Raw genomic sequence first — 229016 nt, forward strand, 5'->3', positions numbered from 1 at the left:
GTTTACAGGTGCGTATGCCGAACGGGTCGGCGAGGAGGGCAAGGGCATCCGCACCATCATCCAGATGGTGCAGCTGACGCGGCAGGATTGCGCGATTGCCTCCACCGGCCTGATGCGCTCGGGGCTCGCACATGCGCTGCATCACGCCCGTCACCGTAGCGTGTTCCAGAAGCATCTGGCCGATCAGCCCTTGATGCAGGCCGTGCTGTCGGACATGGCGCTGCATGTCGAGGCGAGCACGGCGCTGGTGATGCGGCTCTGCCGCGCCTTCGACCGCACCCCGCACGATGCGGCCGAGGCAGCCTATATGCGGCTGCTGACGCCCGCGATCAAATACTGGACCTGCAAGAGCGCGCCGGCGTTTCTCTATGAGGCGATGGAGTGCCTCGGCGGCAATGGCTATGTCGAGGACGGCATCCTCGCGCGCCATTACCGGGAATCGCCGGTCAACGCGATCTGGGAAGGCTCCGGCAACGTGATGTGCCTCGACGTGCTGCGCGCGCTCGCGCGCGAGCCGGAGGCGGCGATGGCGGTGCTGCAATCGCTGGCGGCCGAGACCAAGGGACTGCCGGGGGCAGGCGAGGCGGTCGCGTTCATCGGCAAGACCTTCCGCCGCGCCGACGGCGAGCGCGTCGCGCGGCTTGCGGTGGAGAAGCTGGCGCTGCTTGCCGCCGCCGCAGCGCTCAACGGCGTATCGCCGCACCATGCCGAGCTGTTCGCCGCCACGCGCCTCGCCGCCAACCATGCCAGCATGTACGGCGCGGTGGAGCTGGACGGTGGCGACGGGCGTACGCTGCTGGAGCGGGCGCTGCCGTGAGCGTCCCCAACGAAAGCCTCTTGATGGACTCCCTCAATCCCGATCTGCCGCCGATGACCGTGACGCCGGCGCCGCCGCGCGTCTGGAAATTCTGGGGCACGGCGCTGTGGGGCCTCTTCATCTTTGCCGCGATGTTTGTCGGGCAGATCGGCGGCGTCGCCCTGCTGGTCGCGCTGCGCGGCCTGCCGATGGACCTTGCCTCGGTCCAGCTCGTCGGCCGCGAGCCGCAGGCGCTCGCGCTGTCGGTGACCATGGGCCTGCCGGCGACGCTGGCGGCGGTGTGGCTCGCCATCCGCATCAAGAAGGCGTCCTTCGTCGACTACCTCGCGCTGCACTGGCCGTCCTGGAAGCAAGTCCTGTTCGGCGCCGTCGGGCTCGTCGTGATCGTGGTGGCCTGGGAGACGATGTCGCGTACGCTCGGCCGCGAAGCGACGCCGGGCTTCATGACCGATCTGTTGAAATCGGGCCGTGACAAGGGGGCGGCACTGTTGCTGCTGTTCGCTTTCAGCGTGGCCGCGCCGTTGTCGGAAGAAATCCTGGCGCGCGGCTTCCTCTATCGCGGCTGGTCGGCGAGCTTTCTGCGCGTGCCCGGCGCGATCATCCTGTCGTCGCTGGTGTGGACGGTCGTGCACCTGCAATACGACATCTACTTCCTCGCCGAGGTCTTCACCATCGGCCTGTGGTTCGGCTACATGCGCTATCGCGCGGGCTCGCTCTGGCTGACGGCGATATTGCACGCGCTGAACAACCTGACCGCGGTGGTGCTGACGATGTGGCTGGGGAGCTAACCCCGCGGCTGCCTCACGCCACCAGCGCGATCGCGATCGGCATGGTGATCGCCGCCAGAATCGTCTGCAGCGTGATGATCTGCGCCAGCAGCGGGGCGTCGCCGCCCATCTGGCGGGCCAGCACATAGGCGCTGGGGGAGGTCGGCACCGCCGCGCAGATCGCGACGATGGCGAGGCTGTTGCCGGACAGACCAAACCACACGGCGAGCGCCACCGCGAGCACGGGCATCAGCACCAGCTTGAACGTCACGCCGAGCGTCGCGCTGACGCTGGGGTGGAACAGCCCCTTGAGCTGCAGGCCCGCGCCGGTGACGAGCAGGCCGATCGCGAGTGAGGAACGGCCGAGCGCGTCGGCAACTTCATGCCAGATCTTCGGCAACGGCAGATGGACGACATTGATGACGAGGCCGATGACGCAGGCCCAGATCAGGGGATTGCGGATCACCGTCATGACGATGGCGCGCGCGGATTGCTTCTCGGGCGAGGCATAATGCGCGAGCACGGCGACGCTGAACACGTTGACCTGCGGGATGATTGCAACCATCGCCACTGACGCCAGCGCCAACCCGACGTCGCCGAACATGTTGGCGGAGACCGACAGCGCCACATAGGTCTGCCAGCGCGTCGCGCCCTGGAAGATCGAGGTGAAGGCGGGACCGTCGATGTCGAGCCGGGCGAGAGCCGGGCGGAGCGCGAGACAGAGCAGGGACATCACCAGCGCCGACAGCAGCAGCGCGCCGCCGACCCCTGCGACCGGCACTTTCGTAAGATCAGCCTTCACCAGCGTCTGGACCAGAAGCATCGGAAACAGCACGTAGTAGGTCAGCCGTTCCAGCCCGTGCCACTGCGTGTCCAGCCGCATCAGGCTGTGCCTCAGCACCACGCCGAGCACGATGAGGATGAAGACCGGGAGCAGCGCCGCGATCACGACGGCCATGGATCAGACGGCCCCAGGGCTGGCGCGAAGATTGGCGAGGCGGTCGAGCGCGCCTTGCAGGATGAAGATCGCGGCGTGCTCGTCGATCACCTCGGCGCGCTTGGCGCGGCTGACATCCATGCCGATCAGCTCGCGCTCGACCGCTGCGGTCGACAGGCGCTCGTCCCAAAGGCCGATCGGGAGCGCGGTCAGCCCGGCGAGATTGCGGGCAAACGCCCGGGTCGACTGCGCGCGCGGGCCTTCGCTGCCGTCCATGTTGATGGGCAGGCCGAGCACGAAGCCGACCGCCTTGCGCTCGGCTGCGATCGCCAGCAGCCGGGCGGCATCCTGCTTGAACGCCTTGCGCTGGATGGTCTCGACGCCGGTCGCGAGCCGCCGGTCGGGGTTGGATACGGCGACGCCGATGGTTTTTGTGCCGAGATCAAGGCCGACCAACCCGCCGCGTTCGGGCCAGTGGGTTGCAGCATCGACCAGGGGCAGGATAAGAGCCGGCATGGGACTAGCGCTTATCACGCGCCGCGCCGCGGAGTGAACCCGGAATGATGGATGCGCTGACTTTATTCGGGCTGTTCGCGGTGACCGCGATGCTGGTGACCTACGCCCTGGAGGACCGCAGCCACTGGTTCGTGCTGGCTTTTGCGATGTCCTGTGCGCTCGGATCGGCTTACGGTTTCCTGCAGGGCGCCTGGCCGTTCGGGGTGGTCGAGGCAATCTGGGCCGTCGTCGCGCTGCGGCGGTGGCATCTCAGGCCGCGATGACCTGATCGTCGCTCTTCAGGCAGGAGATGAAGCCATTGAGCGCGCTGTATTGATGTCCGGCACTGCGCTGGATGAAGAGCGTCTCGACGCGCGCGTGCGAGGGGCTCAGCGCGTGGATCGACACGCTGCCGTTCATCGCGCTGCGCTCGACGACAGCGCGCGGCAACAGCGTGACGCCCATGTCGGCGGCGACGCAGCCGATCATGCCGTCGAGCGTGCCGAGCTCGAAGCGTGCCGCCGAAGGCCAGCCGAACTCGACGAAGATCTGTTCGAGCCGCTGGCGGTAGGTGCAACCGGTGCGGAACACCAGGGCGGTCGGACCGGACTCCGGCGTTCCGGCGCGCAGCTCGGCGAGCGAGCTCCAGCGCCGCGCGCTGACCAGCACCAGCTCTTCGCGGAAAGCGCTGGTCGCGGTGAGGTCGCCATGCGCGATGGGACCTGCGACGAAAGCACCGTCGAGCGTACCTTCAAGCACGCCGGCCACGAGGTCCGCGGTGGTTGCGGTGCGTAAGGAGAGCCGCACGGCCGGGAAGCGGCGGTGGAAATCGGCCAGCAGGGGCGGCAGCCGCACCGCTGCGGTCGTCTCCATCGAACCGATCGCCAGCGGCCCCTTCGGCTCGCCATCGTCGCGCGCGGCGAGCACGGCTTCGCGCGACAGCGCCGCCATCCGCTGCGCGTAAGGCAGAAGCCGTTTGCCGGCGCCGGTCAGCGTCATGCCGCGGCTGTGGCGCTCGAACAGCGCCGTGCCGATCTCGGCCTCCAGCGCCTTCACGCGCTGGGTGACGTTGGATTGCACGGTGTTGAGCTCTTCGGCGGCGCGCGTGATGCCGCCGGTGCGGGCGACCGCGGCAAAGGTCTGGATGTCGCTGAGTTCCATGGCGTCGTTTCGCTTTTGTGATGGCAGCGTTCGTAACAATTCATTTTTCGTGAATGCTAGTCGCGCGTAGTCTTGCTGTCCAGACGGGAGGACCCATGCCGATCGCAACGCCGCTGACTACGCTGCTGGAGATCACGCATCCGATCCTGCTGGCGCCGATGGATGTCGTGGCCGGCAGCCGGCTCGTGACGGCCGTGAGCCGCGCCGGTGGTTTTGGCATTCTGGGCGGCGGCTATGGCGAGCGCGAATGGCTGGAGCGGGAGACCGCGAAGCTCGCCGGCTTGTCCGCGCCGTTCGGGATCGGCTTCATCACCTGGAGCCTCGCCAAGCGGCCGGAGCGTCTCGACATCGCGCTCGCGGCAAAACCGTCCGCAATCCTGTTGTCGTTCGGCGATCCCGCGTCGTTCGCGCCAAGGATCAAGTCCGGGGGGGCGCGCTTGATCTGCCAGGTGCAGGACGAAGCGATGGCGCGGCAGGCGCTCGATGCCGGCGCCGATGTTCTGATCGCGCAGGGGACGGAGGCGGGCGGTCACGGTGCCTCCCGGACCACCGTCGATCTCGTGCCCGCCATCGTGGATCTCGCCGCGGGCCGCGTGCCGGTGGTCGCGGCGGGCGGCATTGCCGACGGGCGCGGGCTTGCCGCCATGATGATGCTGGGCGCGAGCGGCGTGCTGCTCGGCACGCGCTTCTATGCAAGCCGGGAGGCCGATGGCGCGGAGGAAGCCAAGCGGCGCATCTGCGCGGCGAACAGCGGCTCGACCGTGCGCGGCATCATCTTCGACCTCTCGCGCAACAATGTCTGGCCGGCGCCGTTCACGGGACGGTGTCTGGTCAACGACCACGCCCGGCGCTGGATCGGGCGCGAGGTCGAGCTGATGCAGAATGTTGCCGCAAGCGCGGCGGACTATGCCGCGGCGAAGGCGGCCGGCAATTTCGACGTCGCCGCCGTGATCGCCGGCGAGGCGGTCGGCCTGATTCATGATATTCCGCCGGCGGCCGAGATCGTTGAGCGGATCACGGCCGAGGCGGAGCAGTTGCTGGAGGGGCGACGCAACTCGGTTTCTTCTTTTCCTTCTCCCCTTGTGGGAGAAGGTGGCGCGGATGCAATCCGCGCCGGATGAGGGGTTCTGTCCGCGGAGAGTGAAGTCAAATCTGAGAGGTCTGTTTCCGCGGAGAGAGACCCCTCACCCGTCTCGCCGCTACGCGGCGATCCACCCTCTCCCACAAGGGGAGAGGGGAAGAGCGAATATGAGGCAAGAACCATGTGGCCTGACCGTCGACTGATTGATCTCTTCAAGACCGAATTCCCGATCGTGCTGGCGCCGATGGCCGGCGTGATGGATGCGGAACTGGTCATCGCGGCGGCGCAAGGCGGGGCGCTGGGATCGCTGCCTTGCGCGATGATCTCCGCGGAGAAGGCGCGCGAGCAGGTCAATCTCATCCGCCAGCGCGTGAGGGCGCCGGTCAACATGAACTTCTTCTGTCACACGCCCATCGAGCTTACGGCTGAAGCCGAAGCGCGCTGGAAGCAGCGGCTCGCGGCCTACTACGCCGAGCATGGTCTCGATCCGGCGGCGCCGATCGCGGCCGCAAACCGCGCGCCGTTCGATGCGGCCTTCTGCGAGGTCGTCGAGGAGCTGAAGCCGGAGGTGATCAGCTTCCATTTCGGCCTGCCGGAGCAGGCGCTGCTCAAGCGCGTCAAGGCGGCCGGCTGCATTGTCATCGCCTCGGCGACGACGGTGAAGGAAGCGGTCTGGCTCGAGCAGCACGGCGTCGATGCCGTCATCGCGCAGGGCGCCGAAGCGGGCGGCCATCGCGGCATGTTTTTGACCGACAAGATCGCCGAGCAGCCCGGTACGTTCGCGCTGGTGCCGCAGACCGTCGATGCCGTGAAGGTGCCCGTCATCGCGGCCGGCGGCATCGCCGACGGACGCGGCATCGCCGCGGCCTTCGCGCTTGGCGCGTCCGGCGTGCAGATCGGCAGTGCCTATCTGCGCTGCCCGGAATCCAAGGTCAGCGCGGGCGGCCGCAAGGCGCTGGCCGAGGCGCGGGACGATTCCACCGTCATCACCAATGTCATGACCGGCCGGCCGGCGCGCGGCGTGCAGAACCGCCTGATGCGCGAGGCCGGGCCGATCTCGCCGGATGCGCCGCCATTTCCTCATGCCGCGACCGCGCTGGGGCCGCTGAAGGCGGCGGCCGAAAAGCAGGGACGGGTGGATTTCACCAATCTCTGGGCCGGACAGGCCGTCGCCCTGGGCCGTGAGGTCCCCGCGGCCGAATTGACCCGGGATCTCGCCAAATCGGCGCTGGCGCGGCTGCGCCAGATGGTGGGTTAGCTCCCGGCGCCGGTTGCGGCGCAAAACCGGCCTCTGCTATACGGCAGTTAGATTTTGCCGTGAGAGGCCTTATATAATGTCCGTCGACGCCGCTACCGTCCGCCGCATCGCGCATCTGGCGCGCATTGCGGTTTCCGAGGGCGAGGTTCCGCATCTGCAGGGCGAGCTCAACGCCATGCTCGCCTTTGTCGAGCAGCTCTCGGAGGTCAATGTCGAGGGCGTGGAGCCGATGACCTCGGTCACCCCGATGGAGATGAAGAAGCGGCTGGACGTGGTCAATGACGGCGAGATCGCCGACGATATCGTTGCCAACGCGCCCGCGACCGAAGGTCACTTCTTCCTGGTTCCGAAGGTGGTTGAGTAAGATCTCTATTCAGGACGCCGTCCGATGTGCATGCTTTGCGACGATGAGAAGGCCTATCAGGCCTACATGAACTACCTCGACAAGATGGAGCGGCAGGGCAAGGCTGCCGACCCCAATGTCGCCGTCAATGCCGTGCTCGACGAGATCGAGGCCGCCGCGAACGCTGCTGCCGCCAAGAAAAAAGACGATCCGGCCAACGACAAGACCCTGTCTCCCTTCTTCTGCAGCCCGATCAATAAATGACCGATTTGACATCGCTGACGCTCGCCGAGGCCCGCAAGGGTCTCGCGGCCAAGACTTTCACGTCGCTCGAGTTGACCGACGCGCATCTGAGCGCGATCGAGAAGGCGCGCGTGCTCAATGCCTTCGTGATGGAGACGCCGGACCGGGCGCGCGACATGGCGAAGGCCGTCGACGAGAAGATCGCCAAAGGCGAGGGCGGCCCGCTCGCCGGCATCCCGCTCGGCATCAAGGATCTGTTCGCGACCAAGGGCGTGCGCACCACGGCGTGCTCGAAGATCCTCGGCAATTTCGTTCCGACTTATGAGTCGACGGTCACCTCGCAGCTGTGGCGCGACGGCGCCGTGATGCTCGGCAAGCTCAACAATGACGAGTTCGCGATGGGCTCGGCGAACGAGACCTCGTGCTTCGGCCCCGTCGGCAATCCCTGGCGGCGCGATGGCTCCAACACGACGCTGGTGCCGGGCGGCTCGTCCGGCGGTTCGGCCTCGGCCGTCGCGGCGCTGTTGTGCATGGGCGCGACCGCGACCGACACCGGCGGCTCGATCCGCCAGCCGGCGGCGTTCACCGCGACCGTCGGCATCAAGCCGACCTACGGCCGCTGCTCGCGCTGGGGCATCGTGGCCTTTGCCTCCTCGCTCGACCAGGCGGGCCCGATCGCGCGCACGACGCGCGATGCGGCCATGCTGCTGCGCTCGATGGCCGGACACGATCCGAAGGACACGACCTCGGTCGACATGGCTGTGCCGGACTATGAGGCGGCGATCGGCAAATCCGTGAATGGCCTCAGGATCGGCATCCCCAAGGAGTATCGCCTCGACGGCATGCCGGCCGAGATCGAGAAACTCTGGAGCGAGGGCGCGGCCTGGCTGAAGGCCGCCGGCGCGGAACTCGTCGAGGTCTCGCTGCCGCACACCAAATACGCGCTGCCGGCCTATTACATCGTGGCGCCGGCGGAGGCCTCGTCCAACCTCGCGCGCTACGACGGCGTGCGCTACGGCCTGCGCGAGCAGGGCAAGAACATCATCGAGCAGTACGAGAACACTCGCGCCGAAGGTTTTGGCGCGGAGGTGCGCCGCCGCATCATGATCGGCACCTATGTGCTCTCGGCCGGCTATTACGACGCCTATTATCTGCGTGCCCAGAAAGTGCGCACGCTGATCAAGAAGGACTTCGAGGATTGCTTCGCCAAGGGCGTCAACGCGATCCTCACCCCGGCGACGCCGTCGGCGGCGTTCGGCATCGGCGAGAAGGGCGGCGCCGACCCGGTCGAGATGTATCTCAACGACATCTTCACGGTGACCGTGAACATGGCGGGGCTGCCGGGCATCGCCGTGCCCGCCGGCAGGGACGCGCAGGGGCTGCCGCTCGGTCTGCAACTGATCGGTCGGCCCTTCGATGAGGAGACGCTGTTCTCGCTCGGCGAGGTGATCGAGCAGGCCGCCGGCCGCTTCACGCCCGCGAGGTGGTGGTGAATGTCGCGGCATTCATCGCGAGCCTCGACGGCGCGGCGCCGGCGCCCGGTCTGAACGCGCCGCTCGCGGGTCTCTGGTGGGCCGGCAAGGGCGACTGGGACCAGGCGCACAAGATCGTTCAGGACGAGAGCAGCCGTGAGGCGGCATGGGTGCACGCCTATCTGCACCGCGTCGAAGGCGATCCCGGCAATGCCGGCTATTGGTATCGCCAGGCCGGCCAGCCGGCGGCAAGGGATTCATTGGAGGCGGAGTGGGGGCGGATTGCCGCCGCGCTGCTTGGGAGCACGACATGAGCACGGCCACGCACAAGCTTCTCAAAGGCGCCACCGGTGACTGGGAGATGGTCATCGGCATGGAGATTCATGCCCAGGTGACGTCGAACTCGAAATTGTTCTCGGGCGCCTCCACGGCGTTCGGCGGCGAGCCGAACAGCCACGTGTCGCTGGTCGATGCCGCCATGCCGGGCATGCTGCCTGTCATCAACGAGGAATGCGTCAGGCAGGCCGTCATCACCGGGCTCGGCCTCAACGCGCAGATCAATCTGCGCTCGGTGTTCGACCGCAAGAACTATTTCTATCCGGACTCGCCGCAGGGTTACCAGATCAGCCAGTACAAGTCGCCGATCGTCGGCGAGGGCGAGGTCGTCGTCGAACTGGACGGCGGCAAGACCGCGACCATCGGTATCGAGCGCCTGCATCTTGAGCAGGACGCCGGCAAGTTGCTGCACGACCAGTCGCCGACCATGTCCTATGTCGACCTCAACCGCTGCGGCGTGGCGCTGATGGAGATCGTGTCGAAACCCGACATCCGCGACGCCGAGCAGGCCAAGGCCTACGTGACCAAGCTGCGCTCGATCCTGCGCTATCTCGGCACCTGCGACGGCGACATGGAGAAGGGATCCCTGCGCGCCGACGTCAACGTCTCCGTGCGCAAGCCCGGCGCGCCGCTCGGCACCCGCTGCGAGATCAAGAACATGAACTCGATCACCTTCATCGGCCAGGCGATCGAATACGAAGCGCGTCGCCAGATCGAGATTTTGGAGGACGGCGGCGCGATCGACCAGGAAACGCGGCTCTACGACCCCAACAAGGGCGAGACGCGCTCGATGCGCTCGAAAGAAGAGGCGCACGATTATCGCTACTTCCCCGATCCGGATCTGCTGCCGTTGGAGTTCTCGCAGGAGTTTGTGGACGAGCTGAAAGCGAAGCTGCCTGAGCTGCCGGACCAGAAGAAGTCGCGCTTCGTCGCCGATTTCGGCCTGTCGGCCTATGACGCGAGCGTCCTGGTCGCCGAGCGCGAGAGCGCGGTGTTCTACGAAACCGTGCTGGACAAGCTCGGCAACCGCGCCCGCGACGGCAAGATGGCGGCGAACTGGGTGATCAACGAGCTGTTCGGTCGTCTCAACAAAGAAGGCCGGGATATTACGGGCTCGCCTGTCAACGCAGAGCAACTCTCGGGCATCATCGACCTGATCGGCGAGGGGACGATCTCGGGCAAGATCGCCAAGGACCTGTTCGAGATCGTCTGGCAGGAAGGCGGCGATCCCCGCGCGCTGGTGGAAAGCCGCGGCATGAAGCAGGTGACTGATCTTTCGGCGATCGAAAAGGTGGTCGACGACATCATCGCGGCCAATCCCGACAAGGCCGCGCAGGTCAAGGACAAGCCGCAGTCGCTCGGCTGGTTCGTCGGCCAGGTGATGAAGGCGTCTGGCGGCAAGGCCAACCCGCAGAGCGTCAACGACCTGCTCAAGTCCAAGCTCGGCATCTGATCTCACACGTTCGAACGAGGTGACGGTTGCTCCGTCACCTCGTTTTCAATTCGCGATGCGACGCTCTCTTACGTCGCCGATGGCCGACATCTTTCTCCTCGAACCGCCAAGCCGCGACCGAATCGCAAAGGCGCGATTCGCGTAAAAGGGTGACTTGGGCGTGCTCGGACGAGCGTTCGCGACGTTGTGCACGAAAATATTTTCGTTGCCAAAAATGACGACTCAGAGTTCGCGCAGCGTCCTTGCGGCCCGATCGGATGAATGGCGACGTTCGTCGTCGCGGCGATCACGCGCGATGCGTATGCGCAGAATAATACTTGCTGCATAGAGTTTTTTCGCAATCACAGTCTTCGCCGACGTCGACGCGATCGCACCGTCGGTGATCGCAAGTACACCTCGCAACGCATGCTCGCATCGAGCGCGCGAGGCGCACGCGCGTTGCTGCGTCAACACTTCCTTAAGCGAGACGCTGTTTTTTTCATTGTGTTGGTGTATTCCAGACAGGTGCATTCGATCCGCGAGTGCACACAGCGAATAAGCCATCTCACACATCGGAGGGCAACATGGCCAAGAAAGCTAAGAAGGCGAAGAAGGTAAAGAAGGCGAAGAGCGCAGTGAAGAAGACTGCGAAGAAGACCCGCAAGGTCGCGAAGAAGAAGTAACTTCGACTTCTGAAGTTGCCGGCTCCTCGTGAGCCGGCACGTCATCAGCGCCGCCTAACAGGTTCTGGTCGACGATAGAGGGTGTCGGCGAGACATCAGGTCAACGGTCGGATCGCTTTCTTCGCGGTCCGGCAGAAGAAACAAGTTTTCTTCGTTCGGTGCGGGGCCGGTTCACCGGTTCTGCAATTTCACGAGTAGCCTTGCGGTCAAAGTGAAATCTGGTCCTGACGTGTTCGCCGACGCCCTCGTTCCTTGAGGCCGGGGTATTGCCGGCATTCCTTTCCCGACATTGCTGATTTGATCGCGACGTGGCCGCGCCGCCTTGGGCGGGCGGGTTCGACGTTCGCGCGGTACGCCCCGGCTCATGGTGTCGTCGCCGGCGCCGACCGGGCGATCCAGTACGCCGCGGCGTCCCGTGAGATGATTGCCGTCGCTGGATTATCGGGTCACCCGCCTGCCGCCGCGCTGAGCTTCGGCGTTCCAGGATCGCAAGCCCGGTGAAGTCCTGGCGTGGCCGGGGCACGGGTGACGACAATGAGCGGCTCCAAAGCCCCGAAGCCGACGCCACAACGCGCGATGGTTATCGTTCTGCGAAAATCTCAGGGTAAACCGAATCTGACGAATCGCAAAAGTGCCTGCAAAGCGGGGACTTTTTGAATTTCCCGCGGGGGATGCGCGTCGCTGCGTTTACGTCTGCTTCATCGCGATACTTAAACTGCCATTCAAATTTGCCCGCCATCATCGCCTCCAACAAGCCGGCAAACGGCATGGGGATGTTGAACATTTATCTGGACGGGAGCCGCGCTCGGGGGTCGAGGCGGCATAAGAAAAAGGGGATGCGTTATGTTTCAGGGTACTTTCGATCTGGAGACGGCGACGCCGATCGACGCCAGCGCGCTGTCGGACGTGCTGTTCGAGCGCGGGATCTATTGGGCGAGCGGCCGCTCCGGCCTCGTCGATCTCGTCGCCGCGCACAAATGGTTCAACCTCGCCGCCCTGAAGGGCCGCAAGGACGCCGTGACGCTGCGCCAGGAAGTCGCCGGGCAGATGTCGGACGCCGAGATCTCGTCCGCGCAGCGCGAGGCGAGGGCCTGGATCTCCGCCCACTGAGCGGAGAAGCGCCCCGTGGTTTCACGGGCAAGCCGGTTCCGGGCCGGCGGAGTTCCGGCATCTTAGGTCTAGGCCTCGGCCGGGGCGGCGGTGTCGATATCGCCCTCGCATTGGCGGATGAGGCGATTCCGCATCCCGGCGCGCACATACATATATAACGAGAGCGCGAATCGGGCTGGGCTCGGCCGCGCCGATCCTTGCGCCAGGCTTTCGCGCCCGTCGCCGTCTAGACGACGCTCAAACTTGATTCTGCTGCTGGATGGCGGAGAGGGAGGGATTCGAACCCTCGATACAGCTTGAGACCGTATGACGCTTTAGCAAAGCGTTGCCTTCAGCCACTCGGCCACCTCTCCGGTGCGAGCCTTATGCATCTAATTGCTTGGGCCGGTCAATTTGGAAGCGTGTGTTTTCGCTCGAATATTCCCAGCGATTTTCAAAACATGCGGTTTGCTCCCAGGGCGAGAGGGTAAAGCCGCTCCGATCCCGATAATCCCCGCTCTTCATGAACAGTGTCCGCCGCGCGCGCTCGCCGTGGCCAGGCCTGCGCCAGATCGGGAGGTGCGGAGGCGAGGGATGCCTTCTCCTTGAGTCTCCTCCTGATTCCACGATTCGAGCGCGCCAAAGCCCGTTCAGGTCGAGGTCTCGCCTCTGGCGTCTCACAGGGGGAACTTTCGGGGCAGATGGAACCGTCTGAAAAACATCAACAAAAACAAGTTGTTATCAGGGTGCTCTGATCACATCTGCGTGTTATTTGTGCAACACCCTTCGGAAAACGAGCTTCATTGGCTCGTTTCGGAGCGTTCTGTTGTTGTGTGTGCAAGGACGTTCGGTAATTGTGACTGAGCGACGGAGGGGGGCATCCCGAGGTCGTCCCGATTTAGGTGGTTCGCTTAAGTCCCTCGCGTTAGCGGGTGTGTCCGAAAGCGCGAAGCGGCTAAGCGGTGAAGTTAAGGGACAAGGGAACCAACCTTAGGGTGTCTTCACCCAGCGGATCCGGAACCTTCCCTATAGAGCAAACTTGGAGGTTTGACATGAAGTTGGTTAAGAGCCTTTTGCTCGGTTCAGCGGCGGGTTTGATCGCCGTTGGCGGAGCTCAGGCAGCCGATCTCCCCGTGAAGGCCAAAGCGGTCGAATACGTGAAGATCTGCTCCCTGTACGGTGCCGGATTCTACTACATCCCGGGCACTGACACCTGCATCAAGCTGGGTGGTTACCTGCGCGCCGAAGTCGCGCTGGGCACCAACTCGGACTACAGCGCCGGCCTGAACGTTTCGAGCCAGGGCGCGAACGGTGCCCGCAACCGTCTGACGAACTACTACACGATGCGCGCTCGTGAAGATCTCAACATCGACACGCGCACCGCGACCGAGTACGGCGTCGTCCGTACCTTCTTCGACGGCGTGTTCTCCTGGACGACCGGCAACTACGTCGGTTCGAACAGCGGCACCGGCACCACCGCTTACAGCGGCACGCTGGCTGCTGGTACCAACCCGCTGACCGGCTCTGCGACCCTCTACGGTTCGGGCTCTGGCTCGGTGAACGGCACCGACGGCAACACCTCGGCCGGTTCGCTCGGCGTGTACTACGCCTTCATCCAGTTCGCCGGCTTCACCATGGGTAAGGCCGTGTCGCAGTTCGACGCGCCCTGGACCAACTATCCCGGCAACAACTTCGACAGTCTCGTCGGCGGCAGCGGCACGGTCACTGGTATCAACCAGTTCAGCTACACCGCTGACTTCGGTCAGGGCGTGACGGCGGCGTTCTCGGCGGAAGATCCGACCTCCTACATGCAGGCCGGCAACCTCAACATGACCGGCGCAACCGCGTACGGCATGCTGCAGGGCGCCTACGGCTCGAACGCCATCGGCGGCTCGCGCTCTCCGAACCTCGTCGGTATGGTTCGTGTCGACCAGGCCTGGGGCCTCTTCCAGGCGTCGGTTGCCGCGAAGGACAACCACGTCGGTTACTACGGCGCTACCGAGCCGACGGGCCACCCCGACGACAAGTGGGGTTGGGCGGTTCAGCTCGCTCTGTCGATCAAGAACATCCCGACTGGTGCGGGTGACGTGATCAACATTTCGGGCGTCTACACCGACGGCGCGACCCGCTACAACTTCCAGAACCTCTCGGGTAGCACTTACTCGATGTTCGGTGGTTCGGGCATCGCCTACCAGAGCATTGGCTTCGCCTCCGCTCCGGACACCGTGTATGTCACCGGTAGCTCGCAGGAAACCGTCAAGACCTGGGGCTTCCGCGGCGCTTACACCCACAACTGGGATCCCTACTGGAACACCGCGCTGTACGGTGCCTACGCTCAGGCTCAGTACGGCTCGCTGGCCAAGACCACGCTCTGCGGCGCGACTGGTGTTGGTGGTGTGTTCGGCGGCGGCGCTGGCGTCACGGGTTGCAACCCGGACTTCGCCATCGGCCAAGTGGGTATCATCACCCGCTGGACCCCCGTCAAGAACCTGACGTTCTCGGCCGACCTGTCCTGGACCCACCTCGACCAGAAGTACTCGGGCACTGTGACCCCGGCTGCTCTGATCGCGGTTCCCGCCAAGCCGGTCGCGACCTACGAGCTCAAGGATCAGGACTCGCTCGTTCTGCTCCTCCGCGCTCAGCGCAACTGGTAAGCTCGGTCTAACGACCTAATAGAGCCTCGGCGGGAAACCGCCGGGGCTTTTCTTTGTGCCGGTCGCGCTCTGGCGATGCCGGAGTGCTGAATCGGTGTGGCGGATAGCTCCCCGTCTTTCAGCAAGAGAGTACGGTCGGCCAAAGCGGCAGACCGCAAGCCAGCCCTAAGATGGTGGCAGCCGCGTGTGCCTTCACCTCGGAAGCGATTCCCTGTGCCTCGCATCTGCGGCCAGGCCCAGCGGCGCGCCTAGCCGGGGCGGATATGGCTCGCGAACGGCGCGTCGAAGCGGCAGCGCGGCCGGGCGATCGGCGCGGTGGTCTTCGAGGCACTGATTGGCGGTGAACTGCCGGCATGAACTGCGACGCCGGCGGCTCTCGAGATGCCCTAAGGGGCGGATTGAAATCACACTGGGTGAACGCCGAACGTACGCAGCCGTGCCGCGTAGCCGATATCTTCGTTACCGAAGCAGTGAAGGGGCGGCTTACTCCACGCTGCCGGCGCCGCGGCGCAGATCAGCCTCGATCTGCAACCGCGTGCTGCCGCCGAAGCGGGCGCGGTAGACCTGAAGGTTCTCCATGATCCGTTGCACGTAGTTCCGCGTCTCGGAGAACGGAATGAGCTCGACCCAGTCGACCGCGTCGACCTTGGGATCGCGCGGATCGCCGTACCGGTCGACCCACTTCTTCACGCTGCCGCGGCCGGCATTGTAGGCGGCAAACGTCATGATGTAGGAGCCGCGATAATCCTCGAGCAGCCCGCCGAGCTCGGCCGAGCCGAGCGTGGCGTTGTAGACCGAATCGTTCTTCAGCCGCCCGAGATCGTAGGTCGCGCCGTGCCGCTTGCAGACATAACGCGCGGCATCCGGCGTCACCTGCATCAGGCCGTAGGCCTGCGCCGGCGAGACCACCGAAGGGTTGAACGCGCTCTCCTGCCGCGCGATCGCGTAAACGATGCTGCGCTCGACCTCGGGGCCGATCGGCGTGAATTGCGGAATGCCATTGACGGGATAGGCGTAGAAGTCGAACGGCAGGCCGCGGTTGAGCGCAGCCTTGCCGACCAGCAGCATGCCGCGCGCGTCGTTGTTACGCTGGGTGAGCTCGCCAAGGCCAGTGAGGGCTTCCGGATCGCCGTTCTCACCCATGTCGGCGAGAATAGGTACGGCCATCTCGCGCTCGTCGAGCTCGTAGAGCAGCTGCGCGGCGCGCACGATTTCGAGCCGCTCGGCGCCGCGGCCGCGCGGCTGGGTGTTGAGCTCGATCTGCGGCAGGCCGAGTTTGGCGCGCGCGAGCTGGCCGTAATAGCTGGTGGATTGCTCCGCCGCCCTTGCATAGGCGTTGCGCGCCTCCTGCTGGCGGCCCGCTGCTTCCGCCGCGCGGCCTTGCCAGTAGCCGGCGCGCGCCAGCGCGGTCGGGTTGACGCTGCCGACACCGATGCGGGCGAAATGCTGCGTGGCCGCCGCGGGATCGTTGAGGAAGCGCAGCGCGATCCAGCCCGCGGTGAATTCCTGCTCGGTCTTGTAGATGTCGCGCGAGGGCAGGGCCGCATCGCGCGCGATCAGATAGGCGCTGCGGAATTCCTCGGTGTCGATCATCTTGCGCGCCAGCAGGCGCCGCTCGATCCACCATTCGTCGAGATTGTGGAGCCGGTTCGGATCCTTCGGCGCCGACAGCATGAGCTGGGCGGCCTCAGTGAACTTCTCCTCGCGGCGCAGGAGCTGGATCTTGCTGAACATGAAGCCGGGATCGCTATGCAGCTCGCGCGGCACGGCCTCCAGCAGCGCACGCGCGTTCGGCGCTTTCTTGAGGGACGCGATGCGGGCCTTGGCGAGCGCGACGTAGCCGGCGCCGAGACGTTTGGCGGCGCGCAGCGCGGCCTCGTTCTCGCTGCCGTAGAGCAGCGTGTCCATCCGCGCCTTCTGGTCGCCCGGCGTCAGCAACGCGCCGAACTGGTCGAGTGCGTTGTTCTCGGTATCCTCCGACATCGGATCGCTGCGCCAGGCCTCGCGCACCAGCCGCTCGGCATTGGCGCGGTCGCCGCGCGCCAGCATCGCCTTGGCGAGCGTGAAGCGGCCCTTGGCGGACACCGGTGATTCGTTCTCGAACCACGACCACGCCACCTGATCGTCGCGTCTGTCGTCCCACATCGCAGCTTCGAGGCGGCGGCGCAGGAAGGTCTGCGACGGCCAGCTCGGATTGGCGGAGAGGAAGGCGCGGTAACGCTCCACGGTCGCGCCATTGTCCTCGCTGCGCAGGATGATCCACTCCGCGAGCTTTCGCGCGACGGGATCCGAGATCGAGGCTGCGGCGTTGGTGGCGTTACCCGCCTTGCGCTTGCGCACGAGCTCGATGACGCTCTCCAGCGTGTCCTTGTCGGCTTGCGACGTCGACGAGGTCGCCGCGACTGCCGCCGGCGTCACGGGTTTGCGCGGCGCGGCGTGCTGGCGGGTCGCGGGGGCAAGCACGGGAGCCGCGACGGGCTTGGCTGGCGCCGGCGCGGTCGGCCTGACGGTGGCCGTCGCGGCCGGGGCAGCTTTGGGGGACGAACTGTTGGCGGCCGGCGTTGATTTTGGCGCGGTCGCCGCTACGGCGGGCTTGGCTGCGCCAGGTTTGGGGGCGCCAGATTTGGTTTTGTCCTTCGCGGGGTCTTTCCCGGCACTCTTGCCCGTGTCTTTGCCAGTGTCCTTGCCGGTATCCTTGCCCGGCTTCTTCGCCGCATCCTTGGTCGGGGCAGTCGTCGCGCCCTTGGTCGTGCCCTTGGCTGTGTCCTTCGAGCCTCCCTTGGTGGAGCCCTTTGCCGCGGTGGCCGGCTTCGCGCTGTCTTTGGTCCCTTCCGCTGGCGTCTCGCTGGATTTGGCGAGGGCGGCACAGCCGACCGAAAGCCCTGCCATCAGGCTCAGAACCAGACCCGCGGTTCGCCACGCGGCACGAGGATAGGAGGTCACGGCGTTTCGTCGCCCCGAATCAGTGAGATGGCTCAAGGTCTATCTGTACAAGATATGGCTGTATTTGATTGAATATGCGGACAAAATACCAACAGCCGCTTACCTGCGGCCGGTTTGCACCAGCACCGCGGCAAAATCGCGGCCTAAACGGTGCGTCACACGGATGCGGCCCTTTTACCGCCCGGATAGACCCGGTATGAAGGGGGCTTGCTCACAAGATTGCCGCGTACGGAGGAAGTCCATGGCAGCCAAGACGAAATTCCGGGGGTCGTTCACCGCCTTGGTCACGCCGTTCAAGAACGGCTCGCTGGACGAGGCGGCCTTCCGCTCCCTGGTCAACTGGCAGATCTCGGAGGGCACCAACGGCCTCGTCCCGGTCGGCACCACCGGCGAGAGCCCGACGCTCAGCCATGACGAGCACAAGAAGGTCGTCGAATGGTGCATCGCTGAAGCCAAGGGCCGCGTGCCCGTCATCGCGGGAGCCGGCTCCAATTCCACCAAGGAGGCGATCGAGCTCGCCCAGCACGCCGAGAAGGCGGGCGCGGACGCCGTGCTGGTCGTGACACCCTACTACAACAAGCCCACCCAGGAGGGCATGTACCAGCACTTCAAGGCGATCAACGATGCGATCGGGATTCCGATCATCATCTACAACATCCCGCCGCGCTCGGTGATCGACATGTCGGTCGACACCATGACGCGGCTGTGGGAGCTGAAGAACATTGCCGGCGTCAAGGACGCCACCGCCAGCATGGTCCGCGTGTCACAGCAGCGCGCGGCCATGGGCGAGGACTTCAACCAGCTGTCCGGCGAGGACGCGACCATTCTCGGCTACATGGCGCATGGCGGCCATGGCTGCATCTCGGTGACCTCGAACGTCGCGCCGCGGCTGTGCTCGGAGTTCCAGGCCGCCTGGGCGAAGGGCGATACCAAGGCGGCGCTCGCAATCCACGACAAGCTGATGCCGCTGCACAACAATCTCTTCATCGAGAGCAATCCGGCGCCGATCAAGTACGCGATGTCGTTGCTCGGCAAGCTGGATGAAACGCTGCGGTTGCCGATGGTGCCGGTGTCCGAGCCGACGCGCGTTGCCGTGCGCAGCGCCATGATCCATGCTGGCCTGATCAACTGATGCGGTAACAAACAAAGTCAGGGAGCCGTTCATGAGTGTCGATGACAAGGGAAGACGGATGCTCACGGAGTTCCGCGAGTTCGCCATGAAGGGCAACGTCGTCGATCTCGCAGTCGGCGTCATCATCGGCGCAGCCTTCGGTGCCATCGTCACGTCGCTGGTCGGTGACATCATCATGCCGATCATCGGCGCCGCCACCGGCGGCCTCGACTTCTCGAACTACTTCGCCCCCTTGTCGAAGGCGGTTACAGCCACCAACTTAGCGGATGCGAAAAAGCAAGGCGCCGTACTTGCTTACGGCAACTTCCTGACGCTGACGATCAACTTCATCATCGTCGCCTTCGTGCTGTTCCTGGTGATCCGTGCCATGAACACGCTGAAGCGGAAAGAAGAGACCAAGCCCGCGGAGCCGCCGAAACCGTCGGCCGAGGTCGTGCTGTTGACCGAGATCCGCGATCTCCTCAAGAAGTGACGCGCGCGCTTCATCCAAACTGTTAGCGTCGCGACGCATCCCGACCGGATTTGCCTGTTATGGCCGAGAAGAACGAACGTCCCATCAAGGTCATGGCGGAAAACCGCAAGGCCCGCTTCAACTACGCCATCGAGGATACCATCGAGGCGGGCATTGCGCTGACCGGCACCGAGGTCAAGTCGATCCGCAACGGCAAGAGCACGATCGCGGAATCCTATGCCGATTCCAAGAACGGCGAGATCTGGCTGATCAACGCCACCATCCCCGAATATCTCCAGGGCAACCGCTTCAATCACGAGCCCAAGCGGCCGCGGAAGCTGCTGCTCCATCGCCGGCAGATCAACAAGCTGATGGGTGCGGTCGATCGCGAGGGCATGACGCTGATTCCGCTCAAGCTCTATTTCAACGAGAGAGGTCGCGCCAAATTGCAGCTTGCGGTTGCAAAAGGCAAGAAGCTGCACGACAAGCGCGAGACCGAGAAGAAGCGCGACTGGAGCCGGGAGAAGGGTCGGCTGATGCGGGCGAGGGGATAGTGAAATGAACCAGAAAAACCTGCTCGAGGTCGACTGGAGCCTGATCCCCGCACCCACCGATGACGGCGCTGCGGCGCATCTCGAAGGCATGACGCTGCCGGCGATCAGCCTGTTTGCCACGAATGATACCTCGGTGACGCTGTCGGCTCTGCCCGGCCGGACCGTGGTGTTTGCCTATCCGCGCACCGGCGAGCCCGGCAAGATCTCACTGGTCGACGATTGGGACATGATCCCGGGCGCGCGCGGTTGCACGCCGCAGACTTGCGCGTTTCGCGATCTGTTCGCCGAGCTGAAGGCCGCCGGCGCCGCACACGTGTTCGGTCTGTCGACCCAGAGCAATGCGTACCAGACCGAGATGGCCTCGCGGCTGCATCTGCCGTTTCCCGTGCTGTCGGACGAGAAGCTGGCGCTGACCCGCGCGCTCAATCTGCCGACCATGGAGGTCGCGGGCCTGACCCTGATCAAGCGCCTCGCGCTGATCATCGACGACGCCAGCATCACGCATGTGTTCTACCCGGTGTTTCCGCCCGACCGGAATGCCGGCGATGTGCTGGGTTGGCTGAAGGCCAATCCGGCGCACCCAACTCTCTCTCCTTCATCCTGAGGTGCTTGTCCTGCAACGCAGGACGAGCCTCGAAGGACGACGGCCCGGCTGCATCCCGGCCGCTCATCCTTCGAGGCTCGCCATGCGCCGCTTCGCGCCGCACGGCTCACGCCTCAGGATGACGGTTCGAATACCGTCTCCCGCCTCGCGAGACGCCATGCTTCAATCGAGATCAGCCTTGATCCTGGCGAACACGCTGCGGAACATGTCCGTCGTCAGCACGCGCGTATTCGTGTTGTAGCGCGAGCAGTGATAGCTGTCGTAGAGCCTGAACGGGCCGGCCTGATGCACCGCGCCATGGCCGAATGGGGCCTGCGAGGCCTTCAGCTTCAGCGGCTTGAGCACGCTGTCGTGCGCAATCCGCCCGAGCGCGACGATCGCGCGCAGCTTCGGCATCGTCTCGAGGTTCGCGACGAGGAACTGGCGGCAGGTGTTGATCTCGGCCGGCAGCGGCTTGTTCTGCGGCGGCACGCAATGCACCGCATTGGCGATGCGGCAATCGACCAGTTTGAGGCCGTCGTCCGGCCGCGCCTGATAGGTGCCCTTGGCAAAGCCGTATTCGAGCAGCGTGGCGTAGAGCAAGTCGCCGGCATAGTCGCCGGTGAAGGGGCGGCCGGTGCGGTTGGCGCCCTGCATCCCCGGCGCAAGGCCGACGATCAGGAGGCGCGCCTTGATGTCGCCGAAGGGCGGGACGGGCGCATTGTGCCATAACGGCTCCCGCGCGCGGTTCGCCTCGCGAAAGGCGACCAGGCGCGGACAGAGCGGACAGTCACGGTCGGGAACGAGGGTGGGCGAGGCCTGGTGGCTTAACCGGGCCGCCTCACTCTTCGAAGTCGTCATCGCCCCTCGGCGCCATCGTGGTTGCGCGCTGGAGGAATTGCGGGGCGTGGTGGCGTGCCTCGCGCTCGCTGCGGTCGCGCGGGGCGGGGCGTTCGGACGGGTCGCGGCCGAGCTTGGATTGCAGCTCGACGAGGTCGGTGAAGACGTCGGCCTGGCGGCGCAACTCGTCGGCGATCATCGGCGGCTGGCTCGCGATGGTGGAGATCACGGTGACCCGCACGCCGCGGCGCTGGACGGCCTCGACCAGAGAACGGAAATCGCCGTCACCCGAGAACAGCACCATCTGATCGATGTGCTCGGCGAGCTCCATGGCGTCCACGGCGAGCTCGATGTCCATGTTGCCCTTGACCTTGCGGCGGCCGGAGGCGTCGATGAACTCCTTGGTCGCCTTGGTGACGACGGTGTAGCCGTTGTAGTCCAGCCAGTCGATCAGCGGACGGATCGAGGAGTATTCCTGATCCTCGATAATCGCGGTGTAGTAGAACGCCCGCAACAGCGTCCCGCGGCTCTGAAACTCCTTCAGCAGGCGCTTGTAGTCGATGTCGAAGCCCAGAGTTTTCGCCGTCGCGTAGAGATTGGCTCCGTCGATGAAGAGCGCGATCTTGTCGGTAGAGGAAGGTGACATTCAGTTTGCTCGCGTAGAGTTCGTGATTAATCGTTTATTGTTGGCGCGCGGCAAGCCGCGCACTTCAGAGTGCCGCCGAAACCCGTCGAAACCGCAAATCCGGAGAAGCGGGTGCAATCAAGGTATAGTTATGACGGACTTTCATACACCCGGCGCTGCCTTCAATAATGGCAGCCCGGGAAACCACCCATCCCAGCCCCAGTGTGGGGGTAGCAGAGCCGTTTGGCGAGGCCAAATCACAAATTGGCCTTGCGAAACCGCCCCGGCCCCTATAACTAGCCCCGATCATCCACATATTTCGTCCCACCCACAACGGAGCGACTGTCCATGGCTCGCGTCACCGTAGAAGATTGTATCGACAAGGTCGACAACCGGTTTGACCTGGTCCTGCTGGCCGCCCACCGTGCCCGCATGATCTCGTCCGGTTCACAACTAACGGTTGACCGCGATAACGACAAGAACCCTGTTGTGTCTTTGCGCGAAATTGCTGACACGACCATCTCTCCGGAGGACCTCCGCGAGGAGCTGGTGCACTCGCTCCAGAAGTTCGTCGAGGTTGACGAGCCCGAGCCCGACACGGTGCCGTTGATCGGTTCCGCCGGCGCCAGCGTCGATGCGGACGATACCGAAGTTGCCGTGGAGCGCATGACCGAAGAGGAGCTCCTGAAGGGCCTCGAGGGCCTCGCGCCGCCGGAAGAGCAGCCCGAGGAGGACGAGTAAATCGTCCATCGCAGTCGTCGACTTCTTGTGATCTTATCAAAGGCCCGAACCCGTGTTCGGGCCTTTGCTTTTGTTGGCGTTTTCGTGGTTACCATAGCGTTGCCGGTTTGCGCTGCGCGCCTTTCACCGAATTGATCGGACGCGCGCGCGATCGGAGCTAAGATGTATGCAACGGGCCGTCTCGTGGTCTGTTTGAAGGCAGGACAGAATGGTGTATCGGCGCCGGAGACCAACGCAGATGATGGCCGCAACCGAATCGGTTGCCGTGGCCCCGACTGCGCCGGTGGCCCGTCCGGCCAGACCGCGTGCGCGCATGATGCGTCAATATGACCTCGTCGAGCGCGTCAGGTCGTACAATCCGAACACCAACGAAGACCTGCTGAACCGCGCCTATGTCTACGCCATGAAGGCGCATGGTTCGCAGACCCGCGCCTCGGGCGATCCGTATTTCTCGCACCCGCTCGAAGTGGCGGCGATTCTCACCGACCTGAAGCTCGACGATGCCACCATCGTGGCCGCCCTGCTGCACGACACGATCGAGGACACCGAAGCGACGCGGGCCGAGATCGACCAGATCTTCGGCCCCGAGATCGGCGCGCTGGTCGAGGGCCTGACCAAGCTTAAGCGGCTGGAGCTGGTGTCGCGCGAGGCCAAGCAGGCCGAGAACCTGCGCAAATTGTTGCTGGCCATTGCCGACGATGTTCGCGTGCTTCTGGTCAAGCTCGCCGACCGTCTGCACAACATGCGCACGCTGGATTTCGTGCCGACGGAATCGCGCCGCCGCATCGCCGAAGAGACGCTCGATATCTATGCGCCGCTGGCGGGGCGCATGGGCATGCAGGAAATGCGCGAGGAGCTGGAGGATCTGTCCTTCCGCACGCTCGATCCCGAAGCCTATACGGTGGTGATGCAGCGCCTCGACGCGCTTGCCGAGCGCAACCGCAACCTGATCGGCGAGATCGAGGACCAGCTCTCCAACAATCTGCGCCACCGCGGCCTCGGCGCACGGGTCTACGGCCGCCGCAAGAAGCCATTCTCGATCTGGACCAAGATGGAACGCAAGTCGGTCGGCTTCGAGCAATTGTCCGACATCTTCGGCTTTCGCGTCGTCGTCAACGACATCGAGTCCTGCTATCGCGCGCTCGGTATCGTCCACACCACCTGGCCGGTCGTGCCGGGCCGCTTCAAGGACTACATCTCGACGCCGAAGCAGAACGACTACCGCTCGATCCACACCACCGTGATCGGTCCCGGCAACCAGCGCGTCGAGCTCCAGATTCGCACCGAGGCGATGGACCAGATTGCCGAGCGCGGCATCGCCGCGCACGCGTTCTACAAGGAAGGCGCGGGCTCGCCGACCGAATTCCTCAAGCGCGAGTCCAACGCGTTTGCCTGGCTGCGCCATACGATCGGCATTCTCTCGGAGAGCGCCAACCCCGAGGAATTCCTCGAGCATACCAAGCTCGAGCTGTTCCACGACCAGGTGTTCTGCTTCACCCCGAAGGGCAAGCTGATCGCGCTGCCGCGCCATGCCAACGTGATCGATTTCGCCTATGCCGTGCATACCGACGTCGGCAACAGCGCGGTCGGCTGCAAGATCAACGGCAAGTTCGCGCCGCTGTCCTCGGAGCTGCAGAACGGCGACGAGGTCGAGGTGCTGACCTCTGAAGCGCAATCGGCGCCGCCCTCGGCCTGGGAGACGCTCGCGGTCACCGGCAAGGCGCGGGCCGCGATCCGCCGTGCCACGCGCACCGCCGTGCGCGACCAATATGTCGGCCTCGGCCGGCGCATCGTGGAGCGCCTGTTCGAGCGCGCCAAGATCGAATACGCCGACGACAAGCTCAAGGGGGCGCTGCCGCGGCTCGCGCGCACCTCGATCGAGGACGTCATGGCGGCGGTCGGACGCGGCGAGATCAAGGCCTCCCACGTCGCGCGCGCGATGTATCCCGACTACAAGGAGGAGCGCGTCGCGCGCTACGGCGTCAAGAAGGGGCTTGCCGCCAAGCTCAAGGAGAAATCCTCGGAGGCTCCGCGCAGCCCGGTCGCGATCCCGATCGGCGGCATCAATTCCGACCTGCCGGTGAAGTTCGCGCCGAATGGCGGCGCCGTGCCCGGCGACCGCATCGTCGGCATCGTCACGCCGGGCGAGGGCATCACGATCTATCCGATTCAGGCGCCGGCCCTGAAGGATTTCGAGGAGGAGCCGGAGCGCTGGCTCGACGTGCGCTGGGACATCGAGGACTCAGTGCCGCAGCGTTTCCCGGCCCGGATCAGGGTCGAGAACGTCAACGAGCCCGGCGCGCTGGCGCAGATCGCGACCGTGATCGCCGAGCACGACGGCAACATCGACAACATCAGCATGCAGCGCCGCTCGCCTGATTTCACGGAGACGACGATCGACCTCGAAGTCTACGATCTCAAGCATTTGAGCGCGATCCTCGCCCAGCTGCGCGCGAAGGCGGTCGTCGCCCGCGTCGAACGTGTTAATGGATAGACGCATCTTGCATGCGTCCATCCCCTTGATTTCGTGAGTCCTGAATGCCCGCTTCTCCGCTCCGCCTTGGCGTCAATGTCGACCATGTCGCGACCCTGCGTAACGCGCGCGGTGGCCGCAATCCCGATCCGGTGCGCGCGGCGCTGCTTGCGATCGAGGCCGGCGCCGACGGCATCACTGCCCATTTGCGCGAGGATCGCCGGCACATCCGCGACGAGGACATGGCGCGGCTCAAGGCGGAGATCTCCAAGCCGCTCAATTTCGAGATGGCGGCGACCGACGACATGATGCGGATCTCGCTCGCCACCAGGCCGCATGCGGTGTGCCTGGTGCCGGAGCGCCGGCAGGAGGTAACGACGGAAGGCGGGCTCGACGTGGTCGGCCAGCACAATGCGCTTGCGCCCTATATCGCGCGGCTGAACGATGCCGGCATCCGCGTTTCGCTGTTCATCGCCGCCGACCCCGCCCAGATCGAGATGGCGGCGCGGCTGCGCGCGCCCGTGATCGAGATCCACACCGGCGCCTGGTGCGACGCCGTGGTCGACGGCCACACCGACAAGGCCGAGGCCGAGTGGAAGCGGATCGTGGCGGGCGTGAAGCTGGCGAAGGCCGCCGGGCTGGAAGTGCACGCCGGCCACGGGCTCGACTACGTGACCGCGGAGACGATCGCGGCACTGCCTGAGATCATGGAGCTCAACATCGGCTACTACATGATCGGCGAAGCCTTGTTCGTCGGCCTCGCCGAGACCGTGCGCAGCATGCGCGCGGCGATGGATCGCGGCCGGAGCCGGGCATGATCATCGGCATCGGCTCCGACCTGATCGACATCACCCGCGTCGGCAAGGTGATCGAGCGCCATGGCGAGCGCTTCCTCGACCGCATCTTCACGGCGGCCGAGCGGGCCAAGGCGGAGCGCCGGGCCAAGAACGAGAAGATGGTGGTGGCGACCTACGCCAAGCGCTTTGCCGCCAAGGAGGCCTGCTCCAAGGCGCTCGGCACCGGCATCCGGCGCGGTGTCTGGTGGCGCGACATGGGCGTGGTCAACCTGCCGGGGGGACGGCCGACCATGCAATTGACGGGTGGGGCGCTCGCCCGGCTGCAGGCCCTGACGCCGAAGGGGTTCGAGGCGAGGATCGACCTGTCGATCACCGACGACTGGCCGCTGGCACAGGCGTTCGTCATCATTTCCGCCGTGCCGCAGGCCAAGCCCTGACAATCAACAGGCGATTTTATAATTCGTATTAAAGATCAATATCTTACGAAGTTTTGACGCGATCCTTGATTGCGTGGCCCCTGACAACCGTCTAAAAGTCCGCCGACGCAAATCAGGTTGGGCGAATTCGGCTTTACGCCGGAATTGGCCCTTATTATCAGAATCAGGACAATCTCCTTGGGCCGTGAGCGATGGGCTGTTCGCGGGAGGAGGGCGCTCTGTGACCGCCGGCCGGAATTGAGAGAGCAATGAGCGTGACTTCGGGAACAAAAACTGAGAGCGGCGTCGGCGAGACGATCCGGGTTGTGATCCACGCTCTCCTGATCGCGCTCGTGATCCGCACGTTCCTGTTCCAGCCGTTCAACATTCCTTCCGGTTCGATGAAGGCCACGCTGCTGGTCGGCGACTATCTGTTCGTCTCGAAATATTCCTACGGCTACAGCCACTATTCGATCCCGTTCTCGCCGCCGCTGTTTTCGGGGCGGATCTGGGGCTCCGATCCGAACCGCGGCGACATCGTGGTGTTCCGGCTGCCGAAGGACGATTCCACCGACTACATCAAGCGCGTCATCGGCCTTCCCGGCGATCGCGTCCAGATGAGGGACGGGCTGCTCTACATCAACGACACCCCGGTCGAGCGGCAGCGCATGAGCGAGTATATCGGCGAGGACCCCTGCGGCTCCGAAGGCGGCGGTATTTCCCGGGTGAAGCGCTGGAAGGAGACGCTGCCCAACGGTGTGTCCTATGAGACGCTGGACTGCGCCGACAACGGCTACATGGACAACACCAACGTCTACAACGTGCCACCCGGCCATTTCTTCATGATGGGTGACAACCGCGACAACTCCACCGACAGCCGCTTCCTCGGCCAGGTCGGCTACGTGCCGCAGGAAAACCTGATCGGCCGCGCCCAGATGATCTTCTTCTCCATCGCCGAAGGCGAGCACGCCTGGATGTTCTGGCGCTGGCCGTGGGCCGTGCGCTGGAATCGCTTCTTCAAAATCGTCCGATGAAAGACGAAGCCAAGGACATCGCGAGCCAACCGATCGAGGCGCAAGCCGTCCCCGAGGGCGAAGCTGCACCGAAGACGCCTGCGAAGAAGAAGCGGGTACGCAAGGCCAAGGTCAAGGCGACCGACGCGAACGCGGCGCTCGAGGCGCGCATTGGTTACAGCTTTGCGGATCCGAACCAGTTGATCCAGGCGATCACGCATGTCTCGGCGCTGAAGTCCGGGCGCAAGCGCGGCGACAGCTACCAGCGGCTCGAATTCCTCGGCGACCACGTGCTCGGGCTCGTCGTCTCCGACATGCTCTATCACGCCTTCCCGAACGCCGACGAGGGCGAACTGTCCAAGCGACTTGCCGAACTCGTGCGCAAGGAAAGCTGCGCCGACGTCGCCAAGTCGCTCGGTCTGCTCGACGATATCAAGCTCGGCTCGGTCGGCCCCGCCGCCGACGGACGTCTGCGCAAGTCCATCCTCGGCGACATCTGCGAGGCCGTGATCGGCGCCATCTTCCTCGACGGTGGCCACGCGGCGGCGTCCGACTTCGTCAAGCGCAACTGGACCGAGCGCATGCACAAGCCGCGGCGTCCGCTGCGCGATCCCAAGACGGTGCTGCAGGAATGGGCGCAGGGCAAGGGACTGCCGACGCCGGTCTATCGCGAGGTCGAGCGCACCGGCCCGCATCACGATCCGCAGTTCCGCGTCGCGGTGGACCTGCCGGGACTGGCGCCGGCCGAAGGCATTGGCGGCAGCAAGCGCGCGGCAGAGAAGGTGGCGGCCTCGGTGATGATCGAACGTGAAGGTGTTGGCGGCGGCAATGACGGCTGAAACAAGCGGCGAGGCGCCTGCCGCGACGCGCTGCGGCTTCGTCGCGCTCATTGGCGCGCCGAATGTCGGCAAATCCACGCTGGTCAATGCGCTGGTCGGGGCCAAGGTCACGATCGTCTCGCGCAAGGTGCAGACCACGCGCGCGCTGATCCGCGGCATCGTGATCGAGAACAACGCGCAGATCATCCTGGTCGACACGCCCGGCATCTTCCTGCCCAAGCGGAGGCTCGACCGCGCCATGGTCTCGACCGCCTGGAGCGGGGCGCATGACGCCGATCTCGTCTGCGTGCTGATCGATGCAAAGGCCGGCATCGACGAGGAGGCCGAGGCGATCCTCACCAAGGTCGCGAGCGTCAATCACGAGAAGATTCTGGTGATCAACAAGGTCGACCTGGTCCAGCGCGAGAAGCTGCTGGCGCTGGCGCAGGCCGCCAACGAGCGCATGGCCTTCGCCAAGACCTTCATGATCGCCGCGATCTCGGGCGACGGCGTCGACGATCTCAGGCAGACGCTTGCGGAAATGGTGCCGCCGGGCCCGTTCCTCTATCCCGAGGACCAGATGTCGGACGCGCCGATGCGGCAGCTGGCGGCCGAGATCACCCGCGAGAAGATCTATCGCAAGCTGCACCAGGAGCTGCCCTACCAGTCCACGGTCGAGACCGACAAGTGGGAGGAGCGTAAGGACAAGTCGGTGCGGATCGAGCAGACGATCTTCGTCGAGCGCGAGAGCCAGCGCAAGATCGTGCTCGGCGCGGGCGGTGCGACCATCAAGTCGATCGGCGCGGACTCGCGCAAGGAGATCGGCGAAATCCTGGGCGTGCCGGTGCATCTGTTCCTGTTCGTGAAGGTGCGCGAGAACTGGGGCGACGATCCCGATCGCTATCGCGAGATGGGCCTGGAATTTCCCAGGGAATAACCAAGAAAAGATCGGTCCCCGATGAGCGTACCCAGCAACGTCCGGCGCTTCGAGGCGCTGCTCTACGCATCGTTGATGCTGGATGCCCTCTCGGTCGCGGTGCAGGACCGCACCCCCAATGCCGAAATGACCGAGCAGATGATCATGACGGCGACATTGCTCGCCGGCTGCATCATCCTGCTGCTGGTCTACTTCGTCTGGCTGGCGGCGCATTGGCGCAAGAACTGGCCGCGCTGGGTGCTGGCGGCGGCCCTGGCGCTGTCCGTGATCTCGCTCGGCCAGATCATCGGCGAGAAGGGGATGGAGCTCGACAGCGCCATCGAGATCGTCTCCTGCGTGCTGACGGCGATGGGCCTGTATTTCTCCTTCAGCGGGGATGCGAAGGGCTGGTTCAACGCGTGAGGTTTTGCCGTAGGGTGGATTAGCGAAGCCTAATCCACCATCTAGCTGTGCATGGGCAAATGGCGGACTACGCCTTCGGCTAATCCGCCCTACGATTGAGCGCTGGAAGCCGCTAGACTTAATCCGATGGAATGGACCGACGAAGGCATCGTGCTGGGCGTGCGGCGGCATGGCGAGAGCAGCGCCATCGTCGAGCTGCTGACCCGCGGGCACGGCCGTCATCTTGGCCTCGTCCGCGGCGGCGCCGGCTCGCGGATGCGGCCGCTGCTGCAGCCCGGCAACAGCGTCAGCGTGGTGTGGCGGGCGCGGCTCGACGAGCATCTCGGCACCTATGCCATTGAGGGCCTGAAGCTGCGTGCGGCCACGCTGCTGGGATCGTCCCACGGCGTCTACGGCATCACTCATCTCGCCTCGATCGCGCGGCTGCTGCCGGAGCGCGATCCGCACGAAGACATCTTTGCGATGCTCGAGCATTCGCTCGATGATTTCGACGACATCGGCAGCGCGGCCGTGCACGTCATCCATTTCGAGCTGGCAATGCTCGCCGAACTCGGTTTTGGGCTGGCGCTGGACAATTGCGCCGTGACCGGGGAGACCACGGACCTGATCTATGTCTCGCCCAAGTCCGGCGGCGCGGTGTCGCGCGGCGCCGGCGAGCCGTGGCGCGACCGCTTGTTGCGGCTGCCGCAGTTCCTTCGCCAGGGCGAAACCGCGAGCGAGCTGACCGATGAGGATCTCCAGGACGGCTTTCGGCTCACCGGCCTGTTCCTGCTGCGCCACGTGCTGGAGCCGCGGGGCCAGGGCCATTCCGACGCACGGGCCGGCTTCATCAACGCCCTGACGCGTCAACAGGCCAAGGCGGCGCTTCCGGCGCCATGACCGACCTCACGGCGGCTCTGCCCTGTCGCAGGACAGGGCAGTTCCCCGGGAACGAAAGCCGGCAGGTCGAGTTGGCCCGGCAGGTTCCATCACGGGGACGGCCCAATGTTGATCAGGGGATTTGCCTTGTCCGCGGCGCTGCTCGCGTTCGCGCCGGACGCCATGGCCGCCGAACCGCAACCCGGCGTGTTTCGCCGGGCATCCTGTACCGTCGTTCGGTACTATGTGGCCAAATATTCCGCTGCGGCCGCAGAGACATGGGCGCGGTCCAAGGGCGCGACGGAGGCCGAGATCGAGACTGCTCGGCGCTGCCTGACCAACGCGCCTGTCACCGCGCAGGTCAAGACCCAGCCAACCGTGACCGCCGGCTGGGCCGGGCAGTAGAAGCCCACAGGGAACCAATCGATCCTTGCCCGATTCGCTTCCACGGTTTAACCGGGCGGCATGGGAAAACGAATCGTTCCGCCGGAAGAACCGGCCGAAATTCACGACGTGCCGCTGCGTGAAGCGCTGGAAGAGCGCTACCTTGCGTACGCGCTCTCGACCATCATGCACCGTGCGCTGCCGGACGCGCGCGACGGCCTGAAGCCGGTGCATCGGCGCATTCTCTACGGCATGCGCCTGCTCAGGCTCGACCCCGGCACGGCCTTCAAGAAATCCGCCAAGATCGTCGGCGACGTGATGGGCTCGTTCCATCCGCATGGCGACCAGGCGATCTACGACGCCATGGTTCGCCTCGCGCAGGACTTCTCCTCGCGTTATCCGCTGGTCGACGGCCAGGGCAATTTCGGCAATATCGACGGCGATAATCCCGCCGCCTACCGCTACACCGAAGCGCGCATGACCGACGTCGCGCGGCTTCTGCTCGACGGCATCGATGAGGACGGGGTCGAATTCCGTCCCAACTACGACGGCCAGTCCAAGGAGCCGGTGGTTCTGCCGGGCGGCTTCCCGAACCTGCTCGCCAACGGCGCGCAGGGCATCGCGGTCGGCATGGCGACCTCGATCCCGCCGCACAATGCCGCCGAACTTTGCGAGGCCGCGCTGCATCTGATCGAGAAGCCCGACGCGAAATCCAAGGCACTGATGAAGTGGGTCAAGGGCCCGGATTTCCCGACGGGAGGAATCTGCGTCGATTCCAAGCAGGCGATTGCCGAGGCTTACACGACCGGCCGCGGCTCGTTCCGCGTTCGCGCCAGATGGCAGCAGGAAGAGGGCGCCCGCGGCACCTGGGTGGTGGTCGTCACCGAAATTCCCTATCTGGTGCAGAAGTCTCGGATGGTCGAGAAGATCGCCGAGCTGCTCGACCAGAAGAAGCTGCCGCTGGTTGGCGAGGTCCGCGACGAATCGGCTGAAGACGTTCGTCTCGTCATCGAGCCGAAATCGAAAAACGTCGACCCGGCCCTGATGATGGAATCGCTGTTCCGGCTGACCGAGCTCGAGAACAAGATACCGTTGAACCTGAACGTGCTGATCAAGGGCCGCATCCCCAAGGTGGTGGGGCTCGCGGAGTGCCTGCGCGAATGGCTCGACCATCTGCGCGACGTCCTGATCCGCCGCACCAACCATCGCAAGGCGCAGATCGAGAACCGGCTCGAAATCCTGGGCGGCTTGCTGATCGCCTATTTGAACATCGACGAGGTGATCAGGATTATCCGCACCGAGGATGAGCCGAAGCCGGCCCTGATCAAGGCGTTCAAGCTCACCGAAGTGCAGGCGGAAGCCATCCTCAACATGCGGCTGCGCTCCTTGCGCAAGCTCGAGGAGATGGAGATCCGCACCGAGGACAAGGATCTCCGTAAGGAGCTGAAGGGTATCGAGGGACTGCTGGCGTCCGAGCCCGAGCAGTGGAAGAAGGTCAGCGAGCAGGTCGGCAAGGTCCGCGACATGTTCGGGCCGAAGACGCCGCTCGGCAAGCGCCGCACCACCTTCGCCGACGCGCCCGAGCACGATCTCGCTGCGATGGAGGAAGCCCTCGTCGAGCGCGAGCCGGTCACCGTCGTCGTGTCTGACAAGGGCTGGATCCGCACCATGAAGGGCCTTGTCGAGGATCTCTCCGGCCTGACCTTCAAGCAGGACGACAAGCTCGGCTTCGCGTTCTTCGCCGAGACGACGTCGAAGCTGCTGCTGTTCGCGACCAACGGCAAATTCTATTCGCTCGATGTCGCGAAGCTGCCGGGCGGCCGCGGCCATGGCGAGCCGATCCGCCTGTTCATCGACCTCGAGCAGGAGGCCGCGCCCGTCGCGCTGTTCGTCAACAAGGGCGGACGCAAATTCCTGGTCGCGAGCCACGAAGGCCAGGGTTTCGTCGTCAACGAGGACGATTGCGTCGGCACCACCAAGAAGGGCAAGCAGGTCCTCAACGTCGATATGCCGAACGAGGCGCGCGTGGTCACCGAGGTGATCGGCGACACCGTCGCGGTGATCGGCGAGAACCGCAAGATGCTGATCTTCGCGCTCAGCGAAGTGCCGGAGATGGCGCGCGGCCGCGGCGTGCGTCTGCAGAAGTACAAGGACGGCGGCCTGTCCGACATCGCGGTGTTCGATGCCAAGGCGGGCCTGACCTGGAAGGACTCCGCCGGGCGGGAATTCTCCGCGACCATGAAGGAGCTCGCCGAGTGGAAGGGCACCCGCGCCGACGCCGGCCGCCTGCCGCCGAAGGGTTTCCCGAAGTCGAACAAGTTCGGCAAGGTGATCGGGTAGGGGCGGCTCTCGCGTCCCGGACGCGCTGCAACGCGTAAGCGTTGCTGCGCAGAGCCGGAACCCACGCTGCAACACAGGTGTCATGCCCCGGCTTGACCGGGGCATCCAGTACGCCGCGGTGTCTCGGTTCAATCACGCCCGTCTCTGGAATACTGGATCGCCCGGTCAAGCCCGGCGATGACACCGAGGATGTGGTGCCCAAACGCGTGGCAGATAGTCGTGAGCACATACGTGTTTCCGCCGTATGGGCACGAACATTGCTTTTTCCTGGTGACTGCAAACGTCTCGGTCATAAGGCAAAAAGGCACCAATGTTCAAACTGAAGGCTTTCATTCCGGCGCTGCTCGGGCTCGCGATCGTCGCGGCGCCGGCGCATGCGGCGGGCAATCTCGTTGCGGTGCTGGAGGCGGAGATCGTCACGCTCGATCCGCATTTCTCCACGGCCTATATTTCGCGCACGTTTGGCTACATGGTGTTCGACACGCTGTTCGCCAAGGATTCCAAGGGCGACGTCAAGCCGCAGATGGTGCAGGACTGGAAGGTCTCTCCGGACGGATTGACCTACAGCTTCACGCTGCGCGACGGCCTGAAATGACATGACGGTCAGCCGGTCACGGCGGCCGACTGCGTGGCTTCGCTGCGCCGCTGGGGCACCCGCAGCGCGCTTGGCCGCCGCATCTTCGCGATCACGGCGTCGCTCGAGCCGACCGATGCGAAGACCTTCGTGCTGACGCTGAAGGAGCCGTCCGGCCTCGTCATCGACGCGCTCGGCAATCCCGTCAGCCCGGTCGCCTTCATGATGCCGGAGCGTGTTGCGAAAACGCCCGGCGACCAGCGCATCACCGAGATCATCGGCTCCGGCCCGTTCGTCTACAGCAAGGCCGATCACCGCACCGGCGATCGCATGATCCTGAAGAAGTTCGCCGACTATGTGCCGCGTCCGGAGCCCGCTGACTTCCTCGCCGGCGGCAAGCGCGTCAACATCGACGCTTGAGATCCGCGTCATCCCTGATGGTTCGACCGCCGCCTCCGCGCTCCAGGCCGGCGAGGTCGACTTCATGCAATACGCGCCGTTCGATCTGCTGCCGCAACTGGAGAAGAACGCACGCGTCAAGCTCGTGAACTTCACCGGCGGCAACATGTTCGCGGGCGCCTATCGCCTCAACGCCGCATCGAAGCCGTTCGATGATCCCGCGATCCGGCGCGTGCTGTGGAAGCTGGTCGATCAGCGCGAGGTACTGGACGCGCTCGGTCTCGACGCGAAATATGCCACGCCCTGCGCGACGTTCTTCACCTGCGGCACCACCTATGACAGCAAGGCCGGCACGGAAGCGGCCGCCAAGCCGTCGATCGAGGCGGCGAAGGCCGCGCTGAAGGCGACGAAATATGCCGGCGAGCCCGTCGTCGTCATGGAGGCCAACGATCTCGAAGCCCCGCGCGTCTCCGCGCAGGTCCTGGCCGAACGGCTGAAGCAGGCCGGCTTCAACGTCGATCTTCAGGTGATGGACTGGGCGAGCGTGCTGGCGCGCCGCGCCAAGAAGGAGGGCTGGAGCGTTTATGGCGTTCACGCCGGCGGTTTCGACCTTGGCTCGCCGCTGACCAACGTCATGGTCGCCTTCAATTGCGCGGACTTCACCGGATGGCAGTGCGACTCGCGCATCACGCCCTTGATGGAGGCGTTTGCCAAGGCGCCCGCCGAGGAGGACCGCAAGAAGATCGCGGGCGAGATCCAGAGCGTCATGTACGACCAGGCGCCCGCGATCCCGTGGGGCCAGTTCGCGCAGCCCGCGGCCTATCGCGCCACCTTGCGCGGTCTGATACCTTCCGCCATCCCGGTGTTCTGGATCGTTGAGAAGTAACGCGATGTACGATGTCATTGTTGTCGGCGGCGGCTCTGCCGGCGCCGCTGTCGCGGCGCGGCTCTCCGAGGATCCCGCACGGCGTGTCCTGTTGCTCGAAGCGGGTCTGGACTGGCGCGCCGACGAGGCGCCGTGGGAAGTCAGGACGCCGAACCCCATTCCGATCATCCACAAGCGCGAGTATCAGGAGAAATGGCAATGGCCTGATCTGCTGACGCGCCGGGTGGCGGAGCAGGAGCCGCGCTTCTACTGGCGCGGCAAGGGCCTCGGCGGCTCGTCGATGATGAACGGCCAGATCGCCATCCGCGGCGTCGCCGATGCGTTCGACGAATGGGCCGCCAATGGCTGCACCGGCTGGTCGGCCAGGGAGGTGATGCCGCTGTTCTCGGTGATCGAGGACGATCTGGAGCTCGGCGACACCGAGGGACATGGACGCGGCGGCCCGCTGCCGGTCTATCGCGCGCCGCCGGAGACATGGGGCCCGATCGATCGTGGCCTGCGCGATGCGGCGCTGGCGAGCGGCTATCCCTGGTGCGACGACGTCAACGGTCCTGATGGGGAGGGCGTCGCCTGCTATCCCATCAACAGCCGCAATCTGCGCCGCATCACCACCAATGAGGGCTATCTCGAGCCGGCGCGCGGCCGATCCAATCTGGAGATTCGCGGGCATGCGCTGGTCGATCGCGTGCTGATCAGCGACGGACGGGCGACCGGCCTGCGCGTTCACTTCGAAGGGCAGGGTACTCAGGAGATCAGCGCGCGCCAGATCGTGCTGTGCGCCGGTGCCATCCACAGTCCGGCGATCCTGCTGCGCTCGGGCGTCGGCCCGGCCGATGAGCTGAAGGCGATGGGCATCGCGGTCGAGCGGGACTTGCCGGTCGGCAAGCACTTCTTCGACCATCCGCTGTTTCGCGCGACCATTCAGCTCCACGAGAAGCTGCGGCCGACCGATCCCGACACCCGCCACACCAATTGCTGCGTGACCTATTCCTCGGGCCTCGCCAATGGCGGCAAGCGTGACATGATCCTGATCGCCTTCAACCACCGCGGCGTCGGCGTTTCCGGAGCGATCGGCGCCGGACTGTTCAACGCCTATTCGCGCGGGACGCTCAAACTGGCTTCGACGGACCCTACGATCGATCCCATCGTCGATGAGAACATGCTGGCCGATCCCCGGGACATGCTACGCATGATGGACGCGGTGAAGCGGCTCGCCGTGATCACCTCGCAGCCGGCGCTATCAGGCATCGCCGACTGGATCAGGCTGACCGACACCGACTTGACGCTGCCGCAGGCAGCGGCGTTGCCGGATCACGAGCTCGATGCGCTATTGCGCCGCGAGACCGGCGACATCCAGCACGCCGCCGGCAGCTGCCGCATGACCGGCGTTGGGGATGCCGAAGGTGTCGTCAATCCTGATGGTACAGTGAAGGGCATCAGCGGCCTGCGCGTCGCCGACGCCTCGATCATGCCGTCGGATTGCCGGGCCAATACGCATTTCACGACGGTGGTGATCGGGGAAGCGATTACGCGGATGATGATGCGGTAGCCGTCACAACACAGGTGTCATGCCCCGGCTTGACCGGGGCATCCAGTACGCCGCGGCGCCAGTGTGTGTGCACAATACCCGCCGCGGCGTACTGGATCGTCCGCCTTCGCGGACGATGACAGCGAGCGTGAGTCGAGATGGCCTCGGCTCCGTTACACATTTCAAACAGCAGGCGAGCGTTTTCATTCTCGCGGCTGATTTGCCCGAGTTTTGCTTCTCGCCTCGCCCTCATCAGGACAAGGGCGCAGGGAAGGCCGGGCGCCGGCTGGCACCCGCAGATCCGTGCGCTGTAGAAACGCACACGGGGTGGATCACAGGTCTCGCCGGATCGCCCGGCCTTCCCTGCGCGATGGTTTTAACGGTGTCCTTCGTGCTCTCCTCGGGGAGCGATGCACTATTGCCCCCGTCGCGCTCGCGGATGGCTGATGCACGTGCCCGGTCGGGCCGCCACATCACCGCAAGGCTTGACGCCAGCCTGCGGGCGTCAGGACCACACGACTTCTCCGTCCGCGCACGTCTTCGCTGGAACTCCGAGGGGTGGCGTGTGCTCGCCCCCGAAGCCATGCGAAGACGCTGTCAGCGCCGTGTCGTCTGCGCGTAGCCATTGCTCACGGCCGAGGCCGCCCTGCAACGCCAATCGCGCCCGACGCCGTCGCGTCCATCGCACCCCAACCCGCGGTTCGTGACGATCGCGATCCGCCCCTTGTGACGGGTCAGGGTGTTTCGTGTGTACGTAAAATCCGAATTTCGGTAAAGTAGAATATTTTGCGAGGTGGGGCTTGACAGGCGGGTTGAGAATTTGCGCGGGTGTTTTGCCCGACGGGCACTAGGTGCGAGAGCGTAGCTATCGAGTCCGAGCTTCTCTGGGCAGAGCGGACGTCGTCCCACTTGGTCGTCATTTGGCGGCTTGCACCGGACTTCAACAGGGCTTTACCGAACCGATATACGACCGGTACGATACTTTCACGGAGTTGGGGCACGGCATCGATGAGAAAGTGGATTTCGATCGGAGTTTTAGTTGCCGCGATTGCGTTGATCGTTGTTGTCGTCCGGTTCTTTGCGGTTACCCCCGGCAAAATAGACCTATCACAAAATAGGGTTCAACCTGTTCCTCTCAACATCACTCGTGCGGCACAGCAACTACATGCGACGCTTGATGTAGCTGACATGCATGCCGATAGTCTGTTGTGGAAGCGCAACCTCTTGGAGCGCTCGCATCGAGGGCACATCGATGTGCCACGTCTGATCGAGGGGCGATACGCGCTTCAAGTGTTTTCGTCCGTGACAAAATCGCCAGAGGGACAAAACTACAATTCAAACGGGTCAGATACTGACACCGTTCGGGCTTTGGCCTTTATCGACCTGCAACCGCCCAGAACTTGGAACTCCCTGCTTGAACGCTCGCTGTGGCACGCGGAGAAACTTCAAGGCTTTGCCGACCGTTCTGGAGGGCGGCTCCGCCTTATTCGCACGCCTGAGGACATCGAGAGCCTACTCGTTGATCGACAAAGCGGAGCAAAAGTGGTGGGCGGAATGCTTTCGATCGAGGGCTTGCATGATCTTGAGGGCAAGCTCGCAAATCTTGACGTGCTATATGCCGCTGGCTTCAGGATCGCAGGCCTTACCCATTTTTTCGATAATGATGTCGCAGGGTCGATGCACGGCCGTGACAAGGGCGGTCTAACCACGCTGGGTCGGCAGGTTGTAAGGCGCATGGAAACGTTGGGGATGGTCGTTGATCTTGCTCATTCCAGTCATACTACTGTAGCCGAAGTGCTGGCAATGTCTCGGCGTCCGGTTGTCTACAGTCATGGGGGCGTGCAAAGCACGTGCAAGGCCAATCGCAATCTAACCGATGACGAGGTTAAGGGGATTGCTAAGACCGGTGGAGTGATCGGTATTGGGTATTGGCAGGGAGCGGTTTGCTCGACAGCTCCCAAGGACGTGGCCAGGGCAATCGCGCATGTTCGAGATCTGGTTGGCGTCGACTATGTTGGACTCGGTTCGGATTTCGACGGCGCGACCACTACTGGATTCGACGCAAGTCAGGTTATTGCTATTACTCAAGCCTTGCTGAGCATCGGCTTTTCAGAGGAGGAAGTCCGCAAAGTCATGGGAGGCAACGTCTTGCGTGTACTCCGCAAAGGAATTGTTCCGTCCTGAGGTCCAAATCGGATGCAGATGTCGCGTCATGGTCCAATGCCGCCATGCAGCCATCGGATTCAACATCGTCTTCCCTTAGCAAAGCGGACGCGACAAACTATGATTCCGCGTCCTAGATCACCCCCGCCAGCCGCAGCGCAACGCCCGCCGCGCAACTGCCCGCCAGCACCGTCAGCATCCCGAGCTTGAACCGGAAGATCGCGATCGCGGCAGCAATCGCCAAAAGCAGCGCGGGCACATCGACGCTGGTCAGCACCGGCCGATCGAAATCCAGCGGGAAGGCGTGCACCGGCACGGTCTCGCGGAACAGCGTGTGCAGCGCGAACCAGATCGAGAGGTTGAGGATGACGCCGACCACGGCGGCCGTGATCGCGCTGAGCGCGCCGGCGAGGCCAGCATTGCCGCGCAGGCGTTCGATGTAGGGCGCGCCGACGAAGATCCAGAGGAAGCAGGGCGTGAAGGTTACCCAGGTCGCGAGCAATCCGCCGAGCGTCGCGGCCAGCATCGGCGACATCCCGCCGGGATCGCGATAGGCGGCCATGAAGCCCACGAACTGGAGCACCATGATGAGCGGGCCAGGCGTGGTCTCGGCCATGCCGAGGCCGTCGAGCATTTCGTGGGGCCTGAGCCAGTGATAGTGCTCGACCGCCTGCTGGGCGACGTAGGCCAGCACGGCGTAGGCGCCGCCGAAGGTGACCAGCGCCATCTTCGAGAAGAACAGCGCGATCTGGCTGAACACGCTGGCCTGCCCGAGGGCGAGGATCAGCGCGAGCACGGGCACCAGCCAGAGCGCCAGCCATAGCGCGCCGACGCGGATCGTGCGCGCAGCATCGGGACGGACATGATCGGGTACGGCATCGCCGAGCATGCTGTCGATCAATGCGCTGCTGCCGATGGGGCCGTGACCAACAGGGGCAAATTCAGGCCGGCCGCTTCTTGCGCCGGCATATCCGATCAGGCCGGCGGCGATGATGATGACCGGGAAGGGGACGGCGAAGAAGAAGATCGCGACGAAGGCGATCGCGGCCAGCGCAATCATCATGCGGTTCTTCAGCGCGCGCTTGCCGACGCGCACCACGGCCTCGACGACGATGGTGAGCACGGCGGCTTTCAGGCCGAAGAACAAGGCCTCGACGAAGCTGACATTGCCGAAGGCGGCATAGATGTAGCTGAGGCCCATGATGGCGATGATGCCGGGCAGGATGAACAGTCCACCCGCCATCAGCCCGCCGGCGGTGCGGTGCATCAGCCAGCCGATATAGGTTGCGAGCTGCTGCGCCTCCGGTCCCGGCAGCAGCATGCAATAGTTCAGCGCATGCAGGAAACGGCTCTCGGAGATCCAGTTCTTCTCCTCGACCAGGATGCGGTGCATCACCGCGATCTGGCCCGCGGGCCCGCCGAAGCTCAGGCAGGCGACGCGGAGCCAGACGCGAAAAGCTTCGCCGAAGCTGATGCCGTGACCGGCATCAGCTCCCGTTTGATTGACGCGGGTATCCATCACGCTTTCACTTTGTTAGTCGGCCAGTTGTGGGTCTCGCCGGTGGCGTCGCGGCACCAGCGGTAAAAGGCGTCGTAGAGCAGGATGCCGGCCTCGAGCTGCGCGATGTCGTCATCGTACATTCGCGACAGCCCGAGCGAGGCCGCGAGCAGGCCGGGCGCTTCCGGCGCGAGGTCGGGCCGCGCGGTGTCGGCGCCGCGCACCAGCGTTGCCAGCCGGAGCAAGGCCGGGGTGGCGATCCCGAACTCCTCGATCATGACGTCGAAGGTGCAGAGCTCGCCGCGGTGGCTCCAGAACACGTTCTCGATGTCGAAGGGGGCCGCGCCGAACCGCTCGCCGACGGCGACCACCTCGGACGGCGCCACATACAGGAACACCGCGTTGGGGTCGACGAAGCGGCGGATCAGCCACGGGCAGGCGATACGATCGACCTTCGGCCGTGCCCGCGTCACCCAGACGGTGCGTCCCTTGGCATCGCGCGGCGGCAGTTTCGACGCGTCGATCAGCGGCAGCCTGGCGTCCTTCCAGCCCTCGAAGCCGCCCTCCAGCGTCTCGGCCTGCACGCCGAGCTGCCGCAACCAGGCCGCCGTGCCCTGCGCGAGCTTTGCGCCGCGCAGGCAGGCGACGATGGCGGAGCGGCCGGAAAGCTCGCCGCCCCAGTCGGAGACAGTGTCGTGGCTAAGCTTGATCGAGCCGGGGATCAGCCTGGGGTCGGCGGCAAAATCCTCGTCCGTGCGCACGTCGATCAGGAGCGGCGCGTTCGCCGTGCCGATCAACCGGGTCAATTTGTCAGATGATATGGTCGTGAACGTTGACATGATGCGTCCTCGCATAAACGAAACGGGACGCGATACTTGGGCATGTCGCCTCGTGGGGAGATCGCTCAAATCCCCATCGGGACATTACAGCGAAATCGCGCGGGCCTGTCAATTGCGGGTTTCGAAGGCGATCAGGATTAGAAAGATCGGCCGCCGAGGCCTATATTGGGCAGAGGAATCTGTTCCCGGAGCCTGACCTGATGCATTCCCATTCCATCGAGCAATGGACCCATGACCACGCCTTTCTCGGCGACAAGCACGACGAGAACGAGCGGCGCACCTGGCTGGTCGTCGTCCTGACGCTGATCATGATGGTCGGCGAGATCGTCGCCGGCTCGCTGTTCGGCTCGATGGCGCTGCTGGCCGACGGCTGGCACATGGGCACGCATGCGGCGGCGCTCGGCATTGCCGCCTTCGCCTACCGCTTTGCGCGGCGGCACCTCGGCAATTCGCATTTCACCTTCGGCACCGGCAAGTTCGGCGATCTGGCCGCCTTCTCCAGCGCGATCATTTTGGGATTGATCGCAGTCGAGATCGCCTATGAGAGCGTGCTGCGGTTGTTTACGCCGGTGCCGATCGTCTATGGCGAGGCGATCGCGGTGGCCGTGCTCGGGCTCTGCGTCAACCTCGCCAGCGCGTGGCTCTTGCGCGACAGCCATGATCACCATCACGGCCATGATCATGGCCATGACGACCACGACGATCATGACCACGATCATCACGGTCACCACCATCACGACAACAATCTTCGTGCGGCCTATGTCCATGTCATGGCGGATGCCGCGACATCGGTGCTGGCGATCGGAGCGCTCGCCGTCGCGATGTATTCGGGATGGGTCTGGGCCGACCCTGCCGTTGGCCTGATCGGCAGCGCTGTGATCGCGAGCTGGGCGTTCGGCCTGATCAGGACATCGGGCGCGGTGCTGCTCGACGTGCGCGCCGACGAGAAGCTGGAGCGGGTCATACGCGCCCGGATGGAAGCCGGCGACGATCGCGTCACCGATCTGCATCTGTGGCAGGTCGGCCCGGGTCATTGCGCTGTGCTGGTCTCGGTGGTGTCGGACAAGCCGAAGCCTCCGGCCGTCTACAAGCGGCGGCTCGCCGGCCTGAAGGGGCTGAGCCACGTCACAGTGGAGGTCGAGACCTGTCCGCATTGACGTGATCGGCGAAGGCGGAATTCCGCCGCGTGGCCGGGGTTGATCCTCGGTCGCGGCCTGCAATGGCCTTAGGGAGGAATAAGAAAAATGCCCAGGATCAAGCTCGCGCTCGCCATCGCTGCACTCGCTCTGTCCGGCCCTGTAGCGCTTGCGCAATCGGAGAAGGGCGGCGTCGAAAGACTCTACGTCCTCAATTGCGGGGAGGGCACCGCCGGTGACATCTCGCGCTGGACGCCGGGGTTGAACGAGGGCAAGACGATGGACTTCGTCGATACCTGCTATCTGATCAAGCATGGCAAGGGCTGGTTCCTGTGGGATACCGGCATCGCCGATTCCGTCGCTTCCATGCCCAATGGCCTCGCGCCCGCCGATCCCAAGGCCGTGACCTGGCGCCGGCCGAAGACGCTTCAAGCCCAGCTCGATCAGCTCGGCCTCAAGCCGGATGACGTCAAGGCGATGGCTGTCTCGCATACGCATCCGGATCATACCGGGAATGTCGAGCTGTTTCCGCAGGCCATGCTCTATGTGCAGAAGGCCGAATATGACTGGCCCGGCGCCAACAACGAGCCGCGCTTCAAGCCATCGCATCCGGTCGAACTGCTCGCGGGCGACAAGGACGTGTTCGGCGACGGCAGCGTCACCATCCTGTCGACGCCCGGCCATACGCCGGGACATCAGTCATTGCTGGTGAAGCTGCCGAAGACCGGCGCGGTGGTGCTGTCCGGTGACGCCGTGCACTTCAGGGATAATTGGGACAACCGCCGCGTGCCCAGCATGAACTCCAGCAAGGAGCTGAGCGCGGCCTCGATGCAGAAGATCGCCGACACGCTCGACAAGGAGAAGGCGCAGCTCTGGATCAACCACGACAAGGCCCAGCGCGACAGCCAGAAGATGGCGCCGGAGTTCTACGACTGAGGCGCGTGCACCATCGATGTCGGCATTTCCGTTGTCGGCGTGACGCAGCAACGGATTAAAACTTTCGTCGAGTTCTACGAACCCTGGCGGCTGATCCTGCAGCCGGGCGAGGCTGCGCCGGCGATGCAGCAGGCGGCGCCCGGCGTGCGCATCGTGGTGCAGGGCGGCGTGCTGGTCGAGGGCGTCGAGGGCAAGCCGGACCACAAGCTCAACCTGAAATATGGCGACTTCGCCTGGCAGAATGCGGGCCCGGTGCGGACGATGCGAAACGCGGGCACGTCGACCGTCGAGCTCGTCGAGTTCGAACTGAAATAGGGCGTGGCGAGGGGGGCGTGAGGACCGGCGGGGCCGGCCTCACCTCAGCTGTGACGCGAATGAGGAGCGGGGCATGTCTATCAAGCGGTCGGGAATTGCCATTGCGGCGCTGATGTCGGGCGTCGTCGTTCTGACGTCGGGCCTTCAATTGAGCGAGCGCTGGGGTGCTTACCAGAACGCCATCGCGGCGCACGCGCTGGAGACCCGTCTGGCCGCCGGCTTCGATGCCGTCGGCAGCCTGACCGTCGAGCGTGGTCCGGTCAATCGGGCGCTGATCGGGAAGTCCGCCGCGGATGATGCGATGCCTGAAGGAGTTCGCCGACAATCGCCGGACGAGCGACGAGGCACTCGGCAAGCTGGAGACGCTTGCCCGCGGTGATACGGACCTGACGCAGCGGGTCAGTGCGGCGGCAGCGAAGATCGCCGCCGCGCGCGAGGAGGCCGCTTCCCATTGGCAGAAGCCATCGAGCGAACGTCCCGCCGGCATCGCTGCCAAGGCCATGCGAGACTACGCCGAGGCGATGGCGAGCCTGAACGAGCTCCTGGAGTCCGGCATCAAGGCGACGATGCTGCTCAGCACCACCGCCGGAAACCTCCTCGACGTCGCGCAGAAGGGGTGGGTGATCCGGCAGACCGCCGGTCAGGTGTCGCTGTTGATTTCGGGACTCGTGACCTCCGGCCGTCCGGCCACATTGGCGGAGCGGGACGAAATCAGCGGCGCGAACGGCCAAATGGCGCGGCTTTGGGCCGAGATTCTCGATCGCGGCGATGACGTTTACGCGCCGAAGAACACGCGGGCCAGCGTCGGCGCGGCCAGGGATCGCTACTTCGGGTCGGACAAGCCGTTGCGCGACGGGCTGACCAAGGCCGCGTTCGACGGCACGCCCTACGCGGTGTCGGTGGACGAGTGGCGCAAATCGGCCACGAGCGCGAACGCCTCGCTGCTGGGAATCCGCGATGCCGCCTTGCGCGGCGCGCAGGCCGTGGCCGAACAGGACGAGGCCAACGGGCTGGGAGGCATCCTGTTCGCGGGCGCGGCCATCCTGGTCGTGCTGGGATTGTCGGCGGCCTCATCGGTGCTGCTGGTGCGCCATCTGCTCACGCCGATCTCGAAGCTGTCGGAGGTGATGAGTCGGCTCGCCCGCAACGAAGAAGCCGAGGTGCCGTTCGCCGCCCGCAAGGACGAGATCGGCGGCATGGCTCTCGCGGTTCAGGTCTTCAAAGAGGCCATGGCCACCACCAACCGATTGGCAAGCGAACAGGCTGCCGAGCGGGTGGTGAAAGAGAAGCGCGCGGCGCGTCTCGAAGGCCTGGTTCGCGATTTCGAGGCCCAGGCGGGCGCCATGGTGGCGCTGCTGGCATCGGGTGCGACCGAGCTCGAGACGACGGCGCGATCGATGTCCTCGACCGCGACGCAGACCAAGGGGCGCGCGACGACGGTCGCGGCGGCAGCCGAGGAAGCCAGCGTCGGCGCGAGCACGGTTGCCTCCGCGGCCGAGGAGCTGACGGCATCGATCAGCGAGATCAGTCGCCAGGTCGCGCAATCGTCGACCATCACCGGACGGGCGGTGGCCGATGCGCAGCGGACCGACAAGATCGTGCAGACCCAGGCTGAAGGCGCCGAGAAGATCGGCGAGGTTGTGACCTTGATTCAGGCCATCGCCGCCCAAACGAACCTGCTGGCCCTGAACGCGACGATCGAGGCCGCGCGGGCCGGAGAAGCCGGCAGAGGCTTTGCCGTGGTTGCCTCCGAGGTGAAGATGCTGGCGACCCAGACTGCGTCGGCAACAGCGGATATCGGGGCCCAGATCGCCCAGATTCAGACTGCCACCAAGGAGGCTGTCGACGCGATCCGCGGTATTGCCGGGACGATCGAAGAGGTCAGCTCGATCTCGAGCATGATCGCGACGGCCGTCGAGGCACAGGGCGTGGCGACGGCGGAAATCGCCCGCAACGTTCAGCAGACCTCGCAATCGGTGAAGGACGTGACGGCGACCATCAGCGGCGTGAGCAAGGCGGCGACGGAAACGGGCGTCGCGGCGAACGAAGTGCTGAGCGCGGCAGACGGCCTGTCGCGGCAGGCCGAGCAGCTGACGAGCGAAGTGGGCAGCTTCGTCGAGGACGTCCGCGCCGCCTAGTAAAACCGCCGCTCCCGTTAAGCGCGGCCCTTCGGGGTCGGATCGTGTGTCAGCGCGGCGCCGTGATCGGCGGCGGGCCGCCTTCTGGCGCCTTCTTCGGCCGCAGCGAACCGGCATAGAACGAGACCAGCCAGACCAGGATGATCGCGAGGAGATAGACGCCCCAGGCCTGCGGCGGCGTGGTCGCCCAGCGCAACAGGCCTTTGAACGTGCGGGGCGGGCGGTTGTCTTCGGTCATGGCTCGCTTGTGCGCGAAAGCCGCGAGCCGGTCAATCCGGCCGCCGGTCGGTGCGGATCAGGAACAGGGCGGCCAGCGCCGAGAGGCTGAGCGCGGACGAGACCATCAGCACCCTGGCGCCCATGACGTCGATCAGCAGGCCGAAGGCCAGCGGCGCCACCGCCTGCGCCATTCGCGCCGGCGCGCCGATGACGCCGAGGCGATAGCCGAAATCCTTCGGGCCGAAGATCGAGAGCGGCAGCGTGCCGCGCGCGATGGTCAGGATGCCGTTGCCGGAGCCGTGGAACAGCGCAAACGCGCTGGCCGCGGCGCCGCCGAAGATCGCCACGACCACGGCGCCGAGCGGATGAGTGAGGCAGGCGAGCCGCGTCGACCACAGTGGGTGGAAGCGGCTGAGGAAGCCGGCTTCGAGGATGCGCGCGCCCACTTGCGCCGGGCCGATCAGCGCGCCGGCGGCGATCGCCTCGACCGGCGTCGCGCCCGTCGCCTCCAGGATCCGCGGGAAATGCGCGGCCATCGCACCGGTGACGGTCCAGACCGCGGCGAAGATGAAGGCGAGCAGGATCATGGTGCGGTCGAGCGGCACGTGCGGCTTGTCGGCCAATGCTGCCGCCTGCTTCGCGCCCTTGATCGCCGGCAGCATGAAGAAGTTGAGCGGCAGGCCGATCAGGATATTGGCGGCGGCCCAGGCGAAACAGGTGTCGCGCCAGCCGATATGCGACAGGCCCCAGGCGGTGAGCGGCCAGCCGACGGTGGAGGCAAAGCCCGCCATCAGCGTGATGCCGGTGATGGACCTGCGTGCCTCGGTGCCGTAGATGCGGCCGAGCGCGGCGAAGGCGGCGTCGTAGAGCCCCATCGCCATGCCGATGCCGAGCACAAGCCACGCGATCGCCATCACCACCACGGACTGCGAGAGGCCGAGCAGCGCGAGGCCGGCTGCGATGATCAGGTTCGAGGCCGACAGCACCTGCCGTCCGCCGACGAGATCGATCTGCCGCCCGATGCGCGGGCCCAGCATCGCGGAGATCACGAGCGAGGCGGAGAACGCGCCGAAGATCCAGTTGGAGGAGACGCCGAGGTCGCGCGCCATGGGATCGGCGAGCAATGCCGGCAGATAATAGCTGGAGGCCCAGGCGAGGGTCTGCGTGGTGCCGAGCGCAAGGATGATCGGAAGCTGGCGCTGGCTCATAGGCCAGTGTTTCTGGTCGGCGGTGTCATCGGCCAGCATTTGCAGCCTGCGGCGCCGGCGCGTCAACAGCGCTTGCGGCATATTCGACCTGCTGCGGACGGGAGCCTTGGTGGCGCGTGGTTCGCGCGCGGCCTTTCGCTCGTCACGAATGCACGCCATAATAGCCCGCATGCAATTGACCTCGCGCCTTGCGCTGATGAACTGGCTGACCGGCCAGGGCCTTACGGGCTTGCCCGAAATCGAACTGCTGCGCGGCTTCTGCGAGCGATGCTGCGCCGAGGGCCTGGAACTCTCGCGCGGTCTCGTCGTCATCGACACGCTGCATCCGATCTACGAAGGTCGCGGTTTCCGCTGGAGCGACCGTCCCAGCAACGAAAGCGACGCGTTCGAATATGGCTCGACCGCCGAAGGCGACGCCGCCCAGAGCTGGCGCCGTTCGGTGTTCTTCCACATGCTCGAGCACGGCCAGGACGAGATGGTGATCGATCTCGCCGACGCGCCGTCGATGGATTTCTCGCAGATCGGCGAGCTCGCCGAGAAAGGCCACACGCACTATCTCGCCTTCGTGCATCGCTTCGGCGAGAACGGCGCGCTCGGCCTGATGGATTGCCTCTATTCCTGCTGGACCACGCGCCGCCCTGAAGGTTTCGGCGAGGGCGAGCTTGCCGCGCTGCGCGATCTCGTGCCGGTGCTGGGGCTCGCGATCAAGTCGGCGCAGCAGATGGACATCGCGCGCACGCTCGGGCGCGTCTATCTCGGTCGCGACGCATCCGAACAGGTTCTGCGCGGGCGCATCTCGCGCGGCGTCACCGAGCGTATCAACGCCGTGCTCTGGTATTCGGATTTGCGCGGCTCGACCGGGATCAGCGAGAGCATCGGCCCCGACGAGATCATCCCGTTCCTCAACGATTACGCGCAGGCCGTGATCGACGCGATCCACGATGCCGGCGGCGACGTGCTGAAGCTGATCGGCGACGGCGTGCTGGCGATGTTCACGGCTGCGGACATGGCGGATGCCCGCCGCGCCGCGCTGCGCGCCGAGCATCTGTTCCGAAGGAACGTCGCGGCGCTGAACGCGCGGCGGGAGGCGGACGGCCGCCCCACCACGTCGGCCTATATCGGGCTGCATGTCGGAGAGGTCTTCTACGGCAATATCGGCAGCGAGGACCGGCTCGACTTCACGGTGGTGGGGCCGACCGTCAACGAAGTGAGCCGCATCGCCTCGATGAGCCGCTCGGTCGACCGCGAGCTGCTGGCCTCGGCCGAGTTTTACAAGGGCCTCGACGCCGCCGGCCGCCGCTATCTCGTCTCCACAGGCCGCTTCGCGCTGCGCGGCATCGGCCGCGCGCAGGATCTCTACACGCTCGATCCCGAGGTCGACGCAAGCGAGCCGGTGACGGGGAGCTACGAACGCTATCTGGCGAATTAGCGCTGGACCGCCGGCGCCGAGACATCAGGTGTTTTCGTTCGATCCTGGGCGGGCCATTGTTCGGACAGCGGCGGCATGGGCGTCTCCTTGCCGGTCATGCGTTCAACGGCGACGGCGTAGACGGTGATGATGTCCAGCCGCGGGAAGAACCCCTTCGGTCGCGTCGTGTCCGGTTTGCCGTATTTGGCCATGAGCGTTTCGCAGAAGCGCTGCTTGATGTCCCTGTCGTCCACGACCCTGATGCGGCCGAACAGGCATATGCTGCGATAGGCGAGACCGGAATCGCACTCGAACCGGCCATAGTCGAAGACACCGTCGTGCACGTCGATCTCGATGCAGACGCGCGGATTTCGCTCGATGTTTGCGCGCAAATGTCCTCGGGCGGCGGTCGTGTGCAGATAAACCTCGCCGTCGAGCCACAGATAAAGCAGCGGGATGCAATAGCGGAAACCGTCCTCGCTGACTGTCGCGAGATGGCCGGCATATCCGCGCGCCAGCATCTCCAGGATACGCTCCTGCGACATGGCACGGTCCTCGCGACGAATTTGCGGTGAGCTCATGGTGCCAGCCGCTCCACGCCGCCATGCGAACGAGCGGACATTTCGGGTTTCCTTGTTATCCGAAACAGGATAGAAAAATAGTGGTCTGAAGCAAAGGTCCACTTGATCCCATCGAGGCATACCACTTTCCGCGTGCGGCTCACCCTGCTGGATGAGGACTCGTGAAGATCGCGCAGAGCTGGGCAGAACTCTATTCCTTCAGCGTCGATCGTGCGGCGGAGACGCCGGTGTTCCGCCAGATCTATCTCGAGCTACGATCGGCCATCCTGTCCGGCGCGCTTCGCCCTGCGGCAAAGCTGCCCTCGACGCGCGACCTCGCCGTGCAACTCGGCGTCTCGCGGACTGCAGTCGTTTCGGCCTTCGAGCAACTGCTGGCCGAAGGTTATGCCGTCGGCAGGAAGGGCGCCGGGACCTACGTTGCCTCCGATCTGCCTGAACCGTTCGCGGCGCCTCATGGCCGTAAAGCGCGGGCGGTGCCGGCCGCGGCAAGTGCGGCCTCCTTTCACGGGCTCGGCGATTTCGTCGATGTGACGGCGCAGAACGACGAGCGTCCCTTCAACCTGGGACGCACCCTTTTGGATGCACGTAGCGCCGAATTGTGGCGCAAGCTCACCGCGCGCACGCTACGGTCGTTCGAGCGACTTCATCTTGGCTATGGCGATCCGCGTGGCATGTCCGAACTGCGGAAGTCGGTTTGCGATTATCTGCGCGCCGCACGCGGCGTGCGCTGCGAGCCCGACCAGATCGTGATCACCGCCGGCACCCAGCAGGCCATCGACATCGTCGCGCGTGTTGTGCCGGGGCCGGACAAGGCGGTCTGGATCGAGGACCCCGGCTATCCCTTGACGCGCCTGACGCTCGCCGCGTCAGGCGCGAAGGTCTACCCCATCCCGGTTGACCAGCATGGTGTCAACGTCACGGAAGGAATCCGCCGCGCCCCGAAGGCGCGTGCCGTTTTCATTACGGCCTCGCACCAGTTTCCAACCGGCGTTCCCCTGTCGATGGCGCGCCGGCTCGAGCTTCTGGCCTGGTCCCGTGAGTCCGGCGCATGGATCATCGAGGACGATTACGCCAGCGAATTCCGCTACGGCGGCCGGCCGCTCGCGTCACTGCAGGGACTGGACGAGGCCGGGCGTGTCATCTACGTCGGAACGCTCAACAAGGCGCTCTTCCCGGGACTGCGGCTCGGCTACGCCGTGCTGCCGGATCCGCTCGTGCAGAGCTTCGTTGCCGCGCGCTACCTGATGGACCGTCAGCCCTCGAGCCTCTGCCAGTCCGTTGTCGCAGCCTTTATGGAAGAGGGGCACTTCGCGGCCCACGTCCGCAGAATGCGGGACGTGTACCGCCGCCAGCGCGACACGCTCGTTGCGGCACTGAGCCGGCGTCTGGGCGATCATCTGTCGGTCGAGCCGCCGGATCAGGGCATGCACCTCGTTGCCTATACGCGACGGGGACTTTCCGACGTGAAGATCGAGCGGGCCGCGCGCGACCACGGCGTCGTCGTTCGTGCGATGAGCCGCCTCTATATCGAGGCGCCGGCGCGGTCGGCGCTGATGCTGGGCTTCAGTGGTTACCCCCAACAGACCATTGCGCCGGCGGTCGCCCGGCTGGCAGGGGCGATCGCCGCCGGCGCGGTTTCAGGCTAGCCCCGCGCGGCCACTTCATCTCCCACCATGGCCGGTTGCCGATCCAGCGCAACTGCGGGCGACAGCCAGATCACCAGTGCCTGCACGCCGAACACGGCCGCAGCGAGATAGAGGCACGCTTCCGCACTCCAGACGCCGCCGACGATGGCGCCAAGCGCCGAGCCGAGCGGGCGGGCGCCATAGCTCATGATGTTGATGGCGGAGACGCGCCCGAGCAGGCGCGGCGGTGTCACGGACTGGCGCAGCGTTGTGGTCGAAATCACCCACAGGATCGGTCCGACACCGAGCAGGAAGAAGCTCAAGGCCGCGAGCCAGGGCGAGGGGACCAGCACCGTCAGCGCCATTACCACTGCCGCGACGAATCCGGTGACAGGGCCGAGGCCGACCACCGTTCCGAAGGCGATGCGCGTCATCACCCGCGTTGCCAGCAGCGCGCCGATCACCATGCCGATGCCGTACATCGTCAGCACGGTGCCGACACCCGCCGCCGTCAGGCCGAGATGGCGCACGGCGTAGGGCACGAACACCGCGACCTGCAGGAACCAGCCGGTGTTGAAGATGAACTGGGTGATGAACACCGGCCGCAGCAACGGATGGTGAAACACGAAGGCCGCGCCTTCGCGAATGTCCTGGAACGGATGACGCCGCGGCGGGGGCGTCCGCGCGGGCTCGTAGATGCCGGAGAGCAGCACCACGGCGATGGCCGAGAGCCCGGCGGCAAAGCTGAAGGCCAGGCTCGCCCCCCACCAGCCGACCAATGCACCGCCGAGTGCAGGACCACTGGCGAAGGCGATGGTGCGTGCAAGCTCGATCCGCGCATTGGCCGCCGGCAGAAGGTCCGCGCTCACCAGCGACGGCACCAGCGCCGGTGCGGCCACGCTGTAGACGACGGTGCCGCACACGGCGGCAAAGCCGAGCAGCGCCAGCAGCGGCAGATTGAGCGCGCCGAGCGCAAGCAGCAACACGATGGCGGCCAGCGCCACCGCGCGGAGCGCCTCGGCGCCAGCCATCAGCGAGCGGCGCGAGATCCGGTCGGCCAGCAGGCCGGCGGGAATCGCGAACAGGACGAAGGGCAGGGTGAGCGCGGTCTGGAGCAGCCCGGTCTGGCCCTCGGCGACCCCAAGCGTCAGCACCGCGACGATGGGAGCCGCCGCCAGCGCGATCTGCTCGGCCGACTGTGCCGCCAGATTGGACCAGGCCAGACGGCTGAATGTGTCGGGAAGGCGCGGGGAATTTGACATGGCTCATTTCCTGCAAAGTCGGGTTGGCGCCACTATTCGGTTCCGACGACGGCAACCCACCCGCTTCCCGACAAGGCGGTGAACAGCGATGGGAGGGGAACCTATGCGGCTAGATGCAGTTGCAAATGAGTTGCAATAAAGTTCAACTTCAGTATTCTTCCCCCCATGGATGCTCGATCGCCCGATTTGACCCAAAAACTCCCCCGAGATGCCGCCGGCTGGCGCACGGATGCGCCGGCCACAAAGAGCCTTGCCGAGCTGAACGGCTCGGTCGCACTCCCCATTGCGGGCGTGTGGTGGCGCCGGCTGCTCGCCTTCGTAGGTCCGGGCTATCTGGTCTCGGTCGGCTATATGGACCCCGGCAATTGGGCCACCGATCTCGCCGGCGGCTCGAAGTTCGGCTACACGTTGCTCTCGGTCATCCTGCTCTCGAATTTGATGGCGATCCTGCTGCAGTCGCTGGCGGCGCGGCTCGGCATCGTCACCGACCGCGATCTCGCGCAGGCCTGCCGCGCGACGTATTCGCCGGCCACGAACTTTCTGCTCTGGCTCGCCTGCGAGGCGGCGATCATCGCCTGCGATCTCGCCGAAGTCATCGGTACCGCGATCGCGCTGAAACTGCTGTTCGGCATTCCCCTGATCGGCGGCGCGCTGATCGCCGCGCTGGATGCCTTCCTGCTGCTGCTCCTGATGAACCGCGGTTTCCGCTTCCTCGAAGCCTTCGTGATGGCGCTGCTCGCCGTGATCGCGGTCTGCTTCGCGGTCCAGATCGTGGCCGCGGCGCCGCCGGTCGCGGAGGTCCTGCGCGGCTTCATGCCGAAGACCGAGATCTTCACCAACCCGGAGATGCTCTACATCGCGATCGGCATCATCGGCGCGACCGTGATGCCGCACAATCTCTACCTGCACTCCTCGATCGTGCAGACGCGCGCCTATGAGCGCAACGACACCGGCCGGCGCGAAGCGATCAAATGGGCGACGACGGACTCGACCATCGCCCTGATGCTGGCGCTGTTCATCAACGCCGCGATCCTGGTGGTCGCCGCCGCGACCTTCCACAAGAGCGGCCATTCCGACGTGGCCGAGATCGGCCAGGCGTTCGAGCTGCTCTCGCCCTTGCTCGGGCTCGGCATCGCCTCGACATTGTTCGCGGTGGCGTTGCTCGCCTCGGGCCTCAACTCGACGGTGACGGCGACGCTCGCCGGCCAGATCGTGATGGAGGGGTTTCTCGATTTGCGCCTGCCGAGCTGGGCGCGGCGCCTGCTGACGCGTGGCATCGCCATCATTCCGGTGATCGTGGTCACCGCGATCTACGGCGAGCGCGGCACGGCCGATTTGCTCGTGTTCAGCCAGGTCGTGCTGTCGATGCAGTTGCCCTTCGCGGTCATCCCGCTGGTCCGGTTCGTCTCGGACCGCCGCAAGATGGGCCAGTTCGTGATTCCCACGTGGGTCGCCGCGATCGCCTGGATCGTCGCGGGCATCATCGTGGTTCTGAATTTGAAGCTGCTGGTGGATACGCTGTTCGGGTGAGGACGCTGCGGTTGTCGTCGTCCGGCTTGACCGGACGACCCAGTATTCCAGAGACGCTTGTGATTGGGCCGAGACACCGCGGCGTACTGGATGCCCCGGTCAAGCCGGGGCATGACGGAGAGCTAATCCTGCGGCTCTGACGACGCATCGCCCTGCGCGTCGATGCGCAGCCAGCCTGAGGGCGCGAGGCGCTGCTGCGGCAGGAAGCGGGCCTTGTAGTCCATCTTCTTGGAGCCTTCGATCCAATAGCCGAGATAGACGTAGGGAAGGCCCTGACGTCGCGCCCGCGCGATGTGGTCGAGGATCATGAAGGTGCCCATCGAGCGGCTGACCTGGCTCGGCTCGAAGAACGAATACACCATCGACAGGCCGTCGCTGAGCACATCGGTCAGCGCCACCGCGATTAGCTCCTCGCCGCGGCCGGTGATGCCGCTGTCGGGGCCGCGCTTGCGGTACTCGATGATGCGGGTCTCGACATGGCTGTCTTCGACCATCATCGCGTAGTCCAGCACGGTCATGTCGGCCATGCCGCCGTGGCGGTGCCGGGAGTCGAGATAGGCGCGGAACACCGAATATTGCTCGGAGGTCGGCACCGCGCTGCGCTGCTCGCCGATGATGTCGGCGTTGCGCGCGACGACTTTGCGGAAGTTGCGGGAGGGCCGAAACTCGTTGGCGACCACCCGGACCGAGACGCAGGCGCGGCACTGGTCGCAGGCCGGCCGGTAGGCGATCGACTGGCTGCGGCGGAATCCGCCATGGGTCAGGAGGTCGTTCAGGTCGCCGGCGCGCTCGCCCACCAGGTGCGTAAACACCTTGCGCTCATGCCGGCCCGGCAGATACGGGCAGGGGGATGGCGCCGTGAGGTAAAATTGGGGGGTGTCGCGCGAGTGCTGGGTCAAGGGACGTCGTGGGCCTCCGAAGTGGGTGTCAGCATCGCGCTACGAAAGCCCCCGGTCAATTGGTCCGCTCGGCAGATCAGATCAGTCAGCTTAGCGGGTCCTGGTTGATAGGTCCTTGATCACTGGGTTCTCAATAGGTCCTTGCCGCCTGAGACACCGGCGCCCGGACCGAATTGTTGACGATGACCGTTCCCAGCACGAAATCGTGCAGCAGGCGCCGGCGGCCATTGAACAGGCCGACCAGCACCACGAAGGGCGACAGGAAGGAGACCGTCACCCAGAACAGCACGGCGTGGGTGGCGCCGAGCACGAAATAGCCCGGAGCGCCGTACCAGGTGCGCAATTCGAGGTCCATCAGGCGCATGCCGATCGTCGCCGACGACGGACCGCCGATGCAGGCGCCGTAATAGACGATGGCCCAGATCACGGATGCGGGCCAAGCCAGCCAGAACAGCGCCCAGCCGATGCCGAGCGTGACCACGCCGAACAGGGCGATGAAGAGGTATCCGAGGATCACCGGAACGGAGATCACGACCATGTCGACCAGGAAGGCGAACACCCGCCGCGTCGCGACGCCGCGGAACAGCTCCGGATGCAGATAGGGATCATAGGCGTGCGGCCGAACCCCGCCGTCATTGCGCCAGGCGTTGCCTGAATTGCCCGAGTCCGAATACGACATGGTCCGTCCTCCCAGGGAAAACTCCCGTGGCAGGACATGGGAACAAGCCATCCCCGTGCCAAGGGCGCGCTGGGATCAACTAGCCGAAATATTCCGGCGATTCGGGGGCGCTGGGAGGCCGAGTGGGCTTACCCCTGCGCCCGCAGCTTCTCCGCCGCCTTCGGCGCGAAATAGCTGAGCACGCCGTCGGCGCCGGCGCGCTTGAAGGCGAGCAGGCTTTCCATCATCGCGCGCTCGCCGTCGAGCCAGCCGTTGTTGGCGGCAGCCACGATCATCGCGTATTCGCCTGATACCTGGTAGGCGAAGGTCGGCATCGCGAACGTGTCCTTCACGCGGCGGACCACGTCGAGATAGGGCATGCCCGGCTTCACCATCACCATGTCGGCGCCCTCGGCGATGTCGAGCTCGACCTCGCGCAGCGCCTCGTCGGTGTTGGCGCTGTCCATCTGGTAGGTGCGCTTGTCGCCGGTGAGCGTCTTGGCCGAGCCGATGGCGTCGCGGAACGGGCCGTAGAAGGCGGAAGCGTATTTGGCCGCATAGGCCATGATCTGCACGTCGAGGAGACCCGAGCGGTCCAGCCCTTCGCGGATCGCGGCGACGCGGCCGTCCATCATGTCGGAGGGGGCGATGATGTCGCAGCCGGCTTCGGCCTGCACCAGCGCCTGACGCACCAGCACCGCGACCGTCTCGTCGTTCAAAATCCTGCCGTCGGTGATCAGGCCGTCATGGCCGTGGCTGGTGAAGGGATCGAGCGCGACGTCGCAGAGGACGCCGATCTCCGGAAACTCCTTCTTGATGGCGCGCACCGCCTGGCAAACCAGATTGTTCGGGTTGGTCGCTTCCGAGCCTTCGTCGTCGCGCAGGGACGGGTCGGTGTAGGGAAACAGCGCGATGCAGGGAATGGTGAGCTTCATGGCGCGCTCGGCCTCGCGCACGGCCTGGTCGACGCTGAGGCGGTCGACGCCCGGCATCGAGGCGATCGCTTCGCGCTTGTTGTTGCCGTCGATCAGGAACAGCGGCCAGATCAGATCGTCGGTGGTGAGCACGTTCTCGCGCACCATGCGCCGGGCCCATTCGGCCTTGCGGTTGCGGCGCGGACGGATGGTCAGATCGAGGGCAGGGGAGGCTCCCGTGCCAGTTCCGCGCGAAACCTCGCGCAATTCGATCGGACGTCCGTACTTGATCGCCATCACTCTTCCTCCGGCTGGAATTATTCTTATACCAGCTCGCATGGTTCCCGTCACCGCGGCTTGACCTGCCGCAAGGGATAGCAGCCGATTGATTTTGCGGGGCGAACCAGCCAGAAGGGGGCCATGTCCGAGATCTCCACCCGCGATGCGGCCCGCGACGGCGCCAATGTCAGGGACGCCGCCCGAGACAATGCCCGGGACAACGCAATGTCGGTGGCGGCGATCTCGTCGGAGCGCCAGGAGTCCGACGACAATGTCTGGACGCGCCGGCTGGTGCTGTTCCTGCGGGTGATGGCGCTGCTCTCGATCCTCAAGGGCCTCTATCACTGGGCCCAGGTCACCGGCTTCGTCGGCGGCGAGGACGAGGCGTTCGAGAACCAGTCGATGGCCTGGCAGGCCTCGACCATCTACTTCGCCGTGATCGAGCTCGTCGCCGCGGTCGGCCTGTGGCTGGCGACGCCCTGGGGCGCGGTGGTGTGGCTGACGACCGTGGTGTCGATGGCGGTGATCGAGCTGATGTTCCCGGGCATCTACGGGGGCAGCCTGATCGTGGTCGGCGTCGAAGCCTTCATGCTCGCCGCCTATCTCGCGCTCGCCTGGATGGCCGCGCGCGAGCGGCCGCCATAGCAGATAAACTCTCGTGCCCCGGCTCTGCAGCGCAGCACGCGGTGATGCGCTGCAGAGCCGGGGCCCACGTCTCCGCAATCTCGTTTGTGGCCTTCTGGGTCCCGGATCTTCGCTGCGCTCGTCCGGGACACGAGAGTGGAGTTGTGGCGACTTGGTTGACCGCTGGTTGCGTAAAATTTGCCGTAACTTTTCGCTAACCAGCTCGTTCCGCCACAGCCGTTACGCGCGCGTTTCGAAACGGGGCGGGGCTGTTCTGGAATGCGACAACCGGGGCGGACGGAGGGTGAACAGGACCTTGCGAGGGTCAACAGACGGTTGCGAAAAGCCCTTGTGGCACAGGCTTAATCCGCAATTCACTGTCTTAAATTCATGATCTCTTTATTCTCTTATTTAAGCCGATCTTCAAACGCCTCCCCTTAAGTTGCACCTATCAGACGGGACACAAGTTTCGTCGAATAAGTGTCGATAAAAACGACAACAGGGGAAGTGTCATGATGAAAGCCGTCGCAACTGCGGCAGATACCGCAGAGCGCGTCTCCGGCCAGCAGGGTTCGGTGCAGTCGCTCTATCTGGAAGCCTTGACTCTGGTGGAGCGGCTGCATCGCCGGCTCCTCGACGTCATCAAGGACGAGTTCGATCGCCGCGGCCGCGCGGACATCAATTCGGTGCAGGCGCTCCTGCTCTACAACATCGGCGACAAGGAGCTGACCGCGGGCGAACTGCGCACGCGCGGTTACTATCTCGGCTCCAACGTCTCCTACAATCTGAAGAAGCTCGTCGAGCTCGGCTTCCTCGATCATCAGCGCTCGCGCGTTGATCGCCGCTCGGTGCGCATCCGCCTGACCCCGCAGGGCCAGGAAGTCCGCCGCATCGTCGACTCGCTCTACCAGAAGCACGTCAAGACCGTTGAACAGGTCGGCGGCATCTCGGGCGAGGAGTTCTCGACCCTCAACAAGTCGCTGCACCGCCTCGAGCGGTTCTGGACCGACCAGATCCTGTATCGGCTCTGAGTTTTCCGAGGGATCAAGGCCAAGCCGGCCCATAACAAGACCGGCAAGCCCTCCCGAACGTGCCTCACTTCCCCAAGCGCGCCGGCCCGGTTTGTCCCGGACCGGTGCGTTTTGTCGTCTCGCGGTTGCGAAAAAATACGACGACCCGGCGGAACCAGTTCCCGGCCTCGCGGTTATCTCTCCGGATCGGAGGATGCGATGCTGGTCGAACGCGGGTTGCAGGCTATGAACGTCGAGCTCGTGAGCGATGCCTACGCCATCGCCGCGAATTACCTCCGCCGCTCCGGCGCAATTCCAGACACGCTCGTCACCAACGAACGGCTGCTCGAGATCATCGTCAAGCTGCTCCAGCATGGCGAACTCAACAAGATCAGGCTTGCGAACAAGGCGATTGGCCGGTTCGAGGCCCAGTGCGGGGCCCGCGCGGTTGCCTGATCGAAACTCCCAAAACACACAAGAACCAGAGGGTGCCATGGAAGCTGCCATCGACCGCATCATGCAGACCTATGACCTGCTCGCCAACCGCACCTCCGCGGCGAGCGCAGAGGCGCGGACCAAGGTGACGAACTATCTCAATACATTGATTGAAGCGGGCGAAAAAGACACCCACAGGTTGACGGTCTGCGGCCTGACCTATCTGCGCCAGCTCGACGGAAGCGTGGACCCGGTGAAGGCGGGGTATACCGGGCTGTAGGGAATGTCCGGCCCGATCCTGCGTCCGCACGGCCCTTAGGGCCCAAAGCGGACCCTTTGGGTTGTTCGGAATGGGGGCGGTCTTAGAGAGCCGTTCTTCCATCCCACCATATCTTGCATAAATATCAGGTCCGACCCGCAACTACTTGGCCTGTTGCGGGCAATGTGGTAGATCGCGCTCGCCGCTTCCGATCGCCACACCAGACCCGTCCGTAGCCCGCCAAGAGGCTGCGGCGGTGGAGATATTCGCAAGATGACCCTCGCCAAAACCGCCTCCGCGCCCGACTCGTTTTTCACCGCCCCGCTCGACCAGGCCGACCCGGAAATCGCCGCCGCCATCAAGGGCGAGCTCGGCCGGCAGCGCCATGAGGTCGAGCTAATCGCCTCCGAGAACATCGTCAGCCGGGCCGTGCTGGAAGCGCAGGGTTCGGTGATGACCAACAAGTACGCGGAGGGTTACCCGGGCGCGCGCTATTACGGCGGCTGTGAGTGGGTCGACGTCGCCGAGAACCTCGCGATCGATCGCGCCAAGAAGCTGTTCGGCGCCGGCTTCGCCAACGTGCAGCCGAACTCCGGCAGCCAGATGAACCAGGCGGTGTTCCTGGCGCTGCTGCAGCCCGGCGACACCTTCATGGGCCTCGACCTTGCGGCCGGTGGCCATCTCACCCACGGCTCGCCCGTCAACATGAGCGGCAAGTGGTTCAAGGCTGCGCACTACACCGTGCGCCGCGAGGACCAGATCATCGACATGGACGCGGTCGCCAAGCAGGCCGAAGAGGTCAAGCCGAAGCTGATCGTCGCCGGCGGCTCGGCCTATTCGCGCCCCTGGGACTTCAAGCGTTTCCGCGAGATCGCCGACAGCGTCGGCGCTTACCTGCTGGTCGACATGGCGCACTTTGCGGGCCTCGTCGCCGGCGGCGTGCATGCTTCGCCGGTGCCGCATGCCCACATCACCACCACCACGACGCACAAGTCGCTGCGCGGCCCGCGCGGCGGCCTGATGCTGTGGAATGACGAGGCGCTGACCAAGAAGTTCAACTCGGCGATCTTTCCGGGCCTGCAGGGTGGTCCCCTGATGCACGTGATCGCGGCGAAGGCGGTTGCCTTCGGCGAGGCGCTGCGTCCGGACTTCAAGGTCTATGCCAAGAACGTCGTCGAGAACGCCAAGGCGCTGGCCGAGACGCTGAAGAGCCACGGGTTCGATATTGTCTCGGGCGGCACCGACAACCATCTGATGCTGGTCGATCTCAGGCCGAAGGGCCTGAAGGGCAACGTCTCGGAGAAGGCGCTGGTTCGCGCCGCCATCACCTGCAACAAGAACGGCATTCCGTTCGATCCCCAGTCGCCGTTCGTCACGTCCGGTATTCGGCTCGGCACGCCGGCGGCGACCACCCGCGGTTTCGGCGTCGCCGAATTCCAGCAGGTCGGCGGCATGATCGCCGAGGTCCTCAACGCGATCGCACAGTCCGACGACGGCAAGGCGCCGCTGGTCGAGGCCGCGATCAAGGAACGGGTCAAGGCGCTCACCGATCGGTTCCCGATCTATCAGTAAGGCTAGGTTGAACGGATGCGCTGCCCGAACTGCAACAGTCTCGATACGCAGGTAAAGGACTCGCGTCCGACCGAGGACTCTTCCGTCATCCGCAGGCGGCGCGTGTGCGTCGCCTGCAATTTCCGCTTCACCACCTTCGAGCGCGTGCAGCTGCGCGAGCTCACGGTGATCAAGCGCAACGGCCGACGCGTGCCGTTCGACCGCGACAAGCTGATGCGCTCGGTGTCGATCTCGCTGCGCAAGCGGCAGGTCGAGCCGGAGCGGGTGGAGAAGATGGTCTCCACCATCGTCCGCGAGCTCGAGACCGGCGGCGAGGCCGAAATCTCCTCCGAGGTGATCGGCGAGACCGTGATGGAGCATCTGCGCACGCTCGACGACGTCGCCTATGTGCGCTTCGCCTCCGTCTACCGCAATTTCCGCGAGGCCAAGGATTTCGCCGACGTGCTCGGCGAGCTCTCCGGTGAGGAGGAAGCGCGGCTCGCCGCGATCCGCAAATGATCTTCCGCATCCTGGAGGATCAGTTCGCGCAGAAGGCCCGCGAGGCCAAGGACGCCGATCGCCGTTTCATGGAGCTGGCCCTTGCGCTCGGCCTGCGCGGGCAGGGGCGGACCTGGCCCAATCCGGCCGTCGGCGCGGTCATCGTGAAAGACGGAATCATCGTCGGCCGCGGCTGGACCCAGCCCGGCGGGCGGCCGCATGGCGAGCCCGAGGCCTTGCAGCGGGCCGGCGAGGCGGCGCGCGGCGCCACGCTCTATGTCACGCTCGAGCCGTGCTCGCATTTCGGTAAGTCGCCGCCCTGCGCCGATGCGGTGATCGCAGCCGGCATCAAGCGCGTCGTCGCGGCGATCGAGGATCCCAATCCGGAGGTGGCGGGCCAGGGCCATGCGCGCTTGCGCGCTGCCGGCATTGCCGTGGACGTCGGTCTGTGCGCGACTGAGGCCGCCTTCGACCATGCCGGCCATTTTCGCCGCATCCGCGATCACCGCCCGCACGTGATCCTGAAGCTCGCGGTCTCGCCCGACGGCAAGATCGGTGCGGCCGGCGGCAAGCCGCTCGCGATCACCGGCGAGGCGGTGCGGGATCGCGTGCATTTGCTCCGTGCGCAGAGCGACGCCATCCTGGTCGGCATCGGCACGGTGCTGGCGGACGATCCGCAGCTCAACTGCCGCCTTCCGGGTATGGAAACGCGTTCTCCGGTACGCGTCGTACTCGACCAGAATCTGCGCATCCCGGCCACGAGCCAGCTGGTTCGTTCTGCGCGCGAGACGCCGCTCTGGGTCGTCAGCTCCGAGCTCGCCGAAGCTGCCGCAGCGACACGCCTTGGCGCTGCCGGCACACAGATCATCCGCATCCCGCCCGGGAGCGCTTCCGGGCTCGATCTTCAGTCTGTGCTGCATGCTCTGGCCGGGAAAGGTATCACGCGGCTGATGGTCGAGGGCGGTAGCCGGGTTGCAGCATCGTTCATTGCGGCCGACCTCGTCGACGAAATCTGGCTGTTCCGCGGAGCGGAAGCGGTTGGGCCCGGCGGAATAGATGCGCTCGATGCATTGCCCCTGTCGAAAATCACGCAGTCGCAGGCCTACAAGGTTCATGCTAGCGAGACATTCGACAAGGATACTCTCACCATCTATGAGCGCGCCTAACATGTTCACCGGCATTGTCACCGACATCGGCGAGGTCATCAGCTTCACGCCAACTGCGCAGGGCCAGCTGCACCGGCTGCGCATCGCCTGCCACTATGACCAGGCCACCATCGCCGATGGCGCCTCGATCGCGAACAATGGCGTCTGCCTGACGGTGGTTGCCTCCGGCGTCGAAGGCGGCAGAACCTGGTTCGACGTCGATGCCGCCGCCGAGACGCTGGCGCTGACGACGGCCAAGCACTGGAAGCTCGGCACGAAGCTCAATCTCGAGCGCGCTCTCAAGATCGGTGACGAGCTCGGCGGCCACATCGTCGCCGGCCATGCCGACGGGATCGCCACCATCGTCAGCCGCGAGGACCTGCCCGATATGGCGCGGTTCGAGCTGTCGACCACGCGGGAGCTGGCACGGTTCATCGCCACCAAGGGCTCGATCACGCTCGACGGCGTCTCGCTGACGGTCAATACGGTGAAGGACGTGACGTTTTCGGTGCTGATCATCCCGCACACGCTGACGGTCACGACGATCGGCGGCTGGAAGGCGGGAGCCGAGGTCAATATCGAGGTCGATTTGATGGCCCGCTATGCGGCGCGGCTGACGGAAATGACAGTTTAAAACTTGGCTTACCCGCCTGCGGCGACTACATAGCGCCAACCCCTGTGAAACGGATTGAACGATGGCAGACGCGCGGCGCGCACCCCTGAAGGACCAGACGGACATTTCCGGCGCGCGCGCGCTGATTGTCGAGGCGCGGTTCTACGACGATCTCCAGGACGCGCTGCTCGACGGCGCGGTGGCGGAGCTGAAGGCGGCCGGGCTGACCCATGACGTCATCACTGTTCCAGGTGCGCTGGAGATTCCAGCGGCGATCGCCATCGCCGTCGATGCCGCTGCCGCCAACGGCAAGCCCTATGACGCGGCGATCGCGCTTGGCTGCGTCATCCGCGGCGACACCATTCATTTCGAGATCGTCTCGCAGGAATCCTCCCGCGCGCTGATGGATCTTGCGGTGGCGCGCAAGCTGCCGCTCGGCAACGGCATCCTCACCGTCAACAACGAGGACCAGGCCTGGGCACGGGCGCGCGCCAGCGAGCTCAACAAGGGCGGCGATGCCGCGCGCGCGGCGATCGCGATGCTGCGCATCAAGCGCCGGCTGGCGCGGGCTTGATCATGGCCGATCACAGCAAAAAGCCGCCGGCTGGCACCGAGAAGAAAGCGAACCGGCGCGGTGCGGCGCGGCTCGCGGCCGTGCAGGCGCTGTACCAGATGGACATCGCCGGCGCCGGCATCAACGACATCTTCGCCGAGTTCGAGAGCCACTGGCTCGGCAATGAGGTCGAGGGCGAAACTTATCTGCCGGCGGAGGCCGCCTTCTTCCGCGACGTCGTCTCCGGCGTCGTGCGCGACCAGAAGAAGCTCGATCCCCTGATCGACGAGGCGCTGTCGCAGGGCTGGCCGTTGAAGCGGATCGAGGCGATCTTGCGCGCGGTGCTGCGGGCAGGGGCCTATGAGCTTCAGCATCGCAAGGACGTGCCGGGCCGCGTCGTCGTTTCCGAATATGTCGATGTCGCCAACGCCTTCGTCGACCGCGAGGAGACCGGCATGGTCAACGCCGTGCTCGACCAGATCGGCCGCCATTTTCGCGGCGACGAGTTCGGGCGGGGGTAGCTTGTCCGGGAGGGCGGTGAATCGATGCGAGACGGCTGCCCCATACACTGCTGTCATCACCCGCGCAGGCGGGTGATCCAGTACGCCGCGGCTTATCGGTTCGACACGACCCTCTCTGGAATACTGGATCGCCCGGTCAAGCCGGGCGATGACAGCGATGGATGCAGCTGGCGCTGATGGCAAACAACCCCTCCGCCGAAGACTCCCTCATCGCGCGCTATTTCAAGCCGCTGGCGACCGATCCCGGCGCGTTCGGGCTTGTCGATGATGCCGCGGTCCTGTCCTCGTCCGGCGACGACATCGTGGTCACCACCGACGCCATCGTCGAGGGCGTGCACTATCTTGCTACCGACCCGCCCGACACCATCGCGCGCAAGGCGCTGCGGGTGAATCTGTCCGATCTCGCCGCCAAGGGCGCGGTCCCCGCCGGCTTTGTTCTCACGCTGGCGCTGCGCAGCAAGGAAGATTCCTGGCTGAGGCCGTTCGCGGACGCCCTCGGCGAGGACGCCAGGACCTTCGCGTGCCCGCTGCTTGGCGGAGACACGGTGTCGACGCCGGGACCGCAAATGATCTCGATCACCGCCTTCGGCCGGGTGCCGAAGGGGCGGATGGTCGGCCGCACCGGCGCCAAGGCCGGCGACCGCATCCTGGTGACGGGGACGATCGGCGATGCGGCGCTCGGCCTCGACCTGCTCACGGGCGGCGCGGCGGCGGCGACGCTGGCGAAGGACCAGGCCGCTCAGGACTACCTGATCGATCGCTATCGCGTTCCGCGGCCGCGCAACGCGTTGGCCAGGGTGGTGCTCGCCCATGCGAGTGCAGCGATGGATGTATCCGATGGCCTGGCAGGTGATCTCGCCAAGCTCTGCGCCGCATCCGGCGTCAGTGCGGTGATCGAGGCTCACCGCGTTCCGGCATCACCTCCCGCCACCGTCGCGATCTCTTCCGTCGGTCTCGAGAGGCTGGTGTCGGGCGGAGACGACTATGAAATCCTGTGCGCGGTTCCGGACGCGCGCTGCGCCGATTTCACGCGGGCGGCCGAACAGGCGGGTGTTCCCGTCACCATGATCGGCACCATTGTTGCCGGCCACGGAGCGCCGCGATGGACGGACGCGCAAGGCCACGAGATCGCGCTGCGACGCCTTTCCTACAGCCATTTCTAGATTTCGGTGCGACCCAATGTCAGCCGGGACGCCAGCGTCCTCTCTCTGCTTTTCTCGCTATGATCGGGTAATATCGGCAATCGCAACTGACGGGCTTGATTCGGATGACGGCGGATTTAACCGTGAGCGAGCTGCGGCCTGTTCCCGGCAGGGAATGCGGAAGCTGCACGCTGTGCTGCAAGGTCTACAACATTCCCGAGATCCAGAAGGCCGCCGGCAAGTGGTGCGGGCAATGCAAGCCTGGCCGGGGCTGCAAGATTCACGATAACCTGCCGGACCAGTGCGCAGAATTCAATTGCCTTTGGCGTACGGACGCTGCGATGCCGGCGCAATGGAAGCCGGATCAGGCGAAGATGGTAGCCATCATCCATCCAATGACCCGGAACATTCAGATCCAGGTCGACCCGGGTCTGCCGTCGGCATGGAGCCGCCAGCCCTATCACGACCACTTGCGGCAGTGGGCGACGAAGAACATGCCGAAAGGCATGTACGTCGTCGTTTTCGTCAACGAACTGGCGACACTCGTTCTGCCTGACCAGGATGTGCAGCTCGGTCCGATGACACCGGATCAGGTCATCACGGTGCGGAGGGAGTCCGGTTCAAGCGGGGCGGTCTATGAGATCAAGGTCTCGACCACGCGGACCCTGCCGGATGGTCAAACCGTCGAAGTCGCATCCACCTCTCGCCATCCTGTGAGGTCGGCGGCCTAAGCGAAGCCGTGGCCGTGCCTTGTCTGGTTCGGCGGCCGTAGCGATCACGGCGATTGGATTCATCGAAGAGCCGACGCCGCCGCGCTTTGTCGACAGCCAGGGCACGGATCTGGTCTGATTTGGCGATCGCAAGCCCGACGACAGCAAGCAGATCTATCAGAGCCAAAGGGAGCCAATGGATCTGATTCTATGACGGCGGCCGTTTCGAGTTTGAGCGAGGTACCGGCTCCCGGGAGGGAGTGCGGAAGCTGCACGCTCTGTTGCAAGGTCTACAACGTGGTCGAGCTCGGCAAGGCCGCCGGCAAGTGGTGCTCGCATTGCAAGCCCGGCCGGGGCTGCACGATTCACGACAAGCTGCCGAACGAGTGCGCGGCGTTCAATTGTCTCTGGAAAACCATGCCGTCGATGTCGATGCAATGGAAGCCCGAGCAGTCGAAGATGGTGCTCACCTTGCACCCCGAGACCAATAACATCCATGTCGTGGTTGATCCCGGCCTGCCGTCGGCCTGGACCCGGGAGCCTTATCACGGCGGGCTGCGCGGGTTGGCGAAGACCAACATGATGAAAGGCCATCTTGTGGTGGTGCTGGTCAATGAGCAGGCGACGCTCATTCTGCCCGACCAGGATGTCACGCTCGGCATCCTCAAGCCCGAGCAGGTCATTTCGGTCGCGCTGGAGACCGGCCCCAGTGGCGGCGTCTACGATGTCAAGATCTTCAACCGGCGCACGACAGCCGAGGGGCAGACCCTGGAAATGGCATCGACCTCCCGTCATCCCGTCAGGTCCGCCGCCTGAGGCCGAGGCACGGACTGGCGCTCATCGGTGTGTCCGAGAGGTGTCTGGAGACATTCCGCTGAGCGGGCGTCTACGACCTAAATACCTGCCGAGATCGCCTTTTCGGTCGCTTCCGGCGTTGCACCCTCAATGCGATTTTGGCAAGCTTGTGGCCGACTAACGCCACCTCTTCAGGGCAAGGGGCGGGGTTGTTCAAAATCAAGGCGCCGCACCGCAAGACGGACAATAAAAGGCGCCGGGGACACATCAAGGATCTGAGGCAGAAAATCACATGACAGCATTATGGTTGATAGTGCTCTGCGGAGTGCTTTCCGTCGTCTACGCGATCTGGGCGACGTCTTCGGTGTTGAGTGCGGACGCGGGGTCGCCGCGCATGCAGGAGATCGCGGCAGCGGTGCGCGAAGGCGCACAGGCGTATCTCCGACGCCAGTACACCACGATCGGTATCGTCGGCATCGTCATCTTCGTGCTGCTCGTCTATTTCCTCGGTCTTTATGTCGCGATCGGCTTTGCCATCGGCGCCATCCTGTCGGGGGCGGCTGGCTTCATCGGCATGAACGTCTCGGTCCGCGCCAATGTGCGGACCGCCCAGGCGGCGACCACCTCGCTCGCCGGGGGCCTCGAACTCGCCTTCAAGGCGGGGGCCATCACCGGCATGCTGGTGGCGGGTCTCGCTCTGCTCGGCGTGACGCTGTACTTCGGCTTCCTGGTGCACTCGCTGAAGCTTGCGCCCGATAGCCGAGTCGTGGTCGACGCCATGGTGGCGCTCGGCTTCGGCGCCTCGCTGATCTCGATCTTCGCCCGTCTCGGCGGCGGCATCTTCACCAAGGGTGCGGATGTCGGCGGCGACCTCGTCGGCAAGGTCGAGGCCGGCATCCCCGAGGACGACCCGCGCAACCCGGCCACCATCGCCGACAACGTCGGTGACAATGTCGGCGACTGCGCCGGCATGGCCGCCGATCTGTTCGAGACCTATGCGGTGACCGCGGTCGCCACGATGGTGCTCGCGGCGATCTTCTTCGCCAAGACGCCGATCCTCTCCAACATGATGACGCTGCCGCTCGCGATCGGCGGCATCTGCATCATCACCTCGATCATCGGCACCTTCTTCGTCAAGCTCGGGCCGAGCCAGTCGATCATGGGTGCGCTCTACAAGGGTCTGATCGCAACCGGCGTCCTGTCGCTGGTCGGCATTGCCGGCGTGATCTACTTCCTGATCGGCTTCGGCAAGCTCGACGGCGTCGACTATACCGGCATGGCGCTGTTCGAGTGCGGCGTCGTTGGCCTCGTCGTCACCGCGCTGATCATCTGGATCACCGAGTACTACACCGGCACTGACTATCGTCCGGTGAAGTCGATCGCGGCCGCGTCGGTGACGGGTCACGGCACCAACGTGATCCAGGGCCTGGCGATCTCGATGGAGTCGACTGCGCTGCCCGCGATCGTCATCATCGCCGGCATCCTCGTCACCTACAGCCTGGCCGGCCTGTTCGGCATCGCGATCGCGACCGCCACCATGCTGGCGCTGGCCGGCATGGTTGTCGCGCTCGACGCCTTCGGCCCAGTTACCGACAATGCCGGCGGCATTGCCGAGATGGCGGGCCTGCCGAAGGAGGTGCGCAAGTCGACCGACGCGCTCGACGCGGTCGGCAACACCACCAAGGCGGTGACCAAGGGCTACGCGATCGGCTCCGCCGGTCTCGGTGCTCTCGTGCTGTTCGCGGCTTACAACCAGGACCTCAAGTTCTTCATTGGGGACTCCGCGAACCATGCCTACTTCAAGGGTGTCAACCCGGACTTCTCGCTCAACAACCCCTACGTGGTTGTTGGCCTGCTGTTCGGCGGCCTGTTGCCGTATCTGTTCGGCGCGATGGGCATGACGGCGGTCGGTCGTGCGGCGAGCGCGATCGTCGAGGAGGTGCGCCGGCAGTTCCGCGAGAAGCCGGGCATCATGCAGGGCACCGACAAGCCCGACTACGGCCGGGCGGTCGACCTGCTGACCAAGGCGGCGATCAAGGAGATGATCATCCCCTCGCTGCTGCCGGTGCTGTCGCCGATCGTCGTCTACTTCCTGATCTACGTCATCGCCGGCGGCGGTGCGGCCGGCAAGTCGGCGGCGTTCTCCGCTGTCGGCGCGATGCTGCTCGGCGTGATCGTGACGGGCCTGTTCGTCGCGATCTCGATGACCTCGGGCGGCGGCGCCTGGGACAACGCCAAGAAGTACATCGAGGACGGCCATTACGGCGGCAAGGGCTCTGACGCCCACAAATCCGCCGTCACCGGCGACACCGTCGGCGATCCCTACAAGGACACCGCGGGACCCGCGGTGAACCCGATGATCAAGATCACCAACATCGTGGCCTTGCTGCTGCTGGCGATCCTGGCGCACTGATCGGCGCCAACGACCAAAGACAAAACCCCGCGGCGCGAGCCGCGGGGTTTTTGATTTGTTTTGGTGCGGAAGTCTTTCATCGCGTCATTGCGAGCGCAGCCTCACCCTCGCTGTCATCGTCCGCGAAGGCGGACGATCCAGTATTCCACAGACTGCGGTGTGACGCGGAGAAGCCGCGGCTTACTGGATTCCCCGCCTTCGCGGGGAATGACATCGGTGGATGCTGCTTTTATCTCCGCGCAAACGTCTCGCGCGAACGCCTACTGCACATCCATCTGCAGGCCTTCCTTCTGGATGATGCCGGCGAACTTCTTCGTCTCGGCATCCACGAAGGCGGAGAACTGCTCCGGTGTGCTGTAGTCGGCGCGAGCGCCCATGGCGGCGATGTTCTTCTTGATGTCCTCGCGCTCCAGCATCGCCTTCACTTGAAGGTTGAGCGCCTCGAGCACGGGGGCGGGGACGCCCTTGGGCAGGAACACCGAGAACCAGGACGACACGTCGAAATTGGCCAGCTCCGGCGCGCTCTCGCGCATGGTCGGCAAATCCTTCGCCAAGTCGCTGCGTTCGGGCGTGGTGACGCAAAGGCCGGTGAGGGTGCCGTTCTGCACCTGGGGCAGACTCGGATAGAGATTGTCGAACAGGATCTGGATGTCGCCCGCGAGCGCGGCCTGGAGCGCGGGGCCGGCGCCGCGGAACGGGATGTGCGTCATCTTCAGGCCGGTGAGCTGGAGGAACCAGGCGCCGGTGAGGTGAGGGCTCTGGCCGACGCCGGAGGAAGCGTAGCTGAGCTTGTCCGGATTGGCCTTCAGATACGCGATCAGCTCGGCAATGGATTTGATGCCGGTCTTCGGATGCGCCGAGACGATGTTCGGAATCCGGATGATGTTGGAGACCGGCTGGAGCTGGTCCGGCTTGTAGGTGAGGTTCTTGAAGATGCTGTAGGCGATCGCGTTCGGACCGGGATTGCCGACCAGGATGGTTTGGCCGTCGGGCTTTGAGCGGACCACTTCGGCGGTGCCGATCGTGCCGCCGCCGCCGGAGCGGTTTTCCACGACAGCCGACTGGCCCCAGGCGGTTTGCAGATGCGCGGCGAGAAGCCGGCCCATGACGTCGGTGGAGCCGCCGGCCGCGGCCGGCACGATGACGCGGACCGTTTCGGTCGGCTTCCAGTCGGCCAAACTCGATCGCGGCAGGATCGCTGCAGCCGTGAGGCCCGCGGCGCCGGTGAGAACCTGGCGACGGGACAGAAATTTCTTATCGAGTTTCTTGGGTAGTTTGTTGGGCACGAATCCACTCCCTGCTTCTTACTTTGCAGGGAGCGTATGGAACCCGGCGCTCAACGGCAAGTCGTACGCGACGACAAGTGCCACGCTGGAGGCGGCACGACGCCGCGGGCTGAATACTCAGTTAAAACTGAGCAGCTTGAACAGCGGCGCGAGGTAGCTCATCTCCTGGCCCGACGTCGCGGTGGTCCGGCTGATGAAGTCGAAGATCTTGCCGTCCTGGAGGCCGTAATTCGCCAGTCGGCGCACGCGCCGATTCTTGTCGAAGTAGACGGCGATGACGCGCTGGTCGACCACCCTCTGGTTCATGAAGGCGACCATGCGCTCCGAGCGCTGCGAGATATAGTAGAACACCTCACCGTCGAGGGTCGCGACCGTGGAGGGCGTGCCCATCACGATCAGCACCTGGTCCTGGCTCGCGCCGATCGGAATCTGCTCCAGCGCGCCGGGCGGCAGGATGTAACCCTTCTGGAACTGCTCGCCGGTGCAGCCCGCAAGCGCAACGCCGACGAGCGCCATGGCCGCGAACAGGCGCAGGCCGCGCCAGCGTGCTTGAAAGCCGCGCAGCTTGTCCGCGCGCCGGCTGGTCTGGTTCGTTATCGTCATAGCGGAACTGATTCCGTCCCCTTGCGTCGCGCGAGGCGCTGAAGTACCGGGCGGAGGCTGCAATTGCAACACGCGCACGCCCGCTTGCGGAACCCACAATGGTTTGGCCGTTCAATCACTTCAGGAAACCCCGGCAAGCCCCGCGCGGCACCATTGAAGCCATCTATGGCATGATCGTGACGCAGGCGCGAGAACCCATATTTTACCGCGACTTGGGGGTGCCCGATACGGTTAACGGGCGTTTCGACCTGTTGCTGCTCCATCTCTGGCTGCTGCTGCGCCGCCTGCGCACGGCTCAAGGCGCCACCGAGCTGTCGCAGGCGCTGTTCGACCGCTTCTGTGAGGACATGGACGACAATCTGCGCGAGATGGGGGTGGGCGACCAGACCGTGCCGAAGCGGATGCGAGCGTTCGGCGAGGCCTTTTACGGCCGTATGCAGGCCTACGACCAGGCGACGGAAAGCGGCAGCGAGGCGCTGGCGTCGGCCATTTGCAGGAATATCTTGAACGGGGATGGCCTGGACCAGGCGCGGCAGCTCGCGGCCTACGCCCGGGCCACCGAGGCCGATCTCGGCCGGACCGACGAAGCTGCCCTGCTGGGCGCATCCTTCAGGTTTCCCCCTGCGCTGACTGAGGACATGACGCGATGAGCCGACCGAATGCCGAATCCAGACCTGATCCCTGGCGGTCTCCCGTCAGCGTCGTGCAGATCCCCGACACCGGCCTGCATCGCAAGCTCAAGGCATCGGCCGACGAACTGCAGGCCATCGCCGAGGTCGGCGGCCTGCGGGAGGTCCTCTCCGCCGAGGCCGCCTTCGAAATCGTGCCCAGGAGCGGCGGCCGCTTCGAGGTCACGGGCCACGTTCGCGCCCGGATCGGCCAGACCTGCGTGGTCACCCTCGATCCGATGGAGAGCGACATCGACGAGAAGGTGGATCTGGTGTTCGCGCCCGAAGCCGAGGTTCGGAGGATGGCCGACCTGATCGAGGAGGGCGAGGACGATTCGGAGCCGCCGGAGGTGGTCGATCCGCCGGAGGCGATCGTCAATGGAATCATCGACCTTGGCCGGATCGCCACCGACGCGCTGTTCCTGGCGGTCGATCCCTATCCGCGCAAGGAGGGGGCCGTGTTCGAGGCCGAGGTCATCGCCCCCGATCCGGAGGACCATCCGTTCGCGGCGCTGAAGGCGCTTCAGGACAGAAAGAAGGGCAAATAGCTGGGCATTCTCCGCTGCACCCGCTTTGCTACGGAGCGCGAGGCGCTTGCGGGAGAAGTTTGAAAGGTCGGGTTATCTATCTGATTTCCAAGTGTTTCTCTTGAAATCGGGTCTGTGCCGACAAATCGCCCCGCATGCAAAAGGCTGGGGGCAAGAGGTTGTTTCGGGATAGCAAAACGCTATTGTCGCGGCCCGGTCGGGGCGCGGCGTGGCGCCTGACCGGTCGCCATGTCCATGGCGCACCCATTCCGCGGCCCCGCTCGTTCAAGACCGCACCAGATCAGGTTTTCCAGGACTTTTATGCCAAGCAAGGTTCGCATTGCGCTTGACGCCATGGGGGGCGACGCCGGCGCCGCCGTGGTCATTCCGGGCGCTGCCATCTCGCTCGGCAGGCATCGCGACACCGAGTTCCTGCTGGTCGGGGACCGCGCCAGGATCGAGCCCGAGCTCGATCGGCATCCCGAGCTCAAGGCCGCCTCGAAAATCGTCCATACCGATGTCGCCGTCAGCGGCTCGGACAAGCCGAGCCAGGCGCTGCGGCGTGGCCGCAGGACCTCCTCGATGTGGCTTGCCATCGACGCGGTCAAGCAGGGCGAGGCGGATGTCGCGGTCTCCGCCGGCAATACCGGCGCGCTGATGGCGATGTCGCGCTTCCACCTGCGCACGCTGAAGGGCATTGACCGCCCGGCGATCACGGGGATTTGGCCGACCAAGCGCGGCGAGTCCGTCGTGCTCGACCTCGGCGCGACCATCGGCGGCGACGCCCACCATCTGGTGTCGCTCGCGGTCATGGGCGCGGCGATGGCCAGCGTGCTGTTCGACAAGAAGCGGCCCACGGTCGGCCTGCTCAATATCGGGGCCGAGGAGATCAAGGGGCACGAAGAGATCCGCGAAGCCAGCGAGATCCTGCGTGCGCGTAATCTGCCGGAGCTCGACTATGTCGGCTTCATCGAGGGCGACGGCATCGGCAAGGGGCTGGCCGACGTGATCGTCACCGAAGGTTTCAGCGGCAATATTGCCCTGAAGGCCGCCGAGGGAACCGCGCGGCAGATGGCGGAATTGCTCCGCAACGAGATCCAGCGGAGCTGGCGGTCCAGGCTCGGTTATGTCTTTGCGCGCAGCGCCTTCCAGGCCCTGCGCAACAAGATGGACCCGAGCAAGTCCAACGGCGGCGTGTTCCTGGGTTTGAACGGACTGGTGGTCAAGAGCCATGGCGGAACCAGCGCCGAAGGCTTTGCCTATGCGATCGATGTTGGCTATGAGATGGCTCACTACGATCTCCTGAACAAGATCAATCAGATGCTCAACCGCGAGGGTGGTGCACTCAATTCCGTGCAGCCCGCGCCGGAGGATGTTTCGTGACTCAAATTCGTTCGGTCGTGCTGGGCTGCGGCTCTTATCTGCCGGAGCAGGTGGTGACCAACGCCCAATTGGCGGCGCGCATCGACACGTCCGACGAGTGGATCGTGCAGCGCACCGGCATTCGCGAGCGACATATCGCGGCCGAGGGCGAGTTCACCTCGCATCTGGCGATCAAGGCGGCGCAGGCCGCGCTCACCGATGCCGGCCTCGACGCCCAGTCGATCGACCTGATCGTGCTGGCGACCTCGACGCCCGACAACACGTTCCCCGCGACCGCGGTCGCCGTGCAGCACGGGCTCGGCATCAACCATGGCGCGGCGTTCGATCTTCAGGCGGTGTGCTCGGGCTTCGTGTTCGCGCTCGCCACGGCCGACAATTTCCTGCGCACCGGCGCCTTCAAGCGCGCGCTGGTGATCGGCGCGGAAACCTTCTCGCGCATCCTCGACTGGAACGACCGCGGCACTTGCGTGCTGTTCGGCGACGGTGCCGGCGCGGTCGTGCTGGAGGCGCAGGAGCAGCCCGGCCATGCCGCGACCGACCGCGGCATCGTGACCACGCATTTGCGTTCCGATGGCCGTCACAAGGCAAAACTGTTCGTCGACGGCGGGCCGTCCTCGACCCAGACCGTCGGCCATCTGCGCATGGAGGGCCGCGAGGTCTTCAAGCATGCGGTCGGCATGATCACCGACGTGATCGTCGATGCCTTCGAGGCGACCGGGCTCAATGCCGACAGCATCGACTGGTTCGTGCCACACCAGGCCAACAAGCGAATCATCGACGCCTCCGCCCACAAGCTGCACATCGCGCCGGAGAAGGTGGTGCTGACGGTGGACCGTCACGGCAACACCTCGGCCGCCTCGATTCCGCTGGCCCTGTCGGTGGCGCGAAAGGATGGCCGCATCAAGCGTGGCGACGCGGTCCTGATGGAGGCCATGGGCGGCGGCTTCACCTGGGGTTCGGCTCTGGTGCGCTGGTAGCGCCACAATCGATCAAATTTTGTCGGAATCAGCGCCCATTATCGATGCGTCTGCATTGATGAGCGCTGTTGACCGCCGTATCGTAACCTCATAATTTCAGACAACAATTGTTCGCCGTGATGTGGGGCAGGGCGATGACTGATCAAAGTAAAACCGTAACGCGTGTTGATCTCTGCGAGGCCGTCTACCAGAAGGTGGGCCTGTCGCGGACGGAATCGTCTGCGTTCGTGGAACTCGTGCTGAAGGAGATCACCGACTGCCTCGAAAAGGGCGAGACGGTGAAATTGTCCTCGTTCGGCTCCTTCATGGTCCGCAAGAAGGGACAGCGGATCGGCCGTAACCCGAAGACCGGGACCGAGGTGCCGATCTCGCCGCGGCGGGTGATGGTGTTCAAGCCGTCGGCGATCCTGAAGCAGCGGATCAACACCCAGCACCGCGGCAATGGCGACGCCAGCAAGGCGCAACCCGAGGCGTAACCGCCTTTCGGAAAGGACTGGCATTTGGACAAGGCGCCGGATGCGTTCCGAACCATCAGCGAAGTAGCGCAGGAACTCGACATTCCGCAGCACGTGCTGCGGTTCTGGGAGACCCGATTCTCCCAGATCAAGCCGATGAAGCGCAGCGGCGGCCGCCGCTATTACCGCCCCGACGACGTCGACCTGCTCAAGGGCATCCGCCGTCTGCTCTACGGCGAGGGCTACACCATCCGCGGGGTGCAGCGGATCCTCAAGGAGCACGGCGTTAAATCGGTGCAGGGCCTCGCCGACAGCTCGGCCGCGGTCTCGTTCGGCGCCATCGAGGATGCCATCGGGGCGAGCCTGATGGAGCCCGAGGAGGAGACCGGCGTCCGCGGCGCGCTCGACACCGACGATGACGACTACCAGGGCGGGGAGGAGGAAGGCATCGACTTCCGCTTCTCGGAGACCGACGACGAGGAAATCCTCACCACCTTCCGCAAGGGCGGCACCCCGGCCGCGCCCGCCGGCCCCAGCGCGCTGGACCGCGAGCGGCTGGCACGGGCGCTCGCCGACCTCGTCGCCTGCCGGGCCATGCTGGACCAGGCACTGAACGACGCCTAGGCCGCATTCGGCCGGTTTAGCAGGCAGTTCCGGGCCTTTGGCCGGCAATGCCAAAATGCTGTGACCTTGCCTTGCGCTAAGCGGCGATCCTAGCTAATGGAACGACGTTCGGAGCGTGGCGCAGCCCGGTTAGCGCACTAGTCTGGGAGACTAGGGGTCGGAGGTTCAAATCCTCTCGCTCCGACCATTTTTTCAAATCGTTTGTCGGGTGGACGTCGGGGCCTGCTCCCGCCGGTGGGAAGGCATGATGCTTAGTGGCGGGCGGCTGCCTTGACGGGCGGCAAACTAAAAATCCGAAAACAACCCCATGCACAGTACTGACGTCATAGACGGGATGATGTTTTTCCAACTCGATTTGGCGCGTCGGGCAAAACAGGGGCAAATGTCGTCATGCCGGGCTTGTGGGCTGGGACGACCTGTCCGCGAAGCCTGTTTCTATCCTCCGAGACTGTACTGTCGTCGCAATCGCGTGCCGTGCGCGGCCGCCTCGAACGCTTGAAACCGATGAAGATGGTTAGGCTGGGCGATCTCGCGCATTTCCCTGCGGCGGCTTTCGAGATGAGCGTGCACCACGATGTGGACATCGAGGTTGAAGGCTTCGACGCTGTTCCTTAATTGGTGGTGCGCGGGCTAGTTAGATCACTGGTGACAGCGCACTCAATTGATCTGACGCGCCTTCCATATCATGTCGCGGGACTCTTCCTCGATTCAAACGAGTGCACCGCTCCCCCAATTGCAGAAACGAAAATCAAGTTGTTGCTGACATGCCTTAGCGAGTCACGATAGCTGCCGCCGAGAATTGCTTCGCTGTCAGCTGGCGCAAACGACAATCAAGGAACTAAGAGAGACGTGACCAAGACATCATTGTCCAGCGAAGAGATTGCCCGGAACGTGATCGAGCTACGTGACGAACTCGCCAAGGCCGTTCTGGGGCGCGATTCCAGCGACCCCGACGTCAAGATGGCCTTGCTGCTCAATCAGTGCATCTACGGGAAATCGGGCGCCCCTCCAACGGCGTCGGAGGAAGTCCAGGGCAGCGCAACGAAACCGCGCTGGCAACGGATCCTAGATCTGGAGGCTCAGGCGCGGGGTGAGCAACCTCTACCAATGCCTACGCCGGAACAGCAGCGGCGCGAACGCCGCAATGCCGAGAACCTCGAGGTCATTGCGACAAAAGCGCGGATCGAACTCTACGCGCCCGCAGTTGCCATCCTATTATTCATCTTGTTTGCTTGGTGGTTGTTTCACCGGTAGGCTTCGCTCGCTACCTTTGGCGACCCGGACGAGCCTCATGATCTCCTCGTTATGACGCTCGATCACGGCGGCGACGAGTGGCTCCTTGCTGGGAAAATACTAATAGAGCAAGTCGGCGCCAGCGGGGCAGCGAGCGCGTGCGATCATTCTGCGTGCGATTGCTTGAGCGGAAGGCGTGACTGTCGTCACAGGGCGCGCTGCTTCAACGGAGCTGGCGCTGCAGGCCGGAGGGACAAGGCGGCCCCCGGGCGTTTCCTCTTGGTCGGTAGTTTTGCGGGGCCGCTTTACGCGTGGCCCTTGATCTCGTAGTGACCCGGCACGCATTTGTAGCGCTCGAGGCGCCAGTTGGCGTGATAGATCGGGTGCTCGCCCATCCATTTCGCAAGCGGTGCCTGTGCGCCGACCGCACACTGCATCATCGAAATCTCGGGCGTCATGTTGCTGTCGGTCACGATTTCCTCGACGCAACTGCCTGAGCTGGCTGCGCTTAGCCGGCAGAGCACGGCAACGACGGTCACGAACATTCCAGTCACCTCATTGGTAGTTTCTGACCACGAAGAAGATGCAAGCGGAGTGCCAGAGTCTGTGACGCGAACAACACGCCGTCCTCTCCGACTCGACCCGGCGTCCAACCCCATTTGACGATTCGGATTGTAAAAAAATTGCCCCTAAACCGAAGCCGGGCAACTACGGGGAACCCCCAGGAAATCACGGGCAATGAGCGCAGAGATGAGCAATTGTGGGGGGCTGCGCCGCGCGAACCGCCCCTTCACAACGCCTGCGCAGCCGATACGCTCGCCAGCGTGCGGATACTCGTCAAAAGAGCGGGACCGCCGCAGGACCAAAGGAAACGCGAGGGCAGACCATGAAGGCACGACCGACCGGCGTGATCCCGCCGATGACGACGCCGTTCCGGAAAGACGGCGAGATTGATTACAAGCTCGTGGCGCCCCAGGTCGACTGGATGATCGGCGCGGGCGCCCATGGCGTCGCCGCCGGCGGCTCGACCGGCGAGGGCCACACGCTCGATCACGCGGAATATCGCGACCTGATGGCGGCGACGGTGGAGGCGGTGAACGGGCGCATCCCCGTCATCGCCGGCATCATCGTGGACTCCACGCGCGATGCGATCCGCCGCGGCAAGCTCGTGCGCGACATGAACGTGGCGGCGCTGCAGGTCACGCCGGTGCACTATCTGTTCAAGCCGGACGACGAGGCGATGGTGGCGCATTTCCGCGCCATGGCCGACGAGACCGGCATGCCCATCATCATCTACAACGTGGTGCCGTGGTCGTATCTTTCGCCGGCGCTGTTGACCCGGATCATGACCGAGGTGCCGCTGGTGGTCGGCGTCAAGCAGAGCGCGGGCGATCTCAAGCTGTTCGCGGACCTCATGATGATGGCGTCGGACAAGCTGATCTACAGCGCCGTCGATGCGCTGATGTATCCGTCCTACACGCTCGGAGCCCATGGCTCGATCGCCGCGATCCTGACCGCAGCGCCGCATGCGTCCGTCGCGCTGTGGGATGCGGTGAAGGCGGGCGATCATCCGCGCGCGCTCGAGCTGCACAAGAAGCTGCTGACGCTGTGGAACGCGATCATTGCCGACAATCTGCCGGCCTGCACGCGCTACGCCCAGACGCTGCAGGGCCTGCCCAAGACGTATCCGCGTGCGCCGATGCCGGAGGCTTCACCCGCGCAGCAGGCCGCGACCCGCAAGGCGCTGGAGGCGCTTGGCGCCTTGAACGGCACGCGCTTCGAGGCCGCCGAATAGTCCGCGAGCTGAAATACGATTGTCGAGCAGCAGCGCTGATCCGCTTTTACCTGCGGATGCAGCGCTGCTACATTTTGCGCGCGCCTCCACGCGGGGGCGCAGCCACGAAGAAACAGACCGACAAGGGGAGGGGCCGAAAGTCCCATGAAGGATTTTGCAGGAAAGATCGCCGTCATCACCGGCGGCGGCACGGGAATGGGGCGCGAGCTCGCACGGCAGCTCGTTGCGGAGGGCTGCAACGTCGCGATGTGCGACGTCTCGGAGGCCGCGATGGCCGAGACCAAGCGGCTCTGCGAGGTCGAGAAGCTGCCGCAGGGCCTGCGCGTCACGACCCATGTCGCCGACGTCTCGATCGAGGATCATCTCAAGCGTTTCCGCGACGAGCTTGCCGAGCAGCAGAAGACCGACAGGATCCATCTGTTGTTCAACAATGCCGGCATCGGCGGCGGCGGCAGCCTGTTCACCAACACGCGCGAGCAGTGGGAGCGCACCTTCAACATCTGCTGGGGCGGCGTCTATCTCGGCGTGCGCACTTTCCTGCCGTTGCTGGTGGCCGCCGACGAGGCTCACATTATCAACACGGCGAGCGTCAACGGCTTCTGGGCCTCGATCGGCATGGGGCAGGCGCACACAGCCTACAGCTCGGCCAAGTTCGCGGTGAAGGGATTTACCGAAGCGCTGATCAACGACCTTCGCCTGCACGCGCCGCACGTCAAATGCTCGGTGGTGATGCCAGGCCACATCGGCACATCGATCGTCTCGAATTCACGCAAGGTGCAGAGCGTCGACGGATCGGAGCGGCTCAATGCCGACGAGGTCGCGCTGACCCGCAAGCGCATGGTTGCGGCCGGCGTGCCCGATGCCGACAAGATGTCGGACGAGGACATCCAGGCGGTGTTCGCCGAACGCGCCCGCAGCTTTCTCGAGGATGCGCCGACCACTGCGGCGCAGGCCGCGAAGATCATCCTCGACGGCGTCAAGGCGGAGCGCTGGCGCATTCTTGTGGGCGAAGACGCCAAACGTCTTGACGAGCGCGTTCGTGCTACGCCGGAGCAGGCCTATGAACGTTCCTTCTACGAAAGCTTCACGCAGGAGGTCGGCTGGCGACTCGGTTGAGCCGATTTGGCTGAATCGGTTTGGCTGAGACGACAGTGCGTCGACATAGGTATGATGATCATCATGGCAAGAGGCGAGGCGGTATTTTCACGTGCCACCTCTTGCCAGTCTTCAAGGTCTTATGACGAATTGGAATGTCACGCATGCGACATCACCAGTGCGCCAGCATCGTTCAAGCGATGGTGATGTCAAACGGGTCTCATTCGGCGCACGGCCGCTTGGTTGGCGAACTAAAATAGTTTAGTCAGTCAGGGGTAACGCCATCATAAAGCGTAGCCCCGATGATACCCGCATGCCTCTCCGACGACTGGACCCTCTGCCCGGAGAGAGAGGATATCTCCGCTGAGTTCACGCGGCTGCTCACCGCGGCCCAGGAGGGCGGCGCCACGATCGCAGAATGCCTGATGATCGCGCGGCAGCTCAAGCGGGGCGACGAGCATTCCTGGCATCGCGAGTGGAAGAAGCTGGCGCGCGCCAACCGGCAGCGCGCCGAGGCGGCTTTCGCGGAGGGCCATATGGCGACCGCGCAGCGTAACTGGCTGCGAGCGATGAACTACTACGGCGCGGCCGCGATGCCGCTCGACCAGGCCGACGAGCGCCGCTGGGTCGCGGTGCTGGCGATGCAGGAATGCGCACGCCGCTTCCTGTCCGCGCGCGGTCCGGCCGGCGAAATCGTCACGATTCCCTGGTCCGACGACGGACACGCCCTGCAAGGCTATTTCCTGCCTGCGCCTTCGGCGAGCAAGCGGGCTCCGACCGTGATCTGCATCGGCGAGCCCGGACATCGCAAGGAGGAATTCCTGTTCAAGCTCGCGCCGCATGCGCGCGAGCGCGGCTTGTCGATGCTGGCGCTGGACCTGCTCGGCGACCAGCGCGACGATTATACCGACACGCTGCTGCAGCGCCGCGATCTCGAGAGCTCGATCGGCAGCGTCATGGACTACCTGGAAACGCGCGACGACGTCGATTTCAATCGCATCGGGATCGTCGCGGACGGGTGGGGCTCCTCCTTCGTCGCACGCGCGGTTTTGCAGGAGCCCCGGCTCGCTGCGGCCGTCTGCGACGGCGGCCTCTGGGACCTGCACGAGCGGTCCTTCTTCGCCAGCCGTTTTGCCATGAGCGACCTCAGCATCGTCCCGGTGCCGTCGGCGCCGCTGATGGCCTCGAGTGTCGACTGTCCGGTGCTGATCACGCTCGGCGAGGACGGCTGGCTCAAGGCCGACCGGGCGCGCCAGATCGTGCAGAAGTCGCGGCTCGGCAGCTCGGATATCCTGCTGAAGGTGTTCACGGCGGCGGAGACCGGCGCGGCGCAGGCTCATGCGGACAATCCGAGCCTTGCCAACGAATACATCTTCGACTGGCTCGAATCGCAGCTGGGCGGCATGGGGCGGCGGAGCTAAGCGCCGCCTGCCGCTTCAGAGCCATTTCCGTTCCGATGTCATCGGAACGGAGCTCTGGCTTCTTGCTTTGACGCGTTGTCTTGACGCGAACCGGTATCCACTTCGCTCGAATACGCTCTAGTAGTCGAGTGATATCCTGACGCAGGCCTTTTCGAGCCGTGTCTTCAGCGTCGCGAGCTTGGTGGTGAATTCGGCGAGCTCTTCCTCGTCGAACTCCTGGAAGACGAATTCGCGAATCGACTTGTACTGCTCGTTGAGGCTCGCGATGTGCTTCTGGGTCTTCTCGGCCAGCGACAGGCGCACCACGCGGGCGTCGGTCGGCGAGGGCCGCCGGCGCAGCAGGCCCTTCTTCTCCAGCAGCTTGGACTGGGTGGTGACGAAGGACGGGTCGACGTGGAGCAGTTTGGAGACCACGTTGACGGGCACGCCGTCATCCTTGTCGAGGTCGGAGATCGCCATCAGGATCAGCCATTGCGGACCGCTGATGCCCAGCGTTCTCGCCCAGAACTGACGCAGCTCCTCCAGGTGCATGTTGATCGACGATATCTCCCAGGTGAAACGCCTGATGATATCCAGATTGCCGATGGAGCGGAGGCGCGCTCCTTCTTTCCTCGTCGCTGACACAGCGTCACTCCCGTCAACAGATTCATTCCGGCCGGCGTCGTGCAAGGCATAGTCCACGCAAGTCTGCCCTGACGCAAGTGCAGAGCAGGGTAATTTTGTCACTAAAACTACAAAGATGATCAGCTCAGCATATTGCCCACCCCCGCAGTGTTGCGCGCGGGGCACAGGTTTAGTGAAACCACAAAGGTGACCTAATAAACTATTTTGATTAGCGGAACGGCGCAGGCATATTGCGCCGTGACGGTGGGGGTTCTCGATCGTCCCGTTGCAGGTGGTTCGCTGACGTCCCTCGCGTTCAAGCGGGTGTGTCCGAAAGCGCAAAGCGGCCGAGCGGAATTGAAGAGACGGGGATCTGGGGGCCTCACGGTCCAGTCTCCGCAAAATGAGCAACTTGGAGGTTTTATATGAAAGTGGTGAAGAGCCTTTTGCTCGGCACTGCGGCGGGTCTGATCGCCGTCGGTGGAGCCCAGGCGGCCGATCTTCCGGTCAAGGCCAAGGCGGTCGAGTACGTCAAGATCTGCACGCTGTATGGCGCGGGCTTCTACTACATCCCGGGCAGCGACACCTGCATCAAGCTGGGCGGCTACCTGCGCGCTGAAGTCGCGCTCAATGCCGGCGGCAACTACAGCGCCCAGTACAACGGCGTGTTCGCGGCCAACAACCGCCTGACGAACTACTACTCGATGCGCGCTCGTGAAGATCTCAACATCGACACGCGCACCGCGACCGAATACGGCGTCGTCCGCACCTACTTCGATGCGGTGTTCAGCTGGACGACCGGCAGCTACGGCGGCACCGGCTCGGGCACGGGCGCGACCCAGTACAGCGGCACGGTAGGCCTCAACGCGGCCGGCACCGGCCTCACCGGGTCCAGCGGCGGCAACGTCAACGGCACCGACGGCAACCTCTCGGGCGGCTCGCTTGGCGTCTACTACGCCTTCATCCAGTTCGCCGGCTTCACCCTGGGTAAGGCCGTGTCGCAGTTCGACGCGCCCTGGATCAACTATCCCGGCAACAACTTCGACCAGCTGGTCGGCGGCAGCGGCGCCACCAACGGCGTCGTCCAGGCCACCTACACCGCTGACTTCGGTCAGGGCGTGACGGCGACGATCTCGGCGCAGGACCAGACGCAGGTCTTCCAGACCAACATCTGGAACACCGCGGGCATGTCCACCACCGGCGTTCTCGGCGGTGCCTACGGCTCCAACGATCTCGGCGGCACCCGCGCGCCCGACATCGTCGGTGCGGTTCGCGTCGACCAGGCCTGGGGCCTGTTCCAGGCGTCGGTTGCCGCGCACGACAACCATGTCGCGTATTACGGCGCGACCGAAGCCACCGGGCATCCGGAAGACAAGTGGGGCTGGGCCGTTCAGCTTGCTCTGCAGATCAAGAACATCCCGACCGGTGCCGGCGACGTGATCAACCTCTCGGGCGTCTACACCGAGGGCGCGAGCCGCTACAACTTCCAGGAGCTGGCTGCGACCAGCTACTCGATGTTCGGCGGTTCGGGCGGCGCGTATCAGAGCATCGGCTTCGCCGGCGTGTCTGACGCGGTGTTCGGTCCCGGCGGCAGCCTCGAGCTGACCAAGACCTACGGCTTCCGTGGTGCCTACACCCACAACTGGAGCCCGTTCTGGAACACGGCGCTCTATGGCGCGTGGGCTGCGGTCAACTACAGCGGTACGGCCAAGACCATGATCTGCGGCAGCGCCGCGTTCGCGACCCTGACCGGCACCTGCAACCCGGACTTCAACATCGGCCAGGTGGGCGTCATCACCCGCTGGACCCCGGTGAAGAACCTGACCTTCTCGGCTGACTTCACCTACAGCCACCTCGACCAGAAGTATTCCGGCGTGATCACGACCGGTGCACTGACGGGCGTCGCCAAGCCTGCGGCGACCTACGAGCTGAAGGACCAGGACACCTACAGCCTGCTGCTGCGCGCCCAGCGCAACTGGTAAGCCGAAGTTTCTTTCGGATCTGACCAGGCCCCGGCGGGACACCGCCGGGGCCTTTTTCAGATGCGGCGTTCGGAAAATCCGGCAGGCGTTGCAGGCGGCGAAGACGAGCCATGCGATTCGATCGCCTGAAAACTTATTTACTTACCTGAGTTGATAAGCTATATATCTGTCAGCCGATTACGAAAGTTGCGGCTCTTAGCTTGATGCTATGACCTCCAGAAACCTCCGGTAGTGCCCTGCCGGAGGTTTTTCTGTTTACGCAGAGAACTCTTCAGCCGCGCATCACGCGGGCGCGCGAGTTCGGCCGGTAGGCGAGGCGGCTATGGCCAGTGCAATAGGGCTGGCTGTCGGGCGCGATATTGCCGCAGAAGCAGAAATCCTCCGCGCCCGGCGTCGAGATCGGCCAGCGGCAGCGGTTCTCGGACAGCTCCAGCAGCGAGCAGCGATTGGCGTCGTCGATGGGACCTGCGACCACCGGCGCATCGGTCTCGCCGTAGATCGTGGCGAGCATCTGGTATTGCAGCCGCGGCACGGCGCGCATCGCGCGCCCCGACGCAGCACTCCTGTCCTGGATCTTGCGGTCGTCGACGGTCCTGCCGCGCGTGAGGTTCAGCCGTGACAGCTTGCCGATCACGGCGTTGCGGCTGACGCCGATGTCGGCGGCGATCTCGCGGCAGGAGAGGCCGGCCTCGAAGTGCTGCTTCAGAAGCTCGATTCGTTCGTTGGTCCAGGTCGGTGAGAGAACAGGCATTGGTACGGTCCCAGGTTGCAGATGTCGGCCATCCGCCTTGCGAGATCCGTCCGCCTCACGTCCGGCGCGCGCTCACGTCCTGCCGTTGTCGCGAATCGACAAAAGCCCGTCCTTGATGGCGAGACGGATGCCTTCCTCGATCAAGGTACGCGCGACGCCGGGAACGCTGGTGCCGTGGGTGCCCTGTCTCACCAACTTCTCCAGGTAGGTGATGGTCGAGAGCGCCAGGGTTACGGGAATGCGGTCAGTCTCGGCTTTTTCGGTGGCCATGGTCCGAACGCTAGCCTCATACTCAGATACATAAAAGTAACGATTAAGACTCTATTTAGGTTCGATGGCGGAAGTCAAATGCTGACTGATGCCGTGGCGCAGCTCGTTGAAATTGCACATAAAAATTGACACGACGCCGCGCGCCGCGCGGGATCCCGGGCGGCGGCGTGGCGTCGTCAGGCGAGGGAAGGGCGGCCGGCTCAGCCGTGCACGATCGCCTTTTCGATCATGCAATGGATGCCCTTGGAGCCGTTGACGGTCTGGGTCACCCGCAGATCGGCCGCCAGGCTGCACAGCGTGTAGGCGTCTTCGCGCGACAGGTTTCGCCTCTCGCCGAGCAGCACGATCATGTCGCGCAGCGCGCGCACCGCGCATTGGTCGAGATCGGGGTCCATCGCCATGGTCATGTAGTGCGTGGCCGTCTCGGCGCGGGGATAGTCGAACCGCAGGTCCTTGCGCAGCGTCAGGCGGAAGCGGCCCTGGAGCGCGGTCTCGATCGCGGTGACGCAGACCTCGCCGTCGCCCTGGACGCCGTGGCCGTCGCCGCAGGAGAACAGCGCGCCCGGAACGAAGACCGGCAGGTACAGGATCGCACCGGCGCCGAGCTCCTTGTTGTCGAGATTGCCGCCCATCGCGCGCGGAACCAGCGAGGAGATGCGGCCCCAGGCCGGCGGTGGTGACACGCCCATCACGCCGAAGAACGGCTTGAGCGGCAGGTCCAAACCCCACGGCATGCGGCCGACCATCCGCGTCCGGTCGAGCGGGATGTTGAGGATACGCGTCTCGTGGAAATCGTCGGGCAGCGTGCCCGAGAGCGGCTTGATCATGTTCCAGCCCCAGTCCTGCCGGAGCTGGACGTCGAGGATCTCGACCGCGAGCACGTCGCCGGGCTCGGCGCCCTCGACCGCGATTGGGCCGGTGAGGATGTGGCCGGGCAACATGCGCTCGTTCCTGGCGTGGACCTCGAACATTTCCGGCGGAATGTGAAATGTGTTGCGGTCGGGCAGCATGTCCGGGCCGCCGCTGATGGTGTCGACCGTTACCTCGTCGCCGCTCTTGACGGTGAGGACGGGCTCGAGCGCGGCTTCGAAGAAGCCCCAATGGCAGGTCTCGGGGCTGGAATGCAGGTGGTGATGGGTCATTTGCCGCGTCCAATCAGTTTCATCAGAACTCGTCATGAGAACCTGCTATGCCCGGGCTTGACCGGGCGATCGATCCTCTTTCAAGAAGATTTCTGAAGATGGACCGGCCGGTCAAGCCCGGTCCGATCATTCCAGCGAGGCGCCCCTGTATTTCGTTCTTTCCAAGACCCTTGGCAGTGCACTGCTGCCGATCAATCTGCTGGTCGAGCTCGGAATCCTGGCGCTGCTGCTGATGCTGACGCGCTACGCGGCGCTCGGCCGCAAGCTGGCCGTCACCACGCTGATCCTGCTGGCATTGTCCGCGTTCTCGCCACTCGGAAATCTCCTGCTGTACCCGCTGGAGTCGCGCTTTCCTGCATGGGACCCCTCGCGCGGCGTGCCGGACGGCATCATCGTGCTTGGCGGTTCCGTCGACACCGATCTGTCGGCAGCGCATCGCACGCCGGTGGTCGCGCACGCGGCCGATCGCATGTTTGCACCGGCCGAGCTCGCGCGCCGCTATCCGAACGCGCGCATCGTCTTCACCGGAGGCTCGGCGAATCTGGTCTCGACGGATGCGAAGGAAGCCGACTATTCCGCGCCGATCCTGGAAAGCCTGGGCATCCCGAAGGAGCGGCTGATCCTCGAGCGCGATTCCCGCAACACCTGGGAGAACGCGGTCTTCACGAAGCAATTGGTGACGCCGAAGCCGGGCGAGCGCTGGCTGCTCGTCACCTCCGCCTTCCATATGCCGCGCGCGATGGGAATCTTCCGCAAGGCCGGATTTGACGTCGAGCCCTATCCCGTCGACTGGCGGATGGGGGGCCGCGACGAGCTCTTCACGTTCACCCATGCCGGCAAGGATGGGCTCGAAAAAACCGAGATCGCCGTGCGCGAATGGATCGGTCTTCTGGCGTACCGCCTGATGGGTCGGACCGGCGAGTTGCTTCCGGGACCGGGCAAGGACTAGAACGAGACCGCAAAACAAGAACACAGCGCCGGCGCGCGACCGCCGGCCGGGAGGACGCCATGCAACAGCACAGTGCAGACAGGATCGATCTTGCCGGCCTCGTCGCCGACCTCAACAGCCTGCTGCGGCTGAAGACGACAGTGATCGGCATGAAGCTGTTCGCGCGCGCCTCGGAGATGGAGGCGATCCCGAAAATCCGGCGGCCCAATGCGGTTCACACCACCGACCAGATCGTCAGCATGGCCTCGCGGCTCGGCTGGACCGTCGGCATCACCGGCGACGATCTCGTCGGCGCGCAGTGCCGCGCGGTGATCGGTCTTGCGCCGCAGGACGAAAAATGGCTCGCCGGCGAAAACTATGTCGGCGTCTGGCACGGCACGGCGGAAGACGCGCGCAAGCGCCAGGAGGCGCTCGACGTGGTTCCGTTCGGGCAGTACCAGGCGCTCGCGGTCAGTCCGCTCGCGAGCGGCCGGCTCGATCAGCCCGACATCTGCCTCGTCTATGCGACGCCGGGGCAGATGATCATCCTGATCAACGGGCTTCAATATACCGGCTACAAGAAGTTCGAATGGGGTGTGGTCGGCGAGACCGCCTGCGCGGATTCCTGGGGGCGGGCACTCAAATCCGGTGAGCCCAGCCTGTCCTTGCCATGCTATGCGGAACGGCGCTATGGCGGCGTGCCGGACGAGGAGATGCTGATGGCCTTGAAGCCGGAACATCTCGCCAAGGCGATCGAGGGTATGAAGGCGCTGGCCAGGAACGGCCTGCGCTATCCGATCCCGCCCTATGGTATTCAAAGCGACGTCCGTGCCGGCATGGGCGTAAGTTACGCAAAGAAATAAAGGCCGACCATGAGCTCCACGAAATTCGACATCGTCGTCTATGGCGCGACCGGCTTCACCGGTCAGCTCGTCGCTGAATATCTGACCCAGCATTACAAGGGCGACAACGCGCTCAAATGGGCGATGGCGGGTCGCAGCCTCGGCAAGCTCAAATCGGTACGCGATGCGGTCGGCGCGCCCGGCAATACGCCGCTGATCGTCGCTGATGCGTCGGACGCGGCCTCGCTGAAGGCGATGGCGGAGCAGACGATGTCGGTGATCACCACCGTGGGCCCGTATCAGCTCTACGGTGAGGACCTGCTGGCTGCCTGCGTCGCCACCGGCACGGATTATTTCGATCTCTGCGGCGAGCCGGTCTGGATGCGGCAGATGATCGACAAGTACGAGGCGGAAGCCAAGGAGAGCGGCGCGCGCATCGTGTTCTCCTGCGGCTACGATTCCGTGCCGTTCGAGCTCGGGACGTTCTTCGTGCAGGAGGAAGCAAAGCGTGTGTTTGGCGCACCCGCCCCGCGCGTGAAGGGGCGCGTGCGCGACATGCGCGGCACGCTCTCGGGCGGCACCGCCGCGAGCGCGAAGGCGACCTTCGATGCTGTCGCAAAGGATCTCAGCCTTGTCGCCATTCTCAACGATCATTTTGCGCTGACGCCCGGTTTCACCGGCCCCAAGCAGCCGAAGGGCAACAAGCCCTTCTTCGAAGAGGATCTGCAATCCTGGGCCGCGCCGTTCATGATGGCGCTGATCAACACCCGTAACGTCCATCGCTCCAACATGCTGATGGGCTTTCCCTACGGCCAGGAGTTCGTCTACGACGAGATGGTTCTGACCGGCCCCGGCGAGAAGGGCGAGGCCAACGCCAAGCGCGTGATGGCGGCCAACGCGGGAAAGACCGGCCCCGATGCACCGAAACCGGGCGAGGGGCCTTCGAAGGAAGAGCGTGAAAACGGTCTGTTCGATCTGCTCTATGTCGCGATCGCACCGGACGGCCGCACGGTCCGCGCCGGCGTCACCGGCGACCGCGATCCCGGCTACGGTTCGACCTCGAAGATGATCTCCGAATGCGCGATGTGCATGCTGCGCGACGCGACGGACGTTCCGGCCGGCTTCTGGACACCAGGCGCGGCGATGCAGCACAAGCTGATCAAGCGGCTGGTGGAGAATGCAGGGCTGACGTTCGAGGTGGAAACATAGGGACCCCGGGTCCGTGTCCGAGAAGTTCGACATCGTCGTCTATGGCGCAACGGGATACACCGGCCAGCTCGTAGCCGAATATCTCGCTGCGAACTATGTCGGGCGCGGCGCGCCGTCCTGGGCGATGGCCGGGCGCAGCGAGGACAAGCTCGTCTCCGTTCGCGATGCGATCGGGGCGCCCAAGGACACGCCGCTGATCGTCGCGGACGCCGCCAATCCGGAGTCGCTGCGCGCGATGGTGGATCAGGCGAAGCTGGTCGTCACGACGGTCGGACCTTATCAGCTCTACGGCTCCGACCTGCTTGCCGCCTGCGTCACGTCGGGCACCGACTATATGGATCTCTGCGGCGAGCCGATCTGGCTGAAGCAGATGATCGACCGGTACGAGGTGGCCGCGAATGCGAGCGGTTCGCGCATCATGTTCTCCTGCGGCTTCGATTCCATCCCCTTCGAGCTCGGTGCGTTCTTCGTGCAGGAGGAAGCGCGCCGCGTGTTCGGATCAGCGGTACCGCGCGTCAAGGGCCGCGTCCGCGACATTAGCTGGAAGTTCTCCGGCGGCACCTCGGCGAGCGCCAGGATGACCTTCGAAGCGGTTGCGCAGGATCTCAGCTTGGTGTCGATCCTCAAGGATCCCTTCGCCTTCACACCGGGATTCGAGGGGCCGAAACAGCCCCGTGGCAACAAGCCCGTTTTCGAAGAGGATTTGCAATCCTGGTCCGCCCCGTTTGCGATGGCGATCCTCAACACCCGCAACGTCCATCGCTCGAATATGCTGATGGGATTCCCGTATGGAAGGGATTTCGTCTACGACGAGATGGTGCTGACCGGCGCAGGCGATCAGGGGCTGTCCAATGCGAAGCTCGTCATGGCGGCCAACAGTGAAAAGACCGGTCCCGATGCGCTCAAGCTCGGCGACGGGCCGTCGAAGGAAGAGCGCGACCATGGTCATTACGACCTGCTCTATGTCGCGGTTGCACCTGATGGCCGTCAGGTTCGTGCGGCGGTAAGGGGCGATCTCGATCCCGGCTATGCGTCAACGGCAAAGATGATTTCCGAATGCGCGATCTGTCTGTTGCGAGATGCGTCGGATGTGCCAGCGGGCTTGTGGACCCCGGGCGCGGCGATGCAGCACAAGCTGATCAAGCGGCTGGTGGACAATGCAGGGCTGACGTTTGAGGTCGAAACCCGGGCTTAGCTTTCGTAGGGTGGGCAAAGCGGAGCGTGCCCACGATTGTTGCGATTGGAGATGGACGGTGGGCACGGCGCGTTGCGCCTTTGCCCACCCTACGGCACCGGCGTGGCAGAAGCGTCCCTATCTCAAGCTGAAGCAGCTTCGTCCGCAGCCCTGATCCTGTAGGCCTGCGCGGCCGCGATCATGCCCCACATGGCGCCGAGCATCATCCAGAAGTGCCGCCAGTGGTCGGTGTCGATCACGAAGCTTTCGCCGACGGTGCCGATGAAGGCGGAGAAGACGGCGAGATAGGCGCGCTGCCAGGGCACGCGGACGAAGATGTGCCTGATACCCGTGATCACGGTGGTGAAGACCAGCGCGGGATAGCAGACGCCGGAGATCCAGCCGCCGGACATGAAGGCGTTGAGATAGGAGTTGTGGGTGTCTTCGGGGAAGAAGCGATGGAATTGCAGCGGGCCGATGCCGAACGGCAGGTCGAGTGCCATCTCCGCACCCAGGATGTGCCGGCCGAAGCGGCCGAAGCGGCCTTCGTCATAGCTCTGGTCGAAGCTCGCGCGCTGCTTGAACATCTCGGCAATGGAATCGAACGACATCAGCACCGCGATCAGTGCGAGGCCCAGCACCGCGGCGACGATCGCCATGATGATGATGCGCGAGCGCTGCGCGTTGGTACGGCTGGTCAGCACCATCAGCGCCAGCATGCATACGGAGGTCAGCACCAGCCCACCCCAGGCGGCGCGGGAAAACGCGAGCAGGATCGCCAGCGACATGATGCCGAACGCGACGACATTGCGGAGCGCCTTGCCGAGCTTGTCCGAGACCACGCTCTGGAGCGCGAACAGCGCCGGCAGGATCAGGAAGGCGCCAAGCACGTTCGGGTCCTTGAACGTGCCGCGCGCGCGTCCGTAGAGCGTGAGGAGATCGTCGCCGCCGGGGATCAGGTGGAAGTAGCCGGCGACCGCCGACAGCGAGGCAACCATCGCGCCGACCACGAGGCCGCGGCGGAGCATGTCGAGTCGGGCCGTCGTGTCTTCGGACGTGACCATGGCGAAGAACACCACGGTCACCGCCATGTACCAGGAGGTCGCGATCCAGCTCACCACCTCGGGCTGTTCGTACAGCGGGATCGCGCTGATGGTGTAGCCGACATTGAGCAGGACCAGCATCAGCACCAGCGGCATCAGGGCAAGCCGCAGGCGCAGGCCGGTGGCGAAGAAGGTGACGGTGGCGAGCAGCGTCACGATCTCATAGGGGCTCGGCTCGATGAAGACGATCGCCCCGGACGCGCCGACCAGCCACACCAGCGCGCGCTGCAGGGCCAGCACGCCGGGTGCAGCGCGAACCGCTGCATTCATGTCCCCGGCTGTTGCCGCATACGCCATTATACGCTCACGCCTTACGCTACTCGTACGTCACCGGACACGCCGTCATCGCCCGGCTTGACCGGGCGATCCAGTATTCCGCGGCGCCTATTGCGGAAAATGACTGGCGCCGCGGAGTACTGGATGCCCCGCCTTCGCGGGGCATGACGGAGAAACTCAACTCAATACGCGTTCTCGTTCTTGGTCAGCAGCGAGATCGGCGTCTTTAGGAGAATGACGAGGTCGAACAGCACCGACCAGTTCTCGATGTAATAGAGATCGAACTCGACGCGCTTCTGGATCTTTTCCTGATTGTCGATCTCGCCGCGCCAGCCGTTGATCTGGGCCCAGCCGGTGATACCGGGCTTGACGCGGTGGCGGGCGAAATAGCCGTCGACGGCCTCGTCGAACAGGCGGCTTTGCAGCTTGCCCTGCACCGCATGCGGGCGAGGGCCGACCAGGGAGAGATTGCCGGAGAAGACCACGTTGAAGAGCTGCGGCAGCTCGTCGAGGCTGGTCTTGCGGATGAATCGGCCGACGCGGGTGACACGCGGATCGTTCCTGGTCACGACCTTCGAAGCCGTCGGGTCGGCCTGATGGTGGTGCATCGAGCGGAACTTGTAGACGTCGATGCGCTCGTTGTTGAAGCCGAAGCGCTTCTGGCGGAACAGCACGGGGCCCGGACTGTCGAGCTTCACCGCCAGCGCCACCAGTGCCATCACCGGCAGGGCCGCGAGCAGCGCGAAGCCGCCGACGATGCGGTCGAACAGCCATTTCATCACCAGATCCCAGTCGGTGATCGGCGCCTCGAACACGTTGAGCGTCGGCACCTCGCCGAGATAGGAGTAGGAGCGGGGACGGAAACGTAGCTTGTTGGTGTGCGCGGACAGGCGGATGTCCACCGGCAGCACCCAGAGCTTCTTCAGCATCTCCAGGATGCGCGTCTCCGCGGAGATCGGCAGTGCGAACAGCACGAGGTCGACACGTGTGCGGCGTGCGAATTCGACGATGTCGTCGACCTTGCCGAGCTTGCGCGCGCCGGCGCAGGTATCGAGCGCGCGGCTGTCGTTGCGGTCGTCGAACACGCCGAGCACGTGGATATCGGAATCTTCCTGTGCCTTCAGCGCCTCGACCAGCTGCTCGCCGTTGCTGTCGGAGCCGACGATGATGGTGCGGCGGTCGAGCCGGCCCTGACGTGCCCAGCCGCGCACCAGCGAGCGCAGGATCAGGCGCTCGACGATCAGCGCCGCGAGCCCGAGGAAATAGAAGGCGGCCAACCACAGCCGCGAGATCTCGGTGCCGAACTTGGCAAAGAAGGAAATGCCGATGAAGAGCAGGAACACGAACGACCAGGACGAGATCATCCGCGTCATCTGCCGGAGCTGTCCGCGGAACAGCTGCACCTGATAGATGTCGGCGGCCTGGAAGCAGATTACGGCGGCGATCGCGACGGCGACGATCTGCGCAGGATAAGCCCAGCTGAAACCGACGAGCGGCACGACATAGCCGGCATAGAGTGCGATGCCGGCCAGGCTGAGCAGTGCGAAGTCGGCAACGCGCACGAAGCCGGTGATCACGATCGGCGAATAGGCACGGGCGACCTTCTGGTTGACGATTTCGAGCGCTGCGGGCGAGAGCCGGCGGCGGCGTTCGACGAAGGGTTGGTCAGCCGGCTTGGCTGCCGCGGTGGTCGCAGCATCCAGCATCGAGCGTGCGTTGAGCGGTTCCACGGGCGTCCCGTCCATTCCAAAAGCCCTCGGGCCGCGACTTTGCGCCCCGGGCGAGCATCCCCTGGCCCATCGACTATCGGACAAATCGGAAGATTCTCTAAAGCGGCCTTAAGGATGGTTAATGATTGGCAAATGCGTCGCGATAACCCGCGAGCACGCCCTCGACCATGGCCTGCTGGGAGAAATGGGCGGAGATGCGCTCGCGCAGGGAGGAGGCGCGCTGTGCGGTCCCTTTGGGATCGTCGAGTGCGGCCGCGATCGCTTCCGCCATGGCCTCGGCGTTGCTCGCCGCGAATAGGGCCGGGCTTTCCGGTCCGAAGATTTCGGGGATGCCGCCGACGCGGGCGGCGATCATGGGAATGCCGGCAGCCCCGGCCTCGATCACGACATAGGGCATGGAATCGCCGCGCGAGGGAACGACCAGCAGTCGCCCCTTTGAGAAGCCGTAGCGGGCCTTGACGTGGCCGATGAAACGGATGGCGCCGGAGAGTCCGAGCTTCTCGACCTGCGCCTTCAGCGCCGCCATTTCCTCGCCGTCGCCGCCGAGCGTGAGCGTGACCTTCCTGCCGACTTCGTGCAGTCTCGCCACGGCGTCGACCAGCAGATCCGCGCCCTTGATGTGCCTGAACTCGCCGACATAGGCGAGGTCGGTGGCGTCGTCGGCGAGGACAACAGGTTCGAATTCTTCCGGCGTCACGCCGTTGAAGACGCAATGCACCACGCCCTTGGGCGTGCCGACGATGCGTTGATAGGTGTCGCGGGCAAAGGCGCTCTCGAACAGGAACAGATCGGTCGCGTCCATCAGCGTGCGTTCGAGGCGTGCATAAAACTCGCCCTTCAATGTATGCAGCGGATAGTGCAGCGAGCCGCCATGCGGGGTGTAGATGCGGATGGTGTCGTCCGAGCGCCGCCGCATGCGCACGAAGGCGCCGGCCTTGGCGCCGTGGCCGTGCATGACGTCGGGCTTGAGCTCGCCGACCAGGCGCCGCATCCGCAGCCACACCAGAAAATCGTCCGGCGACGGTTCGCGGCGAATGGCCAGCCGGTGCACGCCGAGCTTCAGCCGTGGCGCGAGCTCGGCCAGCGCCTTGTCCGCGCGCTCCCCGCCGGTGAGGCTGTCGGCGAGAATTCCGACGTGATGGCCGCGGTCGACCTGACCGTTGGCAAGGTCCAGGATGTGCCGGAAGATGCCGCCGACGGGAGCGCGCACGGCGTGCAGGATGCGGAGCGGCCGGTCGGGAGAGGGGGGCATGATCAGAACCAGCGCTCGGCGGCGAATGCTCGAACAATTATCGAAATATCGAGCTGGATTAAGAGCCCTCGTGGTTAACAAACGGTGTCGGCACCGTGCGCGCCGCTCCCGGCGTGACGCGATTAACCCAGCAGCAACCTTAATGGAGTGTAATCGCCGCGGTTGAGGTAGAGTCGCAGCGTTGCCCTGCGGGAGTGTTCGATGCGTTTAGCGTTCTGGCGTGCCGGCAAGGACAAGGCGGTGGTCGAGCGGGCTGTCTCGAAGCCCAAGGACGAAACCGCGCCCGAGGTTGAAGCCAAGGTTGAAGCCAAGGTTGAAGCCAAGGTTGAAGCCAAGGTTGAAGCGAAGCCTGCGCGCGCTGCGACAGCGCAGGCGCAAGGCGAATTCGGCGACATCGACCTGCACGCGCTCGGCGCGGCGCTGGCCCGCAAACGCGGCTGGATCATCGTGCCGACGGTGCTCGCGCTCGTCGCGTCCGTCGCGGTCGTCAATCTCGTCACGCCGCGCTACAAGTCTGAATCCCGCATCCTGATCGACGGCCGCGAGAACGTGTTCCTGCGTCCGAACAGCGATCGCACCGAGGAGCGGCAGGCGCTCGACCCCGAGGCCGTCACCAGCCAGGTGCAGCTCGTGCTGTCGCGCGATCTCGCGCGCGAGATCATCAAGAAGAACAAGCTTGCGGAACGGCCCGAGTTCGACCCGGTGCTCCAGGGGATTTCTCCGCTGAAGTCGCTGGCGGCTCTGATCGGCATCGGCCGCGACCCGTTCTCGATGACGCCAGAAGAGCGGGTGCTCGATGCCTACTACGATCGGCTCCAGGCCTACGCCGTCGACAAGTCGCGCGTGATCGTCGTCGAATTCCAGTCCGCAGATCCCGATCTCGCCGCGCGCGTCGCCAATTCGATCGCCGACGGCTACCTGGTGCTGCAGCAGAATGTCCGTCAGGATCAGGCCAGGAACGCGAGTCAATGGCTCTCCGGCGAGATCGACAGCTTGCGCAAGAAGGTCTCCGAGGCCGAGGCGCGGGTGGAGGATTTCCGCTCGAAGTCGAGCCTGTTCGTCGGCACCAACAACACCACGCTGTCGAACCAGCAGATGGGCGAGGTCAACACCCAGCTCAACAACGCGCGCTCGCTGAAGGCGGATGCGGAATCCAAGGCGCGGCTGATCCGCGAGATGCTCCAGAGCGGCAAGCCGATCGAGTCGTCGGAAGTGCTGAACTCGGAATCGATGCGCACGCCGTCCCAACAGCGGGTGGCGTTGCGGGCCCAGCTCGCCGAGCAGTCGTCGACGCTGCTCGGCAATCATCCGCGCATCAAGGAATTGAAGGCGCAGCTCACCGATCTCGACACCCAGATTCGCGATGAGGCGGCCAAGATCGCCCGTTCGCTGGAAAACGACGCACGCTTCGCCAGCGGACGTGTGCAGGAATTGACGTTGAGCCTGGAGCAGCTGAAGAAGCAGGCGACGTCGACCAACGGCCAGGACGTGCAGCTCCGCGCATTCGAGCGCGAGGCCAAGGCGCAGCGTGACCTGCTCGAGACTTATCTTGCCAAATACCGCGAGGCCAATACCCGCGAGACCATCGACACCGCGCCTACGGATGGCCGCATCATCTCGCGCGCCATCGTCTCGAACACGCCGGCCTATCCGAAGAAGCTGCCGATCGTGCTGATCGCGACGATCGCGACGCTGTTGCTGTCGTCCGGCGTCGTCGTCACCGGCGAGCTGTTGCGCCAGACCGCGCCGCGTGCGGTGGCGGTGTTGGTACCGGCGCGGGCGCAGGCGCCGGTTCGTCAGGAACCGGTCGTGCTGCCGGTGGTCGAGGCGATCGCCGATCCGGTCATGGCAGAGCCAGCTCCGCTCCAGCCGGAGATGACGGCCGATGCCGACGTCACTGAATTCGACGAGATCGAGCGATTGGCCGAGCGCGTGCGTGCCGCTGGCCCGGCGGCGAAGAAAATCACGGTGCTCGGCACCGCTTCGGGCGAGGCCATCACGCTCTCGACGCTGACGCTCGCCCGGCATCTGGCGCGCGAAGCCCGTGTCGTCGTGGTCGATCTTGCGGCATCCTCGCCGACGATCGCCGCCGTGTCCGTCGATGCCTCCGCGCCCGGCCTTGCAGAACTGATGCAGGGCAACGCCTCGTTCGCGCAGGTGATCACTAAGGACCGGCTCTCGCGGCTGCATCTGGTCATGGCCGGCCGTCCCGGCTTCGACCGCAGCCTGCTGCAATCGCCGCGGGTGACGCTGGCGGTCGACGCGCTGCTCCGCGCCTACGACCATGTGCTGCTCGATGCCGGCAGCGCCTCGGACCTTCCGGCGGAACTGCTGACGGCGAATGCCCGCGCCGTCGTGGTGCCCGATGCGTCGATGACGCCGGAGGCGCGCACGCTGATGTGCGAGCAACTCAGCGCCGTCGGCTTCAGCGAGGTGACGATGCTGCGCAAGCCGGTGCAGCCGTCGAATGCAGTGGAAGCGCCCCGCGTGGTGGCGGCGTAGGCCTGTCTCCTTGCGGGAGGCGGGTGAGGGATCTCTCTCCAGGAGTTCGGAATCGTAGGGTGGGCAAAGGCGCGTTTGCGCCGTGCCCACCATCTTTCGACGATTGCGGGAGACGCGGTGGGCACGCTTCGCTTTGCCCACCCTACGATACTAGGAAATTCGAGTTTCTACCCGAACGCTCGCCGCAGTCGCTGCGCGAGGTCGAACAGCATCTGGTTCTGCTTCACGAGCCGCTTGCCGTGGCTCAATGACGACATCGCCATCGCCGCGAGCTTGCCGCGGGAGGTCAGGGGCACGAAGCTGTCGAAGATGTCTTCGTCGTCCTTGCAAAACATCCGCTTGTACTCGTCCGAGCCGATGCCGAGGTCGAGCGAGCGGTAGCCGCGCTCGGCGTAGCGATCGATGATGTAGCGCATCAGGATCAGCCCGGGGCTGTAGCGGGCGTGCTCGGACATCGTGTAGGTGTTGAACATCATCGAGAAGCGCTGGCCGTCGGCGACGCCGGCGAAGATCGCGATCACCTCGTCCTCGCATTCGAGCGCATGGATGTCGATGACGCGGCCTTCGCCGCGCGGCGCCAGGCAGGCGCTGCGGATGAACTGCTCGACGCCCGGCTCGGCAAAAACGTTCGGAAGCTTCTGCTCGGCCATCCGCACCGGCTTGACGCGGAAGAACCAGTCGAGCAGGCGGGTAACGTCCGCGTCCGTGGTGGCGAGGTGATAGCGATAGCCGGCAAGCGCCTGGAGCTTCTTTTCCTTGCTCTTGAGGCGGCGGCGGAAGGAGCTGCTGATGCGCGATGCGGGCGGACCGCCGGGCTCCATCACCAGCAGCGGACAGCCATTGATCGCGCTCTGCCGCGGGAAAGCCGCAAACGGGTTCTGCTGGTCGTTCCAGCGCAGCGGCTGCTGTGTCAGCGACAGCACGTCGGCATGCTCGCGCAGCGGCGCCAGCAGCGCGTCGAGATCGGCAGCGCCGACCTCTGCCGCGAACTCGGCGTTCCACAGGCCCATGTTGAAGGTGGTGTGCTTGCCGCCCATGAAGCAGGCGGTGCGCACGCCGTGGCTCTGACGCAGCGAGAGCGGCAGCAGCACAAGCGGCCGGCGATCGGCGTCGCGGGCAATCACGATGAAGGGACGGGCGCCGTCGCAACCGCCGACCAGTCGCTGCCATGGGCCGAGCAGGTCGAAGCGCTGATAGGGCGTGAAGAGGTGGCCGCTCTGCTCGAAGGCACGCCAGACGGCTTCGGCCTCGCCGAGGTCGCCGACGATGTCGACATGCGCGATCCGGCTCGCTTTTGACCGCGCTGGCGATTCTGCCGTCCGGCTCTGCATCGCCGCAGCCATGGTCATTCACGAAACCTGTCGAGAAACGAAAATATACGTATTTCGGACTGTTGCCGACCTTTGCAAAGAAAGGTCAACAAAGGGTAAGGACAATGGGCAAGGACTGAGCAGGCAAACAGGCCGACGGCGAACGCGAAGGCGGGATATTGTCATCCGACGACAGATGGCTGGAGCGGTTGTGGCTTGAACTGGCCTGGTTCACCGGCCGGGCGGCGCTGCGCAGTCGTGGTGCCGGCGCCATCCTGCGTTTTTCGCACGTGCGGCCGCGGCGGCGCGGCGCGTTCCAGCCGCTGCGCGAAAACGTGATCACGCCGCAATTTCTCGACCGCGCCATCCGTGCGCTGAAGCGGTGGAAGTATGATTTTATCGGCATGGACGAAGTCTGCCGTCGCGCGGTGACCCTGCCGGAGCATCGGCGCTTCGTCGCGCTCACCTTCGATGGTGCGACCAAGGACCTCATCAGCTTCGCCCATCCGGTGCTGGCGCGCCACGCCGTGCCGTTCACGATCTACGTGCCGACCGCGTTTCCCGATGGCGTCGGAGAGGCCTGGTGGCTCGGGCTCGAGCAGGTAATCGCGCGCGAGAGTCGCATCAGCCTGATGATGGGCGAGAAAGAGCAGCGCTTCGTCGTCACCAGTCATGCCGAGAAGCAGGCACTGTTTTCGCATCTTGAGAGCTGGCTGCGTACGCTGCCGCCGGCGGGTGTGTCGGCTGCGATCGCCGATCTGTGCACGCGCTATCGGATCGACCTTGCCGCGCTCTCACGCGCAGCGTCGATGGATTGGGAGGATCTGGCGAAGCTGGCGGCAGACCCGCTCGTCACCGTCGGCAGCGCGACCGTGAACTATCCCGTCCTCGCCAACATGAAGGACACAGCCGCGCTACGCGAGATGACGATGGGCAAGGCGGTGGCGGAAGCAGCCTTCCACCGCGAGATCAAGCATCTGGCGTTTCCGTTCGGCGATCGCGCCTCGTTCCGGCGCAGCCATGTCGTGATGGCGGAGGAGGCCGGCTTTGCCAGCGCGGTGTCGGCAATCCCCGGCATTGTGGACGCGGAGGGCCGCACCAATCTGCGCGCGCTGCCGCGGATCTCCTGGGACGGCCGCGTGCGCTCGCTGCGCATGCTGCGCGTGCTGGTATCGGGTGTTGCCATCGCGCCGGTGAAACCGACCGGCAGTCTCACGAGCTAGATTTGATGCGATCGGGCCGCTGCATCCAGCTCACGATCGGCATTGCCGGCAAGACCCAGCCCATGCCGACAACCACGTAATAGATCGCCTGCCGCCAGCCGGACTCGGCGATCCATGGCATCTGCGCCAGCGCCATGCCGAGCAGGGCCCAGACGGTGGCGAGCACCAGGAGAAGGATGGCGCCGAAGAACTTGCGGGTGCGGATCGTCATGACCGAATGCTGCGGCTTTCGCGTAACTTGCGCTGCGGGAGCGGGGGACTATAAGGGGCACGCAGTCCGGTTCAAGCCTTCTAGTCTTGGTTTTGCCCCTGAAATGACGACGAGTTCCGCCCCTTCCAAGCCGCATCGCGCCGTGCGCTGGTGGCTGATCTCCGTGGCCGCGCTGATCGCGCTGATGGTGCTGGTCGGCGGCGCGACGCGGCTGACGGAATCCGGGCTCTCGATCGTCGAGTGGAAGCCGGTCACGGGCAGCGTGCCGCCGCTGTCGGATGCGGCGTGGACCGAAGCGTTCGATGCCTACAAGAGGATCCCGCAATATCGCGAGCTCAACGCCGGCATGAGCCTGTCCGAGTTCAAGCAGATCTTCTGGTGGGAATGGAGCCACCGACTGCTCGGCCGGTTCATCGGCGTCGCCTATCTCCTGCCGTTCCTGTTCTTCCTGTGGCGCGGCGGCCTGTCCGGTGAATTGAAGCGGAGGCTGTGGTTGCTGTTCGCGCTCGGCGGCCTGCAGGGCGCGGTCGGCTGGTGGATGGTGGCCTCGGGCCTGACGGAGCGGGTCGAGGTCTCGCAATACCGGCTGGCGACGCATCTGGTGCTGGCGCTGCTGATCTTCGCCGGCATCGTCTGGACGGTGCGGCGGCTCAAGGAGCGGCCGCAGATCGCCGCGCCCGCGCGGCTGCGCTTCACCAGTGCGCTGCTTCTCGCCCTGACCTTCGTGCAGATCTACTTCGGCGCGATGGTCGCGGGCCTGCGCGCCGGACGCGCCTACAATACCTGGCCGCAGATCGACGGCGTGTTCATTCCCTCCGCCGAGCGGCTGTGGTTCGAGACGCCGTGGTGGCGCAACATGTTCGACAATGTGCTGACGGTGCAGTTCGAGCACCGCATGACGGCCTATGCGCTGTTCGTGCTGGCGGCGCTGCACGCGATCGACGCGGTGCGCTCGCGCGCGGGTCTGGCGGCCAGCGGCGCGCTCTGGCTGTTCGCGGCGGTGAGCCTGCAGGCGGTGCTCGGCATCCTCACGCTGCTCAACCAGGTGCCGATTGACCTCGCGCTTTCGCATCAGGCGGTGGCGATCGCAGTGCTGACGCTCGCGGTCATGCAGGTGGAACGGCTTGCGTCGCGGCAGTCCACGGAGGCGCAGCCGCGCGCGGTTCCGGTTGGTCAGGCCGGCTGATTCAGCAATAGCCGTAGATGCCGCACGAGTAGGGCAGGCGCCAGAAATAGTCGACCTGCTTCCCGCCGTAATACGAGCCCTGATAGTCGTAGTCCCAGGGGCGGCCGTAATTGCCCGGCAGCGTGTGCGAGCCGGGCAGGAGCGGTGTACCCGGCAGATTGCGGATGTAGCTGCCGATGCCATAGGCCGGCGAGATCAGCGCATCCGGATCGGTCTCGACATAGACCTGTGGCGGCTCCTGCGGCGCAGCCGCGGCCCGACGCTTCGGCGTCGCCGGCAGATCGGCGGCGAGCGCGCTCGAGATCGTCAGCATGGCCGCAAGGGCAGGCACCATCCAGCGCAGCATTGTCGGCTCCGAATCAAAAGGGTGATCCAAAGACGAAGTATGCGGCCGATATGGTTAATGAGTATTAACCGGCATCGTCATTCCGGGGCGGTGCGAAGCACCGAACCCGGAATCTCGAGATAACCAGGCAACGTCGAGGTTCCGGGTTCGCGCTACGCGCGCCCCGGCATGACAGTGACGCTACGCCCCCAGCGCCTGTTCCAGGTCGGCGATCAGATCTTCCTTGTCCTCGATGCCGATCGAGAGTCTGACCACGTCGGGGCCGGCGCCAGACTTGATCTTTGCGGCGTCGTCGAGCTGGCTGTGCGTGGTCGAGGCCGGATGAATCACCAGCGATCGGGTGTCGCCGACATTGGCCAGGTGCGAGAACAGCTGCAGCTTCGACACCAGGCTGACGCCGGCATCGTAGCCGCCCTTCAGGCTGAAGGTGAACACCGCGCCCGCACCCTTCGGCGCGTATTTGCGCGCGAGCTGGTTGTACTTGTCGCTGGCGAGGCCCGCATAGCTGACCGAGGCCACCGCCGGATGGCCGGCGAGGAATTCGGCAACGGCCTTGGCGTTTTCGCAGTGCTTCTGCATGCGCAGCGGCAGCGTCTCGATGCCGGTAAGAATCATGAACGCGTTGAAGGGTGACAGCGCCGGTCCGAGGTCACGCAGGCCGAGCACGCGGCAGGCGATCGCGAAGGCGAAATTGCCGAAAGTCTCCTGGAGGCGGATGCCGTGATATTCCGGCCGCGGCTCCGACAGCATCGGATATTTGCCGCTCGCCGACCAATCGAAGGTGCCGGCATCGACGATGATGCCGCCAAGCGAGTTGCCGTGGCCGCCCAGGAATTTCGTCAGCGAATGCACGACGATGTCAGCGCCGTGGTCGATCGGGCGGATTAGATAGGGCGAGGCCAGCGTGTTGTCGACGATCAGCGGAACGCCCGCCTTGCGTGCTACCGTCGAGATCGCCTCGATGTCGGTGATGCTGCCGCCGGGATTGGCGATGGACTCGATGAAGATCGCCTTCGTGCGCGGTGTCACCGCGCGCTCGAAGCTGCCGATGTCATCGGGATCGGCCCACACCACGTTCCAGCCAAAGCTCTTGAACGCGTGCGTGAACTGGTTGATCGAGCCGCCATAGAGCTTGCGCGCGGCGATGAACTCGTCGCCGGGCTGGAGCAATTGCTGCAGCACCACGACCTGCGCGGCATGGCCCGAGGCCACCGCGAGCGCGGCGGTCCCGCCTTCGAGCGCGGCAACGCGCTCCTCCAGCACCGCGTTGGTGGGATTGCCGATGCGGGTATAGATGTTGCCGAACGCCTGCAGGCCGAACAGCGAGGCGGCGTGGTCGGCGTCGTTGAAGACGAAAGACGTCGTTTGATAAATCGGAGTCGCGCGCGCACCGGTGGTGGGATCGGGCTGTGCACCGGCATGCACGGCGAGGGTCGAAAATCCCGGAAGGCGATCGCTCATTGGGGGCGTCCTGTTCTCGTGGTCTGAAATCGCGCGGCATGCTGATCGTCGCAGCGCCCGCCGTCAAGGCGCTGCTTCACATCACCGCGCTACGATTGTCACGTGCGCGCATTGGACGTCAACTTTGCTCCGTCTTGTTTTTTGCAGCGCGGTCCGATGCCGCAGTGTCACCGCCGCCGACACTCATCCGATTGAGGGACAGGCGCATGCCCTGCGTCGGTGCCGGCGCGCGCTTCGAACTCAGCGTGCGCGAATTCACGCCCATCCAGGAGATCTCGGACGACAAACGGCCATATTCGATCTTGGGGCAGCGGTTCATCACGACCTTGATCCCGACCGATTCCGCTTTCGCCGCCGCCGCGTCGTCGCGTGCACCGAGCTGCATCCAGATCACCTTCGGCAACGGGTCGAGTGTGAGCGCTTCTTCGACGACAGGCAGTATGTGGCTGGAGTTGCGGAAGATGTCGATCATGTCGATGGGCCGGCCGATGTCGGACAGCGAGGCGACGAAGGGCTTTCCGAGCAGCTCCTTGCCGACATGGCCCGGATTGACCGGGATCATGTCGTAGCCGCGCTGCGCCAGATATTTGAAGGCGAAATAGCTCGGCCGCACATTGACCGGCGAGGCGCCGACCATCGCGATCGACTTCACGCCGTTGAGGATGCCGCGGATGTAATTGTCGGGATAGGCGTCGTGGTTCATTGCTCGTCTTTTCTTGTTGACGGTGTCACTCATCCCGCCATGTCGGCGTGCGCTTCTCGATGAAGGCCTTGATGCCTTCCTCGGCGTCGCGCGCCATCATGTTCTCGGTCATCACCTCTGCCGCATAGCGATAGGCGTCCGCAAGGTTCATCTCGGCCTGGCGATAGAACGCCTCCTTGCCGAGCTTGACCGTGTAGGCTGATTTCAGCGCGACCTTTTCCGCCAGCGCAATCGCTTCGTCGCGCTCGGTGCCGGCGGCGACCACGCGATTGACGAGGCCGATCTCGCGGGCGCGCGCGGCCGGGACCGGCTCGCCCGTGAGCAGCATCTCCATCGCCTGCTTGCGCGGCACGTTGCGCGACAGCGCCACCATCGGCGTCGAGCAGAACAGACCGATGTCGACGCCGGGCGTGGCGAAGCTCGCGGCTTCGGAGGCGATCGCAAGATCGCAGCTCGCGACGAGCTGGCAGCCGGCCGCGGTGGCGATGCCCTGGACGGCCGCGACCACGGGCTTCGGCAGGCGCACGACCGCCTGCATCATCGCGCTGCAGGCGGTCATCATCTCGGCGAAAAAGGCGCGGCCGCGATCGGGATCGGCGCGGCGGGCGGTCAGTTCCTTCATGTCGTGGCCGGCGGAGAAGGCGGGGCCGTTGGCGGCGATCACCACGCCGCGGACCGCCTTGTCGTCGTGGATCTCGTTGAGCTCGGCATGCAGGGTCGCGATCATCGCCGCCGACAGGCTGTTGCGCGCGGCCGGACGGTTGAGCGTCAGGATCGCAATGCTGCCGATCGTTTCGCGGAGCAGAATCGGCGGTTGCGGGGAGGGGGCGCGGGCGGCCTGGACGGGCATTGACGCGATTTCCGTTTGAATGATTGCAATTGGATGACGCAGACAACTTAATGTAACAGGGGACGTGAAGCGAGGGTGAGGCGTAGCATGGCGTTAGCGAAAATGAGCGTGGCGGAGGTCGAGCAGTTTCTCCGCGACGAGTTTCCCCAGGCCTTCAGCGGCGATGACATCACGATCGAGAGCGCAGACGGCCAGACCTGCCTCTTGCGCCAACGCTACAGCGAAAGGATGCTGCGGCCGGGCGGAACCGTGTCCGGGCCGACGCTGATGGCGTTGGCCGATTTCGCGATGTACGTGGTGCTCCTGTCCGCGATCGGCCCGATCGGGCTCGCTGTGACCACCAATTTGAACATCAACTTCCTGCGCAAGGGCCAGCCGGGGCAGGATGTGCTCGCGGAGGCCCGGTTGCTCAAGCTCGGCAAGCGGCTCGCGGTCGGGGAGGTGAACCTCTTGTCCGGCACCTCGCCCGATCCGATCGCCCATGTCACCTCGACCTATTCCATTCCAAATGTTTGAGCTTTTTGAGGGTATTATAACACCTTAATTGTAAGATATTGATTTTCAATATCTAATTTCCGTCGTGGGGCATTGACCGTGGCGCCTCTCTTCTCTAGAAAACCGCGCAGTCCGGCGCGGTGTTCGCGCCGATCTCTCCCGTCCACGGAAACTCCGATATGAAAACCTTTTCGGCAAAGCCGGCTGAGGTGACGAAGAAGTGGGTCCTGATCGACGCCAAGGGTCTGGTCGTCGGCCGTCTCGCCACCATCGTCGCCATGCGCCTGCGCGGCAAGCACCTCCCGACCTACACCCCGCACGTTGATTGCGGCGACAACGTCATCATCATCAACGCGCAGCATGCGGTCCTCACCGGCCGCAAGCGCGAGCAGAAGACCTATTACAAGCACACCGGCTATGTCGGCCACATCAAGGAGCGCACCGCGCGCCAGATCCTCGAGGGCAAGCATCCCGAGCGCGTGCTGGAGAAGGCCGTCGAGCGCATGATCCCGCGTGGTCCGCTCGGTCGCGTCCAGATGGGCAACCTCCGTGTCTACGGCGGCGCCGATCATCCGCACGAGGCCCAGACGCCCGAGAAGCTCGACATCGCCAAGCTGAACCGCAAGAACACGAGGGCCGCATAATCATGGCCGAATCCATTCAGTCGCTCGACCAGCTCTCGCAGCTCAAGACGGCGGCGCCCGATGCGCCCAAGCACGAGAAGAAGGTCGACAAGTTCAACCGCGCCTACGCCACCGGCAAGCGCAAGGACGCGGTCGCCCGCGTCTGGATCAAGCCGGGCGCCGGCAAGGTCACCGTCAACGCCCGTGAGGTCGAGGTCTATTTCGCCCGTCCCGTGCTGCGCATGATGATCGAGCAGCCGTTCGTCGTGGCCGCCCGTGCCGGCCAGTACGATGTGATCTGCACCGTCGCCGGCGGCGGTCTGTCCGGCCAGGCCGGTGCGGTCCGTCACGGCATCTCCAAGGCGCTGACCTATTTCGAGCCGGAGCTGCGCTCGGTGCTCAAGAAGGGCGGCTTCCTCACCCGCGACTCGCGCGTGGTCGAGCGCAAGAAGTACGGTAAGGCCAAGGCCCGCCGGTCCTTCCAGTTCTCGAAGCGTTAATCGTTTCGGTCACATTCGCCGCGAAAGCGGCTTCAATGAGATGCAAAAGGGCGCTGATTTCAGCGCTCTTTTTGCTGTTCGTTTGTACGCAAATTGATGGCGAGTTTCCCGAAAACTTGGGCACGCGCGAAAACCTGAATGGAACTCGCGGGACATAGCGTCGCATCTGGAAGGGCGCGCAAGTCGGCTGGGCCGATCGCGTAACTGCTATGTCTAAGAGGGGGCCGACATGATGTCGCTCGATAGCATCACGCTCTATTTGGTCGCCACCATGGTTGCCGCACTGCTCGGCGCCATGATGGTATTTTTCGGCAGGCAGGAAAACAGTCCTGCGCTGAAATGGTGGGGCACCGCATATCTGCTGGGCGCGGCTTCGGTCGCGCTATGGACTGCGGCCGGCGACAAGCTCGGCCCGCATCTCTATCTGGCGCTGAACGCGGTCGGCTTCGTTGCCTGCGGCATGGTGTGGAACGCGGCGCGTGTCTTCCACGGTCGCAAGCCGAACTGGCCCGGTCTCCTCGTCGGCGCGCTGGCCTGGGCCGCCGCCGTCACGTTGCTCGATCCCGCGGCCTCGATGCTGCGCATGATCGTCGGCGCCTGCATCGTCTCGGTCTACGCGGCGCTGACCGCGAGCGAGCTCTGGGTCGAGCGGCGCAAGAGCCTGCAACGGCGCTGGCCGGCCTTCGTCGTGCCCGTGATGCACGGCTGCGTCTTGATGCTGCCGATCCTGCTCGGCAGCTTCCTGCGTCCCAACGACGCCGGCTTCTCCGGCAGCATCTGGGTCACGGTGTTCGCCGTCGAGCTGATCCTCTATGCCGTCGGCACCGTATTCGTGATCTTCATGCTGGTGTCGGAGCGCACGGTGACGGCGCACCGGACCGCCGCATCGACCGATCCCCTGACCGGCATGCTCAACCGCCGCGGCTTCTCGGAAGCCTGCGGCCGCGTCATCGAGCGCGAAGCCAAGGCCGGCCGTCCCGTGACCGTGATGATCTTCGACATCGACCATTTCAAGTCGATCAACGATCGCTTCGGCCATCCCGCCGGCGACGAGATGCTGAAGCTGTTCTCGACCGTGGTGGTCAGCAATCTGCGCATCACCGACATGTCGGGACGCATCGGCGGCGAGGAGTTCGCGGCCCTGTTGCCGTGTTCGCTGGAGGAGGGCGTGCTGGTCGCCGAACGCGTGCGCGAGGCCTTCGAGACCTCGGGCGTCGTGGTCGACGAAGGCCCGGTCGACACCACCGTCAGCATCGGCGTCGCGGGCGGTCCGGCCGGCACCGAACTCGAGGTGCTGCTGGCCTCAGCCGACACCGCGCTCTACCAGGCCAAGCGCGGCGGCCGCAACCGCGTCGAGGCGGCCGAGGAGCTGCCGCTGTCACTGGAGAACTGGCGCCGCCAGAGCGCGGCGCGGATCAGTGTGCCGCGGACACAGTCGGCGACGGCCTGAGGCGCGGGAGGCCCTGCGGTAACCCCCTGTTTACCGCTCGATCCCTACCATTGCGGTCATGGAATCGATCCGTCGACAGAACCCGCAGGCAGCCCTGATGTCGCTCGAAGCCGCTGCGGCCTCGGCACGCGGCGGTTTCGCCTGTCTGTTCTCCACCGCGGACGAGTATGAGCGCGCGTTGATCACCGAGCGCCGCGCCCAGGGGCGATACACGCAGAGCCGCAGCTACTGGCCGTTCGCGCTGTTTGGCGGTTGTGCGCTTGTCGTGGCGGGAATCGTTCTGCTGTTTGCCTGAGGGCGCCCGCATTTCCGGCCGATCAGGGCGCCGCTTCGGCGCCTTTTTCTTTGTCGCCGTCTGCGGTAGACACGCCCGTCAAACAAAACAGGGTGGAAGCCGATGATCACCGAGATCGCGCAAATCGACGTCAAGCCGGGCAGCGAGAAGGATTTCGAGGCCGCCGTCGCCAAGGCCAAGGCCGCCTTCGGCCGCTCCAAGGGGTTTCACGGCTTCGAGCTGCACAAGTCGATCGAGAAGCCGCAGCGCTACCGGCTGATGGTGAAGTGGGCGACGCTGGAAAACCATACCGTCGATTTCCGCGGCTCCGAGAATTTCACCGAATGGCGCGGCCTCGTCGGCCAGTATTTTGCCTCGCCCCCGGAGGTCGAGCACACCGAGACCGTGCTGACGACCTGAGCGGCCCGCAGGCGGCCTCAGGCCGCCTCTGCCAGAGGGGGCGCCTCATACGTCTTGAAATGATCGATCATGACCTTGGCGATGGCGACCAGCGGGAGCGCCAGCGCAAGGCCCCAGATTCCGAACACGACGCCGAGCAGAATCTGGAACGCGAACAGCGTGGCCGGCGGGATGTCCAGTGCCTGGCGCTGGAGCAATGGCGTCAGCACATAGCTTTCCATGGCGTGGACGCCGAGGAACAGCACGAAGGCCGACAGCGCTGCGACCCAGCCTGAGGCGAGGCTCGCCAGCACGACGATGACGCCGGCGATGATGGCCCCGACGGTCGGGATGAAGGCGAGCAATCCGGCCTGGATCCCCAGGATGAACGAGCCGGGGATGCCGATCAGGGCGAGCCCGATCCAGGTCACCACGCCGACCGCAATCATCACGACGATCTGCGCGATCAGCCAGCGCTCCAGCGTCTCGCTGACGCGGTCGATGATCAGGGCGACGCGGGTGCGATGCCTTGCCGGCGCAAGGAACAGCAGGCCGTCGTGATAGATGATCGGCTGGGCGGCAAAAGCGAGCCCGAGAAACAGCACGATGAAGATGTTGCCGACGGCGCTGATCGCGCCGAACAGCAGCTTGAAGGTCTGGCTCACGATCGCGCCGCCGCTCGAGGCGAGCGCGCCCGCGCCGCTTGGCAACCCACCATGTGAGCCTGAGTTCGGGGCGGGTGTCGAGCCCGCGTCGGTTGCGGCAGCCGGCGCGGCACTGCCGAGATCGAAGAAGCTGGTGTCGACGCCGTGGCTGTCGAGGAAGGACTTCACGTTCGTGATCTGCGACTTGATGGTCTTGCTGAGCAGCGAAGCCTGATCAGCGATGGTGGCGCCGCCGAGATAAGCGACGCCCGCGAGCATCACGGCCAGCACGGCGCACACGATCGCAAGGCGCAGCGTGTGCGGCAGATGGATCCGGCGGCCGAGCGCATTGGTCAGCGCATTGAGGGCGACGCCGAACAGCATGCCGGCGAAGATCAGCAACAGTGTGGCGGCAAAATACCAGGTGAAGGCCAGCAGCGCGGTGAACAGCACGACGCCGATGCCCCCGACCGCAATCGCCCAAGCTTGATCCCAAGCATGACCCGAAGCCTGACCCGCAACCTGATCAGTACGGGTCCGGGGCCGTTCATCTCTGGGGCTGGTCACATCATGTCCTTTTCGGCGGCTGCGTGCGGCGCACTCTTTCGACAAACGCGCTTCGGATCAAGACCGCGTCAACGCGCTGGTTTGACGCTGCCGTGCGAACGGTGCAGAGCGATGAGGAGAGAACAGGTGGGGGCGGCTTGAGTTTCATCAGCAAGTGGGCCGGTCTGCTCGGGCTTCTGGCCGTGCTCGTGATCGGCGACCAGATCCGGATCAACCGGCCCGGCCACAAATATCGCCTCACGGTCGAGGTGACGACGCCGGGCGGGATCAGGACCGGGGCCGGCATTCTGTCCGTCGTACCCGACCGCGGCTATAGCCGCGGCGGCCGCACCACGATGCGGGGGGAGGCCGTGTTCGTCGACCTCGGCCAGGGGAAGAACCTGGTGGCCTTGCTGGCGCATCGGCAGGGCGCCAAGCTCGACCTCGACGACATCAACTATGTCGCGCTCCGCGCCTATGGTGCCGCGCGCGGCAATCGCGTCTCGTTCAACGAGCTCAACCGGCAGACCGGCATGGTCCCGGTGCAGGGGGACCTCGTCCCCGTGCTCGTGAGCTTTGGCGATCCCGCAGACCCCGGGACCGCGCGCCTCGTCGCCGGCGACCATGCGGAGGCGGTTCTGGGCGACGGCTACGCCATCCGCGGGCTCACCGCCGAGGTGGTGCCCAACGGGCTCTGGCCGATCGATTTCGGTGGCGTGCTCGGGGAGCCCGTGACGCGCGGAATCGAGGCCAAGTTGACTTGGCTGGCCGCGCCGGGCGAGCTGGCGGCAACCGCGCTGAAGGCCGCCGGCCTGCCCGCCGGGAGCGAGATCGAGGCCCGGGAGGCATTTGCGCGAAAATAGCATTGCCGTCCCGCGTACCCCAGCGTTGAATTTGTGCCATGCCAAGGGCATGTTTGGAGAATCTTCTTACTGGGAGGTCGGAACGGAAGATGAGAAAGCCGGTCGTCGGCGTGATCGGGAACGCCCATCGCGTCGAAAATCGATTTCAGGTCCAGATGGTCGGCGAGCGCAATCTGCGCGCCGTGGCCGAGGTTTCCGGCGGCCTTCCGCTGATGTTCGCGGGCGCGCCCGACATTACCGACATCAGTGCGCTGCTCGACACCGTCGACGGCATCGTGCTGACCGGCGCCCGCGCCAACGTTCATCCGACCCGTTTCAATGTCGATCCGTGTGAGGCGCACGAGCCCTATGACATCCACCGCGACGAGGTCGCGCTGGCGCTCTCGGTCGCCTGCGTCGCCCGCGGCATTCCGCTGTTCGGCATCTGCCGCGGCTTGCAGGAGATGAACGTTGCCTTCGGCGGCTCGCTGCATCCGGAGATCCGCGAAATCCCGGGCCGCATAAACCACCGGATGCCGAGGCTCGAAAACGGCGAGATCCATCCCGATCCGACCGTGGTGTTCGCCGACCGCCACGACGTCGATCTCACGCCGGGCGGCGCGTTCGCGCAGCTGCTCGGCTGCGAGAAAATTCGCGTCAATTCGCTGCACGGCCAGGGCATCCTCGATCCCGGCAAGCGCGTGCTGATCGAAGGCGTCGCCGAGGATGGCACCATCGAGGCGATCCGCATCGCGGAAGCCCCGACCTTCGCGCTCGGCGTGCAATGGCACGCCGAATACGACCCGCAGCGCAATCCGATCAACCGCAAGCTGTTCGAAGCGTTCGGCGAAGCCCTGGTGACGAAGCAGGGCGCGGCGGCGTAGGCGGATTGCACGCCGGGGCGAAGGCGCTATTTCAGCGCGATCACCGCTACCCGTCATCCTGAGGTGCGAGTGGCGCGATGCAAAGCATCGCGCCGGGAGCCTCGAAGGATGCACGGCCGAGATGCAGCCGGGCTGTCGCCCTTCGAGGGCCGCTGAAGAAGCGGCCGCCTCAGGGTGACGATCATAGATGCGGGCTGGCGGCTGCATCTGTCGTCGCGGGTGGCCCGGAATTGATCCATGCTTTCGAGTTGTGAACGACCATCCGCGCGCGCTACCTTGCAATTCGTTTTCGAAATTGGAATTGCATCCCCATGATCCGCCGCACGGCCATTGCTCTCGTCCTGCTCGCATCCCCCGCATTCGCCCAAACCGCGCCGCCGCAGGAAGGCCCGATCACCTGTGCCTCACCGGTTGCGCCGGCTGATACCGAGAAGAGCCTGAAACAGCGTTTCGGCAAGGAGGCAGTGGTGCAGGACCTGCCGGGCGCCGAGGGCGAACAATACAAGGGCGTCGTGCTGTTTCCGAAGACGACGGACCGCCGCATCGAGGTCGCCTTCACCGACGACAAGGCCAGGCGCGCCTCCGGCTTGACCTTGCGCGACACCGGCAAGCCCAGCCGCTGGAGCGTCAATGGCGTCACGATCGGATCGAGCCTTGCCGACGTGCAGAAGGCCAACGGCAAGCCGTTCCTGGTCAGCGGATTCGATTGGGACTATGGCGGCTTCGTCACCGACTGGAAGGGCGGCGCGTTCAGCCGTCCGCTGCAAGGCGGCTGCACCATCACGATCCGCTTCGGCAAGAACGCCGGCGCGCCCAGGTCGCTCTCCGGCGACGGCGTCAAGGCGGCCTCCGACAACGCGGCGCTGGTGAAGTTTGCACCTGTCGTGACGGAGATCGGGGTGAATTTTCCGGATAAGTGACGGGGCCGCTCTTACGCCGCCGGGTCCATGCGGCGCGCGCGATAGGCCTGCGGAGACATCAAGGTCAGCTTGCGGAACGCCTTGCGAAAGCTGCTCTCGTCCTCGTAGCCGGCCGTGCGGGCGATCGTCTTGACCGGCTGCGTCGTCGTCTCGAGCAGTGTGCGGGCGTGCTCGACGCGGCGGCGCGTGATGAAGGCCTGCGGCGGCTCGCGCGTGAGTTCCTGAAACTTCCGGTTCAGTGTGCGCTCGCTGAGGCCGAGCGCGCCCGCGAGACGCTTGACCGTCATCGGCCTCTTGCCGGTACGCCGGACCAGAAGATCGGCCCGGGTCAGCAGCGGGTCCTGCGAGAGCAGATAGCCGACGGGCATGAAGATCGATTGGGTGCGCTGCGCGGTGTCGATGACGACGTAGTCCGCGCAGAGCTTTGCGATCTCCTTGCCTTCGACCAGCTCGATCAGCTTGAGCAGGAGGTCGACCCACGACATCGGTCCGGCCGCGCAGACGATGCGGTCCGCGACGGTGATGACGGCATCGGCGGCAAGGTCGATGGTGGGATGGCGCTGCCGCAGCTCGCCTTGCAGCCACCAGGTGATGGTGGCGCGGCGGTGGTCGAGCAAGCCGGCTCCGGCCAGCAGGAAAACGCCGCTGCAAAACGCGCCGATCAGCCGGCCGTTGGCATGTTGCTGCCGCAGCCATGCGCCGGCCCGGGCATATTGCGGTTGCAGGCGCTCGGCCGTGACGTGATCGACGAGGTTGCCGGGGACGATGATCGCGTCGAAGCTGGCGCGTTTGCCGATCGCGCCGTCGACCGAGACCATCTGGCCGCCACCGGCGCGCACGGCCTTGCTGTCGAGCGAAAGCGTCTGCCATGTGAAGCGCGAGCCTGCGCCGGTCTGCTGCATCACATGATTGGCGATCGACAGGACGTCGGCGATCCCCGCGATCGCCGAATGCATGCAGCCTTCCAATGCCAATATTGCGAGCTTCATGGGACCTCCAGGCGGTTGCGTCGATCCTATCCGATCGGCGCGGGGCCGCGTGGCGGAAATTGCCCGATGTCTGTCTTATCCGCCACTGCCTTCACGAGCATGTCCGGTCCAGTCTCGCGCCGTCGTCACGACGCGACATGATTGGAGAGACATATGCCTTACATCACCATTTCCACCGTGCGCGGCATCCTGGATGCCGAGCAGAAGAAGACCCTGCTCGCGCGCGTCACCGACCTGATGGTCGAGGTCGAAGGGCATGGCAGCGCGGACTTCCGCCGCAACGTCTGGGTCAGGATCGACGAGCAGGAGCCGGCGCATTGGTCGCTCGGCGGCACGCAGCCGACGCCGGAGGTCATCGCGCAGACATTCGGTGCGATCGGCGCGGACGGACGGCGGCTTGTGAAGGCGTAGTTCGCATTCGCCCTCCCAAAAACGAAAAGGCGCTTCCTTTCGGAAGCGCCTTTTGCTTGTCGGGATTATTCGAGCGGCTTAGCCCGAGTAGTACATGTCGAATTCGACCGGGTGCGGGGTCATTTCGAAGCGGGCGACTTCGGTCATCTTCAGCTCGATGTAAGCGTCGATGAAGTCGTCGTCGAACACGCCGCCGTTCTTGAGGAAGCCGCGGTCCTTGTCGAGGTTTTCGAGCGCCTCGCGGAGCGAGCCGCAGACGGTCGGGATCTGCTTCAGCTCTTCCTTCGGCAGGTCGTAGAGGTCCTTGTCCATCGCCGGACCCGGATCGATCTTGTTCTTGATGCCGTCGAGGCCGGCCATCAGCATCGATGCGAAGCCGAGATAGGGATTGGCGAGCGGATCGGGGAAACGCACCTCGACACGCTTGGCCTTCGGGTTCGCCGTGTAGGGGATGCGGCAGGAGGCCGAGCGGTTGCGCGCGGAATAGGCGAGCAGCACGGGAGCCTCATAGCCCGGGACCAGGCGCTTGTAGGAGTTGGTCGACGGGTTGGTGAAGGCGTTGATCGCCTTGGCGTGCTTGATGATGCCGCCGATGTAGTGGAGGCAGGTCTCCGACAGGTCGGCGTACTTGTTGCCGGCGAACACCGGCTTGCCGTCCTTCCAGATCGACTGGTGCACGTGCATGCCCGAGCCGTTGTCGCCGTAGATCGGCTTCGGCATGAAGGTGGCGGTCTTGCCGTAGATGTGCGCGACCTGGTGGATGCAGTACTTGTAGATCTGCATGTGGTCGGCCATCAGCGTCAGCGTGTCAAACTTCATGCCGAGCTCGTGCTGGGCGGAGGCGACCTCGTGATGGTGCTTCTCGACCTTGACGCCCATCTTGGCCATGGCGCCGAGCATTTCCGAGCGCATGTCCTGCACCGAGTCCTGCGGCGGGACCGGGAAGTAGCCGCCCTTGGCACGGATGCGGTGGCCGAGATTGCCGCCTTCATATTCGGTGTCGGAGTTGGTCGGCAGCTCCGAGGAGTCGAGACGGAAGCCGGTGTTGTAGGGGCCGCTGGAGAAGCGGACGTCGTCGAACACGAAGAACTCGGCTTCGGGACCGACGAACACGCTGTCGCCCACGCCCATCGACTTCACCATGGCTTCCGCCTTCTTGGCGATGCCGCGGGGGTCGCGGTTATAGGGCTCGCCGGTGGTCGGCTCGAGCACGTCGCAGGTGATGACCATGGTGGTCTCGGCGAAGAACGGATCGATCGTCGCGGTCACCGGATCGGGCATCAGGCACATGTCGGACTCGTTGATCGCCTTCCAGCCGGCGATCGAGGAGCCGTCGAACATCGTCCCTTCGGCGAAGATGTCGTCGTCGATCATGCTGACGTCGAACGTCACATGCTGCCACTTGCCGCGCGGATCGGTGAAGCGCAGGTCGACGTACTTAACGTCGTTGTCCTTGATCGATTTCAGGACGTCTTTGGCGGTCTTCATGCATACCCCTTTTGGCTCTGCGGGTCGGTTTCCAGGTGAGCAAGATTGTTCTCGCTTTTGGCGAGTTCGCGCGCGATCGCACAAACGAAATCAGGCCGCCGAAGCAGCCTTATTTCTTTTCTTAGTGTCGCAAGCTGCGGGATAGCACCCGGCTCAGATAGCGTCCAGCCCGGATTCGCCGGTTCGGATGCGGATCGCCTCTTCGATGTTGGAGACGAAAATCTTGCCGTCGCCGATCCGTCCGGTCTGCGCGGCGCGGCGAATTGCGTCGATGGCGCGTTCGACCAGATCGTCGCCGATCACGATCTCGATCTTCACCTTGGGCAGGAAGTCGACGATGTATTCCGCGCCGCGATAAAGCTCGGCGTGCCCCTTTTGGCGGCCAAAGCCCTTGGCTTCGGTGACGGTAATGCCTTGCAGGCCGACTTCCTGAAGCGCTTCCTTCACCTCGTCGAGCTTGAATGGCTTGATGATGGCTTCGATTTTCTTCACTGCGCGCCTCCCGGCCTTTCGATCAAATAGCAACGTCTTCGTCAGGATGCGCTTTTGTCACGCACGATCTTGTCTTCGATATGCCTGAAACCCTGACCAGTCCGGCAACAACGGCCGGCCACACCCTGAAAGATGCCAGTGAGCACGACGAACCGAAGCGGCTTCCTCGAAAGCAGGGTCTATGCCAAGTTACAAATGCCCTGATTATTGGAGCGTTATCAGCCTTTTAACGAGCAACTCTGATAGGTGGAGCCGACCGGCCCAAAATACCGAAGACTACGAAATAGGCAAACGGTTCGATCTGTGTGCAGATCAATGTTCCGTCGGTCGGATCGGCACGGAAGATGCCTGTTGAAGAGGCGTTTGTACAGGGAAGTGGCATGGAAGTTCTGACCAACGCTGAGATGGCGCGCGCCGACCAGCTCTCGATCGCGGCCGGCACGCCCGGCTTCAAGCTGATGCTGAGCGCGGGCCAGGCCGTCACTGAGGCCGCCAACGCGCTGGTGGAGGAGGGGCCGATCCTGATCGTGGCCGGCCCCGGCAACAACGGCGGCGACGGTTTCGTCGCGGCCGCCGAGCTTGCCGCGCAGGGCCGGGAGGTCTCGGTGATCCTGATGTGCGAGCGCGACCAGCTCCAGGGCGATGCGGCCTCTGCCGCGCGCGGCTGGAAGCATCCGGTGCTCCCGTTCAATCCGCAGGCGATCGGACGGCCCGCGTTGATCATCGATGCGCTGTTCGGCGCGGGCCTCAGTCGTCCGGTCGACGGCGAGGCCCGAGCGATGATCGAGGCGATCAACGCCAACGGCGCGCCCGTGCTTGCGGTCGACCTGCCGAGCGGCATCAACGGCACCAGCGCCGGCGTGATGGGCGTGGCGGTGAATGCCACCGAGACCGTCACCTTCTTCCGCAAGAAGCCGGCGCACCTGTTGATGCCCGGCCGGATGCATTGCGGCCACGTGCGCGTCGCCGACATCGGGATCGACGCAAAGGTGCTGGACGAGATCGCGCCGCGGATTTTCGAGAACGATCCGGATTTCTGGGGCGCCGCCTTTCCGGTGCCGCGCATCGACGGCCACAAATACGCGCGGGGCCATGTGCTCGCGGTCTCCGGCGATGCGGCGGCGACGGGGGCTGCGCGGCTCGCTGCGCGTGCAGCGCTGCGGGCTGGTGCGGGTCTCGTGACGCTGGCGACCCCGCGCGATGCGCTCGCGATCAATGCAGCCGCGCTGACCGCGGTGATGGTTCGTCCCGTCGACACCGCGATCGAGTTCGGCGAGCTGCTCGGCGACAAGCGCTACAACACCTGCATGATCGGTCCCGGCACCGGCGTCGGCGAGCGCACCTGCGACTTCGTCCACACGGCGCTCAGCGCGCAGCGGCATCTGGTGCTCGACGCCGATGCGTTGACGAGCTTTGCCGCCAACCCCGAGCGCCTGTTCGAGTCGATCAAATCCTCGCAGGACAATGCGGTGGTGCTGACGCCGCACGAAGGCGAGTTTCCGCGGCTGTTCTCCGATCTCAGCAACAAATATCCGGGCCGCTCGAAGCTGGAGCGCGTCCGCGCCGCTGCCGAGCGTTCCGGCGCGGTCGTGCTCTTGAAGGGGCCTGACACCACGATCGCGGCGCCGGACGGCCGCGCCACCATCGCCGCCAACGCACCGCCCTGGCTCGCCACCGCCGGCGCCGGCGACGTGCTCGCCGGGATCATCGCCGGGCTTTTGGCGCAAGGTGTGCCAGCCTTCGAAGCCGCCAGCATCGGCGTCTGGATGCACGGCGAGGCTGGCAGCGAGGCGGGACCCGGCCTGATTGCGGAGGATTTGACCGAGACGCTGCCTGCCGTGCACCGGCGGATTTATGGTGCGCTTGGGGTGGAGTACTAAGTGATCAGAGAGCTCGCGCTCACCGATACGGGCGCGGCAGCGCGGCTCCATCGGATTGCCTTTGACCATGCGATGCCTCGGCTCGTCGGGCTATATACGCCCGGCGAGGACCGCTGGTTCTACCGCGAGCATGTCTTCGCGACGTGCCGCGTGTGGGGACGCTTCGACGGCGATGAGCTCAGCGGGCTTATCGCCTTCCATGACGGCTGGATCGAGCAGCTCTACGTGCTTCCCGCTGCCCACGGCCGCGGCGTCGGCACCGAACTCCTCGACATCGCCAAGGGCGCCTACGGACGGCTCGAGCTCTGGACCTTCCAGCGCAACGCGCGAGCGCGACGCTTCTATGAAGCGCGCGGGTTCACGCTGGTCGAAAAGACCGACGGAACGCGGAACGAGGAGCGGGAGCCCGACGTCCGCTACCTCTGGACGCGTGCGGGCCGATAACTCATTCCACCGCGTACCAGCGCACCAGCCGCGGTGCGGCCCAGTCGGTGACGACGGATTCGATCAGCCATCGTCCGGGGGAGGTCGCGGCGAAGGCGATGCGCTGGGTCTGGCCGGGCTCGATGGCGATCGTGTCGAGCCAGTAGGGCTTCCAGCCGTCGTCGAGCCGGTCGAGCAGACGGAAGTGATGGCCGTGCAGGTGGAACACACTGGTGACCGGCGCGGGGTTCTTGAGGGCCAGCACGACGGTGCGGCCGGGCTTGGTACGGAAGGCGGGAGCGGAGGCGACGGAGAAGCTTGCAGGCCGCGTCCAGCCGGCGTCGGGTGCGCCGAGCGCGACATCGAACCGCAGGGCGGCTCTCAGATCGAGCTTCTCAGGCAGGTCGTTCGGCGGGAGCCGCTCGGGCGGCCGCAGCGGCACGCGCCGGTCCGGTCCGCCCGATATCGTGAGCTTCCCGATGGAGCGCGCCTCCTTGCCGTCATGGAGCAGGATTGGGACCGATGCGGCCGCATCCACTACGGCGTCGGCGCGTGCCCCGGGGGCCAGCACCAGGGCGCCGCTCCGTGCCGGGAACGGCTCGGCCGGTTGTCCGTCCAGCGCCACCACGCGGACGTCGTGATTCTCCAATTTGATCGCCAGGACAGATCGTTGCGAGCCGTTGATGAAGCGCAGCCGCAACCGCTCACCGGCCTTGGCTGAGAGTTTGAATGAAGTCTGCCCGTTGATTGTGTAGAGCGGTGTCGTGTCCCTCGGGTCATGCCCCGGGGGCAGCGCGGTCCCGTCCTGCCGCAAGCGCCATTCCTCGATCAGCAGGATCTCGTCGCGATCGACGGCGACCCGGATTGTTTCGTCGGCGATGATCGGAAGCGGGCGTGCGGGTTGCTTGAGGCCGTCCTCGAAAAGGCGGAAGTCGGCTAGTAGAGTTCCGGCATTTGCTATTGAAATAATTGATGTTTCGGTGGCATCCGGCGCTGTCGGGGCGCGCCCCCGCAGCGGGTCTGCCCCGGCCGCGGCATTCAGGCCGTACCAGACTGGGGCAAGCGGCACAGGCAGGTCGTTCCGGAAGACCACCTCGCAGCGGTCGCCACGCTTGAGACGGACGCCCCTGGTGTGGCTTACGGCGGCGAGCTCCCAGATTGGTGTAGCCGGCTGACCTGGCCGCAGAGCCAGGGTCGCGAGTCGGGCCTGGAGCGCGACCTGGGCGGTCACCAGCGGGCCCGCACCGCCGGACATCAACCCGGCCGCAGAGGCCCCGAGCGAGGCGCCAAGACCGCCGAGAACCTCGCGCCTGGTCGGGTCGAATATCCGCATTTTCATGGCTCGATCCGGACCATGCCGCACTGGATAAGTCCAGCCATCCTGCCTACTTGCTGCCGACTTGAAGCCTGCCTCGATCAGGCCATTTTTTTGCTGCGAACAGGCGGGCACATGCTATAAGCCCGCCGCCCGCGGCATCGCGGCCGGTCTTGATGCAAATTACGCGGGCGTGGCGGAACTGGTAGACGCGCTGGATTTAGGTTCCAGTGACGAAAGTTGTGGGGGTTCGAGTCCCTCCGCCCGCACCAAGCGCTTTCAGCGTTTGCACGGATTACTGAAGGGCTGCTTCCACACGGAGTTTTTCCGGCGGAAGCGGTTCGATGAACCGCCGGCGTTGAGGCGTTCGCCTCGCGCCGGATCGATTAATGACAGCGTCCCGACACGCAATGTGCCGGGGCCGAACGAGAAGAAGATTGGACGCCATGCAGGTCACAGAAACCCTCTCGGAAGGTTTGAAGCACGAGTTCAAGATCAGCGTTCCCGCGTCTGATCTCGACGCCAAGGCCGGCGCCAAGCTCGTCGACCTCAAGGACAAGGTCCGCATCAACGGCTTCCGTCCCGGCAAGGTGCCGGTCTCTCACCTCAAGAAGGTCTATGGCCGCTCGGTGATGGCCGAGACCATCGACCAGACCATCCGCGACACCAACACGCAGCTGTTCTCCGAGCGCGGCTTCCGCCTTGCGACCGAGCCGAAGATCACCATGCCGAGCGAGCAGGCCGAGGTCGAGGAGCTGTTGAGCGGCAAGACCGATCTGACCTACACGGTCGCGATCGAGGTGGTGCCGGCGATCGCGCTCGCCGACTTCAAGTCCTTCCAGGTCGAGAAGCCGGTCGCCGACGTGACCGACGCCGACGTCGACGAGGCGATCAAGCGCATCGCTGATTCCAACCGCGGCTATGCCGCGAAGGCGGACGGCGCCAAGGCTGAGTCGGGCGACCGCGTCACCATCAGCTTCAAGGGCACCATCAACGGCGAAGCCTTCGAGGGCGGCACCGGCGAGGGCATCCAGGTCGTGATCGGCTCCAACACCTTCATTCCGGGCTTCGAGGAGCAGCTCATCGGCATCGGCGCGGGAGAGACCCGCACGCTCAAGGTGACGTTCCCGAAGAACTACATGAGCGAGAAGCTCGCCGGCCAGCCGGCCGAGTTCGAGACCACCGCGACGACGATCGAGGCGCCGCAGGACATCGCGATCGACGACGAGTTCGCCAAGACGCTTGGCCTCGAATCGCTGGACAAGCTGAAGGAGGCTGCGCGCGAGCGGCTGGTCGCCGAGTTCTCGACCGCGACGCGCCAGCGCGTCAAGCGTGCGCTGCTCGACCAGCTCGACGAGGCCCATCGCTTCGAGGCACCGCCCTCGCTCGTCGACGAGGAGTTCAATCTGATGTGGAACTCGGTCAGGGCCGAGATGGACTCCGCGGCCAAGACCTTTGCCGACGAGAACACCACTGAGGACGCCGCCAAGGAAGAGTACCGCAAGATCGCCGACCGCCGCGTGCGCCTCGGCCTCGTGCTCTCGGAGATCGGCGAGAAGAACAAGATCACCGTGACCGACGACGAGGTCGGCCGTGCCGTGATCGAGCGGGCGCGCTCGATGCCCGGGCGCGAGAAGGAAGTCTGGGACTATTACCGCAGCAACGCCCAGGCGTTGGCCCAGCTTCGTGCACCGATTTACGAGGACAAGGTCGTCGACTTCATCCTCGAGCTCGCCAACGTGACCGAGAAGAAGGTCTCGCGCGACGACCTCTACAAGGACGACGAGACGGAAAAGACCGCAGCCTGAAGGCTTTGAGCGATCCTTTCCCCAAGAAAGCCTTCTATTAAGGATGATCAAGGATCAGGCCCGGCTAGCCATGTGGCTGGCTGGGCCTTTTTGCGAGAATCAGCTTCAAGTGCCGGGTGGATTAAGCCTTAATTCGCTCCGCACTTGTCTGGCGCGAATTGGGCTATATTTGTCGGTACGCCCTTTACCTACGCGTTCTACTTCTACCAACTTCCTGCATCACGGGACGTCCATCGGCCTTCCGGCAAGTCCAGCAAGCCTGGCAGCCAAGACTGGCGATGTCCTCCTAAAACCCAGGTGACTCATGCGCGATCCGGTTGAAACCTACATGAACCTCGTGCCCATGGTGGTCGAGCAGACCAACCGTGGCGAGCGCGCCTACGACATTTTCTCGCGCCTTTTGAAGGAGCGCATCATCTTTCTGACCGGACCGGTCGAGGACGGCATGTCGACGCTGATCGTCGCGCAGCTCTTGTTCCTTGAGGCGGAAAATCCGAAGAAGGAAATCTCGATGTACATCAACTCGCCGGGCGGCGTGGTGACGTCGGGCCTTGCGATCTACGACACCATGCAGTTCATCCGTCCGCCGGTCTCGACGCTGTGCACGGGCCAGGCGGCCTCGATGGGCTCGCTGCTGCTCTGCGCCGGAGAGAAGGACATGCGCTTCTCGCTGCCGAACGCGCGCATCATGGTGCATCAGCCCTCCGGCGGCTTCCAGGGCCAGGCCACCGACATCATGCTGCACGCCCAGGAAATCCTGAACCTGAAGAAGCGGCTCAACGAAATCTACGTGAAGCACACCGGCCAGACCTACAAGACGATCGAGGATGCGCTGGAACGCGACAAGTTCCTGACCGCGAACGACGCCAAGGAGTTCGGTCTGGTGGACAGGGTCATCGACAAGCGCGCCGAGGAGCCGGCGGGCGTGAAGACCCCGTAGCACTACCGGGATGCAGCAGCGATCCCCGGCGTCGCGGGGGATCGTCAGGACGCCGTTCCTGCTAAGGACGCGTTCGGAGGGCGCGCAAAATCAATTTTGCGCCCAGCGGCAGGCAGAAAGTTCCGCTTTCGTGCTTGTTTTTCGTGGCAATCCAGCCACGCAGCCGCGATTTCGATCAGTTCTCCCGTGCCAAGACGTGAAATCACGGTATTGTCACGGGTAGCCGGCAGCTCCCCGATTAGCGAATTCTTGATAGTCGGGTGACAGCATGGTTGGCTACGAAAGATCGGCTACTCTCGCGGAGAGTCGAGTGACCGTGATTCGCACGGGATGTAACGCGTAGGGTCTTTTTTGGTACGGAATTTGCTCTATTTGACTCCCATGCCGACTACTGTGTCGGAATGGGCGATCGAGCGGACGAGATCGAACCGCGGACGGAGACATGAATGAGTAAGGTCGGCACGAGCGACTCCAAGAACACGCTATATTGCTCGTTCTGCGGCAAGAGCCAGCACGAAGTCCGCAAACTGATCGCGGGTCCCACGGTCTTCATCTGCGACGAGTGCGTCGAGCTGTGCATGGACATCATCCGCGAGGAGAACAAATCCTCGCTGGTCAAGTCGCGCGACGGCATTCCGACGCCGAAGGAAATCTGCAAGGTGCTGGACGATTACGTGATCGGCCAGAGCCATGCCAAGAAGGTCCTGTCGGTCGCGGTGCACAACCACTACAAGCGCCTCAATCACCAGACCAAGCACAACGACGTCGAGCTTGCGAAGTCGAACATCCTGCTGATCGGTCCGACCGGCTCGGGCAAGACGCTGCTCGCGCAGACGCTCGCCCGCATCCTGGACGTGCCCTTCACGATGGCTGACGCGACGACGCTGACCGAAGCCGGCTATGTCGGCGAGGACGTCGAGAACATCATCCTGAAGCTGCTCCAGGCCGCCGACTACAATGTCGAGCGCGCCCAGCGCGGCATCGTCTACATCGACGAAATCGATAAGATCAGCCGCAAGTCCGACAATCCCTCGATCACGCGCGACGTATCGGGTGAGGGCGTGCAGCAGGCGCTGCTGAAGATCATGGAAGGCACGGTGGCTTCGGTCCCGCCGCAGGGCGGCCGCAAGCATCCGCAGCAGGAGTTCCTGCAGGTGGATACCACCAACATCCTGTTCATCTGCGGCGGTGCGTTCGCCGGCCTCGAGAAGATCATCTCGGCGCGCGGCCGTTCGACCTCGATCGGCTTCGCCGCCCAGGTGCTCGCGCCGGAGGATCGCCGGACCGGCGAGATATTCCGTCACGTCGAGCCTGAGGACCTCTTGAAGTACGGCCTCATCCCCGAGTTCGTCGGCCGTCTGCCGGTCGTGGCGACGCTCGAGGACCTCGACGAGACGTCGCTGAAGAAGATCCTCACCGAGCCGAAGAACGCGCTGGTGAAACAGTACCAGCGGCTGTTCGAGATGGAGAACATCGAGCTGACCTTCGCCGACGAGGCGCTTGGCGCGGTCGCCCGCAAGGCGATCGAGCGCAAGACCGGCGCGCGTGGTCTGCGTTCGATCCTGGAGGCGATCCTGCTCGAGACCATGTTCGACCTGCCGGGCCTCGAAGGTGTGGAAGAAGTCGTGATTTCGCGCGAAGTCGTGGAAGGAACGGCCCGTCCGCTCTACATCTACGCCGATCGGTCCGATCGCGCCGTCGAGAACGCCAGCGCCTGATTTGCGGCGCTGGAACGCTCCAATCGTCTTATCAAGTAAGGGCTGCGGAAAGTACCTCCGCAGCCGATGTTGCGTCGCTTATTCGCGTGCGTAAGCGCCTGATGGCGCGCGTCTTTCAATGACTTGACACCCCCCCGGTCGATAGCCACCTAATATCGACGGCGAGCGACACTTCTGTTCAAGATTCGCCTCAGTTCCGATCCGGCAAGCCCGGTCCGCCCTGCAAATGGCAGGCTGGTTTTGTGGATCACCTCGGCACCTTGTGGCGGTTGCGCATGAGCATGGCGGGCTGCGTGCAAGGGGGCAAAGCAAAAGGAAAAGGCCATGACGAATCCAAAACCCCGGCCAACCATTGTCCATGGCGAAACACACGCTTATCCCGTGCTGCCGCTGCGCGACATCGTCGTCTTCCCGCATATGATCGTTCCGCTCTTCGTCGGCCGCGAGAAGTCGATCCGCGCGCTCGAAGAGGTGATGAAGAACGACGCGCTGATCATGCTCGCGACGCAGAAGAACGCGTCGGACGATGATCCGGCGCCCGATGCCATTTACGAGACCGGTACGCTTGCCAGCGTGCTCCAGCTCCTGAAGCTTCCCGACGGCACCGTGAAGGTGCTGGTCGAAGGGCTCGAGCGTGCGCGCGTGCAGAAGTACACCGATCGCAGCGAGTATTACGAAGCGACCGCAATTGCGCTCGCCGACACCGACGCGAAGTCGGTCGAGGCGGAAGCGCTGTCGCGTTCGGTCGTGTCCGACTTCGAGAGCTACGTGAAGCTCAACAAGAAGATCTCCGCCGAGGTCGTCGGTGTCGTGCAGGCGATCACCGATTTCGCCAAGCTCGCCGACACCGTTGCCTCGCATCTCGCAGTCAAGATCGCGGACCGCCAGGGCATCCTGGAGACGTTGTCCGTCACCACGCGCCTCGAGAAGGTGCTGGGCCTGATGGAGAGCGAGATCTCGGTGCTGCAGGTCGAGAAGCGCATCCGCTCGCGCGTCAAGCGCCAGATGGAGAAGACCCAGCGCGAGTATTATCTCAACGAGCAGATGAAGGCGATCCAGAAGGAGCTCGGCGACGACGACGGTCGCGACGAGCTCGCCGATCTCGAAGAGAAGATCTCCAAGACCAAGCTCTCCAAGGAAGCGCGCGAGAAGGCGCAGCATGAATTGAAGAAGCTGCGCCAGATGTCGCCGATGTCCGCGGAAGCGACCGTCGTGCGCAACTATCTGGATTGGCTGCTGTCGATTCCGTGGAACAAGAAGTCCAAGGTGAAGAAGGATCTGGGAGCGGCGCAGGCCGTTCTGGACTCCGATCACTACGGTCTCGAGAAGGTCAAGGAACGCATCGTCGAGTATCTCGCGGTGCAGTCGCGCGCCAACAAGCTGACTGGCCCGATCCTGTGCCTCGTCGGACCGCCCGGCGTCGGCAAGACCTCGCTCGGCAAGTCGATCGCGAAGGCGACGGGGCGCGAATTCGTGCGCGTATCGCTCGGCGGCGTGCGCGACGAGGCCGAGATCCGCGGTCACCGCCGCACCTATATCGGCTCGATGCCCGGCAAGATCATCCAGTCGATGCGCAAGGCGAAGTCGTCCAATCCGCTGTTCCTGCTGGACGAGATCGACAAGATGGGCGCCGATTTCCGCGGCGATCCGTCCTCGGCCTTGCTCGAGGTCCTCGACCCCGAGCAGAACGGGACGTTTGCCGACCACTATCTGGAGGTCGACTACGATCTGTCGAACGTCATGTTCATCACGACCGCGAATACGCTCAATATTCCCGGCCCGCTGATGGACCGCATGGAGATCATCCGGATCGCGGGTTACACCGAGAACGAGAAGGTCGAGATCGCGCGCAAGCACCTGATCCCGAACGCGGTGTCCAAGCACGGCCTGGACTCCAAGGAGTTCTCGATCGACGACGACGCGCTGCTGCTTCTGATCCGCCGCTACACCCGCGAAGCGGGCGTGCGTAATCTGGAGCGTGAGCTCTCCACACTCGCCCGCAAGGCGGTGAAGGAGCTGATGATCTCCAAGAAGAAGTCGGTCAAGGTCACCGAGAAGACTCTCGAAGAGCTTCTGGGCGTGCCGAAGTATCGCTACGGCGAGATCGAGAGCGAGCCGCAGGTCGGCATCGTCACCGGCCTTGCCTGGACGGACGTCGGCGGCGAGCTGCTGACCATCGAAGGCGTCATGATGCCGGGCAAGGGCAAGATGACGGTCACGGGCAATCTGCGCGACGTGATGAAAGAGTCGATCTCGGCGGCGGCGTCCTATGTCCGCTCGCGTGCGATCGTCTACGGCATCGAGCCGCCGCTGTTCGACCGCCGCGACATCCACGTGCACGTGCCGGAAGGCGCGACGCCGAAGGACGGTCCGTCCGCGGGCGTGGCGATGGCCACCGCGATCATCTCGGTCATGACCGGCATTCCGGTCCGCCACGATGTCGCGATGACCGGCGAGATCACGCTGCGCGGCCGCGTGCTGCCGATCGGCGGCCTGAAGGAGAAGCTGCTGGCTGCTGCCCGCGGCGGCATCAAGACGGTGCTGATCCCCGAGGACAACGCCAAGGATCTCACGGAGATTTCCGATGCGATCAAGGGCGGCATGGAGATCATCCCGGTCTCGCGCCTCGACGACGTCGTCGCCAGGGCGCTGGTGAAGAAGCCGGTGCCGATCGTCTGGGAAGAGGACACCAAGGTGACGGTGAAGCCGGACGGCGACGAAGCCGCCGGCGGCCTGACCGCTCACTGAGATCGCAGCTCGGAAACATGATAAAACGGCGCCTTCGGGCGCCGTTTTTGTTTGGGGCAGGGGACGACGGACAAGAGGATGCGGCGATGCAGATCGACGGCCAATGCCGTTGCGGGCAGATCACCTTCGAGGCCGAGATCGATCCGGAGACGGTCTCGGTCTGTCATTGCCGGGACTGCCAGAGCCTGACGGGATCGCCGTTCCGGGTGACCGCGATCTGCACCAGTGCCGACGTCAAGCTGACCGGCGGCACCCCGAAGGTCTACGGCAAGCGCGGCGACAATGGCCGGATGCGCTTCCAGCACTTTTGCGCCGACTGCGGCTCCCCGCTGTTCACCAGCGGCGAGGGCGACCAGGCCGACGATTGGGGCATCCGCTGGGGCAGCATCCGCCAGCGCGACCAATTGCGGCCCAGCCGCCAGATCTGGTGCCAGTCGGCGGCGGTATGGATCGACGCCGTGCCGGGGCTGCCAGGCAGGCCGGGGGATTGAGATTCGGGTGTCCGGAGTTTGGTGGGCGGTCACGGATTCGAACCGCGGACCCTCTCGGTGTAAACGAGATGCTCTAACCAGCTGAGCTAACCGCCCCACGGCGCCTCTTTAGCGCTCCAGTGGGTGCTGGAGCAAGAGGTGGGCGCGTCGCAAACCGCGCTGATTTGACCGCTTGATTGGCTTTCGGCGTGGTATCACCACCCGCAAAACGACAGGGGGCTCAATGCAACAGCCAAGTGGACACGAGCAAAACGCCGACCAGATCGCCTATTGGAACGGGCCGAGCGGACAGCGCTGGGCCGACCGCCATGCGGCACAGGAAACGCTGCTCGGACCCATTGCCGAGGTGCTGATCGATCGCGCGAGGCCGAAGCCGGGCGAGCGCATTCTCGATGTCGGTTGCGGCTCCGGCGCGACGACGTTTGCGTTCGCCAAAGCAGTGGCGCCAAATGGATTTGCGCTCGGCCTCGACGTCTCCGAACCGATGCTGTCGCAGGCGCGCGCGTTTGCGCCAAAAGGGCTGCCGCTCGATTTCGTGCTGGCGGATGCGACCGTCTATCCGTTCGAGCCGGCGAGTTTTGATCTGCTCGCCTCGCGCTTCGGCGTGATGTTCTTCGCCGATCCCATCGCGTCCTTCACCAATCTGCGCCGCGCGCTGAAGCCGTCGGGGCGGCTGGCGTTTGCCTGCTGGCGCGAGCCGAAGGAAAATCCGTGGATGATGGCGCCGCTGATGGCGGTCTACAAACATGTGCCCAAGATGCCGCCGGTCGGGCCGGAGGAGCCGGGCCCGTTCGCCTTCGCCTCGGAAGAGCGCGTGATGCGTATCCTGTCGGGCGCGGGCTTCGTCAACGTGGCGATGGAGCCGCACAATCTGGCGATGGACATCGCCATCGGTGGCGGTCTCGATGCGGCGGTCGAGGGCTCGCTCCAGATCGGCCCCGCCAGCCGCGCGCTGCAGGGCCATCCGCCGGAGACATATGCGGCCGCCAAGGCGTCGATCCGCGAAACGCTCGCGCCGTTCCAGAAGGGGCAGAGCGTGGCGTTGCAGGGCGCGATCTGGATCGTGACGGCGAAGGCGGGGTAGGCCTCTGCCATCATAGCGGCTTACCTATCAGACCCGTCATCCTGAGGTGCGACTGGTGCGATGCTCAGCATCGCGCCGGGAGCTTCGAAGGATGAACGGCCAGGATGCAGCCGGGCCGTCGCCCTTCGAGGCTCGCCGAAGAGGCGAGCACCTCAGGGTGACGGTGAGGGACTTGGGACAACGTCCGCAGCAGCCACTCACACCACATCATCCGGCGCCAGCGCGCAGCCATTGTCCGGCTGCGTCTCCACCTGAAGCGTGGTGTGGCCGATGCGGTACGACGCCTTCAGTTGCTGCGCGGTCTCCATCAGGAATGCGTCGCCAGCTCCATTGGGCATGACGAGATGGCAGGTCAGCGCCGTCTCGGTGGTCGAGATCGGCCAGACGTGGAGATCGTGGATTGCCGAGACGCCGGGCCGTTCCAGCAGGAACAGCTTGATCGCGGTGAGATCGGTGCCCCTGGGGGCCGCCGCCATCGACATGTCGATCGAGCCGCGCAGCAGGCTGGTGGTGCTCCAGAGGATGGTGGCGCAGATCACGAGGCTGGTGACGGGATCGAGCCAGAGCCAGCCGGTCCAGATGATCAGCGCCGCCGAGACCACCACGCCGAGCGAGACCGCGGCGTCGGCCGCCATGTGCAAGTACGCGCCTTCGATGTTGATGTCGTCCTTGCGTCCGCGCGCGAACAGCAATGCGGTGAAGCCGTTGATGAGGATGCCGATGCCGGCCACCACCATCACGGTGACGCCCGCGACCGGCTCCGGCTCGCGCAGGCGCAGAATCGCCTCCCAGCCGATCGCGCCGGTGGCGACCAGCAGGAACACGGCGTTGGCAAGCGCCGCCAGGATGGTGGAAGTGCGAAAGCCGTAGGTGAAGCGGCCGCTCGGCGCGCGCCGCGCCGCGATCGATGCGCCCCAGGCTACGACCAGGCCCAGCACGTCGGACAGATTGTGGCCGGCATCCGCGAGCAGGGCGGTGGAATTGCCGATATAGCCGTAGACCGCTTCCGCCACGACCAGCACGGTGTTGAGACTGATGCCGATCGCAAACGCTCTGCCGAAACTGGCGGGCGCATGGACATGCGTGTGGCCGTGATCATGCGCGTGGTCGGCCTGGTCATGGTGGTGATGACCGTGGTGGTCGTGGCTGCCCAATGCTAGCGCTCCCCGGAAGCCGCCAAATCAGGTGCCATTGTAGGCGTTTCGCGCGCGACGTCACGGCGGAACAGCAAATAGAGCGCCGGCAGCACCAGTAGCGTCAGCACGGTCGAAGAGATGATGCCGCCGATCACCACGGTCGCGAGCGGCCGCTGCACCTCGGCGCCGGCACCGGTCGCGAGCGCCATCGGCACGAAGCCGAGGGACGCCACCAGTGCCGTCATCAGCACCGGGCGTAGCCGCGTCAGCGCGCCCTCGCGCACGGCCTCGGCGACGGGCCGCCCCTCGCTGCGCAGCCGCTCGATGAAGGCGATGATGACGAGGCCGTTGAGCACGGCAACGCCCGACAGCGCGATGAAGCCGACGCCGGCGCTGATCGACAACGGAATGCCGCGCAGCAGCAGCGCCGCGACGCCGCCGGTCAGCGCCAGCGGCACGCCGGAGAACACCAGCGCCGCATCGGCCACCGATCCCATGCTCGTGAACAACAGCAGGAACACCAGCAGCAGCGCCACCGGAACGACCATTGTCAGCCGCTTGGTCGCGGAGACCAGTTGCTCGAACTGTCCGCCCCAGCCGATCCAGTAACCCGGCGGCAGCTTGACCTTCTCCGCGACGGCGGCTTGCGTCTCGGCGACGAAGGAGCGCAGATCGCGCCCCCTGACATTGGCCATCACCACGATGCGGCGCTTGCCGTTCTCGCGGCTGATCTGGTTCGGGCCCGGCGCGACCTCGATCGTCGCGACGGAGGACAGCGGGACGTACCGCAACGGCGCGTTTGCGCCCGGCCATGCGGTTTTCGTGACGGCCGCCACATCCTCGCCCGGCGGCAGCGGGATCGGCAGCGACTTGATCGCGTCCGGATCGGCGCGCAGGCTCTCCGGCAGGCGCACAACGATGTCGAAGCGGCGATCGCCCTCGAACAGCTTGCCAGCCGGCTTGCCGCCGATCGCGATCTCGACGAGGTTCTGCACCTCACCGATGCTGAGCCCGTAGCGCGACAGCGCCGGGCGGTCGAGCTTGACGGTGAGGATCGGCAGGCCGGCGATCTGCTCGGTCTTGACGTCGGCGGCGCCCTCGATGCCGCGGACCACGCCGTTGACCTGCTGGGCAATGCCGGCGAGCACGTCGAGGTCGTCGCCGAAAATCTTGACGCCGACGTCGCTGCGGATGCCGGCGATGAGCTCGTTGAAGCGCATCTGGATCGGCTGGGTCATGCCATAGGCGGTGCCGGGCAGGGTGTTGGCGGCGCGCTCGAGCTCGGCGACGACCTCGTCCTTCGGCTTGGCGGGATCGGGCCATTCATCGCGCGGCTTCAGCGTGACATAGGTGTCGGCGACGTTCGGCGGCATCGGATCGTTGGCGATCTCGGCGGTGCCGATCTTGGAGAAGATGGTCGCCACCTCCGGCACCTGCCTGACCGCCTTCTCCAGCCGAAGCTGTATGTCGACGCTCTGGGTCAGGCTGGTGCCGGGAATCCGGATGGTCTCGATGGTGATGTCGCCTTCGTCCAGGCTCGGGATGAATTCGCCGCCCATGCGCGTCGCGGCAAACAGGCTGCCGGCAACGATGAGGACGGCGGCGAATGCCACGCTGCGGCGATATCGGATGGCACGGTCGAGCAGCGGCACATAGATCCGCTTGGCTGCCCGCATGAAGATGTTCTCCGTCTCGGAGACCTTGCCGGTGACGACCATCGCCACCGCGGCCGGGACGAAGGTCACCGACAACAGCGCCGCGCCCGCGAGCGCCATCAGCACGGTCAGCGCCATCGGCGTGAACATCTTGCCCTCGGTCCCCGTCAGGGTGAGGACAGGGAGATAGACGACGGCGATGATCAGCGTGCCGAACAGGCTCGGCTTGATCACCTCGCTGCTGCCGGCGCGGATGGTTTCAAGTCGTTCCTCCAGCGACAGCAGCCGGCCGCGCCGGTGCTGTTCGACGGCGAGCAGGCGCAGGCAATTCTCGACGATGATGACCGCGCCGTCGACGATGATGCCGAAATCGATTGCGCCCAGACTCATCAGATTGGCGCTGACCTTGCCCTCGACCATGCCCGTGATCGTGAACAGCATCGACAGCGGGATGACGCAGGCTGTGATCAGCGCGGCGCGGATGTTGCCGAGGATCAGGAACAGCACCGCGATCACCAGCGCCGCGCCCTCGACGAGGTTCTTCTCGACGGTCTGGATGGTCGCTTCCACCAGATGCGTGCGGTCGTAGACCGCGCGCGCGATCACGCCGTCGGGCAGCGATTTTGCGATCTCCTTGAGGCGTGCCGCCACGCGCTGGGCCACGCTGCGGCTGTTCTCGCCGATCAGCAGCATGGCGGTGCCGAGCACGGTCTCGCTGCCGTTTGTCGTCGCCGCACCGGTGCGCAGGTCGTGTCCCTCGCTGACCTCGGCGACGTCGCGGATCCGCACCGGTACGCCGCCGCGCGAGCCGATCACGATGTCGCGGATGTCGGCGATGTCGGCGACCTGGCCGGGCGCGCGCACGAGATATTGCTCGCCGTTGCGCTCGATATAGCCGGCGCCGACATTGGCGTTGTTGGCGGCGAGCGCCGTCATGATGTCGCGGAAGCCGAGCTTGTAGGCCATCAGCCGGCCGGGGACCGGCAGCACGTGGAATTGCCGCTCATAGCCGCCGATCGAGTTGACCTCGATCACGCCGGGAACGGTGCGCAGCTGCGGCTTGATGATCCAGTCCTGGATGGTGCGCAGCTCCGTCGGTGTGAATTCGGCACCGGTCGGCGACTTCGCGCCGGCTTTGGCCTCGACCGAGTAGACGTAGATCTCGCCGAGGCCGGTCGAGATCGGCCCCATCGCGACCTCGGTGCCTGCAGGAAGCTGATCCTTGGCCTGCTGGATGCGCTCGTTGACGAGCTGACGCGCGAAGTAGATGTCGGTGCCGTCCTGGAACACGACGGTGACCTGGCTGAGCCCATAGCGCGAGATCGAGCGGGTGTAGTCGAGCCTGGGCAGGCCGCCCATCGCGGTCTCGATCGGGAAGGTGATCCGTTGCTCGGCTTCGAGCGGCGACAGGCCGGGCGCGCGGGTGTTGATCTGGACCTGCACGTTGGTGACATCAGGCACGGCGTCGATCGGCAGGCGCGTGAAATTCCAGGCACTGACGGCGCCGGCCGCGAGCGCGAGCAGCACCACCAGCCAGCGCTGGCGGACCGAGAAGGCGAGGAGGGCGTCAATCATGGTCGCCGTCTCCCTTGCCCATCTCGGCCTTCACGACAAAGCTGTTCTCGGCGACATAGCGCTCGCCGGCGGCAAGGCCGGCGCGGATCTCCACGAATTTGGGATCGGCATCCCCGAGCTCGACCGGGCGCGCCTCGATCTTGTCGCCGTCCTCGCGGACGAACACGATGGTCCTGTTCTCCAGCGTCTGGATCGCGCTGCGGCGCACGGCGACCGCGACATTGCGGGCGGCCAGGATCAGCCGCGCCGTGACGAACAGGCCGGGACGCAGGCGACCATCGGGATTTGGCAGCACCACGCGGGCCAGCGCGGTCTGGGTTTCGCTCGAGCCGATCGGCGCCATGTAGGAAATCGTGCCCTTGATCTCGCCGCGACCGTCGTCCGGATTGATCAGCACCTCGTCGTTGAGGCGCACGCGCCGCAGGTCCTGCCGGTAGACCGACAGGTCGACCCAGATGCTGGAGAGGTCGGCGACGACGAAGGCCGGCTTCTGCTCGGAGGCGTATTCGCCGAGCGAGATCTGCCGCTCGATGACGGTGCCCGCCAGCGGCGCCTTCAGCTCGTACACGGTGAGGCTCTGGTTGCTCTCGATGGTGGCGAGCAGATCATCCTTGCCGACCCTGTCGCCGATGCGCTTCGGAAGCGACTTTGCAATTCCGGGAAAGCGGGGTGTGACCTGAACGACCGCTTCCTGATTGGCGCGCAGGATGCCGTTGAAGGCGAGCGTGTCGGTCAGCGTGGCACTCGCGGCTTCGGCCAGCGTGACGCCGGCGGCGGCCAGCTTGACGTCGGAGATGCGGATGCGGTCGGCGCCGTGCTCGTCCTGCTCGACATGGTCGTTCGGCTTCTCCGGCTTCTTGTCCGCGGCATGCTCGGTCGGCGCGACCTTGGCCGGGGCGAGCAGGGCATAGCCGTAGGCGCCGATCGCGGCGGCAAGGATGGCGACGAGGATGGTGGAGGAGATTTTCATCGGGCGCCCTCCCGGGCCAGCGCGAAGGGGTTGCCGACGAGGCCTTCGATGGTGGCAACGCCGGCGTGGAAGTTCTGCAGCGCCTCCTGCTCGCGCAGCCGCGCCTGCGACACGCTGGCCTGGGCATCGAGCACTTCGAGCAGGGTGAAGCGGCCCTGGCCGTAGCCTTGCGAGATCGCTTCGGCCGCTTCGCTCGCCTTGGGGATTGCGGTCTCGCGCAGCACCGCGAGCTCGCGCAGCGAGCCCTGCAGCGAGTCGTAGGCACGGCCGGCGATGACGATTAGCGTGTTGCGGTTGGCCTCGCGCTCGGCCCTGGTCTTGGCGAGACTTTCCTGCGCAGAGAGGATGTTGCCCTGGTTCTGGTCGAACACGGGGATCGGCACCGAGACGGAGAGCCGCACCGCATCGTCATTGGTCTCGTTGAAATGGCGCCAGCCGGCGGCGATGCGGACGTCGGGATAGGGCCGCAAGCGCGCCATCAACAGCTCGGCATTGCGCTGGGCATACACCGCGGTCCAGCGCACGAGCTGCGGATTGGCGTCGATGGCGGCGACGACCGACTGGAACGTCGGCGGCTTTCCCATGGTGTCGAGCCGGCCCGAGACTTCACCGAATTTGGCCGTGGAGTCTCCCATCAGCACCGCGAGTTCTCGCCGCGCGCTCGCGAGCGTCGCCTTGAAGCGTTCGCGGTCGGCCTTCACCAGGGCGGAAGCGACCTCGGCACGGCCGGTCTCGGCCGGTGAGGAGGCGCCGGCCTCGACGCGGCGGCGCAACAGCGGCGTCAGTTTGTCGATTGCGCTGATCTGCTCGTCGAGGATCTGGATGCGGCGCTGCGCTCCGAGCACGCTGAGGAAGGCGATCGCGGTCTCCGACAGCACCTCCAGCCTGACGGCCTTGCGCTGGATCGCGGCGACCTCGATGCCGGCCGCGCCCGCGGCGATCCGCGCGTCACGCTTGCCGAACAGCTCGAAGGCCTGGCTGATCTGGAGTGTGGTCTCGGCCGATCTGGTGCCGCGATAGATGCCCGAGCCGAGGGAGTTGTCCTGTTCATAGGACAGTTCCGGATTGAGGAGCGCGCCCGCCTGGATGCGCTGGCCCGTCGCGATGCCGACATCGCGTTCCGCCGCCGTCAGGCGTGGGCTTGCGGCCAACGCGCGCGACAGCGCTGCGCGCATCGTCAGCGTCTGGGCGTGAGTGTGCTGCGTCAGCCAGGGGCCAACGAGAATCGCCATCGCGCACGCGAGGCGCGCGGCAGTCCGTCTGCAAGACATTAGAGGTGACCTGTGAACATTAGCATCGGGGGCGCGCGGGCGCCCGGCTGATCAGTTCAGGTCAGATGTTTGGGAGGCGGGAAGTCGGTGTCGGGCGCAATGCCGATCAGTGCAGGCTCGCGCTGCGCGATCGGTGCTGAGACGATCTCGGCCGCTGCTCCGGACTGCAGCGGCTGTGCGACAGCAATCGAGAAGCAGCCATGGCAGTGGTGGCCGCCGGGCGCCTTGTGATCGTCATGGCCGGTGGCACCATCGTCGAGGATCGAGGCGATCTCCGAGCCGCCCGAGGGGCTGGTGACATCGATGTCGTGTGCACCGTGAAGCACGCCCGACAGCAGATACATCACCGCGACGAGCACAGCCACGAGCCCGCGCCAGTTGCGCAGGTTCCAAGAGCTGGTGGGGCGGCCGATCGAAATCACTGGGGTCTCGGGTTCTGATCCGCTTGCGGTAGCATGGCCGCCGGAACAGTGTCGACCCGCAATAGTGTTACGTGTGGGGAACTCGATGTCGCACAGCAAGACACGAAAAGGCCCCAGCCCGGTGCTGACCGGCTGAGGCCTTTGTGCTCACTATTTTGATCCTTGGGACTTGAAGCGGCAACGCGCCTCGCGCCGGATACGTTCCGTAGATCGCTGCGATTATTTGCACTGGCCCGTCATGCCCGGGCTTGTCCCGGGCATCCACGTTCTTCGTGCCGCGCGGCGGGCCGTGGATGGCCGGGACAAGCCCGGCCATGACGCTGTGGAGGTATTCGGGCTCGGACTCCAAGGGCCAGCCGCTAAGCCTTTTCCTCCCAAATCATCGCAAGGTGCACAATCGTCTGCACCGCCTTCTCCATGTCCTGACGGCTGACCCATTCCAGACGCGAGTGGAACGCGTGCTCGCCGGCGAAGATGTTGGGGCAGGGCAGGCCCATGAAGGACAGGCGCGAGCCGTCGGTGCCGCCGCGGATCGCGGTGCGCATCGGGCGCAGGCCGGCGCGGCGGATCGCCTCGATGGCGTATTCGAGGATGTGCGGGTGACGGTCGATCACCTGCTTCATGTTGCGGTACTGCTCCTTCACCTCGAATCTGTAGGTCGAACGCGGATAGTCCTTCATCACGTCCTTGACGATGGTCTCGAGCAGGACTTCCTTTTCCTTCAACCCTTCCTCGGTGAAGTCGCGTACGATGAAGGAAAGCGTTGCCTGTTCCAGCGCGCCGTCGATGCCGATCGGATGCAGAAAGCCCTGCTTGCCCGACGTCGTCTCGGGCGAACAGCCTTCCTTCGGCAGTCGCTCGACGATGGCCGCCGCGATCTTGATCGCGTGCTCCATCTTGCCCTTGGCATAGCCGGGATGGGCGCTGACGCCGTTGATGATGATGGTGGCACCGTCGGCCGAGAACGTCTCGTCCTCGACGGAGCCTGCGCTCTCGCCGTCCATGGTGTAGCCGAAATCGGCGCCCAGCTTCTTGATGTCGACATTGTCGACGCCGCGGCCGATCTCCTCGTCGGGCGTGAACAGGATCTTGATCGTGCCGTGCTTCACATCGGGGTTGTTGATGAAGAAGTGTGCGGCATCCATGATCTCGGCGACGCCGGCCTTGTTGTCGGCCCCAAGCAGCGTGGTGCCGTCGGTGGTGATGATGTCGTTGCCGATCTGGTTCTTCAGCGCCGGGTGCTCGGCGAAGCGGATCACCTGGCTGGTATCGCCAGGCAGCGTGATGTCGCCGCCGCGATAGTTCTTCACCATCTGCGGCTTGACGTCCTTGCCGGTCACGTCGGGCGAGGTGTCCATGTGCGAGCAGAAGCAGATCACCGGCACCTTCTTGTCGGTGTTGGCCGGGATCGTTCCATAGACGTAGCCGTAATCGTCGAGATGGGCGTCCGCGATGCCGATGGCCTTCAGCTCGGTGACGAGCACGCGGCCGAGGTCCTTCTGCTTCTCGGTGGAGGGCGAGCTAGGGGATTCCGGATCGGACTGGGTGTCGATGGTGACGTAGCGCAGGAAGCGCTCGGTCACGGTATGCGTGAAGGTGAGGGAGGACATGTCTGGTCAAACCGCCGGGTCTTGGGGAGCAGGGCTTGGGGAAGCAGGCGGTATAGCAGAAAAGCGGGCCGCGCTGCGGCCGGAACGGCGCGGATCAGCCTTAACAAAACGTAGCCGCTCAGATCGCCTCTTTCAGTTCCTTGACCGGGCGGAAGGTGACCTTCTTGCTGGCCTTGATGTGGATGGCTTCGCCGGTGGCGGGATTGCGGCCGGTGCGGGCGGCGCGCTTGCGGACCTGAAGGATGCCAAGCCCGACGATCCGGACCCGGTCGCCCTTCTTCAGGTGCTTGGTGATCAGATCGACCATATCGGTCAGGACGGCCTCGGCGCGCTTCTTGGAGAGGTCCTGGCTGTCCGCAATGTCAGCGGCGAGGTGCTTGAGCGTGATGGTGGCGGGAGCGGCTGCCTTCTTCGCGGAATCCTTCTTGGCCGAATCCTTTTTAGCCGAATCCTTTTTAGCCATGTCTGGCCTCCTCAATGACGGGGAAGCCCCGGAAAAGCCGGGAAAGCGTGGGGATCCCTTTCAGTCGATGAAGACGTAGACGATTCGGACGCGGGCTGACTATGCCGCGGCTCCCAACGGCCGAGGGCAACGCCAGCGCAGCCGTGAAAGGTCACGAGAAGTTTGGGCTAAGACTTTGACGAGATTGCCAAAATGGCGCGAGAGACGGGGCTCGAACCCGCGACCTCCGGCGTGACAGGCCGGCGCTCTAACCAACTGAGCTACTCCCGCGTGGTTCGCTCAAAGCGCGCGGAACGAGGGGGGACTTAAAGGCGGGGCTTGGTGAAGTCAAGGACGTTGCGCTTCGGCCGAGCGCCCCGGCTAAGTATTGCTTTGGAAAACGAAAAGGCCGCCCGGAGGCGGCCATCGATCAACCCGGAACAGGGCGTATCAGCGAATCTGGGACGTTCCCGCGCTCGTCACCACCACCGGCTTGCCGGCCTTGATCACGTGGGTGGACTGGGCGGTCTGGGTGTAATCGGCGTTGGTGCGGGCTGCGATCCCGAAACCGGCCACCGCAATGCCGGCAACCAGCGCTACCACCACGATCTTGAGGTGGGTCGCACGATCAGCAGAGTGAATGGAGTGGTTCATCTGAGCCTCCCGACGGGCTTTGCCGCCGTCTATGGGCTCATGTCTTAAGGACCATCTGTTTCCGGATGGTTTCGCGGGTTCCGCAAAATGGTTTCATCTCTACGCCCGGTTGGTTTCGCCAGGCTTGCGGGTGGAATGGGCCTCAGGCGGCGGCCCGGCCGATATCGTCCCGGATGGTGCGGGCCGCCCAGACGAACAGCAGGGCGCCCAGAACGGTCGTGACCGCCGCCGAGAGCAGCGAATAGCGCACGGCCTCCGCGCCATAACTGCCCTTCAGGGCGTCGTTGACCATGCCGACGGCGAGCGGGCCGACGCCCTGTCCGAAGCAGGTGGCGGTGAGCGCGATCAGGGCGGAGGCGAGTGCACGCATGCTCGGCCTGGCCACGGTCTGCGCGATCGCGAAGATCGGGCCGAGATGGAAGCCGACCAGGAACGAGGTCAGCGCCAGCATGGCGACCATCATCGTGAAATCCTGTGTCAGCATGCACAGCGCGAACACCGGGCCGGCGAGCCCTGAGGTGATCGCGGGCGCCCACAGCTTCCAGCGGTCGTCGCGGCGGCTGATTTGCGCCACCACGAAGCCGCCGAACAGGGTGCCGGCCATGCCGGCGAGCCCCTTGAAGGTGCCGGCATAGGTGCCGATCTCGGCGCTCGACAGGTGGTGCACGCGGGCGAGGAACGGCGGGATCCAGGCCGCGGTCGCGTAATTGGTGTAGGTGGTGAGGCAGAAGCCGATCAGCACGATGATGAAGCTGCGTTGCGAGGCCAGGAAGCGCAGCGTCGGCCCGAGCGGCTCGGGCACGAAGCTCTCCTGCATCGCGCCGCGCTTCGGCTCGGAGATCGTCAGCCACAGGACAATTGCGAGCAGGATACCCGGCAGGCCCGCGACATAGAACGCCGATCGCCAGCCATAGTGCTGGTTGACATAGCCGCCGATGAAATAACCGAGGAAGATGCCGAGATATGTGCCGATGGCGTAGATGCCGAGTGCGCGCGGGCGCTCGTTCTTGGTGAAGAGATCGGCCACGATCGATTGCGAGGCGGGCGAGCCTGCGGATTCGCCGATGCCGACGCCGATGCGCGCCAGCGCCAGCGAGGTCACGCTCGAGGCGGCGCCGCACAGTGCCGTCATCGCGCTCCAGAACGCAAACGCCATGGCGACGATGTTGCGCCGGTTGAGCCGGTCGGCGACACGCGCGATGGGGATGCCGAGCAGGGAATAGAACAGCGCGAAGCCGAAGCCCGCGAGCAGGCCCATCATGGTGTCGCTGAGCTGAAACTCCTTCTTGATCGGCTCGATCAGCACGTTGAAAATCGTGCGGTCGAGGAAGTTCAGCGCGTAGATGATGGTGAGCAGGCCCAGCACGTAATAGCGCCGCGCCGAGGGCTTTGCCGCGGCGGCCGTTGGTACCGACACTTGTGACGTCACATCGACCATCGCATCCCCCCAATTTGTCTTTGTTATCGTTGTCGGTCCAGCCCTCATTGGAGCTGTCTTTTTACGCGTCGCGAATGTAATTCCCCGCTTCGAATTCGACCGGCGGCGCACTTGCGTCAAATGAGACGCCGATCGGGTCGCGATCCGCTTCCATCGCTTCCAGTTGCTCGGCCAGCATGCGCCGGATCATCAGGATGCCGCGGTCGCTTTGGCCGAAATGCTCCTCGGAGTGAACGGTCACTGCGCCCTGGCCGACCTGGGCCTCGTAATCGCCGGGGAATTGCTGGTGCTCTTGCTCGGTCATGTCCCACCAGAACTTGCCGTTGAACTTCGAGCGCATCCGGCCGATGTCGCCTGACGTCTTGACGCGGCCGGCGACATAGATCCGGAAGGACGTGTCGTCGATCGGCAGCGTCCAGCCGATCGACTCGACGCGGGCGAATTGCGCCACGCGCGGATTGGGCACGACGCGCAGGGTGGGCAGGGCAGCTTCGGTGACGCGGTAGAACACCTTCCCGTCGTCCTGCTTGCGGATCGAGCGCACGGCGATGCCGCGCGGCGTCTTGTCGAACGTCACCTCCGGCATCGACGCCATCATGCTGGTGAATTGCGGCCCCGAGAACGAGCCGTGCAACACCGGCACGTGATAGGGATCGACCACGTTCTCGAAGTGCTGCAGCCAGTTGCAGGGGATGACCGCAGGGCCGCCGCCGCCGATTGAGGAATCGTCGGCCTCGACGAACTCGCCGTCGTCCATGTTTTCCAGGCACTCGTAGCGCGGCAGCACCGGGCGTTTCTCGGCCGGGCCCATATAGGCGAAGATCAGCCCGTAGCGCTCCTCGATCGGATACCAGGGCTGGCGCACCTTGTCCTTGAACGCGCCGCCGTCTGGCTCGCAGGGCTGCTCCAGGCAATGGCCCTCGGTGTCGAACTTCCAGCCGTGATAGCAGCAGCGGATGCCATCCTCCTCGACCTTGCCGTAGTAGAGCGTGGTGCCGCGATGGCAGCAGCGGGCGTGCAACAGGCCGGCCCGGCCATGCTTGTCGCGGAACAGGATCAAATCCTCGCCGAGCGCGCGGACTTTCTTCGGCGTGTCGGTGGCGTCGCTGACGAGTCCGACCGGATGCCAGTAGCGGCGTAGCAGCTCGCCCATCGGTGTGCCGCGCGCGACCGACGTGAGCTCGGTGCGCGTGTTCGCGGGCTTCATCGCGTAGGCCGTGCCGAGATCGCGATCCCGCTGGGTAATAGTCATGCTGTTCCTCCCGTCGCGGGCCGCGAGGCAGGCCCGGTCGTCTTGTTTGTTGACCCAATGAAAAATAATTCGATGACAATGTCAACGATATTCAAGACACTTCTGAGTTGTATTTGGATAGTCGCACCTCCGCCGGTCAGCCGGGCTTGGCACGCCCCGGCTTTCTTGGCAGAGGTGGACCATGAGCCAGACACCGAGCGGGGACGGGCGCGCATCGCCCGACGCGGACGAAAGCCATTCGCCAGCGCCGATCACCGTGATACTGTCGTCACGGCTGATGGTGCTCGCCAATCTGCTCAAGCGCGGCGCGATCCTGCGCTACAAGCGCCTCGCCGGATTGTCCTCGGTCGAGTTCGGCCTCGTCGCCTCGCTGGGCCGGCGGCCGCCGATGAGCGTGGCGCGGCTCGCCGAAGCCGTCGGCCAGGACAAGGGACAGATCAGCCGCGCGCTGGCCGGGCTCGTCTCACGCAAGCTGATCGCGAAAGCGGCAAACCCGAAGGACAGCCGCGAGGTGCTGGTCTCGCTGACCCCGGCAGGGCTGGCTGCGCATGACGTGATCGTCGAAGGTGCGCAGGAGCGCAATCGGCAATTGCTGGAGCAGTTGAGCGCGCACGAGTTCGAAATGCTGCTGGCGCAGATCGACCGTCTCACGGCGGCCGCCGAGAAGCTGCTCGAAGCCGAGAAGCTTTCGCGCTGATCTGCTCGCAATTTGCCGACATGGAGTCTTTTCTAAGAGTCTTTCCAAGACTCTTTCTAAGACCTTTTCAATTAGGGAATCCGCGCGCCCTCCCATAAGCGTCGCCGCAAGCGCATGCCGCCGGGGGAACGACGGCATGCGCACGCAAACAGACAGCTTGGGGTGCGCGTTGAACAGTCTTGCTATGCTGCGGTCAGCCGTATTGGCGACCGCGTCCGCTCTCGTATGGGTGCCGCAGGCATCGCTGGCCCAATCGTCGACGCAGAGCGGCGCGCAGAACCTGCCGTCGGTCACCGTCACCGCGCCGGACGCGCGCCGCCGCGCGGCCTCGACCGCGCCGCGCCGTGCGCAACGCCCGGTGCAGAGCGCCAATAGCAGCAAGCCGCAGCCGCAGCGCAATGTCGGCTTCGTCGAGACGCCGCGCGGTCCGGTGCACGGCTACGTCGCCAACCGTAGTTCGTCGGGCACCAAAACCAACACGCCGATCATGCAGACGCCGCAGTCGGTCTCGGTGATCGGCGCCGAGCAGATCCGCGACCAGAAGCCGACCAAGCTGGACGAGGCCCTGCGCTACACCGCCGGCGTGCGCGCCGGCACCTTCGGCGCGGACACGCGCAACGACTGGTGGCTGATCCGCGGCTTCAAATCCGACGACATTGGACTGTTCCTCGACGGCATGCAGCTGTTCTACACGGCCTATGCGAGCTGGCGGCTTCCGCCGTCCAACATGGAGCGGATCGAAGTGCTGCGCGGCCCGTCCGCCGTGCTCTATGGCGGATCGAGCCCGAGCGGCATCGTCAACGTCATCAGCAAGCTGCCTCCGGCCGAACCGGTCCGCACCATCGAGACCGGCGTCAACAATTTCGGCAACGCCTATGTCGGCTTCGATGTCGGTGGTCCCGTCGCGACGCAGCCCAAGGATGGCAAACCGGACGGCAAGCTGTTCTACCGCGTCGTCGGCGAGGTCAGGAATGGTGACAGCCAGGTCAACTTCACGCCTGACAACAATTACTTCATCGCGCCGTCGTTCACCTGGAAGCCGGACGCCGATACGACCTTCGCGGTCCTTGCCTCGGCGTCGAAGACCGACACCCGCGGCATCAACTTCCTGCCTTACAAGGGCACGGTGACCAACGCGCCGTTCGGCAAGATCCCGACCAGCTTCTTCGCCGGCGATCCCAGCGTCGACAAGTTCACGCGCGAGCAGGAGATGCTGGGCTACCAGTTCGAGCGCAATCTCTCCGACGATGTGACGTTCCGGCAGAATGCGCGCTTCGCGCATGTCGACCTGACCTATCGCGGTTACGTCGGCAGCGGTTGGGACAACGCCAATACGGCCACGCTTGCTCGCTACAATTGGTATGCGAAGGACACCGCCAACCAGGCCGATCTCGACAATCAGCTGGAGTATCGCTTCAACACCGGTCCGGTGCAGCACACCATGCTGTTCGGCGTCGACCTGAAAGGCTACCAGATCGACGACTATCAGGCCTTCGGGTTCGGTGTGCCTTCGATCAATGTCCTCAATCCCGCTTACGGTGCTGCCGAGCCTCCGTTGCCGACCGCTCCGTTCCGCAACTTCCAGATCACGCAGAAGCAGGCCGGCACCTATCTCCAGGACCAGATGAAGCTCGGCAACTTCACGCTGGTGCTGAGCGGCCGCAACGACTGGGTCGAGACCACGCAGGCTGCCCGTGACACCGGCGCCACCGTCGGCCAGCGCGACGACAGCAAGTTCAGCGGACGGGCAGGGCTGATCTACAATTTCGACAACGGCATTGCGCCCTACATTTCCTATGCGACGAGCTACAATCCGATCATCGGCCTCAATGCCGCGAACCAGCTGCTCCTGCCGGAGACCGGCCAGCAGGCCGAAATCGGCGTAAAGGTCGCGCCCAAGGGATTTGACGGCTACTTCACCGCCTCGCTGTTCGATCTGAAACGCCAGAACGTGCCGTCCGCCGCGCCGGGCGCCATCGTCACGTTGCAGAACCAGACCGGGGAGGTCACCTCGCGCGGCATCGAGCTCGAAGCGGTGGCCAATGCCACGAAGGAGCTGAAGCTGATCGGTGCGTTCACGGCTTACCATCTCTTCAACAGCAAGGACATCGATCCGTCGGTGATCGGCAAGGCACCGACGAACACGCCCGAGCTCCTGGTCTCGGGCTGGGCCGACTACACCTTCAAGGACGGCCCGCTCGCGGGCTTCGGCTTCGGCGGCGGCGTCCGCTATGTCGGTTCGTCTTGGGCCGACGCAGCCAACACTCTCGAGGTTCCCGCGGTGGTGCTCGGTGATCTCGCGGTCCACTACGAATGGCAGAACTGGCGCACGGCCATCAACGTGATCAATCTCACCGACAAGATCTATGTCGCGAGCTGCGCCTCGGAATCCTCCTGCTTCTACGGCGACCGCCGGCGCGTCACCGCCAGCGTCTCCTACAAATGGTAGGCGAGGCCATCGTGAGCTGACCGGCCACCGGTCGTCTTCCACCACGGGATCGATGAGCTCCCGGGCCATGCCCCCCGGCCCGAGGCTCATGCGAGCGCGGCGCGCACGACGCCAAAGCGAAGGCGCGGCCGCCGCGCTCGCGGTCGATCGGCCGGGGGGGGGCTGAGACATTTCTGCCGGGACAGGGACGAGGACGGGATCGTGCCGGCCGCACCGACGCATTCGCCGGGTGAGCCCCGGCCCCATCGTGATGCATGGCTCGTCTGACCGTTCGCGCCTGTGGATAGGTGTCTTTGCGGACCTGTCCCGCCGACGGCTGCGACCGCCACCGGTCTCCAGGCTGCGCTACTCTGGGGGAGGGGTGGCCAGTATGTCGCCTGGGTGACGGTCGGGGTGGTCATCGCCGGGGGTTGGGTGCGCTGCCGCACCAAAGAACCGGGCCGTTTTCGCGGATGATCCGCGGCAAGTCGCGGTCTCGCGTGTGCGCCGCAATCTCAGAACGGCTGCCTTGCAAAGCCGTGGCTGCCCTTGCTGGCTTCTGCGATCTGCTCCATACCAGCGCCGGGTGATTCCGGGATTTCCACCGTTCTGGGGGCGGCAAAGGGCCTAAAAAGAGCGTGTCTTGCGCCCATTGGTGCACTGCGCTAAGGCTCAGAACAATTCCAAATTGGACGAATCCGTGGCTGTCCCGAGGCTGCGGGAAAAAGGGCTCGTCAATGAGCGGCATTCTGCAGAACTATCTTCCACTCGTCGTCTTCATAGGGGTCGCGGGCCTGATTGGCCTCGTGCTGCTGATCGCGCCGTTTGTCGTGGCGTTCCAGCAGCCCGATCCGGAAAAGCTGTCGGCGTATGAGTGCGGTTTCAACGCGTTCGACGACGCCCGCATGAAGTTCGACGTCCGCTTCTATCTGGTCGCCATCCTCTTCATCATCTTCGACCTCGAAGTGGCGTTCCTGTTTCCCTGGGCCGTGGCGTTCGGCAAGCTTGGCGCGACCGGCTTCTGGTCCATGGTGGTGTTCCTCGGCGTGCTGACGGTCGGGTTCGCCTATGAATGGAAGAAAGGCGCACTCGAATGGGATTGAACCCTGCACCATCGGCCGGTCCGGTCCTCGCGCCGGCCCCCAAGGGCATTCTGGATCCGTCGACCGGCCGGCCGGTCGGTGCCAATGATCCGTTCTTCCTCGAGGTCAACTCCGAGCTGTCCGACAAGGGCTTCTTCGTCGCCGCGACCGACGACCTCATTACCTGGGCGCGCACCGGCTCGCTGATGTGGATGACCTTCGGTCTCGCCTGCTGCGCGGTCGAGATGATGCAGGTGTCGATGCCGCGCTACGACGTCGAGCGCTTCGGCTTCGCACCGCGGGCCTCGCCGCGGCAGTCCGACGTGATGATCGTCGCTGGCACGCTGACCAACAAGATGGCGCCGGCGCTGCGCAAGGTCTACGACCAGATGCCGGAGCCGCGCTACGTCATCTCGATGGGCTCCTGCGCCAATGGCGGCGGCTATTATCACTATTCCTATTCGGTCGTGCGCGGCTGCGACCGCATCGTGCCGATCGACATCTACGTGCCGGGCTGCCCGCCCACGGCGGAGGCGCTGCTCTACGGCGTGCTGCTTCTGCAGAAGAAGATCCGACGTACCGGCACCATCGAACGCTAAGGTTTAAGGTCATGGACGACGCCAAGCTCGACGCCCTGGGGCAGACGATCGTTAGCGCGCTTCCGGGCGCCGCCATCGCTCACGCGGTGGCCTTCAACCAGCTCACGGTTGATGTCGAGGCCAGCAAGATCGTCGAGGTGGTCAAGTACCTCCGCGATGACCCGGGCTGCCGCTTCGTCAACTTCACCGACATCACGGCGGTCGACTATCCGGATCGCGAGAAGCGTTTCGACGTGATCTATCATTTCCTGTCCCCGACGCTGAACACGCGGATCCGGCTCAGGGCCCATGCCGACGAAACCACGCAGGTGCCGTCGCTGATCGAGGTGTTTCCCGGCGCCGACTGGTTCGAGCGCGAGGCCTACGACCTCTATGGCGTGATCTTCGTCGGCCATCCCGACATGCGCCGCCTGCTCACCGATTACGGTTTCGAGGGCCATCCGCTGCGCAAGGACTTCCCGACCACCGGCTTCCTCGAGGTCCGCTACGACGACCAGGAGAAGCGGGTGGTGTACGAGCCCGTCAAGCTCAACCAGGAATTCCGCAAGTTCGATTTCCTCTCGCCGTGGGAAGGGGCTGACTATCCGCTTCCCGGTGACGAGAAGGCGGGACCGAAGGCCTGATCATGAACGAGCAACCCGAACAGCTTCGCAACTTTACCATCAACTTCGGACCGCAGCATCCGGCCGCGCACGGCGTGCTGCGTCTGGTTCTGGAGCTCGACGGCGAAGTCGTCGCCCGCGTCGATCCCCATATCGGCCTGCTTCACCGCGGCACCGAGAAGCTGATCGAGCAGAAGACCTATCTGCAGGCGATCCCGTATTTCGACCGGCTCGACTACGTCGCGCCGATGAACCAGGAGCACGCTTTCTGCCTCGCCGCCGAAAAGCTGCTTGGCATCGAGGTGCCGCGCCGCGGCCAGCTGATCCGCGTGCTCTATTGCGAGATCGGCCGCATCCTCTCGCACCTGCTCAACGTCACCACGCAGGCGATGGACGTCGGCGCGCTGACCCCGCCGCTGTGGGGTTTCGAAGAGCGCGAGAAGCTGATGGTGTTCTACGAGCGCGCCTCGGGCAGCCGGATGCACGCAGCTTTCTTCCGCGTCGGCGGCGTGCATCAGGATCTGCCGCAGAAGCTGGTCGACGATATCGAAGCCTGGTGCGATCCGTTCCTGAAGGTCGTGGACGACCTCGATCGCCTGCTCACCGCCAACCGCATCTTCAAGCAGCGCAACGTCGACATCGGTGTGGTGTCGCTGAAGGAAGCCTGGGAGTGGGGTTTCTCGGGCGTCATGGTGCGCGGCTCCGGCGCGGCCTGGGATCTGCGCAAGTCGCAGCCCTATGAATGCTACGCCGAGATGGATTTCGACATTCCGATTGGCAAGAACGGCGACTGCTACGACCGCTATCTGATCCGCATGGAAGAGATGCGCCAGTCAGTGCGCATCATGAAGCAGTGCCTTCAGAAGCTGAACGCGCCCGATGGCAAGGGGCCGGTCGTCGTCGAGGACAACAAGGTCGCGCCGCCGCGCCGTGGCGAGATGAAGCGCTCGATGGAAGCGCTGATCCACCACTTCAAGCTCTACACCGAAGGCGTTCACGTCCCGGCCGGCGAAGTCTACGCCGCGGTCGAGGCGCCCAAGGGCGAGTTCGGCGTCTATCTCGTCGCCGACGGCACCAACAAGCCCTACAAGTGCAAGATCCGCGCGCCGGGCTTTGCCCATCTGCAGGCGATGGATCACATCTGCCGCGGCCATCTGCTCGCCGACGTCTCGGCCATTCTCGGCTCGCTCGACATCGTGTTCGGAGAGGTCGATCGGTGATGGGCCAGCAGGCGCCAATCCAGTTCGACCGTGCCTCGGGGGCCCTTGATGGGGCCAACCTGTGGGAGCGGACGGCTGCCTTGGCGCTGGTGACGGGATCGAAGATCTCGTCGCACTTCTCGCATATGGGCTACATCGCCTGTGCCAATTTGCTGCGGAAGACGCTGCCCGAGCGCAACATTGCGATCAGGCTCAATCCCGACGCCGTGTTCGAATTCCCCTATGGCGATGGCTACTGGAGCAAGCTGCTCAACCGCTCTTACAACTACGAGGACGAGCTGGAGCTGCTGTTCGCGAACTCCGTCGACGTCGACTACACGCTGCTCGATTGCGGCGCCAATTACGGCTACTGGTCGGTGCTTGTCTCGAGCAGGCCGTTTGGCTCGCACAAAGCGATTGCGATCGAGCCGTCGGGGCAAAACTATCCGAAGCTTGCCAACAACGCCCGCGTCAACGGCAACCGCTTCGAGACCATGAAATGCGCGATCGGCGCGGCCCGCGGCACCGCGCGGCTGTCCGGCACCAAGCACGAGGCCTTCAGCATCGCCGGTGGCGCGTCGGCTGGCGGCGAGGAGGTGCCGGTTATCGCGCTGGACAACCTCATCGACGACGGCAAGGTCACGGCAACGGGCAAGTACCTGATCAAGCTCGACGTCGAGGGCGTCGAGATCGAGGCGATCAAGGGCGGCGCACGGCTGCTGCAGACCGACAGCGTCATCATGTGCGAGGAGCACGGCAGCGACCGTAACCACTCCGTGTCGCGCTTCATCCTCGAACAGACCCCGTTGAAGCTGATCGTGTTCGATCCGCGCAGCAACCGTATGGAGACCGTGACCGAGCTGTCGATCCTCGATCGCATCAAGGTCTCGACCCACGTCGGCTACAACGTTTTCGGCACCGCAAGCGCATTCTGGCAGGACAGGATCAATGCCCTGAATGCGAAAACCGCGCGCCGCATGCAGTGAGAGATTGAGAGATGTCCGTCCGCCGATTAGCACCGAAGGAAGTCCAGCCCGCGAGCTTTGCGTTCACGGACGAGAACCTCGCATTCGCCAAGCAGCAGATCGCGAAATATCCGGCCGGCCGGCAGGCCTCCGCGGTCATCGCGATCCTCTGGCGCGTCCAGGAACAGCATGACGGCTGGGTGTCGGAAGCCGCGATCCGCGCCGTCGCCGACCTGCTCGACATGCCCTATATCCGCGTGCTCGAAGTCGCGACCTTCTACACGATGTTCCAGCTCGCTCCCGTCGGCAAGAAGGCCCACGTCCAGGTCTGCGGCACCACGCCGTGCCGCCTGCGCGGCGCCGAAGATCTGATCCACGTCTGCGAGCACCGCATCCATCACGAGCCCTTCCATCTGTCCAAGGACGGCAATTTCAGCTGGGAAGAGGTCGAATGCCTCGGTGCCTGCGTGAACGCGCCGATGGTGCTGATCGGCAAGGACACCTATGAGGACCTGACCAAGGAAAGCTTTGGCAAGGTGCTCGACGGTTTCGCTTCGGGCAATCCGCCCAAGCCCGGCCCGCAGAACGGCCGCCAGTTCTCGGCGCCGGCCGGCGGCCCGACCACGCTGAAGGAGAGCACCTGATGGGTGATCTCCCCGCCATTGGAGGGAACGAGGCCGTGAAGAAATGGGGCTTCGTCGCCATGCATGCCGCGATTGCGGCCGCTTTCATGTTCCTGCTGCAGCGCTTCTTCCTGAACGCGACGCAGGAGACCAGTCTGCTCTGGGCGCTGATCTTCGCCGTCTGCGCCGCCGGACTTGCCTACAAGCAGTCCATTCGTTGATCGGAAAGCACTGATATGCTCGAGGACAAGGACCGCATCTTCAAGAACCTCTACGGCCTCCACGATTGGGGGCTCGAGGGCGCGCGGCGTCGCGGTGCCTGGGATGGCACCAAGAACATCATCGACAAGGGCCGCGACTGGATCATCAACGAGATGAAGGCGTCGGGTCTGCGCGGCCGTGGCGGCGCCGGCTTCCCGACCGGCCTGAAATGGTCGTTCATGCCGAAGGAATCGACCGACGGCCGGCCGAGCTATCTCGTCGTCAACGCCGACGAATCCGAGCCCGGCACCTGCAAGGATCGCGAGATCATGCGGCACGATCCGCATCTCTTGATCGAGGGCTGCCTGATCGCGAGCTGCGCGATGAACGCGCATGCCTGCTACATCTATGTCCGCGGCGAATTTATCCGCGAGCGCGAGCATCTCCAGGCCGCGATCGACCAGGCCTATGAGGCCAAGCTCGTCGGCAAGGACAACGTCAACGGCTGGCCGTTCGACATCTACGTCGCGCACGGCGCCGGCGCCTATATCTGCGGCGAGGAAACCGCGCTGCTCGAAAGCCTCGAGGGCAAGAAGGGCCAGCCGCGGCTGAAGCCGCCGTTCCCGGCCAATGTCGGCCTTTACGGCTGCCCGACCACCGTCAACAACGTCGAGTCCATCGCGGTCGCGCCGGATATCCTCCGCCGTGGCGCGGCCTGGTTCGCCGGCATCGGCCGTCCGAACAATGTCGGCACCAAGCTGTTCTGCATCTCCGGCCATGTCGAGCGGCCCTGCAACGTCGAAGAAGCCATGGGCATTCCGTTCCGTGAGCTGATCGAGAAGCATTGCGGCGGCATCCGCGGCGGCTGGGACAATCTGAAGGCCGTGATCCCCGGCGGCTCGTCGGTGCGCATGGTGCCGGCCGAGCAGATCATCGACACGCCGATGGATTTCGACAGTCTGAGCAAGCTGCGCTCGGGCCTCGGCACCGCGGCCGTGATCGTGATGGACAAGTCGACCGACCTGATCCGCTCCATCGCCCGCATCTCCTATTTCTACAAGCATGAGAGCTGCGGCCAGTGCACGCCGTGCCGCGAGGGCACGGGGTGGATGTGGCGCGTTCTGACCCGCATGGCCGATGGCCGCGCCCACAAGCGCGAGATCGACATGCTGCTCGAGGTCACCAAGCAGGTCGAAGGCCACACCATCTGCGCGCTCGGCGACGCAGCCGCCTGGCCGATCCAGGGCCTGATTGCGCATTTCCGTCACGAGATCGAAGCGCGCATCGACGAATATTCGCACAAGGCCGACATCGACGATATCGGCGTCCGCGATCCCGTGAACATGGTCGCGGCGGAGTAAGAGACATGACCAAGCTCATCATCGACGGCAAAGAGATCGATGTGCCCGCCGAGTACACGCTGCTTCAGGCGTGCGAAGCGGCCGGCGCCGAGATTCCGCGCTTCTGCTATCACGAGCGGCTGTCGATCGCCGGCAATTGCCGGATGTGCCTCGTCGAGGTGAAGGGCGGCCCGAAGCCGGTCGCAAGCTGCGCCTGGGGCGTGCGCGACTGCCGTCCGGGCCCGAAGGGCGAGCCGCCGGAAATCTCCACGCGTTCGCCGATGGTGAAGAAGGCACGCGAAGGCGTGATGGAATTCCTTCTCATCAACCATCCGCTGGACTGTCCGATCTGCGACCAGGGCGGCGAGTGCGATCTGCAGGACCAGGCAATGGGCTATGGTGTCGACACCAGCCGCTTTGCCGAGAACAAGCGCGCCGTCGAGGACAAGTATCTCGGCGCGCTGGTCAAGACCTCGATGAACCGCTGCATCCAGTGCACGCGTTGCGTCCGCTTCTCGGCGGAAGTCGCGGGTGCGCCTGAAATGGGCGCCACTGGCCGCGGCGAGGACATGGAGATCACCACCTATCTCCAGCACGCGCTGACGTCGGAGTTGCAGGGCAACCTCGTCGACATCTGCCCGGTCGGCGCGCTGACCTCGAAGCCTTACGCGTTCGCCGCGCGCCCGTGGGAGCTCGGCAAGACCCAGTCGATCGACGTGATGGACGGCGTGGGATCTGCGATCCGCGTCGACACCCGCGGCCGCGAGGTGATGCGGGTGCTGCCGCGCATCAACGAGGCCGTGAACGAGGAATGGATCTCGGACAAGACCCGCCACATCATTGACGGCCTGCGCACCCAGCGTCTCGACCGGCCTTATATCCGTGAAGCCGGCAAGCTGCGTGCGGCGAGCTGGCCGGAAGCCTTCGCCGCGATCGCTGCGAAAGCGGCGCGCACCGACGGCAAGCGCATCGGCGCCATCGCGGGCGACCTCGCCGGTGTCGAGGAGATGTTCGCGCTGAAGGACCTGCTGTCCAAGTACGGCTCGAGCAATCTGGCGGTGCAGGGCGGCGATGCCTTCGATCCCGCGCTCGGCCGCGCCTCCTACATCTTCAATCCGACGCTGGTCGGCGTCGAGCAGGCCGATGCGCTGCTCATCGTCGGCGCCAATCCGCGCAAGGAAGCGGCCGTGTTCAACGCCCGCATCCGCAAGCGTTGGCGTGCCGGCGGCTTCAAGGTCGGCGTGATCGGCGCCAAGGTCGATCTGACCTACGATTACGACCATCTGGGCGCTGGCACCGAGACGCTCGGCGAGCTCGCGGCCGGCAAGCACTCCTTCATGGATGTGCTGAAGAGCGCCAAGAATCCGATCATCCTGGTTGGCGCAGGCGCGGCCTCGCGTCACGACGGCGCCGCCATTCTGGCCGCCGCCGCCAAGCTCGCGCTCGACGTCGGCGCGCTCAAGGACGGCTGGAACGGCTTTGGCGTGCTGCACGAGACTGCGTCGCGCGTCGGCGCGCTCGATATCGGCTTCTCCGCCACCGCGGGCGGCCTGAACGCGGCGCAGATGACGACGTTCGGCACGCTGGACTTGCTGTTCCTGCTCGGCGCCGACGAGATCAAGGCGCCGGACGGCACCTTCGTCGTCTATATCGGCACCCATGGCGATCGCGGCGCGCACCGTGCCGACGTGATCCTGCCGGCTGCCGCCTACACCGAGAAGTCCGCGATCTACGTCAACACCGAAGGCCGCGTGCAGATGACGGGACGAGCCGCATTCCCGCCGGGCGAAGCCCGTGAGGACTGGGCGGTCGTCCGCGCGCTGTCGGAGGCGCTCGGCAAGAAGCTCGGCTACGACTCGCTTGCCGCGCTGCGCCAGGCGATCTTCAAGGCCGTGCCGCATCTGATCCGTCTCGACCAGATCGAGGCCGGCTCCGCCGACCAGATCAAGAAGCTGGCGGGGAAAGGCGGTTCGCCGGAGAAGGCGCCGTTCAAGCCTGTTATCGAGGACTTCTATTTGACCAACCCAATCGCGCGTGCGTCCGCCGTGATGGCGGAATGTTCGCGGCTTGCCTCCGGGCAGATGCTGACCGCAGCGGAGTGAGCCGATGGAATTCTTCGAAAGCGCATTCTGGACCGGGTTCCTCTGGCCGCTGATCATCATGATCGCGGAGAGCGTGCTGGTGCTCGTCGTCCTCTTGGTCGCGATCGCCTACATCCTGCTCGCCGACCGCAAGATCTGGGCTGCCGTGCAGATCCGCCGCGGTCCGAACGTGGTCGGCCCCTGGGGCCTGCTGCAGTCCTTCGCCGACCTCTTGAAGTTCGTGCTGAAGGAGCCGATCATTCCGGCTGGCGCCAACAAGGGCGTGTTCCTGCTGGCGCCGTTAGTCTCGTGCGTGCTCGCGCTCGCGGCTTGGGCGGTGATCCCGACCAATCTCGGCTGGGTGATCTCCGACATCAATGTCGGTATCCTCTTCATCTTCGCGATTTCGTCGCTGTCGATCTACGGCATCATCATGGCCGGCTGGTCGTCGAACTCGAAATATCCGTTCCTGGCGGCGCTGCGCTCGGCAGCGCAGATGGTGTCCTATGAAGTCTCGATCGGCTTCGTCATCATCACCGTGCTGCTCTGCGCCGGCACGCTGAACCTGTCGGCGGTGGTCGAGGCCCAGCATGCGCGCGGTCTTGCCAGCCTGATCGGGCTGCCGCAGCTGACCATCCTGAACTGGTACGTCTGGCCGCTGTTCCCGATGTTCGTGATCTTCTACGTCTCGGCGCTGGCGGAGACCAACCGTCCGCCCTTCGACCTCGTCGAAGCGGAATCCGAGCTCGTCGCCGGCTTCATGGTCGAATACGGCTCGACGCCGTACCTGCTGTTCATGCTCGGCGAGTATGTCGCGATCGTCACGATGTGTGCGATGGCCACGATCCTGTTCCTCGGAGGCTGGCTGCCGCCGGTGGACCTGCCGCCCTTCAACTGGGTGCCGGGGATCATCTGGTTCTCGCTCAAAGTCTTCTTCATGTTCTTCCTGTTCGCGATGGCAAAGGCGATCGTGCCGCGCTACCGCTACGACCAACTGATGCGCCTCGGCTGGAAGGTGTTCCTGCCGCTGTCGCTGGCGATGGTGATCGTGGTGGCCGGCGTGCTGCATTTCGCCGGCATCGCGCCGAAGTGAGGGCCGTCATGGGTATCAACATCAACGCCACTGCACGCTCGCTTCTGCTGTCGGAATTCGTCTCGGCGTTCTTCCTCGCCATGCGCTATTTCTTCCAGCCGAAGCCGACGCTGAACTATCCGTTCGAGAAGGGCCCGATCTCGCCGCGCTTCCGCGGCGAGCATGCCCTGCGCCGCTATCCCAACGGCGAGGAACGCTGCATCGCCTGCAAGCTGTGCGAAGCCGTGTGCCCGGCGCAGGCCATCACCATCGAGGCCGGCCCGCGCCGCAACGACGGCACCCGCCGCACCGTGCGCTACGACATCGACATGGTGAAGTGCATCTATTGCGGCCTCTGCCAGGAGGCATGTCCGGTCGATGCCATCGTCGAAGGTCCGAACTTCGAGTTCGCGACCGAGACCCGCGAGGAACTGTTCTATGACAAGGCCAAGCTGCTCGCCAATGGCGACCGCTGGGAACGCGAGATCGCAAAAGCGATCGAGCTCGATGCGCCGTACCGGTGAGATGAGAGCATGATCCTTCCCGCGCTGTTCTTCTATCTCTTCGCCGGCGTCTGTGTCGCCTCGGCGGTGATGGTGATTGTCTCGCGCAATCCCGTGCACTCCGTGCTGTACCTGATCCTGGCCTTCGTCAACGCCTCCGGCCTGTTCGTGCTGATGGGCGCCGAATTCCTCGCGATGATCCTGATCGTCGTCTATGTCGGCGCCGTCGCGGTGCTGTTCCTGTTCGTGATCATGATGCTCGACGTCGACTTCGTCGAGCTGCGCGAAGGCTTCATCCAGTATCTGCCGGTCGGTGTCGTGATTGGCGGCATCTTCCTGTTCGAGCTGCTGCTGACCGTCGGCGCCTGGGTCATCAACCCCAGCGTCAGCAAGACCATTACGGCGCCGATCCCGACCAACGTCTCGAACACCGAGGCGCTTGGCCTCGTGCTCTATACGAAGTACGTCCACTACTTCCAGCTCTCGGGCATGGTGCTGCTGGTCGCCATGATCGGTGCCATCGTGCTGACGCTGCGGCACAAGGCGAGCGTGAAGCGGCAGGACATCAACGTTCAGAACGCGCGCACGCCGGAGATGGCGATGGCGATGCGCAAGGTCGCGCCGGGGCAGGGGCTCCAGGACAGCGACGCGGCGGAGTGGGTGAAATGACGATCGGGCTCGGACATTACCTGGCGGTCGGCGCGATCCTGTTCACGCTCGGGATCCTCGGCATCTTCCTGAACCGCAAGAACATCATCGTCATCCTGATGTCGATCGAGCTGATCCTGCTCGCGGTCAACATCAACCTCGTCGCATTCTCGACCTTCCTCGGCGACATCGTCGGCCAGGTCTTTGCGCTGCTGGTTCTGACCGTTGCGGCTGCTGAAGCCGCGATCGGTCTCGCCATCCTGGTGGTCTATTTCCGCAACCGCGGCTCGATCGCGGTTGAGGACGTCAATCTGATGAAGGGCTGAGCTCAGTCATGGTCCAGGCAATCGTTTTTCTGCCTCTGCTGGGCGCCGTTCTGGCTGGCCTGATCGCGCTGTTCGGCGCGCATGCCCGTAACCCCTCAGGCGACACGGTCGAGCATCACGACGACCACGGTCATGGCGACGCCCATGCGGCGGCCGCCCACGACCATGGCCATGACGATCATGGTCACGACGACCACGGCCATGACGACCATCACGTCTCCGAGCCGCCGGCGGCGGGCTCGCGCGGCGCCGAGCTGATCACCACGGCATTGCTGTTCGTCTCGGCCGCGCTGTCCTGGATGACGCTGGTCGATGTCGGCTTCATGCACCACGATGTCAGGATCCAGCTTTTGCCCTGGATCTTCTCGGGCGACCTCCAGGTCTGGTGGACGCTGCGGGTCGACACGCTCACCGCCGTGATGCTGGTGGTGGTGACCACCGTGTCCTCGCTCGTGCATCTCTATTCCATCGGCTACATGGACGAGGATCCGAACCGGCCGCGCTTCTTCGGCTATCTCAGCCTGTTCACCTTCGCCATGCTGATGCTGGTGACCGCGGACAATCTGGTGCAGCTGTTCTTCGGCTGGGAAGGCGTGGGTCTGGCCAGCTACCTGCTGATCGGCTTCTGGTACCAGAAGCCGTCGGCGAACGCCGCGGCGATCAAGGCCTTCGTGGTCAACCGCGTCGGCGACTTTGGTTTCTCGCTCGGCATCTTCGCAATCTTCTACCTGACGAGTTCGACGGATTTCGAGACCATCTTCCACCAGGCGCCGAGCCTCACCGGCAAGACCATCAACTTGTTCGGCTGGCATGCCGACGCGCTGACGCTGACCTGCCTGTTCCTGTTCATGGGCGCGATGGGCAAGTCGGCGCAGTTCCTGCTGCACACCTGGTTGCCAGACGCGATGGAAGGCCCGACGCCGGTGTCGGCGCTGATCCACGCCGCGACCATGGTCACTGCCGGCGTCTTCATGGTGGCCCGCCTGTCGCCGCTGTTCGAGCTGGCGCCGAACGCGCAGGCCGTCGTGATGTTCTTCGGCGCGACCACCGCGTTCTTCGCGGCGACCGTCGGCCTCGTCCAGAACGACATCAAGCGCATTGTCGCCTACTCGACCTGTTCGCAGCTCGGCTACATGTTCGTGGCGATGGGGGCGGGGGCCTATTCGGTCGGCATGTTCCACCTGTTCACGCACGCCTTCTTCAAGGCGTTGCTGTTCCTGGGCTCCGGCTCGGTGATCTACGCGATGCACCACGAGCAGGACATCCGCAACATGGGCGGCCTCTGGAAGAAGATCCCCTACACCTATGCGGTGATGGTGGTCGGCACCCTGGCGCTGACCGGTTTCCCGCTGACCGCGGGCTATTTCTCCAAGGACGCGATCATCGAAGCCGCCTACGCCTCGCACAATCCGTTTGCGATCTACGGCTTCCTGATGACGATCATCGCCGCCGGCCTGACCTCGTTCTACTCTTGGCGCCTGATCTTCAAGACCTTCCACGGCGAGCCGCATGACGAGCATCACTATGAGGCCGCGCATGAGGCTCCGATCTGGATGCTGATCCCGATCGGCGTGCTCGCAGTCGGCTCCTTCGTCGCGGGCCTGCCGTTCAAGGAACTGTTCGCCGGTCAAGGCATCGAGGAGTTCTTCCGCGAGTCCGTGAAGATGAACCCGCACATCATCGAGGAGATGCACCACATCCCCGAGCACATCGCCTTCCTGCCGACGGTGATGATGGTGCTGGGCTTCCTGGTGTCGTACCTGTTCTACATCCGCCGGCCTTACTTGCCGGTCGAGCTCGCGAACACGCAGCCGATGCTGTACAAGTTCCTGCTCAACAAATGGTACTTCGACGAGCTGTACGACCTCATCTTCGTCCGTCCGGCGAAGTGGATCGGCTACCAGCTCTGGAAGAAGGGCGACGGCTTCATCATCGACGGCCTCGGCCCCGATGGCGTCTCCGCCCGCGTGCTGGACGTCACCCGCAACGTCGTCAAGCTCCAGACCGGCTATCTCTATCACTACGCCTTTGCCATGCTGATCGGCGCCGCCGGCCTGATCACCTGGTTCATGTTCGGCTTTGGAGGCCAGTAAATGACGACCTGGCCCATTCTTTCGGTCACGACGTTCCTGCCGCTGGTCGGTGCGCTGATCGTCTATCTCAGCCGTGGCGATGACGAGGCCGCCCGGCGCAATTCACGCTGGATCGCGCTCTGGACCACGCTGATCACCTTCGCGGTGTCGGTGCTCCTGGTGCTGCGCTTCGATCCGTCCAACCCGGACTTCCAGTTCGTCGAGAAGGCGAACTGGCTGGCGACCGGCATCACCTACCACATGGGCGTGGACGGCATTTCGCTGCCGCTGGTGATCCTGACCACCGCGATCATGCCGTTCTGCATCATCGCGAGCTGGAAGTCGGTCACGAGCCGGGTCCGCGAATACATGATGGCGTTCCTGATCCTGGAAACGCTGATGATCGGCACCTTCTCGGCGCTCGATCTCGTGCTGTTCTACCTGTTCTTCGAGGGCGGCCTGATCCCGATGTTCCTGATCATCGGCATCTGGGGCGGTCCGCGCCGGGTCTACGCCTCGTTCAAGTTCTTCCTCTATACGTTCCTCGGCTCGGTGCTGATGCTGCTCGCCATCATGGCGCTTTACTGGAACGGCGGCACCACTGACATCCCGACCCTGATGCACACGGCCGTGCCGCGCGGCTTGCAGACCTGGGCGTGGCTGGCCTTCTTCGCCTCCTTCGCGGTGAAGATGCCGATGTGGCCGGTGCACACTTGGCTCCCCGACGCGCACGTCGAGGCGCCGACGGCCGGCTCGGTGGTCCTGGCCGCGATCATGCTGAAGATGGGCGGCTACGGCTTCCTGCGCTTCTCGCTGCCGATGTTCCCGCTGGCTTCGCACGACTTCGCGCCGCTGATGTTCACGCTCTCCGCCATCGCTATCATCTACACCTCGCTGGTGGCGTTGATGCAGGAGGACATGAAGAAGCTGATCGCGTACTCCTCGGTCGCGCATATGGGCTTCGTCACCATGGGCATCTTCGCCGGCACCATGCAGGGCGTCGCGGGCGGCGTGTTCCAGATGATCTCGCACGGCATCGTCTCCGGCGCGCTATTCCTCTGCGTCGGCGTCGTCTACGACCGCATGCACACCCGCGAGATCGCGGCCTATGGCGGCCTCGTCAACCGGATGCCGCTCTACGCGCTGGCCTTCATGGTCTTCACCATGGCCAATGTCGGTCTGCCCGGCACCTCCGGCTTCGTCGGCGAGTTCCTGACGTTGCTCGGCACCTTCAAGGTCTCGATCCCGACCGCGTTCTTCGCCACCTTCGGCGTGATCTTCTCGGCCTGCTACGCGCTGTGGCTCTACCGCAAGGTCGTGTTCGGCGCGCTGGTCAAGCCGTCGCTGATGAGCATGAAGGATCTCACCTTCCGTGAGTGCGTGACGCTGTTCCCGCTGCTCGCGCTGACGATCCTGTTCGGCGTCTGGCCGAAGCCGGTGCTGGACATGTCGGCCGCCTCGGTCCAGCAACTCGTCAACAATTACAACACCGCTGTGACGGCCGTGAAGGCCGCCGCGCTGCTCCCGTGAGCAGGCAGGTCAGGATATCGCCATGAGCTTTGAGACTGCAGGTTATCAACTGGCGCCGGTGCTGCCCGAGCTCGTGCTCGCGATCGGCGCCATGGCACTGCTGATGCTGGGCGCCTATCGCGGGCAGGAGACCACCAAGGCGGTCACGACGCTCGCGGTCCTGCTCCTGGTCGTGGTCGGCGTGCTCGAATACATGGTGCCCGCGGGCAAGCAGGTGACCTTCGGCGGCAGCTTCATCGTCGACGATTTCGCCCGCTTCATGAAGATCCTGGCCCTGATCGGATCGGGCGTGACGCTGATCCTGTCGGCCGAGTTCCTGTCCGACCCGTCGCGCCGCATCTTCGAATACGCCATCCTGGTGCTGCTCTCGACGCTCGGCATGATGGTGCTGATTTCGGCCGGCGATCTGATCTCGCTCTATCTCGGCCTCGAGCTGATGTCGCTCGCGCTCTACGTCGTGGCGGCCTCGAACCGCGACAACGCCAAGTCGACCGAAGCCGGCCTGAAGTACTTCGTGCTCGGCGCGCTGTCCTCGGGCATGCTGCTCTACGGCTCCTCGCTGATCTACGGCTTCACCGGCACGGTCAGCTTCACCGGCATCGCCGCGGCCGCGACCGTCTCCAATGTCGGCCTCGTGTTCGGCCTCGTCTTCCTGCTCGCCGGTCTCTGCTTCAAGGTTTCGGCCGTGCCGTTCCACATGTGGACGCCCGACGTGTACGAGGGCGCGCCGACGCCGGTCACCGCCTTCTTTGCGTCCGCACCGAAGGTCGCCGCGCTCGCCGTCTTCACCCGCGTCACGCTGACCGCTTTCCCGGGTATCGTTTCGCAGTGGCAGCAGATCCTGGTGTTCGTCGCGATCGCCTCGATGGCGCTCGGCTCCTTCGCCGCGATCGGCCAGACCAACATCAAGCGCCTGATGGCCTATTCCTCGATCGGCCATATGGGCTTCGCCCTGGTCGGGCTCGCCTCCGGCACGCTGGAAGGCGCGCAGGGCGTGGTGATGTACATCGTGATTTATGTCGCGATGACGCTGGGCTCGTTCTCGATCATCCTCGCCATGAAGCGCAACGGCCAGGCCGTGGAGCAGATCAGCGACTTCGCAGGCCTGTCGCGGACCAATCCGCTGCTCGCCTTCATGTTCGCGATGCTGCTGTTCTCGCTTGCGGGCGTGCCGCCGCTCGCCGGCTTCTTCGGCAAGTGGTACGTCTTCGTCGCCGCCATCAAGGCCAATCTGTTCACGCTCGCCGTCATCGGCGTGCTGACCAGCGTGGTCGGCGCCTACTACTATCTCTCCATCGTCAAGACGATGTATTTCGACGCGCCGGCGGGCCAGGTCGATCCGGTGCGCATCGAGGTGAAGACGGTGCTGGCCGTGTTTGGCCTGTTCAACATCCTGTTCGCGCTGTTCGCGGGCCCGGTCGTGACCGTGGCCTCCGCCGCGGCAAAGTCGCTGTTTTAGGATGGGGTTCGCGCTCGGTCCTCGCGCACTTCAGGCGGGCTACAAGCTCGCAGCTTTCGACCGGACCGGCTCGACCAACACCGATGCGATCGAGCGCGCGCGCGCCGGCGAACGCGGCCCGATGTGGTTCGTGACGACGGAGCAGACCGCCGGCCGGGGCCGGCGCCAGCGCGCCTGGATATCGCCGCGCGGCAATCTCGCCGCCAGCGTCCTTGAGCTGCTGGACGTCGCGCCGGCGGTTGCCGCCACCATCGGGTTTGCGGCGGGGCTGGCGGAAGAGGCCGCCCTCGAGAAGGTCAGCCTCGAGGCCGCGTTGCGCCTCGGTCCCGACAGGCCCAGATACGCCCTGAAATGGCCGAACGACGTGCTCGCGAACGGCAGGAAGCTCGTCGGCATTGGCCTCGAGGCCGAAGCCATCGGTGATCGCCTCGCCATCGTCGTCGGCATCGGCACCAATGTCGTGGGCGCGCCGGAGGGCACGCCGATGCCGGCCGTGTCGCTCGCCGCCCTCGGCGTCCAGATCAGCGCGGAAGAACTGTTCTCGGCGCTGTCCGATGCCTGGGTCGAGTTCCGCGGCATCTGGGACGATGGCCGCGGCTTTGCCGAAATCCGCAAGCTCTGGCTCGAACGTGCGGCCGGCCTTGGCGAGCGGGTCGCGATCAACACGGGAGCGACGACGCTGGAAGGCATTTTCGACACCATCGACGACACCGGGTGCCTGATCGTCCGCACCGCTGACGGCCGACGCCAGCCGGTGGCGGCCGGCGAGGTGTTCTTCGGCTCGGCCGCCTCCGTGGGAGCTGCGTGATGGCGAAGCCTGATGAACTGGTATTTGCGCCGCTCGGCGGCGTCGGCGAGATCGGCATGAACCTGTCGATCTACGGCCTCGGCAACCGCCAACAGCGGTCCTGGCTCGCGGTCGATCTCGGCGTCTCCTTCGGCGACGAGGAGCACCTGCCGGGCATCGACCTGATCATGCCCGACATCAGCTTCCTGGAGAAGGAACGCAAGAACCTGATGGGGCTGGTGCTGACCCACGCCCATGAGGACCATTTCGGCGCCATCATCGATCTCTGGCCGAAGCTGAAATGCCCGATCTATGCGACCCAGTTCAGCGCGGCGCTGTTCGAGGCCAAGCTTGCGGCCGAGCGTAACGCGCCGAAGATCCCGGTGACGGTGGTGCCGTCGGGCGGGCGCGTCGATATCGGCCCGTTCAACGTCGAGTTCATTCCGGTCGCGCATTCGATTCCAGAGTCGCATGCGCTGGCGATCCACACCTCGGCCGGCATCGTGCTGCACACCGGCGACTGGAAGATCGACCCGACCCCGATCATTGGCCGGCCGACCGACGAAAAGCGGCTGCGCGAACTGGGCGACGAGGGCGTGCTCGCTTTGATCGGCGATTCCACCAACGCCGTGCGCGACGGCCGCTCGCCGTCCGAAGCCGAGGTCGCCAAGACCATCACGGAGCTGGTGAAGGCGGCCAAAGGCCGTGTCGCAGTCACGACCTTTGCCTCCAACGTCGCGCGCCTCAAGGCCGTCGCCGATGCGGCGCGCGCCGCCGACCGCGAGGTTGTCGTGGTCGGCCGCGCCATGGAGCGCGTGTCGCAGGTCGCGCGCGAGACCGGTTATCTCGACGGCGTGCAGAACTTCCGCTCGACCGACGTCTACGGCCATCTGCCGCAGGACAAGGTGCTGGCGCTCTGCACCGGCAGCCAGGGCGAGGCCCGCGCCGCGCTGGCGCGTATCGCCAATGACGACCACCCCGAGATCACGCTGAACCGCGGCGACTGCGTGATCTTCTCCTCGCGCACCATTCCCGGCAACGAGAAGGCCGTCGGCGCGATCATCAACAATCTGATCCTCCAGGGCGTCGAGGTCATCACCGACCGCGATCATCTGGTCCACGTCTCCGGCCATCCGCGCCGCGACGAGCTGCGCGACATGATCGCCTGGGTCAGGCCGCAGCTCCTGATCCCCGTCCATGGCGAGGCCCTGCATCTGCACGAGCATGCCAAGCTCGCGCGCGCCGCCGGCGTGCCCCGCGTGCTGGTCATCCGCAACGGCGACCTGATCAAGCTCGGCCCCGGCGATCCCGGCGTGATCGGCGAGGTGCCTTCGGGCCGTCTCTACAAGGACGGCACGATTTTGGAGGATTCCAAGTCCCGTGCTGTGGTCGAGCGCCGCCGCATGGCGTTCTCCGGCTGTGCCTTCGTCGCTTTCGCCATGAACGCGCAGGGCGAGCTCGTCGACGATCCCGAGGTCGATCTCGTCGGCATCCCCGACAAGAACCGGGCGGGCGAGCCCTTCGACGACATCGTGTTCGACGCCGTGGTCTCCACCATCGAGGGCCTGCCGAAGGCCCGTCGCCGCGATCCGGATGCCTTGGCCGAGTCGGTGCGACGCGCTGTCCGGTCCGTGATCAACGAACATTGGGGCAAAAAGCCCCCCTGTCTGGTACACGTCCTGACAGTGTAGACTAAGCGTGGTCTTCGGATCATGCGCTGAGGGAGAAGAAACATGCTGGGTCGCCTCAACCATGTCGCGATCGCGACCAAGGACGCCATCAAGGCCGCCAGGATCTACGGTGCGGCGTTCGGCGCCCAGATCTCGGAGGCCGTGCCGCTGCCCGAGCATGGCGTGATCACCGTGTTCGCGACGCTGCCCAACACCAAGATCGAGTTCATCGAGCCGCTCGGCGAGACCTCTCCGATTGCAAAATTCGTCGAACGCAATCCCGACGGCGGCATCCACCACATCTGCTACGAGGTCGTCGACATCATCGCCTCGCGCGATACGCTGGTGAAGGAGGGCGCGCGCGTGCTCGGCGACGGCGTGCCGAAGATCGGCGCCCACGGCAAGCCGGTGCTGTTCCTGCACCCGAAGGATTTTTCCGGCGCGCTGGTCGAAATCGAGCAGGCGTAAGGCCGGACCCATGGCCATCCAGATATCCACCGCAATCGCGATCTACTTCGTCATCTGGTGGATCGCGCTGTTCCTGACGCTGCCGTTCGGCGTGCGCAGCCAGCACGAGGACGGCGTCGGCGCGCCCGGCACCGATCCCGGCGCGCCGATCCTGACGCGGATGAGAAGCAAGCTGATCTGGACCTCGATCATCTCGGCGATCATCTACGGGATCGGCATCGCCGCCTATCACGCCGGCTATCTCTCGATCGAGCGCCTGTCGAAATTGATGGGCATGCCGTTCTAGATACTTGAAATTGTTTTGTTGCTGTGGGGGTAACGAATGACTTTTCAGAGGATCGTCATCGCGCTTCTGGTGCTGATCGTCGCCGGTCTCGGCGCAATCGGCTATTTCGAATGGAAGATGGCGGTGCAGGTGCGAACGCTGAAGGCGTTCGTCGAGGGCTACGTCTTCAACGAGGCTGTCATGGCCTGCGAGCAGGCCAAGAGCTCGACGCCGTTCAAATGGAACGGAGGCAAGAGCACCTCGGTGATTGGGCTGAACTCGGTCAAGCTGGACAAATACAACGTCAGCGCCAGCTACACGCTGGTGGCGGATGGCGTCTATTGTGATTACGATCCGATCAAAAGAAAGGCCGAGATCGGCTCGAGCTTCCTGGAGCGGGAGTAACGATCCGGCCCATCCATGGGGCGGATCGTCATGACGCAAGGGCAGGCGGGGGACTATCGGATTCTGCATGAGGCCGCCTTGCGGGACTATCTCGCGGGCGTGCCGGACCTCGTGGCGCTTCTCGGCGCTGAACCGGTGTCCTGGTCGATCACCGAGGTCGGCGACGGCAATCTCAATCTCGTCTTCATCGTCAAGGGCGACCGCGGCGGCGTCGCCGTCAAGCAGGCGCTGCCTTACGTCCGGCTCGTCGGTGAGAGCTGGCCGCTGCCGCTGTCGCGGGCCCATTACGAATTTCTGGCCTTGTCCCGGCAGGCCGAGCTCGCGCCCGGTCTCGTGCCGGCGCTGCTGCACCACAACGAGACGCTGGCGCTGACGGTGATGGAGCTGCTCGAGCCCCACATCATCATGCGCAGGGGACTGGTCGCGGCCACCCAATATCCCCGTTTCGTGGACGACATCACCACCTTCATGGCGCGAAGCCTGTTCTTTACCTCCGACCTTGCGCTCTCGGCGGCCGACAAGAAACAGGCCATCGCCGCCTTCGCCGGCAACCACGCCCTGTGCAAGATCACCGAGGATCTGATCTTCACCGATCCCTACCGCATCGCCGAGCAGAACCGCTGGACCGCACCGTATCTCGACGGTCTCGCCGCGGGCTTGCGCGACGACATGGAGCTGCACGTCGCGGTCTCCCGCCTCAAGCTGAAGTTCATGGCCAGCCCCGAGGCGCTGCTGCATGGCGACCTCCACACCGGATCGATCATGGTGACGGACAGCCAGACGCGGGTGATCGATCCGGAATTCGCATTCTACGGCCCGATGGGTTTCGACGTCGGCGCCGTGCTGGCAAACCTGCTGATGGCCTATTTCGCTTCCGCCGGTCACGAGCGCTCGCCCGGCGAGCGGCAGGCATTCGAGGCCTGGGTGCTGGGGACGGTCGAAGCGGTCTGGACCGAGTTCGCCCGCAAATTCCTCGACCTCTGGCGGGCCGGCGCTGCCGGTGACGCTTATCCGGTCTCGCTGTTCGCCGGCGAGAAGGGCGCCGCACGGCTGGAGCTCGAGCGGCAGGCCTATATGCAGCGCCTGTTCGTCGACACCGTGGGCTTTGCCGCCGCCAAGACCATCCGCCGCATCTTCGGCCTCGCCCACAACATCGATTTCGAGCTGATCGAGGACCCGAAGCGGCGGGCGATCAGCGAAGCCCGCGCCGTGCGGCTGGCGCGGGCGATGATGGTGGAGGCGGTGGCGTTTCGGACGATCGCCGACGTCACCGGCGCGGCGCGAAAACTGCGGGATTGGATGCCGGAACTGTCCGGCTGATGGGCCTCAATACAGACGCATCGGCAGCAGGACGCCGTCCGTACCGACCAAAAGACCCTAGGTCTCGTTCGCCGCGACCTCGAATTCCCGGTTCTGCGCGCTGCCACCCTTGACCTTGACGGCGACCTTGTATTTGCCGGGCGGCAGATCGAGCTTCTGGTCATCAGGCAATTCGCCTGCGGCGCTCTCGGAGGACATCAGTTTGTCGCCGGCATGCGCCGCCAGCTTGATGGTCCGCTCGTTGACGGTGACGACGGCCGCGTCGTCCGTCTTGTTGCCGAGCATCAGCCGCCCATGCTCCGGTTTTGGCAAAAACCCTGCCGTTGCGACAGGGCGCTTGCGCAGCGACAGGTCGGCGATTGTCTTGCCGTCCTGGCGGGTGAGCCGAAGCGACGCCGGTCCGACGGCCGTGGTGAAGCCGATCACGGCGCGGTCCGCTTCGACCGCCGCGCCATCCTTCTCGGTCCAGCCCCACGCGTCGAGCGCGGCGCGATAGAAGCCGAGGACCGCCTCGAGATCGCGCGACGTCTCGACGTGAGCCGACCGGATAAAGGGCGAGTTGTTCGCGGTCATCAGGCCCCAGCTGCCGGGGAGCGGCAGGCCCACATCTGCGGACATTTTGCTCTCAAAGGTCCGGCTCCCGGCCCGCGCCAGCTTCGTGAGGGCGTCGCAGAGCAGGCGCTCACCGAGCGTGTCGGCGGAGCAATGGCCCCTGACCGCCCACCAGGTATCGGCAACTTCCCCGTTTGACCGCGAGGTGTGGGACCAGCCGGCCTGGATGCTGCCGGTGGAACTGTCCCGGGCCGGGTCCGGCGTGACGGGGATCGCCATCGCAGCAGTCGCGGCGACCAGACTGCCCGCGAGCAGGATGCCAAACGTTCGACGCTTCATTTTTTCCGCGATCCCTGGAGCTCGGATAATGATCCTGAGCTTGGTCGCACCGATCGCGGAAAATGTTCACTGACCCGTCCGCTCCATGACGCACCGCGTCAATCGACGACTTGCGTCGCCTTAGCGTGCAACCTCGCCCACGAGGCCGTCGCTGCCTCAGGAAACGGCGCCGATTGCCATCAAAACGAAGCTTGCCTTCGACCGGTCACGGATGATCAACTCCGCGATTGGGATGGCTGCGTTGTTGGGAGACAGATGATGTTCAGGCTAGTGGCGATCATTGCTGGTTTGGGGCTGGCGCTCGCCGCCACGGCGGAAGCCCAGACGCCGCGCAAGGGCGGAACCATCCGCATGACCGCGCCCTATGGGTCGAGCTTCACCAGCCTCGATATCCACACCACGCAGCGCGCCCAGGACGAGATCTACGCCAAGGCGCTGCATCGCTCGCTCTACATCTGGAATTCCGCGGAAGGAAAGCCGGTTCTGGAGCTTGCCAAGGAGGACGTCGTCTCGGGCGGAGGCCTGGTTCACACCTTCAAGCTCCGCGACGACGCCTATTTCCACAATGGCCGCAAGATGACCGCCGACGACGTCATCTGGTCCTACAACCGTATCATGGACGGCACCAAGGCCTATCCGGGCGCGCGTTTCGTCCGCATGATCGAGGGCGCGGCGGCGGTCGAGAAGGGTCAGGCCAAGGAGATCTCCGGCCTGAAGAAGATCGACGACTTCACCGTCGAGATGAAGCTGACCGAGAAGGTCGATCCGGGCTTCTACTTCTTCACCGCGCTGACCTCGATCTATCCCGCCGACGAGGGCGCCAAGGAGAGCTTCCTCCAGAAGCCGATCGGCCTCGGGCCGTTCAAGTTCGTCGAGCACGTGCCGGGATCGCGCATCGTGCTGGAGCGCTGGGACCGGTTCTACAAGCCCGGCAAGCCCTACGCCGACAAGGTCATCGTGTCGATCATGGCCGAGGCCGCGGCACGCGATGTCGCCTTTCGCAACAAGGAGATCGACACCTCGGTGCTGGGGCCTGCGCAATATGTCGCCTATCAGAACGACGCCGACCTCAAGGGCACCGTCGTCGAGGTTGCCGAGGTCTTCACGCGTTACATGGGGATGAATCCCGCGTTCAAGCCGTTCGCCGACAAGCGCGTCCGCCAGGCGATCAACTACGCCATCGACACCGATTTGATCATCAACAAGCTGGTCAAGGGCAAGGCCTATCGCGCCACCAGTTGGCTGCCGCTGACCTCGCCCGCCTACGACAAGGCGATGAAGCCTTACGCCTTCGATCCCGCCAAGGCCAGGCAGCTGCTCGCCGACGCCGGCTACCCCTCTGGCTTCGAGTTCGAATGGACCACCAGCCAGAACGAGAGCTGGGGTCTGCCGATCGTCTCGGCCGTGATCCCGATGCTGGACAAGGTCGGCATCAAGGTCAAGGTCAAGCAGGTCGAGACCGCGGTGCTGTCCGAGGTGGTGCGCAGCGGCGACTATCAGGCCTTCATCTATTCCCAGGCCACCGGCCCGGATCCGCAGGCCGCGCTGAAATGCTTCCACTCGTTGACGCCGCAGCCGGCCTGCAACTACATGAATTACAAGAATGCCGACTTCGACAAGCTGATCGACGAGGCAGGCCAGGCCGACGACGCTGCAAAGCGCATCCAGCTGCTGCAAAAGGCCAACGCGCTGCTCTACGAGGAGGCGCCGGTCTGGTTCTTCAACTACAACAAGGCGGTGATGGCCGTGCAGCCATGGCTCAAGGGCATTCAGCTGAACGCGACCGAACTGACCCACCAGAACGTCGAAGACCTCTGGGTCGACGAGACCTCGCCCGCGAAGTGACACGCGCTCTCGCGCTCCCTCCATCGCGACCGACGATGGGGGGAGAGAAGAAAAGTGCCGATGCTCTCCTTCCTGTTCCGCCGTCTGTTGCAGACCATTCCGACCGTGCTTGCCGTCGTGGCTCTGGTGTTCGTGCTGTTCAGCGTCGTTCCCGGCAGCATCGTCTCCTCCATGAGCGACGACAGCGACCCGCAAGTCGAACTGCGCATGAAGAAGCAGCTCGGCCTCGACCAGCCCGTCTATGTTCGCTTCGGCAGCTACATCGCCAAGCTCGCCACCGGTGATTTCGGGACCTCGTTCCGGACCCGGGAGCCGGTCACGACCATGATCGCCAAACGGATGTGGCCGACGCTGCAGCTCATCTGCGCGGCCATGGCGTTCGCCGTCGTGATCGGTGTGCCGCTCGGCTTCGTCGCCGCGCTGAAGCCCGGCGGCATCGTCGACACGCTCGCCATGGTCGTGGCGGTGTCCGGCCTTTCGATCGCCAAATTCTGGCTCGGGCTGGTGCTGATGTATTTCTTTGCGTTGAAGCTCGGCTGGCTGCCGAGTTTCGGCTATGGCGACGGGGGCTTGAAATATCTGATCCTGCCGGCCGTGACGCTCGGCGTCTCGCCGATGGCGTTGTTCGCCCGGACGACACGCGCCGCGGTCCTCGAGATCATGACCGCTGATTTCGTCCGCACCGCGCGCTCCAAGGGCATGAGCGAGACGCGGGTCGTGAAATGGCATGTGATGCGCAACGCGCTCGTCATCATTCTCACCACCGTCGGCCTGCAGTTCGGCGCGCTGATGGGGCAGGCGGTCGTGGTCGAGAAATTGTTCTCGTGGCCGGGGATAGGCTCGCTGCTGGTGGATAGCGTCCTGCAGCGCGACATTCCGGCGGTCCAGGGCTCCATTCTCGTCGTGGTGTTGTCCTTTCTCGCGATCAATCTGCTGATCGACGTGCTCTACGGCGTGATCGATCCCAGGATCAGATACGCATGAAGCTCCGTGCCAATCTCATCATCGGCGGCGCGTTGTTCGCGCTTGCGATCCTGGTCGGCCTGCTCGCGCCCTGGCTGGCGCATACCGACCCTGTCATGGACGCCAATTTGCTGAACGCGGAGGAGCCGCCGAGCTGGACCTGGTGGTTCGGTACCGACGACCAGGGGCGCGACATCTATTCCCGCGTGGTCTACGGCGCGCGCGTCTCGCTGACGGTTGGGATCGTCTCGCAGCTCATCAACAGCGTGATCGGCGTGGCGCTGGGCCTCAGTGCCGGCTATTGGGGCGGCTGGTGGGACGATGTCGTCAACGGCCTGACCAACGTCATGCTCGCGATCCCCTCGCTGATCTTCGCGCTCGCCATCATGGCGGTGCTGGGGCCCGGCCTGACCAGCCTGCTGATCGCGCTCGGCCTCACCAACTGGTCCTTCACCTGCCGCATCGCGCGGGCCTCGGCGCTGTCGCTGCGAAGCCAGGGCTATGTGCAGGCGGCGACCGTGCTCGGCTACGGCGACCTGCGCATCATGATCACGCAGCTGTTGCCGAACATGCTGGGGCCGATCGTCGTGATCGGCACGCTCGGCATGGGCAGCGCGGTCTTGTCCGAAGCCGCGTTGTCGTTCCTCGGCCTCGGCGTCCGGCCACCGTTTCCGAGCTGGGGCAGCATGCTGTCGGACGCCCGCGACCAGATCACGACGGCGCCGTGGCTCTCGGTCTTTCCGGGTCTCGCCATCTTCCTGACGGTGCTTGGTCTCAATCTGCTCGGCGATGGCCTGCGCGACATTCTCGATCCGCAATCGCGGAGCCGGCGGACATGACCGGCGCGCCGCTGATCGAAGTCGAGGATTTGCGTATCGATCTTCACGACGGATCGCGGCGCGTTGCGGCGGCCGAAGGCGTTTCGTTCCGGATCGATCGTGGCGAGACGTTCGGCCTCGTCGGCGAATCCGGTTGCGGCAAGAGCATCACGGCGCTCGCTCTGATCGGCCTGCTGCGGCCGCCGCTGTCGATCGGCGATGGCGTCATCCGCTTCGAGGGGAAGGAGATCCAGCACCTGTCAGCCGCCAGGCAGCGGGAGCTCCGCGGCAACCGCATCGCCATGATCTTCCAGGAGCCGATGACGGCTCTCAATCCGGTCTCGCCGGTGGGACGCCAGATCGCCGAGATGTTCGTGCTGCACAAGGGCAAGAGCTGGCGGGAGGCCAACCGGCTGGCGGTCGAGGCGCTGGCGAGCGTCCGCGTGCCTGCGCCGGAGCGGCGCGTGCACGACTACCCGCACCAGCTGTCCGGTGGCATGCGCCAGCGCGTCATGATCGCCATCGCACTGGCCTGCGGTCCGGACCTGCTGATCGCCGACGAGCCGACCACCGCGCTCGACGTGACCGTGCAGGCCGAGATCATCGAGCTGATGCGCAATCTCTGCGCCGAGCGGGGGACGGCGATCCTGATGATCAGCCACGATCTCGGCCTCGTCGCCAATGTCTGCCGCCGCGTCGCCGTGATGTATGCCGGCCGTATCGTCGAGGAGCGCGGCTCGGCAGATATTTTCCGCAAGCCCTCGCACCCCTATACACAGGGCCTGGTGGCCTCGCTGCCGCGGCTGGGTAGCCGCGCCGCGCTCGGCCGGTCCAGGCTCCAGGAGATCGCGGGCGTCGTCCCGGCCATCACGAACTTCCCCGATGGCTGCCGGTTCAATCCGCGCTGCACGCAGGCGACCGAGATTTGCCGGACGGTCGCGCCGGCAGCGGATTTTCTGGAGGCGGGCGGTCTGGTCAGGTGTCACCACCATGCATGAGGGCAGGGCGGATGATGTCATTCTCAGCGTCGAGGATCTCGCGGTCCATTTTCCGGTGGGCGGCGGCCTGTTCGGCCGCCAACGGCTGCTTCGGGCCGTCGACGGGGTCGATCTCACCCTGAAACGCGGCGAATGCCTCGGCCTCGTCGGCGAGTCCGGCTCCGGCAAGTCGACGGTCGCCTTGTCGATCCTCGGCCTGTTGACGCCGACGCGCGGCCGCGTCGTGCTGGACGGGCAGGTCGTGGCGAACCGGCAATCCGGCGATCGGAAGTCGCTGGCGCGGATCGTGCAGATCGTGTTCCAGGATCCCTACGCCTCGCTCAACCCGCGCCAGACCGTTCGCCGCACGCTGGAGGATCCCCTGCGCGTCCACGGCGTGACCGCAAAGAGCGAGATCGAGGACCGCGTCGCGACGATGCTGCGGCATGTCGGCTTGCGGCCCGAACAGGCCGATCGCTACCCGCACGAATTCTCCGGCGGCCAGCGCCAGCGCATCGGCATCGCCCGCGCGCTGATCCTCAATCCCAAAATCGTCATCTGCGACGAGCCGGTCTCGGCGCTCGACGTCTCGATCCGCGCCCAGATCATCAACCTGCTGCTGGAACTGAAGGAGACGCTCGGTCTCTCCTACATCATGATCAGCCATGACCTCGGTGTCGTCGAGCACATGAGCGACAAGGTCGCCGTGATGTATCTCGGCCGCATCGTGGAGAACGGCGACTGGCGCGAGATTTTTGAACGGCCCGCGCATCCCTATACACAGGCGCTGATTGCGGCGATCCCGGATCCGCTGCGTCATGCGCCGCTGGCGACGACGGGCGGCGATCTGCCGAACCCGCTCAATCCGCCGAACGGGTGCGCGTTCGGCCCACGCTGTCGCTACGCGGAAGATGTGTGCCGGAAAGAGCCGGGGCCGGTCCTGGAAACGCGCGCCGACGGACATGCGGTGCGGTGCTGGCGGAGCGAGGAGATTGCGAGCGTAGCAGCAAGCGTCGCCCAATCCCCGTCGCTCTGAGGTGACGGAACATTCGGTCGCGAAACGAGGAGTGGTGTAGCGCATGCACCTCGAAAATCGCACGATTTTCGCGATGACCAAGGTCATCTCGTTGCTGCTTTCCGCTAGTTGAGCGGGGTTTGGGCGTGGCCGCGGCCCGGTTTTCAGCTATGTACATGGGCTGAACAGCAAGAGGTCGCCGCAAATGGTGTCAGCCTTTCATCGGCCAGAACAAAGCTACGATAGTCGCGTCATCGCACCCACCGAAAGCAACCGAAAGCTTCTATCCGAAGGAAGCGCACGATCCGGTGCGCGGCTCCCGAGCGTTGCGAATAAGCAACAGCGCGCTTGGACTTGCATCGAAACGGTCGGGAAATTCTGGAAATGAATCGACACAATTGCGGTGTGCGATCTAACGATGTGCGAACTTAGGTTCACTGAACCGGTTGTAAGTCCATTTTTTATGCACGTTTGAAAATAGGGGCTTGGTGGTGCGACTTATGGCTGTGCGATGCCTGCCGGTTATTTTGGTGGGCTGCTCGCTCGTGCTGCCGGGGGCGGCTTGGGCCGAGGTTCAGATCGGCGCAAATTTCAACAGTGAAGGAGCCGGTCCCGCGGTCGGCACCAGTTCCGATCTGCCGCCCAACCCGAACTATGCCGGTGCGATCCAAGCTATCGCGCCGGATCTGTCAAACAGCAACATCATGTATATCGGCTCCGTCGGGGGCGGCATTTGGAAGACAACCAATGGCGGTACGAGCTGGACCGCGCTGACCGACCAGAACGTCTCTCTGTCCATCAACAGCCTCGCGCTCGACCCGACCGACGCCACTCACCAGACGCTGATCGCCGGCAACGGCAATATCTCCAACGGCGGATTTGCTTCGACGTCGGTGTTTTCGACTCCGCAGAATTTCGGCGGCGTGCAAGCCGGGCTGCTGTACAGTACCAATGGCGGTGCGACGTTCACCCGGCTCGGGGCGTCGACGTTCAGCGGGCAAAGCGTGGTCGACGTCGCCGCCCGCGGCTCGAACATTCTGGCGGCCACCGCCGAGCCGCGCACTATGGAGGCGGGAGCTTCGTTCTTCTCCGGCGGCCTCTACCGCAGCACCAATGGCGGCACATCGTTCGCGCTCGTCGGACCCGGCAACGGATTGCCATCCGGACCCGTGACGTCCTTGGTCGGTGACCCCAACAATCCGAACACCTTCTATGCTGCGGTCACCGCCAGCAGCAATGCGACCTACGCCCAGACGGCGGTTTACCGCAGCACGGACGGTGGCGCGACCTGGTCGGCGGTGTTCACGTCGGCAAACAGCGGCGGTCTGATCAGCGGTGGCGGTCAGACCACGATCAAGCTGGCGGCCGGCCCCGGGGGAACGCTCGCGGTCGGACTGGTCGATCTCGGCACCGGCGCGCTCTCGGGTCTGTTTTACTCCAGCAACAGCGGCGGGGCGTGGACCAGCCTGACCGCTCCCAATGTCAATCCGGGCCAGCAGGCTCCGGTCAATATCGCACTGGCGATTGACCCGACCAGCACCAACATCGTCTACGTCTCCGGGGACAACAACTACACCAACAACGGCGGTATCAACGCGCTGGCGATCGCGCGCGTCAACGCCAGCAACAACACCTCGAGCGCGATGAGCGACGATCATGGCACGCCGGTCAATACGTCTAACGGCTCCACCACCCATCCCGACAGCCGCGCGCTGATCTTCGACGCCTCGGGCAAGCTCTTGATCGGGACCGATGGAGGCCTCTACGCGCGCACCAGTCCATTGACGAGTTCGGGCAGTTTTACCCCGCTCAACAATTTTTCGACGATGGAGCTGTATTCGGCGTCCTACGACGCCAACAGCAAGCGCATGGTCGTTGCCGCTCAGGACAATGGCAGCTCCTATCAGTCGGCGCCGGGCAGCAAGACTTTCAATCTGGTCGGCGGCGGGGATGGCATCAATGCCCGGGTCAACGACGTGACGCTGGGCACCAGCAGCGCGCTTTACACGACGTGCCAGAACCTCGCTTGCGCAAACCGGATCATCGTCGACAGCAATGGCAACATCACCCATCAGGCGAACGTCAGCTTTGGCGGTCTCACTTTTGGCGATTTCAGCGCGCCGCTCGTCCTGAACAACATTGACCCCAGCCGTATGGCGTTGTCGAGCAGCAACGTCTATGTGACCCAGGATACGTTTTCCGGCGCTCACGGCCTGACGCAGTCGAATATCACGCTCGGGCTGACTCAGATTGGCGCAACGGGACAGACGCCAAATGCCATCGACTATGGAACGCGCAACAACATCAATGCGCTGCTCGTGGGCGCGGGACCGTTCAATGCCCCGACCGGCAAGCTCTGGCTGAGCACCACCGCAGGGGCGAGCTCGCTCAACCAGTTGACTGCCTATGCGGGATTGGCACCGACGTCCGTCAAGTTCGACACTCGGTCGGATTCGCGCTTTTTCGTCGCCGACAGCGCCAACCTCTACGGCAGCACCAACCAGGGCACGAGTTTCCAGACTTTGACGGTCAACCTGCCGGCCGATTTCATCCGGCCGACGGCGCTCGGATTCATCGACAGTAACGGCGTCGCCTCGCTGCTGGTCGGCGGCCTGAACAATGCCGACAATGCCGGCAATCCGCTGGTCACCGCCGATAGCGATTCAAGCGGCAATCTGTCGGGCTGGCGTCGGTTCGGCGCGGGTCTGCCCAACGCGCTGATCACCGGGCTGCAATACAATGCCAAGTCCGACACGCTCGCGATCGCAACTGCCGGGCGCGGCGCCTGGCTGCTCTACGACGTGACCAGCAACTATGCGAGCGCCTCGGTGCTTCAGTTCGGCCTTGCAAACAACGACTCGCTCCCGGATTCCTCGATCCTGTTCGGCAATCGTCCGCTGGTCAAATATGGCACGGGGACCCTGACGGTCGCGGGTGACGCGACCTTCACCGGCGGGTCGACGATCAACGGTGGCACCATGCGGATCGGTAATGGTGGAACGACCGGCAGTGTTCAGGGCAACATCGCCTTCTGCTCCAATGCAGCCGATCCGCTCTGCGACGCCAGCGCCAACAAGATACTTGCCTTCAACCGTTCGAACAATCTGACGGTTGCCGGCACGATCAGCGGTCCGGGGCAGCTGCTCCAGCAAGGCGCCGGGACGCTCGTTCTCACGGCGAACAACAGCTATAGCGGCGGCACGACCATCAGCAGCGGCATTCTGCAACTCGGCAATGGCGGGACGTCCGGTTCGATCAGCGGCAACGTCGTCGACAATTCGCTCCTCGCCTTTGCGCGGTCCGATGCCTTCACGTTCTCCGGCCTTATCTCGGGTACGGGCACTGTGCAGCAGGCCGGCCCGGGCACGACGACGTTCTCGGCGGCCAATACCTATGGCGGTGGAACGTTTGTCACCGGCGGCACGCTGTCCTTCTCGGGCGGCGGCACGTTGGGAGCCGCAACCGGCGCGACGACGGTCTCGACGGGCGGCACGCTCGACCTGGCCGGCACGACGCAGACGCAGGCCGCCGTGAATCTCGCCGGTGGTCTGATCAAGAACGGAAGCCTGAATGCGACGATCAGCTCGAACGGAGGCAGCCTCAATGGTATCGGCGGTTCGGCGAGCCTGACCACGCTCGGCGGCCTCACGTCGTTGTTCGGCATCAACGGCTATTCCGGCGCCACCAATGTGAATGGCGGCGTGCTCGACGTCGAAGGCTCGATCACGGGAACCTCGTCGGTCACGGTCAATGGCGGCGGCGTGTTGACCGGCGCCGGCACGGTCGATCCGCTCCTGGTCAGCATTGCCAGCGGCGGCATCCTGGCTCCAGGCAACGGCACGCCGGCCAGTTCGATGACGATCGTGGGCAATCTGGCGTTCCAGTCAGGTGCGCTGTACATGATACAGCTCAACCCCACGACGGCTTCGTTCGCGAGTGTCACGGGCTCGGCAACGCTGGCCGGCAACAACGTGGATGCAATCTTCGCCAACGGAACCTACGTTTCCAAGCAATATACGATCTTGACCGCGGCTGGCGGCGTCAACGGAACGTTCTCAGGCCCGGTCAATACGAACCTGCCGAGTGGTTTCAAGACGTCACTGAGCTACGACTCCACGAACACCTATCTGAATCTGACACTGTCATTTGGACTTGGTGGATTCGGCATTCCCGGCGGCCTGAACGGCAACCAGCAGGCGGTCGGCAACACCCTGACGAATTATTTCAACAGCAACGGCTCGATCCCCATCGTCTATGGCGCACTCACGGCGGCCGCTCTGACCCAAGCCACCGGCGAGCACGCCACCGGATCGCAGCAGACGACGTTCGATGCGATGGGCATGTTCACCGGCCTGCTCACCGATCCCTTCATGCAGCGAGAGGGCGCGCCGCCCGCGGCTCCCGGACACCAATCTTTTGCTGCCGCGGATGAGGAGGAGGCGCTCGGCTACGCCGCGCGCGAGCGCCGGCGCCTTGCGGGTGAACGCGAAGCCTATACGATGTTCACCAAGGCGCCGCTGCGCAGTGTCTATCAACCACGCTGGAGCGTGTGGGCCGCGGGATTTGGCGGCTCGCAATCGACCGACGGCAAAATTGCCGTGGGTTCTAACGACGCCACCAGCCGTATCTTCGGCACTGCGGTCGGTGCAGACTATTTGTTCTCGCCGACGACACTCGCGGGCTTTGCTTTGGCCGGCGGCGGCACGAATTTCAGTGTCAACAATCTTGGCACGGGACGGTCTGACCTGTTCCAGGCCGGCGCCTATGTTCGTCACTTCAACGGGCCGGCCTATATCTCCGGCGCCGTTGCCTATGGCTGGCAGGACGTCACCACCGACCGTACCCTGACGATCGCCGGCACAGACCGGTTGCGCGCGGAATTCAAGGCCAATGCCTTCTCCGGCCGGGTCGAGGGCGGCTATCGTTTCGTCGGGCCGTGGTCGGCCGGGATCGGCGTCACCCCCTACGCCGCAGCGCAGGTGACAAGCTTCGTGCTGCCGGCTTACGCCGAAGCCGTCGTATCCGGGGCGGGGACATTTGCGCTGGCCTATGGATCGAAGACCGTCACCGACAGCCGCAGCGAGCTCGGTCTGCGCACAGACAAGAGCTTTGCCATGCAGAACGCAATCCTGACCCTGCGCGGCCGTGTCGCGTGGGCGCATGATTTCGATCCGAACCGGTCGGTCGCCGCGACCTTCCAGGCGCTGCCGGGGACGAGCTTTGTCGTCAACGGCGCGGCACAAGCCGCGGATTCGGCGCTCACGACGGCATCGGCTGAGGTGAAGTGGCTGAGCGGGTGGTCGGCAGCAGCGACGTTCGAAGGCGAATTCTCCAACGTGACCCGCTCCTACGCCGGCAAGGGCGCTGTCCGCTACGCCTGGTGAAACGAAGCGAACGAGCGTAGCGGATCCGAATTTCAACAATCTGTATTGAAACAGAAGGGCCCGCTCCACGCTAACAACGGGCGCAATTATCTGAAAGCAAGAGTGTGCGTTCAGATCTCGCTCGAAGACTTGATTGCGAAACGAAATTCAAAGTGCATGGCAACAATATTCAGCGACCGGTGGTATCATTTCCCAACGCAGCAGGCTTGCTTCTAACTGTTCACTCCTTATGGGCGCCTGGCGCCCCCGGTCTACCTCCTTCAGGGTTTCGCACCTCAAGATCGGATTTGCGCAGTGTTGTTTGAGCCACGTCCACGAATAGCACCTTGCGTTCGCGGGTTGCTTCGCTGCCCGTCGCAACGACGAAATCAGCACAGCAAGCGTCGCTCCATCCCCGTCACCCTGAGGTGGCCGCTTCTTCAGCGGCCCTCGAAGGACGACGGCCCGGCTGGCAGCTCGGCCGTACATCCTTCGGGGCTCCGCATGCGGTGCGTTCGCATCGCCTGCTTCGCACCTCAGGATGACGGGTTGTTGTTCAGGTTCTCGGGAGGAGCTGCCGCTGATGCGCCGACCGCCATGATGACATCCTACCCCTGTTTTGCCCGACGGGTCAAATTGAAATTCGAAAAATCAGCAATTTAGCGGCGTTGCTGGCAAGCCATTGATTTTGCTGATCCTGGCTACTGTGCATGGGGTTGTTTTCGCGCTTTTGTCTTGAGCACCGACTACTCCGCCGCTTTCTCCCGCAGCCGCTGCGCATAGACGTTGATGACCAGCGCCGCCAGCAGGATCAGGCCGCGGATCAGGATCTTCAAAAAACTGTCGATGTTGACGTGGTCGAGGCCATTGTTGAGGACACCGAGCACGAACAGGCCGACGATGGTATTGCCGATGCCGCCGCGGCCGCCGAACAGGCTGGTTCCGCCGACCACGACGGCGGCGATGGAGTCGAGCAGGTAGGTGTCGAACTCGTTCTGCTGCGCGCTGCCGAAATGGGCGACACCGAGCATGCCGCCGATGCCGGAGCAGACCGCCGAGATCACCATGACGGCGCCTAGGATGAGCTTGACGTTGAGGCCGGAATATTCGGCCGCCTCGCGGTTGCCGCCGACCATGTAGACGTAGCGGCCGAAGCGCGTGTAGGTCAGCACCAGATGGCCGCCGAGCAGCATGATGGCTGCGACGATGACGATCCACGGGATGCCGCCGATCGAGCCCGAGCCGAGCGTGGTGATCAGGCCGGGCACCTTGTAGGCGATCTGGCCGCGCACCAGCAGGGCCGAGACGCCGGCCGCGATCTGCATCATCGCGAGCGTCATGATGAAGGAGGGGATGCCGATCACGGTCAGTCCCAGTGCATTGACCAGGCCCAGCAGCGCGCAGAGCAGGATCGACATGAGGATCGCGACAGCGCCGGGCAGCGGAATGTTGGCGATGTTGACGTAGGATTCCTGCAGCGTGAAGTAGGCGACCGCGATGCCGGTGACGTTGGCGATGCTGGCGATGGAGAGGTCGATCTCCGCGCACAGGATCACGAAGGTGAGACCGACGGCGATGATGCCCGTCACCGACACTTGCGTGAGGATGTTGCCGAGATTGTCCAGCGTCGCGAAGGAGGGGCTCGCGAGCGCGAAGAAGCCGGACAGGAAGATCAAGGTCAGGAACGGTGCGATGTTGCGCATCTGCGAGCGCAGGAAGGGCGCGAGACCCCGCGTTTTCCGACCCACCGCTGGAACCGTCTCACTGCTCGCCATGGTGCTTCTCCGTCACGCCGCTTCCAGCAGGCGGTCCTTGCTGACCGGCTCGTTCTTGAACTCCCGCACCAACGTGCCGCGCTTGAGCACGAGGATGCGGTCGGCCAGCGACAGCACCGTTTCCGGCTCGGTCGACAGCACGATGACGGCGAGCCCCCTGGCGCGGAGGTCGCGGACGATGTTGATGACGTCGTTCTTGGCGCCGACATCCATGCCGCGGGTCGGCTCGCACAGCACCAGCAGTTTCGGCGGATAGGTCAGCCATTTTGCCAGCGCGACCTTCTGCTGGTTGCCGCCGGAGAGCATGCCGAGATCGAGGCCGACGACCGGCGGCCTGATCTGCAACTGCTCGACCTGGCGCCTGGCGATATCGCGCTCCTGCGTTGGCTTGAGCAGCAGGGACGAGATGCGGTCGAGAATGCTGATCGAGATGTTCTTGTAGACCGGCTCCTGGTGAAACAGCATGTCGCGCCGGCTCTCCGGCACCAGCGCCACCCCCGCGCGCCGCGCCGCCGCCGTGCTCGCAAAGCTCCTCGGCCTGCCTTCGACCGCGAGCGTGCCGCCATCCGGCTTCAGCTTGCCGAACAGGATGCGCGACAGCTCCTGCTGGCCGCAGCCCATGAAGCCGTAGATGCCGAGCACCTCGCCGGCGCGCGCCTCGAAGGAGATGTCCTTCAGGCTTCGCGCCAGCGAGAGCTGGTCGACTTTCAGGACGACCGAGCCGTCGACGGGCTGCGGCAGCATCAGGTCGTCGGTGTAGCTGTGCTCGAGCGCCTCGCCGCCGCGACCGATCATGGCCTCGATCAGCGCGCCCTTGCTGGTGGCCGAGGCCGCGGTTTCGGCGACCTTCCGGCCGTTGCGGAACACCGTCACCGTGTCGGACACGCGAAGAATGTCCTCGATGAAATGCGAGATGAAGACGATGGCCGTGCCTTCCTCGCGCAGCCGCCGCAGCGTTGCGAACAGGCGCTCGACCTCGGGTGGGGAGAGCGCGGAGGTCGGCTCGTCCAGGATGACGATGCGAGCGCCGGAGAACAGCACGCGCGCGATCTCGATCAGCTGCTGCAGCCCGATCGAGAGGTCGCCGAGCCGGCTCATCGGATCGACGTCGAGACCAAGCCGGGCAAGCTGTTCGCCGGCCTCTCGCGCCATCCGCCGCCATTGCACGAGGCCGAGGGCGTTGGTCGGCTGGTTGCCGAGGAACACGTTCTCGGCGACCGTGAGGTCGGGCGCGACCGAGAGCTCCTGATGCACCATGGCGATGCCGGCCGCGCGCGCATCGCGCGCCGAGCGGAAATGCACCTCCGTCCCGTCGATCAGGAAGCGGCCGGAGAATTCGGTATGCACGCCGGCGATGATCTTCATCAGCGTGCTTTTGCCGGCGCCGTTCTCGCCGACGAGACCATGGATCTCGCCGGCTGACAGCGCGAAGTCGACACCACGAAGCGCTTCGACGCCGCCGAAGCTCTTCGTGATGCCCTGTAGTTCCAGGATGGGCGGACGCACCTCAGGCATGGAAGCTCAGATCAGGAAATGATCCTGCATCCATTGCATCCCGGCGGCGTTGGCCTTGGTCACGACCGGGCCGTCGGTGACGACGTTCTTGGGAATGCCCTGTCCGCTCTTCTCGCCGCCGACCACGGCGGAAACACCCGCGATGATGGCGCCGCCATGGATGCGGCAGGACGGGTTGCGTACGGTTGCGAACATGCGGCCTTCGCTCACCGCCTGGATCGCCGGCGGCATGGCGTCGACGCCGCCGATCAGGATGTTGGTGCGGCCACGCGCCTTCATGATGTTGGCGGCGGCCAGCGCCATGTCGTCATTGTGGAAGAACGCCGCGTCGATCTGCGGATACTTCGTCAGATAGGTTTCCCAGAGCCGCGCGGTCTTCGACACGTCCCAGTCGGCGGGCTGGGTGTCGAGCACCTCGATGCCGGGGAATTGCTTGACGACATTGTTGAAGCCCTTCGCGCGTCCCTGCGCGCCGGTATGGCCGAGGGCTCCCTGCGTCATGATGATCTTGCCCTTGCCGCCCATCGCGTTGCACAGCGCCTGCGTCACCGAAGCGCCCATGAACTCGTTGTCGGGGGCGAGGAAGGAGTGGACGTTGATCTGGTCGAGCGGCGCAATCAGCGTGTCCATGTCGATCACGGGCGTGCCGGCGTCGATCATCTTCTGCACCGGCTGGGTGAGGGTGCCGATGCCGAAAGCCTGGATCGCGACGAAATCCCATTTCTGCGAGGCCATGTTGTCGATCGCGGCGCGTTGCTTCACCGCGTCGAGCTGGCCGTCGAACCAGGTGACTTCGACATTGAACAGCTTGCCCCAGAATTCCGCGGCCTGCTTGCCCTGCGCGCACCAGGTGGCCTGGAGGCCCGCATTCGAGAAGGCCGCCTTCAGCGGCTTCTCGCTTCGTCCGACTTCGGCTGCAAGTGCAGGGTTTATGCCCATGCTGCCAAGGATGGCAGTCGCGGCGCCGGCGGTCGCTGCCACCTGCAGAAGATCGCGCCTCGTCGTCGAGAAATCTTTCGTCCCGGACATCGCTCGCTCCCATGTATTTTATCGTCGGCGCGTCATTGATTGCGCGACCGATCTGCAAAGTCTCTCACAATCGAAGAGTTCACGCCACCCAATCTGCAATCGCGCGAAAAATCGCCGCGGGCCGCGTTGGTGCAGCGCAAAGCGTTACGCTGCGATGCCAGCGAAGGTGTCGATCTCGGCGAGCAATGCGTCCCAAGCCTGCGCGACTGCCGGCGACCATTGCTCGCCGAGCAACTCGCGCAGCGTATCCCGGATCACGGCGAAGAACGTGACGAACAGCTCGCGCGGCGTTCCATAGCCATCGTGCGAGACGACCTCGCAGGCGATCAGCCGGAAGGGCCCGCGACGCTCGCCGGCGAAATCGAGAATCGCCTCGATCGTCAACGCAAGCATCGAGCCCTTCACGAGCGCGCTGCCTTGCGAGCGGAACATCGCCTGCGTTTCGGGATGCTCTGTGAACAGACGTTGGTAGACCAGCGGCGTGAGATCCGCGCAGCGCGAGGCCGCGAGTTCAAAGCTGTTTTCGATGGGATTAGAGGAAGCATTCATTAGCGCTTCAGCCCTACAGACAAAAAAAGAGCGGGGCCCTAGCCCCGCTCGAAAATTGTGTCGACCCTATTATCCCCGATTCTAAGATTTGCTCTTGATTGACGGGGCGACGCTGCGTTTTGCGCGCCAGGGGCTCCTCCCGAGACTTGGACCACCAGACTTTGACCTCGCGGCTAGCCTGAGCAAGAGGGATGCTAGATCAACTTTTCTCACTTGTCATCATTTTCGGCAACGATTGTTCAAAATTAGAGCAGTTAACGAAATGATCAGGCGGTCTAAGGTATAACCATATGACAAATATAAGAAATCTGTGGAGGAGGGAGGCTTGCCCATCTGCCTCAAATGCCGGACGTCTTCTCTTGTGGGGCGGCCGGACCACAATTTTGGAGAAATTTGCGCTGGGCCAAGAAGCCGGCGGAACTGACCTCGACTCAGGTCCCGGCGCGGTGTTTAGTTAGCGGACGAACGAATGGTTCGGCGGATGCGCGCACGGCTGCAAAAATTCCTCCCCCTGGTCCTGCTAGCTTTGGCGATGCAGGTGCTGGCGCCGATCGCCGCCTGTCTGGCGGCCGGCCAGGCCGTGGCCGATCCGCTGTCTGCCGGTGTCATCTGTCACAGCACGAGCGAGCAGGGCGGCTCGACCGACCAGAGCGGCGCGCCGACCGCACATGGCGCGGCATGCGCTCTCTGCTGTCTGGCGCAGGCCAACGCCTCGCTCGATTCGCCGCCGCACACGGCGCTCCCCAGTCCCTTCCGCCACGCAGAACGCGTAGTGTGGCATGTGGCGGATGCGTCCGCCGTCGTAGCCCATAAGGGCACAAGCGCCCAGGCGCGCGCGCCTCCGCACTCCTCCTGACCTAGCGACAAATCGAACCGTTGGCGCGCGATCTGGCTGCGCCGGTGGCGTGCTCAATGGACCGGCCGAAGTGCCGGATGTCAGGAATTCAAGTGATGTTACGCATTCGTGCGATCGGCAGCGCGAGCTTGCCCGTGCTTTGCGGGGTGCTGTCCTCGATCGGCTCCGACGCGCTGGCCCAGGCCAGTCCGCAGGCGCTCCCCGCCGTGACGATCGAGGCGCCGCAGGCTGCCCGGCCCAAACCAGTCATTCGGTCGTCGAGGCCCCGCTCTGCTTCGGCCGGTCGTGTGGCGAGGCCCGTTGCGCCGAGCGCGAGCGCCAGCGTACCGACCCAGAGCAGGGCCGTGACCGCCAGCGCAGCCCGAGATGGTCTCAATCAGGCGCCTGCCGGCCAGACCGCCACGACCATCGATCGCGGCCAGTTCGACAGCCGCCCGTCGTTTTCGGTCAGCGACGTCCTGCGCGACAGTCCGGGCATCTCGATCAAGCAGGGCAATGGCCCGCGCGATTTCGGCATCTCGATTCGCGGATCCAATGCCCGGAACGGGTTTGGCATCCGCAATCTCGTCATCTTCGAGGACGGCTTCCCGGTGACGCAGCCGGACGGCCTGTCGCGCAGCGACCTGATCGATCCACACGCCTATGGCGCCATCGACGTCGTTCGCGGGCCTTCGTCAGCGCTCTACGGCAATTACGCAACCGGCGGCGCGCTCAATTTCCGGACGCGGCCGGGCGGCACGATCGACGGCGTCGAATATGGCGTCGATGGCGGCAGTTACGGCTACCTCAACAACTATCTGGCGGCCGGCAAGAAGGTCGGGAATTTCGAGGGCTCGCTGTTCGCGAGCGACACGCGCGGCGACGGCTATATCGGTAACAGCTGGTTCCATACGCAGACCGTCAACTTCCTCGGAACGCTCAAGGCGACGCCGGACGACCGCTTCACGGTCAAGATCATCAACAACGACCTCAGCACGCGGCTGCCGATCCGGCAGTCGCTGAACCAGTACTACACCAATCCCTTCCAGCAGGGATGCGCGACCGGCGTCACCGCCGCGGTCGGATGCGGCACGGTCACGCTGAACAACAACGGCTTCAACCCGACCGCCGGAACCGACAAGGAGACGGCCGTGCAGGCCGGGCTCGGCCGCAACGACCGCCGCACTATCGTCGGCGGCCGGTGGGAGCACGATTTCGACAACACCACGACCTGGCGCAACCAGTTTGTCTTCGACGACAGGAACATCAGCCAGCCGACAGGCACGACCAGCGCGATCGGAGATTTTCCCTCGTACAATTACATGAGCGATCTCACCAAGCGCGGCGAGATCCTTGGATTGGAATCGACCGCGTTCTTCGGCGCCTTCTACAATACGCTGACGGCCTCGAGTGACACCCGAAACGTGATGCCGGGAGGGAATGCCACGCTCGGCAGGCTGTCGAGCAATCTCTATAGCGAAACAACCAATTATGGCGTGCGCGCGCGGGAAGAGCTCAGGCTGACGACCTCGTTGACGGCGGTTGCGGGCGTTGGCTGGGAAACCACCGTTCTGAAAGGAACAAACACGGCCTATTCGTACGCCGGTCCCACGGGCATCACCACGACGACCCTCACGACGGCGGACCGGCAGTTTCAAAATACCGCACCGGAGCTGGCGCTGCTCTACAATCTCAACAACGAGTGGCTGTTCCGAGGACGCGTCGCCACGGGATACGGCACGCCGCAGGTTTCGAATCTGTTCGTGGTTCAGACTGGATTATCGGGCAACAACACCCAGCTCCAGGCCCAGAAAAATCTCGGCTACGACATCGGATTTGATTGGACGCCGAATAACGCGCTCAAGCTCAGCGCCACCGGCTTCTACGAGTTCTTCCGCAACGAAATCGTTAACCAGGCTACTCAAACCACTGGCGTGACCTATTCGTTCAACGCACCGCGATCGGAGCACCGCGGCATCGAGCTTGCCGCCGACTGGAAGTTTTATCCAGGCTGGCGGTTCATGGCGGCATACACCTATCTCGACGAGGTCTACACCGACTACGTCGAGAACATCACAAAGGGTGTTGTGTTCAGCTTCAACCGGGCAGGCAACAAGATCCCCGGCGTCTCGCCCAACGAGCTCACGGCCCGGGTTGGCTACGACGAATTCGCCGGGCCGCTGGCGGGGCTCGGGGGCTTCGTCGAGGTCCAGTGGAAGGACTCATTCTACATGGACAATGCAAATCTGCTGAAGGCGCCAGGTTATGAGCTGGTCAATTTGAACGTCCACTACAAGACTGATCTGGTGTCCGACACCTTTAGATCCCTGAACCTGTTCCTCGAGGTCAGAAATGTGTTCGACCGCACCTATGTTGCGTCGGCAAACAATATCGCCAACACGGTTTCGACGACCGGAGTTCAAGATCTTGCGAGCACGCTAGCAAACACGACGGGATCGATCTATGCGGGCTCGCCGCGCCTGTTCGTTGCGGGTATGAAGGTGGCGTTCAAATGATCCGGGCTCTCGAAGGGAGTCGGCCCATGCTCCGAAGCGGCTTGCTCGGGATCGTCGCTTTCGCATTCCTGCAGGGCTCGGCGTTCGCGCAGATGCACGGTCAGCACGCGTCAGAAGCGGCGTGTGACGAGCCGACATTGCGCTGCGCAACCAAGGCGACGCCTGCGTTCGGTCCGGACGGAAAGCTGTGGCTTGCCTGGATGGCGGGAGGGCAGGTATCGGTTGCGAGCTCGCAGGATGCGGGGCGCAGTTTCTCGGCTCCCGTCCAGGTCACGACCACGCGGCTGAATCTCGATTGGGGGCCGGACGCGCGGCCGAAGATCGTGGTCGATCGCAAGGGCGGCATTGCTCTGGCATTCTCGATCTTCAGGGACGAGGCGTTCAACGGCCAAGTGCTCTACACGCGCTCCGGCGATGGCGGGAAGAGCTTTGCCGAGCTGAAGCCCATCACCGCAAACAACGAGAGCCAGCGTTTTGAGGCGCTTGCGCTCGATCAGGATGGGACGATCTTCGCGGCCTGGCTCGACAAGCGCAATCGTGTCCCCGCAAAGGACGCGGGCCGGAAGTACGAGGGGGCAGGGCTGTTCTTTGCCTCGTCGCGCGATGGCGGCGCTACCTACGCAGAGGCCAGCCTCGCGCGCGACAACACCTGCGAATGTTGCCGATTGGGGTTGGCGTTCGCAGCGCCGGGGCGGCCGGCCGTGATCTTCAGGAACATTTTTGACGGCGGCGTGCGCGATCATGCCGTCATGACGTTCACCGATGTCTCGACACCGGGGGAAATCCGTCGGGTCAGCAACGACGATTGGCAGATCAACGCCTGCCCGCACCACGGGCCGAGCCTCACCGTTGCACCGAACGGAACCTATCACGTCGCCTGGTATACGAATGGGAAGGCGCGGAAGGGATTGTTCTACGCGCACTCGCGCGACGAAGGCCGCACATTCTCGGCGCCCGTGGGAATCGGGCAGCCGGGCCGCAATCCGACGCGTCCCTTTGTGCTCGTGGGTCCCGCTGGAACGGTGATGGTGTGGAAGGAGTTCGACGGCGAGAAGACTTCGGTTCAGATGATGATTTCGCGCGACGATGGCGACACGTGGTCGCCGCCCAAGACGATATCGAGCACGACCGACACCTCCGACCATCCCTTGCTGATTTCCAATGGCCGCCAGACCTATCTGTCATGGATGACGAAGGCGGACGGCTATCGCCTTACAGCGATCGAGGACCAACCATGACACGTCGATTTGCAGGCATTCTGGGGCTGGGTATCCTGATCGCATCGGTGGCCGCGCTCACCGCGGCGCCGGCCCTGAAACCGTTCGAGCGAGGCACCTGGCAGAGCGTTCTCACGGAGCATGCGGGCCGCCCGACGCTCGTGCATTTCTGGGGCGTGACCTGTGGTCCCTGCAAGGTCGAGCTGCCGCTGCTCGGGCAGTTTGCGAAGGACCATCCGGGAATCGATGTGGTCACGATCAGCGCCGATCTCGTGCCGAACCTGCCGGCGGCGACGCAATCGATGCTCGACAAGGCTGGGCTGTCGTCCACCGAGAACTTCATCTTCAATGACGGTTTTGTCGAGCGTTTGAGGTTCGAGATCGATCCTGCCTGGCAGGGCGACATCCCCAGGACTATGCTGGTCTCCCGGGACGGGACCGTCACGACGATCGAAGGTTCTGCTGAAATGGTCGATCTCGAAAAATGGTCGGCGCAACAACTCTCCACACACTGACATTCAATCTGCAAACGGGAAGACTGATATGAAGACGATCTTGAAAGATGTGATGTTCGCGGCGTTCGCACTGGCGCTCTGCGCTGCACCAGCCGTGGCCGACGACGTCAAGGCGGGTGATCTCGTCATCTCGCAGGCGTGGAGCCGGGCGACGCCGGGCGGCGCCAAGGTTGCCGGTGGCTATCTCACCATCGAGAACAAGGGTGCGGCGGCCGACAGGCTGGTCAGCGTTTCCGCCGATATCGCGGGCAAGGCCGAAGTCCACGAGATGGCGATCGACAATGGCGTGATGAAGATGCGTCCGCTCGACAAGGGCCTCGTTATTGATCCCGGCAAGACGGTGAAGCTCGCCCCCGGCGGTTACCATCTGATGCTCCAGGAGTTGAAGGGCGCGTTCAAGCAGGGCGACAAGGTCCCGGTGACGCTTCAGTTCGAGAAGGCCGGCAAGGTCGCCGTCTCCCTCGACGTGCAGGGCGTCGGCGCGCAGGCGCCCGGCGACGGCGGGCACATGATGAAGAAGATGCCGGATCATTCGGGAATGAAAATGTGATGAAACCGATCAAGGCTCCCATGACCTCGCGTCGTACCATCACGGGCCTCTTGCTCGGAGCGGCCGCGTTGCTGTCGGTTGCGACGACACCGCTTGTGGCGGCGACCGACGACGACAGCTTCTTCACCCATCTGCACACCGACAAAGCGATGGCCAATGTTACGGTCTCGCCGGGCCGCGCCGGCCCGGTCGAGATCGCCATCCAGCTCGAGACGACGGATGAGGCGCCGCTCACGGCCAAGGCCGTGTCGGTGACGCTCGTGGAGTCACAGACCGGCAGGAAGCTCGCGCCGGTCGAGGCTTCGCGTGACGGCGAGGACAGCTGGCACGTGAAGGTCGCGCAATTGACGCCGGGACGCTGGATGCTGGGTCTCGGAATCTCGATCTCCGAGGCCGATCATGTCAGCATCGAATCTCCGATCCTGATCAAATGACCACGTTGAGGAAGACGACCATGTCGAAGCGATCCTGCCTGTTTCTGATCGCCGCGCTCACCGCATCGCCTGCGGCGGCGCATATCACGCTCGAGACCAGGCAGGCGGCGGTCGGCTCGTATTACAAGGCCGTCTTCGCCGTCCCGCACGGTTGCAAGGGCTCGCCCACGGTGAAGATCCGTGTGCAGATTCCGGAAGGCGTGATCGCTGTGAAGCCGATGCCGAAGGCGGGCTGGAGCGTCGATGTCGTCGAGGGCAAATATGCCGTTGAGTACGACTACCACGGCAACAAGCTTTCTTCCGGCGTCAAGGAGGTCGCCTGGTCCGGCGGCAAGCTGCCGGACCATAATTACGACGAGTTCGTCATCAGCAGCTTCCTCACGGGCAGCCTGAAGCCGAACACCACGCTGTATTTCCCGGTCGTGCAGGAATGCGAGACCGGCGTCAGCCGCTGGATCGAGATCCCCGTGGAGGGCGCAAAGCATTCGCACGAAGGCAATTCGCCGGCGCCCGGCCTGAAGCTGTTGCCAAAGCCCTGATGCGCCTGCTCGCTGCGCTTGCGACGCTGCTCCTCGTTGTTGGCGTTGCAACAGGGGTGTGGGCGCATGCGGCGCTGGTCTCGGTCGAGCCGGCGAGCGGCAGCATGCTTGCGAGCGCGCCGAAGGCGGTGGAGCTGCGTTTCAATGAGGTGGTGACGTCAGGCGCGATCCGACTGATCGACGGCGCGGGCAGGGCGCGGGACGACGCCCGCGTCAGCGCATCGGGTGAAACCATCTCGGTTGCGATGCCGCCGGACCTGCCGCAGGGCACCGCGGTCTTGAGCTATCGCGTGATCTCGCAGGATGGCCATCCCATCGCCGGATCGGTGATCTTCTCGATCGGTATGCCGACGGGGACGCAGCCTCCGGCAAATGCCGACGGCGGATTGAATGCGCTGATCTGGCTGGCGCGGATTGGTCTCTATCTCGGGCTGTTCGTCGGCGTCGGCGGCGTGTTTTTTGCGAGATGGATCGCGTGGGCGATGACCGGCATGACCGTTCTGCGCGTGTCGCTCGTGATCGGACTTCCCTGCGCCGTTGCCTCTCTCGGTCTGTTGGGCCTCGATCTCCTCGGCCTGCCGCTGGCGGCTCTCGCGACGGCCGCGCCCTGGAAAGTCGCATTCGCGACCAGCGCCGGTCCCGCATTGCTGGTCGCCATGGCTGCGATGCTGTGCGCTCTGCTGGCGCTGCGCGGCGCATGGTACGCGCGTGCGCTTGCGATCGTCGCCTTGGTCTGCGTCGGCCTCTCGCTCGCCATGACCGGGCACGCGGCCACAGCGCCGCCGGAGGCGCTGACCCGGCCGGCGATCTTTCTTCATGTGCTCGGCGTCACCATCTGGATCGGTGCTCTCGCGCCGCTGGCCACGCTCTTGTCGCGGCCGTCGGCCGAGACGCTCCCTGTCGTGAACCGTTTTTCCCGCATTGCCGCGCTGGCGGTCGGCGTGCTGGCCGTGACCGGCCTTGCGCTCGCGTTCGTCCAGCTCGAAAAGCCGTCTGCGCTCGTCGAGACCCGCTATGGCCTGATCCTCTCGGTCAAGCTCGTGCTGGTCATCCTGCTGCTGGGACTTGCCGCACTCAATCGGTTCCGGCTGACGCCGGCCCTGGCGCGGGATGGAAAAGCCGCGACCACGCTCAAGCGCTCGATCCTGCTGGAATGTGCCATCGCGCTGGCGATCTTCGCCGTCGTCGCCGGCTGGCGCTTTACGCCGCCGCCGCGGACCATCATTCCGGAGACGCCGCTGGCGATCCACATCCACGGCGACAAGGCGATGTTCCAGGTGCTGGTCTCGCCGGGCAAGGCAGGCGTCGACGATTTCGTGCTCCAGCTCATGACCGGCGAAGGGGCGCTGCTCAAGGCCAGCGAGGTGACGCTGACGCTTAGCCTGCCCGAACGAGGCGTCGAGCCGATGGAGCGGGACGCCTCGCTGGGGCCGGATGGCTATTGGCATGTGCGCAAGGTCGATCTGCCCTTTGCCGGCCGCTGGCATGTTCGGATCGACGCGCTGGTGAGTGATTTCGAGAAGATCACGCTGGAGGACGAGCTTGAGGTTGGGGCGCCTTGAGGCGTGTCGTCGCGGCTCAAGCTGAACCTGAAGCCAACGGAAAAATGACAGGAATTCCGTCGCCTTAGCGGCTTTTCCTCATTCCCGGTCTTGTGTTTTTGCTCCCAATCCGGTTTCACTGCAGGCGATCACTGATTCCCAGAGTATTGCCATGCGGTTGTCGCGGTTCTTTCTGCCCATTCTGAAGGAAAATCCGAAAGAGGCGGAGATCGTCTCGCATCGCCTGATGCTGCGCGCCGGCATGATCCGCCAGGAGGCGGCCGGCATCTATGCCTGGCTGCCGCTCGGGTTTCGGGTGCTGAAGAAGATCGAGCAGATCGTGCGTGAGGAGCAGGACCGCGCCGGTGCGCTGGAACTCTTGATGCCGACGCTCCAACTCGCCGATCTCTGGCGCGAGAGCGGGCGCTACGACGCCTATGGTCCGGAGATGCTTCGCATCGCCGACCGCCACAAGCGCGAACTTCTTTACGGGCCGACCAACGAGGAAATGATCACCGAGATCTTCCGCGCCTACGTCAAGTCCTACAAGAGCCTGCCGCTCAATCTCTATCATATCCAATGGAAATTCCGCGACGAGCAGCGTCCGCGTTTCGGCGTGATGCGCGGCCGCGAGTTCCTGATGAAGGACGCCTATTCGTTCGACCTCAACGAGGCTGCAGCGCGCGTCGCCTACAACAAGATGTTCGTCGCGTATTTGCGCACTTTCGCGCGGATGGGACTGAAGGCGATCCCGATGCGCGCCGAGACTGGCCCGATCGGCGGCGATCTCAGCCACGAATTCATCGTGCTGGCCGAGACCGGCGAATCCGGCGTCTTCATCAATCGCGACGTGCTGGACCTGCCGGTGCCGGGCGAGGACGTCGACTACGAGGCCGATCTGACGCCGATCATCAAGCAGTGGACTTCGGTCTATGCCGCCACCGAGGACGTTCACGACGCCGCGCGGTTCGAGCAGGAAGTGCCCGAAGACAAGCGGGTGAACACCCGCGGCATCGAGGTCGGCCAGATCTTCTATTTCGGTACGAAATATTCCGACGCCATGAAGGCGCTGGTAGCGGGCCCTGACGGCGTCGACGTGCCGATCCATGGCGGCTCCTATGGCGTCGGCGTCTCGCGCCTGCTCGGCGCCATCATCGAGGCCTGCCATGACGATGCCGGCATCAAATGGCCCGAAGCAGTCGCCCCGTTCCGCGCCGTGATACTGAACCTCAAGCAGGGCGATGCCGCGGTCGATGCGGCCTGCGAGAAGCTCTACGCCGAACTCGCCGCCAAGGGCGTCGATGTGCTCTACGACGACACCGACCAGCGCGCCGGCGCCAAATTCGCCGCGGCCGACCTGATCGGCATCCCCTGGCAAATCATGATCGGGCCGAAGGGACTTGCCGACGGCAGGATCGAGCTGAAGCGGCGTAGCGACGGCTCACGCGAGAATCTGTCACCTGCGGACGTGATTGCCCGGCTGGTCGCCTGAATAGTGTTCATCGCGCGATAATGGGCCGGCAATCCGGCCACAATTGACCCCGAATCATGGGATTATCAAGCGATGGATGAAACCATGACCGAGACCAAGCCAACCGCACCTTTTGCGCCCTTCGAGTGGATGCTGTCGGCGCGCTATTTGCGGGCGCGCCGCAAGGAGGGATTCATCTCGGTCATCGCCGGGTTCTCGTTCCTCGGCATCATGCTGGGCGTGGCGACGCTGATCATCGTGATGGCCGTCATGAACGGCTTCCGCAAGGAGCTGCTCGACAAGATCCTGGGGCTGAACGGCCACATCCTGGTGCAGCCGCTGGAATCACCCCTGACCGACTGGAAGGACGTCGCCGATCGCCTCAGCCAGGTCGGGGGCATCCGGTTAGCTGCGCCCGTGGTGGACGGCCAGGCGCTGGCGTCCTCGCCGTGGAACGCCTCGGGCGTCCTGGTGCGCGGCATCCGCTCCGACGACCTCAACAACCTCACCTCGATCGCCAAGAACATCAAGCAGGGCTCGCTCGAAGGCTTCGACGACGGGCAGGGGGTCGCGATCGGCCGGCGCCTCGCCGACCAGCTGTCGCTGCACGCCGGCGACAGCATCACGCTGGTGGCGCCGAAGGGCGCGGTCACGCCGATGGGCACGACGCCGCGCATCAAGCCCTACAAGATCGCCGCGGTGTTCGAGATCGGCATGTCCGAATACGACCTCGGCTTCGTGTTCATGCCGCTTGCGGAGGCGCAGGCTTATTTCAACCGCAGCAACGACGTCACCTCGATCGAGGTGTTCACCACCAATCCCGATCAGATCGTCGCCTTCCGCAAGGCGGTGACGGAGGCCGCGGAGCGCCCGGTGTTCCTGGTCGACTGGCGGCAGCGCAACTCGACCTTCTTCAACGCGCTGCAGGTCGAGCGCAACGTGATGTTCCTGATCCTGACCATGATCGTGCTGGTCGCGGCGCTCAACATCGTCTCCGGCCTGATCATGCTGGTAAAGGACAAGGGCAGCGACATCGCGATCCTGCGCACCATGGGCGCCTCGCAGGGCTCGATCATGCGCATCTTCCTGATCACGGGCGCCTCGATCGGCGTGGTCGGCACGCTGGTCGGTTTCGTCGTCGGCCTCCTGATCTGCCTCAACATCGAATCGATCCGGCAATTCCTGTCCTGGCTGACCAGCACCGAGCTGTTCTCGCCGGAGCTCTATTTCCTGTCGAAGCTGCCCGCCGAGATCGACGTCGGTGAGACCACGGCCGTCGTCATCATGGCGCTGACGCTGTCGTTCCTGGCGACGCTCTACCCGTCGTGGCGCGCCGCGCGCCTCGATCCCGTCGAAGCGCTGCGGTATGAGTGAGGGGCTGATGGAGCAGCAGCAGGGGGCGGAAGATGTACCGGTCATTTATCTCCACGAGATAAAGCGGCAGTACCTGCAGGGCGAGGTGCCGCTGACGATCCTCGACGGCGCCAAGCTGGCGCTCTGGGCCGGCCAGTCGGTCGCGCTGGTGGCGCCGTCGGGCTCGGGCAAGTCGACGCTGCTGCACATCGCGGGGCTGCTCGAAGCCCCCGATTCCGGCGAGGTCTACGTCAACGGCGCGCCGACCTCGCAACTGCCCGACATCGAGCGCACCCAGCTTCGCCGCACCGACATTGGTTTCGTCTACCAGTCGCACCGGCTGCTGCCGGAGTTCTCGGCGCTGGAGAACGTCATGATGCCGCAGATGATCCGCGGCCTGAAGAAGTCCGAGAGCGTCAAGCGCGCCAAGGAGATCCTCGGCTATCTCGGCCTCGGCGACCGCATCACCCATCGCCCGGCCGAGCTGTCGGGCGGCGAGCAACAGCGCGTCGCGATCGCGAGGGCCGTTGCGAACGCGCCGCGGGTGCTGTTCGCGGACGAGCCGACCGGCAATCTCGATCCGCACACCGCGGACCACGTGTTCCAGGCGCTGATGCAGCTCGTCAAGGCGACCCAGGTCTCGATGCTGATCGCGACCCACAACATGGAGCTGGCCGGCCGCATGGACCGCCGCGTGTCGCTGTCGAACGGCCAGGTCATAGAGCTCGAATAACAAGAACGCGAAAACAACCCCATGCACAGTAGCCGGCCCTGGCCGGCTTCGAGCGGGGTGACGCTGTCCAGTCCTTTGACATGGCAGGCCCACCCGCCGCGACGGCGCATCGCCGCGGCGGGCCGGCACCTACGGCCTGATCACCGTCATTCTGAACGGACCGGCATTGGCCGCCGCATGCGCGACCGCCTCGTTGGCGTGGTCGAGGTCGAACTCGGTCGCCTCGGTGTGATCCAGCCGCAGCAGGCCCGAACGCACCAGCGCGATCAGGCGCGTCGCCGCATCCGGCGGATACATCCAGACGCCGTGGATCGTGATGCAGTCGCGCATGATCCAGTTGTAGGGCAGCTCGAGGCCGGGGCCGCCGAGCATGCCGACACCGCCCATCAGCACGACGCGTCCGTAGGGGCGGACCGTCATGAGGGCCGCGCGCACGACGTTCGGGCTCACCGAGGGCGGCATGATGTCGAACACGCAATCGATCGGCCCGGGGGAGGCGCGCTTCATCCGCTCGCGGTCCTCGTCCTCATTGCCGGTTAGCTTGACCGGCCTCACGCGATCGCCGAAGCGGCGGACGAGGTCGGCCAAAATCGTCTCGTTGCGGCCGGGGGCCACCACGCAGACCGCCCCCATGGCGAGCGCGACCGCCACGGCCGCGCTGCCGAAATTGCCGGTGGCGCCGCTCACCAGCACGATCTCGCCGGGCTGCAGCCTGGCCGCGAGGAAGCCGCCATAGGCCACCAGCATGGTCCCGATCCCGCACCATTGCGTGGCCTCGGCCGACGTGATCTCGCCAAGGCGTTTGACGTTCTCGGTCGGCACCATGATCTGCTGGGCGAACGAGCCGTGCCGGAAATGCTTTTGCAGCTTCATCCCGCCTTCGCCGCGCGCGCTCCAGCCCTGCAGCGTGATGTCGGGCGCCTGCACGTTGTCGCGCGAGCGAACCGTCGGATCGCACAGCACCCAGTCGCCGACCGCAAGATGGGTCGCGTCGGGGCCGATCTGCCTGACGCGGCCAATGCCGCCCGAGCCGGGGATGACGGGCAGGTCGAGCAGGTATTTGCGCTCGCCACTGAACACTTCGTTGGCATAGGACAGCACGCGCGTGGCGACCACGTCGACGACGACCTCGCCGGTGCCGATGGTCGGTTCGGGAACGTCCTCGATGACGAGCGGCGATCCAAAGGATTTGAGTACGGCAGCTTTCATGATCTCACCTCAAGGTCGGGTGTGGCGGATATGCGCCATCCTTGCAGGACCAAGAAGGCCTGGTATTATCCTAGTATCCCTTGGGCCCTCCATCGCGGGAGCGACATCATGGCCGACCCACGCCGCGTCGAATTCGGCGACTTCCTGCGGTCCCGCCGCGAAAAGCTGACGCCGAAGACGGTCGGGCTGCCCGCGGGCAGCCGGCGCCGCACCGCGGGACTGCGCCGCGAGGAGGTTGCCCAGCTCGCCGGCATCGGCGTCGACTGGTACATCCGGCTCGAGCAGGGCCGCACCGTCAGCCCCTCCGTCACCACCGTCGACGCGCTGGCCCGCGCGCTGCGGCTCAGCAAGACCGAGCACGCGCATCTGAAGGCGCTGGCCCGCGACGGCGACAAGCGCGCCTTCACGCGCGAGATCGTGCCGCCGCCGATCCAGCGGCTGGTCGAGAGCCTGCCGCATCCGGCCTACATCACCGGGCGGCGCTGGGACGTGCTGGCCTGGAACGAGGCTGCCGAGAAGGTCTTCGCGTTCGGGCGCCTGCCGGAGCAGGACCGCAACACGATGCTGCTGATGATGACCAACAAGCAGACGCGCAAGGCCTACGGCACCGGCTGGGCGGAGGTCGCCAAGCGCATGGTCGCGATGTTCCGCGCCACCCACGACGTCTGGGCCGGCGATCCCGCGTTTGCGGAGTTGCTGACGCGGCTGCGGCAGGGCAGCCCGGAATTCGTCAAATGGTGGGAAGCCCACGAGATCCGCAGCACCGCGTCCGGCCTGAAGACGATGTCGCATCCGACCCTCGGCGTGCTGCATTTCGAGCACACCAGCTTTCAGGCCAACGACGATCCCGCGCTGAAGCTGGTGATTTATACGCCGGTGTGAGATGTCGCCTCGCCCGTGGTTTCGCTTTGGCTGACACGACGCTGGCATGACGACAATTCTGCGTGTGCTGTACGCGCGATACTCTTGTAAATTGAGAGCAAGCGGGTAGGCTGCGTTGGCCCTGTATTGCGAGGACGTCGTCATGAGGTCTTTGTCTCGCTTGGCTGTTGCCTGCTCCTATGTTGCGCTGTTGACGTGCGGCCCAGGTGGCATAACCGTCTCGCAAGCTATGACGCCCGCGACCAGTTCTCCCACGACGCTTCCCAGCGTCACGGTCGATGCACCAAGCCAGACTCCGAGGCGCAGTAAGCCGATCCGGCACCCAGCTGTTGCCCGCGGGGCCGTGCAGCGCCAGTCATCGCCGACCACTGAGACGTCGCTGAGCGCAACATTGGCGGCGCCGACGTCGGTCATGACCAAGCTTGCAAAGCTCGAAAGCATCTCCGGCAGTTGCGTCGACGGTTGCCAGACGAGCTTCAGGACCGGCAATGCGCCGTGGCGCGGATGCTCGGCGTCCGGTTGGCCGGCGCTGTCGACAACGTGCCGGAACATCTACCATTTCAAGACCTATGCCGAATGCACGGGCACCGGATTGTTGCTGGGCTGGCAAAGCCGAGAACTCACCTGGTACTGCAGCAGCCTGGCCCTGAAGTAATCCGTGACCCAACTCGCGATTCTCGATGGCTATGTCAGCCAGAGCGTGTTCACCGATCCCGGTCGCTACACTGATTTGATCGGTGCCTTGCCGCCGGATATTCCAGTTCTGTGCCGCACTCTACACGGCCTCCTGATCCATGAGGCCTGGATCGAGAGGGAGGGATCCTCGGGCCTGAAGACCATGGGCGCGTCCTCACGAATTCGTCGAGGCGGCGAGTTACTGCCGTCAACCTCGATCGATCATCCAGCGGTTGACCGCCTGGTGGAAGTTGAGAGGGCCCGGCACGGTCATGTGCGTCTTGACGTAGGTGAAACCCGCCTTTTGAAGGGTGCGGTTCGGAGCCACGTTGAACGCATTGGGCTCACAGAAGAGTTGCTTCAACTCCAGCGCCTGGAAATAGAGGTCGACTGTCTTTCGGACGCACTCCACGCCGATCCCCCGCTTGCGCAGCGAGGGATCCGTGATGTGCAGATGCATGTTGGCGTGCTGGCCAAAGCGGATCTTGTCGGCGGTCGAAAACCCCAGGAACTTGTCGTCGGAGAGCCAGCTTACCAGAAAGCCGCCTCGTTGCTCGACAGGCCGGTCGAACATTTGCTCGTAAAGTCGCTGCCATTGTGATGCCGGTGGCAATCGTGTTGGGTCGACCCCGAGCATTTCGAGGTGCTCCGGCGTCGCCGCGTGGAAATACTCGATGATCAGCGCAGTTTCCTGCAGAGTCATCGGTCGAACAGCAATGGCCATCGGGCAACCCCTGCGATCGGCGGGCGCTTCGGAAACAGCCATCTGAAAATAGAGAAATTACGGCCGCCGAGCAATTGGCGAACTAATCCAGAGCCGGGGAGCGTCCGAGGCTGATCACCGCGTCAGCTTGAAGATGCTGACGTCGATGGCGCTGTGTCGAAACCCGGTTTCGCAATAGGCCAGATAGTATTCCCACATCCGGCGAAACCTCGTGTCGAAGCCGAGGGATTCGATTTCAGGCCACGCTCCCAGGAAGCGATCGCGCCAGTCGCGAAGAGTGCGGGCATAGCTCAGACCGAAGGATTCCCGATCCGTCACCGTGAGCATGGCGTTGGCGGCATGTTCCTCCACGATCTCGGCGGTCGGTAGCATGCCGCCCGGGAAGATGTGGCGTTGAATGAAATCCGGACACGCGCGATAGGCATCGAAGCGCGACGGCGCGATGGTGATGATCTGCAGCACGGCAACCCCGCCTTTGACGAGGCTCGACCGCAGCTTTTCGAAATAGAGCGGCCAGTAGCGTTCGCCGACAGCCTCGAACATCTCGATCGAGACGATGCGATCGAAACGTCCGACGATGTCGCGATAGTCCTGGAAGAGAAAGGCGGCCTTGCCGGCCTCGATTTCCGCCGCCAGGCGCTTGCGCGCATAGTCCAGCTGCGACCTCGAAAGGGTAACGCCGGTGACCGCGGCGTCGTAGCCGCGAATGAGATGCTCGGCCAGCGATCCCCACCCGCAGCCGATCTCGAGAACCCGTTCGCCTCCCTTGAGACCGAGATAGCGGGAAACCCGTTCGAGCTTGTTTCGCTGCGCGGCTTCCAGCGAAAGCTCCGCGTCATAGATCGCCGAGGAATAGTTCATGCCCTGATCGAGCCAATGGCGGTAGAACTCGTTGCCAAGGTCATAGTGGGCCGCGATGTTCTTCTTGCTGCCGGTCCTGGTGTTTTCGTTGGCGCGGTGCCGGAGCCAATCGAGCAAGCGAGCCGGGCGAGAACTGGCGACGCCGGCAAAGGCCGTCTCGTTTCGAATGAGGAAGTCCAGCACGCCGACAAGGTTGTTGGTCGACCAGTCACCCGCAATATAGCCATCAGAGAAGCCGGCCTCGCCTGACAGCCAGATGCGCCGCAGGGCGCGCCAGCGATGCACCGTGATGGTGACGTCGCTGCCCAAATCCCGTCTGCCCAAATCGAGATGCTGGCCATTCGGCAGAGCAAGCCGCAAATGGCCCGACTGAACCCGTGGGAGCAGCCGTTCAAACATCCGGGTTGCGAGCCGCGAGGGCCCGGAGGCGACGTCGGAGGACATCAAGGAGGAATCGGACCTCAAGGCTGTATACCTCGACTGTTGACGGTTTCTGCCGCGCCGTGCGCGGCCTGCGGGCGCGGCTGGAAGCGAAAGCCCTTCAGCACCATCCGCAACGCATGCCAATGGATGCCCGCGATGACCTTCAAGGTCAGTAACGGGTGGCTGGCAAACGCCTTGATCAGGGTGCCGTCGGTCAATTCCCGACGGGCTCCGGACAGCGATGCGGCGATGATGGTCTTGTCGTTCTCCTTGCCGTGGATGGACACCTCCACCTGCGCGGCCGGAGGCCGGACACGAAATCCGTAGGACATGTCCATGCCGAGAAACGGCGAGACGTAAAACCCCTTGGGGCAATGCTGCTCGACGATCTCCGACGCGGCGCCTTGGACATTGCCCTGAACAGGCATCACATAGCTGTGCCGCTCGCCGAACGTATTGTGGACCTCGTAGATGATTGCCTCGAGCGGGCCGTCTTGCCTGATGCAAAAATAGACGCTCAGCGGATTGAAGCCATAGCCGAGGATGCGGGGCATGCAGAGCAGCTTGATGGTCAGCTGGTCTGCCTGGCATCCGGCCTGTCGCAGGAGGGCGCGAACTTGCTTTGGAAGCGGCAGGTCACCGCCATCGCCATGGTCGGAATCGTGGAAGCTGGCGAGATTGAACCGGTTCCGGGAAAAGAAGGTCAGCTTTTTCGAAAGGCTGTCTATCTCGCTCAGATCGAGCAGCATCCAGAACGCCCGGTAGCGCAGACGGTGCGCCCGGGGCAGAAAGCGGCGGTGAACAACCTGACCAGTATATAGGCACGAAGAAGACGTCATGCGGCAAGTCGCCCGCTCTGATGACAGCTCGCATCGTCAATGTAGATACGACCGGACTCGTTTTCAACACGCCATGGCCGCCTGACGCCGCCGAGTGTTTCGGCAACGGCGAGCCCGGACTGGAGCCCGTCCTCGTGGAAGCCGGCGCCGAAATAGGAGCCGCAGAACCAGATGCGATCCCGGCCTTGCAGGGACCATAAGCGGCGCTGTGCGCTCATCGCGGCGGCATCGAAGATCGGGTGCTCGTAGCATTCCTCGTGCAAGACTTGCCTGGGCTCGACCAGGGGATTGAGCGTCACGAACAAATTCTGCGCGGTCGGCAGGGGCTGCAGCGCGTTCATCCAGTAGGTTACGGTCGGACTGTCCGCGGGGCCTCTGCCGCCGATATAGTTCCAGCTTGCCCAGGCCGCCTTGCGCTGCGGCATCAGCACGGGATCGCTATGGAGAACGGCGCGGTTCTGGCTGTAGCGGAATGCCCCCAGCAGGCTCCGCTCCTCTGTGGTGGGCGCATCCAGCAGCGTAAGCGCCTGGTCGGCATGCGCCGCGATCACCACCTCGTCGAAATGGTCCGCATGGCCGCCGCAATCCCTGACTTCGACGCCCTCCGGGCGCCTTCGGATCGCCGTGACACCCCGGGCAAGGCGGATGCGGTCCCTGAAGCGATGCGTCAACGCATCGACGTAAGTCCGGCTGCCGCCGACGACCGTCCGCCATTGCGGCCGGTTGCGCAGGCGCAGCAGGCCATGATTGTCGTGAAAGCGAATGAACGAAGCGGCAGGATATTGCAGCATCAGGCTCGGCGACGACGACCAGATCGCGGCCGCCATCGGCAACAGATGGTCGCTGCGGAAGACCTCGCCGTAAGTGCCGGCGTCGAGATATTGCTCCAGGGAGGAGAGGTCGTCGAGGGACGACAAGTCCCGCGGCGCCTCGCGATAGAAGCGCCAGAGATCGCCAAGCATCGACCAGAACCGCGGGCGGAACACATTGCTGCGTTGGGCGAACAGTCCGTTCAGGCTGCTTCCCGAATATTCCAGCTCGCCTTCTTCGAGGGAGACGGCGAACGACATCTCGGAGGGATGCGTCGGCACATCGAGATGGGCGAACAGCGCCGTGAGATTGGGGTAGGTCTTCTCGTTGTAGACAATGAACCCGGTATCGACCGGGACGCTTCCATCTGGCGTGCTGACCTCGACGGTGTTGGAATGACCGCCGAGCCGACCGTCTTGTTCATAGACCGTCACGTCATGGCTTTGGCTCAGGAGCCACGCCGCGGACATTCCGGAGATACCGGTTCCAACGACCGCGATCCGCTTCCGCGGTCCGATTTCACCCTGCATCTGCCCCGTCCTCTTGGCTACGTGCGCCGATCTTTGCGTCCAGAGACAGATACGGATGAGAAGCGGCTTTGGATCAGGTTCGCCCGCGGTGATCCAAAGCCGGCCTGGATGCGTATCGGCGTGTATGCAAACCACCAGAGCAGCGGCCAGGCCAAGGTACGACAAGCGACCGCCGGGACCAAGGGGAAGGGCGCCGACGACGGACAGTCGGCCGGACGCCATGATGGCCCGGGACCACTCGCCATTCGCCAGGGGGCCTGAATGACAGCTGCCACCTTTGCCCTCGGCCTCGTCGCCGTTTCGGCCGCACTCTCCGTCGTCATGGCCATTGCCTGGCTGGTCTGGCGCGCGTCGCGAAATTCCGGGTGGGTCGATACCATCTGGACGTTCGGGCTTGGCTTGGTCGGCTTTGCCGGCGCCATCACGGCCAGACCCGTGCATTTTCACAGCGTGCTCGTCGCGGCGATGGCGGCGATCTGGGCGCTTCGGCTCGGATCCCACATCGCGCGTCGCACGCGGGGCATCACCGACGATCCGCGCTATGCCAAGCTCATTCGGGACTGGGGTGCGGACGCATCATCGAACATGTTCCGGCTGTTGCAGAAGCAGGCGATCGTCAGCATCCCGCTCGCGCTGTCGATGTGGCTGGCCGCAAATGCGCCGGGGCCGGTGCTTCCGGCGCAGACCGCGATCGCGATCCTGATTTTCGTCGTGGCCGTCGCAGGCGAAGGGATTGCCGACGAGCAACTCCGCCGGTTTCGCCATGACGCAGCCAGCAAGGGGAAGATTTGCGACGCCGGGCTATGGAGGTGGTCGCGTCATCCCAACTATTTCTTCGAATGGCTCGGCTGGCTTGCTTATCCCGTTCTCGCCATCGACCTCGGCGGACACGATCCCTGGGGCTACGTCGCGCTCGCGGCCCCGCTCTGCATGTACTGGCTGCTCGTCTATGTCTCCGGCATTCCACCGCTGGAGGAGCACATGCTGGCGGCTCGCGGCGATGCGTTCCGGAGATACCAGATGAGCACGAATGTCTTCTTTCCATGGCCGCCAAAGACAAGAACGGGAGGCTAGCTTGAGGTTCACGGAGACGGCGATCCATTTGGGCGAAACGCTTCCCTGGCCCGATCGTGTCAGCGCGGCGGTAATCGGCCGCCTGGTCGAGCGCACCCGGCGCAGCCTGGCGCAATCCCCCGGCGGTTCGGATGCCGGCTTCGCACGTGCGATCGCGGCGTTGCCGATCGCGATCAACACCGCCGAGGCCAACAGCCAGCATTACGAGATCCCCGCGCGGTTCTTCGAGATGATCCTCGGCCCGCAGCGCAAATACTCCTGCTGCTTCTATGCCGACGATCGCGACACGCTGGCGCGGGCCGAAGAGCGCGCGCTGGAGCTCACCGCCGGGCACGCGAAACTGGCGGACGGGCAGGATATTCTCGAACTCGGGTGCGGCTGGGGTTCGTTGTCGTTGTGGATGGCGCGGCGCTATCCGCGCTCACGCATCACGTCGGTCTCGAATTCGGCGTCGCAGCGAGATTTCATCCTTCGCCGGGCCGATGCCGCGAACCTGCGCAACCTCTCCGTCATCACCGCCGACATGAACGAATTCGTGCCGCAGGGCCGTTTCGACCGTGTCGTCTCCGTGGAGATGTTCGAGCACATGGTCAATTGGCGGCCGCTGCTGACACGCATGCGCGCCGCGTTGCGCACCGACGGACGATTGTTCCTGCACATCTTCACCCACAAGTCCGGCTCGTACCGGTTCTCGGCCGAGAACCGTGCGGACTGGATCGCACAGCACTTCTTCACCGGCGGCATCATGCCGAGCCATGGGCTGATCCGGCAGTTCGGCGATATCTTCAGCGTGGATCAGGAGTGGCAGTGGAACGGCCGGCACTATGAGAAGACGGCGAGGGACTGGCTGGCCAATTTCGACCGAAATCGCACGGAGATCTTCGACGTGCTGAGACAGGTCTACGGCAAGGATGCGCGCCTCTGGCAGCGGCGATGGCGGTTGTTCTTCCTCGCCACGGCCGGCCTGTTCGGTCACGCCGGAGGCGAAGAGTGGGGTGTCAGCCACTACCTGCTGTCGCCGTCGCCTTCAGCGTGACGCATCAAGCGTTCGAAAATGTGCGAACGAGCAGAAAGCTGACGAAGGCCGCGAAGGCAGAAGCTGCCGCACCGTAGACGATGTCGAGCACGGTGAGCTGAAGCGTCCAATTTCGCAGCGTTGCGAAGTTGGTCAGGTCGTAGGTGGCGTAGGCGAGGGCTCCGAACAGCGCGCCATATCCGATGACCGCGGCGGGCGAGCCGGACTTCAACCCCGGCAGCACGGCGAAGACCAGAAGTCCCACCGGATAGATCAGATAGAACGCGATCGCCGGGCCGATGCGGACATCGGTCAGCAGAATGTCTCCAAGCGTCGGCTTGTAGAGGCGAGGCCCCATCAAGCTGAGCCAAATGGCGTCGACTGCACCAAACGGTATCAGCACGGCGAGGTAGCCGATCAAATAGGTCATCGGGCGCTCCGAAGTTGACGTCACAACCTATACGCCAGCCGACGGCCTCTGGATCAGCGCGGCAGCATTGCCGCCTGGGCCACCGCGACCGATCCACGGCCGGAATCCCGCCAGGCGACGATCCAGATCAGGAAGCCGAGCAGCGCCAGAGCGGCGCCGACGGGACCGGTGGAGGTCCAGCCCAGCCCCTCGCGAATGGCGAGGCCGCCCAGGAACGGGCCGAGCGCATTGGCGGTGTTGAAGGCCGAATGGTTCAGCGCCGCTGCGAGCGCCTGTGCGTCGCCGGCGACGTCCATCAGCCGGGTCTGCAGGATGGCGCCGAGCGAGACGCTGGCGCCGATCGCGAAGATGTCGGCCGCCAGCAGCCACGGATTATGGGCCGCCAGCGGAAACACCAGCAGCGCGACCGCGGCAAACAGCAGGATGACGCCCGCCGTCGGCATCAAGGCGCGGTCGGCAAAGCGCGGCACGAACAGATTGCCGAGCGTGGCGCCGACGCCGAAGATCGCGAGGAAGAACGGGATCACCGCGGTGCTGACCCTGGTGACCTCGATCAGTGTCGTCGCCAGATACGTGTAGACCGCGAACATGCCGCCGAAGCCGATGGCGCCGATGCCGAGCGTGAGCCAGACGCGGCCGCTTCGGAGCGCGCCGAGCTCACGCAGCGGATCCGACCGGCCGGCCCGGTCGCGCGGTGCGAACAGCGCGCAAAGCAGCACCGTGAGCAATGCCAGCACCGACACGAGGCCGAAGCTCGCGCGCCAGCCGACCGCCTGGCCAATCAGATTGGCCAGGGGCACGCCGATGATGGTGGCACCGGTCAAGCCGAGCATGACCTGGCCGATCGCCCGCGAGCGTCGATCAAAGGGAACGAGCGAGGCCGCGACGAGAGCCGCGATGCCGAAGTAGGCGCCGTGCGGCAGCCCCGAGAGGAAACGGGCCGCGATCATCCAGCCGAAGCCAGGCGCAAGCGCGGTGAGCGCGTTGCCGAGCGCGAACACGGCCATCAGGACCAGCAACTGCGTCCGCCGCGCGAACCGCGCGCCGAGCACGGCGATCAGCGGCGCGCCCAGCACCACGCCGAGCGCGTAGGCGCTGATCGCGTGTCCCGCGGTCGGCTCGTCGATTCCGAGGTCGGCGGCGAAGAACGGCAGCAGGCTCATCGATGCGAATTCGGTGGTTCCGATCGCAAAGCCGCCCATCGCGAGCGAGAACAGCACAATGACGAGGTGAGGGGGCGCTGAGGCGCGCGGCCAGGTCACTTGAGGTGAGGTCGCTTGAGGCGAGGTCGTCATGTGTCCTGCATTGGTGGCGTCAACGGGAACCAGCCCTGCGAACGTCGCCACCCCTGCAAGATTTCTCCGTCGTACTTAAACCGGGATCAGCCGGCGTCAACACCGGAGCACCCCAGCGAGGCGGGCCGCATATCAGTGTCCCGAGCGCGGCGCATCTCAGCGCGGCAAGTAGTAACCGGGTGAATAGCCCGGCACCTGCGCGCGCGGACGATTCTGATAGGCGTAGGGATCATCGCTCTGGCCGGCGAAATAGGGATTCGCGATGCAGGTGAGCGCGCGGCCCGAAGAGCTTGCCTGACACTGTGCATACGTGTCGAACGTGCAATTGCTCAGCCCCGGCCATTCATCGCCGGTGAGGCAGAATGCGTGATGCGTCCCGAATGCGCGCGCCGGCGTGCCTGCACTCAGCGCGAGTGCAAATGTGGCGATTGCGAGCGAAAATGTGGCGAAAATGGGGAGGGCATTTCGTCCACGCATTTCGATTCTCCAATCACGGGATTGTGCGTGCGTCAGTGTGTAGGCGCGCATGCAGTTTAAGTCGTGTAGTCGACAATGGAACTCATGAAAACTCTTGTTTCAAAGGGTTTCCTGCGCGCGCTGCTAAACATCCATTAACGCAGCGCCGGCCTTTGGCTGCGACTGTTGCGTCCCGGTTACAGCAATTCCGACGATCACTGTTATGACCACACCACGGCCCGGGGGCCTACTGAAGAAACTGGAACGGGATTCAAATGAACAAGAATTTGTTGCTTGCCGCTGTCAGCCTCGTTGCGCTCAGCGCGACTGCGCCGGCGCTGGCGGCTGACCTCGCTGCGCGGCCTTACACCAAGGCGCCGGCGATGGTCGCCACGATCTATGACTGGAGCGGCTTCTACATCGGCATCAACGGCGGCGGCGGTTCGTCGCACGCGACCTGGGATTTCGTCGGCGTCGGCCGTGAAGGCTCGCACGATGCGACCGGCGGCACGGTTGGTGGCCAGGTTGGCTATCGCTGGCAGTCCGGCCAGTGGGTGTTCGGCGTCGAAGGCCAGGGCAACTGGGCCGATTTCTCGGGCGACAACACCAGCGCGCTGTTCGCCACCCGTAACCGCACCAAGATCGATGCTTTCGGTCTGATCACCGGCCAGGTCGGCTACGCCTGGCAAAACGTGCTGCTCTACGTCAAGGGCGGTGCCGCCGTGGTCAGCGACAAGTACGAGATCTCCAGCACGGCCGGTGCGCTGCTCGCTTCGACCAGCGACACCCGTTGGGGTGGCACGGTCGGTGCCGGCCTCGAGTTCGGCTTCGCTCCGAACTGGTCGGTTGGCGTCGAGTACAACCACATCTTCCTGTCCGACAAGGACGTGACCTTCGCTGGCTTCGCCGGCACCGAGCGCATCAAGCAGGACGTCGACATGGGCCTCGTCCGCCTGAACTACAAGTTCGGCGGCCCGAGCCTCGCCCGCTACTAAGACACGCCGCTTCGAAAGAAGCGATCGTCGAAAGCCCCGGCCTTGCGCCGGGGCTTTTTTATTGTGCGAATTCAGCGAGTTAACCATTCCATTTCGAGGTGGCACAGACGGCTTGACTCCAAAGAACGAAATGAGAACAATGTTCTGCATCCGTTCTGGTGATGGGAGTAAGCCATGTTCAAGATTTTCGTGGAAGAAGCCGCCGCACTCGCCTCGATCTCGCTGTTCGTCGGGATGATCGCAATCTGGGCGCAGGTGATTCCGCAGCTCTAGAGCAGCGGTTATGTAGACCGGCGACCTGGAACCCGGCTCAAGCCCTTGACGGTGCGGGCTTGGGGATAAGCGGGACGACGCGGCGGATCGGCCGCTCGGGCGTGGACTCTGACGCAGTGACGCCCCACCATTGGCAGGCGAGTCGGCCGGGCGGGTGCAGAATGCTCTCCTGATCCCCTGGAGCCGGCGACCGCTCCATCTCATCTGCAAGAGGCCGTCACGCGACCATGCCGAGCGCCGGATTTGTCCACCTTCACGTTCACTCGGCCTATTCGCTGCTCAAGGGCTCGATCAAGATCGGCAAGCTCGCGGAGCTTGCGAAGAAGGACCATCAGCCGGCTCTGGCGCTGACCGATACCGACAACATGTTCGGCGCGCTGGAGTTCTCCGACAAGATGGCGGGCTCCGGCATCCAGCCGATCGTCGGCTGCGAGCTCGCGATCGATTTCGGCGACCAGGATCCCAGCGCGCGCAACGCGCTTCCGCCCTCGCGCGTGGTGCTGCTGGCGGCGCAGGAGCGCGGCTATCGCAGCCTGATGCGGCTGAATTCGCGGGCATTCCTCGAATCGCCTGACAGCCACGCACCGTTCATTAAATTCGATTGGATGGAGGGCGAGACCGAAGGCCTGATCGTGCTGACGGGCGGTCCTGACGGGCCGATCTCGCTCGCGCTCGGCGCCGGACATGCCGAGCTTGCGGCCATGCGCTGCGAGCGTCTGGCAAACCTGTTCGGCGATCGCCTCTACGTCGAATTGCAGCGCCACAATATCGACAAGGAGCGGCGCGTCGAAAGCGGCCTGATCGACATCGCCTACGCCAAGGGGCTGCCGCTGGTCGCCACCAACGAGCCGTATTTCGCCGCGACCGACGATTACGAGGCGCATGACGCGCTGCTGTGCATCGCTGGCGGGCGGCTGATCGCCGAGACCGATCGGGTGCAGCTCACGCCCGATCACCGCTTCAAGACCCGCGCCGAGATGGCGGTGCTGTTCGCCGACATTCCAGAGGCGCTGGCCTCGACGGTGGAAATCGCCGAGCGCTGCTCGTTCCGCCCGATGACGCGCAAGCCGATCCTGCCGTTCTTCACCGTCGGCGCCGCCGCAAGCTCCGATGCTGCCTCGGTCGAGGCCACCGAATTGAAGCGGCAGGCGGAGGAGGGGCTTGCCAACCGCCTGCGCGTGCACGGCCTGTCGCAGGGGACGACGGACGAGGACTACAGCAAGCGCCTGGCGTTCGAACTCGACGTCATCATGCGCATGAAGTACGCGGGCTACTTCCTGATCGTGTCGGACTTCATCAAATGGGCGAAGGGCCAGGGCATTCCGGTCGGGCCGGGCCGCGGCTCCGGCGCAGGCTCGCTGGTGGCCTGGGCACTGACCATCACCGATCTCGATCCGATCAAGTTCGGCCTGCTGTTCGAGCGCTTCCTCAATCCGGAACGCGTCTCGATGCCGGACTTCGACATCGACTTCTGCCAGGACCGCCGCGGCGAGGTGATCAAGTACGTGCAGGAGCGCTACGGCCGCGATCAGGTCGCGCAGATCATCACCTTCGGAACGCTGCAGGCGCGTGGCGTGCTGCGCGACGTCGGCCGTGTGCTGCAAATGCCCTACGGCCAGGTCGACAAGCTGACCAAGCTGGTGCCGCAAAATCCCGCCGCACCGGTGACGCTGGCGGCCGCGATCGAGAGCGAGCCGAAGCTTCAGGCGTTTCGCGACGAAGATCCGGTGGTCGCGCGTGCCTTCGACATCGCGCAGCGCCTCGAAGGCCTGACCCGCCACGCCTCGACGCACGCGGCCGGCATCGTGATCGGCGATCGCCCCTTGAGCGAACTCGTGCCGATGTACCGCGATCCCAAGTCGGACATGCCGGTAACCCAGTTCAACATGAAATGGGTCGAGCCGGCGGGCCTCGTGAAGTTCGACTTCCTCGGCTTGAAAACGCTGACCGTGCTCGACGTCGCGATCAAGCTGCTCAAGCCGCGCAACATCCACGTCGATCTCGCCACGCTGCCGATCGACGATGCCGAGAGCTACCAGATGCTGGCGCGCGGCGACGTGGTCGGCGTGTTCCAGGTTGAAAGCCAGGGCATGCGGCGCGCGCTGATCGACATGCGTCCCGACCGTTTCGAGGACATCATCGCGCTGGTCGCGCTGTATCGCCCGGGCCCGATGGCGAACATCCCGACCTATTGCGCGCGCAAGCACGGCGACGAGGAGCCGGAATATCTCCACCCCGTGCTGGAGCAGATTCTCAAGGAGACCTTCGGCGTCATCATCTACCAGGAACAGGTGATGCAGATCGCGCAGGTGATGTCGGGCTATTCGCTCGGCGACGCCGACCTGCTCCGCCGCGCCATGGGCAAGAAGATCCGCGCCGAGATGGACAAGCAGCGCGATATCTTCGTCTCGGGCGCAGTGAAGAACGGCGTGCCGAAGGGGCAGGCCGAGACCATCTTCGAGCTGCTCGCCAAATTCGCCGACTACGGCTTCAACAAGAGCCACGCGGCGGCCTATGCGCTGGTGTCCTACCACACCGCCTACATGAAAGCGCATTATCCGGTCGAGTTCATCGCGGCGTCGATGACGCTGGATCTGAACAACACCGACAAGCTTTCCGAATTCCGCTCCGAGGCGCAGCGCCTCGGCATCAAGGTCGAGCCGCCGAACATCAACCGGTCCGGAGCGACCTTCGAGGTCGGCGACAAGACCATCTACTATGCGCTCGCCGCACTGAAGGGCGTCGGCATCCAGGCCATCGACCAGATCATTGAGGAGCGGACCAAGCGGGGATTGTTCACTTCGCTCGCCGACTTCGCCGCGCGGGTCAATCCGCGTGCGATCAACAAGCGCATCATCGAGAGTCTCGCCGCCGCCGGCGCCTTCGACACGCTGGAGCCGAATCGCGCCCGGGTGTTCGCCGGTGCGGATGCCGTGCTCGCCGCCTGTCAGCGCTCCCATGAAGCGGCGACCGTCGGGCAGAACGACATGTTCGGCGGCGCCGCCGACGCGCCGACGATCATGCTGCCGCAGGTCGAGCCGTGGCTGCCGGCCGAAAAGCTTCGCCGCGAATACGACGCCGTCGGCTTCTTCCTGTCCGGCCACCCGCTCGACGATTACGCCACCGTGCTGAAGCGGCTGCGGGTGCAGAGCTGGGCCGAATTCTCGCGGGCGGTGAAGACCGGCGCGACCGCCGGCAAGGTCGCCGCCACCGTGGTGTCGCGCATGGAGCGGCGTACCAAGACCGGCAACAAGATGGGCATCATGGGCCTGTCCGATCCGACCGGCCATTTCGAGGCGGTGCTGTTCTCCGAAGGCCTCGCGCAATATCGCGACGTTCTGGAGCCCGGTGCCGCCGTGCTGCTTCAGCTCGGTGCCGAGCTTCAGGGCGAGGACGTCCGCGCCCGCGTGCTGCACGCCGAGCCGCTCGATGACGCCGCCGCCAAGACGCAGAAGGGCCTGCGCATCTTCGTGCGCGATACCAAGCCGCTGGACTCGATCGCCAAGCGATTGGCCGGACCCGACATGGCGGCCTCAAACGGCGCCGCGCCAAAGACCCCCAGTCCGGGCCTTGCGCCGCGCTCCAACGGCGACGGCGAGGTCTCGCTGGTGATGATGCTCGACCTCGAGACCGAGGTCGAGATGAAGCTGCCCGGCCGCTTCAAGGTTTCGCCGCAGATCGCGGGGGCGATCAAGGCGGTCGCGGGGGTCGTGGACGTGCAGCAGCTCTGACCTTGCCTGGCTTGCCGCAAACCAAAGCTTAACCATCAGGATCATGGTCGGTTTCGAGGCCAGTGCCGCACAGCTATGAGTTGTTTCCGGGACGCCCGACCGGGCGGCAAGCCGATGAGGAAAACAACCATGTGCGACAAATGCTCAGAGGATCTGCAACGTTCGACGACGCGGTCGCGGCGCTCGATGATGTTTCTTGCTGCTTCAGCACTCGGGATGGCACTCGGCGGACCCGCGTTGGCGAAGGGGCCGAAGGCGCCGCCCAAACCGGAGAACGCGCTGTCGCCCGATGCCGCGCTCAAGCGGTTGATGGAAGGCAATGCGCGTTACGTGTCGGGCGTTTCGCGCCGCCACGACTTCACGCATGAACGCGAGGCGCTGGTCGGCGGTCAAAATCCCTACGCGGCCGTCTTGAGCTGCGCCGATTCGCGGATCGCGCCCGAATATGCTTTCGACAGCGGTCGCGGAGATCTCTTCGTATGCCGTGTCGCGGGAAATTTTGCCGGGGATGAAACCGTCGCCAGCATGGAGTACACGGTCGCGGTGCTCGGCACGCCTGTGATCCTGGTGCTCGGCCACGACAATTGCGGTGCGGTCGATGCGACCATCAAGTCGCTGAAGGACGACAAGCCGCTGCCGGGGCATATCCCCACGCTCGTATCTGCGATCGCGCCCGCGGTGAAGGCGGCTGCTCAGCAGAGTGGAAATGCGCTCGACAACGCCATTCGTCAGAATGTCATCGACAATGTCACCAAGCTGAAGACGGCCGCGCCGATCCTCAATGCTGCGGTGGAGCAGGGCAAGCTGAAGATCGTTGGCGGCATCTACCGTCTCAAGACGGGAACGGTCGATCTGATCGCCCTCAGCTGAGCGCTTATCGCAACTATCCGCTCTGTGGCCATCCTCCGACACTCCCGCCTTCGGCGGCCGCTCGGGGGGAGGCCCAGTCGCGCGGCCGTTGCTTCAGCGATCAACGACGCCGCTCAGCCTCGTTCTGAAGGAGACCACGAGCGTTCGTCGTGAAGGACGAAACGCGCGCCCAGGTCGGACGAAACACCGACAACTTGCCCTGAGCGGCAATGCGTGGATGAGGCTTACGCGGACCTGACGCGGAGGCTTGCCATGGAGCGGCGGCGCCATGCCGCCGCCTCAATCCGCGCCTTTCGTTCAAGCACCGTTCAGCTGGCCGGGCTTTTGATGCGCGGTGGCACCTCAACAACAAGGCGGGCAAGCAGCCATGCGTGGGACGCTCCGGGTTTTCATCTGTCTTCTCCTGCCGATCGTGGCCCTTGCCGCGGGCGCGCCGGATCTGGCACGCGCGCAGCAGCAGGAAAAACGGATCGCGCTCGTGGTCGGCAACGGCGCCTATGCCAAGTCGCCGCTGGCGACGACCGCGAACGATGCCGGGCTGATCGCGCAGACGCTTCAGGCGGCGGGCTTCGACGTCGTCGGCGCGCGCGATCTCGACGGCGACACGCTGCGGAAGAGCTTTCGCGATTTCATCCAGAAGGCGCAGGCCTCGGGACCCGGCACCGTCGCAATGGTCTATCTGGCCGGTTATGGCGTGCAGCTCTCCGGCGAGAACTATTTCATCCCGGTCGATTCCAACATCACCCGCGACACCGACATTCCGACCGAAGGCCTGCGCATCGGCGACTATGCGCGCCAGCTGGCCGCCATTCCTCTCAAAGCCAACATCATCGTGCTCGACGCGGCCCGGGCGCAGCCCTTCATCGAGGGCGGCCAGCCGATCGCGAGCGGGCTGGCGCTGGTCGAGCCTGATCCGAACATGCTGATCGCCTTCAATGCCGCGCCGGGCACCGTGGCGCCGCAGGAGCCGGGACCTTACGGCATCTACGCGCAGTCGCTCGCCGAGATGATCCGCACCGGCGGCCTGCCACTGCCCGAGGTGTTCGACCGCGTCCGCCTGCGCGTCAACGAGGCCAGCAAGGGCGCGCAGGTGCCTTGGAACGAGCAGAAGATATCGGCGCCATTCTCGTTCTTCGAACGCGGGCCCGACGCGCCGCCGCCGGAGAACACGCCGGACCAGGTCGCCGCGATCCGCAGCAAGCCGATCCGTGATCTCGGCGTGCAGGACGCCTATGCCGCGGCGCTCGAGCGCGACACGCTGCCGGCCTATGAGGAATTTCTCGCCGCCTATCCCGGCGATCCCATGGCGAAGCGTGTGATGGCGATCGTCGCGGCGCGCCGCGAGGCCATCACCTGGCGGCGGACCTATCGGAACGACACGCCGGAAGCCTATTGGTCCTATCTGCGCCGCTATCCGCGCGGGCCCCATGCGGGTGACGCGCGCCGGCGCCTCGCGATCCTGACCGCGCCGGTCGAACCGCCGCCGACCTTTGCGATGATCGACTATGACGTGCCGCCTCCGCCGCCGGAGGAGATCGTCTATGTCGACCGTCCGGTGCTGCTGTTCGGCGATCCCGTGTTCGGCTTCGCGCCGCCGCCACCGCCGCCGGTTTACTACCTGCCGCCGCCGCCGCCCGATTTCGTCGTGCTCGAGCCGCCGCTGCCGGTCGTCGGCTTGTTCGTGCTGCCGCAGCCGATGTTCGTGCCGATTCCGGTGTTCGTCAGGCCGCCGATCTATGTCGCGCCGCCGCCGAACAACATCATCTATCAGAACATCCACAACACCACGGTCATCAACACCGTGATCAACCGGCCGCCGCTGCCGCCCCCGCCGGGGCCGGGGCCAGGACCGGCAGGACCCGGAGCCGGACCGGGACCGGGACCTGGCAATCTCGCGCCAGCGGTTGCCGGCCGCGCCAACGCTGTCGGTCCAGCCGTGCCGCAGGCGGTCGCGCAGCGCGCGGCCCTGATCCAGCAGGGCAAGGCGCCGATGCCGCTGAGCGCGACGATGCAGCCGACGGCGAGGCCCGGAATGCCTCCAGCGACGCCGGCCAATGTCGCGCCAAATGCAGGACCGGGCGCGGGACCGGGTGGTGCCGTACCGGGTGTCGTCCCAGGTGCGGGGCCGACCGCTGCGCCGCAGACGAGGCTGCCCGCCACCAACACGCTGCCGGTTCCCGGGGCCCAGGGCGGCCCGCCAGCGCCGCCAGCGGGGGCAGGGGCTCTGCCGGGCGGTCGGCCCGCGCCGACGTCGAACCTACCCGGCGGTCCGCTGCGTCCGGGTGTGCCCACCACTGCGGCGCCCGGCACGACACCGCCCGGTCGCCCCGGTGTGCCAACGGCCGCCGCTCCGGCGACGGCTGCGCCCACCGTCACAAACCCGGCCGTTGCACCCGGCCAGCTGCCGAAGCCGCCAGTGGCACAGACACCGCCCACCGCGGGGGCGCCGGGCACGCCGCCCGGCAGCATCGCGGGACGGCCGGTCACCCCGCCGCCCTCGGCAGCGCGCGAGCCAGTCAGGCCACAGAATCTGCCGTCGGCTGCTCCAGCTCAGGCGTCCCGGCCATCGCCACCGCCACCATCGCGGCCTCAGGCCGTGGCGAGGCCGACCGCTCCGCCGCCGCAGATGACCCGGCCGGCACCGCCGCCGCATGTCACATCGCCTCCGCCGGTCCGGGCGGCTCCGCCCGTGGCGGTCGCACGGCCTGCGCCGCCACCGATGGCGCGGCCCGCGCCGCCGCCGCAGATGGCTCGCCCGGCCCCCCGCCGCCGGTCGCCCGGCCGGCGCCGCCGCCACCGCCCCGGATGGCTGTCGCGCCCCCGCCGCGCCCCGCGCCACCCCCACCGCGTCCCGCGGCGCCGCCGCCGGCCGCGAAGAAATGCCCGCCAAATCAGCCCAAGTGCTAGCGGAGGGCGACAATCGTAGAATGGGGCCTTCGGCGGGCGAAAACCGCCCCTGAAGGCCCTTATTTCCTTGCTTCTGGCCGAAATGGCGCTATACAGCGCGCCATCTCACACGGAAACATGGCTCACAAGGCCGTCCGGTGGCAGCCGGGGCGAGAACGCTCCGTTTTGCTCACACGTTTCCGGAGGAACCAACCGGAGAATTAGAACGATGGCACTACCCGATTTCACTATGCGTCAGCTGCTCGAAGCCGGCGTCCACTTTGGTCACCAGTCTCACCGCTGGAATCCGAAAATGGCTCCGTTCATTTTCGGCGCTCGCAACAACATCCACATCGTCGACCTCGCGCAGACCGTGCCGCTGCTGCACACCGCCTTGCAGGCCGTGAGCGACACCGTCGCCAAGGGTGGTCGCATCCTGTTCGTCGGCACCAAGCGCCAGGCGCAGGACGGCGTCGCGGACGCTGCCAAGCGCTGCGCGCAGTATTTCGTCAATTCGCGCTGGCTCGGCGGCACGCTGACCAACTGGAAGACGATCTCGGCCTCGATCAAGCGCCTGCGTCATCTCGATGAGGTGCTCGCGGGCGGCGAAGCCAATTCCTACACGAAGAAGGAGCGCCTGACGCTTCAGCGTGAGCGCGACAAGCTCGATCGCTCGCTCGGCGGCATCAAGGACATGGGCGGTCTGCCCGACCTGATCTTCGTGATCGACACCAACAAGGAAGACATCGCGATCCAGGAAGCCCAGCGGCTCAACATCCCGGTCGCCGCGATCGTCGACACCAATTCCGACCCGAAGGGCATCACCTATGTGGTGCCGGGCAATGACGACGCCGGCCGCGCCATCTCGTTGTATTGCGACCTGATCGCCCGAGCGGCGATCGACGGCATCTCGCGCGCCCAGGGCGATTCGGGCATCGACGTCGGTGCCTCGACCCGTCCGCTCGTCGAAGAGCTCCCGGCGGCCTCCACGAGCGGCTTCCAGGGCCTCGCCGGTCCCCGCGGCACCGCCGACGACCTGAAGAAGCTCCCGGGCGTCTCGGGCGCGATCGAGAAGAAGTTCAACGACCTCGGTATCTTCCACTTCTGGCAGCTCGCCGAGCTCGACCACGACACCGCGCACAAGATCGGCGAAGAAGTCGGTCTGCCGAGCCGCGCGGACGCATGGGTCGCCAAGGCCAAGGCGCTGACCGCGGAAGCGGAATAGTCAAAAAGAGCGATGGGTTGGCCGGATAAGCTCCGGCCACCATTTCAGTTGACGCGAATTCCTGAGATGGACCGCGGCGGGGCAATTTGATGCCACGCCGCGGCAAACCGGCAGGCAAAAAGGATTTTCAACGATGGCAACGATCACAGCTGCGATGGTCAAGGACCTGCGCGAGTCGACCGGCGCGGGCATGATGGACTGCAAGGCCGCGCTCACCGAGACCGCCGGCGACATGGAAGCGGCGCAGGACTGGCTCCGCAAGAAGGGCCTGTCCAAGGCCGCCAAGAAGTCGGGTCGCGTCGCGGCCGAGGGCCTGATCGGCGCGCTCACCAAGGGCAACAAGGGCGTCGTGGTCGAGGTCAACTCCGAGACCGACTTCGTCGCGCGCAACGGTCAGTTCCAGGGCCTGGTCAAGATGATCGCCCAGGTCGCCTTCGACGTCGGCGCCGATGTCGAGAAGATCAAGGCCGCCAAGGTCGGCGACGTCACGGTGGAAGCCGCGATCAATGATGCGATCGCCACCATCGGCGAGAACATGTCGCTGCGCCGCGCAGCTGCCCTCGAAGTGAGCCAGGGCGTGGTGTCGAGCTACGTCCACGGCGCGGTCATCGATGGCGCCGGCAAGATGGGCGTGATCGTCGCGCTGGAATCGCCCGGCAAGGCCGACGAGCTCGCGACGCTCGGCCGCCAGATCGCGATGCATATCGCCGCCACCAACCCGCTCGCGCTCGATCCGACCGGCCTCGATCCGGCGGTCGTGAAGCGCGAGAAGGACGTGCTCGCCGACAAATATCGCCAGCAGGGCAAGCCTGAGAACGTGATCGAGAAGATCGTCGAGTCCGGCCTCAAGACCTATTACAAGGAAGTCTGCCTGCTCGAGCAGGCCTTCATCCACGACACCGGCAAGTCGGTGGCGCAGGCGGTGAAGGAAGCCGAAGGCAAGGTCGGCGGCGCCATCAAGATCGCGGGCTTCGTGCGCTATGCTCTCGGCGAGGGAATCGAGAAGCAGGAAAGCGACTTCGCAGCCGAGGTCGCGGCGGCCAGCGGCAAGAAGTAAGCGCCGGAACGTTCCTTCCGGCGTGCCGCCGGAAGCGGCGCCCGGACGAGGAAAGTGCTCATGACTGATCCGGCTTACCGTCGCGTGGTGATAAAGCTGTCCGGCGAATATCTCGCGGGACAGCAAGGTTTCGGCATCGATCAGCCGACCGTGGACCGGGTTGCGGACGATCTGATCGCCGCCCGCCATCTCGGCACCGAGGTTGCGGTGGTGATCGGCGGCGGCAATATCGTGCGCGGTGTCGAGGTATCGGCCCGCGGCGTGTCGCGTCCGACCGGCGACACCATGGGCATGCTCGCCACCATGATGAACTGCCTCGCGCTGGAATCGGCGATCGAGCGCAAGGGCACGCCGGCGCGCACGCTGTCGGCCTTCGTCATGCCCGAGATTTCCGAGCTGTTCACCCGCACCGCGGCACACAAATACCTTGCCGAGGGCCGGATCGTGCTGCTCGGCGGCGGAACCGGCAATCCGTTCTTCACCACCGATACGACCGCGGTGCTGCGCGCCGCCGAGATCGGGGCCCAGGCGGTGCTGAAGGCGACCAATGTCGACGGTGTCTACTCGGCCGACCCGAAGAAGGATCCGACCGCGACGCGGTTCGACCGGCTGACGCATTCGCAGGCGATCGAGGGCGGCTACAAGGTGATGGACGCGACCGCCTTCGCACTTGCCCGCGAGACGTCGCTGCCTATCATTGTGTTCTCGATCGCGGAGCCGGGTTCGATCGGCGCGATTCTGCGTGGCGGCGGCCACGGAACCATCGTCGCCGGCTGACGGCTCATCTGGCGTGCCCCGAAGGGGAGGGCGCGGAGAGGTCGCCGGGATTTTGAAGGAGAAACGTGATGGCCACGGGTAATTTCGACCTCAACGAAGTGAAGCGCCGCATGCAGGGCGCCATTCAGTCGCTCAAGCACGAGCTCGGCGGCCTGCGCACGGGCCGCGCGTCCGGCTCGATGCTCGACCCCGTGCAGGTCGAGGCTTACGGCAGCCACATGCCGCTCAACCAGCTCGCCACCGTTAGCGTGCCGGAGCCGCGCATGATCTCGGTGCAGGTCTGGGACAAGTCGATGGTCAAGGCGGTGGAGAAGGCGATCGTCGATTCCAATCTCGGCCTGTCGCCGGCGACCGAAGGCCAGGTGCTGCGCCTGCGCATTCCCGAACTCAACGAGGAGCGTCGCAAGGAACTCGTCAAGGTCGCACACAAATACGCGGAAGCCGCCAAGGTCGCCGCGCGTCACGTCCGCCGCGACGGCCTCGACGTTCTGAAGAAGCTCGAGAAGAACCACGAGATGTCCGAGGACGACCAGAAGCGTCACGCCGACGAGGTGCAGAAGGTGACCGACGGCACCATTACCGAGATCGACCAGTTGCTGGCCGCCAAGGAAAAAGAAATTCTCACCGTCTAAGGCTGCCTCCATGTCCAACGCCGCCGCGCCTGCCACCGAAGGACCCGACCGGTCCGACGCGCCTGCGCATGTCGCCATCATCATGGATGGCAACGGGCGTTGGGCCGCTGCGCGCGGGTTGCCGCGTGCGGAGGGGCATCGCCGCGGCGTCGAGGCGTTGCGCCGCGTGGTGCGGGCCTCGCACGAGCTCGGCATCCGCTACCTCACCATCTTCTCCTTCTCGTCGGAGAACTGGTCGCGCCCGGCGAGCGAAATCGGCGATCTCTTCGGCCTCTTGAAGCGCTTCATCCGCAACGACCTGGCGAGCCTGCATCGCGACGGCGTCAAGGTCCGCATCATCGGCGAGCGCGACGGGCTGGAGGGCGACATCTGCGCGCTGCTCAGCGAGGCCGAGGAACTGACGCGCGACAACACGCGTCTGACGCTCGTCGTCGCCTTCAACTACGGCTCGCGGCACGAGATCGCGAAAGCGGCGCAGAAGCTCGCGCGCGAAGTGGCCGAGGGCAAGCGCGATCCTGCCACGATCGACGCCGAGACGCTCGGGGCTCATCTCGATGCGCCCGACATTCCAGATCCCGATCTCATCATCCGCACCAGCGGCGAGCAGCGCCTCTCCAACTTCCTGATGTGGCAGGCCGCCTATAGCGAGCTGGTGTTCGTGCCGATCCACTGGCCCGATTTCGACAAGGCGGCGCTGGAAGGCGCGATCGCCGAATTCGCCAGGCGCGAGCGCCGCTTCGGCGGTCTCGTCGCGAAAACCGCCTCGTGAGCGAACACGACGCCGCGCCGGCGGGCTCGCAGCCGGCCCCGAGCAATCTCGTGATGCGGATCCTCGCAGCGCTGGTGCTGGCGCCGCTGACCATTGCGGTCGCGTATGTCGGTGGATGGCTCTGGGCGCTGCTCGTCACCCTGGTGTCGATCGGGCTGTTCGCGGAATGGCTGATGGTGGTGGGCGCCGGCTCGGCCGCGCTGACCGGGGCAGGGACGATCACCATTGCCATGATGGGGGCCTGCGTCGCCTTCGGCGCGCTGAAGACCGCGATCATCGTTGGCTGCGTCGGCGGCGCGATCGTGACGCTGATCGCGCGCGGCAAGTTTGTCTGGGCCGCGACGGGATTTGCCTATGCCGCGGCGGCGCTGCTGGCTTCGATCCTGGTGCGGAAGGACCTCGTCAACGGCTTCTCCGCGCTGATGTTCGTGCTTCTCGTGGTGTGGGCGACCGACATCGGCGGCTATTTCGCCGGCCGCAGCATCGGCGGACCGAAACTATGGCCGCGCGTGAGCCCGAAGAAGACCTGGGCCGGCGCGCTCGGCGGCTTCGTGGCGAGCCTTGCGGTGGCGGGCGGCTTTGCGGCCTGGGGGTTCGGGAAGGCGGTTCCTCTGCTGCTCGTCAGCGCCGTCCTGTCGGTGGTCTCGGCCTTGGGCGACCTGTTCGAATCCGCCGTGAAGCGGCGCTTCGATGTCAAGGATTCCAGTCACTTGATTCCCGGCCATGGCGGGCTCATGGACCGTCTGGACGGTTTTGTCGCGGCCATCCTGATGGCATGGATTATCGGCTTCCTCCGCCATGGTGTGCATAGCGCCGGAAGCGGTCTTATGGTTTGGTGAGAATATGAGCGCGGTCCCATTGCGTAACAACAAGGCTGCGGCGTCCGCCGTCCGCAGCGTCACGGTTCTCGGCGCCACCGGCTCGATCGGCGACAGCACGATGGACCTGCTGCGCGCCTCTCCCGAGCGCTATCGGGTCGAAGCGTTGACGGCGAACAGCAATGTCGAGGCGCTGGCAAAGCTCGCCAGGGAATTTTCCGCGCGTTTCGTCGCGATCGCCGACACCTCCAAGCTCGCCGAGCTGAAGGCTGCATTGGCCGGAACCAGCACCGAATGCGGCGCGGGCGAAAGCGCGGTGATCGAGGCCGGCGCACGTCCGGCCGAGTGGGTGATGGCGGCGGTGAGCGGCGCTGCCGGATTGAAACCGGCCCTGGCTGCGGTCGATCGCGGCGCCCATGTCGCGCTCGCCAACAAGGAATGTCTGGTCTGCGCCGGCGATTTCTTCATGCAGCGCGCGGCGAAGGCGGGGGCCTGCATCCTGCCGGCCGATTCCGAGCACAATGCGCTGTTCCAGGCGCTCGCCTCGGGCAATCGCGACGAGCTCGTTCGCGTCATCATCACGGCCTCGGGCGGCCCGTTCCGGACCTGGAAGCCGGCCGATATCGAGCAGGCCACGCTGGCCCAGGCCCTGAAGCATCCGAACTGGAGCATGGGCCAGAAGATCACGATCGATTCCGCCTCGATGATGAACAAGGGGCTCGAGGTGATCGAGGCGTCCTATCTGTTCGCGCTGAGCCCGGACGAGATCGACGTGCTGGTGCATCCGCAGTCGATCATCCATGGCATGGTCGAATTCTCGGACCGCTCGGTGATGGCCCAGCTCGGCGCCCCCGACATGCGCACGCCGATCGCGCACTGCCTCGGCTGGCCGGACCGGATCAAGGGACCCGCGGCCAAGCTGGACCTCGCCAAGATCGGCCAGCTGACCTTCGAGGCGCCGGATTTCGAGCGCTTCCCCGGACTGCGCCTCGCCTACGATTCGCTCCGGACCGGGAAGGGGGCGACCACCGTCTACAACGCCGCCAACGAGGTCGCGGTCGCAGCCTTCATTGCCGGCAAGATCCGGTTCGGCGCGATCGCGCGGCTGGTCGAGGCGACGCTGGACGACTGGATTCGCGGCGGGAACCAGACCCCGCTGACGTCAGCCGACGATGCAATCTCTATTGACCATGTTGCGCGAAATAGAGCTGCCGCCCTATTGCCTCAAATTGCCTTAAAGGCATCCTAGATGGTTCGGGGCCAGGGCCTTGCGGCGCTGGATGAGGGAATTCGATGATCGACTTTTTCGTCCATAGTTTCAATACGTTGAGCCATGGGCTCCTCGGCTACGCGGTTCCCTTCCTGTTCGTCCTGACGATCGTCGTGTTCTTCCATGAGCTCGGCCATTTCCTGGTCGCGCGCTGGGCGGGCGTTCGTGTCTTAACCTTTTCGCTCGGTTTCGGACCTGAGCTGGTCGGTTTCAACGACCGCCACGGCACCCGCTGGAAGATCTCGGCGATCCCTCTCGGCGGCTACGTCAAGTTCTTCGGGGACGAGAGCGAGGCTTCGACGCCGTCGTCCCAGACGCTCGCGGCGATGACGGCCGAGGAGCGCGCCGGCAGCTTCCATCACAAGAAGGTCGGCCCGCGTGCCGCCATCGTCGCGGCCGGACCGATCGCCAATTTCATCCTGGGCGCGCTGATCTTCGCCGGCATGGCGCTGTACTACGGCAAGCCGAGCACGATCGCGCGCGTCGATGGTGTCGTGGCCGAGGGCGCTGCGGCTGCGGCGGGCTTCAAGATCGGCGACGTCGTCGTGCAGATCGACGGCAAGCCGATCGAGAGCTTTGCCGACATGCAGCGAATCGTTGCGATGAATGCCGGTTCGGCGCTTGCCTTCCAGGTCAAGCGGGACGGCGCCATCGTCGCGCTGACCGCGACGCCGGCGCTGCTCGAGCGCAAGGATCCCTTCGGCAACAGCCATCGTCTCGGCGTGCTCGGCGTCGAGCACAAGGCTCAGGCCGGCGAGGCCTCGACCACGCCGGTCGGCGTCGGCGAGGCGCTCAAGATCGGGGTCGAGCAGGTCTGGTTCATCATCACCAGCACCTTCAAGTTCCTGGGCTCGCTGTTCGTCGGACAGGGCAATCCCAACGAGGTAAGCGGCGTGCTCGGCATCGCCAAGATGTCGGGGCAGGCGGCCAGCGCCGGGTTCCAGTTCGTGATCAACCTGTGCGCGGTGCTGTCGGTGTCGATCGGCCTCTTGAACCTGTTCCCGATTCCGCTGCTCGACGGTGGTCACCTTATGTTCTATGCGGCCGAGCTGGTCCGCGGCCGGCCCTTGTCCGAGCGGACCCAGGAGATGGGATTCCGGATCGGGCTCGGTCTGGTGCTGATGCTGATGGTGTTCGCCACCTACAACGACATCCTGCGGATGGCGGCGTCCTGATAGGGGCTTTTTTGTGGCGTTGCTGATCAGCAACGTCTTGGAATGAAATTGAAATTACGGTGTCAGCTGCCGTTTGCGACATCGAGGAAATTGGCTACAAGCGGCTTCGAACTTGGGGAATCTCCCGGACCAGCGTTGGGGTTGGGTCTGGTACTGATAAGGGCGCGTTGCGCAATGAAGTTTGGACTGCGACTCCGGGGTGGCTTGCTCGCAACCCTGATCATGTTCGGCGCGCCGGTGGTTGCCCCGGTTGGGGCTGTTTTCGTGTCTTCGTCTGCGCTCGCTCAGACCGTTCAGTCGATTTCCGTCGAAGGAAATCGCCGTGTCGAGGTGGAGACGATCCGCTCCTATTTCAAGCCGGGCCCGGGTGGCCGCCTGGATCAGGGCGCCATCGATGACGGCCTGAAGGCGTTGATCGAGACCGGCCTGTTCCAGGACGTGCGAATCAACCGTGGCGCCGGTGGCCAGATCATCGTCTCCGTGGTGGAAAACCCGGTGATCGGTCGCGTTGCCTTCGAGGGCAACAAGAAGATCAAGGACGAGCAGCTCACCACCGAGGTCCAGTCCAAGGCGCGCGGCACCTTCTCCCGCGCCATGGTGCAGTCCGACACGCTGCGAATCGCCGAGATCTATCGCCGGTCCGGCCGCTACGACGTGCGCGTCACGCCCGAAGTGATCGAGCAGCCGAACAATCGCGTCGACCTGGTCTTCACGGTGGAAGAGGGCTCCAAGACCGGCGTCAAGTCGATCGAGTTCGTCGGCAACAACGCGTTCTCGTCCTACCGCCTGCGCGACATCATCAAGACCCACGAATCGAACCTGCTGAGCTTCCTCGCCAGCAACGACATCTATGATCCGGATCGCGTCGAAGCCGACCGCGACCTGATCCGCCGCTTCTACCTCAAGAACGGTTTCGCCGACGTCCAGGTCGTGGCCGCGCTCACCGAATACGATCCGGAGAAGAAGGGCTTCAACGTCACCTTCAAGATCGAGGAAGGCTCGCAGTACCGCGTCGGCACCGTCGACTTCCGCTCCAGCATTGCGAACTTCGACCCGACCTCGATGCGCGCCTATTCACGTGTCAATGTCGGCGCGCTCTACAACGTCGAATCGGTCGAGAAGTCGGTCGAGGAGATGCAGATCGAGGCGTCGCGTCGCGGCTTTGCCTTCGCCGTGGTCCGTCCCGGCGGCGACCGCAACTTCGAGGCGCACACCGTTTCCGTCGTGTTCAACATCGACGAAGGCCCGCGCACCTATATCGAGCGCATCAATGTCCGCGGCAACACCCGCACGCGTGACTACGTGATCCGTCGCGAGTTCGACATCTCCGAGGGCGATGCCTACAACCGTGCGCTGGTCGATCGTGCCGAGCGCCGCCTGAAGAACCTCGACTACTTCAAGACCGTGAAGATCACGACGGAGCCCGGCTCATCCAGCGACCGCGTGGTCCTGATCGTCGATCTCGAAGAGAAGTCGACCGGCGACTTCTCGGTCTCGGGCGGTTACTCCACGACCGACGGTGCGCTGGCCGAAGTCTCGGTCTCCGAGCGCAACCTCCTCGGCCGCGGCCTGTTCGCGAAGGCGGCGGTGACCTACGGCCAGTATGCCCGCGGCTACTCGCTGTCGTTCGTCGAGCCGTATCTGCTCGACTACCGCGTCGCGCTTGGCCTCGACCTCTATCAGCGTGAGCAGAAGTCCAACAGCTACATCTCCTACGGCACCAAGACGCTTGGCTTCTCGCCGCGCCTCGGCTTCTCCCTGCGTGAAGATCTGGCGCTGCAGCTGCGCTACTCGATCTATCGGCAGGAAATCACGCTGCCTTACTACCTAGCGAACTGTAACAACAATATCGGCTCGGCGGCGTTCAACCCGAGCCCTGCCTTCGCCGCCAACAACGGGATCAGCCTCGCGTCGACCAGCGGCCTCGGCTGCTACAGCGACGGCGAAGCCTCGCTGCCGGTGCGCAAGGAGCTGGCGGGCGGCAAGACGCTGACCTCGGCGCTCGGCTACACGCTGACCTACAACACGCTGGACAACAACAAGAACCCCACCGATGGCCTGATCGTCGATTTCCGTCAGGATTTCGCCGGCGTCGGCGGCGACGTCTCCTACCTGAAGTCGGTGATCGACGCGAAGTACTATACGCCGCTGGTGTCCGACATCGTTGGCCTCGTCCGCATGCAGGGCGGCATGCTGAACAAGATCGGCAGCCAGGATCTGCGCATGCTCGATCACTTCCAGATGGGTCCGAATCTCGTTCGCGGCTTCGCTCCGAACGGCATCGGGCCGCGCGATCTGAATCCCTACGGGACGCAGGACGCGCTGGGCGGCACCAAATATTGGGGCGCTTCGGCCGAATTGCAGATGCCGTTCTGGTTCCTGCCGAAGGAAGTGGGTCTGAAGGGCGCGGTCTACGCCGATGCCGGCGGTCTCTATGACTACAAGGGGCCGACCAGCTGGACGGCCACCAATGAAGTCAATGCGCCTGGCTGTATCCCGTCTTCCGTCAATCCGGCATCGACCGGCACCTGTACCGGTCTCGTGTATGACGACAGCAAGGTTGTCCGCACCTCGGTGGGTGTGGGCCTGATCTGGCAGTCGCCATTCGGACCGCTGCGCTTCGACTACGCCGTGCCGCTCACCAAGGGCAAGTACGACCGTACGCAGGAGTTCAGGTTCGGCGGCGGCACCTCGTTCTAATTCGATCAGCACGGCACGATCCGAACCAGCGGAGCCGGTTTCCGAAAGGGATCGTGCCACTTCAAGAGATGAGGCATGATGCGGCCTGACCGCTTCATGCCGAAGCCGGACCGCGACGGGGTGGAATGGCGCAGCCGACCTTCTTCAAGAAACCGCCTGCCACAGCGCTGGCTGACATCGCCGCGCTGACCAAGGCGCAACTGGTCGATCCCGCAAGGGGCGGCCACGTCATCACGGGTCTGGCCTCGCTCGACGAAGCCGGCCCGATGCACCTGACGTTCTTCGACAACCTCAAATATGCCGACGATCTGAAGGCGACCAAGGCCGGAGCTTGCCTGGTGAGCCCGCGCTTCGAGGCCCAGGTGCCCGCGCATGTGGCCGTGCTGCGGGTGGCGCAGCCGTTCCGTGCCTTCGTCGGGATCGCCCGGCAATGGCACGGCGATGCCCTGCGCCCGCAGTCCTGGGTCGGCAATGCCGGTATTGCGCCGTCGGCCATCATCGACCCCTCGGCGCGGCTGGAAGACGACGTCATTGTCGATCCCCTGGCCGTGATCGGCCCGGATGTCGAGATCGGCAGCGGTACCGTGATCGGCGCCGGAGCCGTCATCGGTCCCGGGGTCAAGATCGGCCGGGACTGTAATGTCGGCGCCCGCACGGCCATCCAGTGTGCGCTGATTGGCAATGACGTGCTCATCCATCCCGGCTGCTCGATCGGCCAGGACGGCTATGGCTTCATCTTCTTCGGCCCTGAGGGCCATCTGAAAGTGCCCCAGACCGGCCGGGTGCTGATCCAGAACAACGTGGAAGTCGGCGCCGGCACCACCATCGACCGCGGGTCACTGCGCGACACCGTGATCGGGGAGGGCACCAAAATCGACAATCAGGTCCAGATCGGCCACAATGTGACCATCGGCCGGAACTGCCTGCTGGCGGCCCAGATCGGGCTCGCGGGCAGCCTGACGATCGGCGACAACGTGGCGCTGGGAGCAAAGGTTGGCATCAACAATCACCTCAAGATCGGCGACGGGGCCCAGGTCACCGCGATGAGCGGCGTCAAGGACGACATCCCGCCGAACGGTCGCTGGGGTGGCTTTTTTGCCAAGCCGACCAAGCAGTGGTTCAAGGAAATTATCGCGGTGGAGCGCCTGGTACGCGACAGCAAGGCCGATCCGAAGAACGAGGGACGGGAATGACGGCGGAATCACCCATCAAGTTCGAGCTGGTGGATATCAATGCGATCCTCCGGACGTTGCCGCACCGTTTTCCGATGTTGCTGATCGATCGGGTGATCAACATCCGCGCCGACTACAGCGGCATCGGCATCAAGAACGTCACCTTCAACGAGCCTGCCTTCCAGGGGCATTTCCCGGAGCGCCCGGTCTATCCCGGCGTGATGATGATCGAAGCGATGGCGCAGACCGCCGGCGTGATCGGTATCACCTCGGTCGAGGGCACCGAGAAACCGCGCGCGGTTTATTTCCTCACCATCGACAAGTGCAAGTTCCGCAAGCCGGTGCTGCCCGGCGACACCATCGAATATCACATGCGTTCGATCGGCCGCCGCAAGGCGATGTGGTGGTTTCACGGCGACGCCAAGGTCAACGGCCAGGTCGTTGCGGAAGCCGACGTCGGCGCCATGCTCACGGACTAAGGCGGCTTCTTACGTCCGGCAGTCGTAACGGCCGGACACTGCCTCGCGCTTGAGATTCTGGTTGAAGAACCGGCCCATGGACGGTGCGCCCAGCAGGCGCTCGACCATGTCCGCCGTCACGCCGCAATATCGATCATAAGTGCCGCCAACCGCGACGATGAGGTCCTGCTGCGCAGGGTCGTAGCAGACCCGCTGCAGCATCGTGCTGCGGGTGATGTCGCGGCACTCGAATGTGCCAAGATCGACAAGACGGCGTTCGCCGGTCTCGACCGTCTCGGACACGATCGGTGCGGTCGCGAGCTGTGCGAGCAGGATTGCCAGGGCCCTGACCACGATGACTTCAACCTCCACATGAAGGCGCTGAAGGGATGCGAGGGCCGGCTCATCCGGCGCCTGAAACACGCCGAGATGATACGTCACTGGACAGATCGGGCATAGTCGCGCTAACCACCGGAAAACCAAGCGACTTCAACACCTAACCAGACCTTCTTGATGAGTCAGATTGCTTGATGAATAAGATTGATCCCACCGCACGGGTCGCCGACGGCGCCGTGATCGGCGAGGGCACCGAGATCGGGCCCTATTGCATCATCGGCCCGCATGTCGTGATCGGCCAGAACTGCAAGCTGATCGGACAGGTCACGGTCATCGGCCACACGTCGGTCGGCGACAATTGCGTGATCTCGCCATTCGCGGTGCTGGGCGGGGCGCCCCAGGATCTCAGCTACAAGGGCGAGCCGACCACGCTCGAAATCGGTTCCGGCTGCACCATTCGCGAAGGCGCGACGATGAACGTCGGCACGATCAAGGGCGGCGGGCGGACGCGCGTCGGCAATGACGGCTACTTCATGAACAACAGTCACGTCGGTCATGATTGTATGGTCGGCAACAACGTGATCTTCGCGACCTCGGCGACGCTCGGTGGCCACTGCGAGATCGGCGATGCCGTCTATATCGGCGGCCTGTCCGCAGTGCATCAGTTCACGCGCATCGGGCCGTATGTGATGGTCGGCGGAGTCTGCGGCGTGCGCGACGACGTCATCCCGTATGGGCTGGTCAACGGCCAGTATGCGGTGCTGGAGAGCCTCAACCTGATCGGCATGAAGCGGCGCAAGTTCACCAAGCAGCGTCTTGCGACCGTGCGCGCGTTCTACCAGAAGCTCTTCCACGGCGCCGGCACGTTCGCCGAGCGGCTGGAGGCGGTGCGGCCGCTCGCCGGCGAGGATCCGGCGATCGCCGAGATCCTCGGCTTCATCGGCAAGGGCAAACGCCCGCTTTGTCTTCCCGCCATTTCGAAGTGATCCTGAGATGGCCGCGGACATGACATCGGCGGCGGCAGAGATTTCATCACCGGTCGGCGTGATCGCCGGCGGCGGCGCGATGCCGTTCGCCGTTGCCGATTCGCTTGCCGCGCACGGCATCACGCCGGTGCTGTTCCCGCTGCGCGGCGCCTGCGATCCGGCGCGGGTGGAGGAATTCCGCCATCGCTGGATCTCGGTCGGGCAGCTCGGCCGCGCCATGCGGCTGTTCCGCGAGGAGGGCTGCCGCGACCTCGTCTTCATCGGCACCCTGGTGCGGCCTTCGCTGACCGAAATCCGCTTCGACGTCACGACGCTGCGCCTGCTCGGCAACGTCATCCGTGCCTTCCGCGGTGGCGACGATCATCTGCTGTCCGGTGTCGGCCGTATCCTCGAGCAGGGCGGCTTTCGCATGGTCGGCATCAAGGATGTCGCGCCCGATCTGCTGATGCCCGAGGGCTGCATCAGCCGGGCCTGGCCCAGCGACAACAGCAAGGCCGACATCGAGCGCGGTCGCGCCGTGCTGACCGCGCTCGGCCCGTTCGACATCGGCCAGGGCGTGGTCGTGATCGACGGCCATGTGGTGGCGGTCGAGGACATCGAGGGCACCGACGCGCTGCTCGCGCGTGTCGCGCGCTTGCGCGAGGAGGGCCGCATCCGCGCCGCCACCGGTCGCGGCGTTCTGGTGAAGATGCCGAAGAGCGGCCAGGATCTGCGCTTTGACCTGCCGACGATCGGTCCGCGCACGCTCGAAGGTGTCGCCAAGGCGGGCCTTGCCGGAATCGCAGTTATCGCCGGCAATACCATCGCCGCCGAACCGCAGGCGATGATCGCGTTCGCCGACGCCAAATATCTCTTCGTCATCGGTCTGCCGGCGTGATGCAGATTCGCGATCCCAAGCGGAAGATCTTCCTGATCGCGACGGAGGAATCCGGCGACCGGCTCGGCTCGGCACTGATGAAGGTGCTCCGCCAGCGCCTCGGCGACGGCGTGCAGTTCGTCGGTGTCGGCGGCCGCACCATGGCGCGCGAGGGCCTCGAGACGCTGTTTCCGATCGAGGAGCTGTCGATCGTCGGTTTCGCCGCGGTGATCCAGCAGCTGCAAAAAATCCTGCGGCTGATCCGTAAGACCGCGGACGCCGTGCTGGAGGCCGCGCCGGACGCGCTCGTCATCATCGACAGCCCCGATTTCACCCATCGCGTCGCCCGCCGCGTGCGCGCGACGAATCCCGCGATCCCGGTGGTCGATTACGTCTCACCGTCGGTCTGGGCCTGGCGGCCGGGCCGGGCGCGCGCCATGCTCGGCTATGTCGACCATGTGCTCGGCCTGCTGCCGTTCGAGCCGGAGGAATACCGCAAGCTCGGCGGGCCGCCGTGCAGCTATGTCGGCCATCCCCTCACCGAGCAGCTGTCGTCGCTGCGGCCGAATGCCGAGGAGCAGAAGCGGCGCGATGCCGAGCCGCCGGTCCTGCTGGTGCTGCCCGGCAGTCGCCGCAGCGAGATCAGGCATCACCTCGAAGTGTTCGGCGCAACGCTTGGACGACTCCAGGCCGAAAGCCGCGCCTTCGAATTGATGCTGCCGACCATGCCGCACCTCGAAGCCACCATCCGCGATGGCGTGGCGAACTGGCCGGTCAAGCCGCGGATCGTGGTCGGCGAGAGCGAGAAGCGCGCCGCCTTCCGCATCGCGCATGCCGCGCTGGCGAAATCCGGCACGGTGACGCTGGAGCTCGCTTTGGCTGGCATTCCGATGGTGACGGCTTATCGCGTCGGTGCGATCGAAGCCTTCATCCTGCGCCGTGCGGTCAAGGTCTCCTCCGTCATCCTCGCCAATCTCGTGATCGGCAAGGAGGTCATTCCGGAGTTCCTGCAGGAGGACTGCACGCCGGAGAAGCTCGCACCGGCGCTGTCCGAGGTGCTGACGGATTCCCCGCTGCGCCGGCAGCAGGTCGAGGCGTTTGCGCAGCTCGACACGATCATGTCCACCGGCAACAAGTCGCCGAGCGTGCTCGCCGCCGACATCGTGCTCTCGACGATGCGGAAGGGGCGGCGGTAAGGGCAGCCGACTTGTTGGCGTGCGTAGCCGCAAGAACGGGAGGTTTGTTGGGTGGATTAGCGAAGCGTAATCCACCATGCGTCCGCATTTGCCGAACGAAGTTGGTGGGTTACGCCTAGCGGTTTGCGCTTCGCGCAATCCGCGGGGCTAACCCACCCTACGCCGGCACAAACAAAAACGGCGCCATCTTGCGATGGCGCCGTTTCGAAAGCCGTGTCGGCTAAAGACTTACTTGCGGTCCTTGATCGCGACGTAGTCGCGCTTGGTGACGCCGGTGTAGAGCTGGCGCGGACGGCCGATCTTCTGCTGCGGATCCTCGATCATCTCACTCCACTGGCTGATCCAGCCGACGGTGCGGGCGACCGCGAACAGCACGGTGAACATCGAGACCGGGAAGCCCATCGCCTTCAGCGTGATGCCCGAATAGAAGTCGACGTTCGGGTACAGCTTGCGGTCGATGAAGTACTGGTCGCTGAGCGCGATGCGCTCCAGCTCGAGCGCCACCTTCAGCATCGGATCGTCGCCATGGCCGGTCTCCTTGAGCACGGCGTGACACATCTTCTGCATGATCTTGGCGCGCGGATCGTAGTTCTTGTAGACGCGGTGACCGAAGCCCATCAGGCGGACTTCAGAATTCTTGTCCTTCACCTTGGCGATGAACTCGGGGATCTTGTCCACGGTGCCGATCTCGGCGAGCATCGCCAGAGCTGCTTCGTTGGCGCCGCCATGCGCCGGCCCCCAGAGGCAGGCGATGCCGGCGGCGATGCATGCGAACGGGTTGGCGCCGGAGGAGCCGGCAATGCGCACCGTAGAGGTCGAGGCGTTCTGCTCGTGATCGGCATGCAGGATGAAGATCTTGTCCAGCGCTTCAGCGAGCACCGGATTCATCTTGTAGTCCTCGCACGGCACGGCGAAGCACATGTGCAGGAAGTTCTCGGCGAACTTGAGCGAGTTCTTCGGGTACACGAAGGGCTGGCCGACGGTGTACTTGTAGGCCATCGCCGCCAGCGTCGGGATCTTCGCGATCATGCGCATGGAAGCGATCATGCGCTGCTTCGGATCGTTGATGTCGGTGCTGTCGTGATAGAACGCGGCGAGCGCGCCGACCGCGGCCACCATGATCGCCATCGGATGGGCGTCGCGGCGGAAGCCCTGGAAGAAGCGGGCCATCTGCTCGTGCACCATCGTGTGATGGATCACGCGGTCGTCGAAATCCTTCTTCTGCGCGGCGCTCGGCAGCTCGCCGAACAGCAGGAGATAGCAGGTCTCGAGGAAGTCGCCGTTCTCGGCGAGCTGCTCGATCGGATAGCCGCGGTATTCCAGCACGCCCGCGTCACCATCGATATAGGTGATCTTGGACTGGCAGCTCGCGGTCGAGGTGAAGCCGGGGTCGTAGGTGAACAGGCCGGACTGGCCATAGAGCTTGCCGATGTCGATGACGTCAGGCCCGACGCTGCCGCTGTGGATCGGGAGATCGTAGTTCTTGTTTCCGACCGTCAGCGTGGCGGTCTTATTGCTTGATTTTGCGTCCATCAGAGGTCCCCGATGTGTGGTGAAACGGGCCGGACCCGGAAGG

212 protein-coding genes, 5 tRNA genes and 2 pseudogenes (1 of these 219 only partly in view) are annotated in these 229016 nt (G+C 64.8%); 154 read left to right on the forward strand and 65 right to left on the reverse strand.

Features of this window, described 5'->3' with window-relative positions:
* Positions 1–817: the end of an acyl-CoA dehydrogenase family protein gene (locus F8237_RS30410; RefSeq protein ID WP_151649806.1), read on the forward strand. Its footprint begins 827 nt before the window's first position; the window shows 817 of its 1644 coding nt (coding positions 828–1644); the start codon falls outside the window, past its left edge; the stop codon is at positions 815–817.
* Between the two features lie 23 nt (positions 818–840).
* Positions 841–1605: a CPBP family intramembrane glutamic endopeptidase gene (locus F8237_RS30415; protein WP_151650729.1), complete on the forward strand. Its 765-nt coding sequence runs from the start codon at positions 841–843 to the stop codon at positions 1603–1605.
* 13 nt (positions 1606–1618) lie between these two features.
* On the opposite strand, the gene F8237_RS30420 is transcribed toward F8237_RS30415, so the two are convergent.
* Together F8237_RS30420 and ruvX are read right to left on the reverse strand one after the other, a co-directional pair.
* The gene (locus tag F8237_RS30420; protein ID WP_151649807.1) at positions 1619–2542 is read right to left on the reverse strand and encodes an AEC family transporter; all 924 of its coding nucleotides are present in this window, start codon (positions 2540–2542) and stop codon (positions 1619–1621) included.
* Between the two features lie 3 nt (positions 2543–2545).
* Entirely contained in the window at positions 2546–3037 is a 492-nt protein-coding gene (gene ruvX / locus F8237_RS30425; protein WP_162006282.1) for a Holliday junction resolvase RuvX, read from the reverse strand.
* 47 nt (positions 3038–3084) lie between these two features.
* On the opposite strand from ruvX, the gene F8237_RS30430 reads away from it, so the two are divergent.
* Positions 3085–3300, forward strand: coding sequence for a hypothetical protein (locus F8237_RS30430; RefSeq protein ID WP_151650730.1), 216 nt, complete (start codon positions 3085–3087; stop codon positions 3298–3300).
* Here F8237_RS30430 and F8237_RS30435 read toward each other — a convergent pair.
* Positions 3287–4177, reverse strand: coding sequence for a LysR family transcriptional regulator (locus F8237_RS30435; protein WP_151649808.1), 891 nt, complete (start codon positions 4175–4177; stop codon positions 3287–3289). The two genes, F8237_RS30430 and F8237_RS30435, sit on opposite strands and share 14 nt — an antisense overlap.
* A gap of 95 nt (positions 4178–4272) precedes the next feature.
* Between F8237_RS30435 and F8237_RS30440 the strand changes: the two genes are divergently transcribed.
* The 7 genes from F8237_RS30440 to gatB all read left to right on the forward strand — a co-directional run bounded on the left by F8237_RS30440 (position 4273) and on the right by gatB (position 10363).
* Positions 4273–5298, forward strand: a complete 1026-nt coding sequence (locus F8237_RS30440) for an NAD(P)H-dependent flavin oxidoreductase (protein ID WP_151649809.1) — start codon at positions 4273–4275, stop codon at positions 5296–5298.
* 141 nt (positions 5299–5439) lie between these two features.
* Positions 5440–6516, forward strand: coding sequence for an NAD(P)H-dependent flavin oxidoreductase (locus F8237_RS30445; RefSeq protein ID WP_151649810.1), 1077 nt, complete (start codon positions 5440–5442; stop codon positions 6514–6516).
* Between the two features lie 76 nt (positions 6517–6592).
* The gene (gene gatC / locus F8237_RS30450) at positions 6593–6880 is read left to right on the forward strand and encodes an Asp-tRNA(Asn)/Glu-tRNA(Gln) amidotransferase subunit GatC (RefSeq protein WP_151649811.1); all 288 of its coding nucleotides are present in this window, start codon (positions 6593–6595) and stop codon (positions 6878–6880) included.
* Between the two features lie 24 nt (positions 6881–6904).
* The gene (locus tag F8237_RS30455; RefSeq protein WP_151649812.1) at positions 6905–7123 is read left to right on the forward strand and encodes a hypothetical protein; all 219 of its coding nucleotides are present in this window, start codon (positions 6905–6907) and stop codon (positions 7121–7123) included.
* Complete coding sequence (gene gatA / locus F8237_RS30460; protein WP_151649813.1) at positions 7120–8595, forward strand: Asp-tRNA(Asn)/Glu-tRNA(Gln) amidotransferase subunit GatA; 1476 nt, start codon at positions 7120–7122, stop codon at positions 8593–8595. Before F8237_RS30455 ends, gatA begins: the two co-directional genes overlap by 4 nt.
* Positions 8586–8888 carry a hypothetical protein gene (locus tag F8237_RS30465; RefSeq protein ID WP_151649814.1) on the forward strand — a complete coding sequence of 101 codons (303 nt, stop codon included), beginning with the start codon at positions 8586–8588 and terminating at the stop codon, positions 8886–8888. Before gatA ends, F8237_RS30465 begins: the two co-directional genes overlap by 10 nt.
* Positions 8885–10363 carry an Asp-tRNA(Asn)/Glu-tRNA(Gln) amidotransferase subunit GatB gene (gatB, locus tag F8237_RS30470; protein ID WP_151649815.1) on the forward strand — a complete coding sequence of 493 codons (1479 nt, stop codon included), beginning with the start codon at positions 8885–8887 and terminating at the stop codon, positions 10361–10363. The genes F8237_RS30465 and gatB overlap by 4 nt, the downstream gene beginning before the upstream one ends.
* A gap of 222 nt (positions 10364–10585) precedes the next feature.
* Here gatB and F8237_RS30475 read toward each other — a convergent pair whose 3' ends face one another.
* Positions 10586–10906 (reverse strand): hypothetical protein, encoded by a 321-nt coding sequence (locus F8237_RS30475; protein ID WP_151649816.1) that lies wholly within the window; start codon positions 10904–10906, stop codon positions 10586–10588.
* A 962-nt stretch (positions 10907–11868) separates the two neighbouring features.
* Between F8237_RS30475 and F8237_RS30485 the strand changes: the two genes are divergently transcribed.
* Entirely contained in the window at positions 11869–12135 is a 267-nt protein-coding gene (locus F8237_RS30485; RefSeq protein WP_151649817.1) for a hypothetical protein, read from the forward strand.
* Positions 12136–12395: 260 nt separating this feature from the next.
* On the opposite strand, the gene F8237_RS30490 is transcribed toward F8237_RS30485, so the two are convergent.
* Positions 12396–12488 (reverse strand) — tRNA-Ser (locus F8237_RS30490).
* Positions 12489–13166: 678 nt separating this feature from the next.
* On the opposite strand from F8237_RS30490, the gene F8237_RS30495 reads away from it, so the two are divergent.
* Positions 13167–14768, forward strand: a complete 1602-nt coding sequence (locus F8237_RS30495; protein ID WP_151649818.1) for a porin — start codon at positions 13167–13169, stop codon at positions 14766–14768.
* Between the two features lie 483 nt (positions 14769–15251).
* Here F8237_RS30495 and F8237_RS30500 read toward each other — a convergent pair whose 3' ends face one another.
* On the reverse strand, positions 15252–17657 hold the full coding sequence (locus F8237_RS30500; RefSeq protein WP_162006425.1) for a transglycosylase SLT domain-containing protein: 2406 nt from the start codon (positions 17655–17657) through the stop codon (positions 15252–15254).
* Positions 17658–17952: 295 nt separating this feature from the next.
* Here F8237_RS30500 and dapA point away from each other — a divergent pair, with 295 nt between their 5' ends.
* From dapA to F8237_RS30520, 4 genes are read left to right on the forward strand one after another with little or no spacing between them, the layout of a single operon-like run.
* On the forward strand, positions 17953–18843 hold the full coding sequence (dapA, locus tag F8237_RS30505; protein WP_151649820.1) for a 4-hydroxy-tetrahydrodipicolinate synthase: 891 nt from the start codon (positions 17953–17955) through the stop codon (positions 18841–18843).
* A gap of 58 nt (positions 18844–18901) precedes the next feature.
* The gene (gene mscL / locus F8237_RS30510; protein WP_162006426.1) at positions 18902–19315 is read left to right on the forward strand and encodes a large conductance mechanosensitive channel protein MscL; all 414 of its coding nucleotides are present in this window, start codon (positions 18902–18904) and stop codon (positions 19313–19315) included.
* 59 nt (positions 19316–19374) lie between these two features.
* A complete protein-coding gene (gene smpB / locus F8237_RS30515; protein ID WP_015685647.1) occupies positions 19375–19848 on the forward strand; it encodes an SsrA-binding protein SmpB in 474 nt (157 codons plus the stop codon).
* A 4-nt stretch (positions 19849–19852) separates the two neighbouring features.
* Positions 19853–20452, forward strand: a complete 600-nt coding sequence (locus F8237_RS30520; protein WP_151649822.1) for a peroxiredoxin — start codon at positions 19853–19855, stop codon at positions 20450–20452.
* Positions 20453–20614: 162 nt separating this feature from the next.
* On the opposite strand, the gene F8237_RS30525 is transcribed toward F8237_RS30520, so the two are convergent.
* Positions 20615–21292, reverse strand: a complete 678-nt coding sequence (locus F8237_RS30525) for a uracil-DNA glycosylase (RefSeq protein ID WP_151649823.1) — start codon at positions 21290–21292, stop codon at positions 20615–20617.
* Complete coding sequence (locus F8237_RS30530) at positions 21273–21917, reverse strand: LabA-like NYN domain-containing protein (RefSeq protein WP_151649824.1); 645 nt, start codon at positions 21915–21917, stop codon at positions 21273–21275. The genes F8237_RS30525 and F8237_RS30530 overlap by 20 nt, the downstream gene beginning before the upstream one ends.
* 327 nt (positions 21918–22244) lie before the next feature.
* Between F8237_RS30530 and rpoZ the strand changes: the two genes are divergently transcribed.
* From rpoZ to F8237_RS30605, 15 genes and pseudogenes are all read left to right on the forward strand, one after another.
* Positions 22245–22637, forward strand: coding sequence for a DNA-directed RNA polymerase subunit omega (gene rpoZ, locus F8237_RS30535; protein WP_008133017.1), 393 nt, complete (start codon positions 22245–22247; stop codon positions 22635–22637).
* A gap of 208 nt (positions 22638–22845) precedes the next feature.
* Complete coding sequence (locus F8237_RS30540) at positions 22846–25131, forward strand: RelA/SpoT family protein (protein WP_151649825.1); 2286 nt, start codon at positions 22846–22848, stop codon at positions 25129–25131.
* Positions 25132–25175: 44 nt separating this feature from the next.
* Complete coding sequence (locus F8237_RS30545; RefSeq protein ID WP_151649826.1) at positions 25176–25928, forward strand: pyridoxine 5'-phosphate synthase; 753 nt, start codon at positions 25176–25178, stop codon at positions 25926–25928.
* Positions 25925–26344 carry a holo-ACP synthase gene (acpS, locus tag F8237_RS30550; protein WP_151649827.1) on the forward strand — a complete coding sequence of 140 codons (420 nt, stop codon included), beginning with the start codon at positions 25925–25927 and terminating at the stop codon, positions 26342–26344. Before F8237_RS30545 ends, acpS begins: the two co-directional genes overlap by 4 nt.
* Before the next feature lie 248 nt (positions 26345–26592).
* Positions 26593–27357 carry a signal peptidase I gene (gene lepB / locus F8237_RS30555; protein ID WP_151649828.1) on the forward strand — a complete coding sequence of 255 codons (765 nt, stop codon included), beginning with the start codon at positions 26593–26595 and terminating at the stop codon, positions 27355–27357.
* Positions 27354–28175, forward strand: a complete 822-nt coding sequence (rnc, locus tag F8237_RS30560) for a ribonuclease III (protein ID WP_151649829.1) — start codon at positions 27354–27356, stop codon at positions 28173–28175. The genes lepB and rnc overlap by 4 nt, the downstream gene beginning before the upstream one ends.
* Positions 28165–29091: a GTPase Era gene (gene era, locus F8237_RS30565; protein ID WP_151649830.1), complete on the forward strand. Its 927-nt coding sequence runs from the start codon at positions 28165–28167 to the stop codon at positions 29089–29091. The genes rnc and era overlap by 11 nt, the downstream gene beginning before the upstream one ends.
* Before the next feature lie 21 nt (positions 29092–29112).
* Positions 29113–29493: a hypothetical protein gene (locus tag F8237_RS30570; protein ID WP_151649831.1), complete on the forward strand. Its 381-nt coding sequence runs from the start codon at positions 29113–29115 to the stop codon at positions 29491–29493.
* Between the two features lie 126 nt (positions 29494–29619).
* The gene (recO, locus tag F8237_RS30575) at positions 29620–30372 is read left to right on the forward strand and encodes a DNA repair protein RecO (RefSeq protein WP_151649832.1); all 753 of its coding nucleotides are present in this window, start codon (positions 29620–29622) and stop codon (positions 30370–30372) included.
* Between the two features lie 105 nt (positions 30373–30477).
* Positions 30478–30756, forward strand: a complete 279-nt coding sequence (locus F8237_RS30580; protein WP_151649833.1) for a hypothetical protein — start codon at positions 30478–30480, stop codon at positions 30754–30756.
* Between the two features lie 60 nt (positions 30757–30816).
* Positions 30817–33075 (forward strand): DNA topoisomerase IV subunit A, encoded by a 2259-nt coding sequence (parC, locus tag F8237_RS30585; protein WP_151649834.1) that lies wholly within the window; start codon positions 30817–30819, stop codon positions 33073–33075.
* Positions 33076–33385: 310 nt separating this feature from the next.
* The gene (locus tag F8237_RS37030) at positions 33386–33670 is read left to right on the forward strand and encodes a hypothetical protein (protein WP_244626019.1); all 285 of its coding nucleotides are present in this window, start codon (positions 33386–33388) and stop codon (positions 33668–33670) included.
* A 33-nt stretch (positions 33671–33703) separates the two neighbouring features.
* Positions 33704–34934: pseudogene (locus F8237_RS30590) on the forward strand (ABC transporter substrate-binding protein).
* A 4-nt stretch (positions 34935–34938) separates the two neighbouring features.
* On the forward strand, positions 34939–36483 hold the full coding sequence (locus F8237_RS30595; protein WP_151649835.1) for a GMC family oxidoreductase: 1545 nt from the start codon (positions 34939–34941) through the stop codon (positions 36481–36483).
* Between the two features lie 987 nt (positions 36484–37470).
* Complete coding sequence (locus F8237_RS30605; RefSeq protein ID WP_151649836.1) at positions 37471–38646, forward strand: dipeptidase; 1176 nt, start codon at positions 37471–37473, stop codon at positions 38644–38646.
* Between the two features lie 112 nt (positions 38647–38758).
* Here the strand turns inward: F8237_RS30605 and chrA are convergent, their stop codons facing one another.
* Positions 38759–40144 (reverse strand): chromate efflux transporter, encoded by a 1386-nt coding sequence (chrA, locus tag F8237_RS30610; protein ID WP_151649837.1) that lies wholly within the window; start codon positions 40142–40144, stop codon positions 38759–38761.
* Positions 40144–40962, reverse strand: coding sequence for a chromate resistance protein ChrB domain-containing protein (locus tag F8237_RS30615; protein ID WP_151649838.1), 819 nt, complete (start codon positions 40960–40962; stop codon positions 40144–40146). Before F8237_RS30615 ends, chrA begins: the two co-directional genes overlap by 1 nt.
* 200 nt (positions 40963–41162) lie before the next feature.
* Here F8237_RS30615 and dmeF point away from each other — a divergent pair, with 200 nt between their 5' ends.
* From dmeF to F8237_RS37285, 5 genes are all read left to right on the forward strand, one after another.
* A complete protein-coding gene (dmeF, locus tag F8237_RS30620; protein ID WP_151649839.1) occupies positions 41163–42119 on the forward strand; it encodes a CDF family Co(II)/Ni(II) efflux transporter DmeF in 957 nt (318 codons plus the stop codon).
* A gap of 87 nt (positions 42120–42206) precedes the next feature.
* The gene (locus F8237_RS30625) at positions 42207–43034 is read left to right on the forward strand and encodes an N-acyl homoserine lactonase family protein (RefSeq protein WP_151649840.1); all 828 of its coding nucleotides are present in this window, start codon (positions 42207–42209) and stop codon (positions 43032–43034) included.
* Between the two features lie 39 nt (positions 43035–43073).
* A complete protein-coding gene (locus tag F8237_RS30630) occupies positions 43074–43349 on the forward strand; it encodes a hypothetical protein (RefSeq protein WP_244626020.1) in 276 nt (91 codons plus the stop codon).
* A 73-nt stretch (positions 43350–43422) separates the two neighbouring features.
* Complete coding sequence (locus F8237_RS37035; RefSeq protein WP_244626021.1) at positions 43423–43728, forward strand: hypothetical protein; 306 nt, start codon at positions 43423–43425, stop codon at positions 43726–43728.
* A gap of 142 nt (positions 43729–43870) precedes the next feature.
* Positions 43871–45487 carry a methyl-accepting chemotaxis protein gene (locus F8237_RS37285; RefSeq protein WP_275938687.1) on the forward strand — a complete coding sequence of 539 codons (1617 nt, stop codon included), beginning with the start codon at positions 43871–43873 and terminating at the stop codon, positions 45485–45487.
* Between the two features lie 49 nt (positions 45488–45536).
* Here the strand turns inward: F8237_RS37285 and F8237_RS30640 are convergent, their stop codons facing one another.
* Both F8237_RS30640 and F8237_RS30645 read right to left on the reverse strand, forming a co-directional pair.
* Positions 45537–45725 carry a hypothetical protein gene (locus F8237_RS30640; protein WP_151649841.1) on the reverse strand — a complete coding sequence of 63 codons (189 nt, stop codon included), beginning with the start codon at positions 45723–45725 and terminating at the stop codon, positions 45537–45539.
* 31 nt (positions 45726–45756) lie between these two features.
* Complete coding sequence (locus tag F8237_RS30645; protein WP_151650732.1) at positions 45757–46914, reverse strand: MFS transporter; 1158 nt, start codon at positions 46912–46914, stop codon at positions 45757–45759.
* 169 nt (positions 46915–47083) lie between these two features.
* Between F8237_RS30645 and F8237_RS30650 the strand changes: the two genes are divergently transcribed.
* Positions 47084–48343 carry an adenylate/guanylate cyclase domain-containing protein gene (locus F8237_RS30650; protein WP_151649842.1) on the forward strand — a complete coding sequence of 420 codons (1260 nt, stop codon included), beginning with the start codon at positions 47084–47086 and terminating at the stop codon, positions 48341–48343.
* Here F8237_RS30650 and F8237_RS30655 read toward each other — a convergent pair.
* Positions 48340–48903 (reverse strand): pyridoxamine 5'-phosphate oxidase family protein, encoded by a 564-nt coding sequence (locus F8237_RS30655; protein ID WP_162006284.1) that lies wholly within the window; start codon positions 48901–48903, stop codon positions 48340–48342. The genes F8237_RS30650 and F8237_RS30655 overlap by 4 nt on opposite strands.
* Positions 48904–49064: 161 nt before the next feature.
* Between F8237_RS30655 and pdxR the strand changes: the two genes are divergently transcribed.
* A complete protein-coding gene (gene pdxR / locus F8237_RS30660) occupies positions 49065–50549 on the forward strand; it encodes a MocR-like pyridoxine biosynthesis transcription factor PdxR (RefSeq protein WP_151649844.1) in 1485 nt (494 codons plus the stop codon).
* Here pdxR and F8237_RS30665 read toward each other — a convergent pair.
* Entirely contained in the window at positions 50546–51790 is a 1245-nt protein-coding gene (locus F8237_RS30665; RefSeq protein ID WP_151649845.1) for an MFS transporter, read from the reverse strand. The two genes, pdxR and F8237_RS30665, sit on opposite strands and share 4 nt — an antisense overlap.
* Positions 51791–51955: 165 nt before the next feature.
* Between F8237_RS30665 and F8237_RS30670 the strand changes: the two genes are divergently transcribed.
* Positions 51956–53320 carry an Nramp family divalent metal transporter gene (locus tag F8237_RS30670; RefSeq protein ID WP_151649846.1) on the forward strand — a complete coding sequence of 455 codons (1365 nt, stop codon included), beginning with the start codon at positions 51956–51958 and terminating at the stop codon, positions 53318–53320.
* Positions 53321–53442: 122 nt separating this feature from the next.
* On the opposite strand, the gene F8237_RS30675 is transcribed toward F8237_RS30670, so the two are convergent.
* The 3 genes from F8237_RS30675 to hemB all read right to left on the reverse strand — a co-directional run bounded on the left by F8237_RS30675 (position 53443) and on the right by hemB (position 56088).
* Positions 53443–54219: an arginyltransferase gene (locus F8237_RS30675; RefSeq protein ID WP_151649847.1), complete on the reverse strand. Its 777-nt coding sequence runs from the start codon at positions 54217–54219 to the stop codon at positions 53443–53445.
* 130 nt (positions 54220–54349) lie between these two features.
* Positions 54350–54898 carry an RDD family protein gene (locus F8237_RS30680; RefSeq protein ID WP_151649848.1) on the reverse strand — a complete coding sequence of 183 codons (549 nt, stop codon included), beginning with the start codon at positions 54896–54898 and terminating at the stop codon, positions 54350–54352.
* 128 nt (positions 54899–55026) lie between these two features.
* Complete coding sequence (gene hemB, locus F8237_RS30685; protein WP_151649849.1) at positions 55027–56088, reverse strand: porphobilinogen synthase; 1062 nt, start codon at positions 56086–56088, stop codon at positions 55027–55029.
* 123 nt (positions 56089–56211) lie between these two features.
* Between hemB and F8237_RS30690 the strand changes: the two genes are divergently transcribed.
* The 14 genes from F8237_RS30690 (at position 56212) to F8237_RS30755 (ending at position 68339) form a co-directional block, all read left to right on the forward strand.
* The gene (locus F8237_RS30690; RefSeq protein ID WP_151649850.1) at positions 56212–56715 is read left to right on the forward strand and encodes a DUF6163 family protein; all 504 of its coding nucleotides are present in this window, start codon (positions 56212–56214) and stop codon (positions 56713–56715) included.
* Positions 56716–57206: 491 nt separating this feature from the next.
* Complete coding sequence (ldtR, locus tag F8237_RS30695) at positions 57207–57725, forward strand: transcriptional regulator LdtR (RefSeq protein WP_011087797.1); 519 nt, start codon at positions 57207–57209, stop codon at positions 57723–57725.
* A 198-nt stretch (positions 57726–57923) separates the two neighbouring features.
* Positions 57924–58160: a hypothetical protein gene (locus tag F8237_RS30700; protein WP_151649851.1), complete on the forward strand. Its 237-nt coding sequence runs from the start codon at positions 57924–57926 to the stop codon at positions 58158–58160.
* 37 nt (positions 58161–58197) lie between these two features.
* Positions 58198–58419, forward strand: a complete 222-nt coding sequence (locus F8237_RS30705) for a hypothetical protein (protein ID WP_015685679.1) — start codon at positions 58198–58200, stop codon at positions 58417–58419.
* 252 nt (positions 58420–58671) lie between these two features.
* Positions 58672–59970 carry a serine hydroxymethyltransferase gene (glyA, locus tag F8237_RS30710; RefSeq protein WP_151649852.1) on the forward strand — a complete coding sequence of 433 codons (1299 nt, stop codon included), beginning with the start codon at positions 58672–58674 and terminating at the stop codon, positions 59968–59970.
* Positions 59971–59985: 15 nt separating this feature from the next.
* The gene (gene nrdR / locus F8237_RS30715) at positions 59986–60468 is read left to right on the forward strand and encodes a transcriptional regulator NrdR (RefSeq protein ID WP_007603426.1); all 483 of its coding nucleotides are present in this window, start codon (positions 59986–59988) and stop codon (positions 60466–60468) included.
* On the forward strand, positions 60465–61613 hold the full coding sequence (gene ribD / locus F8237_RS30720) for a bifunctional diaminohydroxyphosphoribosylaminopyrimidine deaminase/5-amino-6-(5-phosphoribosylamino)uracil reductase RibD (protein WP_151649853.1): 1149 nt from the start codon (positions 60465–60467) through the stop codon (positions 61611–61613). Before nrdR ends, ribD begins: the two co-directional genes overlap by 4 nt.
* Position 61614: 1 nt before the next feature.
* Entirely contained in the window at positions 61615–62226 is a 612-nt protein-coding gene (locus F8237_RS30725) for a riboflavin synthase (RefSeq protein WP_151649854.1), read from the forward strand.
* Positions 62227–62287: 61 nt separating this feature from the next.
* The gene (ribH, locus tag F8237_RS30730; RefSeq protein ID WP_015685683.1) at positions 62288–62779 is read left to right on the forward strand and encodes a 6,7-dimethyl-8-ribityllumazine synthase; all 492 of its coding nucleotides are present in this window, start codon (positions 62288–62290) and stop codon (positions 62777–62779) included.
* A gap of 2 nt (positions 62780–62781) precedes the next feature.
* Positions 62782–63279, forward strand: a complete 498-nt coding sequence (gene nusB, locus F8237_RS30735; protein ID WP_151649855.1) for a transcription antitermination factor NusB — start codon at positions 62782–62784, stop codon at positions 63277–63279.
* 176 nt (positions 63280–63455) lie between these two features.
* Positions 63456–64442 carry a thiamine-phosphate kinase gene (gene thiL / locus F8237_RS30740; RefSeq protein ID WP_151649856.1) on the forward strand — a complete coding sequence of 329 codons (987 nt, stop codon included), beginning with the start codon at positions 63456–63458 and terminating at the stop codon, positions 64440–64442.
* A 122-nt stretch (positions 64443–64564) separates the two neighbouring features.
* Positions 64565–65152, forward strand: coding sequence for a hypothetical protein (locus F8237_RS30745; RefSeq protein WP_244626022.1), 588 nt, complete (start codon positions 64565–64567; stop codon positions 65150–65152).
* Between the two features lie 189 nt (positions 65153–65341).
* Complete coding sequence (locus F8237_RS30750; protein WP_151649858.1) at positions 65342–65947, forward strand: hypothetical protein; 606 nt, start codon at positions 65342–65344, stop codon at positions 65945–65947.
* 271 nt (positions 65948–66218) lie between these two features.
* Positions 66219–68339: a sodium-translocating pyrophosphatase gene (locus F8237_RS30755; RefSeq protein WP_151649859.1), complete on the forward strand. Its 2121-nt coding sequence runs from the start codon at positions 66219–66221 to the stop codon at positions 68337–68339.
* Positions 68340–68599: 260 nt separating this feature from the next.
* On the opposite strand, the gene F8237_RS30765 is transcribed toward F8237_RS30755, so the two are convergent.
* Positions 68600–69625: a Bug family tripartite tricarboxylate transporter substrate binding protein gene (locus F8237_RS30765; protein WP_151649861.1), complete on the reverse strand. Its 1026-nt coding sequence runs from the start codon at positions 69623–69625 to the stop codon at positions 68600–68602.
* A 117-nt stretch (positions 69626–69742) separates the two neighbouring features.
* Positions 69743–70228 carry an outer membrane protein assembly factor BamE gene (locus tag F8237_RS30770; RefSeq protein ID WP_162006285.1) on the reverse strand — a complete coding sequence of 162 codons (486 nt, stop codon included), beginning with the start codon at positions 70226–70228 and terminating at the stop codon, positions 69743–69745.
* A gap of 98 nt (positions 70229–70326) precedes the next feature.
* On the opposite strand from F8237_RS30770, the gene F8237_RS30775 reads away from it, so the two are divergent.
* The 8 genes from F8237_RS30775 to F8237_RS30810 all read left to right on the forward strand — a co-directional run bounded on the left by F8237_RS30775 (position 70327) and on the right by F8237_RS30810 (position 76116).
* The gene (locus F8237_RS30775; protein ID WP_151649863.1) at positions 70327–70878 is read left to right on the forward strand and encodes a ubiquinol-cytochrome C chaperone family protein; all 552 of its coding nucleotides are present in this window, start codon (positions 70327–70329) and stop codon (positions 70876–70878) included.
* Positions 70875–71444 carry a YceD family protein gene (locus tag F8237_RS30780; RefSeq protein ID WP_151649864.1) on the forward strand — a complete coding sequence of 190 codons (570 nt, stop codon included), beginning with the start codon at positions 70875–70877 and terminating at the stop codon, positions 71442–71444. Before F8237_RS30775 ends, F8237_RS30780 begins: the two co-directional genes overlap by 4 nt.
* A gap of 300 nt (positions 71445–71744) precedes the next feature.
* On the forward strand, positions 71745–72806 hold the full coding sequence (gene plsX, locus F8237_RS30785; protein WP_151649865.1) for a phosphate acyltransferase PlsX: 1062 nt from the start codon (positions 71745–71747) through the stop codon (positions 72804–72806).
* Positions 72803–73783 (forward strand): beta-ketoacyl-ACP synthase III, encoded by a 981-nt coding sequence (locus tag F8237_RS30790; RefSeq protein WP_151649866.1) that lies wholly within the window; start codon positions 72803–72805, stop codon positions 73781–73783. The genes plsX and F8237_RS30790 overlap by 4 nt, the downstream gene beginning before the upstream one ends.
* A 134-nt stretch (positions 73784–73917) precedes the next feature.
* Positions 73918–74259, forward strand: coding sequence for an integration host factor subunit alpha (locus tag F8237_RS30795; protein WP_028152484.1), 342 nt, complete (start codon positions 73918–73920; stop codon positions 74257–74259).
* Between the two features lie 24 nt (positions 74260–74283).
* The gene (locus F8237_RS30800) at positions 74284–74862 is read left to right on the forward strand and encodes a MerR family transcriptional regulator (RefSeq protein WP_151649867.1); all 579 of its coding nucleotides are present in this window, start codon (positions 74284–74286) and stop codon (positions 74860–74862) included.
* A 109-nt stretch (positions 74863–74971) separates the two neighbouring features.
* Positions 74972–75049: transfer RNA gene (locus F8237_RS30805), tRNA-Pro, on the forward strand.
* 662 nt (positions 75050–75711) lie between these two features.
* Entirely contained in the window at positions 75712–76116 is a 405-nt protein-coding gene (locus F8237_RS30810) for a hypothetical protein (protein ID WP_151649868.1), read from the forward strand.
* Positions 76117–76400: 284 nt separating this feature from the next.
* Here the strand turns inward: F8237_RS30810 and F8237_RS30815 are convergent, their stop codons facing one another.
* Positions 76401–76640, reverse strand: coding sequence for a hypothetical protein (locus F8237_RS30815; protein ID WP_015685698.1), 240 nt, complete (start codon positions 76638–76640; stop codon positions 76401–76403).
* Positions 76641–76981: 341 nt separating this feature from the next.
* Between F8237_RS30815 and F8237_RS30820 the strand changes: the two genes are divergently transcribed.
* The 3 genes from F8237_RS30820 (at position 76982) to F8237_RS30830 (ending at position 80406) form a co-directional block, all read left to right on the forward strand.
* Entirely contained in the window at positions 76982–77890 is a 909-nt protein-coding gene (locus tag F8237_RS30820) for a dihydrodipicolinate synthase family protein (protein WP_151649870.1), read from the forward strand.
* 144 nt (positions 77891–78034) lie between these two features.
* Positions 78035–79006 (forward strand): SDR family NAD(P)-dependent oxidoreductase, encoded by a 972-nt coding sequence (locus F8237_RS30825; protein ID WP_151649871.1) that lies wholly within the window; start codon positions 78035–78037, stop codon positions 79004–79006.
* A 281-nt stretch (positions 79007–79287) separates the two neighbouring features.
* Positions 79288–80406 carry an alpha/beta hydrolase family protein gene (locus tag F8237_RS30830; protein ID WP_151649872.1) on the forward strand — a complete coding sequence of 373 codons (1119 nt, stop codon included), beginning with the start codon at positions 79288–79290 and terminating at the stop codon, positions 80404–80406.
* 117 nt (positions 80407–80523) lie between these two features.
* On the opposite strand, the gene F8237_RS30835 is transcribed toward F8237_RS30830, so the two are convergent.
* The gene (locus F8237_RS30835) at positions 80524–81030 is read right to left on the reverse strand and encodes a MarR family winged helix-turn-helix transcriptional regulator (RefSeq protein ID WP_162006286.1); all 507 of its coding nucleotides are present in this window, start codon (positions 81028–81030) and stop codon (positions 80524–80526) included.
* Between the two features lie 404 nt (positions 81031–81434).
* On the opposite strand from F8237_RS30835, the gene F8237_RS30840 reads away from it, so the two are divergent.
* Positions 81435–82991, forward strand: coding sequence for a porin (locus F8237_RS30840; protein ID WP_151649873.1), 1557 nt, complete (start codon positions 81435–81437; stop codon positions 82989–82991).
* 271 nt (positions 82992–83262) lie between these two features.
* On the opposite strand, the gene F8237_RS30845 is transcribed toward F8237_RS30840, so the two are convergent.
* The 3 genes from F8237_RS30845 to F8237_RS30855 form a co-directional block, all read right to left on the reverse strand.
* On the reverse strand, positions 83263–83742 hold the full coding sequence (locus F8237_RS30845; RefSeq protein ID WP_151649874.1) for a GcrA family cell cycle regulator: 480 nt from the start codon (positions 83740–83742) through the stop codon (positions 83263–83265).
* A 72-nt stretch (positions 83743–83814) separates the two neighbouring features.
* Positions 83815–84012 (reverse strand): hypothetical protein, encoded by a 198-nt coding sequence (locus F8237_RS30850; protein ID WP_007603456.1) that lies wholly within the window; start codon positions 84010–84012, stop codon positions 83815–83817.
* Between the two features lie 200 nt (positions 84013–84212).
* Complete coding sequence (locus F8237_RS30855) at positions 84213–85154, reverse strand: acetamidase/formamidase family protein (protein WP_151649875.1); 942 nt, start codon at positions 85152–85154, stop codon at positions 84213–84215.
* A 232-nt stretch (positions 85155–85386) separates the two neighbouring features.
* Between F8237_RS30855 and F8237_RS30860 the strand changes: the two genes are divergently transcribed.
* The 4 genes from F8237_RS30860 to F8237_RS30875 are packed head-to-tail and all read left to right on the forward strand — an operon-like array spanning position 85387 to position 89328.
* Positions 85387–86103, forward strand: coding sequence for a YdcF family protein (locus F8237_RS30860; RefSeq protein ID WP_244626023.1), 717 nt, complete (start codon positions 85387–85389; stop codon positions 86101–86103).
* 59 nt (positions 86104–86162) lie between these two features.
* Positions 86163–86945 carry a DUF169 domain-containing protein gene (locus F8237_RS30865; RefSeq protein WP_151649877.1) on the forward strand — a complete coding sequence of 261 codons (783 nt, stop codon included), beginning with the start codon at positions 86163–86165 and terminating at the stop codon, positions 86943–86945.
* Positions 86946–86954: 9 nt separating this feature from the next.
* Positions 86955–88133: a saccharopine dehydrogenase family protein gene (locus F8237_RS30870; protein WP_151649878.1), complete on the forward strand. Its 1179-nt coding sequence runs from the start codon at positions 86955–86957 to the stop codon at positions 88131–88133.
* A 13-nt stretch (positions 88134–88146) separates the two neighbouring features.
* On the forward strand, positions 88147–89328 hold the full coding sequence (locus F8237_RS30875; protein WP_151649879.1) for a saccharopine dehydrogenase family protein: 1182 nt from the start codon (positions 88147–88149) through the stop codon (positions 89326–89328).
* A gap of 122 nt (positions 89329–89450) precedes the next feature.
* On the opposite strand, the gene F8237_RS30880 is transcribed toward F8237_RS30875, so the two are convergent.
* The 3 genes from F8237_RS30880 to F8237_RS30890 form a co-directional block, all read right to left on the reverse strand.
* Positions 89451–90707, reverse strand: a complete 1257-nt coding sequence (locus F8237_RS30880) for an O-antigen ligase family protein (RefSeq protein WP_162006287.1) — start codon at positions 90705–90707, stop codon at positions 89451–89453.
* 161 nt (positions 90708–90868) lie between these two features.
* Positions 90869–92416 carry an undecaprenyl-phosphate glucose phosphotransferase gene (locus F8237_RS30885; protein ID WP_151649881.1) on the reverse strand — a complete coding sequence of 516 codons (1548 nt, stop codon included), beginning with the start codon at positions 92414–92416 and terminating at the stop codon, positions 90869–90871.
* Positions 92417–92534: 118 nt separating this feature from the next.
* The gene (locus F8237_RS30890) at positions 92535–93668 is read right to left on the reverse strand and encodes a glycosyltransferase family 4 protein (RefSeq protein ID WP_151649882.1); all 1134 of its coding nucleotides are present in this window, start codon (positions 93666–93668) and stop codon (positions 92535–92537) included.
* Positions 93669–93869: 201 nt separating this feature from the next.
* On the opposite strand from F8237_RS30890, the gene F8237_RS30895 reads away from it, so the two are divergent.
* On the forward strand, positions 93870–96170 hold the full coding sequence (locus F8237_RS30895) for a GumC family protein (protein WP_151649883.1): 2301 nt from the start codon (positions 93870–93872) through the stop codon (positions 96168–96170).
* 167 nt (positions 96171–96337) lie between these two features.
* Here F8237_RS30895 and F8237_RS30900 read toward each other — a convergent pair whose 3' ends face one another.
* Positions 96338–97519, reverse strand: a complete 1182-nt coding sequence (locus F8237_RS30900) for a GNAT family N-acetyltransferase (protein ID WP_151649884.1) — start codon at positions 97517–97519, stop codon at positions 96338–96340.
* 140 nt (positions 97520–97659) lie between these two features.
* Between F8237_RS30900 and F8237_RS30905 the strand changes: the two genes are divergently transcribed.
* Positions 97660–98703, forward strand: coding sequence for a polysaccharide deacetylase family protein (locus F8237_RS30905; RefSeq protein WP_151649885.1), 1044 nt, complete (start codon positions 97660–97662; stop codon positions 98701–98703).
* On the opposite strand, the gene F8237_RS30910 is transcribed toward F8237_RS30905, so the two are convergent.
* Positions 98693–98914, reverse strand: a complete 222-nt coding sequence (locus F8237_RS30910) for a DUF2842 domain-containing protein (protein ID WP_151649886.1) — start codon at positions 98912–98914, stop codon at positions 98693–98695. The genes F8237_RS30905 and F8237_RS30910 overlap by 11 nt on opposite strands.
* Positions 98915–99017: 103 nt before the next feature.
* On the opposite strand from F8237_RS30910, the gene F8237_RS30915 reads away from it, so the two are divergent.
* The gene (locus tag F8237_RS30915; RefSeq protein ID WP_151649887.1) at positions 99018–100100 is read left to right on the forward strand and encodes a COX15/CtaA family protein; all 1083 of its coding nucleotides are present in this window, start codon (positions 99018–99020) and stop codon (positions 100098–100100) included.
* A gap of 1 nt (position 100101) precedes the next feature.
* Here F8237_RS30915 and F8237_RS30920 read toward each other — a convergent pair whose 3' ends face one another.
* From F8237_RS30920 to F8237_RS30935, 4 genes are all read right to left on the reverse strand, one after another.
* Positions 100102–100446 (reverse strand): hypothetical protein, encoded by a 345-nt coding sequence (locus F8237_RS30920; protein WP_151649888.1) that lies wholly within the window; start codon positions 100444–100446, stop codon positions 100102–100104.
* A 180-nt stretch (positions 100447–100626) separates the two neighbouring features.
* On the reverse strand, positions 100627–101907 hold the full coding sequence (locus F8237_RS30925; RefSeq protein WP_151649889.1) for an O-acetylhomoserine aminocarboxypropyltransferase: 1281 nt from the start codon (positions 101905–101907) through the stop codon (positions 100627–100629).
* A gap of 118 nt (positions 101908–102025) precedes the next feature.
* Entirely contained in the window at positions 102026–102610 is a 585-nt protein-coding gene (locus tag F8237_RS30930) for a CoA-binding protein (protein WP_151649890.1), read from the reverse strand.
* A 25-nt stretch (positions 102611–102635) separates the two neighbouring features.
* On the reverse strand, positions 102636–103460 hold the full coding sequence (locus tag F8237_RS30935; RefSeq protein WP_151649891.1) for an enoyl-CoA hydratase: 825 nt from the start codon (positions 103458–103460) through the stop codon (positions 102636–102638).
* An 87-nt stretch (positions 103461–103547) separates the two neighbouring features.
* Between F8237_RS30935 and F8237_RS30940 the strand changes: the two genes are divergently transcribed.
* The 6 genes from F8237_RS30940 (at position 103548) to F8237_RS30965 (ending at position 107222) form a co-directional block, all read left to right on the forward strand.
* Entirely contained in the window at positions 103548–103976 is a 429-nt protein-coding gene (locus F8237_RS30940) for a PaaI family thioesterase (RefSeq protein WP_018642441.1), read from the forward strand.
* A gap of 158 nt (positions 103977–104134) precedes the next feature.
* Entirely contained in the window at positions 104135–104599 is a 465-nt protein-coding gene (gene rplM / locus F8237_RS30945; RefSeq protein WP_148745853.1) for a 50S ribosomal protein L13, read from the forward strand.
* 2 nt (positions 104600–104601) lie between these two features.
* Positions 104602–105078 (forward strand): 30S ribosomal protein S9, encoded by a 477-nt coding sequence (rpsI, locus tag F8237_RS30950; protein WP_151649892.1) that lies wholly within the window; start codon positions 104602–104604, stop codon positions 105076–105078.
* 229 nt (positions 105079–105307) lie between these two features.
* Positions 105308–106528, forward strand: a complete 1221-nt coding sequence (locus F8237_RS30955; protein WP_151649893.1) for a GGDEF domain-containing protein — start codon at positions 105308–105310, stop codon at positions 106526–106528.
* 58 nt (positions 106529–106586) lie between these two features.
* On the forward strand, positions 106587–106823 hold the full coding sequence (locus F8237_RS30960) for a hypothetical protein (RefSeq protein WP_151649894.1): 237 nt from the start codon (positions 106587–106589) through the stop codon (positions 106821–106823).
* Between the two features lie 102 nt (positions 106824–106925).
* The gene (locus F8237_RS30965) at positions 106926–107222 is read left to right on the forward strand and encodes an antibiotic biosynthesis monooxygenase family protein (RefSeq protein WP_035673823.1); all 297 of its coding nucleotides are present in this window, start codon (positions 106926–106928) and stop codon (positions 107220–107222) included.
* Positions 107223–107239: 17 nt separating this feature from the next.
* On the opposite strand, the gene F8237_RS30970 is transcribed toward F8237_RS30965, so the two are convergent.
* Positions 107240–108412, reverse strand: a complete 1173-nt coding sequence (locus F8237_RS30970; RefSeq protein ID WP_374761615.1) for an AI-2E family transporter — start codon at positions 108410–108412, stop codon at positions 107240–107242.
* A 137-nt stretch (positions 108413–108549) separates the two neighbouring features.
* On the opposite strand from F8237_RS30970, the gene F8237_RS30975 reads away from it, so the two are divergent.
* The 3 genes from F8237_RS30975 (at position 108550) to F8237_RS30990 (ending at position 111037) form a co-directional block, all read left to right on the forward strand.
* Positions 108550–109254, forward strand: coding sequence for a hypothetical protein (locus tag F8237_RS30975; RefSeq protein WP_151649896.1), 705 nt, complete (start codon positions 108550–108552; stop codon positions 109252–109254).
* A gap of 89 nt (positions 109255–109343) precedes the next feature.
* The gene (locus F8237_RS30980) at positions 109344–110117 is read left to right on the forward strand and encodes a gamma-glutamyl-gamma-aminobutyrate hydrolase family protein (protein WP_151649897.1); all 774 of its coding nucleotides are present in this window, start codon (positions 109344–109346) and stop codon (positions 110115–110117) included.
* 311 nt (positions 110118–110428) lie between these two features.
* Positions 110429–111037 carry a hypothetical protein gene (locus tag F8237_RS30990; RefSeq protein WP_151649898.1) on the forward strand — a complete coding sequence of 203 codons (609 nt, stop codon included), beginning with the start codon at positions 110429–110431 and terminating at the stop codon, positions 111035–111037.
* An 11-nt stretch (positions 111038–111048) separates the two neighbouring features.
* On the opposite strand, the gene F8237_RS30995 is transcribed toward F8237_RS30990, so the two are convergent.
* A complete protein-coding gene (locus F8237_RS30995) occupies positions 111049–112026 on the reverse strand; it encodes a GlxA family transcriptional regulator (RefSeq protein ID WP_151649899.1) in 978 nt (325 codons plus the stop codon).
* 153 nt (positions 112027–112179) lie between these two features.
* On the opposite strand from F8237_RS30995, the gene F8237_RS31000 reads away from it, so the two are divergent.
* A complete protein-coding gene (locus F8237_RS31000; protein WP_151649900.1) occupies positions 112180–112437 on the forward strand; it encodes a tautomerase family protein in 258 nt (85 codons plus the stop codon).
* A gap of 78 nt (positions 112438–112515) precedes the next feature.
* Here F8237_RS31000 and glnA read toward each other — a convergent pair whose 3' ends face one another.
* A complete protein-coding gene (glnA, locus tag F8237_RS31005; RefSeq protein ID WP_151649901.1) occupies positions 112516–113925 on the reverse strand; it encodes a type I glutamate--ammonia ligase in 1410 nt (469 codons plus the stop codon).
* Positions 113926–114078: 153 nt separating this feature from the next.
* Positions 114079–114417 carry a P-II family nitrogen regulator gene (locus tag F8237_RS31010; RefSeq protein ID WP_007603495.1) on the reverse strand — a complete coding sequence of 113 codons (339 nt, stop codon included), beginning with the start codon at positions 114415–114417 and terminating at the stop codon, positions 114079–114081.
* 380 nt (positions 114418–114797) lie between these two features.
* On the opposite strand from F8237_RS31010, the gene F8237_RS31015 reads away from it, so the two are divergent.
* Both F8237_RS31015 and F8237_RS31020 read left to right on the forward strand, forming a co-directional pair.
* The gene (locus F8237_RS31015; RefSeq protein WP_162006288.1) at positions 114798–116297 is read left to right on the forward strand and encodes an NAD(P)H-hydrate dehydratase; all 1500 of its coding nucleotides are present in this window, start codon (positions 114798–114800) and stop codon (positions 116295–116297) included.
* Positions 116298–116741 carry a GNAT family N-acetyltransferase gene (locus tag F8237_RS31020; RefSeq protein WP_151649903.1) on the forward strand — a complete coding sequence of 148 codons (444 nt, stop codon included), beginning with the start codon at positions 116298–116300 and terminating at the stop codon, positions 116739–116741.
* A 1-nt stretch (position 116742) separates the two neighbouring features.
* Here the strand turns inward: F8237_RS31020 and F8237_RS31025 are convergent, their stop codons facing one another.
* Positions 116743–118059: a multicopper oxidase family protein gene (locus tag F8237_RS31025; protein ID WP_151649904.1), complete on the reverse strand. Its 1317-nt coding sequence runs from the start codon at positions 118057–118059 to the stop codon at positions 116743–116745.
* 163 nt (positions 118060–118222) lie between these two features.
* Here F8237_RS31025 and F8237_RS31030 point away from each other — a divergent pair.
* From F8237_RS31030 to F8237_RS31055, 6 genes are all read left to right on the forward strand, one after another.
* Positions 118223–118307 (forward strand) — tRNA-Leu (locus F8237_RS31030).
* A 174-nt stretch (positions 118308–118481) separates the two neighbouring features.
* Positions 118482–119843 (forward strand): trigger factor, encoded by a 1362-nt coding sequence (tig, locus tag F8237_RS31035; RefSeq protein ID WP_151649905.1) that lies wholly within the window; start codon positions 118482–118484, stop codon positions 119841–119843.
* 304 nt (positions 119844–120147) lie between these two features.
* Complete coding sequence (locus F8237_RS31040; RefSeq protein ID WP_151649906.1) at positions 120148–120783, forward strand: ATP-dependent Clp protease proteolytic subunit; 636 nt, start codon at positions 120148–120150, stop codon at positions 120781–120783.
* A 446-nt stretch (positions 120784–121229) separates the two neighbouring features.
* The gene (gene clpX / locus F8237_RS31045; protein ID WP_014494834.1) at positions 121230–122501 is read left to right on the forward strand and encodes an ATP-dependent Clp protease ATP-binding subunit ClpX; all 1272 of its coding nucleotides are present in this window, start codon (positions 121230–121232) and stop codon (positions 122499–122501) included.
* Positions 122502–122825: 324 nt separating this feature from the next.
* The gene (gene lon / locus F8237_RS31050) at positions 122826–125249 is read left to right on the forward strand and encodes an endopeptidase La (protein WP_041748872.1); all 2424 of its coding nucleotides are present in this window, start codon (positions 122826–122828) and stop codon (positions 125247–125249) included.
* 86 nt (positions 125250–125335) lie between these two features.
* On the forward strand, positions 125336–125740 hold the full coding sequence (locus F8237_RS31055) for a GFA family protein (RefSeq protein WP_151649907.1): 405 nt from the start codon (positions 125336–125338) through the stop codon (positions 125738–125740).
* Positions 125741–125759: 19 nt separating this feature from the next.
* On the opposite strand, the gene F8237_RS31060 is transcribed toward F8237_RS31055, so the two are convergent.
* Positions 125760–125836, reverse strand: a tRNA-Val gene (locus F8237_RS31060).
* Between the two features lie 127 nt (positions 125837–125963).
* Between F8237_RS31060 and F8237_RS31065 the strand changes: the two genes are divergently transcribed.
* The gene (locus F8237_RS31065) at positions 125964–126824 is read left to right on the forward strand and encodes a class I SAM-dependent methyltransferase (RefSeq protein ID WP_151649908.1); all 861 of its coding nucleotides are present in this window, start codon (positions 125964–125966) and stop codon (positions 126822–126824) included.
* Between the two features lie 197 nt (positions 126825–127021).
* Here the strand turns inward: F8237_RS31065 and F8237_RS31070 are convergent, their stop codons facing one another.
* The 11 genes from F8237_RS31070 to F8237_RS31125 all read right to left on the reverse strand — a co-directional run bounded on the left by F8237_RS31070 (position 127022) and on the right by F8237_RS31125 (position 139249).
* Entirely contained in the window at positions 127022–127978 is a 957-nt protein-coding gene (locus F8237_RS31070) for a cation diffusion facilitator family transporter (protein ID WP_162006289.1), read from the reverse strand.
* Between the two features lie 2 nt (positions 127979–127980).
* Positions 127981–131190, reverse strand: coding sequence for an efflux RND transporter permease subunit (locus tag F8237_RS31075; RefSeq protein ID WP_151649909.1), 3210 nt, complete (start codon positions 131188–131190; stop codon positions 127981–127983).
* Positions 131183–132160 carry a divalent metal ion exporter adaptor subunit IhpB gene (ihpB, locus tag F8237_RS31080; RefSeq protein WP_151649910.1) on the reverse strand — a complete coding sequence of 326 codons (978 nt, stop codon included), beginning with the start codon at positions 132158–132160 and terminating at the stop codon, positions 131183–131185. The genes F8237_RS31075 and ihpB overlap by 8 nt, the downstream gene beginning before the upstream one ends.
* Positions 132157–133431 (reverse strand): divalent metal ion exporter subunit IhpA, encoded by a 1275-nt coding sequence (gene ihpA, locus F8237_RS31085; RefSeq protein ID WP_151649911.1) that lies wholly within the window; start codon positions 133429–133431, stop codon positions 132157–132159. Before ihpA ends, ihpB begins: the two co-directional genes overlap by 4 nt.
* 56 nt (positions 133432–133487) lie before the next feature.
* The gene (locus F8237_RS31090; protein ID WP_374761616.1) at positions 133488–133796 is read right to left on the reverse strand and encodes a hypothetical protein; all 309 of its coding nucleotides are present in this window, start codon (positions 133794–133796) and stop codon (positions 133488–133490) included.
* Between the two features lie 416 nt (positions 133797–134212).
* Entirely contained in the window at positions 134213–135463 is a 1251-nt protein-coding gene (pepT, locus tag F8237_RS31100) for a peptidase T (RefSeq protein ID WP_151649914.1), read from the reverse strand.
* 118 nt (positions 135464–135581) lie between these two features.
* Positions 135582–135926, reverse strand: a complete 345-nt coding sequence (locus tag F8237_RS31105; RefSeq protein ID WP_151649915.1) for an HU family DNA-binding protein — start codon at positions 135924–135926, stop codon at positions 135582–135584.
* A 193-nt stretch (positions 135927–136119) separates the two neighbouring features.
* A tRNA-Asp gene (locus F8237_RS31110) sits at positions 136120–136196 on the reverse strand.
* Between the two features lie 159 nt (positions 136197–136355).
* Positions 136356–136559 carry a hypothetical protein gene (locus tag F8237_RS31115; protein ID WP_151649916.1) on the reverse strand — a complete coding sequence of 68 codons (204 nt, stop codon included), beginning with the start codon at positions 136557–136559 and terminating at the stop codon, positions 136356–136358.
* Positions 136560–136701: 142 nt separating this feature from the next.
* Positions 136702–137997, reverse strand: a complete 1296-nt coding sequence (locus tag F8237_RS31120) for a spinster family MFS transporter (RefSeq protein WP_151649917.1) — start codon at positions 137995–137997, stop codon at positions 136702–136704.
* A 61-nt stretch (positions 137998–138058) separates the two neighbouring features.
* Positions 138059–139249 (reverse strand): aromatic ring-hydroxylating dioxygenase subunit alpha, encoded by a 1191-nt coding sequence (locus tag F8237_RS31125; protein WP_151649918.1) that lies wholly within the window; start codon positions 139247–139249, stop codon positions 138059–138061.
* A 181-nt stretch (positions 139250–139430) separates the two neighbouring features.
* On the opposite strand from F8237_RS31125, the gene F8237_RS31130 reads away from it, so the two are divergent.
* The 24 genes from F8237_RS31130 to mtnK all read left to right on the forward strand — a co-directional run bounded on the left by F8237_RS31130 (position 139431) and on the right by mtnK (position 163591).
* Entirely contained in the window at positions 139431–139946 is a 516-nt protein-coding gene (locus tag F8237_RS31130) for a MarR family winged helix-turn-helix transcriptional regulator (RefSeq protein WP_151649919.1), read from the forward strand.
* 184 nt (positions 139947–140130) lie between these two features.
* A complete protein-coding gene (locus F8237_RS31135) occupies positions 140131–142395 on the forward strand; it encodes a TonB-dependent siderophore receptor (protein WP_162006428.1) in 2265 nt (754 codons plus the stop codon).
* A gap of 716 nt (positions 142396–143111) precedes the next feature.
* Positions 143112–143477: an NADH-quinone oxidoreductase subunit A gene (locus tag F8237_RS31140; RefSeq protein WP_151649921.1), complete on the forward strand. Its 366-nt coding sequence runs from the start codon at positions 143112–143114 to the stop codon at positions 143475–143477.
* The gene (locus F8237_RS31145) at positions 143474–144055 is read left to right on the forward strand and encodes a NuoB/complex I 20 kDa subunit family protein (RefSeq protein ID WP_374761618.1); all 582 of its coding nucleotides are present in this window, start codon (positions 143474–143476) and stop codon (positions 144053–144055) included. Before F8237_RS31140 ends, F8237_RS31145 begins: the two co-directional genes overlap by 4 nt.
* A gap of 11 nt (positions 144056–144066) precedes the next feature.
* Positions 144067–144678 (forward strand): NADH-quinone oxidoreductase subunit C, encoded by a 612-nt coding sequence (locus tag F8237_RS31150; protein WP_151649923.1) that lies wholly within the window; start codon positions 144067–144069, stop codon positions 144676–144678.
* Positions 144679–144680: 2 nt separating this feature from the next.
* A complete protein-coding gene (locus F8237_RS31155; protein WP_151649924.1) occupies positions 144681–145877 on the forward strand; it encodes an NADH-quinone oxidoreductase subunit D in 1197 nt (398 codons plus the stop codon).
* Entirely contained in the window at positions 145877–146842 is a 966-nt protein-coding gene (locus tag F8237_RS31160; protein WP_151650735.1) for an FkbM family methyltransferase, read from the forward strand. The genes F8237_RS31155 and F8237_RS31160 overlap by 1 nt, the downstream gene beginning before the upstream one ends.
* Positions 146843–146853: 11 nt before the next feature.
* Positions 146854–147465 (forward strand): NADH-quinone oxidoreductase subunit NuoE, encoded by a 612-nt coding sequence (gene nuoE / locus F8237_RS31165; protein WP_151649925.1) that lies wholly within the window; start codon positions 146854–146856, stop codon positions 147463–147465.
* Entirely contained in the window at positions 147465–147665 is a 201-nt protein-coding gene (locus F8237_RS31170) for a hypothetical protein (RefSeq protein ID WP_151649926.1), read from the forward strand. Before nuoE ends, F8237_RS31170 begins: the two co-directional genes overlap by 1 nt.
* A gap of 15 nt (positions 147666–147680) precedes the next feature.
* Positions 147681–149006 carry an NADH-quinone oxidoreductase subunit NuoF gene (gene nuoF, locus F8237_RS31175; RefSeq protein ID WP_151649927.1) on the forward strand — a complete coding sequence of 442 codons (1326 nt, stop codon included), beginning with the start codon at positions 147681–147683 and terminating at the stop codon, positions 149004–149006.
* A gap of 5 nt (positions 149007–149011) precedes the next feature.
* Positions 149012–151087 carry an NADH-quinone oxidoreductase subunit NuoG gene (gene nuoG / locus F8237_RS31180; protein WP_151649928.1) on the forward strand — a complete coding sequence of 692 codons (2076 nt, stop codon included), beginning with the start codon at positions 149012–149014 and terminating at the stop codon, positions 151085–151087.
* Between the two features lie 4 nt (positions 151088–151091).
* Positions 151092–152159 (forward strand): NADH-quinone oxidoreductase subunit NuoH, encoded by a 1068-nt coding sequence (gene nuoH, locus F8237_RS31185; RefSeq protein WP_151649929.1) that lies wholly within the window; start codon positions 151092–151094, stop codon positions 152157–152159.
* A gap of 14 nt (positions 152160–152173) precedes the next feature.
* Entirely contained in the window at positions 152174–152662 is a 489-nt protein-coding gene (gene nuoI, locus F8237_RS31190) for an NADH-quinone oxidoreductase subunit NuoI (RefSeq protein ID WP_026232873.1), read from the forward strand.
* Positions 152663–152671: 9 nt separating this feature from the next.
* Positions 152672–153310 (forward strand): NADH-quinone oxidoreductase subunit J, encoded by a 639-nt coding sequence (locus tag F8237_RS31195; protein WP_151649930.1) that lies wholly within the window; start codon positions 152672–152674, stop codon positions 153308–153310.
* Positions 153307–153615, forward strand: a complete 309-nt coding sequence (nuoK, locus tag F8237_RS31200) for an NADH-quinone oxidoreductase subunit NuoK (protein ID WP_015685769.1) — start codon at positions 153307–153309, stop codon at positions 153613–153615. Before F8237_RS31195 ends, nuoK begins: the two co-directional genes overlap by 4 nt.
* 8 nt (positions 153616–153623) lie before the next feature.
* Positions 153624–155708 (forward strand): NADH-quinone oxidoreductase subunit L, encoded by a 2085-nt coding sequence (gene nuoL / locus F8237_RS31205; RefSeq protein ID WP_151649931.1) that lies wholly within the window; start codon positions 153624–153626, stop codon positions 155706–155708.
* Entirely contained in the window at positions 155709–157217 is a 1509-nt protein-coding gene (locus F8237_RS31210; protein ID WP_151649932.1) for an NADH-quinone oxidoreductase subunit M, read from the forward strand. It abuts the gene before it with no gap.
* 22 nt (positions 157218–157239) lie between these two features.
* On the forward strand, positions 157240–158676 hold the full coding sequence (nuoN, locus tag F8237_RS31215) for an NADH-quinone oxidoreductase subunit NuoN (protein ID WP_151649933.1): 1437 nt from the start codon (positions 157240–157242) through the stop codon (positions 158674–158676).
* A 1-nt stretch (position 158677) separates the two neighbouring features.
* Positions 158678–159484, forward strand: a complete 807-nt coding sequence (locus tag F8237_RS31220) for a biotin--[acetyl-CoA-carboxylase] ligase (protein WP_151649934.1) — start codon at positions 158678–158680, stop codon at positions 159482–159484.
* On the forward strand, positions 159484–161154 hold the full coding sequence (locus F8237_RS31225; protein WP_151649935.1) for a ribonuclease J: 1671 nt from the start codon (positions 159484–159486) through the stop codon (positions 161152–161154). The genes F8237_RS31220 and F8237_RS31225 overlap by 1 nt, the downstream gene beginning before the upstream one ends.
* Before the next feature lie 42 nt (positions 161155–161196).
* A complete protein-coding gene (mce, locus tag F8237_RS31230; RefSeq protein ID WP_151649936.1) occupies positions 161197–161601 on the forward strand; it encodes a methylmalonyl-CoA epimerase in 405 nt (134 codons plus the stop codon).
* A gap of 10 nt (positions 161602–161611) precedes the next feature.
* Positions 161612–161887: a DUF1467 family protein gene (locus F8237_RS31235; protein WP_151649937.1), complete on the forward strand. Its 276-nt coding sequence runs from the start codon at positions 161612–161614 to the stop codon at positions 161885–161887.
* A 36-nt stretch (positions 161888–161923) separates the two neighbouring features.
* Entirely contained in the window at positions 161924–162271 is a 348-nt protein-coding gene (locus tag F8237_RS31240) for a hypothetical protein (RefSeq protein WP_151649938.1), read from the forward strand.
* Positions 162272–162301: 30 nt separating this feature from the next.
* Positions 162302–163591 (forward strand): S-methyl-5-thioribose kinase, encoded by a 1290-nt coding sequence (mtnK, locus tag F8237_RS31245; RefSeq protein WP_151649939.1) that lies wholly within the window; start codon positions 162302–162304, stop codon positions 163589–163591.
* A 57-nt stretch (positions 163592–163648) separates the two neighbouring features.
* Here mtnK and F8237_RS31250 read toward each other — a convergent pair whose 3' ends face one another.
* Positions 163649–164482 (reverse strand): hypothetical protein, encoded by an 834-nt coding sequence (locus tag F8237_RS31250; RefSeq protein ID WP_151649940.1) that lies wholly within the window; start codon positions 164480–164482, stop codon positions 163649–163651.
* A 255-nt stretch (positions 164483–164737) separates the two neighbouring features.
* Here F8237_RS31250 and F8237_RS31255 point away from each other — a divergent pair, with 255 nt between their 5' ends.
* The 6 genes from F8237_RS31255 to F8237_RS31280 all read left to right on the forward strand — a co-directional run bounded on the left by F8237_RS31255 (position 164738) and on the right by F8237_RS31280 (position 175484).
* Positions 164738–166327, forward strand: coding sequence for an ABC transporter substrate-binding protein (locus tag F8237_RS31255; RefSeq protein WP_151649941.1), 1590 nt, complete (start codon positions 164738–164740; stop codon positions 166325–166327).
* 60 nt (positions 166328–166387) lie between these two features.
* Positions 166388–167311 carry an ABC transporter permease gene (locus F8237_RS31260; RefSeq protein ID WP_151650736.1) on the forward strand — a complete coding sequence of 308 codons (924 nt, stop codon included), beginning with the start codon at positions 166388–166390 and terminating at the stop codon, positions 167309–167311.
* A complete protein-coding gene (locus F8237_RS31265; RefSeq protein WP_151649942.1) occupies positions 167308–168129 on the forward strand; it encodes an ABC transporter permease in 822 nt (273 codons plus the stop codon). The genes F8237_RS31260 and F8237_RS31265 overlap by 4 nt, the downstream gene beginning before the upstream one ends.
* Entirely contained in the window at positions 168126–169106 is a 981-nt protein-coding gene (locus F8237_RS31270; RefSeq protein WP_151649943.1) for an ABC transporter ATP-binding protein, read from the forward strand. The genes F8237_RS31265 and F8237_RS31270 overlap by 4 nt, the downstream gene beginning before the upstream one ends.
* Entirely contained in the window at positions 169099–170121 is a 1023-nt protein-coding gene (locus F8237_RS31275; RefSeq protein WP_151649944.1) for an ABC transporter ATP-binding protein, read from the forward strand. The genes F8237_RS31270 and F8237_RS31275 overlap by 8 nt, the downstream gene beginning before the upstream one ends.
* Positions 170122–170600: 479 nt before the next feature.
* Positions 170601–175484, forward strand: a complete 4884-nt coding sequence (locus tag F8237_RS31280; protein ID WP_244626025.1) for an autotransporter outer membrane beta-barrel domain-containing protein — start codon at positions 170601–170603, stop codon at positions 175482–175484.
* A gap of 725 nt (positions 175485–176209) precedes the next feature.
* On the opposite strand, the gene F8237_RS31285 is transcribed toward F8237_RS31280, so the two are convergent.
* From F8237_RS31285 to F8237_RS31300, 4 genes are all read right to left on the reverse strand, one after another.
* Positions 176210–177238, reverse strand: coding sequence for an ABC transporter permease (locus F8237_RS31285; RefSeq protein ID WP_151649945.1), 1029 nt, complete (start codon positions 177236–177238; stop codon positions 176210–176212).
* Positions 177239–177250: 12 nt separating this feature from the next.
* A complete protein-coding gene (locus F8237_RS31290; protein ID WP_151649946.1) occupies positions 177251–178753 on the reverse strand; it encodes a sugar ABC transporter ATP-binding protein in 1503 nt (500 codons plus the stop codon).
* A gap of 6 nt (positions 178754–178759) precedes the next feature.
* Positions 178760–179782 (reverse strand): sugar ABC transporter substrate-binding protein, encoded by a 1023-nt coding sequence (locus F8237_RS31295; RefSeq protein ID WP_151649947.1) that lies wholly within the window; start codon positions 179780–179782, stop codon positions 178760–178762.
* Positions 179783–179926: 144 nt separating this feature from the next.
* Positions 179927–180331 (reverse strand): globin, encoded by a 405-nt coding sequence (locus F8237_RS31300; RefSeq protein ID WP_151649948.1) that lies wholly within the window; start codon positions 180329–180331, stop codon positions 179927–179929.
* 469 nt (positions 180332–180800) lie between these two features.
* Here F8237_RS31300 and F8237_RS31305 point away from each other — a divergent pair, with 469 nt between their 5' ends.
* The 11 genes from F8237_RS31305 to F8237_RS31355 all read left to right on the forward strand — a co-directional run bounded on the left by F8237_RS31305 (position 180801) and on the right by F8237_RS31355 (position 192035).
* Positions 180801–181187 carry a DUF2946 domain-containing protein gene (locus F8237_RS31305; RefSeq protein ID WP_151649949.1) on the forward strand — a complete coding sequence of 129 codons (387 nt, stop codon included), beginning with the start codon at positions 180801–180803 and terminating at the stop codon, positions 181185–181187.
* 95 nt (positions 181188–181282) lie between these two features.
* Positions 181283–183682 carry a TonB-dependent receptor family protein gene (locus F8237_RS31310; protein WP_151649950.1) on the forward strand — a complete coding sequence of 800 codons (2400 nt, stop codon included), beginning with the start codon at positions 181283–181285 and terminating at the stop codon, positions 183680–183682.
* A 26-nt stretch (positions 183683–183708) separates the two neighbouring features.
* Positions 183709–184920 carry a sialidase family protein gene (locus tag F8237_RS31315; RefSeq protein WP_151649951.1) on the forward strand — a complete coding sequence of 404 codons (1212 nt, stop codon included), beginning with the start codon at positions 183709–183711 and terminating at the stop codon, positions 184918–184920.
* Positions 184917–185414, forward strand: coding sequence for a TlpA family protein disulfide reductase (locus F8237_RS31320; protein WP_151650738.1), 498 nt, complete (start codon positions 184917–184919; stop codon positions 185412–185414). Before F8237_RS31315 ends, F8237_RS31320 begins: the two co-directional genes overlap by 4 nt.
* A gap of 28 nt (positions 185415–185442) precedes the next feature.
* Complete coding sequence (locus tag F8237_RS31325) at positions 185443–185964, forward strand: copper chaperone PCu(A)C (RefSeq protein WP_151649952.1); 522 nt, start codon at positions 185443–185445, stop codon at positions 185962–185964.
* On the forward strand, positions 185964–186398 hold the full coding sequence (locus tag F8237_RS31330) for a hypothetical protein (protein WP_151649953.1): 435 nt from the start codon (positions 185964–185966) through the stop codon (positions 186396–186398). The genes F8237_RS31325 and F8237_RS31330 overlap by 1 nt, the downstream gene beginning before the upstream one ends.
* Before the next feature lie 20 nt (positions 186399–186418).
* A complete protein-coding gene (locus F8237_RS31335) occupies positions 186419–186937 on the forward strand; it encodes a YcnI family copper-binding membrane protein (RefSeq protein ID WP_162006291.1) in 519 nt (172 codons plus the stop codon).
* Positions 186937–188499, forward strand: a complete 1563-nt coding sequence (locus F8237_RS31340) for a copper resistance CopC/CopD family protein (protein WP_162006292.1) — start codon at positions 186937–186939, stop codon at positions 188497–188499. Before F8237_RS31335 ends, F8237_RS31340 begins: the two co-directional genes overlap by 1 nt.
* 151 nt (positions 188500–188650) lie before the next feature.
* The gene (gene proS / locus F8237_RS31345; protein WP_151649956.1) at positions 188651–189970 is read left to right on the forward strand and encodes a proline--tRNA ligase; all 1320 of its coding nucleotides are present in this window, start codon (positions 188651–188653) and stop codon (positions 189968–189970) included.
* Between the two features lie 72 nt (positions 189971–190042).
* Entirely contained in the window at positions 190043–191323 is a 1281-nt protein-coding gene (locus F8237_RS31350; RefSeq protein ID WP_151649957.1) for a lipoprotein-releasing ABC transporter permease subunit, read from the forward strand.
* Between the two features lie 7 nt (positions 191324–191330).
* A complete protein-coding gene (locus F8237_RS31355) occupies positions 191331–192035 on the forward strand; it encodes an ABC transporter ATP-binding protein (RefSeq protein ID WP_151650739.1) in 705 nt (234 codons plus the stop codon).
* A gap of 129 nt (positions 192036–192164) precedes the next feature.
* Here the strand turns inward: F8237_RS31355 and F8237_RS31360 are convergent, their stop codons facing one another.
* Positions 192165–193244: a quinone oxidoreductase family protein gene (locus tag F8237_RS31360; RefSeq protein WP_151649958.1), complete on the reverse strand. Its 1080-nt coding sequence runs from the start codon at positions 193242–193244 to the stop codon at positions 192165–192167.
* 108 nt (positions 193245–193352) lie between these two features.
* Between F8237_RS31360 and F8237_RS31365 the strand changes: the two genes are divergently transcribed.
* Together F8237_RS31365 and F8237_RS37045 are read left to right on the forward strand one after the other, a co-directional pair.
* Complete coding sequence (locus tag F8237_RS31365) at positions 193353–194126, forward strand: helix-turn-helix transcriptional regulator (protein ID WP_151649959.1); 774 nt, start codon at positions 193353–193355, stop codon at positions 194124–194126.
* A 412-nt stretch (positions 194127–194538) separates the two neighbouring features.
* Positions 194539–194781, forward strand: a complete 243-nt coding sequence (locus F8237_RS37045; protein WP_244626026.1) for a hypothetical protein — start codon at positions 194539–194541, stop codon at positions 194779–194781.
* 228 nt (positions 194782–195009) lie between these two features.
* On the opposite strand, the gene F8237_RS31380 is transcribed toward F8237_RS37045, so the two are convergent.
* From F8237_RS31380 to F8237_RS31395, 4 genes are all read right to left on the reverse strand, one after another.
* The gene (locus tag F8237_RS31380; protein ID WP_151649961.1) at positions 195010–195525 is read right to left on the reverse strand and encodes a GNAT family N-acetyltransferase; all 516 of its coding nucleotides are present in this window, start codon (positions 195523–195525) and stop codon (positions 195010–195012) included.
* Positions 195526–195639: 114 nt separating this feature from the next.
* Positions 195640–196695: an SAM-dependent methyltransferase gene (locus F8237_RS31385; RefSeq protein WP_244626027.1), complete on the reverse strand. Its 1056-nt coding sequence runs from the start codon at positions 196693–196695 to the stop codon at positions 195640–195642.
* A 152-nt stretch (positions 196696–196847) separates the two neighbouring features.
* Positions 196848–197648 (reverse strand): DUF1365 domain-containing protein, encoded by an 801-nt coding sequence (locus F8237_RS31390; protein ID WP_151649963.1) that lies wholly within the window; start codon positions 197646–197648, stop codon positions 196848–196850.
* On the reverse strand, positions 197645–198988 hold the full coding sequence (locus tag F8237_RS31395; RefSeq protein WP_151649964.1) for an NAD(P)/FAD-dependent oxidoreductase: 1344 nt from the start codon (positions 198986–198988) through the stop codon (positions 197645–197647). The genes F8237_RS31390 and F8237_RS31395 overlap by 4 nt, the downstream gene beginning before the upstream one ends.
* Before the next feature lie 261 nt (positions 198989–199249).
* On the opposite strand from F8237_RS31395, the gene F8237_RS31400 reads away from it, so the two are divergent.
* Together F8237_RS31400 and F8237_RS31405 are read left to right on the forward strand one after the other, a co-directional pair.
* Positions 199250–200062 carry a DUF1295 domain-containing protein gene (locus F8237_RS31400; RefSeq protein WP_151649965.1) on the forward strand — a complete coding sequence of 271 codons (813 nt, stop codon included), beginning with the start codon at positions 199250–199252 and terminating at the stop codon, positions 200060–200062.
* Between the two features lies 1 nt (position 200063).
* A complete protein-coding gene (locus F8237_RS31405) occupies positions 200064–201098 on the forward strand; it encodes an SAM-dependent methyltransferase (RefSeq protein WP_151649966.1) in 1035 nt (344 codons plus the stop codon).
* Between the two features lie 4 nt (positions 201099–201102).
* Here the strand turns inward: F8237_RS31405 and F8237_RS31410 are convergent, their stop codons facing one another.
* The 3 genes from F8237_RS31410 to F8237_RS31420 form a co-directional block, all read right to left on the reverse strand.
* Positions 201103–201507, reverse strand: a complete 405-nt coding sequence (locus tag F8237_RS31410) for a DUF2177 family protein (RefSeq protein WP_151649967.1) — start codon at positions 201505–201507, stop codon at positions 201103–201105.
* A gap of 53 nt (positions 201508–201560) precedes the next feature.
* Positions 201561–202802 carry an MFS transporter gene (locus F8237_RS31415; protein WP_151650740.1) on the reverse strand — a complete coding sequence of 414 codons (1242 nt, stop codon included), beginning with the start codon at positions 202800–202802 and terminating at the stop codon, positions 201561–201563.
* 156 nt (positions 202803–202958) lie between these two features.
* Positions 202959–203279: a DUF3551 domain-containing protein gene (locus F8237_RS31420; protein ID WP_151650741.1), complete on the reverse strand. Its 321-nt coding sequence runs from the start codon at positions 203277–203279 to the stop codon at positions 202959–202961.
* 254 nt (positions 203280–203533) lie between these two features.
* Between F8237_RS31420 and F8237_RS31425 the strand changes: the two genes are divergently transcribed.
* The 15 genes and pseudogenes from F8237_RS31425 (at position 203534) to fabZ (ending at position 224087) form a co-directional block, all read left to right on the forward strand.
* Positions 203534–204253, forward strand: coding sequence for an outer membrane protein (locus tag F8237_RS31425; protein ID WP_151649968.1), 720 nt, complete (start codon positions 203534–203536; stop codon positions 204251–204253).
* Positions 204254–204753: 500 nt separating this feature from the next.
* Entirely contained in the window at positions 204754–208257 is a 3504-nt protein-coding gene (gene dnaE / locus F8237_RS31430; protein WP_151649969.1) for a DNA polymerase III subunit alpha, read from the forward strand.
* A 129-nt stretch (positions 208258–208386) separates the two neighbouring features.
* Positions 208387–209127: a carbonic anhydrase gene (locus tag F8237_RS31435; RefSeq protein ID WP_151649970.1), complete on the forward strand. Its 741-nt coding sequence runs from the start codon at positions 208387–208389 to the stop codon at positions 209125–209127.
* 367 nt (positions 209128–209494) lie between these two features.
* A pseudogene (locus F8237_RS31440) lies at positions 209495–212034 on the forward strand (caspase family protein).
* A 208-nt stretch (positions 212035–212242) separates the two neighbouring features.
* Positions 212243–213238 (forward strand): 30S ribosomal protein S2, encoded by a 996-nt coding sequence (locus F8237_RS31445; protein WP_151649971.1) that lies wholly within the window; start codon positions 212243–212245, stop codon positions 213236–213238.
* 133 nt (positions 213239–213371) lie between these two features.
* Positions 213372–214295, forward strand: a complete 924-nt coding sequence (tsf, locus tag F8237_RS31450; protein WP_151649972.1) for a translation elongation factor Ts — start codon at positions 213372–213374, stop codon at positions 214293–214295.
* Positions 214296–214355: 60 nt separating this feature from the next.
* Positions 214356–215072 (forward strand): UMP kinase, encoded by a 717-nt coding sequence (gene pyrH / locus F8237_RS31455; RefSeq protein ID WP_151649973.1) that lies wholly within the window; start codon positions 214356–214358, stop codon positions 215070–215072.
* A 68-nt stretch (positions 215073–215140) separates the two neighbouring features.
* Positions 215141–215704 carry a ribosome recycling factor gene (frr, locus tag F8237_RS31460; protein WP_151649974.1) on the forward strand — a complete coding sequence of 188 codons (564 nt, stop codon included), beginning with the start codon at positions 215141–215143 and terminating at the stop codon, positions 215702–215704.
* 10 nt (positions 215705–215714) lie between these two features.
* Positions 215715–216473, forward strand: coding sequence for an isoprenyl transferase (locus F8237_RS31465; protein ID WP_151649975.1), 759 nt, complete (start codon positions 215715–215717; stop codon positions 216471–216473).
* On the forward strand, positions 216470–217312 hold the full coding sequence (locus F8237_RS31470) for a phosphatidate cytidylyltransferase (RefSeq protein WP_151649976.1): 843 nt from the start codon (positions 216470–216472) through the stop codon (positions 217310–217312). The genes F8237_RS31465 and F8237_RS31470 overlap by 4 nt, the downstream gene beginning before the upstream one ends.
* A gap of 4 nt (positions 217313–217316) precedes the next feature.
* The gene (gene dxr, locus F8237_RS31475; protein WP_151649977.1) at positions 217317–218540 is read left to right on the forward strand and encodes a 1-deoxy-D-xylulose-5-phosphate reductoisomerase; all 1224 of its coding nucleotides are present in this window, start codon (positions 217317–217319) and stop codon (positions 218538–218540) included.
* A gap of 44 nt (positions 218541–218584) precedes the next feature.
* Entirely contained in the window at positions 218585–219736 is a 1152-nt protein-coding gene (gene rseP, locus F8237_RS31480) for an RIP metalloprotease RseP (RefSeq protein WP_151649978.1), read from the forward strand.
* Positions 219737–219910: 174 nt separating this feature from the next.
* Positions 219911–222436: an outer membrane protein assembly factor BamA gene (gene bamA, locus F8237_RS31485; RefSeq protein WP_151649979.1), complete on the forward strand. Its 2526-nt coding sequence runs from the start codon at positions 219911–219913 to the stop codon at positions 222434–222436.
* Positions 222437–222561: 125 nt separating this feature from the next.
* Positions 222562–223629 carry a UDP-3-O-(3-hydroxymyristoyl)glucosamine N-acyltransferase gene (gene lpxD / locus F8237_RS31490; protein ID WP_151649980.1) on the forward strand — a complete coding sequence of 356 codons (1068 nt, stop codon included), beginning with the start codon at positions 222562–222564 and terminating at the stop codon, positions 223627–223629.
* Positions 223626–224087: a 3-hydroxyacyl-ACP dehydratase FabZ gene (fabZ, locus tag F8237_RS31495; RefSeq protein ID WP_008131325.1), complete on the forward strand. Its 462-nt coding sequence runs from the start codon at positions 223626–223628 to the stop codon at positions 224085–224087. Before lpxD ends, fabZ begins: the two co-directional genes overlap by 4 nt.
* A gap of 9 nt (positions 224088–224096) precedes the next feature.
* Here fabZ and F8237_RS31500 read toward each other — a convergent pair whose 3' ends face one another.
* On the reverse strand, positions 224097–224420 hold the full coding sequence (locus tag F8237_RS31500) for a KTSC domain-containing protein (protein ID WP_151650742.1): 324 nt from the start codon (positions 224418–224420) through the stop codon (positions 224097–224099).
* Between the two features lie 176 nt (positions 224421–224596).
* Between F8237_RS31500 and lpxA the strand changes: the two genes are divergently transcribed.
* Genes lpxA through lpxB form a run of 3 tightly spaced genes read left to right on the forward strand, consistent with a single transcriptional unit; the run spans position 224597 to position 227440 of the window.
* Positions 224597–225388, forward strand: coding sequence for an acyl-ACP--UDP-N-acetylglucosamine O-acyltransferase (lpxA, locus tag F8237_RS31505; RefSeq protein ID WP_151649981.1), 792 nt, complete (start codon positions 224597–224599; stop codon positions 225386–225388).
* 19 nt (positions 225389–225407) lie between these two features.
* Positions 225408–226265, forward strand: coding sequence for an LpxI family protein (locus F8237_RS31510; RefSeq protein ID WP_162006432.1), 858 nt, complete (start codon positions 225408–225410; stop codon positions 226263–226265).
* The gene (gene lpxB, locus F8237_RS31515) at positions 226262–227440 is read left to right on the forward strand and encodes a lipid-A-disaccharide synthase (RefSeq protein ID WP_151649983.1); all 1179 of its coding nucleotides are present in this window, start codon (positions 226262–226264) and stop codon (positions 227438–227440) included. Before F8237_RS31510 ends, lpxB begins: the two co-directional genes overlap by 4 nt.
* A 228-nt stretch (positions 227441–227668) precedes the next feature.
* Here lpxB and gltA read toward each other — a convergent pair whose 3' ends face one another.
* The gene (gltA, locus tag F8237_RS31520) at positions 227669–228973 is read right to left on the reverse strand and encodes a citrate synthase (protein ID WP_151649984.1); all 1305 of its coding nucleotides are present in this window, start codon (positions 228971–228973) and stop codon (positions 227669–227671) included.
* Positions 228974–229016 lie beyond the last annotated feature (43 nt).

The sequence above is a fragment of the Bradyrhizobium betae genome, from assembly GCF_008932115.1.
Classification (GTDB): domain Bacteria; phylum Pseudomonadota; class Alphaproteobacteria; order Rhizobiales; family Xanthobacteraceae; genus Bradyrhizobium; species Bradyrhizobium betae.

Coding starts and splice junctions, on each gene's coding strand:
- F8237_RS30990 (WP_151649898.1), top strand. CDS start 110,429: ATGATCCGCCGCACGGCCATTGCTCTCGTCCTGCTCGCATCCCCCGCA.
- F8237_RS30955 (WP_151649893.1), top strand. CDS start 105,308: ATGATGTCGCTCGATAGCATCACGCTCTATTTGGTCGCCACCATGGTT.
- F8237_RS31220 (WP_151649934.1), top strand. CDS start 158,678: ATGGGGTTCGCGCTCGGTCCTCGCGCACTTCAGGCGGGCTACAAGCTC.
- F8237_RS31015 (WP_162006288.1), top strand. CDS start 114,798: ATGGAAGTTCTGACCAACGCTGAGATGGCGCGCGCCGACCAGCTCTCG.
- mce (WP_151649936.1), top strand. CDS start 161,197: ATGCTGGGTCGCCTCAACCATGTCGCGATCGCGACCAAGGACGCCATC.
- dxr (WP_151649977.1), top strand. CDS start 217,317: ATGAGCGCGGTCCCATTGCGTAACAACAAGGCTGCGGCGTCCGCCGTC.
- F8237_RS31310 (WP_151649950.1), top strand. CDS start 181,283: ATGTTACGCATTCGTGCGATCGGCAGCGCGAGCTTGCCCGTGCTTTGC.
- F8237_RS30545 (WP_151649826.1), top strand. CDS start 25,176: ATGCCCGCTTCTCCGCTCCGCCTTGGCGTCAATGTCGACCATGTCGCG.
- F8237_RS30895 (WP_151649883.1), top strand. CDS start 93,870: ATGCGTTTAGCGTTCTGGCGTGCCGGCAAGGACAAGGCGGTGGTCGAG.
- F8237_RS30525 (WP_151649823.1), bottom strand. CDS start 21,292: ATGACGACTTCGAAGAGTGAGGCGGCCCGGTTAAGCCACCAGGCCTCG.
- F8237_RS31300 (WP_151649948.1), bottom strand. CDS start 180,331: ATGAATGCTTCCTCTAATCCCATCGAAAACAGCTTTGAACTCGCGGCC.
- F8237_RS30495 (WP_151649818.1), top strand. CDS start 13,167: ATGAAGTTGGTTAAGAGCCTTTTGCTCGGTTCAGCGGCGGGTTTGATC.
- F8237_RS31320 (WP_151650738.1), top strand. CDS start 184,917: ATGACACGTCGATTTGCAGGCATTCTGGGGCTGGGTATCCTGATCGCA.
- F8237_RS31350 (WP_151649957.1), top strand. CDS start 190,043: ATGGATGAAACCATGACCGAGACCAAGCCAACCGCACCTTTTGCGCCC.
- tig (WP_151649905.1), top strand. CDS start 118,482: ATGCAGGTCACAGAAACCCTCTCGGAAGGTTTGAAGCACGAGTTCAAG.
- F8237_RS31290 (WP_151649946.1), bottom strand. CDS start 178,753: ATGCCTGAGGTGCGTCCGCCCATCCTGGAACTACAGGGCATCACGAAG.
- rpoZ (WP_008133017.1), top strand. CDS start 22,245: ATGGCTCGCGTCACCGTAGAAGATTGTATCGACAAGGTCGACAACCGG.
- F8237_RS30445 (WP_151649810.1), top strand. CDS start 5,440: ATGTGGCCTGACCGTCGACTGATTGATCTCTTCAAGACCGAATTCCCG.
- F8237_RS30925 (WP_151649889.1), bottom strand. CDS start 101,907: ATGAGCGATCGCCTTCCGGGATTTTCGACCCTCGCCGTGCATGCCGGT.
- F8237_RS31255 (WP_151649941.1), top strand. CDS start 164,738: ATGATGTTCAGGCTAGTGGCGATCATTGCTGGTTTGGGGCTGGCGCTC.
- gatC (WP_151649811.1), top strand. CDS start 6,593: ATGTCCGTCGACGCCGCTACCGTCCGCCGCATCGCGCATCTGGCGCGC.
- F8237_RS31115 (WP_151649916.1), bottom strand. CDS start 136,559: ATGAACCACTCCATTCACTCTGCTGATCGTGCGACCCACCTCAAGATC.
- F8237_RS30625 (WP_151649840.1), top strand. CDS start 42,207: ATGCCCAGGATCAAGCTCGCGCTCGCCATCGCTGCACTCGCTCTGTCC.
- F8237_RS31380 (WP_151649961.1), bottom strand. CDS start 195,525: ATGGCCATTGCTGTTCGACCGATGACTCTGCAGGAAACTGCGCTGATC.
- nuoN (WP_151649933.1), top strand. CDS start 157,240: ATGAGCTTTGAGACTGCAGGTTATCAACTGGCGCCGGTGCTGCCCGAG.
- F8237_RS30540 (WP_151649825.1), top strand. CDS start 22,846: ATGGTGTATCGGCGCCGGAGACCAACGCAGATGATGGCCGCAACCGAA.
- recO (WP_151649832.1), top strand. CDS start 29,620: ATGGAATGGACCGACGAAGGCATCGTGCTGGGCGTGCGGCGGCATGGC.
- F8237_RS30900 (WP_151649884.1), bottom strand. CDS start 97,519: ATGACCATGGCTGCGGCGATGCAGAGCCGGACGGCAGAATCGCCAGCG.
- thiL (WP_151649856.1), top strand. CDS start 63,456: ATGGCAAACAACCCCTCCGCCGAAGACTCCCTCATCGCGCGCTATTTC.
- ldtR (WP_011087797.1), top strand. CDS start 57,207: ATGATGAAAGCCGTCGCAACTGCGGCAGATACCGCAGAGCGCGTCTCC.
- F8237_RS31365 (WP_151649959.1), top strand. CDS start 193,353: ATGGCCGACCCACGCCGCGTCGAATTCGGCGACTTCCTGCGGTCCCGC.
- F8237_RS30485 (WP_151649817.1), top strand. CDS start 11,869: ATGTTTCAGGGTACTTTCGATCTGGAGACGGCGACGCCGATCGACGCC.
- nrdR (WP_007603426.1), top strand. CDS start 59,986: ATGCGCTGCCCGAACTGCAACAGTCTCGATACGCAGGTAAAGGACTCG.
- glyA (WP_151649852.1), top strand. CDS start 58,672: ATGACCCTCGCCAAAACCGCCTCCGCGCCCGACTCGTTTTTCACCGCC.
- F8237_RS31280 (WP_244626025.1), top strand. CDS start 170,601: ATGGCTGTGCGATGCCTGCCGGTTATTTTGGTGGGCTGCTCGCTCGTG.
- nusB (WP_151649855.1), top strand. CDS start 62,782: ATGGCCGATCACAGCAAAAAGCCGCCGGCTGGCACCGAGAAGAAAGCG.
- tsf (WP_151649972.1), top strand. CDS start 213,372: ATGGCAACGATCACAGCTGCGATGGTCAAGGACCTGCGCGAGTCGACC.
- F8237_RS30880 (WP_162006287.1), bottom strand. CDS start 90,707: ATGGCGTATGCGGCAACAGCCGGGGACATGAATGCAGCGGTTCGCGCT.
- F8237_RS30995 (WP_151649899.1), bottom strand. CDS start 112,026: ATGAAGCTCGCAATATTGGCATTGGAAGGCTGCATGCATTCGGCGATC.
- F8237_RS30690 (WP_151649850.1), top strand. CDS start 56,212: ATGTCCGAGATCTCCACCCGCGATGCGGCCCGCGACGGCGCCAATGTC.
- F8237_RS31055 (WP_151649907.1), top strand. CDS start 125,336: ATGCAGATCGACGGCCAATGCCGTTGCGGGCAGATCACCTTCGAGGCC.
- F8237_RS30865 (WP_151649877.1), top strand. CDS start 86,163: ATGCAACAGCACAGTGCAGACAGGATCGATCTTGCCGGCCTCGTCGCC.
- plsX (WP_151649865.1), top strand. CDS start 71,745: ATGCCAAGCAAGGTTCGCATTGCGCTTGACGCCATGGGGGGCGACGCC.
- F8237_RS30650 (WP_151649842.1), top strand. CDS start 47,084: ATGCAATTGACCTCGCGCCTTGCGCTGATGAACTGGCTGACCGGCCAG.
- F8237_RS30910 (WP_151649886.1), bottom strand. CDS start 98,914: ATGACGATCCGCACCCGCAAGTTCTTCGGCGCCATCCTTCTCCTGGTG.
- F8237_RS30430 (WP_151650730.1), top strand. CDS start 3,085: ATGGATGCGCTGACTTTATTCGGGCTGTTCGCGGTGACCGCGATGCTG.
- F8237_RS30960 (WP_151649894.1), top strand. CDS start 106,587: ATGGAATCGATCCGTCGACAGAACCCGCAGGCAGCCCTGATGTCGCTC.
- F8237_RS31360 (WP_151649958.1), bottom strand. CDS start 193,244: ATGAAAGCTGCCGTACTCAAATCCTTTGGATCGCCGCTCGTCATCGAG.
- F8237_RS31150 (WP_151649923.1), top strand. CDS start 144,067: ATGGACGACGCCAAGCTCGACGCCCTGGGGCAGACGATCGTTAGCGCG.
- nuoE (WP_151649925.1), top strand. CDS start 146,854: ATGTCCGTCCGCCGATTAGCACCGAAGGAAGTCCAGCCCGCGAGCTTT.
- F8237_RS31225 (WP_151649935.1), top strand. CDS start 159,484: ATGGCGAAGCCTGATGAACTGGTATTTGCGCCGCTCGGCGGCGTCGGC.
- parC (WP_151649834.1), top strand. CDS start 30,817: ATGGGAAAACGAATCGTTCCGCCGGAAGAACCGGCCGAAATTCACGAC.
- mscL (WP_162006426.1), top strand. CDS start 18,902: ATGCTCACGGAGTTCCGCGAGTTCGCCATGAAGGGCAACGTCGTCGAT.
- gatB (WP_151649815.1), top strand. CDS start 8,885: ATGAGCACGGCCACGCACAAGCTTCTCAAAGGCGCCACCGGTGACTGG.
- rseP (WP_151649978.1), top strand. CDS start 218,585: ATGATCGACTTTTTCGTCCATAGTTTCAATACGTTGAGCCATGGGCTC.
- F8237_RS30845 (WP_151649874.1), bottom strand. CDS start 83,742: ATGCCTGTTCTCTCACCGACCTGGACCAACGAACGAATCGAGCTTCTG.
- F8237_RS31325 (WP_151649952.1), top strand. CDS start 185,443: ATGAAGACGATCTTGAAAGATGTGATGTTCGCGGCGTTCGCACTGGCG.
- F8237_RS30870 (WP_151649878.1), top strand. CDS start 86,955: ATGAGCTCCACGAAATTCGACATCGTCGTCTATGGCGCGACCGGCTTC.
- F8237_RS31065 (WP_151649908.1), top strand. CDS start 125,964: ATGCAACAGCCAAGTGGACACGAGCAAAACGCCGACCAGATCGCCTAT.
- pyrH (WP_151649973.1), top strand. CDS start 214,356: ATGACTGATCCGGCTTACCGTCGCGTGGTGATAAAGCTGTCCGGCGAA.
- F8237_RS30780 (WP_151649864.1), top strand. CDS start 70,875: ATGAGCCGACCGAATGCCGAATCCAGACCTGATCCCTGGCGGTCTCCC.
- smpB (WP_015685647.1), top strand. CDS start 19,375: ATGGCCGAGAAGAACGAACGTCCCATCAAGGTCATGGCGGAAAACCGC.
- F8237_RS30655 (WP_162006284.1), bottom strand. CDS start 48,903: ATGAGCTCACCGCAAATTCGTCGCGAGGACCGTGCCATGTCGCAGGAG.
- F8237_RS30890 (WP_151649882.1), bottom strand. CDS start 93,668: ATGCCCCCCTCTCCCGACCGGCCGCTCCGCATCCTGCACGCCGTGCGC.
- F8237_RS30930 (WP_151649890.1), bottom strand. CDS start 102,610: ATGAACCACGACGCCTATCCCGACAATTACATCCGCGGCATCCTCAAC.
- F8237_RS31195 (WP_151649930.1), top strand. CDS start 152,672: ATGATCCTTCCCGCGCTGTTCTTCTATCTCTTCGCCGGCGTCTGTGTC.
- F8237_RS31240 (WP_151649938.1), top strand. CDS start 161,924: ATGACTTTTCAGAGGATCGTCATCGCGCTTCTGGTGCTGATCGTCGCC.
- F8237_RS30840 (WP_151649873.1), top strand. CDS start 81,435: ATGAAAGTGGTGAAGAGCCTTTTGCTCGGCACTGCGGCGGGTCTGATC.
- F8237_RS30755 (WP_151649859.1), top strand. CDS start 66,219: ATGACAGCATTATGGTTGATAGTGCTCTGCGGAGTGCTTTCCGTCGTC.
- F8237_RS30455 (WP_151649812.1), top strand. CDS start 6,905: ATGTGCATGCTTTGCGACGATGAGAAGGCCTATCAGGCCTACATGAAC.
- F8237_RS30705 (WP_015685679.1), top strand. CDS start 58,198: ATGGAAGCTGCCATCGACCGCATCATGCAGACCTATGACCTGCTCGCC.
- frr (WP_151649974.1), top strand. CDS start 215,141: ATGGCCACGGGTAATTTCGACCTCAACGAAGTGAAGCGCCGCATGCAG.
- F8237_RS30665 (WP_151649845.1), bottom strand. CDS start 51,790: ATGTCAAATTCCCCGCGCCTTCCCGACACATTCAGCCGTCTGGCCTGG.
- F8237_RS30595 (WP_151649835.1), top strand. CDS start 34,939: ATGTACGATGTCATTGTTGTCGGCGGCGGCTCTGCCGGCGCCGCTGTC.
- proS (WP_151649956.1), top strand. CDS start 188,651: ATGCGGTTGTCGCGGTTCTTTCTGCCCATTCTGAAGGAAAATCCGAAA.
- F8237_RS31270 (WP_151649943.1), top strand. CDS start 168,126: ATGACCGGCGCGCCGCTGATCGAAGTCGAGGATTTGCGTATCGATCTT.
- nuoK (WP_015685769.1), top strand. CDS start 153,307: ATGACGATCGGGCTCGGACATTACCTGGCGGTCGGCGCGATCCTGTTC.
- gltA (WP_151649984.1), bottom strand. CDS start 228,973: ATGGACGCAAAATCAAGCAATAAGACCGCCACGCTGACGGTCGGAAAC.
- ribH (WP_015685683.1), top strand. CDS start 62,288: ATGGCAGACGCGCGGCGCGCACCCCTGAAGGACCAGACGGACATTTCC.
- fabZ (WP_008131325.1), top strand. CDS start 223,626: ATGACGGCGGAATCACCCATCAAGTTCGAGCTGGTGGATATCAATGCG.
- F8237_RS31125 (WP_151649918.1), bottom strand. CDS start 139,249: ATGACTATTACCCAGCGGGATCGCGATCTCGGCACGGCCTACGCGATG.
- F8237_RS30795 (WP_028152484.1), top strand. CDS start 73,918: ATGACTGATCAAAGTAAAACCGTAACGCGTGTTGATCTCTGCGAGGCC.
- F8237_RS31425 (WP_151649968.1), top strand. CDS start 203,534: ATGAACAAGAATTTGTTGCTTGCCGCTGTCAGCCTCGTTGCGCTCAGC.
- F8237_RS30605 (WP_151649836.1), top strand. CDS start 37,471: ATGAGAAAGTGGATTTCGATCGGAGTTTTAGTTGCCGCGATTGCGTTG.
- rpsI (WP_151649892.1), top strand. CDS start 104,602: ATGGCCGAATCCATTCAGTCGCTCGACCAGCTCTCGCAGCTCAAGACG.
- pepT (WP_151649914.1), bottom strand. CDS start 135,463: ATGTCCTCCCTCACCTTCACGCATACCGTGACCGAGCGCTTCCTGCGC.
- F8237_RS31435 (WP_151649970.1), top strand. CDS start 208,387: ATGTGCGACAAATGCTCAGAGGATCTGCAACGTTCGACGACGCGGTCG.
- F8237_RS30940 (WP_018642441.1), top strand. CDS start 103,548: ATGGCGTTAGCGAAAATGAGCGTGGCGGAGGTCGAGCAGTTTCTCCGC.
- rnc (WP_151649829.1), top strand. CDS start 27,354: ATGAAAGACGAAGCCAAGGACATCGCGAGCCAACCGATCGAGGCGCAA.
- F8237_RS30615 (WP_151649838.1), bottom strand. CDS start 40,962: ATGTCAACGTTCACGACCATATCATCTGACAAATTGACCCGGTTGATC.
- F8237_RS30475 (WP_151649816.1), bottom strand. CDS start 10,906: ATGGCTTATTCGCTGTGTGCACTCGCGGATCGAATGCACCTGTCTGGA.
- ruvX (WP_162006282.1), bottom strand. CDS start 3,037: ATGCCGGCTCTTATCCTGCCCCTGGTCGATGCTGCAACCCACTGGCCC.
- F8237_RS30435 (WP_151649808.1), bottom strand. CDS start 4,177: ATGGAACTCAGCGACATCCAGACCTTTGCCGCGGTCGCCCGCACCGGC.
- ihpB (WP_151649910.1), bottom strand. CDS start 132,160: ATGAAAATCTCCTCCACCATCCTCGTCGCCATCCTTGCCGCCGCGATC.
- F8237_RS30420 (WP_151649807.1), bottom strand. CDS start 2,542: ATGGCCGTCGTGATCGCGGCGCTGCTCCCGGTCTTCATCCTCATCGTG.
- F8237_RS30980 (WP_151649897.1), top strand. CDS start 109,344: ATGAGAAAGCCGGTCGTCGGCGTGATCGGGAACGCCCATCGCGTCGAA.
- F8237_RS30855 (WP_151649875.1), bottom strand. CDS start 85,154: ATGACCCATCACCACCTGCATTCCAGCCCCGAGACCTGCCATTGGGGC.
- F8237_RS31155 (WP_151649924.1), top strand. CDS start 144,681: ATGAACGAGCAACCCGAACAGCTTCGCAACTTTACCATCAACTTCGGA.
- F8237_RS37045 (WP_244626026.1), top strand. CDS start 194,539: ATGACCAAGCTTGCAAAGCTCGAAAGCATCTCCGGCAGTTGCGTCGAC.
- F8237_RS31390 (WP_151649963.1), bottom strand. CDS start 197,648: ATGACGTCTTCTTCGTGCCTATATACTGGTCAGGTTGTTCACCGCCGC.
- F8237_RS31170 (WP_151649926.1), top strand. CDS start 147,465: ATGGGTGATCTCCCCGCCATTGGAGGGAACGAGGCCGTGAAGAAATGG.
- F8237_RS30725 (WP_151649854.1), top strand. CDS start 61,615: ATGTTCACCGGCATTGTCACCGACATCGGCGAGGTCATCAGCTTCACG.
- chrA (WP_151649837.1), bottom strand. CDS start 40,144: ATGGATACCCGCGTCAATCAAACGGGAGCTGATGCCGGTCACGGCATC.
- lon (WP_041748872.1), top strand. CDS start 122,826: ATGACGAATCCAAAACCCCGGCCAACCATTGTCCATGGCGAAACACAC.
- F8237_RS30850 (WP_007603456.1), bottom strand. CDS start 84,012: ATGGCCACCGAAAAAGCCGAGACTGACCGCATTCCCGTAACCCTGGCG.
- F8237_RS31410 (WP_151649967.1), bottom strand. CDS start 201,507: ATGACCTATTTGATCGGCTACCTCGCCGTGCTGATACCGTTTGGTGCA.
- glnA (WP_151649901.1), bottom strand. CDS start 113,925: ATGAAGACCGCCAAAGACGTCCTGAAATCGATCAAGGACAACGACGTT.
- F8237_RS31315 (WP_151649951.1), top strand. CDS start 183,709: ATGCTCCGAAGCGGCTTGCTCGGGATCGTCGCTTTCGCATTCCTGCAG.
- F8237_RS30440 (WP_151649809.1), top strand. CDS start 4,273: ATGCCGATCGCAACGCCGCTGACTACGCTGCTGGAGATCACGCATCCG.
- F8237_RS31040 (WP_151649906.1), top strand. CDS start 120,148: ATGCGCGATCCGGTTGAAACCTACATGAACCTCGTGCCCATGGTGGTC.
- F8237_RS31275 (WP_151649944.1), top strand. CDS start 169,099: ATGCATGAGGGCAGGGCGGATGATGTCATTCTCAGCGTCGAGGATCTC.
- clpX (WP_014494834.1), top strand. CDS start 121,230: ATGAGTAAGGTCGGCACGAGCGACTCCAAGAACACGCTATATTGCTCG.
- F8237_RS31265 (WP_151649942.1), top strand. CDS start 167,308: ATGAAGCTCCGTGCCAATCTCATCATCGGCGGCGCGTTGTTCGCGCTT.
- F8237_RS31105 (WP_151649915.1), bottom strand. CDS start 135,926: ATGGCTAAAAAGGATTCGGCTAAAAAGGATTCGGCCAAGAAGGATTCC.
- F8237_RS30500 (WP_162006425.1), bottom strand. CDS start 17,657: ATGGCAGGGCTTTCGGTCGGCTGTGCCGCCCTCGCCAAATCCAGCGAG.
- F8237_RS31295 (WP_151649947.1), bottom strand. CDS start 179,782: ATGTCCGGGACGAAAGATTTCTCGACGACGAGGCGCGATCTTCTGCAG.
- F8237_RS31510 (WP_162006432.1), top strand. CDS start 225,408: ATGACATCGGCGGCGGCAGAGATTTCATCACCGGTCGGCGTGATCGCC.
- F8237_RS37285 (WP_275938687.1), top strand. CDS start 43,871: ATGGCGAGCCTGAACGAGCTCCTGGAGTCCGGCATCAAGGCGACGATG.
- F8237_RS31120 (WP_151649917.1), bottom strand. CDS start 137,997: ATGGTCGATGTGACGTCACAAGTGTCGGTACCAACGGCCGCCGCGGCA.
- F8237_RS31355 (WP_151650739.1), top strand. CDS start 191,331: ATGGAGCAGCAGCAGGGGGCGGAAGATGTACCGGTCATTTATCTCCAC.
- F8237_RS30530 (WP_151649824.1), bottom strand. CDS start 21,917: ATGTCACCTTCCTCTACCGACAAGATCGCGCTCTTCATCGACGGAGCC.
- F8237_RS31305 (WP_151649949.1), top strand. CDS start 180,801: ATGGTTCGGCGGATGCGCGCACGGCTGCAAAAATTCCTCCCCCTGGTC.
- F8237_RS31330 (WP_151649953.1), top strand. CDS start 185,964: ATGAAACCGATCAAGGCTCCCATGACCTCGCGTCGTACCATCACGGGC.
- hemB (WP_151649849.1), bottom strand. CDS start 56,088: ATGGCGATCAAGTACGGACGTCCGATCGAATTGCGCGAGGTTTCGCGC.
- F8237_RS30825 (WP_151649871.1), top strand. CDS start 78,035: ATGAAGGATTTTGCAGGAAAGATCGCCGTCATCACCGGCGGCGGCACG.
- lepB (WP_151649828.1), top strand. CDS start 26,593: ATGAGCGTGACTTCGGGAACAAAAACTGAGAGCGGCGTCGGCGAGACG.
- dmeF (WP_151649839.1), top strand. CDS start 41,163: ATGCATTCCCATTCCATCGAGCAATGGACCCATGACCACGCCTTTCTC.
- F8237_RS30520 (WP_151649822.1), top strand. CDS start 19,853: ATGAACCAGAAAAACCTGCTCGAGGTCGACTGGAGCCTGATCCCCGCA.
- F8237_RS31335 (WP_162006291.1), top strand. CDS start 186,419: ATGTCGAAGCGATCCTGCCTGTTTCTGATCGCCGCGCTCACCGCATCG.
- nuoF (WP_151649927.1), top strand. CDS start 147,681: ATGCTCGAGGACAAGGACCGCATCTTCAAGAACCTCTACGGCCTCCAC.
- gatA (WP_151649813.1), top strand. CDS start 7,120: ATGACCGATTTGACATCGCTGACGCTCGCCGAGGCCCGCAAGGGTCTC.
- rplM (WP_148745853.1), top strand. CDS start 104,135: ATGAAAACCTTTTCGGCAAAGCCGGCTGAGGTGACGAAGAAGTGGGTC.
- F8237_RS31465 (WP_151649975.1), top strand. CDS start 215,715: ATGTCCAACGCCGCCGCGCCTGCCACCGAAGGACCCGACCGGTCCGAC.
- dapA (WP_151649820.1), top strand. CDS start 17,953: ATGGCAGCCAAGACGAAATTCCGGGGGTCGTTCACCGCCTTGGTCACG.
- F8237_RS30670 (WP_151649846.1), top strand. CDS start 51,956: ATGGATGCTCGATCGCCCGATTTGACCCAAAAACTCCCCCGAGATGCC.
- bamA (WP_151649979.1), top strand. CDS start 219,911: ATGAAGTTTGGACTGCGACTCCGGGGTGGCTTGCTCGCAACCCTGATC.
- F8237_RS31210 (WP_151649932.1), top strand. CDS start 155,709: ATGACGACCTGGCCCATTCTTTCGGTCACGACGTTCCTGCCGCTGGTC.
- F8237_RS31445 (WP_151649971.1), top strand. CDS start 212,243: ATGGCACTACCCGATTTCACTATGCGTCAGCTGCTCGAAGCCGGCGTC.
- F8237_RS31140 (WP_151649921.1), top strand. CDS start 143,112: ATGAGCGGCATTCTGCAGAACTATCTTCCACTCGTCGTCTTCATAGGG.
- F8237_RS30640 (WP_151649841.1), bottom strand. CDS start 45,725: ATGACCGAAGACAACCGCCCGCCCCGCACGTTCAAAGGCCTGTTGCGC.
- F8237_RS31260 (WP_151650736.1), top strand. CDS start 166,388: ATGCTCTCCTTCCTGTTCCGCCGTCTGTTGCAGACCATTCCGACCGTG.
- F8237_RS30775 (WP_151649863.1), top strand. CDS start 70,327: ATGGTTTGGCCGTTCAATCACTTCAGGAAACCCCGGCAAGCCCCGCGC.
- mtnK (WP_151649939.1), top strand. CDS start 162,302: ATGACGCAAGGGCAGGCGGGGGACTATCGGATTCTGCATGAGGCCGCC.
- F8237_RS31160 (WP_151650735.1), top strand. CDS start 145,877: ATGGGCCAGCAGGCGCCAATCCAGTTCGACCGTGCCTCGGGGGCCCTT.
- F8237_RS31135 (WP_162006428.1), top strand. CDS start 140,131: ATGCTGCGGTCAGCCGTATTGGCGACCGCGTCCGCTCTCGTATGGGTG.
- F8237_RS30700 (WP_151649851.1), top strand. CDS start 57,924: ATGCTGGTCGAACGCGGGTTGCAGGCTATGAACGTCGAGCTCGTGAGC.
- ribD (WP_151649853.1), top strand. CDS start 60,465: ATGATCTTCCGCATCCTGGAGGATCAGTTCGCGCAGAAGGCCCGCGAG.
- F8237_RS31130 (WP_151649919.1), top strand. CDS start 139,431: ATGAGCCAGACACCGAGCGGGGACGGGCGCGCATCGCCCGACGCGGAC.
- F8237_RS30645 (WP_151650732.1), bottom strand. CDS start 46,914: ATGAGCCAGCGCCAGCTTCCGATCATCCTTGCGCTCGGCACCACGCAG.
- lpxD (WP_151649980.1), top strand. CDS start 222,562: ATGGCGCAGCCGACCTTCTTCAAGAAACCGCCTGCCACAGCGCTGGCT.
- F8237_RS30920 (WP_151649888.1), bottom strand. CDS start 100,446: ATGCTGCGCTGGATGGTGCCTGCCCTTGCGGCCATGCTGACGATCTCG.
- F8237_RS30820 (WP_151649870.1), top strand. CDS start 76,982: ATGAAGGCACGACCGACCGGCGTGATCCCGCCGATGACGACGCCGTTC.
- F8237_RS31340 (WP_162006292.1), top strand. CDS start 186,937: ATGCGCCTGCTCGCTGCGCTTGCGACGCTGCTCCTCGTTGTTGGCGTT.
- F8237_RS30965 (WP_035673823.1), top strand. CDS start 106,926: ATGATCACCGAGATCGCGCAAATCGACGTCAAGCCGGGCAGCGAGAAG.
- F8237_RS31025 (WP_151649904.1), bottom strand. CDS start 118,059: ATGAAAATGCGGATATTCGACCCGACCAGGCGCGAGGTTCTCGGCGGT.
- lpxA (WP_151649981.1), top strand. CDS start 224,597: ATGAATAAGATTGATCCCACCGCACGGGTCGCCGACGGCGCCGTGATC.
- F8237_RS31235 (WP_151649937.1), top strand. CDS start 161,612: ATGGCCATCCAGATATCCACCGCAATCGCGATCTACTTCGTCATCTGG.
- F8237_RS30580 (WP_151649833.1), top strand. CDS start 30,478: ATGTTGATCAGGGGATTTGCCTTGTCCGCGGCGCTGCTCGCGTTCGCG.
- F8237_RS30750 (WP_151649858.1), top strand. CDS start 65,342: ATGACGGCGGCCGTTTCGAGTTTGAGCGAGGTACCGGCTCCCGGGAGG.
- F8237_RS31395 (WP_151649964.1), bottom strand. CDS start 198,988: ATGCAGGGTGAAATCGGACCGCGGAAGCGGATCGCGGTCGTTGGAACC.
- F8237_RS31415 (WP_151650740.1), bottom strand. CDS start 202,802: ATGACGACCTCGCCTCAAGCGACCTCACCTCAAGTGACCTGGCCGCGC.
- nuoH (WP_151649929.1), top strand. CDS start 151,092: ATGGAATTCTTCGAAAGCGCATTCTGGACCGGGTTCCTCTGGCCGCTG.
- F8237_RS30830 (WP_151649872.1), top strand. CDS start 79,288: ATGATACCCGCATGCCTCTCCGACGACTGGACCCTCTGCCCGGAGAGA.
- F8237_RS30935 (WP_151649891.1), bottom strand. CDS start 103,460: ATGCCCGTCCAGGCCGCCCGCGCCCCCTCCCCGCAACCGCCGATTCTG.
- F8237_RS31075 (WP_151649909.1), bottom strand. CDS start 131,190: ATGATTGACGCCCTCCTCGCCTTCTCGGTCCGCCAGCGCTGGCTGGTG.
- F8237_RS31420 (WP_151650741.1), bottom strand. CDS start 203,279: ATGCGTGGACGAAATGCCCTCCCCATTTTCGCCACATTTTCGCTCGCA.
- acpS (WP_151649827.1), top strand. CDS start 25,925: ATGATCATCGGCATCGGCTCCGACCTGATCGACATCACCCGCGTCGGC.
- ihpA (WP_151649911.1), bottom strand. CDS start 133,431: ATGTCTTGCAGACGGACTGCCGCGCGCCTCGCGTGCGCGATGGCGATT.
- F8237_RS30770 (WP_162006285.1), bottom strand. CDS start 70,228: ATGACGATAACGAACCAGACCAGCCGGCGCGCGGACAAGCTGCGCGGC.
- F8237_RS31000 (WP_151649900.1), top strand. CDS start 112,180: ATGCCTTACATCACCATTTCCACCGTGCGCGGCATCCTGGATGCCGAG.
- F8237_RS37030 (WP_244626019.1), top strand. CDS start 33,386: ATGTTCAAACTGAAGGCTTTCATTCCGGCGCTGCTCGGGCTCGCGATC.
- F8237_RS30680 (WP_151649848.1), bottom strand. CDS start 54,898: ATGTCGTATTCGGACTCGGGCAATTCAGGCAACGCCTGGCGCAATGAC.
- F8237_RS31400 (WP_151649965.1), top strand. CDS start 199,250: ATGACAGCTGCCACCTTTGCCCTCGGCCTCGTCGCCGTTTCGGCCGCA.
- era (WP_151649830.1), top strand. CDS start 28,165: ATGACGGCTGAAACAAGCGGCGAGGCGCCTGCCGCGACGCGCTGCGGC.
- F8237_RS30415 (WP_151650729.1), top strand. CDS start 841: ATGGACTCCCTCAATCCCGATCTGCCGCCGATGACCGTGACGCCGGCG.
- nuoG (WP_151649928.1), top strand. CDS start 149,012: ATGACCAAGCTCATCATCGACGGCAAAGAGATCGATGTGCCCGCCGAG.
- F8237_RS30915 (WP_151649887.1), top strand. CDS start 99,018: ATGACGACGAGTTCCGCCCCTTCCAAGCCGCATCGCGCCGTGCGCTGG.
- dnaE (WP_151649969.1), top strand. CDS start 204,754: ATGCCGAGCGCCGGATTTGTCCACCTTCACGTTCACTCGGCCTATTCG.
- F8237_RS31285 (WP_151649945.1), bottom strand. CDS start 177,238: ATGGCGAGCAGTGAGACGGTTCCAGCGGTGGGTCGGAAAACGCGGGGT.
- nuoL (WP_151649931.1), top strand. CDS start 153,624: ATGGTCCAGGCAATCGTTTTTCTGCCTCTGCTGGGCGCCGTTCTGGCT.
- F8237_RS30860 (WP_244626023.1), top strand. CDS start 85,387: ATGCTGACGCGCTACGCGGCGCTCGGCCGCAAGCTGGCCGTCACCACG.
- F8237_RS37035 (WP_244626021.1), top strand. CDS start 43,423: ATGTCTATCAAGCGGTCGGGAATTGCCATTGCGGCGCTGATGTCGGGC.
- F8237_RS30815 (WP_015685698.1), bottom strand. CDS start 76,640: ATGTTCGTGACCGTCGTTGCCGTGCTCTGCCGGCTAAGCGCAGCCAGC.
- F8237_RS31250 (WP_151649940.1), bottom strand. CDS start 164,482: ATGAAGCGTCGAACGTTTGGCATCCTGCTCGCGGGCAGTCTGGTCGCC.
- F8237_RS30570 (WP_151649831.1), top strand. CDS start 29,113: ATGAGCGTACCCAGCAACGTCCGGCGCTTCGAGGCGCTGCTCTACGCA.